We start from the raw sequence: 164,048 nt of genomic DNA on the forward strand, positions 1-164,048 counted from the left end.
CGTAACCCCTGAGGGCCAGCGGTCATCGAAATCGATCGCATTAAAGGCCGAATACATGACCGCTCCAGACTTGCGCCGGCGCCGCTATTTTGCCTCTTGCCCAAGAGGGGCCGTCCATACATGACGATGGGATAGACGCTTCGCTAATCTCTGGCGTCGAGCGACTACTCTCCATCTTCGACGACCCTCAGCCTCAGCTGTCCCGTCTTGGAATCAGCCACGCGCGGTGCGGCTTCCACCTTGCCGGCGCCGCCGTGTGGGACGTCGGCCTCGCCTTCTCCGAACTCCAGCGCCTCGATCTTCTGGCCGCGCTTGGTCACCTTCGAGGTCGAGACGAGGATGTCTTCGATGTCCTTGGCCGACTGGCCGAAATGGCCCTGCAATTTGCGCACCCGCTCGTCGACGCGCTGGACATCTTCCATCAGCCTGATGACTTCGCCCTGGATCAGATGCGCCTGCTCGCGCATGCGGGCATCCCTGAGGATCGCCTGGATGACCTGGATCGACAGCATCAGCAGCGAAGGCGAGACGATGATGACGCGGGCGCGGTGCGCCTTCTGCACGACCGCTTCGAAATTCTCATGGATTTCGGCGAACACCGATTCCGACGGCACGAACATGAAGGCCGTGTCCTGCGTCTCGCCCTGGAGCAGGTATTTTTCCGAAATGTCGCGAATATGGACCTCGATGTCGCGGCGAAAGGCCTGGGCCGCGACCTTCTGCAGGTCGGCGCCGTCGGCGGCGCGGATGGCATTCCATGCTTCCAGCGGAAATTTGGCGTCGATGGCAAGTGACGGCGCGCCGTTCGGCATTTTCACCAGGCAGTCCGGCCGGCTGCCGTTCGACAGCGTCGCCTGGAATTCATAGGCCCCATGCGGCAGGCCGTCGGCGACGATCGCCTCCATGCGCGACTGGCCGAAGGCGCCGCGGGTCTGCTTGTTGGAGAGGATCGCCTGCAGCTGCACGACCTGGCCGGCCAGCGACTGGATGTTGCCTTGCGCGGTGTCGATGACCGCCAGCCGCTCCTGCAGTTTCGCCAGGCTCTCATGCGTGGATTTGGTCTGCTCGGTCATGGTCTGGCCGATGCGGCCGGTCATGGCGTCGAGGCGCTGGCCGATCGATTGCGTCAATTCGGCCTGCCGGGCGCCGAACACTTCGGCGATGGCCCCCATGCGGCCCTGCATTTCAGCCTGCGACTGCAAAATACCAGCCATGCGTGTCTCGGCGTCGCGGGCATGGTCGGCGGCCTCCGCGGCGGCGACCGCGCGCGCCTTGGCCGACCGCCACAGCGCAACGACGAGCGCCACGAACAAGCCGAGAAACAGCAAGGCGCCGAAGGCCAGCGCGTGACCCAGCGTGATTGTCGAGGCGCCGAGCCGTACGACAGGCTCCGAAAAGATGGTGCTGAGATCATTCATGTGGACAGCATAGCCGATTCGGCGGGCTGGCACAGATCAAAACGTGAACGAGGCTCAGGCGCACCGGTTGACGCCTTTCCTTGGAGGTCTTAGGTGAAACGCCATGCCGATCAAGCCGCTCATCATCCTTCCCGACCCCATCCTGCGCCAGGTTTCCAAGCCGGTGGAGCGCGTCGACGCGCCCTTGCGCAAACTGGCCGACGACATGCTGGCGACCATGTATGACGCGCCCGGCATCGGGCTGGCGGCAATCCAGATCGGCGAACCGCTGCGCATGCTGGTGATCGACCTTGCCAAGGAAGACGAAACGCCGGCGCCGCACGTCTTCATCAACCCGGAGATTCTCGAAAGCGCCGACGCGCGGTCGGTCTACGAGGAAGGCTGCCTGTCGATCCCGGATTACTATGCCGAGGTCGAGCGCCCGGCTTCCGTGCGGGTCAAATATCTCGACCGCGACGGCACGCTGCAGGAGATGGAGGCCGAGGGCCTGATGGCGACCTGCCTGCAGCACGAGATCGACCACCTCAACGGCGTGCTGTTCATCGACCACATCTCGAAGCTGAAGCGCGACATGGTGGTGAAGAAGTTCAGGAAGCTCGCCAAGGACAAGGCGCCAGGCAAACTGGTGGGATAGGGGAAATGCCCCTTCGTGTCGTCTTCATGGGTACGCCGGAGTTTTCGGTGCCGACGCTGCGCGCCATTGCCGAAGTGGGACATGATGTCGCCGCCGTCTACACGCAGCCGCCGCGCGCCGCGGGCCGGCGCGGGCTGGAGCTGACGCCGTCGCCGGTGCAGCGCGAGGCCGAGCGGCTGGGCATCGAGGTGCGCACGCCGGCATCGTTGAAAGGCGAGGCCGAACAGGCTGCCTTTGCTGCGCTCGGCGCCGATATCGCCGTGGTCGTCGCCTATGGTTTGCTTCTGCCCAGGGCGGTTCTGGAGGCGCCCCGGCTCGGCTGCATCAACGGCCATGCATCGCTTTTGCCGCGCTGGCGCGGCGCCGCCCCCATCCAGCGGGCCATCATGGCAGGAGACCTGGAAAGCGGCATGATGGTGATGCGCATGGAGGAGGGCCTCGACACCGGACCGGTGGCATTGCTTGAAAAATGCGCCATCGACCCCGATATGACAGCCGGCGATCTGCATGATCGATTGATGAGCGTTGGCGCTGCCCTGATGGTGGAAGCGCTGGAACGGCTGGAACGGAATACCCTGACATTTACCGCGCAAGCGGCCGAAGGGGTGACTTACGCCAGGAAAATCGATAAATCCGAGACGCGCGTGGACTGGACGCGGCCTGCGGCCGACGTCCACAACCACATTCGTGGCCTGTCGCCCTTTCCCGGCGCCTGGTCCGAAATTGAAATTGGCGGCCGCATGGAGCGGCTGAAACTGCTTCGCTCGACTCTGTCCGAAGGCCTGTCGCCTTCGGAAGATTTGGGCGAGTCGGGAGGAATTCTCGATGACCGGCTGACGGTCGCCTGTGGAAAAGGCGCGATCAGGCTGGTCGAAGTTCAACGTGCGGGCGGAAAGCCCGCCGCCGCGTCGGAATTCCTGCGCGGAGCCAAGATCGAAAAAGGACTGAAATTCTCATGAGCATGATGTCGATACGCGCGGCGACGCCGCGGGACCGCGAGGCCATCCGCCTCGTCGAGGAACACGCTTTCGGCCAGCAGGCGGAGGCCGGACTGGTCGACGCGCTGGTGACCGGCGGTGATGCCGTCGTCGAACTGGTGGCGGAAGAAGACGGGCAGGCCGTTGGCCACATCCTGTTTTCGCGCCTGTTCGTGCAGAACGGCGGCAAGAGTTTTGCCGCCGTGGCGCTTGCCCCGCTGGCGGTGGAGCCGTCTTTTCACGGCTCCGGCATCGGCGGCGCGTTGATCCGCGAGGCCCATATCCGGCTCAAGGACGCTGGCGAGACACTGGCCGTTGTGCTTGGTGATCCGGCCTATTACGGCCGTTTCGGCTATAGCCACGCCCGGGCTGAAAAGTTCGACAGCGAATACCAAGGCGAAGCGCTGCAGGCGCTGGCCTGGGGCGACGCACCCGAAGCCGGCAGGCTGGTCTACGCCTCCGCCTTCACCGCTCTCGCCGCCTAGGCGAGAGCGTACAGCCGACCGGCATGCCGCGTTTTCGCCTCGACATCGAATATGACGGCAGCCTGTTTGCCGGCTGGCAGCACCAGGCCGATCAGCCTTCGGTGCAGCAGGCGATCGAACAGGCGATCGAGAAATTCTGCGGCGAGGCGGTCCGGCTGCGCGCCGCCGGCCGCACCGATGCCGGCGTGCACGCCACCGCGCAGGTCGCGCATGTCGACCTTGCCAAGGCGTGGCCCGACGACAAGGTGCGCGATGCCATCAATGCGCACCTGCAGGCGGCGCGCGCGCGCATTGCCATCCTGAAAGCTGCAGTCGTTCCCGACGATTTCGATGCCCGTTTCTCGGCCACGGGCCGGCACTATCTCTACCGTGTCCTCAATCGGCGCGCGCCTTCGGCACTGGAACAGGGCAAGGTGTGGTGGGTGCCGAAGCGGCTCGATGCCGCCGCGATGCACGAGGCGGCGAAGCTCCTGCTCGGCCGGCACGACTTCACCACTTTCCGCTCCACCCAGTGCCAGGCCAACAGCCCGGTCAGGACATTGGAGCGGCTCGATGTCAGCCGAACGGGTGACGTGATCGAAGTGAGAGCCTCGGCGCGGTCCTTCCTGCACAACCAGGTGCGCTCCATGGTCGGCTCGCTGAAGCGGGTCGGCGACGGCGGCTGGACATCAGGCGACCTCAAGGCCGCGCTCGAGGCGCAAGACCGCGCCGCTTGCGGCCAGGTGGCGCCGCCCGATGGGCTTTTCCTGATAGGCGTCGATTACCCCGGATAGACACCAACTCTGCCCTGGCTAGAACTGGGCTCTACCCGGGATAGAGTCCCGAGAGGCTCTGAGCCCCGATATCGTCCGGCACGGCGATGCCGAGCAGCATCTGCAACCCGAACAGCACCAGCAGCGAAGCGATGAACATGCCGACGAAAACGGCGGTGCCGACGGCCGCGCCCTTGCCGATCGTGGCATTGGTCATGCGCCAGGTCAGCACCATCGACAGGGAAAACAGGAGCAGCGACACAAGGCTCGAGACCTGGCTTGTCGACGACAGGAAAAGCCTGATCAGCGCCGAGGGCAGCATCAGCCAGGCGGTGATGGCCGAGGCCCAGTTGCTGGCGACGACATAGTGGACGAAGCGCCCGCCAATGCCGGCGCGCGGCGCCACCAAGGCGAGCGCGACCAGCGGCAGCACCCAGGAGCCGATATCGACCGTCGCCAGCCGCACCAGCATGGAGAAGCGGCCGGCGAAGGCATCGGGATCGCCGATCTGGTTGGCGATGCCGACCCAGCCGACGATCAGCGCCGGAGCCGCGATGATGATGGCGAAGAACGAATTCCAGAAGCCGTCGGCCGACAGGTCGAGCAGGCGCAGCCCATCGGCCTTGCCGAGCATCAGCCGCCAGGCGCCGGTCAGCGAAGCTTGGGTTTCGTCCGCCGAAAGCATGCCGGTCAGCCCTGTCCGAACCAGTCGTCGATGAAGCGCTGGTAGATTCGCGTCAGCGTTTCCAGATCGGCAATGGCGACGCGCTCGTCGACCATGTGCATGGTCTTGCCGACCAGGCCGAATTCGACCACCGGGCAATAATCCTTGATGAAGCGCGCATCCGATGTGCCGCCGGAGGTGGACAGCGCCGGCTTTTTGCCGACCACCGCACCAACGGAGCCGCTCAGCGTCTCGACCAGCCTGTCGTCGCGGGTCAGGAAGACATGGCTCGGCCGGTCGCGCCAGACGAGGTCATAGTCGACCGGCGTCTTCTTGCCTGGCCGATACTTCTTGCGCCCCGCCGCCTGATCGAGGCGGTTGTGGATTTCGGCCTGGACCGTCTCGGCCGTCCAGCTGTCGTTGAAGCGGATGTTGAAGGTGGCGGTCGCCTTGGCCGGAATGACGTTGGTGGCCGGGTTGCCGACATCGATGGAGGTCACCTCCAGATTGGTCGGCTGGAAATCCTTCGTGCCCTTGTCGAAGACCGGGTGCAGCAAGGCATCCACCAGGCTCATCAGGCCGCGCACCGGATTGTCGGCAAGCTGCGGATAGGCGGCATGGCCCTGGCGGCCATTGACGGTGATGCTGCCCGACATCGAGCCGCGCCGGCCGATCTTGATCATATCGCCAAGCGTGTCCGGATTGGTCGGCTCGCCGACGATCGAGGCGTCCCATTTTTCGCCTTTGGATGCGGCCCATTCGAGCAGCTTGACCGTGCCGTTGATGGCAGGCCCTTCCTCGTCGCCTGTGATCAGCAGCGACACCGAGCCCTTCGGTCCGCCATTTGCCTCGACATGGCGCGCCACCGCGGCGATGAAGCAGGCAATGCCGCCCTTCATGTCGACAGCGCCGCGGCCATACATCTCGCCATTGGCGATCTCGGCGGCGAAAGGCGGGTGCGTCCAGGCGGCTTCGTCGCCGACAGGCACCACGTCGGTATGGCCCGCGAACATCAGGTGCGGGCCGTTGCCGGAGCGCCGTGCATAGAGGTTCTCGATATCCGGCGTGCCGTCCTCGGAGAACACCGGCCGGTCGACCAGGAAGCCGAGCGGTTTCAGCATCGCCTCCAGCGCGCCCAGCGCGCCGCCTTCGGCTGGTGTCACCGAGGCACAGCGGATGAGAGAGGCGAGGTTTGCGGCGGGATCAGTCGGCAGCGTCATGGCAAAAGCGATAGTCGAAAGCGAAAGGCCTGTCACGGCCAGACGTAGGGGCCAGCCCCATGGCCGACGATACCGCCGACATTATGGTTTTCATGTCGTATAGTCGACCGATGCGGAGCAAGAGATGGCAAACGGGGAAAAGAGGATCGTCATTGCCGGCGCCGGCAGCATTGGCTGTTATGCCGGCGGCTGCCTGGCACTCGCCGGGCGGCAGCTTGTCCTGCTCGCCCGACCGCGCATCGAGGCAGCGGTGCGGCAGGGCGGATTGCGCGTCAGCGACCTCGAAGGCCGCGATCGACTGATCAAGTCGGAAGCACTCGCCGTCACCGTGGATCCCGCTGTCGCCTTGCCGGTGGCCGATGTGATCCTGGTTACAGTCAAGAGCGGCGCGACGCAGGATATGGCGGCCCTAATCAAGGCCCATGCCCGTCCCGATGCCGTGGTGGTGAGCCTGCAGAACGGCGTCGACAATGCCGACAGGCTGAGCGCGGCGCTAGGCCGGCAAACGGTGCTGGCCGGCATGGTGCCGTTCAATGTCGTGCAATCGCCGGACGGCGAACTGCCGCTGCGCGTCCACCGTGCCAGCGACGGCAAGGTAATGGTTGAAGATGGGGATGCCGGCCTTGCCCGCCTTCTCGACGTCGAAGGCCTCGCCGTCGAAACGCATGGCGACATGAAGGCCGTGCTGTGGGGCAAGCTTCTGATGAACCTGAACAATGCGCTGGTGGCGCTGTCGGGCCTGCCGCTGGCGACTGAACTTGCCGACAGGCGCTGGCGGCTGATCCTCGCCGGCCAGATCGACGAGGCCTTGCTGGCGATGAAGGCCTCCGGCATCGAGCCGGCGGGCATCGCCAGCCTGCGCCCTGCGCTGCTGCCGAAGGTGCTCAGGCTGCCCGACTGGCTGTTCAAGATCCTGGCACGGCGCATGCTGGCGATCGACCCCGAGGCGCGTTCGTCGATGTGGGATGATCTGCGGCGCGGCCGGCCGACCGAGATCGACGACCTGCAGGGTGCTGTCTTGCGGCTCGCCGAAAAAGCCGGCACGCCGGCGCCGACGGTCCAGCGGGTCAGCGCCTTGGTGCGCGCGGCGGAAGCCGAGCGGCTTGGCTCGCCGGGCCTGGTGCCGGAGAAGGTTCTGGCGCCGCCGGCCGGCCGTCGATCAACGTGATCTTCTGCCAGATCTTGCGCGACAGGTTGGACGCCAGGTTCTCGATGTCGTTGACGCCGTCGATGACGACGGCGTCATTGACGGACTGGGCGAACAGCGCCGCGATCTTGCCGGTGATCGACAGCATTTCGGAGCAATAGTCGAGATAGCGCGCGAGATCGGCGGCATTGGTGATGCGGGCCGGCGAATGCGAGGTCGGCTTGAAACTGGCCGACAGCGCCGCCGGATCCTTGGTCAACTGGTGCATGTCGATGACGTGGATCAGCGAACGCAGGCCGTGCAGCTGGCGAAACACCTGCTTGCGCTTGATGCGCTCCTCTGTGCGGATCAGGGCAAGGAAACCGAGCACGGCGAGGATGATCATGTTGATCGTGGCTTCGATGCCTTGCACCGACTGCACCGCGTCGTCGGCTTGGGAGATGTGAATGAGCGGCAAGATGGTGCCGACGAACAGGAAGATCAGCGCGCCCGCGATCACGGCGGCGACGATGATGCCGCGCAGCCACCAGATCGGCGCTTCCAGTGCCTTGGCGGCCTTGGCCAGATCGCGCGACAGCGACACCAGTTCGGCGGCGACGCCGCGCAGCCCGGCGTCCGGGAAACGGTCGGCGACGCGGCCTTCAAGCCGCTCGGCGGTTTCGATGATCAGTTTCGGATCAAGCGTGCGGTAGCGCATGGCGAGATATCCGATCGGCCCCTAGAACATGATGCCGAAAAGTGCGGAGCGGCTTTCGGACGACATCATGCCTCTCTATCTCTTCGATTCAGCCGGCTCGTTGGTGCGCCGGCCATAGCGGTTGGGCCCAGGCTGCCCTGGAAACAGGCACAACACAAGGAAGGCGACGATCGAGACGACCGGCACGAACAGGATCAGCGCGGCAATGCCCGGCTTGTCGAGGTCGTGCAGACGCTTCACCGCCAGCGCGATGTTCGACCACAGCGAGGCGATGAAGGCGATGAAGAAGATGAACGACCACATATTGCTCTCGGCCGAGCCCTCCGGCACCAGCGTGAAGCGGTACAGCGGGAACGCCTGGATGATGGCGACGAGCAATCCGCCGAGAAAATAGGCCGCGCGGCTGACGCGGCCCGATGTCTTGAAGAAAAGCCAGTTGAGATCCGATCTTTCAGGCAAGCGGGTCCGATCCATATTGGTTGGCACCCTTGGTGCCTTCGAGGATGCCGAGTTCGACCAGCAGCCAGATGCCGCCGATGATGGGTACGAGGCCGATCAGCGTCCACCAGCCCGACTTGTTGCGGTCGTGCCAGCGTTTGGCATAGAGGGCAATCGCGAAATAGATCGATGCCAGCGCGAAGAGGATGCCGATGATGCCGATCTGGGCACCGCTGGCGGTGGTGAAACGCGTGCCGAGGATCGCATCGAGAATGAAAGCGATAATGCCGATCACGATGAATACGCCGATGCCGGCCCAGAACTTGGCTCGGTTGATGCGGCCATCAAAGCTTGTGAGCAGATACTTCCAGTCCATGTCACCCCTCCATGTTGAACCAGCGCGACCGATCGTCGCGCCGGCGGAAGGTGCGCCTGCCCGGCGCAAAGATCAATCGCGCAGCAATTCGTTGATCGAGGTCTTGGACCGGGTCTTGGCGTCGACCCGCTTGACGATGACGGCGCAATAGAGACCTGGGCCCGGTTCGTTGTTTGGAAACGGCTTGCCCGGCATCGATCCAGCGACGACGACGGAATTCGGCGGCACCTCGCCATAGAAGACCTCGCCGGTGGCGCGGTCGACGATCTTGGTCGACTGGCCGATGAAGACGCCCATGCCGAGCACCGAGCCCTCGCGCACGATGCAGCCCTCGACCACTTCGGAACGCGCCCCGATGAAGCAATTGTCCTCGATGATGGTGGGACCGGCCTGCATCGGCTCCAGCACGCCGCCGATGCCGACGCCGCCCGAAAGGTGGACATTCTTGCCGATCTGGGCGCAGGAGCCGACAGAAGCCCAGGTATCGACCATTGTGCCGCTATCGACATAGGCGCCGACATTGACGAAGGACGGCATCAAGACGGCGCCTGGCGCCACATAGGCCGAACGGCGCACGATCGACGACGGCACGGCGCGGAAGCCCGCCTTTTCGAAATCGACGGCGCTCCAGCCGTCGAACTTGGACGCCACCTTGTCCCACCACACGGCCTCGCCGGGGCCACCCTTGATGATCTCCATCGGATTGAGCCGGAAGGAGAGCAGCACGGCCTTCTTCAGCCACTGGTTGACGTGCCATTTGCCGTCGGTCTGCCGCTCGGCGACGCGGGCGGTGCCGCGGTCGAGCAGGTCGAGCGCCGACTGGATGGCGTCGCGCACCTCGCCGCGGGTCGCGGTCGAAATGGCGTCGCGTTCCTCGAAGGCCTTGTCGATGGTCTTTTCGAGGCTCGCCAGATCGGGCTTCGACATGAATTTGCTCCATTACCAAGCTGTTAAGGGGCTGCGCCTTAACCTGTTTAAAAGTCGCGCGGACCCTATGTTAAGGCTCAATGGGGGTCAATCGCGACTGCGTCACGGGACGACGCAAGTAAAGGAATGGACGGGTGGATTCGATGACTCCCATGGAAAAGGCGGGATGGACGCCGCTGCCGCATTCGGATGAGGATCTGGAGCGGTCGAAAAGCGTGCCGGACACGCCGCAGACGCGCGCCGAAACCTACCGCCTGGCCTGGAACGATCCCGACTTCATGACCCGGCGCGAACTGCGCGCGGTCAGGCTGCAACTGGAACTGCTGAAGCCGGAAATGATCCTGGCCGAGCGCGGCATCCGTTCGACGGTGATCCTGTTCGGCGGCGCGCGCCTGCCGGAGCCCGGTGGCGAAGCCTGGGCGGCCAAGAACGAGACGCAGAAGAAGAACCTCGAGGAAAACAGCAAATACTACGAGGAGGCCCGCAAATTCGCCCGCCTCTGCTCGCGGCAGTCAGCCACGTCATACTATCGCGAATATGTCGTGGTGACCGGCGGCGGACCCGGCGTGATGGAAGCGGGAAACCGCGGCGCCGACGATGTCGGCGCGCCGTCGATCGGGCTCAACATCGTGCTGCCGCACGAGCAGGCACCGAACCCCTATGTGACGCCGGAGCTCTGTTTCAACTTCCACTATTTCGCCATCCGCAAGATGCACTTCGTCATGCGCGCCAAGGCCGTGGCGGTGTTTCCCGGCGGCTTTGGCACGATGGACGAGTTCTTCGAGACGCTGACGCTGATCCAGACCGGGCGCATGGAGCGCGTGCCGGTGATCCTGTTCGGCAAGTCCTTCTGGAAGCGGGCGATCGACCTCGACTTCCTCGCCGAGCAAGGCACCATCAGCCCGGGCGATCAGGACATCATCGATTTCGTCGACACAGCCGACGAAGCCTGGGGTATCATCAGCCGCTTCTACAAGCTGGGGGAATAGGAGTTGGGGGAATTTGGGAAACGAAATGAGGAACTGGGGAAATGAAGAATTGACGAAATAAGGGGCATGGTCTTGCGTCCCTCCTCAATTCCTCAATTCCTCAATTCCTCAATTCCTCAATTCCTCAATTCCTCAATTCCTCAATTCCTCAATTCCTCAATTCCTCAATTCCTCAATTCCTCAATTCCTCAATTCCTCAATTCCTCAATTCCCTACTCCCTTGCGACTATGGTCGTGAGGAACGTGGCGAGATCGTCGGTGACGAAATCGACGTCATCCTCGTTGGCCGGGTCGCGTTCCCAGATTTCGGAGAAGGTCGGTTCGAAATTGCGCGGTACCACGAGAACCGTGGTCATGCCCAATGACTTCGGCACGGCCAGGTTGCGGGCGAGATCCTCGAACATCACCGCATTGTGGCCGGTGACGGCGTGCAGCTCGGCGAACTTCTCGTAGGTCTGGCGCGCCGGCTTGGGGTTGAGGTCGGCGGCGACAATATCGAAGATGTCGTCGAAATGGTCGAGGATGCCGAGCTGGCGCGCGGTGCGCTCGGCGTGCCTGCGGTCGCCATTGGTGAAGATGAACTTGCGACCGGGAAGCTGCCGGATGGCGGTGCCGAGAACGGGATCGGGCACCAGCCACGAATAGTCGATGTCATGGACCTTCTCGAGGAAGTCGTCGGGATCGATGCCGTGGCGCGTCATCAGCCCGTTCAGCGTCGTGCCGTATTCGAGATAGAGCTCCTTCTGCAGCTTGCGCGCCTCCTCGCGCGGCAGCGCCAGCAGCTCCCCGACATAGGCGGTCATCTTGACGTCGATCTGCGAGAACAGATTCGAGTGGTGCGGATAGAGCGTGTTGTCGAGGTCGAACACCCAGTCGGTGACATGGGCGAAGCGGGCGGGATCGGGAAGCGTCGTCATGCGCTCCTTATGGCATGAAACAGGGATTCCGAAAGGGACTTTATCCACAACTTCTGCCCGTTGAGGTTGCAGAAATGGCCTCACGGTTCAAATTTTAACCGTCCGGGAAAGGTGGCCTTCAGGGCTTGCTGGCACAGAGACAAGTCCTGAGGGGAGTTCGCGATGAACAGCATTATTCTCAAATCCGCCGCCATCGCTTTCGCCTCCGTCGCCGCCTCTCTCATGCTGACGTTGATTGTCGTCCCAGCCATGGGATTCCCCATAACGCGCACGATCTGGCTGACCTCGACGCTCTGTCCGCTGGTCCTTGCCTGGGCCGCATGCGCCAGCACGTTCTGGCAGAGCGACAGGCTGAAAAACGCGCATCGCGAGCTTGCCCGTGCTCATGCCCAACTCGCCGCCGCGCACCGCCGCCTGGCGGAAAAGGCGAGCCGCGACGACATGACCGGCATGCTCAACCGGGAAAGCTTCTTTGCCGCGCTGGACGGCTCCCGGCGCAAGTCCGACCGCGGCGCCCTGCTGATCATCGACGCCGACCACTTCAAGACGATCAATGACAATTTCGGCCACCTGACCGGTGATGACGCGCTGCTGTTGATCGCCAGCGCCATCGAGCGCGGCGTGCGCAGCGGCGACGTGCTCGGCCGCATCGGCGGCGAGGAGTTCGGCGCGTTTCTGACCGGAGCCACGGAACAGGAGGCCAAGCGCGTTGCCGAGCGGATCCGCCGCGAGGTCGAACTGATCCGCTTCCGGCCGGTCGATGAACGGACCATTCCGTTGACCGTCAGCATCGGCGGCACTGTCTGCGGCGAGGATGTCAACGTATCGGAGCTGATGCGCGCCGCGGACCGGCGCCTCTACCAAGCCAAGCATGCGGGCCGCAACCTGACGATCCTCGATACCGATATTTCCGAAGCGGCATGAGCAGGCCGGGCCGGCACACCTGGCCCGTTAAAAAATTTCTAACCCTGTTTGCATCCGGTTGTGCCGCTTGTCGGCACTTTCCCCGCCTTGATGCCATGCTTGGCACGATACTGGCTTCCGTGACGATGTGTGTGCCGTTCGGGGAATGTCATGCGCGCATCGAAGCCCTAGCCGAGAGACCTGCCATGAGTTTCCTCATAAAAACAATGTCGCGCCGCACGCTCGTGCAGGCGCTGATCGCCCTGCCTGCCCTGTCGTTGTTCCGCAAGCTGCCTAATGCCGACGCCACCCATGCCGGTTCATCCCGGGCCGATCCTGACGAGATCGTCGAGGTCAATGGCTGGATCCTGAAGCGGAGCGATCTGGCATGATCTTCGACAGCTACGAGGCGTATCGCGCCGCCAACTTTGCGCCAAGGGTCTGCATCCTTGGTTCCGGTCCGGCCGGCACAACGATCGCCAGAAAACTTGGCGCTGCCGGCATTCCGGTCGTGGTGCTGGAAGCCGGTCCGCGGGAATTCAGCGACGACTCGCAGGATTTCTACCGCGGCACCACCGTCGGCGATTTCTATTTCGATCTCGACATCACCCGGCTGCGGTTCATGGGCGGCAGCTCCAATCACTGGGCCGGTTGGTGCCGCGTGCTCGACACACTGGATTTCGAGCCGAAGGCCTGGGCACCCGACACCGGCTGGCCGATCCGCCGCGCCGACATCGAACCCTACCTCTCGGAAGTGCGCGCTATCCTCGACCTTCCCGATTTCCGGCCTGATGTGCCGATTTCGGACGACATTCGCTGGGTGCAGTTGATCAAGAGCCCGGCGGTGCGGTTTGCCGAAAAATTCGCCGACGAACTCGACAAGAGCAAAAACATCGCCGTCGTGCTCAACACCTACGCCACCGAGCTTGCCGGCGACGGCAAACGCGTGACCGGCGCCAAGCTGTGGTCCAACGGACAGGACGCCGGCTCGTTCAGCGCTGACTATTTCATCGTCTGCACCGGCGGGCTGGAGAATTCGCGGCTGCTTTTGTGGTCGAACCAGCGCTCCAACGGCGGCGTCGTGCCGAACGCGACGGCGCTTGGCCGCTACTGGATGGAGCATCCGACCTTCGAGGGCGGCAACGCCATCCTGGCCGACTATGGTGCGTTCGAGGTCGATGCCGTCAAGGAGGCCTTCTTCTCGCCGATGCCTGCCGCGATGGAACGTCTCAAGATCATGAATTTCGGCATCCGGCTGATCGAGACGCCCTATCCGGGCGTCAAGAGCCTCATCGCCGACCTAGCCTGCACGGCGCCGCACATGGCGGAATGGGTATCTGGCAAGCTCGACCAGAACCTGCGTTGCGCCGCTCAGCTTTATGTCGCCTGGGAACAGGCGCCGCTGGCTTCGAACCAGATCGAGTTGTCGAAGACCGAGGTCGACCATGCCGGCGTGCCGCGCATCGAACTGCACTGGAAGAAATCGAAACTGGAACAACGCACCCTTCTCGAAGGCCTGAGGCTGTTCGGCACGACGCTTGCCCAGAAGAACCTGGGCCGGGTGCGCATTGCCGACTGGATCTCGAACGGCGAGGATTATCCGACCAACGAAGAGACGGCGGGCCATCATCATATGGGGGGCACGCGCATGGGCACGGATGTCACCAGGAGCGTGGTGGACGCCAATTGCAAGGTGCATGGCATGGACAATCTCTATGTCGGCGGCTCTTCCGTGTTCTGCACGTCGGGCCAAGCCAACCCGACGACGACGATCACCGCGCTCGCCTGCCGGCTGGGCGACCATCTGAGCAAGGTGGTCACGGTCTGAGCGGCCTCCACGAAGCCGTCATCCTGCCAAGCCACGACCAGCAGGGCCGGCGCCAAGGATGGCGCCGGAAGAGGCTCACAAGCCGTAGACGGCGATCCGGACCAGCACGGCGGCGGCGGCCAGCGACACCAGCAGGATGCCGAGGCCGATCGGAGAGCCCCAGCCATACCATTCCATGGCCAGCTTGGCGTATTTGAATTCTTCCTCGTGCGAGAGAGGCGTACGCTGTTGAATCAAACTCATTTTTCATATCCTTGCCCGGGAGCGGCTCTTGCCTTGTCGGGGGCGTAGCCGCATATTGCTATAATGGTCTAAATGTTAGACGGATTGATAGTTAGATGATCGAATTAAATTCGTCAAGCCGGAATCGAGCCGAACTGACGACAGCCATCGGCCTTGCCATCATGCAGTGGCAGGACGCGACGCAGGCCTATGACGAGGCGGTGGGGATGAGACTCGGCCTCAACATGGCCGAGCGCCATTGTATCGGACTGCTCCACGGCGGCCCGCAATCGGCCGGCGCGATCGCGACCGCGACCGGGTTGACGCCGGCCGCGGTGACCGCGCTGATCGACCGGCTGGAGGCGCGCGGCCTCTTGACGCGCACGCGCAGCCTCGAGGACAGGCGCAAGGTGGTCATCGAGGCAACGGAGTCAACACGGGAGCTGTCGGCACGCTACTACGGCGCCATCGCGCGGGAAGGGGAGAAGCTCATTGCCACGTTCGGTGACGCGGAGCTTGCCACCATTCGGCGCTTCGTCACCGCCGCGCTCGACCTGCAGCGCGACCAGCTCATGCGGCTGAAGGCCGAGGCGCCGCAGCCGCGCTGATCTAGAGGGTCAGACCACCTGGCGTCCTGATCGGCCGAAGCGCCGTTCGAGATAGGCTTGGCCGAATTCCAGCGCGATCGACAGAATCCAGTAAATCATCGAGGCGGTAATCAGCATCTCGATATGGCGGAACTCCGTCTGGCCCATCGTGCGGGCGAGATACATGATCTCCCAGACGCCGACGACGGAGACCAGCGAGGAATCCTTCAGCATGGCGATGAACTGGTTGCCGGTCGGCGGGATGATGACGCGCATGGCCTGCGGCAGGATGACGAGCGCCATGGTCTGGCCGGGGCTCAGGCCGAGCGCCGTGGCGCCTTCGCTTTGACCACGCGGGATGCTTTCGATGCCGGCGCGGAAGATCTCGGTCATGTAGGCGCCGTAACACAGCGACAGCGCCACGATACCCGCCGGCACCGCGCCGATCACGTAACCGATCTGCGGCAGCCCGAGATAGATGATGTAGATCTGCATCAGCAACGGCAGGCCGCGAAACAACGATGTGTAGAAGGTGGCCAGCCCGTAAACGATGCCGTTCCCGGTCAACTTGGCGATGGCGCCGACCAGTGCGATCAAGGTCGCGATCAGGATCGAGATCGCCGAAATGTAAAGCGTCGTGGTGACGCCCTGGGTGATCAGGAAGCCGACTTTCCTGGCGATGAAGGCGAGGGAGAGGTCGAAGGAATAGAAGAACAGCATCAGCAGCACGAACAGCTCGATCCAGACGCCGACGATCTGCTGGCGTCGGGGCAGGAGCAGAAGCAGCTTGCAATTCACCAGCACCAGCAGCGCGATCAACACGGCCGAGAGGGCTCGCGACAAGGCTGGGTTGGCCTGCAGCCAGTCGGACGCAAGCGGCATCAATGAGCCGATCCAGCTCGACTTGATGCCCATGGCGTAGAGGGCTGCGGCCAGCAGCGCCGGAAAAAGCGCGGCCGCGGCGCGGCGGGCGAGCCCTGGATGGGAGAGCATCAGCCTGCCGATCATGCCGTCACCTTGTCCTTGGCGATGGCGTTGCGTTCCCGCCACCAGTCCTGCGCTTGCAGTTTCCAATAGGTAAGCTGCGCGGCGGCCAGGCCGGCGGCGCCGCCGGCCCAGCTCAGTCCGAAGGGCGCGAACTGCCGGTACCGGTCCGAGGCGCCCAGAATGCCCTCGGCGACAATTTTTCCGGCAATCGCCGTGGTGTTGAGCCCATGGCCGCCGAAAGCGGTGCAGTACCAGACGCCTGGCTGCAGCTCGCCGATCTGGGGCATCAGATGCCGGGCATAGGACATCAGCCCCGACCACGCCAGTTCGGTCTTGAGGCCGGCAAGCTGCGGGTAGGTGCCGACCATCTCGCGGCGCAATTCGCGCGCCAACGCATCGGCGGAAGCGGCGCGCGTGGTGATGCGCCCGCCCCACAGGAGACGATTGCCATTCTCGACCAGGCGATAATAGTCACCGGCCCGCCTGTTGTCGCCGACGGCGTCCGTCGTGGCGACGGCTTGCGCAATGAGGCGGGGAGCCGCCTCGGAAACCATGACATAGGTCGCGATGGGCAGGAACGCCCGGTAGAGCTGGCCGAAAACCGGGCCGGTATAGCCGCCGGTCGCGAGCACGATCCGGGGCGCCCGAAGCGTGCCCTGTCTGGTGCGAAGCATCTTTTGCGGCCCCGAGAGGTCGCACTGCACGACTTCGGAGCTTTCATGAATCTCGCCGCCAAGCCGCTCGATCTCGTCGGCCAGGCAACGCAGATAGTTGAGCGGATGGATGTGAAAGGCGTTCGGGTCGCGCAGGCCCTGGTGGTAGCGAGCGGACTTCAGCACCGATCGGACGTCTTCTCTCTCGAGATACTGAAGTTCATAGCCATGGTCGCGGGCCATCTGTTCGGCATAGGCCTTCAGCGCATCGCCGTCGTCGTAGCGCAAGACGCTGAGCAGGCCGGCACGCGGCTGGGCGGCCGATATTGCGAGCGTCTCGATGGTGTCGCGCACGAATTCGACGCCTTCGATCGACAGCCGGTGCAGGTCGCGCGCGGCCTCCCTGCCGACACGTGCGGCGATATTGTCGCCGCCGGTGGCGAAGCCGGGCGTGACGAAACCGCCATTGCGGCCCGAAGCGCCGAAACCGACGAGCTGGGCTTCCAGCACGGCGACATGCAGTCCGGCGCGCGCCAGCTGCAGCGCCGTCGTCAGCCCGGCCAATCCGGCGCCGACGACGGCCACGTCACATTGCGCCTCGCCTTGCAGCGGAGGCCTCGTCTTCCGGTCGGTCAGGGTGCGGGCGTAGTAGGTATCCGGATAGGCCATCGACGACTTTGCGGTGAGGGGCATGTATTTGGTGGGTGACGCCGCCGGCTGCCGAGGGGCAGCCGGCGGAATGACTTTACTTGGCGCTGTAGTCCTTGCCGTACCACTTCGTGGTCAGCGCGGCGAGCGTGCCGTCCGTCTTCATCCCGGTGATGATGCCCGCGACCTTCGCGGTCCACTCCGGATCCTTCTTCTCGGCGATGACGACGAGCGGCTCGCGGAAGGCGTACTCGCCTTCGAGGATCTTCACGGGATAGCCGTTCTTGATGGCGTTCTGCGCCGTCTGCTCCGGTGCGATCACGGCATTCAGGCGCACGCCGTCGCCAAGCCGCAGGTCATCGAAGGGAAGCATGGAATCCGCGTACGTGCGGACCTCGCCCGGTTCCAGCTTGTATTGGATGGGAGCCAGGCCGGGTGCGTCGATTTCGAGCTTGCGGCGGATGAAATCCTCCGAGGTGGTGGCCGTCTCGACGCCGATGATCTTGCCGTTGAGATCGGCGACCGACTTCGCGCCGCTGTCCTTGTGCAGGACGTAGACATAGGGGCTGTAATAATAGATGCCGACAAAGTCGATCACCTTGGAACGGGCTTTGGTCGGCGTGACCGATCCGACGCCGAGGTCGTAGCGTCCCTGCCAGCGTCCGCCGGTCAGCGTCGCCCAGTCGGGCGTTTCGAACGAGACCTCGACACCGAGCCGCTTGCCGATCTCGCGCGAGACATCGATGTCGAAGCCGGCGAGTTCGTTGCTGTCGTTGAGAAAGCTCTGCGGTGGCCAGGCCGCGTTGGTGGCGATGACCATCGCCTTTTTCGACGTGACGCGGTCCAGGGTTTCCCCGGCCATGGCCGCCGTTGTGATCGCGAATGTCGCGGCGGCAAGAACGGCTAAATCGAGCAGCTTTTTCAAAGTTATCCCTCCCTTGTGGTTGAAACTGATAGGATGCGTAACGTCGGACCTCAGCGCTTTCGGCCACAGGTTCAACGCGGATCGGTTTGTGCCCACCACAGCCGAAGCTCGTTCCCCCTGATGGACCGGCGTTTGTGACCCCAGACAGTCAGGTCGCAAAAAGAAGGGTTCCACCCGGCGAAATGCGGGATAATGGCGATCGCGCAGTCATTGCGTGCCTTGAGACGGCAAAGTGCCGGATATGTTCGCCTTGTTCCGGTCGCTAAGGCCGGTCTTGCGGATTGTCGCGGGGGCGGTTCAGCCGATAGGATCGCGGCGGTTACAGCGCGGATCGAGCGAGAGGATTTGTTTGTGGAATTGACCGAGAAGGATCGTCAGCTGCTCGCGCTGATGCAGAAGAATGCGCGTGAGCCGGTCGCGTCACTGGCACGTCAGCTCGGCGTATCGCGGACAGCGCTGCAGGAGCGGATCCAGAAGCTGGAGGCCGGCGGCATTATCGAAGGCTATAGCGTGCGGCTGACCAAGGAGGTGGCCCAGAACGCCGTCCACTGTTTCACGCTCGCCGCCCTGAACAACAAGAGCTATCCGGACGTCTCCAGAAAGATCAAGGCGATGCCTTCGATCCAGGCGGTCTACGCCATCACCGGCGAGTGGGACCTGATCATCCACCTTGCCGCCGAGACGCTCGAGAAGCTGAACCGGGAGGTGAATGCCGTGAATGAAATCAGCGGCGTCGTCAAAACCGCTTCCCATGTGGTGATGGAGACGAAGTTCAACCGGACCATCTACGCCTTGTAGGAGATGGCGGGATGTCCGGCGGCGGGCATCACCGTCTCGAGGTCGAAAGGCACATGGTGGGCATCGTTGCTCCCGGCCGTGAACAAATGTCGGCAGAGGACGAGACTATTTCGGTTGGACCCCATAGGCGACAAGAAACGCCTCGACCGAGGCATCCGCGTGCCGTTCAAGTTCGGCTTTGGAACGCGGGTTGCTCCCCGTGAACATGGCTTCATTCATGGGGATCCAAAGGATCATCCCAAAAAGATGGCTGGCCGCCAGACGGGGATCACTGGTTTGCATCAGCCCCCGATCGGTGAGCTTTTGAAAGCAGGACGCCGTCGAGGCAAGCATGCGCTCAAAGCCTTTTTCGTACCAGCCGCGGCCAAGCTGCGGCATTCGATCCGCGTTGGCGATGATCAGGCGGCGCAGCTTCAACAACTCGTCGTCCATGAGCATCGTTATCAAGCGCCGAGCAAGCTGCTGCAGGCCGCCCTCCATGAATTTCGCCTCGGAAAGCAGTGTCGTCACGGACTCGATGATGTCGTTGACCTGGCCAGCGGTTGATAGAACGACTTCACCGAAAAGCGTCTCCTTGTCGGTGAAATGCTTGTACACGGTCTGCTTGGAAGCTCCCGCCTTGGTGGCGATTTCCTCCATGCTGGTTCCATCATAGCCCTTGCTGATGAACGCCGCCGTGGCCGCCTGGATGATTTCACGATCCTTGCGTGCCGATCTGGTCTCCCCCTCGATTTCCATGGCGCCCCTTTGACCGGTACTAGACGGTACCGTTCTCTCGTGATAGTCGTCAAACGGTACTGGACTGACTAGTACCTGTCAACGAAGGCGAGGCTTTAGACCGATGACCAAGATGATCTTCATAAATCTGCCGGTGCGCGATCTGCAGGCAGCCACCAATTTTTATCTCGCGATCGGGGGCACGCTCAATCCGCAGTTCTCGAGCGACCAGGCCAGCTCGATCATGTTCTCGGACTCCATTGGCGTCATGTTGCTTTCGCTTCAGTACTACAGCCAGTTCACCGCGCGGCAGATCGGCGACCCCAGGCGTGAAAGCCAGATGCTGATCGCGCTCACCGCCGACAGCAAGGACGACGTCAACGCCATGATCGAGAAGGGCGTGGCGGCAGGCGGACGCGCTGATCCCAATCCGGCGCAGGATCTCGGCTTCATGTTCAACCGCCACATCGAAGACCCTGACGGCAATGTCTGGGAGTTCCTGTGGATGAGCCCCGCCGCCCTGCAATAGCCTGCCGGGATCAAAGCGTCTGAAGCGCGTCGCGTCGAAACGGAGTCATGCGACGCGCTTTAGGTCTTTGTTTTTATGTCGTATTCCCAAAACCGAAACGGACTAGACCGTCGCCGGGTCGAGCGCCGGCTGGCTCTTGCGGCGTGCGACGATCGCCTCGAAATCCGCGCTCTGGAAGGCGTCGCGCAAGGCGTCGAAGGACGGCAGCACGAAATAGGCGCGCTGGAACTTGTCGATCTCGTAGCCGGTGCGCATCACTGTCTCGAGGTCGAAAGGCACATGGTGGGCGTCCTTGCTCTCGACCGCGAACTGCAACTCGGTAAACGATGACATCAGCCCGGCGCCAAAGGCCTTCAGCGGCTGGCCGGGCTCCTGCATCAGGCCGTATTCGGCAGTATACCAGTAGAGCCGGGTGATCATCTCGTCGCCGCCGAGCGTGATGATGTCGCCGGCCTTCTTGCCATACATCTGCATGAAATCGGCGAACACCGGCTGCGACAGCACCGGCACATGGCCGAAGAAGTCATGGAACATGTCCGGCTCGACGATGTAATCGAGTTCCTGCCTGGTGCGCAGCCAGTTGGTGACCGGGAAGCGGCGATTGGCGAGGTGATCGAAGAACGGGGCCGCCGGAATGAGGCCGGGCACGGCGACGATCTCCCAGCCGGTCAGCTTGCGCAGCCTGGCGCTGACGTCGGCGAAATCGGGAATGGCGTCGAGCAGGCCGAGCTTCTCCACGCCGTCGAGATAGGAATGGTGGGCGAGCTTGCGCGTCAGCCTGGTCTGGCGGTCGCACAGCGTGCGCCACACCGCCTGCTCCTCGGCGCTGTAGTCATAGCCCTGTGCCACGGTGAAATCGGCGCGGCAGACTGAATAGTCGCCGCGCAACCCTTGCGCCGCGCAGTCGCGGGCATATTCGGCAACGCTCATCGTCGTCATATGTCTTCTCCCTCGCAAAGCATCGATGGCTGCGGTGCCGAAAGCGTAGCCCGACTTACCGAGGCAAATTGGTTTTGATCGTAGATCGAGCGGCATATTCGAGATAACATTCACTCAAAATCGACACAAGGAGAGTGAAAATGCCTCAGTTTGATGATTTCGAGATCAGGATGCTTGATGTCCTGCAACGCGACGGGCGCAAACCTGTCTCGGAGCTGGCGCAGGAGATCGGCCTCTCCACCACGCCCTGCGCGCGGCGCTTCGAAGCGCTGCAGGAAGCCGGCATCATCAAGGGATTTGCCGCCGTGATCAGCCGCCGCGCGGTCGGCCTGATGGTCGAGGTATTCATCCAGGTGCGCCTGGTCAGCCACAGCGACGGCTCGCCCGAGAGCTTCATTGCCGCTGTCCAGCGTATGGACGAGGTGTCGTCGTGCTGGACGATGACCGGCGACCACGATTTCCTGCTGCATGTCATGGTGCCGTCGGTCGACGAGCTCAACGCCTTCGTCATGCATCGGCTGATGCGGCTCGAGGGCGTGCGCGACGTCCACACCCAGCTGGTGCTGCAGAACATCAAGGGACCCGGCCACGTGCCGCTCGCGCATCTCAGGCGCTGACAGCGCTCACTCTTTTCTGCGGAAAAGCTGCGAGCAAACTGCTGAAACGGGCCAACCGGGCGGCACGATCGCCGGCCAGCATGCGGACCAACGTCCTGGAGGTCCGCTATGAAAATCGTCCTGATCAATCCGCCGCACACCGCCATCGGCAGCCGCGTGCCCGACGATCACCTGCCGCCACTCGGCCTGCTGGCCATCGGCGGCCCGCTGGTCGACGCCGGCCACGACGTGCGGCTCGTCGATGCCGAGTTCGGGCCGATGCCGCTCGCCTCGGTCGTGGCGGAAGCCCTGAAGGACTGTCCCGACTTCGTCCTGATCGGCCATTCCGGATCCACTTCTGCGCATCCGACCGCCTTGTTGATCGCCGCGATGATCAAGGCGCGCGAACCGGCGACGATCGTCATCTATGGCGGTGTCTTCCCGACCTACCACTGGCGCGACATCCTGGCCGAAACGGACGTTTTCGACTTCATCGTGCGCGGCGAGGGCGAGGCGACCGTGGTGGCGCTGGTCGAGGCGGTGGAGATGCGCCAGCCGCCGGCAAGCGTTGCCGGCATCGCCTATCGCGACGATCTCCCCCGTCCTTTCGCCACGCAAGCGGCGATGACCATCGCCGACCTCAATGCCTACCGCGTCGGTTGGGAACTGATTGACGTCAGCAGATACACTTACTGGGGCGGCAAGCGCGCGGTGGTCATGCAGTTTTCGCGCGGCTGCCCGCATCTGTGCAATTATTGCGGCCAGCGCGGCTTCTGGACCCGCTGGCGGCATCGCGATCCCAAGAAATTCGCGCAGGAGATCGCCTGGCTGCACCGCGAGCACGGCGTCGAGCTGGTCAACCTCGCCGACGAGAACCCGACCGTCTCGAAGAAGGCCTGGCGCGCTTTCCTGGATGCGATGATCGCCGAGAACGTGCCGGTGCTGATCGTCGGCTCGACACGCGCCGACGATATCGTGCGCGACGCCGACATGCTGCACCTCTACCGCAAGGCCGGTGTTATCCGCTGGCTGCTCGGCATGGAAAACACCGACGAGCAGACGCTGCGACTGATCCGCAAGGGCGGCAGCACCTCGTCCGACCGCGAGGCGATACGGCTGCTGCGAAAGCACGGCATCCTGTCGATGGCGACCTGGGTGGCCGGTTTCGAGGATGAAGGTTTTCGTGATCTCTGGCGTGGTTTCCGCCAGCTCATCGCCTATGACCCGGACCAGATCCAGGCGCTCTATGTGACGCCGCATCGGTGGACGCCGTTCTTCCGCATCGCGCGGGATCGCAGGGTCATCCAGAAGGACGCCCGCCTGTGGGACTACAAACACCAGGTGCTGCACATGACGCGGCTCAAGCCATGGATGCTGTTCTTCTCGGTCAAGCTGATCGAACTCGCCGTGCAGTCGCGGCCGAAGGCGCTGGCGCGCATCCTGTTCCACCCGGATCCCGAGCAGCGGCATTCGATGCGCTGGTACACCAAAATGGGCCGCCGCGTCTGGTTCCGCGAGGTGTGGGGTTTCCTGGTGACCGACAACCGGGTGAAAGGCGGCCCGACGCTCGCCGAATTCTGGGGCGCGCCGCAGGATGCGGAGGAAGAGTCGATGACCTTTCAGCGCCCGGCGAAGAGACCAGTAACGGCGCCTGCCGCCGAGCAGCATGCCTTTGGCGTCTCACCGCCGCCGGCCTGACCCGTCTCGCCCTGGCCGCCAGCGGACCTCGCGCTAATTTCTGGCGATCGGACGATGGTGGCCAGCAGGAGGAAGCGATGAAACTTGTCACGCATAAGAAGATGAAAGGTGGCCAGCCTATGCCTTGGGGGAAAGGCACCGTCGTGACCGGAGCCAAGGGGTATGTCTTCCTTGCCGGCAATACAGGCACGGCCGAGAATTATGACCCGTCGAGCGGCAAGGGGGGCGCCGTCGGCGACGCGGCGACGCAATGGCGTTCCATTCTGACGAACATCAAATCGGATCTGGAGGAGCTCGGCAGCTCGCTCGAATATCTCGTCAAGATCACCCAGTACGTCAAAGGGCCGTTTCCCGACGGAGGCGCGCTGAGCTCCCCAAATTTCCGGCTGGACGTGATGGACGAATTCTTCGCCGAGCACTGCCCGAAGCACTGCAGCTACAACAATCCGCCGCCCTCGGAAGTGATCGGGGTCGCCGCGCTCGCGCAATCCGATCTCGTCATCGAGATCGTGGCCGTCGCCGCTCTGCCGGACTGAGGATGCCGGGCTCCGAAGCGCAAAATGTCAAGGCACGATCAGTGTACCGGCGCCGTGTTCGGTGAAGAGTTCGAGCAGCACCGAATGCGGCGTCTTGCCATTGAGGATGACGACGCCCTCGACGCCGCGCTCGATCGCCTCGATGCAGGTCTCGACCTTGGGGATCATGCCGCCCGAGACCGTGCCGTCCTTGATCAGCGCCTTCGCCTCGGTGACCGTCAGCTCGTCGACCAGCTTCTTGTTCTTGTCGAGCACGCCCGGCACGTCGGTGAGGAACAGCAGGCGCGAGGCCTTGCAGGCGCCGGCGATGGCGCCGGCGAAAGTGTCGGCGTTGATGTTGTAGGTGTGACCGTCGCGGCCGGGCGCCACCGGCGCCAGAACAGGGATCATTTCGGAGCGTGCCAGCAGGTCGAGCAGCGTGCGGTCGACCTCGACCGGCTCGCCGACGAAACCGAGATCGAGCACGCGCTCGATGTTGGAATCGGGGTCGATCATGGTCTTGCGCGCCTTTTCGGCGAACACCATGTTGCCGTCCTTGCCGCACAGGCCGATCGCCCATTCGCCCTCGGCGTTGATCAGTGCGACGATCTCCTTGTTGATCGACCCGGCCAGCACCATCTCGACGATCTCGACCGTCTTCTGGTCGGTGACGCGCAGGCCGCCCTCGAACTTGGATTCGATCCCCATCTTGTTCAGCATGGCGCCGATCTGCGGGCCGCCGCCATGGACGACGATCGGATTGACGCCGGACTGCTTCAACAGCGCGATGTCGCGGGCGAAGGCCTTGCCGAGCTCGATGTCGCCCATGGCATGGCCGCCATATTTCACCACGACCGTCTTGTGCTCGTAGCGCTGCATGTAGGGCAGCGCGCGCGACAAGAGTGCGGCCTGCATTTCGGCGGTGGCGGCGACGTCCGTCATCGGCGTGGTTCCCTGGCTTTTGGTTTTATGCATGCCGTTGTCCCCAAACCGCTGGGCACTTTTGGGCGACATGCATCAGGTAAGGACGGCGGCGTCTTAGCGGGAATTGACGCGAGCCGCAAATGGCATTGCTGTCATATTCGAGCCGTTCACGGTGTCGTCATTGTGACGGCACCATCAGCGGCGCCCGCCGCTTCAGCCAGCCCGAGATCTTCTCCATCTGCGCGGCGAGCGACAAAAGCGTTTCCTCGTCGCCCGGGCGGCCGGCGGCCTGGATGCCGAGCGGCAGGCCGGCGTCCGTGACATGGACCGGTAGCGCAATCGACGGCTGGCCGCTGACATTGTGGATTGCGGGCCAGTGCGTGAACCAGAGGCTCTTGTCCATCAACTGGCCGAACAGTGGTTTGATCCTGAGCAGCGCCGTGAGATGCAGCTTGTCGAGCAGGGTTTCGATCAACTCGTCGGCGCCTTTGGGATCCATGGCGCCGCAGGCAAGCGGCGGGTGCGCGATGACGGGCATCAGCACCGCATCATAGCGCGCGGTATCCTCGATCAGGCGGCGCGAGGCGGCATGCAGCCGCTGCAGGCCGGCATAGACCTCGCCGGCCGAGACCATTTCGCCCAACCGGCCGAGCACCCGCGTGGCGCGCTCGATGTCGCCCGTCACGGAGCGGCCGACGCGCAGCGCTTCACCCCGCAACGAGCCGGCAACGGCGGAGGCGACCGTCGTGCAGAAATCGGCGAAGAAATCGCGGCCGATGAAGGGCAGCTCGATGTCCTCGACGGTATGGCTGCCCTCACGGGCGAGCGCCACGGCAATGTCGAGCGCCTTGAGCGTCTCGGCCGAAATCGGCAGGCCGAGCGGCGACTTGCGGTAGACGGCCAGCTTGAGCTTGCCGGGATCGCGCGCGGCAGCGGCCGCGAACGGACCCTTTGGCGGCCGCGCGGCATAAGGCGCCAGCGCATCTGGACCATGAGTGAGGTCGAGCAGCAGCGCACAGTCGCGCACCGAGCGGGTGACGGCGTGATCGACGACCATGCCGTACCAGCTTTCGCTTACCAGCGGCGACAGCGGGACACGGCCGCGCGAGGTCTTGAGACCGACAAGGCCGCTGCAGGCCGAAGGCACGCGGATCGAGCCGCCGCCATCCGACGCATGCCCCGCCGGCACGACGCCGGCGGCGACCAGGGCTGCCGAACCGCCCGATGAGCCGCCGGTGGTGTGGCCGGTATTCCAGGGATTGCGGGTGATGCCGAAGGCTTTGGATTCCGTCATCAGCCGCAGCCCGTGCTCGGGCGAGGTCGAGGTGACGATCGGGATCAGCCCGGCGGCGAGATAGCGGTCGGTCATCACCGAATTGAAATCGGGCACCCATGCGGGAATGCGGCTGCCGCCATGCGAGGGCACGCCCTTGGCGGCGATGCCGAGATCCTTGATGGCAAAGGGGACGCCGGCCAGCGGCAAGGAGCGGTCGATGCTCTTCGCCCGCGCCCGCGCGGCGTCATAGAGCGTTTCGGCCGTGGCGTTGATTTCGGGGCGAGTGGCCTCGGCGCGGGCGATTGCCGCTTCGGTCAATTCGATCGCCGACACGTCGCCCTTGCGCACCAGAGCGGCGAGGCCGGTCGCGTCTTCTTCCCAAAGGATTCGTTCGACCGACATGCGCGCTCCCCCGTTGCCGCCAAGCTAGTCAGCGGCGATTCCGTTGGCAATCCAGGCCATAATGTCTCAGTTTGGAATTTGAGCGGCGAGTTTTTGTAAGACGCCTATCTCATGGAGTTGGAGGGGGAGCAACCGCCCCCGGAACAATGTCGGTATTCTGGGCAACCTTTATCCGCCAGCCCGACTGTTCTTCCTTCACAACAACCAGAAGCAGAATGCCTTTTCGCGTTCCGGCGGATGAGCCGTCCGGAGCGGATGCACCAGTCAGGATCCATGTATAATGCACCGATGCAATGCCGGAAGATAATTCAACAACTGACGAGACGGCACCTTCTAATCGGCTGTCGCGAAACATGGTTTCATGAGTTGCGCGGTGCGCCCTTTCGATCTCGGTGTGGTTCTTCCACCACATGCCCACGACATTGACAAAATTAGCGTCGTCGGCGAACAGCGCCGCGAAGTCGTCCATGTCATGTCTATTCCAAGCATCGGCAAAGGCAGTCGCGACATCCTCAGGTTTGGCGACTACCAATCTCATGCCAAATCTCCCTTGCTTTCCGCTAAAGTGTAGCATGTCGGGATCATCGCCTCAAAAGCGATTGCCAATCTTTGAATTCAAACTGGGACACAGCCTCGAGGCAGGTGTGCGGACGCCGGAACTTTAGGCGCGCGGAATATTTCCGCGTTGCAAATACATCGCAATTGCCTAATTTGGACCCGCATGACGCCGCAGGACATCACCAAGCTGATCGTTCGGACTTCGATGAAGGATCGGGCTGCGTTCGACCTGCTGTACCGGCAGACCAGTGCGAAACTTTTCGGCGTGTGCCTTCGTGTATTGAACGACCGGGGAGACGCGGAAGAGGCGTTGCAGGAAGTCTTCGTCAAGATATGGACGAAGGCGGATCGTTTTGCCGTCTCCGATCTGAGCCCGATCTCCTGGCTGGTGGCGATCGCGCGCAACCATGCGATCGATCGCATCCGAGCGCGGCGCAAGCCTGCAGTCGATATCGATACCGCGCTCGACGTGGCCGATCCGGCGCCGGGACCAGAAGCGATGGCGGTGGCGGGCGATGAGACCGAACGCATCCACCACTGTCTCGATGAACTGGAAAAGGACCGGGCGGCGGCCGTCCGCAGCGCTTATCTCAAGGGCGAAAGCTATGCCGAACTGGCGGAACGTCACGGCGTGCCGTTGAACACGATGCGTACCTGGCTGCGCCGCAGCCTGATGAAGCTCAGGGAATGCCTGGAAAGATGACGCTGGCAGAGGACAATGGACCGGAACGTGGAGGCGACGACCTGTTCGCCGCCGAATATGTTCTTGGCGTTCTGCCGGCGGAAGAGCGGCAGATCGCATCCAGGCGCATCGACAGCGAGACAGAGTTCGCGCGGCTCGTCGATGGTTGGGAAGTTCACCTCTCGCCGTTGGGCGCCGGCTATCCGGAGATCGAACCGCCGGCTTCGGTGAAGCCGGCGATCGACCGCCGGCTGTTTTCATCCACCGCCGCCGCGCCCGCCGAACCGCGCGCCGGCCTGTGGTCCAGCCTCGCCTTCTGGCGTGGCCTTGCCGTGGCGGCTGTTGCCGCGCTGGCGCTCTATGTCGCCGTTCCCTATGTCAATCGGCCGGCCGAACAGCCGCAGGCGCGACTGGTCGCCTCGCTGGCCGCCGACGGCAGCGACGTCAAATATCTCGCCGTCTATGATTCCGAACGGCATGAAGTCAGCCTTTCGCATGTTTCCGGCGCGCTCGCCTCCGGCAAGGACTTCGAACTGTGGATGATCGAGGGCAAGAACGCGCCGGTCTCGATGGGCGTCATCCCGGCCGGTGCGACGGCGCACATTGGGGTCTCGCCCGCCACGCAGCAGAAACTCGCGCAGGGCGCCGTGCTGGCCGTCAGCCTCGAGCCTGCCGGAGGCTCGCCGACCGGCCAGCCGACCGGCCCCGTTGTTGCCGCAGGCGATCTGAAGGGCATCTGATCGACCCTCCGGATGGTGACAAGATAGAAATTACCCAGTCTATCTTCCATCACATATGTCTAATAGGCCCGTAAGCCGGAAAACCGTCGTGCTCGAAAATTTTTCCGCAATGCAAATAAATCTAAAACCAGGAAATAGTCTGAAACTCACGCATCTGTGTTCCGTATCTCCTCGCGTCCCCAAAAATGGGAAGAGAAACCCGAGGAGTCCAGATATCATGCGTAGATTCGCCACCCTTTTGCTCGCCGGTACGATCGCTGTCTCCGCGCTTGCCACGGCTGCTTATGCTGAAAACCCGATGGTCGGCGGCGCCGCCATGTTTGCCAACAAGACCATCGTCGACAACGCCGTCAATTCCAAGGATCACACGACGCTGGTCGCCGCCGTCAAGGCCGCCGGCCTGGTCGAGACGCTGCAGGGAGCCGGCCCGTTCACCGTCTTCGCGCCGACCAACGAAGCCTTCGCGGCACTGCCGGCCGGCACGGTCGACACGCTGCTCAAGCCCGAGAACAAGGACAAGCTCACCAAGATCCTGGCCTGCCACGTCATCGGCGCCAAGGCGATGGGGGCGGATGTGGCCGCGATGGCCAAGGCCGACGGCGGGACGCACAAGGTCAAGACGGTCGGCGGCTGCGAGCTGTCGCTCAAGGCCGATGGCGGCAAGGTCACCGTCACCGACGAGAACGGCAATGTCGCTAATGTGACGATCGCCGATGTCGAACAATCCAACGGCGTCATTCATGTCATCGACAAGGTTCTGCTCCCGAAAATGTGATGGGACCGAAAATGTAACAAGGCGCTTGCCGCGGACGAAACAGCAGGCAAGAGCTCTCTGTCGATCGCGTCGTCTCGCTCCCCGTGATCCGCAATCGGCACGCCTGCTCCGCGCCGTTCCACGGTCAGCCGTGAACGGTGCGGAGTGTCGTTTGAGGGCAACCGTCACCGGCTTTTGACTTTTGCGTGGCGGGTATAGTTTGGCAAAACGGACGACAGGAGGAACTGGTCATGAACCGTCGCGACTTTCTTTTGAGCGGTGCCGCCGCGATCGGCGTTGTCGGTGCCGCGGCAACGGTGCTTCGCATGGGCAGCCCGCAGGCCGCGCAGGCGGCCGAGAAATTCGAGGTCACCAAGACCGACGACGAATGGAAGGCCATCCTGTCGCCGGCCGCCTTCGACGTGCTGCGCAAGGAGGGCACCGAGTATCCAGGCACCAGCCCGCTGCTCAACGAACACCGCAAGGGCATCTTCGCCTGCGCCGGCTGCGACCTGCCGGTCTATCCCTCGGAGACGAAATTCGATTCCGGCACCGGCTGGCCGAGCTTCTGGCAAGAGATCGCCAATGGCATCGGCAAGACCGAGGACCGGTCGCTGGGCATGACCCGCACCGAAGTGCATTGCCGCCGCTGCGGCGGCCATCTCGGCCACGTCTTCGACGATGGCCCGGCGCCGACCGGCCTGCGCCACTGCATCAACGGCGTCGCGCTGACCTTCAAGCCCGCCACCGCCTGACGCTAGAGCAGTTCAGCGATTGGTAGAATCGCTGAACTGCTCTAACTATTTGTTTTTACGCAATTCCGGACGGAAAACCGCTACACACTTTTCCTGGAATTGCTCTAGCAAGGGCAATAAAAAACTCCGGGCTTTGCGGCCCGGAGTTTTTTGCGCTGTCAGCGTTTCAGGCGTGGACTGGAGGAGCTTCCTGAAACCGCTGCCGCGTATGGTTCTTTTGTTTCAGTGCCCGCCGCCTCCGCCACCACCGGGCGCGGCCGGCTTCCTGATCAGCATGGTGAACAGGCCAAGCGTCGCGAACAGCACCGTGAGCATGTAGAACACGTCCATGAAAGACAGCAGCGCCGCCTGTTGATGGACCATGCCCGACAATTTGGAGATCGCCGCACTGGTAGCGTCCAGGCCTGATGTCTGCTCGAAGTTGAGCGTCATGTTCTGCAGCTTCTGCTGGGCCGCCGCGCTGCCCCACTGCACGTGCTCGCCGAGCCTTGCGTAGTGGAAGGCATTGCGGTCGATCAGCACGGTGTTGATGAGGGCAAGGCCGACCGCACCACCGAGATTGCGGGTGAGGTTGAACAGGCCGGATGCATTCTTCAACCGGTCCGGCGGCAAGGTGCCGAGCGCGATGTTGTTGATCGGCACCATGCACAGCATCATCGAACAGCCGCGCAGGATCTGCGGGATGAGCAACTCATAAAAATCCCAGTCGGCGGTCAGGTGGGTCATCCACCATGTGCCGGTAGCGAAGCCGAAGAAGCCGATCATCATCATCAGCCGCAAATCCATCTTGCTCGACAGGATGCCGGAGATGGGCGCGGTGAAGAACATGGCTAGGCCGCTGACGAACAGCGCTTCGCCGATCATCATCGAATCGTAGCCGCGGATGCGCCCCAGGAAGACCGGATAGAGATAGGTCAGGCCATAGAGGCCGATGCCGATGACGAAGGAAAACAGCGAGCCGAAGGCGAAATTGATGTTGCTGAACGCCTTGAGGTCGACGATCGGTTCCTCGGCGGTGAAGACACGCCAGAAGAAGATCACCGCGCCGATGGTCATGATGATGGCGCAGATGAACACGGCCTGGTCTTGCAGCCAGTCGTTGTTCGGACCCTCTTCCAGCACGTACTCCATGCAGCCGAGGAAGGCGGCCATGCCGGCGAGGCCCCACCAGTCGAACTTCGAGAACAACTTGAGATTGGGCTTGTCGAAATCGATCAGCGACCAGGCCGCGGTCGCCACCAGAATGCCGGGCACGACATTGACCAGGAACAGCCAGTGCCATGAAAAGGCGTGGCTGATATAGCCGCCGACGGTCGGGCCGATGGTCGGCGCCAGCGTCGCCACCAAGCCGATCATCGGCGAGACGATGGCGCGGCGCGACGGCGGGAAGATGGTGAAGGCGGCAGCGAAGACGCTCGGGATCATGCCGCCGCCGATGAAGCCCTGCACGGCGCGGTAGACGATCATCTGGTCGATGTTGGTGGCGGTCGCGGCCAGCGCGCTGGCCGCGGTGAAGCCCGCGGCCGCGACGGTGAACAGCACGCGCGTCGACAGCATCCGGCTGAGGAAGCCCGACAGCGGGATCATGACCACCTCGGCGATCAGATAGGCTGTCTGCACCCACGGGATCTCGTCGGAGCTGGCGCTGAGGCCGGCCTGGATTTCGGCCAGCGAGGCCGAGACGATCTGGATGTCCAGGATCGCCATGAACATGCCGAACACCATCGCCAGGAAGGCAATGACGCGTCGCGTCGAAATCGTGTCGGGAACCGCCGGCATGGCCGGTGGCGATCCTGCGGTGATGGTTGCGGTTGCCATGTCCTAAGCCTCCTTGAGGCAGGCCGGGCGGCCAGGTGCTTCAATCAGCCACCAAGCCGCCCTCCGAAAAGCGATCAGTTACTGGTCGCGGCAGGCGCCGTGCGGCTGTCGACGGCGACGACGACGCTCAAGCCCGCGCGCAGCTTGCCGGTTTTCAGCGCATCGGCCGGCACGTCGATGCGGACCGGCACGCGCTGCACCACCTTGGTGAAGTTGCCGGTGGCGTTTTCCGGCGGCAGCAGCGAGAACACCGCGCCCGACGCCGGCGCCAGCGAGGAGACGGTCCCCTGGATGGGGTGGCCGTCGATGGCGTCCACCGAGATGTTGACCTTTTCGCCGGGAACCAGCCGGGCAAGCTGCGTCTCCTTGAAGTTGGCGACGATGTAGAGCTTGTCCATCGGCACGACCACGGCGAGCTTCTGGCCGGGGCTGACCAGATCGCCCTGTTCGACGGAGCGGTTGCCGACGACGCCGTCATACGGCGCCTTGAGCACGGTGAAAGAGAGATCGCGCGCGGCCTTGTCGCGGCCGAGCTGCAAGGAGGCAAGCGTGCTCGCCGATTCGGCACGCTGTGCCTCGAGCACGCCGATATTGGCCTGCGCAGCGGCGATCTGCGCGTCGGCGCCGACGAGAGCGGCCTTGGCCTGGTCGAGCGCGGTCTGGGCGTCGTCCAGCTGTGCCTGCGTGCCGACATGCGTCTTGACCAGTTGCGCGGCGCGCTGCTGGGCGCGGCCGGCATTGTCGGCGGCGGCCTGGTCGGCGACCTTCTGCGCCTGCGCCTGCTGCAGGGAGGCCTGCGCGGCCTTGGTCTGCGCGTCGATGCGGTCGAGCGTCTTGGCCAGTGTGGCGATCTGCGCCTCGGCCTGGGCAACGGCGATCTTGTAGTCGCCGGCATCGATCGTCAGCAGCGGATCGCCGGCCTTGACCTGCTGGTTCTCGCTGACCAGGAGCTGATCGACATAGCCGGAAATTTTTGGCGAGACGAACGCCATGTCGGCCTGGACATAAGCATCGTCCGTGGAGATCATGAAGCGGCCCGTGGTCCAGTAATCATAGCCGTACCAGGCGCCACCGCTCAAAAGGGCAAGGCCGATGATCGGCAGCAGGAAAGAACGCACCGAGCGCTTCTTCTTGGCCGGAGCTTCAGCCTCCGGCGGCGGTGCGACGACTGGCTGGACATGCACATCGGGCGCTTCCGTCGCCGGGGCAACCTTGGCGTTGGGGAAAGGACGGACTTCGGCGGTGACGGACGTATTCGAGGACATGACATCTCTCTAAAGTTATAATACTGAACCGTTCGGTTCGATCTGGGCGTTGACATAGCGCGTAAAGAGGACCATATCAAGGGGCAATCGAACCGGTTGGTTCGAATTATTTTCGGGGTGTGATTTTTATGGTTGAGACTGTGCGCAACGCCGAAGCCGACCAGTGCGAGGATCTGCTGGATGGTCTGCGCCGTGGCCGCCCGGCAGCCGGACAGGATCCGGTCAAGCGCAGCCAGATCATCGACGGTGCCCGCCGCGTCTTCATCGAAAAGGGCTTCGAGGCCGCCTCGATGAACGACATCACGCGCGAGGCCGGTGTCTCCAAGGGCACCATCTATGTCTACTTCGCCAACAAGGAAGAGTTGTTCGAGGCGCTGATCGAGGAAGAGCGCGGCACCATCTTCAAGAACATGTACGACATGCTCGACCGCGCCGACGATTTGCGCCAGACGCTGGTCAAGTTCGGCAAGGTCCTGTCGATGAAGCTCACCTCGGCCAGGGTCATCCAGGCGCAGCGCACGGTTATCGGCGCCTCCGACAGAATTCCGGACATGGGCGCGCGTTTTTACGAACGCGGGCCCAAGCGCGGCCATGACAAGGTGGTGGTCTTCCTCAACGCCGCCATCGAGCGCGGCCTGCTCGAGATCGACGATGTCGACCTCGCCGCCTATCAGTTCACCGAACTATGCCTGGCCGGTCTTTTCCGGCAGTGCATCTTCGCCTACCGCACCAAGGCACCGACCCAGGACGAGATCGATCACATTGTCCGGTCGGGCGTCGGCATGTTCCTCAAGGCCTACGGCACCGAAAGGCTGGCAGAGGAAGAAAACAGCTCACACTCGCCCTGACAGGAATCTCCGAAACGGCCGTCCAGTGGCCGATTTTTTGCGGAGGGCGGCTTGACCTCAAGGCGCGGAGCGTCAACGTCTGGATCTGGGTAGAACCGATCATTCGGCGGGAATGGTTCTCGTTCGCGAGCGTGAGGGCAGATCGGGATGGGCGTTCCGAAGCTCCAGAATCAGATGCGACGCATCGTGGCGGACTTCAACGCCGGTCGCCACGAGCAGGCACGGTTGCTTTGCGGGGAGGCTCTTCGCGAGGCGGCTGACGACCCTGCCCTCAACCACCTTATGGCTGCCGTTCTTTTCGCCAAGGGAGAGATATTGCAAGCCCGCGCCCATATTCAGGCAAGTCTGGCGATCCGGGCTGACAACGCATCCGCTCAATTGCTCGCCGGCCGCTTGGAACGGGCGGCGCGGGATTTTGACCAAGCACTGTTCCATATCTCACGCGCCGCGGAATTGGCGCCTGGCGCCGCTGTGCTCATCGAGCAGGCGCGCACGCTCGATGAGGCAGGCGACCGGGCCCATGCGCTCGAGGTATGGCGACAGCTGACACTTGCCGATCCCTTTTCGGCGGAGGCGGCAGCACGCCTGGGCCGCATGCTGTTCGAGGACGGAATGCCCGCCGATGCGGCACCCTTGCTGGAGCGGGCCGTAAAGGGAAGCGCGCCCGCATCGGCATGGTTCGACCTCGCCCTTGTCAGGCAGGATCTGCATGATCATGTGGGGGCAGCGGCCGCCTATCGCAAAGCGCTGGAGATACGCCCCGACGACGCCGAGGCGGCGGTCAATCTGGGGGTAGTGCTTCAGGAAGCGGGCGATATGGACGCCGCGATCGAGGCCTTTCGAACGGCCTACGGGCAGCGCGCCACAACCTTTGGCACCATCGCGATGGCCCTGACGTCAGCGCCGCACGGCAAGCTTTGGATCGATCGCGAAACGTTGAAGGGCTTGCTTGGTAAAAACAAAAATTAGGTCGGGTCGCATTTGGAGCGGCGGCACTCGAATCGGAGCTCTAGCGGGCGCGTTTCACGCGAAACTGCTTACGGTAGACACCGGGTTCGGCAAGAACATCGGCGACGGTTTTTTCATAGGAGGCTTTGCGCGCGACATCGAAGCTTTCGAAAACGAGTTCGGGGGCGGCGCGCGGCACGGGAAAGCATTGCGCGATCGGCGTGCCCTTTGCTAGCACGCCGGAGAAACCCTGGTCGGTCCAAATCGCCGGGAAATTGATGCCGGCGTCCTGGAAGTGATCCGAATCGACGACACCAGTCACCAGGCGGAAAGGAAGATCATCGCGGTTGACCGGATGGGTGGCGAAGAGGGACCAGCCTTCCTCCAACTCGATCGTCCAGAAACTGTTGAATTTTATCGCCGCCAGCCCATTCGACAACGGTGCGCCGGCGAGCTGTTCGGCGACATGGAAGCTGAGCGGCGAACGCGGATGGCCCTTCGTTGACGGCTCGGCGATGTCCCACCGCCATTCAAAGGCCCCGTTCTCAACTGTCACATCGCATGGCAGCAGGATCATGAAGCCATGTGTCATCGCATCAACGAAGGGCGGACACTGTTTTACTGTCCTGATCTCTCGCCCATGGATTTCCGAATAGGCTTTCGGAGGCATCTTGCGGAGCCAGTCAGGCAGCATGCCACGCGCCGGAACCGGCCGGGGGAGCATTTCGGCAAGCGCGGGATCACAACGAAAAACGATACGCATCCGGTTGCCCTCGAACGGCACTGCGATGTTGACGGATTGCCAGGGCGCGGTCAACGTATGCGCGCACGACGACTAGCCGCCATTCGCCGCGAGCACGATGGCGGCCTGCAATTCCTCCAGGCCTTCGCCCTTTTCCGATGATGTCGCCAGCACGAACGGGAACGCCGCCGGACGCTTCTTGATCTTTTGCAGCGTCTCCTCGATCAGCCGCGGCACGCCGGCGGCCTTGATCTTGTCGGTCTTGGTCAGCACGATCTGGTAGGATACCGCCGCCTTGTCGAGCAGCGACAGCACCTCGTCGTCCTTGGCCTTGATGCCGTGGCGGGCATCGATCAGCACATAGACCCGCTTCAGCGTGACGCGGCCCTTGAGATAGTCGAAGACCAGCTTGGTCCACTCGTCGACTTTCTCCTTGGGCGCGGTGGCGTAGCCGTAGCCCGGCATGTCGACGAGCGCCATCGGCGGCAGGTCGGTGCCCTCGCCTGAAAATCCGTCCGGCACGAAATAGTTGAGTTCCTGCGTGCGCCCCGGCGTGTTGGAGGTGCGCGCCAGCCCCTTCTGGTTGACCAGGGCGTTGATCAGCGACGACTTGCCGACATTGGAGCGGCCGGCAAAGGCGATCTCCGGCGGCCCTTCCGGCGGCAGGAACTTCATGGCCGGCACGCCGCGGATGAAGATCCATCCGCGCGTGAACAGGTCGGTTTGGATCGCGGTGCTGTTGGGAACGTTCAAGCTGCTGCCTCCAGTAGAGAGATATCGGCGCTCCTGATGGCGTCGAGATTGCGGCCGATCTTGTCCACCGGCCAGTCCCACCATGCCACCGCCAGCAGCCGTCGGATCGTCCTGTCGTCGAAACGCATCTTCACCACTTTCGCGGCGTTGCCGGCAACGATCGCATAGGGCGGCACGTCGTGCGTCACCACCGATTTGGCGGCGATGATGGCGCCATGGCCGATTTCCACACCGGGCAGGATCACGGCCTCCATGCCGATCCAGACATCGTTGCCGACCATCGTGTCGCCGCGCAGTTCCTTCGACCATGTCTGGGGGTCGAAACCCTTTTCCCAGCCATGGCCGAAAATGTTGAACGGATAGGTCGAGAAGCCGGACATGGCGTGATTGGCGCCGTTCATGATGAAGCGCGCGCCCTCGGCGATGGCGCAGAACTTGCCGATGATGAGCTTGTCGCCGATGAAGGGATAGTGATGCAGCACGCATTTTTCGGCGAATTTGTCCGGTCCGTTCGGGTCGTCATAATAGGTGAAGTCGCCGATCTCGATGTTCGGCTCTGTCACCAGAGGCTTCAGGAAGCCGACGCGCGTGTGCATCGGGATCGGGTGCTTGATGCCGGGGTTGGGTCCGTCCATGTCGAAGTCCGTCCAGGAAGTGATAGCCACGCGGATCCGCAATCCGCGCGCCTGGTCAAAATAACGTGATCCGCCCTATAGCACCAATCGGCTGACGAGCGAGCGTTCCTTGCCCGCCACGCTCATTTGTTGCCGCGGCAGATCACGATCGGGTTGGACAGCGCGCTGTCGAAACCACTGCCCTGATAGACCTGAACGTTCGACGCTCCGGGCGGCAGCATGAAGCTGCCTTCGACGACCTTCTGATCTCCCGCCATCGTGTGAAGATCCCAGCTAAACGTGCAGAACTGCGGCGGTGCCTTGGGTTCGACATGGCTGCAGTTGAGCTGCGCGCCGCCCAGCATGGCGCCGCCGCCGCAGCTGACCGCATCCTTCGCGGCAGCGGCGCCGGGGCACCCAACGAGAGCCGTGAGAGCCGCGATCCTGATCCAATCCATCGCCAAAATCCTTGCCGGCAAATCCACATCACCACGCGGCTTTTGCATGCCGTGGCCCATGCGTTTTTTCTTCCCCGGGGCTTAATCGGTCTTGCGCGGGGCGTCCAGCAGGATTATGTGCATGATGATAATAAGCATGCTCACGAAAAGTTGCCACCCGACCCCGACCTCCTCCCATGCCCTCTTCCCCCAATATCAGCTTCGTGCTGCACGACGTCGCGCGCCTGCTTCGCAAGCGGTTCGAGCAGCGGTCACGCGCATCGGGGCTGACCCGCGCCCAATGGCAGGTGCTGGCCTTCCTTTCGCTGCATGAAGGCATCCACCAGAACAAGCTCGCCGACCTCATCGAGATCGTGCCGATCACGCTCGCCCGGCTGCTCGACAAGATGGAGGCGCGCGGCTTCATCGAGCGCCGGCCCGATCCCGTCGACCGCAGGGCATGGCTGCTTTACCTGACACCGCGGGCCCGTCCGCTGCTCGAGATCATGCGCGGCAACGGCCAGAAAACACGAGACGAGGCCTTCGCCGGCCTTTCGTCCGAAACACAGCAGCATCTGCTGCAAACCCTAAGCTTGATCAAATCCAATCTGCTCGCGGCTTGCACCCAGCCAGCCGTCGACCGGGAGAAAGTACATGGCTGAATCGACATCCCCCAAGAAGCCTGCCGGAGACGAAACACCGGCGGGTCGGACCGACCAGATTATCCAGCTCGACAGTGAGCGCGAACAGCGGCGGGCCACCGCCGTCATCGAAAATGACGAACTGGAAGCGCCGGTCGCCCTGGAGCCGGCGGCGCTGGAGGCTCCGGCCAAGGAGCCGCCGCCACGGCAGGCCCCTGCCGCCGTCGCCCCTCCTGTTCCGGTCAAACCGAAGCGCAGCCTGGCGCGGCCCGTCCTTTTTGCCCTGCTTCCCGTCGCGCTTGGCTTCGGCGGCTATTATTATGTCACCGGCGGTCAGCTGATGACGACCGACAATGCCTATATCCAGGCTCAGTCGCTCGGCGTCTCCACCGACGTCTCCGGCACGGTGCAGGAGATCGACGTGCATGAGAACCAGGCGGTCAAGAAGGGCGACGTGCTGTTTCGCCTGCGGCCGGCCTCCTTCGAGACCGCTCTCGCCGCCGCCCAGGCCCAGCTCGGCACCGTCCGCAACCAGGTGCTGACCCTGGAGGCGAGCTACCAGCAGTCGCTGTCGCAGATCGAGCAGGCGCAGGCCGACATTCCCTATTACGAAGCCGCCTTCCAGCGGCAGCAGGATCTGCTCAAGACCTCCACCGCCTCGAAGGCGTCTTTCGACAGCGCCCAGCACGATCTCGTCGCCGCGCGCCAGAAAGTGTCCGTCGCCAAGGCGCAGGCGCAGGCCACGCTCGCCCAGCTTGGCGGCGACGCCAACCAGCCGGTGGAGAAGAACCCCTTCTACCTCCAGGCCCAGTCGAGCGTCGACGACGCGCAGCGCAACCTCGCCGATTCCGTTGTCAAGGCACCGTTCGACGGCACCGTCACCAATGTCGACGCGCTGCAGGTCGGCAAGTACCTGCCGGCTTCGCAGCCGGCGTTCAGCCTGGTCTCGTCGACCGATCTGTGGATCGCGGCGGAACCGAAGGAAACCGATCTGACCTATGTGCGTCCCGGGCAGACGGCGACGATCAGCGTCGACACCTATCCCGGTGCCGTCTGGCACGGCAAAGTTGCCTCGATCAGTCCCGCCTCGTCGTCGAGCTTCTCGCTGCTGCCGGCGCAGAACACCACCGGCAACTGGGTCAAGGTCGTGCAGCGCATCCCGATGCGCGTCACCATCGCTGACATCGACGGCAAACCACCGCTGCGCGGCGGCATGAGCGCCGTGGTCGACGTCGACACGGGCCATTCACGCGGCCTGCCGGACTTCGTCACCAATCTCATCGGCCTGTTCGGACAAAAGTCATGACCAGCGCGTCCGCGACAGGTGCCACGCCGGTGGTCGCCAATCGCGGCGCCATCACCGCCTGCGTGATCCTGGCCGTCATCATGCAGGCGCTGGACACGACCATCGCCAATGTCGCGCTGCCCTATATCCAGGGCAGCGTCTCGGCCAGCGCCGACCAGATCAACTGGGTGCTGACCTCCTACATCGTGGCGGCGGCGGTGATGACGCCGCCTTCCGGCTACCTTGCCAACCGCTTCGGCCGCAAGCGCATCCTGTTGACCTCGATCACCGGCTTCGTCGTCGCCTCGGTGCTGTGCGGTTTCGCGCAGTCGCTGCCGCAGATCGTCGGCTTCCGCCTGCTGCAGGGCCTGTTCGGCGCGGCGCTGGTGCCGCTGTCGCAGAGCATCCTGCTCGATATCTACAGCGTGGAAGAGCGCGGCTCCGCCATGGCGCTGTTCGGCGTCTCGGTGATGGTCGGGCCGGTGCTGGGGCCTGTCATCGGCGGCTGGCTGACCGAGAATGTCAGCTGGCGCTGGGTGTTCTACATCAACGTGCCGATCGGCGCGCTGGCCTTCGCCGGCGTGTCTCTGTACGTCTTGGAAACCAAGCTGGATTTCAAGGCAAGGCTGGATTGGCTGGGTTTCGGCATGCTCAGCATCACCATCGCCGCCTTGCAGATGTTTCTCGATCGCGGCGAGCAGCTCAACTGGTTCTCGTCATCCGAGATCCTCGTCGAGGCGCTGATCTGCGCTTCGGCCTTCTACATCTTCCTCGTCCACACCTTCACCGCCCGCAACACCTTCGTCAATCCGAGGCTGTTCCTCGACCGGAATTTCGCCGTCGGCATGATCTTCATCTTCATCATCGGCATCACCTATCTCGCCTCGCTGGCGCTGATGACGCCCTATCTGCAGACGCTGATGGGCTATCCCGTGGTGACTGCCGGCATCGTCATGGGGCCGCGCGGGCTTGGCACGATGGCCTGCATGTTCCTGGTCGGCAGGCTGATCGGCAAGGTCGACACGCGCTGGCTGCTGCTCATCGGCCTGCTGATCACCGCCTGGGCGATGTACGACATGACCGGCTGGACGCCTGACGTTTCGCAGTGGACCATCATCTCCACCGGCTTCATCCAAGGTGCGGGCCTGGGCTTCCTGTTCGTGCCGCTGACCACCATCACCTTCGCCACGCTGGCGCCGGAGCGGCGCGCGGAAGGCACCGGTCTTTACAATCTGTCGCGCAACATCGGCTCCAGCGTCGGAATATCGGTGGTCACCGCGCTTCTGACGCAGAATGTGCAGATCAACCACGCCAACATCGCCGCCTATGTAACGCCCTTCAACCAGGCGTTCAGCGATCCGGCGATCTTCCAGGCGATGAACCCTTATACCGCCGCCGGCCGCGCCGCGCTCGACGGCGTGGTGACGCTGCAGGCGACTGTTATCAGCTACATGAACGACTTCAAGCTGATGATGATCCTGTCGCTGGCGGCAATCCCGCTGGTGCTCCTGCTGCGCAAGCCGGGGACGCCGGCCAAGGTCGACCACAGCGCCGTCATGGAGTGATGTGGCGGAAGCGGTCGGGCTTCGAACGCCGGGGTCCTGTCGTCCCTCACAGCAAGAAACCGGGGCCCTGTGAGGGACGACAGGACCCCGGCCTCGCCGATACGGCTTCGCAAGAAACATGGCACCTCGTCATGAGGCGGGGATGGCGGACCGGGAAAGCCCCAACGATCCGCCGCCGCCCCCTTTTCGCCGGAAGCCGCTACTTCGGCAACAGAACCTTGTTGACGACGTGAATGACGCCGTTCGACTGGTTGACGTCGGCGATCGTCACCTTCGACTCGCCGCCGGACTCGTCCATGATGTAGAGCTTGCCCTTCTTGACTTCGGCGGTGAGCGTGTCGCCCGAGACGGTCTTCATCTCGTATTTGCCGCCCATCGCCTTGGCCTTCTTCATCATCTCGGCGCCCGAAATCTTGCCGGCCACGACATGCGCGGTCAGCACCTTGGTGAGCTTGTCCTTGTTTTCGGGCTTCAGCAGCGTGTCGACCGTGCCGGCCGGCAGCGCCGCGAAAGCTTCGTTGGTCGGGGCAAACACGGTGAACGGGCCGGCGCCCTGCAGCGTGTCGACCAGGCCGGCGGCCTTGACGGCGGCGACCAGCGTCGTGTGGTCCTTCGACTTGACCGCGTTCTCGACGATGGTCTTGGTGGCGTACATCGGCGCGCCTCCGACATTCGGGTTCTTGGCATAGGCCGGCGCGGCAATCGCCATGCCGGCGATGAGGGCTGATAGGGCGATGGTCCTGAATGTGGGCAAGCGCATGTGGTCTTCCTCCGGTGAGGGCTGATCGGAATTGATAGCCTTTGGAAATGCACACGCAGTCACGCCCCGCGAGCGGCTTCAGTTTCGCCGATCACGGGAACGTGAACAGAGGCTTGCCTGAACGAAAAAAGCGCCGGACGAGCCGGCGCTTTTGACATTGGGTTGTGTTCTCGAAGCCGGCTATTCCGCCGGCGAAGGTTTCTTGCGGAACAGCGCCACCAGATTGTCCCAGAGCTCGATCTTGGCGCCCTGGCGCTTCATGATCACGCCCTGCTGCAGGATCGACAGCGTGTTGTTCCAGGCCCAGTAAATGACCAGACCCGCCGGGAACCCGGCCATCATGAAGGTGAAGATGACGGGCATCCAGGTGAAGATCGCGGCCTGCGTCGGATCCGGCGGCGTCGGGTTCATGCGCATCTGCAGGAACATGGTGACGCCCATGATCAGCGGCCAGACGCCGATCATCAGCATGTGCGGCAGGGTGACCGGAACGAGGCCGAACAGGTTGAACAGCGAGGTCGGATCGGGCGCCGCCAGATCCTGGATCCAGCCGAAGAACGGCGCGTGCCGCATCTCGATGGTGATGTAGAGCACCTTGTAGAGCGAGAAGAAGACCGGGATCTGCAGCGCTACCGGCCAGCAGCCGGCGAGCGGATTGATCTTCTCGGTCTTGTACAGCTCCATCATCGCCTGCTGCTGCTTCATCTTGTCGTCCGCGTATTTCTCGCGGATCTCGAGCATCTTCGGCTGCACCTTCTTCATGTTCGCCATCGACGCGTAGGACTTGTTGGCGAGCGGGAAGAAGATGGCCTTGACGATGACGGTGGTGGCCAGGATCGCCAGGCCGAAATTGCCGAGGAATTTGTAGAGCGTGTCGATCAGCCAGAACATCGGCTTGGTGATGAAGTGGAACCAGCCCCAGTCGATCAAGAGGTCGAACCGCTTGATGTGGCGTTCTTCGGCATAGGCGTTGATCTTGGCGACTTCCTTGGCGCCGGCGAAGACCTCGGTCTCGACGGTCGCCGACTGGCCGGCCTCGACATTGATCGGGTCGGTCAGGAAGTCGGACTGGTAGCGGTGGCGGCCATCCTCGAAATAGGCATAGCGCGGCTGGAACGGCTGCTTCTCGGTCGGCACCAGCGTGACGGCCCAATATTTGTCGGTGATGCCGAGCCAGCCGTCGGTCGACTTGCCGGGCTGGTACTGCTTGTCCTTCTCGACCGACGCGTATTTGTGTTCCTGCAGGCCTTCCGTGCCGGTGAAGCCGATCAGGCCTTCATGCAGCACATAGGTGCTGGCGACGGCCGGCTTGTCGTAGCGCGTGACGCGGCCGTAGTTGAACAGCGAAACCGCGCTCGATCCGGCATTCTGCACCGTGTCCGACACCGTGAACATGTAATTGCCGTCGACGGAGAAGGTGCGCTTGAAGGTCAGGCCCTTGTCGTTGGTGTAGGTGAGCGTCACCGGCGTCGACGGGGTCAGCGTCGGATTGCCGTCCACGCTCCACACCGTTTCGGCGCCCGGCACCGCACCGGTCTTGTCGTTGCCGACAAAGCCGATCTCGGCGAAATAGCCGGTGGGCAGCGCTTGCGGGTTGAGCAGTTCGATCTCGGGCGAATTCTTGTCGACGGTCTCGGTGTAGTGCTTGAGCTTGAGGTCGTCGAGGCGCGCGCCGGTCAAATTGATCGAGCCCTCGACGCTCGGCGTATCGATCTTGACGCGCTTCGAAGTCGCCAGTGCCTGGTCGCGGCCGGCCGCGGTGACGACGTCGCCGCCCGGCGCGTTGGGAATGGCGCCGGGAGCCGGGGCGGGCGTTGCCGCACCCGGGTTGGCCGCCTCGGCCGCTTTCTTCTGCTCTTCCACGCGCTGCTGCTCGATGCGAGCCGCCTCGCGTTGCTGCTCGCTGCGCGGCAGGACATAAAAATACTGCCACAGCGCCAGGATCAGCACCGACAGGGCGATGGTGATGAAGAAGTTCCGGTTGTTTTCCATCGAGAGCCCTTGGCCTATCGTGTTCCGCGAATCCGGCGGGAGAGTTCGGCCTTCAACTGGCCGAAGGGGGCGCGCAGCGCATCATCGCGCCCGACGATGACATAATCATTGCCGGGCACCATGTCATCTGCGGCATGGACGCGGACGGCCTCTTTCAGCCGCCGCCTGACGCGGTTGCGCACAACAGCGTTGCCGACCTTCTTGGTGACGGTGTAGCCGACGCGCGGCATCCCGCCGTCGCCGCGGTCGAGGACCTCGACGAGGAAAAACCGTCCGCGTCGCTTTTCACCACGACGGACGGCCAGGAATTCCGCGCGTTTCAGAAGCCGCTTGGGATTTTGCCCCACTGGCTTGCCGGTTGCGGGCAACGATCTCGTCTCGCTTAGGCGCTGAGCCGCTTGCGGCCGCGGTTGCGGCGAGCTGCGACGACCCCACGGCCACCCTTGGTGGCCATGCGAGCACGGAAGCCGTGCCGGCGTTTGCGGACGAGTTTGGACGGTTGGTAGGTACGCTTCATTTGTTTTAATACCGCGGGGTGCGGCCCTTCTTGATTCTGTCACTTTGTAACAGGAGCTTTGCCGGGCCGGTTTTGGCGCGATCGAAACCGCGCCGGGACGAATGGCCCGAGCGTGAGCGGGCTTATAGAAAGAAGGGTTTTGGAAGTCAATCCGGCGTCGGCGCGCTAAAGACGCACCTCTTTTGGAGCATCTATTTTTCCGACCAAGGGAGAAATTGGCAAAAAAGCCGTAATCGCCTAATCTTGGCTGATCAAGTGATTGTGAAGATCGAGTCGCATGAGCGAAGCCAGCCAAGCAGGGGAAGGGACCGGAACGGCATCAGCCGCCGTCCGCACGGTACCCCTGTCGCGCGGTTTGTCGACGAAGCTGCTGCTGCTCACCATCGTTTTCGTGCTGCTGGCCGAAGTGCTGATCTTCCTGCCCTGGATCGCCAGCTATAGGTTGAGCTGGCTCAAGGAGAGGCTGAGCACGGCCGCCGCCGTGTCGATCGTGCTGGTGCAGGGCGAGTCGACCTCGCTGTCGCGCACGGCCCAGAACGACGTGCTGATGGCCATCGGCGCCAAGGCGATCGCGGTGCGCGACGGCGGTGTCTCGCGGCTTCTGGTGGTGGCCGACATGCCGCCACAGGTCGACGAACACATCGATCTCGCCAGCATCGGCATGGTCAAGGGCATGACCGGCGCGCTGGACACGCTGTTTTTCGGCGGCGACCGGATGCTGCGGGTTTTTGGACCGGTCGGCGACAGCGACAAGGAGTTCGAGCTGATCATGCCGGACTACTCCCTGCGCAAGGCCATGCTCATCTATTCGCGCAACGTCGCCTTCGTCTCGCTCCTGATCTCGCTGTTCACGGCCATGCTGGTTTATGCCGCGATCGACCTGATCATGATCGGCCCGATCCGCACCATGACGCGTTCGATGCTGTCCTTTTCCCAGGCCCCCGACGATCCTGGGCGGATCATTCACCCCGCCGATCGCGCCGACGAGATCGGCGTGGCCGAACGCGAACTGTCGCAGATGCAGGAGCGGCTGCAAAAGATGCTGGCCGAGCAGAAGCATCTGGCCGACCTCGGCCTCGCCGTATCGAAGATCAATCACGATATGCGCAACATTCTGGCCTCGGCCCAGCTGCTGTCGGACCGCCTGCGCCAGGTCAAGGATCCGACCGTGCAGGCCTTCGCGCCGAAACTGGTGCGCGCGCTCGACCGCGCCGTCGCCTATTCGGAGGGCGTGCTTCATTACGGCCGCACGCAGGAGCCGCCGCCCTCGCGCCGCAGGGTGCGGCTGCGCCAGCTTGTCGAGGACGTGCACGGCCTGCTGGCGATCGAGGAGGGCATCGAGTTCATCAACGCCGTCGAGACGGCGTTCGAGGTGGACGCCGATTCCGACCAGTTGTTCCGGGTGCTCACCAATCTTTGCCGCAACGCGGTGCAGGCGATGGCGGCCGATACCGAAAGCGCCGTGGTGCGCCGGCTGGCGGTCTCGGCCGAGCGCATGGGCAGTGTCAGCCGCATCGCCGTCACCGACACCGGCCCCGGCCTGCCGCCGAAGGCGCGCGAAAACCTGTTCGCGGCCTTCCGCGGCTCCGCGCGCAGCGGCGGCACCGGTCTTGGCCTGGCCATCGCGCATGAACTGATCCGCGCGCATGGCGGCACTGTGGAATTGGTCGAGTCGATTGGCGGGCGCACGACATTCGCCGTCACCATCCCCGACCAGCCGGTGCGCCTCGACCAGGCCCGTGGCAGCCTGCGCCGCCCGGCCTGACGGCGTCCGGCCGTTTACTGAGGATTACTCGCCTTCCGGACCCGCCGCTCTTCCCTGACCTTGCCCGATTGTCCGCCGTCTGGATTCAGGCTGATCCCACGGCTCGAAGTGCCGGGATCGGCGCCGGCATCGCTGGATGACAGGCTTGCGACAAAACTTTTGCCGGATCGGCTTGCTTTTCGCAAATTCAGTCGTTAGGGAACTGCACACATTCGCGGCCGGTCTTTCGGATCGGATCGCGGGGCCGTCGAAAACATGGCCTGATGCGCGCCCGTAGCTCAGCTGGATAGAGCACCAGACTACGAATCTGGGGGTCAGGAGTTCGAATCTCTTCGGGCGCGCCATTTCAGTACAGAACTATGAGCGCCGACGCCGCCGATTCTTCGCTGGAAGCGGCAACGAGGGTTCGCAGCAGTTCCGAACTCGATCCCATGATCCATGATTGCGACCGCCGCCGCTGCCAATCTTGGACGTGCTTCTTCTAACTCTTTGTTTTTACGCAATTCCGGACGGAAAGCCGCTACACACTTTTCCTGGAACGGCTCTAGATTGCTCGAAGTGCGGCAGAGCGCCGCTTCTCGCGACAGATATCCGCTATCGCTAGCGGGAGACCGCGGCGCCCTTGTCGGTCCAGGTGGGCGGCAGGCCGAAGCGGGCGGCGACCATTCCCGGAATGCCGGGAGCCGTTCCGAACGCCTTGCAGGCATCGTGTTTCGGATCACCGCCGAGCGAGGCCCGCAGTCTTTGCATCGATGGTATCGCCGGCATTCCCTTGAACGGGTCCTTGCCCTTGAGCAGCATGCGGCTGAAGTCAGCGGCGAAGGCCGAAGAGAGCGAATACGCATCCCCCACCGTGGACACCCGAGCCTTGGTCGTGATTATGTTTGCACCGCGCGACCAGAGCATGGCTGCCTTCTGGGAACTGTCCTTGTCGACGGCCTCGGCCTCGATGGCCAGGCCGCCGAGGCCGATCGGAAGCCGGGGGACTGGAACGCCGAGCCCCGCCACCGAGGCGCCGAGCGACGCAACGACGGAACCCGCCGCCGCCGTACGATTGGTCGCAACGATGTCGGTGACGGTAGCGTGGACGATGAGGTCCGCTGGCAGGCTCGGGGCCACGACCTGGAAGCGGTCGCTAAGGTCAGTGCAGAGCGCCCGGTCGACCGCGTTGGCGACGAGCGCCAGGTCTTTGGGATCGAAGCCACTGCTGCCGATCTGCGTCGCGGTCGGTACAATGCGCACGGTCTGTGCGGCGAGCACCGGCGCCGAATCCACACGCAATCTCGCTTTTGCGAGGATGCCCGTGGATGGGCTCATTCCGGCGTAGGAACTGAGGGACGTACCCTGGGGCAAGGGCACACTCGTGCAGGCGGACAACCACAGGGCCGCGCAGAGCGCTGCTCGCGGCCGCATTTCAAGTCGTCGAAGCTTCAGGATCATTGTCAAATCGTCTGAACCGGCATCATGGGTTCAGCTCTAGCGGCCCCAGCGTTAATCGCGGTAAAGGCAGTGTAAAGTTGGGTAAAACCCACGATCGGCACGGATCTTCAGCCGGCGCATACGTCGCCGGAAGCGCCAGCGTGATGGTGCGGCCAGCGGGGCGTTTCGCCTCAGAACCGTACGCGGGCCGGAGGAAACTTGTTTCATCGGGCCGGCAGCCCAGCCATCAAAAGAGGTGCAGTATTGGTTTGAGGAGCTTTGCGGATTGCAACGACTCGATGAGTTCGGACCCGGGGATTGCAAGGAGAAAGCAGGAACTGTCGATAGCGGTACGCTTCAGCGCAACCGGGTTGAACGTCCTGGGCAATTGATGCGCGACGTCGCCAACGCTTCGTCCGAAGCGAGGGAGGAAGGCGGGCACCTCATGGCAATATTCCCGGTAGGCATCGCCAAAAAGCCCGTCAAGAGCAATCGATTCGCGGCCTGAGACATAAGCGAATACCAGATACCCAAACAGGAAGTAGAAGGCCGCAATCGCCACTGACCCGAAAATCAGGCCGATGCCGGCAAGCCCTAGGGAAGAAAAGAAGTACAGCGGATTGCGGGTGTGGTTATAAGGGCCGTTCGTTATGAGTTCCCGGTTCTTGCGTCCGCCTATATACAGCGATGCCCAGCACCGACCGGCGACACATATTATGATAAATGCGGAGCCAATAAGCTCCATGCCTTGGCGAGGAAGAGTCTCCGGCGGCCAGGCGCTCTGCGACAATAGGACCGGCGTCAAAAGTAATGGCACGGCCAGCCAGAGGAACCGCATCCTCTTGCCCTGCTGAAACACCGTCGTGGTCACCGACATCAGTCCACTCTCTCGCATTTGAAGAACCGGGGTCGCGGTCCAGCTTTAGCGATGCCAGCGTTAATGGCGGTAAAGGCAGTGTAAAGTTGGGTAAACCTTGCCATCAACCTCGATCGTTGGCCGGCTGCCGAGGAATCTCCAGCATGATGGCCAAGCCGCCGACGTCCGGCAGCGACGCGTATACGCGCCCGCCATGGCGCTCGATTGCCTGTCTCGCGATCGCAAGGCCAAGACCGTACCCGCCTCTGGGTGCCGCGTCGTTGCCGCGGGAGAATGGCTGGAAGATTCGTTCGAGTTCGTCTCGCCTGACGCCCGGCCCCTGATCCACGACGCACACCTTGAGGAGGTGTTCCGTGGTCTCGCATTGCACGATGATTTGCGAATGTTCGGCGGTGTATTTGACGGCGTTGCGAATGACGTTTTCCAGCGCCCGGCAGATCAGCTCGCCTTCGACCTCGGCAAGAAAGCTGTCGTTGACATTGGCGGTGATCGAAACCTGGCGTGCCTGGGCTTCGAACGCCGCGTCGCTCAGGATTTCGTTCAGGAGATCGATGACGTCCAGCCTCTGTGTCGACAGAGGGAGGCGGGAACCGGCCGTCAGCCTGGCGAGCGTCAGCACTTCGCCGACCAGCGCATCGAGCCGTTCGATCTCCCGGTCCATGCGATCCAGCATGGCATCGAGTTTGCCCGGACTCTGCCGAAGGACACCCCCAACGGCTTGCAGACGTGACAGCGGGGAGCGCAGCTCATGGGACACGTCGTGGAAAAGTCTCTGCTGTGCCTCCTGCAGCTCCTGCAACCGCGCGGCGCTAGAATCGAAATCATGCGCGAGCGCGGAGACCTCGTCCTTCCGGCCTGCCATCTTGTGTCCGATGCGGACGTCGAAGCGGCCATGGGCGAGCGCGCTCAGGCCGTCGCGAAGGTGCACGACGGGACGAATGAGATATCGGGCGAGCGCGGCCGCCGATATCGCGCTCGAAATCAGAATACCGAGCCCTGGTACGAACGGACCAAGCTTGTCGAGAATGACGCTGTATTGCCGAGGCACGGAGATCCGGTAGCAACTCCCGTCCTTCAGGACGGTTCTTGTCTCCGCCGTGCTCCTATCGGTGCATGCGCCGGATCCCGCGATCTCGGAGATCGTGAGGCCGACCGGCACCGTGTCCTCGCTTGCACGGGCAAAGCGCCGAGCGGCATCTTCACCGTCCTTGACAAGGAGGTTTTCAGTCAGGTCGAGGACGACTTCCTGCTTCTGGCGTTCCAGTTTCGAAGCGGAAGGAAGCGTCTGAAAGAAGTCGAGCGTTAGGACTATGATCGCGACGGACGCGGCAAGCGTCAGCCAGGTTATCGCGAAGAACTTCTTGAACAGCCGGGGCATGTCAGTCCAAAAGAAGTTGATAGCCTTGGCCGCGAACAGACCTTATCCATGACTGTCCATCGTCCCTGAGGCCGAGCTTCTGACGCACGCTGCTGATATGGACGTCGATGCGGCGATCGAACGGGGCTAGCGGCTTTCCAAAAGCCCGTTTCGAGATGTCTTGCTTCGGCACCAACTGACCGGCATGGCGAGCGAGAACTTCGAGCAGGCTGAACTCCGTACCGGTAAGCTCCAGCAGCTGCCCGTCCCATTCGGCGGTTCTGTTGCCCGGATGGATCACCAGCGGTCCCGCTCTCAGCGTGTCAGCGGACGCGCCGACCGCGGGCTGGTTCGCACGGCGAAGGATCGCACGCACTCTGGCCGCGAGCTCTCCCGGCGAACAGGGTTTTGTCACATAGTCGTCGGCGCCGAGGTTAAGGCCCGATATCCGGTCGATGTCATCGCCTCTTGCCGTGAGCAGCAGCACCGGAACCTGGCTCAGCTTCCTGATCCTTTGCAGGACCTCGATCCCGTTCATTCGGGGCATCATGATATCGAGCACGATCAGGTCCGCCGCGTTGCGCGCGGCGGCGGCAATCGCCGTGCCGCCGTCCGTGCCTGTCGCCACGTCATACCCTTCTTCGACCAGGTATTCCTGCAGCAGCGTCGTCAACTCGACATCGTCGTCGATGAGGAGGACCTTGTTCATTCCATTCCGTCCGTCATTCATGCCGGCCCCTAAGGCACAAATGCGGGCGGGCGGCGGGATTTTACCCAACTTAACACAACTTGACTGCGTTTAACGTCCACCCGGCCAAGCATGGAGCGGCGACACGGGTCGCGTTCAACCACCGCTGCGGTTCGTCGGTTGCATGGCCGATGTCGTCGGCCTTGCCATGCCTGGCCAAAGGCCTGCAAGACGCCGCCATCTCACCCCACCGAACGTGCCGCTGCCCGGCCCGCGCTGCGGCCCGAGAAGATGCAGCCACCCAGGAACGTGCCTTCGAGCGCCGCGTAGCCGTGCACGCCGCCGCCGCCGAAACCGGCGGCTTCACCGACGGCATAGAGGCCCGGTACCGGTTGGCCGTCGGGACCTAGCACGCGGCTGTCGAGATCGGTCTGCAGGCCGCCCAGCGTCTTGCGGGTCAGGATGTTGAGGCGCACCGCGATCAGCGGTCCGTTCGCCGGGTCGAGCAGCTTGTGCGGCTTTGCCGTGCGGATCAGCCGGTCGCCCAGATAGGCGCGCGCGCCGCGCAGCGCGGTGATCTGCATGTCCTTGGAGAACGGATTGTCGAGCTGCATGTCGCGGGCACGGATCTCGCGCTCGACCCCTGCTACATCGAGCAGCGGTTCGCCGCCGGCCAGCGCGTTCATGCGCGCCACCAGCTTCGAAAGATCGGCCTCGACGATGAAATCCTCGCCCTTTTCCATGAACGCCTTGACGGGACCGGGGATGCCCGACGTAGCGCGGCCGAGCACCTGGCACCAGCTTTTTCCCGTCAGATCGGGGTTCTGTTCCGAGCCTGACAGCGCGAATTCCTTCTGGATGATTTTCCTGGTCAGGATGAACCAGGAATAGTCGAAGCCGGTGCTCATGATGTGGCTGAGCGTGCCCAGCGTGTCGAAACCGGGATAAAGCGGCACCGGCAGGCGTTTTCCCCGGGCATCGAGCCACAGCGAGGACGGTCCGGGCAGGATGCGGATGGCATGATCGGTCCAGATCGGCGCCCAGTTCTTGATGCCCTCGACATAGTGCCACATACGGTCGCGGTTGATGATCGAGCCGCCGGCCTGTTCCGATATGGCCAGCATGCGGCCATCGACATGGTCGGGCACGCCGGTGATCATGCGCTTCGGTGCCGTGCCCAGCCGCTTGGGCCAATTCTCGCGGACAAGCTGATGGTTGGCGCCAATGCCGCCGGAGGCGACGATCACCGCCTGGGCATGCAGTTCGAAGTCGCCTGACACATCGCGCGAACTCTTGTGGCCACGCTCGACAGTGCTCGGCTGCAGGATGTCGCCACGCACGCCGGTCACGGCCGCACCCGTCCGCGTCAGCTCATTGACCCGATGGCGGAACCTGAAGTCGATCAATCCGCGCTTTTGCGCCTCGCGCACGCGCTGGACGAACGGCTCTAGCACGCCGGGACCGGTACCCCAGGTGATGTGGAAGCGCGGCACCGAATTGCCATGGCCGATGGCATTGCCGCCGCCGCGTTCGGCCCAGCCGACGACAGGAAAGAATTTCAGGCCGCGCTGCAGGAGCCAGGAGCGCTTCTCGCCGGCGGCAAAGCCGACATAGGCCTCCGCCCATTTGCGCGGCCAGAAATCCTCCGGCCGGTCGAAAGCGGCGGTGCCCATCCAGTCCTCGAGCGCCAGATCATGGGAGTCGCGGATGCGCATGCGCCGCTGCTCCTGCGAATCGACCAGGAAAAGCCCGCCGAACGACCAGAACGCCTGGCCGCCCAGCGATTGCTCCGGCTCCTGGTCGACGATGATGATTTTCTTGCCGGCCTCGGCAAGCTCGGCGGCGGCAACAAGCCCGGCAAGGCCGGCGCCGACAATGATGACATCCGCGTCGTCAGCCATTTTTCCTCCCAGGATTAGCCGGCTATTTAATGCGGGTCTCAGACGGTCTCCCAGCCGCCCGTGTCGCCGGCGCGGAAGATGGCGTCGATGACTTTCTGGTTGAGCACGGATTCTTCCAGCGTGAAAACCCGCTCCTTGCCGCCTTGCGCCGCCCGCGCGAAGGTCTCGACCTCCAGCCTGTATTGCTGCGTCCCGGGAAAGCGGAACACCTGCGCCTCGGTGTGATTCTGGTTGTGCAGTTCGACGCGGTGATGGTCGTACAGCCCGGCATTGAAGGGCGAGAATACTTCGATGAAACCCTTCTCACCATGGAACACCATCACCTGGCGTGCCGCCATCTGGGTCGACAGGTAGAAGGACAGTTCGAAATCGCCGAAATCGGCGCGGATCGAGGAATAGATGTCGGTGCCGAATGTCCTGTCGCGCTCGATCGTTGCCTGTACGCGCAGCGGCTCCTTGCCGGTCGAAAAGCGCGTCGACACGGTCGGGTAGACGCCGATGTCGGGCAGCGCGCCGCCGCCGAGATCGAGCTTGTTGCGCATGTTGTTGGGATCGACATTGTAATAGGAGAAAGCGCCCTGCACATGGCGCAGCCGGCCGATGGCGCCGCTGGCGATGAGATCACGCACCTTGATCCATTGCGGATGGTAGATGACCATGAAGGCTTCGCAGACCAGCACCTTCTTGGCGTCACGCAGCTTGATCAGGGGCGCGATGTTCTTGGCGTCGAGCGCCAGCGGTTTTTCGACCAGCACATGCTTGCCGGCCTCGATGGCCTTGGCCGTCCATTCGACATGCTGCGACGTCGGCAAGGGGATATAGACGCCGTCGACTTGGTCGGAAGCGAGCAGGTCCTCATAGGAGCCGAAGGCATGGCGCGCGCCGAAGCGGTCGCCCAATGCCTTGGCCTTCGACAGGTCGCGGCTGGCGATCGCCGACAGCACGCCGTTCTCCGCCTCGACGATTGCTGGCAACAACTGCTCGCGGCCGATCTTTGCCGTCGACAACACACCCCATCGGAACATCGCGCTTCTCCTTGTCGGTTACAGGCAAGGAGGTTTGCCCGAAATCGCCGGAAAAGCCAATGCGGGTGCTCTGTTCCCCGCCCCACGAAGCTGTGGCGAGGAACCAGGTCGCGCCTAGCCCCTTCTCCCAGTCAGCGTCATGTCGAAATCGACGACGTTGGAATAGAGCGGCGTGCCGACATCCATGCCGTAGTGCGAGCGCAGCACCTTGCCGGTGACATGGAATTTGATCGCCCCGCCCTTCAACCCGTCGAGCTCGGCGGTGAATTTTTCCGGAAACGTCTTGCCGCGCGCCGTCAGCCGACCGGTGACGAGCGCCGTCGTGTCACCGGTGCGGCTCACGCTTGTCGAGCGGAACTGGATTTCGGGACTGTTGGCCGCATCGAACACCGCATCGGAGCGCAGGAAGGCATCGATGCGGCCCTGGCCGGTGCCGACACTTTCGGGATAGATGGTGAGGTCGACCTTCGAGCGCCCGATATCATCGTTGTCGATGCGGATCGTGCCCTTGAAACGGGCAAAGGCGCCGTCGAAGCCGCCGCCGCCGGCCTTGCCGATGGTGAAGCGGATCGCGGAACCAGCCTGGCTGATCGTATAGCTGCCGGCGGCATCGCCGAGTACGACTGCCGCATAGACGGGCATGGCAAGACAAGCGGCGGCAGCCGCCAATCCGAGGATTCGCGCACGCATTGGATTGTTCCTTGTTCGGAGGCAACGCTCTCTCGCGTCCTCACCCCACCAACGAGATCAAGGCCCGTTCTATTCCCCGGTTGACGAAGGCGTGATCATGCGTGTCAGCACGCTGTCGCGCAGCAGGAAATGATGGCGCAGGGCCGCGCAGACATGCAGCGCAACCAGCGCGATGCCGGCATAGGCGAGATACCAGTGCGCCGACGCCCAAAAACTTTCGGCGGCGTCGGATTCGGGCAGCGGCAGGTTGGGCATGACGAACAGGTGGAACGGCATGCTGGGGATTTCCAGGGTCGAGACCGAAACCAGCGCCCAGCCGGACAGAGGCAGGGCCAGCTGGAAGACATAGAGCGCCAGATGCGCCAACGGCGCCGAGCGACGCTCCAGGGCGCCGACAGAAGGCGGCAAGGGCGGTGCGGCGTTGCCGAGCCGCCAGGCGATACGCAGGATGATGAGCCCAAGCAGCAGAAAGCCCAGTGATTTGTGCAGCTGGATCAGCTCGAAGGCGGTACGCTGGCTCTGGGTCCTGACCATGACGAAGCCGAGTGGGAACTGGCCGATGAAGATGATCCCGATCAGCCAGTGGAGGACGATGGTTGCCCAGCCATAGCGGGTCGTGGTGTTGGTGATGGTCTGCATGGGAGGCGAACGTTGGCGCGGTCAGCTTTCTTCCCCTTGCCGCCAAGGGGCAGAGTTGCCTACCCGCTCACCCTGAAGAAATCGACGAAAGCCCTCAGCGCCGGCCGCATCTGACGGCGACTGGGGTAATAGACGAAGAATCCCTCAAAGGGCGGGCACCAGTCCTCCAGCACGCGGATCAGCCGGCCGTCGGCGAGCGGCGCGCGGACATAGTCCTCGAAGACGAAGGCGAGCCCGGCGCCGTCGACCGCCGCCTGGGCGATCAGATGGTCCTCGTCGAGGATCAGCGGTCCTTGCGCGGCAATTTCGATCTCCTCGCCGTCCTTCTCGAATTCCCAGCGGTAGAGGACGCCGCTGGAGAAACGGAAGCGGATGCAGCGATGGTCGGCAAGCTCGCGCGGATGGCGAGGTTTCGGCATCGTCGCGAAATAGGACGGCGCGCCGACGACGGCGCCGCGAAGATCGGGCCCGATGCGCACCGCGATCATGTCGCGCTGCAGGCTTTCGCCGAGCCGCACGCCGGCGTCGAAACCGCCTTCGACCACGTCGGTGAAGCGGTCCTCGATGACGATCTCCAGCACGATCTCGGGATAGGCGGCGGCAAAGGCGCCGAGCCGCGGCGTCAGCGTCAGATGCGCAGCTGTGCGCGGGACGGTCAGCCGCAGATTGCCGGCAGGCCGGTCGCGCGCCTCGACGGCCGTTTCCAGCGCCAGGTCGATCTCGGACAGCGCCGGCCGCAACCGTTCAAGCAGCCGTGCGCCTTCCTCGGTCGGAGCGACGCTGCGCGTGCTGCGCGCCAAAAGGCGCACGCCAAGCCGTGCTTCCAGGCTGGAGACTGCGTGGCTGACCGCCGAAGGCGCGATCGCCAGTTCCCTGGCCGCGCCGCGAAAACTGCCGCATTGGGCAACGGTTGCCAGCACCGCAAGTTGTGAGAGATGCGCTCGGTTCATTGATCTATTTCTTGGAACGACCCGTACTAAGAAGAGCCGATTATCGAACGGACCGCAAGGCACTATTTCTGCCGCATCACAACAAGGAGACGCGTGATGAAAACCCGCAAACTCGGTACTGAACTCGAAGTCTTCCCGGTCGGCCTTGGTTGCATGGGCATGAGCTTTGCCTATGGCGGCCAGCCGGAGGCCGAGGCGATCGCCACTCTGCACCGCGCCGTCGAGATCGGTGTCACCTTCTTCGACACGGCGGAGGTCTACGGCCCCTTCGAGAACGAGATCCTGCTCGGCAAGGCGCTGAAATCGGTTCGCGGCAAGGTGACGATCGCGACCAAATTCGGCTTCAAGATCCTGGAGGAAGGCACCGGCATGGATCGCATGGCCGGTGTCGACAGCCGTCCCGAGCACGTCAAGGCTGTTGCCGAGGCCTCGCTGAAGCGGCTTGGCACCGATGTCATCGACCTCTACTACCAGCACCGTGTGGATCCGAACGTGCCGATCGAGGATACGGTCGGCGCCATGGCAGAGCTGGTGCGTGAGGGCAAGGTGCGGGCGCTGGGCCTGTCGGAGGCGAGCGCCGCCACCATCCGCCGGGCACACGCCGTACACCCGATCGCGGCCGTGCAGAGCGAATATTCGCTGTGGAGCCGCGACCCTGAAGACGATGTCTTCGCTGTCTGCCGCGAGTTGGGCATCGGCTTCGTGCCCTACAGCCCGCTCGGCCGCGGCCTGCTCACCGGCACCATCGCCAAGCCGGAGACCTTGAGCGACGATGACTGGCGCCGTGTCCTGCCGCGCTTCCAGGCCGATGCCATGGCCGCCAATGCCAAGGTTGTCGCCACGCTGGAGAAGATGGCCGCCGACAAGGGCGTCACCTCGGCGCAGCTGGCGCTGGCCTGGGTGCTGCACCAGGGCGACTTTATTGTCCCCATCCCTGGTGCACGAAAAATCCGCCATCTCGAGCAGAACACGGCGGCGGCTGGGATTGAGCTGAGTGTGGCGGAAGTGGCGGCGATTGGGGACGCGCTGTCGCCGGACAAGGTGATGGGCAAGCGGTATACGGAGGAGCTGCTGGCGCTGGTGAATGGATAGACCTTCAGCATAGGCTAGCTTTGAAACATTGGCGCGAGGCGCCCCCCTCTGTCCTGCCGGACATCTCCCCCACCAGGGGGGAGATTGGATGTCATTTCGGCCTTCGCCAATCGCCGACGTCGAAAGAAGGGCGAGACCGCCAAGCTGCGGATCTCCCCCCAAGTGGGGGAGATGCCCGGCAGGGCAGAGGGGGGCGCCTCGCGCCAACCTTTCTTCCTACCACGGCATCACCGTAATTTCCGGCCAGTTCTCCATCGCCCGCTTGCCCTTCGCCTCATGTGTGCGCTGGTTGTCCATTGCCCGGTTCGGCGTGATGCGGAACGAGAAGACATCGTCGAGCCCAAACGGCGCCACCAATTCGAGCTCACCGTTGCCGTCGAACCGCACCCCGACAGCATGCGTCTTCGACGCAAAATAGCTCACCGACCCACTCGCGCTCGCATACCTCGGACACTCCTGCCCGAACTTCCGCGGATACCACAGATGCACCCGCGCCTGGTTGCGCACTTCGACCGGCAGCGCCAGCCCCTCGAAATGCCGCGCCGCCCGACGAATGACCACGTCCTCGGCCTCGTAGGACAGATCACGGTCATCGAAATAGAACAGGTCGACATCCCTGATGCCGTAACCCGACGGCTTGCCGGTCAGATGGTTCCAGACGCTGTTGTAGAGCGCCCCGGAAACCACCAGCCAGTCCGGCAGCGCGAGCGCGCGCACCCGGGTCAGTGTTTCGGCGAGCAGCGGGTCGGCCGATACGATGTCGAGAAACGCCGCACGTTGCGCTTCGAACGGCAGCCCGGAATAGCGGAGGTGGTGCATCGCCCTTTGGAGGACGATTCGCCACCTGCCGGCAATCCCGAATTCCTTCGAGCGTTGACGCAATTCCCAAGGGCAAGCGCCGCGCGCTTGTCCCGGGAAAACCGTTTCACACTTTTCCTGGAATTGCTTTCAGCCGCGCAGCACGCCACCCGTTTGCTTGCCGACATTCTCGACGATGCGCTTGGCCAGCGCCTCGAAATCCTCGTCGGTCAGTGTCTTCTCGACCGGCTGGATAGACACTTCGACGGCAATCGATTTTTTGTCGGCTCCGAGCGACCCACCCTCGAAAATATCGAAGACCGAGACGCCGGTGATCAGCTTCTTGTCGGCGGCCAGTGCGGCGCGAACAAGCGTGCCCGCCTCGACCGCCTTGTCCACGACGAAAGCAAAATCGCGCTTCACCGCCTGGAAGGCGGAGAGTTCCAGCTTCGGCTTGGTCTTGGTCGGCTTTGCCTTCGGCTCGGGCACGGCGTCGACGAACACTTCGAAGCCGCATAGCGGCCCGGAGACATCGAGCCCTTCCAGCGTCTTCGGATGGAACTCACCGAAAGTGCCGAGCACGGTCTTCGGACCGAGCTTGATCGTGCCGGAACGGCCGGGATGATACCAGGCCGGTCCGCCGGCCTCGATCTGCAGCCGTTCGACCGGCGCGCCGCAGGCTTCGAGTGCGGCGACCGCGTCGGCCTTGGCGTCGAACACCCCGACCGGACCGGAATTGCCGGCCCAGTTGCGGCCGGAGCCGTCGAGCTTGGCCGTGCCGCGGCGCACGCCGGCGGCGACGCGCCGCTGCTGGTCGGCGCCATCGCCCTCATAGGTGCCCGAGACCTCGAACAGCGCCACGTCGCCGATGCCCTTGTCGGCATTGCGCTGCGCAGCCGAAATCAGCCCCGGCAGCAGCGAGGGCCGCATGTCGGACATGTCGGCGGCGATCGGGTTGGCGAGTTTCAGCGCCGTCTGGCCGCCGCCGAACAGTTCGGCGTGCCTGGCCGGAATGAACGACCAGGTAACGGCCTCCATCATGCCGCGCACGGCAAGCGAACGCTTGGCGGCACGGGTGCGGATCTGCAGCGTCGTCAGGATCTTGCCGTTGACCATGTCATGCGCGCCAAGCGGCTGCGGCGCGATGTTGTCGACGCCATGGATGCGCATGACCTCCTCGACCAGATCGGCCTTGCCGTCGACATCGGGACGCCAGGAAGGCACGGTCACGTCGACGACGTCGCCCGATCCCTGCGCGTGGAAGCCTAGACGCGACAGAATGTCGAGGCTCTCCGCCTTTGGCACTTCGATGCCGGTCAGCCGCTTCACTTCCGACAGCGGAAGGGAAACGATCTTTGGCTGATGCCCGGCATAGCCGGCCACCTCGGTCTCCGTGGGCGTGCCGCCGCAGAAGTCGATCACCAGCTTGGTCGCCAGTTCGACGCCCGGCACCATGAATTCAGGGTCGACGCCGCGCTCGAAGCGATAGCGTGCATCGGTGATGATGCCGAGCGTCCGGCCGGTGCGGGCCGTGGTGATCGGGTCCCAGAGAGCGGATTCGATCAGCACGTCCGTCGTGGTCTCGTCGCAGCCGGAATGCTCGCCGCCCATGATGCCGGCAATGGATTCGACGCCATTATCGTCGGCGATCACGCACATTTCCGGCGTCAGCGTGTACTCGCGCCCATCGAGCGCCTGGACCTTTTCGCCATCCCTGGCGCGGCGCACGACCAGATTGCCGGCGACCTTGGCGGCGTCGAAGACGTGCAGCGGCCGGCCGCGGTCGAAGGTGACGTAATTGGTAATGTCGACCAGCGCGCTGATCGGCCTCAGCCCGATGGCGATCAGCCGCTGCTGCAGCCATTTCGGCGACGGCCCGTTCTTGACGCCCCTGACCAGCCTGAGCGCGAAGCCCGGGCAAAGCTCCGGCGCCTCGATCGTCACCTTCACGGGGCACATGCCGCTGCCGACATGCGGCATGATCGCGCCGCCGACGAGGCGGCCGAGGCCGCTCGCCGCCAAATCCCGGGCGATGCCAAAGACGCTGGTGGCATCGGGCCGGTTCGGCGTCAGATTGATCTCGATGACCGGATCGTCGAGATGGGCATAGGACGCAAAGCTGGTGCCGACCGGCGCATCCTCGGGCAGGTCGATAATGCCATTATGTTCGTCGGACAGTTCCAGCTCGCGCTCGGAACACATCATGCCGTGGCTTTCGATGCCCCTGATCTTGCCGACCGCCAAAGTGACGTCGATGCCGGGCACATAGGTGCCGGGCGCGGCGAAGGCGCCGATCAGGCCGGCGCGAGCGTTGGGCGCACCACAAACGACCTGCACCGGCGGCTTGCCGTCACCGGTATCGACGGTCAGCACCCGCAGCCGGTCGGCGTCGGGATGCTGCACTGCCGTCAACACCTTGGCGATGACGAAGGGTTTCAGGCCTGCCTTGTCGTCGACATGCTCAACCTCGAGGCCGATCGAGGTCAGCCGCTCGACGATCTCGGCCAGCGTGGCGTCGGTCTCAAGATGATCCTTGAGCCAGGAGAGGGTGAATTTCATTGGGCTGTTCCGTAATGGCTGGCGGCAGGAGTCTTCAGGGGTGTCACGCGCTCAAGCCTCCGAACAGCGTCGGCATGTCCAGCGGCCGGAAGCCGTAATGCGACAGCCAGCGCACATCCGCGTCGAAGAAGGCGCGCAGGTCCGGCATGCCGTATTTCAGCATGGCGATGCGGTCGATGCCCATGCCCCAGGCAAAGCCCTGGTATTCGTCGGGGTCGAGCCCGCCGGCCCTGAGTACGTTCGGATGCACCATGCCGCAGCCGAGGATTTCCATCCAGTCGGTGCCTTCACCGAAGCGCACTTCGCCCGGCCGCGAGCGGTCGCACTGGATGTCGACCTCGAGGCTCGGCTCGGTGAACGGGAAGAAGGACGGCCGGAAGCGCATCTTGACCTGCGGCACTTCGAAGAAAGCCTTGCAGAATTCTTCCAGCACCCACTTCATGTTGGCGACGTTGGCCGACTTGTCGATCACCAGCCCCTCGACCTGATGGAACATCGGCGAATGGGTGGCGTCGGAATCCTGGCGGTAGGTCTTGCCGGGAATGACGATGCGGATCGGCGGCTTCTGCTTCTCCATGGTGCGGATCTGCACCGGCGAGGTGTGGGTGCGCAACAGCTTGCGTTCGCCGTTCTCGTCCGGCTGGAAGAAGAAGGTGTCATGCATCTCGCGCGCCGGATGGCCTTCCGGGAAATTCAGCGCGGTGAAATTATAGTAGTCGGTCTCGATATCGGGACCTTCGGCGATGGCGAAGCCGAGATCGCCGAAGATCGCCGCGATCTCGTCGATGACCTGGCTGATCGGATGGATGCGGCCGCGCTCTGCCGGCGACTGCCGCACCGGCAGCGTCACGTCGACCTTCTCGGCGGCCAGCCGGGCGGCGATCGCCACATCCTTCAGATCAGCCTTGCGGGCCGTCAGCGCCTCGGTGACGCGGTTCTTGAGGCCGTTGATGGCGGGGCCCTTGACTTGGCGCTCCTCGGCGGTCATGGCGCCAAGGGTTTTCAGCATCTCGGACACGGTGCCCTTCTTGCCGAAGGCAGCGATGCGCACGGCCTCGATGGCCGGCTCATCGGCGGCCGACGCGATCTCAGCCATCAGGAAATTTTCGAGCGTATCCAAGCCGGTAGTTGCGTCGTTCACGGTCAAACTCGCTACGTTGGAAGTCAGCTTTAAAGTGAAAGTCACTTCTAAGTTGAAAGTTCAGGCATCAGAGACAAAAGAACCCGCGCCAGCCGTGCCAGCGCGGGTTCCCCAAATCAGAATTGCGAATGCTTGGGAAGCGCTGGGCTCGGAGCCCGATCCCGAAAAGTTGCAGACTTTTCGGAAAAGATCGCGCTCCTCGCTAATTTCCCTGGAGCATGATGTTGTCCAAAAAGTCAGAAACTTTTTGGCATCATGCTCTAGGCGACAGCGCTTTCAAAAGCGTTCGGCGTGGTGTTCTTCAGGTATTCGAGCGCGACCTTGGCCTTGGCGACCAGGGCGGCGAAAGCCTGCGGCTCGTGGATGGCCATGTCGGACAGGATCTTGCGATCGATCTCGATGCCGGCCTTGTTCAAACCGTCGATGAAACGGCCATAGGTCAGGCCGTGCTCGTGGGTCGCGGCGTTGATGCGCTGGATCCACAGCGCGCGGAACGAGCGCTTGCGGTTCTTGCGGTCGCGGTAAGCGTACTGCAGCGACTTTTCCACCGCCTGCTTGGCGATGCGGATGGTGTTCTTGCGACGGCCGTAAAAACCCTTGGCGGCTTTCAGGACCTTCTTGTGCTTGGCGTGCGAGGTGACGCCTCTTTTTACGCGTGCCATGTCATGATCTCCTTAAAACTTAAAGGCCGTTCGGAAGAAAATTCTTGATGACCTTCTTGCCATCCGGTTCAGCCAGAACCATCGTGCCGCGGGCATTTCGAATGAACTTGTTGGAACGCTTGATCATGCCGTGACGCTTGCCGGCCGCAGCCGACAGGACTTTACCCGTACCTGTGATCTTGAACCGCTTCTTGGCGGCCGATTTGGTCTTCATCTTGGGCATTTTGCTACTCCGTATTGTTGGCGCACGATCGCGCTTCTTGTTCGCTCCGGGCCGACCAAAGCCCGAAAAGCAAATGAAACCGCCACGGCATGCCCTGCCGGGCGGTTTTCTTGGAACGGCGGTGCTATAGATCAAAGATGGCGCGGGCGCAACACCTCAGGCCGTGCGACGCACTGTCCCCTCTCAGGGCAGCCTGAACCACACCGGCAGCACGCCCGACAGTTGCGCGCCGTCGATCAGTTCGAAAGCCGGCAGCGCAATGAGAAACACCAGCCCGTCGAGCAGTGTGGTCAAAAGCAGGCGCGGCTTGAAGCTGCCGGTGTCGCCTTCCTGGTAGAGCGAAAGCTTGGGGAAGAAGCGCGGCACGCGCGCCAGATAGTCCGCATAGGGTGCGCCGAGCGCCTCCTTGAGGAATTTCTCCTCGCGCAGGATGACGATATGGAAGGCACCGGCGCACAGAACCGCGAAAAGGATGATGCCGGAGAACGAGCCGATCTGCGCGCCGACGCCAGCGGCGGCGACGGTCGAGAACACGTAGAGCGGATTACGGGTGATCGAGTAGGGGCCGCCGGTCACTACCTCGGACGACTTGCGTCCGCCTATATAGAGCGTCGCCCACAGGCGCCCGACGATGCCGAGGAAAATCAAGAGCACGCCGAACATCTCGATCGATTCATGGACCGGCGTGTCCGGCGGGAAGGTCGACTGGCCGAAAAGCAATGCCAGAAACAGCACCACCACGAGCACGGCAAGCACCAGCCGGCGCATCTGCTGGTAGTTGCCCAGCCCGTGTTTGTATTCTGTGTCCAAGATTGGGATCCGATCGTCGAGGAGCCTGGCCGGCGATCGCAGCTCTAGCCAGGAATGGCGTCCCGCCGATCGCCGGGACGCCTCTGTAGCACAATTCAGGCGGATTTTGGCGCGATGACGAGGCCTGACGTCATCGTGATCCAAGCGGGTTCCGCAAAAGTGTCCACGGTTTTGCGGTGAGAATCCGCGACAACCATGGAAACTATGCAGACGACGCGTTGCGAAGCGAGCGGAGTCTGCTTAGCGCGGCGCCAGCACCATCATCATCTGGCGACCTTCGAGCTTCGGCTCGGCTTCCACCTTGGCGATGGTCGCCACTTCCTCGCGCACCTTGTTCAGAAGCTGCATGCCGAGTTCCATATGCGCCATCTCGCGGCCGCGGAAGCGCAGCGTCAGCTTGACCTTGTCGCCTTCCTCGAAGAAGCGGCGAACCGCCTTCATCTTGGTCTCGTAGTCATGGCTGTCGATGTTCGGGCGCATCTTGATCTCCTTGATCTCGATGACCTTCTGGTTCTTGCGCGCCTCGGCCGCCTTCTTCTGGTTGGCGTATTTCAATTTGCCGAGATCGAGGATTTTTACGACGGGGGGCACCGCGTTGGGCGATATTTCGACCAGATCGAGCCCGGCCTCTTCGGCGAGCAGCAATGCGTCGTTGATGGAAACATCGCCGCGGTTCTGGCCTTCGGCGTCGATAAGCTGGACCCGGGGAACCCGGATGTCACGGTTGGAGCGCGGCCCATCCTTGGTCGGCGCCGCTGCTTTGAAAGGTCTGCGAATGGTCGTGGTCTCCTTGGCCGTTTCGTTCAGGGTTCGTATGAATCTGTGTGCGGACGCGCCAATGTGGGAAGCGCGCGGCGCAAGTCAATAGCACAGCGTTCTCAAGAAATCACCTGATCACGAGCCTGTGCCAAGCAAAGAACATCGCGAGCACTTTCCGTCTTGCCTTTGGCCGTGCCAAAAGCGACGCGTGAAAAAAACCGGGACCGCCCCACAGCCATGACCGCCGCTCCGACCTTTCTTGATGTTGATGGATCCGATATCGCCGTGCGCCATGCGGGTGGCTCGACGCCCGGCATCGTCTGGCTCGGCGGCTACAAGTCGGACATGCTGGGCACGAAGGCCGAGACGCTGTCGGACTGGGCGGCACGGGAAGGCCGGGCCTTCCTGCGCCACGACTATTCGGGCCATGGCGAATCCGGCGGCGCCTTCGCCGACGGTACGATCTCGAAATGGCTTGCGCAAAGCCTTGCGGTTTTCCGGCATTTCGCCAAGGGCGATCAGGTCCTGGTCGGCTCGTCCATGGGTGCCTGGATCGCGCTGCGCATGGTGCAGGAGTTGCGCAAGGCGGGCGATGCAAGCGTCGTCGGCCTGGTGTTGCTGGCGCCGGCACCCGATTTCACCAGCGACCTGATCGAGCCGGTGCTGACCGAGGCGCAGAAACGCGACCTCGCCGAAAAGGGGTTCTTCGCGGAGCCGTCGGACTATTCCGCCGAGCCTTACGTCTACACGCGCGCGCTGATCGACGACGGGCGCGAAAACCGGATGATGACCGGGCCGATCGACACGCATTGCCCGGTTCACATCCTGCAGGGGCTGGCCGATGCGGACGTGCCATCGAGCCACGCGTTGAAGCTCGCCGCCCTGCTGCCGGCCGACGATGTCACGCTGTCGCTGATCCCCGACGGCGACCATCGCCTGTCGCGCCCGCAGGATCTCGACATGCTGGTGCGGGCGGTCGGCGACATCGCCGGACGAGGCAAGTGACGATGCGCCTTTCCATCCCGATCTCCGCTTTTGTCGCGGCAATCGTCGGTTTCGGCGGCACGCTGGCCATCGTCATCGCCGCCGCCAAGGCGGTCGGCGCGACGCAGGTCGAGACGGCGAGCGGTGTGACGGCGATCTGCCTGGCCATGACGGTCGAGTGCCTGTTGCTGTCATGGCGCACGAAAATGCCTGTCATCACTGCCTGGTCGACGCCGGGCCTGGCACTGGTCGCCGCCTCGAGCGGCTTTTCGATGGGCGAGGCCGTCGGCGCCTATATCGTCACGGGCGTGCTGTTGGTCGCGACCGGCCTGTTTGGGCCGCTGACCCGGCTGATATCGAGAATACCGGCTTCGGTCGCCTCAGGCATGCTGGCCGGCATCGTCGTCACCTTCGCCATCAATGCCATGAAAGCCATTCCGGCGGACCCCTGGCTCATCCTGCCGCTGATCGCGGCATTCTTTGTCATCCGGCTGTTCAATCCGGCGCTGTCGGTACTGGCGGTGCTGGTCGGCGGCGGCCTTGCCGCCTTCCTTACCGGCCGTGTCGGCGGCTTGCCCGCGCCCGAACTGTCGACGCTGACGTTTATTGCTCCCCATTTCACCGCCAAGGCGATTATCGGCCTGGCGCTGCCGCTTTATCTCGTCACCATGGCCTCGCAGAACCTGTCGGGGCTGGCGGTATTGCGGGCGGCCGGCTACCACCCTGAACCTGGGCCGCTGATCGGTATCACCGGCCTGTTTTCGCTGTTGTCGGCGCCGTTCGGGGCCGGAACCACCAATCTGGCGGCCATCTCGGCGGCCATTTGCACCGGACCTGACGTTCATCCCGACCCCGCCGAGCGCTGGAAGACGGGTCCGTTCTATGCGCTTGCCTATCTGATCTTCGCGATTTTCGGCGCTTCGCTGGTGGCGATCTTCGCCGTCCTGCCGCAGAGCCTGATCGTGCTGGTGGCGGGCCTGGCGCTGATGGCCTCGCTGGCCAACGCGCTGGCGATTGCGCTCAAGGACGAAGGCAACCGCATGGCCGCCACCGTCACCTTCGTCGTCACCGCCTCCGGGCTGACGCTGTTCGGCGTCGGCGCGGCTTTTTGGGGCCTTGTCGCCGGGCTGGTCGTGCTTTTCCTCGATATGCTCAAAAAGCGATAATCATTTCAGAACCTTGTCCGGTTTTGGCGGACATTGTCTTGAATCGCCGTTTTCGCCTTCCCATTTCGATTCCACGCAGCCGGTCCTGGCTGTCTCCAACCGAAGGAATGGGAGAAAATGAACACATCTGCATTGATCCGCCCGGCCTGGACGCCGGCGACCATCGCGTTGATGGTGATCGGCTTCATGGTGTTCTGGCCGCTCGGCTTCGCCATGCTCGCCTACATCATCTGGGGCGACCGGCTCGAGGGCTTCAAGCGTGACGTCAACCGTGCGACCGACGGCATCTTCGCCGGCTGCCGCCGTGGTTCCGACAAGGCCGCGCGCTGGGGCAATGGCTCCGCTCGCACCGGCAACGTCGCTTTCGACGATTGGCGCGAAAAGGAGCTTGAGCGTCTGAACGAAGAGCGCCGCAAGCTCGACGAGATGTTGACCCAGTTCGACGAATACGCTCGTGAATTGCGCCGCGCCAAGGATCAGGACGAGTTCGACCGGTTCATGGCCAACCGCAACAAGTCGACGGCTCCGGCGAAAACCGACCCGAGCACCGGAACGGCCCCCACCAAGCGTGGCAAAGGCTCGAACCTGCTCGACGACTGAGGCCCAGCGACAGGGCCAAGGTATGATGACGGCGTCGCGCGAGCGGCGCCGTTTCTTTTTTGTTCTATTCGTTTTCCTCGAATCGCGTATCGTCCGGCCATGACCATCGGGTTCTTCCGCAATCTGACGAAGCCCAAGCCCACGCCTGCCGTGGAACGGGAATACTGTGTCGCCGGACGCACGCTGCCGCTCAAGATCGTCGAGAGCGCCAGGGCAAAGCGCCTGACGCTGCGTATCGATTCCGGCGGTCAGGGCCTGCGCATCACCGTGCCGCCGGGCCTGCGCCGCGGCGAGGTGGACAGGTTCCTCGACCGCCACCAGGACTGGCTGGAGCAGCGCCTGGCCAAGGTGCCGGCTCGTCCTCAAGTAAGACCAGGTATCAAGATCCCGGTGCGCGGCGTGCCGCACCGCATTGTCCACGAACCGTCAAAGCGCGGCACCGTCACCATATCGCGCGACGAGCGCGGCCCGCTGCTGATCGTGCATGGCGAGCGCATCCATCTGCCGCGCCGCATCGCCGATTTTTTGAAGCGCGAGGCCAAGAAGGATATCGAGAAGCTGGTGGTCAGGCATACGGAAGCGCTCGGCAAGCGCGCCAAGGCGATCCGCTACAAGGACACCTCCAGCCGCTGGGGCTCCTGCACCTCGGAAGGCAATCTGTCCTTCTCCTGGCGCATCATGATGGCGCCGCAGCCTGTCATAAACTACCTCGTCGCGCATGAAGTGGCGCATCTCAAGGAGATGAACCACGGCCCGAAATTCTGGAAATTGTGCGAAAAGCTCTGCCCCGACACGGACCGCTGCAAGGATTGGCTGAAGCGCAACGGCGGCGCCCTGCAGGCGATCGTTTTCGAATAGGATGGCCGAGCGCGCGCTGCCGTGAGACGACATGGGAGAACGTCTGTCAGTGTCGTCATCCTAGGGCGGAGCAAGGAGCGGAGCGACGCGCGTAGACCCTAGGATCCATTCCGTGACGTGCGAGCGCCGCAGCGGTTCAAGAAGAAGCTATGCCGTTGAACAAAAAAGCAAATATTCTCCACCGCTGTGTTCTTCGGTTGGCGTAACGGCATGGATCCTAGGGTCTCCGCGACGCCTCGCGTCGCTCCGCCCTAGGATGACGAAGGGGAACGGTTGGCGTCTCAGAAAGCCTCCTCAATCGTCATTCGCCGCATTGAGCTCATCCGGCCGCAACCCTTCATCGCCATGATGCGGCCAGGGTAGAAAGTTGCGGTCGAAGGCATCGCCGCCGAAATAATCCAGCGCCCGATGCGCTTCGGCGCCGTTGAAGGCGGCCTTGTCCATGAGATGCGCGATCACCTCGCGCGCCTGCGCGATCTTCTGCTTCAGTTCGGCAACGGTCTGGTCGGCCATGGCTGTGCTCCCGCCTTGCATGCTGTCCATCCATAGGTAGCGCCTTTGGCCTTGCCGGCAAACAGCATGCTTTTTCTCGACTCTTGGCGCTTTTCATGTCAATTCCCGCGCCATGGCGCTCGACATCAAGATCTGCGGCTTGAAGACCGACCAGGCAATGGCTGCGGCCCTGGCCGGCGGCGCCAGCCATGTCGGGTTCATTTTCTTCGCCAAAAGCCCGCGCTACGTCGAACCGGCCGAAGCTGGCCGTCTGCGCCAAGCGGCGCGCGGCAAGGCCGTGGCGGTTGCCGTCACGGTCGACGCCAATGACGCCTTCCTCGATGAAATCGTGGAAAAGATGCAGCCCGACATTCTGCAATTGCACGGCTCCGAAACCCCCGAGCGAGTGGCCGAACTGAAAGCCCTCCATGGCCTGCCGGTGATGAAGGCGTTGCCGCTCGGCGATGCTGCCGATCTCGAACGGATAAAGCCGTTCGTCGGCATCGCGGACCGCTTCCTGTTCGACGCCAAGCCGCCAAAGGGCTCTGAGTTGCCGGGCGGCAATGGCGTCGCCTTCGACTGGCGTATCCTTGCCGGCCTTGACGCCAGGATCGATTACATGCTTTCCGGTGGGCTCAACGCCGCCAACATCGGCGATGCCCTTCGGCTTGCAAACCCGCCCGGAATAGACATTTCCTCGGGCGTGGAGAGTGCGCCGGGCGTCAAGGATCCGGCGCTGATCGAACAGTTTTTCCGGGCCGTCAGGGCCGCGCGGGACGACCGCGCCGCCTGAACAAATTTCGAACCCTGAGCATGTCCCGGAAAAGTGGGAACCGGTTTTCCGACAGGGACATGCTCAAAGTACAGATCTAGGAGATCGGCGATGAACAAGCCGGCGACACCCAATTCCTTCCGCACCGGGCCTGACGAACAGGGTATGTTCGGCATTTTCGGCGGTCGTTTCGTTGCCGAAACGCTGATGCCCCTCATCCTCGACCTGGAGAAAAACTGGAACGAGGTCAAGAACGATCCGGATTTCAGAGCCGAGCTGACCGATCTGTCCACCCATTATGCCGGGCGGCCGTCAAAGCTCTACTTCGCCGAAGGCCTGACGAAGCATCTTGGCGGCGCGAAAGTCTATTTCAAGCGCGAGGATTTGAACCACACCGGCTCGCACAAGATCAACAATTGCCTCGGCCAGATCCTGCTGGCCAAGCGCATGGGCAAGAAGCGCATCATCGCCGAGACCGGCGCCGGCCAGCATGGCGTCGCGTCCGCGACCGTCGCCGCCCGCTTCGGCTTTCCCTGCGTCGTCTATATGGGCGCGACCGACGTTGCCCGGCAGAGCCCCAACGTTTTCCGCATGAAGCTGCTCGGCGCCGAAGTGCGGCCGGTGACCGCGGGTCACGGCACGCTGAAGGACGCCATGAACGAAGCCCTTCGTGACTGGGTGACCAATGTCGAGGATACCTATTATTTGATCGGCACCGCTGCCGGCCCGCATCCCTATCCGGAGCTGGTGCGCGACTTCCAGTCGGTGATCGGCACCGAGGCACGCGCGCAGATCCTCGAACAGGAAGGCCGGCTGCCCGACACAATCATCGCCGCCGTCGGTGGCGGTTCCAATGCCATCGGCATGTTCCATCCCTTCCTCGATGACAGGCAAGTCCGCATCATCGGTATCGAGGCCGGCGGGCGCGGTCTCGACGGCATCGAGCATTGCGCCTCGATGAATGCCGGCTCTCCCGGCGTGCTGCACGGCAACCGCACCTATCTCCTGCAGAACGCCGACGGTCAGATCATGGACGGCCATTCGATCTCGGCCGGCCTCGACTATCCCGGCGTCGGCCCGGAGCATTCCTGGCTGCGCGATTCCGGCCGTGTCGAATACGTGCCCATCCTCGACGACGAGGCGCTCGAAGCCTTCAAGCTGACGACGCGCGTCGAAGGCATCATCCCGGCGCTGGAATCGGCGCACGCCATCGCCCATGCGGTCAAGATCGTACCCGCCATGGACAAGGACCAGATCGTCATCGTCAACCTGTCCGGCCGTGGCGACAAGGACGTGCACACGGTGGCCTCGATGCTGGGCATGGAGATCTAGGCCCTTTGGACAGTTTCGATTTGGGAGTTGATTATGAGCAAAATTCGTCCAAAGGGCCAGACATGACCACCCGCATCGACCGCCGCATGGCGAAGCTGAAGACCGAGGGCCGCCCGGCGCTCGTCACCTATTTCATGGGTGGCGACCCCGACTATGCAACCTCGCTGTCGATCATGAAGGCGCTGCCCAAGGCGGGCGCCGACGTGATCGAGATGGGGATGCCGTTCTCCGACCCGATGGCCGACGGCCCGGCGATTCAGGCCGCCGGCCTGCGCGCACTGAAGGGCGGCCAGACGTTGGTGAAGACGCTGAAATTGGCGTCCGACTTTCGCGCCGGCGATGACGAAACGCCTATCGTGCTGATGGGCTATTACAACCCGATCTACATCTACGGTGTCGATCGCTTCCTCGTCGACGCCAAGGCGAGCGGCATCGATGGGCTCATCGTCGTCGACCTGCCGCCGGAAATGGATGAGGAACTGTGCATTCCGGCGCTGAAGGCCGGCATCAACTTCATCCGGCTGGCGACGCCGACAACCGACGACAAGCGTCTGCCCAAGGTGCTGCAGAACACCTCCGGCTTCGTCTACTACGTCTCGATGACCGGCATCACCGGTGCGGCACTCGCCGACACCGGCAAGGTGGCGTCGGCGGTCAAGCGCATCAAGGGTCACACCGACCTGCCTGTCTGTGTCGGCTTCGGCGTCAAGACCGCCGAACAGGCGCGCGTCATCGGCGCCAATGCCGACGGCGTGGTGGTCGGCACGGCGATCGTCAACGCGGTCGCCAATGTGCTGGGGCCGAAGGGCGAAAAGACCGCCGATCCGGCCGAGGCCGTCGCCACGCTGGTCAGCGGCCTGGCGCAAGGCGTGCGCTCGGCCCGCCTTGCTGCTGCCGAATAGTTTTCCTAGGTCTTTACCTCTTCGTCAGGACAGGAGCCGAAGCGATGAACTGGATCACCAATTACGTTCGCCCGAAGATCAACTCGATGCTCGGCCGACGCACCGACATGCCCGAGAATCTCTGGATCAAGGATCCCGAGACCGGCGAGATGGTGTTCCACAAGGATCTGGAATCCAACCAGTTCGTCATCCCGTCCTCCGGCCATCACATGAAGATCTCGGCCAAGGAGCGGCTGAAATTCTTCTTCGATGACGGCAAGTACGAGACCCTGGACAACCCCAAGGTCATGCAGGATCCGCTGAAATTCCGCGACGAGAAGCGCTATGTCGACCGGCTGAAGGACGCCAAGGCCAAGACCGGCCTGGAAGACGCCATCATCAATGCGCTGGGGACCGTCGAGGGCCTGCCGGTGGTGGTGACGGTGCAGGATTTCGCCTTCATGGGCGGCTCGCTCGGCATGGCGGCGGGTGATGCCATCGTACATGGCTTCGAGGTCGCCTTGCAGCGCAAGCGGCCGCTGATCCTGTTCGCCGCTTCCGGCGGCGCCCGCATGCAGGAAGGTATTTTGTCCCTCATGCAATTGCCGCGCACCACGGTCGGCGTCGACCGGCTGAAGGAAGCCGGCCTCCCTTATATCGTCGTGCTGACCAATCCGACCACCGGCGGCGTCACCGCCTCCTACGCCATGCTGGGCGACGTGCACATTGCCGAGCCCGGCGCGCTGATCGGTTTTGCCGGGCCGCGTGTCATCGAGCAGACCATCCGCGAGAAATTGCCGGACGGCTTCCAGCGCTCCGAATATCTGATGGAGCATGGCATGGTCGACATGGTGGTGTCCCGGCTGGAGATGCGCCAGACGATCGCGCGTCTGCTCAAGATGCTGCTCAAGATGCCGGAAGAGCAAAAGCCGCTGGAACCGGAAATCCTGCCGCCGGCCGTGCTTGCCGCCGAAGCCCGGCCACAGGCTTGACGCTACGATGGCCGGAGGTGACCCCGGCCTGGCGCGACATTGGCCGCCGCGAACAGCGATTGCGCGCCGCCCATGACGCGCTGTAGCCTTTTGATAGCCGTGGTCATTGCGGGAGCGATTCTGGCTCTCGGGCCATGCGCCGGGATTGTGCCATGACGACGCTTGCCGCCGACCGCGAAATCGAAGCCCTGATGGCGCTTCACCCGAAAGGCTTCGACCTTTCGCTCGATCGCATCACGCGGCTGCTGGAGCGGCTGGACAATCCGCAGGATTTGCTGCCGCCGGTCATCCACATTGCCGGCACCAACGGCAAGGGCTCCTGCGCCGCCTTCTCGCGGGCGCTGCTGGAAGCTTCCGGCCGCCTCGTCCACGTCCACACTTCGCCGCATCTGGTCAGCTGGCACGAGCGCTACAGGCTGGCCGCCGAGGGCGGCGGCAGGCTGGTCGACGATGACATCTTCGCCGAGGCTATCGCCCGAGTCGCCAAGGCCAATGCAGGCCAGAAGATCACCGTCTTCGAAATCCTCACCGCCGTCACCTTCATCCTGTTTTCGGAACATCCGGCCGATGCCGCCATCATCGAGGTCGGTCTTGGCGGCCGCTTCGACGCCACCAACGTCATCGCGCGGCCGGCCGTGTCGGTGATCATGCCGGTGTCGATGGACCACGAGGCCTATCTCGGCGACCGTGTCGAGCTGATCGCCGCCGAAAAGGCCGGCATCATGAAACGCGGCTGTCCCGTGGTCATCGGCGCCCAGGAAAGCGAGACGGCGCTGCAGGTGCTGATCGACACCGCCGAGCGGCTGGAATGCCCGACCCTCGTCTATGGCCAGGATTTTCTCGCTTTCGAGGAAAACGGCCGCATGGTCTACCAGGACGATGATGGCTTGATGGACCTGCCGTCGCCGCGCCTGCCCGGTCGCCACCAGTTCGCCAATGCCGCCGCCGCGATCGCCGCGGTCAAGGCCGCCGGCTTCGAGATCAGCCACCGCGCCGCCGAGAAGGCGATGACCAGTGTCGCCTGGCCCGGCCGCATGCAGAAGCTGGGGCAGGGCAGGCTGGCGGAACTGGCGCCGAAGGGCGCCGACATCTGGCTCGATGGCGGCCACAATCCGGGCGCCGGCGTGGTCGTCGCCGAAGCGCTGGCCGAGCAGGAAGAAAAGAACCCGCGCCCGCTGTTCCTCATTTCGGGCATGATCAACACCAAGGACCAGAGCGGCTATTTCCGCGCCTTCAAGGGCTTGGTCAGGCATGTCTACACGGTGCCAGTGAGCCAGAGCGATGCCGGCGTGCCGAACGACGAACTGGCGGTCCGCGCCACGGAAGCCGGACTGACGGCCGAACCGGTAAGCTCCGTCGCCAGCGCGCTCATGCTGCTGCGCGACACCTGGGACGGCCCGCCGCCACGCATTCTGATTGGCGGGTCCCTCTATCTGGCCGGTGCGGTGCTGGCTGAAAACGGCACGCCGCCGACCTGAGGGCGGCTACAGTTTCGACGCCTTGCATCTTTAGACGCCTGCGGCGGAATTCTGCTATCTCGCTTTTGACCGAAAGATCCGAGGGCGGTTCAGAAGTCCCACGGCGAGATTAGGTCAAGGCTGGTGGCACTAAAGTCATTGAGATTGCGCGTTGCCAGTCGACCACCATTCACCCGCGCTATTGCCGCGATCATGCCATCGGGAGCTGACATGCCGCGGCCTTGGCGCGTGGCGAACCCCATGATCTCGCCATAAGCCAAGGCAGCTTCTTCCGTCAGCCCAAAGATCCGGTCGGCAAATCGATGGCGCCATTGGGAAAGTCCCTGCTCCAGCCGATCGGCTCGCTCATCGGGCCGTATCTTTTGAATGCCAAAGGCGATTTCCGCAATCGTCACCGTGGGAAGGGCCAGTTCGGCGTCGTTGCGGACGAGCCACGCCAGCACGGCCGGGTTCGGCGCCTTCTTGAAGGTCTCCGAAATCACGTTGGTGTCGACGAAAATCAAAGCTCAGGTCCTGGATGGACCTGGCGGCCTTCGCGGATAATGTTCTCCAGATCGATGTCGGTGCCACTGGTTGACGCAAGTCGAGCATAGAAGGCGGATGCCGGCTCGCGACCCGCTTCACGAATCTCGTAGGATTCAAGCGCACGTTCGACCACATCGGCTATCGAACGATTTTCGCGGCGAGCAAGTCTATGGGCTAGGTCGCGCGCTTTTGCACTGCGGACTGACAGCTGTGGTTCGGCCATTCCAAACTCCCATTCGAAAAGGGAAATATATGTCGATTTTTACCTGCCATCAAGATGGCAATTGATGTCACGCCATCTAACGGTTACTTCAGCTCGATCTCGATAAAAGCGTACTCGCCGTCATGGGCGCTGATGACGTCGTGTTCGACGCCCTCCTTGCGGAAATAGGGGGAACCTTTCTTCATCTCGGCGAAGGTCTCGCCGTCCTTCGTCACCAGCTTCAGCTTGCCGTCCATCAGCGGCACCACGACATAGTCGTGGCCGTGGCGGTGCCAGCCGGTGTTGTCGCCCGGCTGGAAGCGGTACTCGGTGACGATGACGCGCTCATTGTCGATGAAGACTGTGGCCTTGGCGGATCCGGTCATTTCTCTCTCCTGCTTCTGCCGCCAAGAGAAGACATGGAGGGCGCCGATGTGAGTGCCAGAGCGGCGCACCGATGGCGCCAACAAAAAGCCCGGCGCGATGGCCGGGCTCAATGCTTCGAATTCAGATGGTATCAGGCGAGATTGCCATTGACCCAGTGCGACAGCGCGGTCTTGGGCGCAGCGCCAACCTTGATGTCGGCCACTTCGCCGCCCTTGAAGATCATCAGCGTCGGGATCGAGCGCACGCCAAACTGGGCGGCAAGCTCGGGATTCTCGTCGATGTTGAGCTTGGCGATCTTGACCTTGGCGCCGAGTTCGGTGGCGATGTCCTCAAGCGCCGGTGCGATCATCTTGCAGGGGCCGCACCACTCCGCCCAGAAATCAACCACGACCGGTACCTGGGCATTGAGCACATCGGCCTGGAAATTGTTCTTGTCGACCTTGACGGTGGTCATGCGGAAATCCTTTCGAAATTTTTCGTCGCACCAAATGTGGTGGTTGCCGCGCCCTTCTTCAAGCAGTTCTTGTGTCACGCTCCCGTGAGTCGGGCAAGGGCGTCGTCCATGGCCCGGGCCGGGAGCTCGATCAGCCTCGGCGCTTCGGTGAACAGCAGGGCCGCCTTGATTTCCCGCCCTGGATAAAGCGGCTGCAGCAGGGCGCGATAGAGCGCGAGCTGAAGCAGATAGGCCGGGGGGACCTCGGCCGGGGAGGCGGGTGCGGGCCGGTTGGTCTTGTAGTCGACGATCGAGACCGTATCCGGCGTCACCGCCAGCCGGTCGATCTTGCCGGAGATGGAGCGAATTTTGCCCTTGACCTCCAGGCTGCCCATGATCGCGACCTCTGCACGTGACGAGGGCGCGAACAGTTGACCGAGGCCGGGGTCGGCAAGGATGGCCATGACCGACGCCAGGGCCTTTTCACGCTCGGCTTGCGGCCACCCCGCACCCGTTCGCGAGAGGTAACGCTCCGCCGCACTTTGGCGGCCGCTCTCGGCCATGCCGGGCAGCATCTGCAGCAGTTTGTGCAAGGCGAGCCCGCGCATCACTGCAAAACCCGGCTCGGCATCGGCGTCCAGCACCGGCGAGGCCTTGTCGACAACCGCTTCCTTGCCTTCCTCGATCAGCGCCGAGGCGCCCGATGGCGACAACGGTCGCGGCAGGTCCTCGAAAGGCGGCAAGGGCCGGAACAGGGTCGCCGGCAACGGGCCGAAAGCATCGGCTTGCCGCGCCTGTTCACTGACGTCTGGCGCGACCGGCGGCAAGTTGGTGACATGGAAACGATGCACCGGCTCGCCGCCGGCGGGGTGCGGACGCTGTTCGCTTTCCGGCGCACCGATCAGCGCGCGGCTGACGATCGAATGCCAGGTTCCGGTGTTCGGCGCCCGCTTGCCATGATAGCCGCAGACGATCAGCCGGTCCTCCGCGCGCGTCATGCCGACATAGAGCAGCCGGCGGTATTCATCGTCGGCGAGTTCGCGGGCGCGAGCAGCCGCCGTTTTCGAAAAGCCGTTGGCGACGTCGCTGGCCGAACGCCAGAGATAGCCCTTGCCGTCCCAATGCCTGCCCGATCCCTCGAAAGGCATCAGGCGCGGCAAATGCTGGTCGCTGAAGGGAGCGGAACCGCCGTCGACCAGGAACACCACCGGCGCCTCCAGGCCCTTGGCGGCGTGCACGGTCATGACCCGGACCTCGTCGCGGGTCTGATCCATCTCGCGCTTGATCTCGGGGCCGGCGTTTTCCAGCGTCGACAGGAAGGCTTCCAGCCCGGGCAGGCCGGTCCGCTCGTCCGCAAGGCAGAAGCTCAGGAACTCATCGAGAATATCGCCGGCTTCCGGCCCGAGCCGGGCGACCATCTTGCGGCGCACGCCATCGCGCGCCAGCAGGCCGGCATAGAACTCGAACACCGGCTTGAAGGCGGCCTCATCAGCCCAGAGGTCAAGCTGAGCGACGACCTTTGCGAGGGCTTCGTCGTCGCCGGCCTGCTGGCGCAGCGATGCCGCCAGCGACACGCCGGCCGGCCTCTGCGCGGCGAGCGTGAACAGCCTCTCCTCCGGCAGGTCGAAGATCGGGCTGCGCAGGACGGCGGCGAGCGACAGGTCATCCTGCGGCTGGATCAGCAGATGGCCGAGCGCGATCAGATCCTTGACCGCGATATGGCCGGGCAAGCTCAGCCGGTCGGCGCCGGCGACCGGAATGTCGCGACGCTTGAGCGCGCGGGTCAGCGCGTGGACGAAGCTGTCGCGCTTGCGCACCAGCACCAGCACGTCGCCCGGCCGCAGCCGCTTGCCACGGCCCTCGATGATTTCGCCCATGCCGATCCACCCGGCAATGGTGGCCGCGACATGCTCGGCGACGCGCACCGCCGGCGCATGGGCATGGTCGATCGCTTGCGTCCAGTCGTCGGGCTCGTCGACGGCCTCGGCGCCGATCGACGGCCACACCTCGACATAGCCCGGCGCATCGGTGCGGATCGCCTTGTGGTCCAGCGGATCGGGGTCGTGGCTGATGCCGCGCCGCACGGTCGGATCGGCAAAGACGCGGTCGACGGCGGCCAGCACATCGTCGGTGGAGCGGAACGACCAGGTCAGCTTGAGGTCGGCGAAGGATGCATCGGCCTCGCGCACCCGCCCGGCGAACAACAGCCGGCTGTCGGCGAAGGAGTCCGGGGCGGCACCCTGGAAGGAATAAATCGACTGTTTCTCGTCGCCGACGGCAAAGACCGTGCGGTGCACCCGATCGCGCGCACCGAAGCCGGCAAAGAATTCTTCCGCCAGCCTCCTCACCACTTCCCATTGATCCGGGCTGGTGTCCTGCGCCTCGTCGAGCAGGATGTGGTCGATACCCTGGTCGAGCTTGTACTGCACCCATGGGCCGGCATCGGGCCGCGCCAGAAGGTTCACCGTGCGGGTGATCAGGTCGTTGAAGTCGAGAAAGCCGCGGCTGCGCTTCAGCACTTCGTAGCGCGCGATCAGCCAGTCGGCGATGGTGAGCGCCGCACGTGTGCCTTCCAGCATCCGGAACAGCGCCAGCCGGTCGACGGTCTCCACGATGGCGCCGGCCGCCGAGAGATAGCGCTCGGCAAGGTCCGGCAGCCGGTCGGCCAGCGCCTTCTTGAAGGCCTTTGCCGGATCATAGGGATCGCCATCGGTCTTGAGGAAGGCTCTTGCCAGGAGTTGCAGCCGACGAACGGGATCGCCCTCGGCGAAAGCCTGGCGCGCATAGGGCAGGATGTTGTTCAGCACCGATCTGGCGTCGGTGGCTTCGGCTGCCTGGACAAAGCCGGCAAAATAGTCCGGCAGGAAGCCGGGCAGCGGCCATATCGACGCCGCTATGCCTTCGGCGGTCTGGCCGGGGCGGAAATGGAACTCATCGAACAAGGGCTGGAAGCCGTCGCGCCCGACGGCATCGAGGAAATCGCGCAACCCGTCGCGCTTGCGCACGATCTCGCCGAGCAGGGCGTCGAGACCGGCTTCGCCGCCGCGCTCCAGCACAGTGGCGAAGGCCTCGGCCAGGGTCCTGTCGCCGGCGGCGGAAATCATCTCGCGGCGGGCGGCGGCAAAAAGCGAGGCCTCCATCTGGCTGTCGAGCATTTCGAAATGGGCGGGGATATTGGCTTCCAGCGGGAACTGATGCAGGACCGATTCGCAGAAAGCGTGGATCGTCTGGATCTTCAGCCCGCCAGGCGTTTCCAGGGCCTCGGCGAACAGGCGGCGGGCTCTGCGCATGGTGTCGCGATCGGGCCGGCGCCCCTCCAGCGCCTCGACTTTGGACGCCAGTTCGGCGTCGTTAAGCGTCGTCCACTCCGACAGTGTCGAAAAAACCCGGTTCGACATGTTGGCGGCCGCGGCGCGCGTATAGGTCAGGCACAATATCTTCGATGGGTCGGTACCGTTGAGCAGCAGCCGGATGACGCGCTGGGCAAGCACATGGGTCTTGCCCGATCCCGCATTGGCCGACACCCAGGCGGAATTGCCGGGATCGGCGGCGCGGGCCTGGCTCGAAGCCGTGTCGGTCGGGATCGGATAGGCTTTCTTCATGCCTCTCCGCCCTCGTCCCCGGCGTCTCCGCCGGCGGACCATTCGAGTACGCGGGCGAGGTGGTCGTAGTCGCCGTCGGTTTCGCCTTCGCGAAACGGCAGCGCGCGCGACAGATAGCCGGTCGCCGGGTCGGCATAATGGATCAGCAGCTTTTCCAGCCGCGCCCAGGCCTCTTCGGCGAGATCGGCCGCGGTGCGTGGCTGGCGGTTGTGTTCGAGTATGGACTCTTCGAACACCTCGCCATTCGGCTTCAGCCTGATGAAGGCCAGTTGCGACGGTTCGCGCATCCCCAGATCCTTGAACGCGCCACGCCTCAGCAGCGCGCCTTCCAGCGCCAGTTGAGGCGCCAGCAGCGTATGCGCCTGCGCCTTCGAAGGCGAGGAACCCGTCTTGTAGTCCAGAATGTCGGCCATGCCGCCGGCCAGCAGGTCGACCCTGTCGGCGTAACCGGACAGCGTCACCCCGGACTGTCCGACGACGGTTTTCCCAGCCCTCTCCTCGGCATGCCGCTGGACCACCGCATCGGCGCGCGTGCGCTCCCATTCGATGATGTTGGCGGCGAGCTTTTCGAAACGCGGCCACCACACGGCCTCGACATCGGCCGGAAGCGCCGCCTCGGCAAAACAGGCGCGGCCGGCGGCGATGAGCCCGGCCAGCGCGTCCGGCGCGCGCGGGTCGGCCACCTCGGAGGAGAAGAGATGCAGGATGGCGTGAAACAGCGTGCCGCGCTCGGCCGCGCCCGGATCACGGATGAGCGGATCGAGCGGCATCAGGCCGAGGATCCTTCGGGCGTAGATGGCGTAGGGGTCGCGGCGCAGCGTCTCGATCTCGGTGACCGAGAAATGGCCCGGGCGAACCGGCAATGGCGGTTTCGGCTGCGGCCGCGGCGCGAAATCCCGCTTCGGCCCTGTGTCGAGCGCGCGTGCCCAGGCAAGCAATTCATCGCCGCGCCGGCGCAGCGCTGTCGCCTGGTCGTTGCCGATGAAGGTGAGCAGCCGCTGCAACCAGCGCGACGGCACGGCGGGCGCGTCGCCGGCGCGCGCCGAGCGCGCCAGCAGCACCTTCCTGGCACCCATGGCCATCTGGAAGTCATGCGCGGCGAGGCCGATGCGCCGCTCCGGCGGTTCGAGATCGATGCCGGTCTTCATCAGCCGCGACATGAAGCGGTCGCTCTCCGGCTTGCGCGGCCAGACCCCTTCGTTGAGCCCACCGATGACCAGTGTGTCGACATGCTGCAGCCGGGCTTCCAGCGCGCCCCAGATGGCGATGTTCCTGTCGGTGCCTTGCGCCGGCTTGACGGTCTCGGGCGCGATCAGCGCCTCCATCACGTCAGGCCATTCGATTGCCGCGAACGACAGCGGCGCCGAAGCCGCGACCAGCCCGCGCAAAAGGTCGGCGAGCTTTTCGCCGGCATCGCCGGCGTAGAGTTCGCCAAGGCCGCCATCGGCGGAACTGCCGAGATTCTCCAGGGCAACGACGCTGGTCTCGACCAGCGCGGCAAGGCCGGCTTCCGCCTGGCCGCGAAAGGCTGAAAGCGGCGCCAGCGCTTGCTTGAGACGTTCAAGCAAATTCCGCGCGCCTTCGATGGAGCGCACGGTCAGCCGGGCAAACCAGAAGGGCGGCCGGCTGTCATCGCCAAACCCGGTGAGGCGGGCCTCGAAAAGGTCCGGCAGCGACGCAATGTCGGGGCGGCCGGTGCCGCCGCGCAGCGCCACCAGTTCGACCAATTCCGCCGCGTGGCGCACATCGCCGCGTTCCAGGCCGAGGCCGAGCAATGGATGCTTGAGCAGCGACAACAGGCCGACCGGATCTCCCGGCCGGAACACCGCCTCGAGCGCCAGCCTGAGCAGGCTGGCCGCCGGCGTGTTGGAAAGCGGCGTGCCGCCGGAATCGTCCGCAACGACACCGAAGCGCTTGAGCTCGACACTGACGCGGCGCGCCAGCGCGCGGTCGCCGGTCACGAGAGCGGCCCTTTGGCCGGGTTCTTCCACGGCCTGCTTGAGCGCGACCGCGATCGCGACGGCCTCGTCGCGCTCGCTTGCCGCTTCGAGCAGCGTCACGTCGGCGAAGGCGGCGGCAATATCGGACGCTGAAAACCCGTTTCGCGTCTCCGCCCACAATTCGGTGGTCTCGGCCGGCCGCAACGCCTCGCCGACAAGGGCCGCGCGGAGCGCGAGCTTCGGCTCGGCCGCGCCGATCTCCTCGACATCGCCGCGCAGCACGCCAATCTTGCCGATCAGCTTCGCCAGGCCGTATTGCGGATGGCCAAGCACGGCTGGACGCGCGCCTGGCGCCACGAGCGCCTGGAAGGAGGCTTCGTCCAGTAACTGGTCGAGCCCGGGCAACACGATGGCGCCAACGGTGAGGCCGGCGATGGTCGCAAGCAGCTCCGCCGTGGCGGGGATGGAACCGGTGGACCCCGCGGCTATGACCGGCCCGGCGGGCGGATTGCGCCGCAGCCGCGCCGCCTCGGCACGGATCAGGGCGCTGCGATGCGCTGCCGGGTTGGAGCGGTCGCTTTCTTCGAGGAATTTCGGCCAGGCATCGGTGACGATGCCGAGGAATTCGAGCGTCACCTGCCACCATCCGGCAAGGTTCCCGCTCACCAGGCCGGCAAGTTTGGCCCAGTCGGTGCCTTCCGTCTCGATCTCGTCCATCAGTCCGGTCAGATCGCGCGCCAGCCAGATCGCGTCGGCGGTGGAGGCAGGCACAACGATCTCCTCGGCGAAGAGCGCCGCGACATGGGCGGGCAACCGGCGTTTCCACGCCCGCACCAGCGGCGTCAGCAGCAACAGCCGTTCGGTGGCGGCGATCGGCGGCGCCAGATCGATTGCCGCCGATGGCTCGGCCTCGAACAAGGCTTCATCCTCGTCGAATTCGCCGAGCGGACGGATCACCGGCAGGATCGCCGAACCGCCGCCGCCACGCGCCTTCAGGCTGTCGACGAACACGCCGCGCAAGGCACGTGCGGCACGGCGCGTCGGCACATAGATGGTGACGTCGGCCAGGGCGAGCGGATCGCCGTCGAAACGAAATCCGGGGACAAGCCGGCCAGCAAGCAGCGCCTCGGCCAGCGTCGGCAGAAACGGCGCTCCGGAGGGAATGGAAAAAACGCGGCTTGAGCCGCTCATTGCGATCCGATGAGTGCGCCGGCCACCGCTTCTTCGGCAAGCGGAATGGCGTCGGGCGTGCCGACGGTTATCCAGTGGCCATGCATCGGCATGCCGAACAGGCGGCCGCCGGCAATCGCCCTGTCGAAATAGGCGTTGAGCGAATGCGGTTCGGCGGGTGCGTCCTTGAACAGGCGCGGATGGATGATCGCGGCGCCGGCATAGATCAGGCCGGCAGGATCGCCTTTCGAACGCCGCAGCGCGCCGTCCGGCGCCACCAGGAAATCGGTGCTGCCACAATGTCCTGTCGCCTGATGGAGATCCGCAAGCATCAGCAGAATATCCATTTTCGCCGCGTCCCATGCAAGGGCGAGCCGCCCGAGATTGAGCGGGCCGTGGTCGATCCAGAATGTATCGGCGTTGAGGATGTAGAACGGCTGTTGGCCGAGTTCCGGCAGCGCCTTGACGATGCCGCCGGCGGAATCGAGCAGTCGGTCGCTTTCATCGGAAATGACGATGCGCGGCGCGCGGCGCGCGGCGACATGGGCGACGATCTGTTCGGGAAGGTAATGGACATTGACCACCGCCGTGCGGACGCCGGCCGCGGCCAGGCTGTCGAGGCCCCAGTCGAGCAGCGTCTTGCCGGCGATCCGGACCAGCGGTTTGGGGATGGTGTCGGTGATCGGCCGCATGCGCTTGCCAAGCCCCGCGGCAAGTACGATGGCGGTGTCCGGTCTCATTGTCACAGCGCTCGTTCCTCCAGCAGCCCGTGCGCGCTGTAGAAATCCCGCAGCTCGGCGAGCGCGGGATGCGACAGCGCCCGCCTGAGATAGTCGCGGATGCGCGGCAGGTGCCTGAGATAATAGGGTTTGCCGTCACGTTTTTCGAGGCGCACGAAAATGCCGAGGATCTTGGAATTGCGTTGTGCGGCCATGATTGCGTAGGCTTCGAGGAAGCCTGCTTCATCGAAGCCGCCCGCTGCACGACGCGCCGCGACATAGGCATCGAGCGTCCGCTGTTCAATCTCGGGCGGGATGGTGACGCGGGCGTCCATGGCAAGCGAGGCGACATCATAGGCGGCGGGACCGATCAGCGCGTCCTGCACGTCGACGATGCCGAGCCGGTCGAGGCCGGACCGCTCGCCGCGCCAGATGATGTTGGGTGAATGGAAGTCGCGCAACATCAGCGTGTATTCGCTGCCTTGCAGCCGGTCGAGAAGCGCGTTCCATGTCCTGTGGTAGCCGGAACGCAGCGCGTCGCTCGCCGGGCCGCCCGATATCGCCGGCACGTACCAGTCGATCAGCAGGTCCGCCTCGATCAGCATGGCATCGCGATCGAAGGGCGGCACGTCATGAACGACGCCGGGTGCCGCCTCCATGCGGTGCGGCCAGGTCTTGCCATGCATCATGGCAAGCAGTTCGGCCGCCGCCTCGTAACGTTCGGCGACCGGCTCGCCATTGCCGGCGAGGAAGCCTTCCGAACCCAGATGCTCGAGCAGCAGGAAGCCCTGGTCGAGATCCTGCGCATCGATCCTGGGTACCGCGACGCCGGCGGCCAGCAGCGCACGGTCGATGGCGACGAAAGCGGACACCGACCGCGCGGTGTGGGCGATCACGGCATAGGGCTTGCCGTCGCGCACGGGAGGGCCGAGCACCAGCCGCGGCGAATTCATCAGCACGCGCGGCGCCTCGCCGGCAAGCGACACGATCTCGTAGGAACGGGCCGACGCATCGCCGATGAAATGCCGGCGCCGCGCTTGCCCCCATCCGGCGTTGTCGAGGAAGCCGCGCATGGCCAGCGAGCGCGCGACACGGTCGAAGGTCGCGCCATGCCCCGACAGGAGCGCCAGCCGGCCCTCGCCATGCTGGACGAGTTCGATCAGCACCGTCGTCTTGGGCAGATAGCCATCAGCCCGTTCGGGCCATTCGATGAGGGCGGCACCTTGTGCGATTGCTTCCTCGAAGCCGAGCTCGTCGAGCTCGGCCGCCGAGGACAGGCGGTAGAGATCGAAATGATGGACCGGGATGCGCGTGTCGTAGCTCTGAACCAGCGTGAAGGTCGGGCTCGGCACTTCGAGACCGGGATCGTCGGCCAGTGTTCGGATGAGTGCTCTTGCCAGCGTCGACTTGCCGGCGCCGAGATCGCCCTTGAGTGCCAGCACGTCGCCGACGCGCAGCGCCAGCGCCAGATCCTCGCCCAGTCGCGCCGTCTGGGTCTCGTCGGCGAGCAAACGCTCCAGCACCGGTTCCGTCATCGAGTGCGCTACTCGGCCGCTGCGCGGATACCCGGCATGTCTGGAAAGGTGCAGATGACGGTCGTGCCCTTGTCCTTGCCGGTTTCGATGCGAACGGCGCCGCCATGCAGTTCGACAAAGCTCTTGACGATCGACAGGCCGAGGCCAGCGCCGCGGCGGCGGCCGCCATTGGTGCGCGGCTCGAAGCGGCGGAACACCGAATCGAGCACATCGGGCGGCATGCCGGGTCCGTCGTCGTGGACCGAGAACTCGACCCCGTCCGCCAGCTGGCGGCAGGCCAGCCGGATCGTGCTGGCCTCCGGCGCGTAATTGGCGGCGTTGCTCAGCAGATTGTAGAGGATCTGGCGGATGCGGGTTTCGTCGCCATGGAACGTCTTCGGCGCGGCGGCGGCGTCGACCGCAAGCCGGATCGAATGCTCCTCCAGCCGGTCGGCGACCAGCTCGGCGGCGGCCGCGATGGTGCGATCGACATGCACTTCGGAAATGTCGAGCTGCATGATGCCGGCATCGACGGTCGCAAGGTCCAGTATGTCGTTGACGATGGTCAGCAGCACCGAGGAGGACGAGCCGACATGCTCGACATATTCGCGCTGCTTCTGTGTCAACGGGCCGGTCGCCGGCAGCGACAGCAGCTCGGTGAAGCCGATGATGTTGGTCAGCGGCGAACGCAGTTCGTAGGACACATGCTGCACGAATTCGTTCTTGAGCTGGTCCGATTTCTCGAGTGCCTCGTTCCTGTCCTTGAGCGCGCGTTCGACATGGACGCTGTCGGTAACGTCGACGAAGGTCATCATCACTTGCCCGTTGGGCAGCGGAATCACGGCGTAACGCAGCACGGTGCCGTTGTTGAGCTCGGTCTGGCCGTGGCGGTCGCGGCGCTCGTCGTCGAAGCCGGTGATGGCGGCGACGAAGCCGGGCCAGGGGCTCTCGACCGCTTGCCGATCGGAGAGCTCGCGTATGGCCGATACGTGCACGTTGGGCTTGGCGGCTTCCGCGTCCAATCCCCATAGCGTGGCGAAGGCCGGGTTCGACAGGCGCAACCGGCCGTCGGGGCCGAACACCGCGACGCCTTCCGCCAGATTGTCGAGCGTTTCGCCCTGGACCCGAACCGCGGTGCGGTAGCGGCTTTCGAGATCCATCTTCTCGGTCAGGTTCTCGAACACCCAGGTGACGCCGCCCTTGGGTTGCGGATTGGCGACGACGCGGATCGTCTTGCCGTCGGGCAGATGCCACCAGTGTTCCTGTGATTCGACGGCACGGTAGGCGCCGAGCAGGGCTTCCTTCCAACGACGCCATTCCGGCTGTTCGGCGATCTTGCCCTCGCTGCGCAGGCGGTCGAGCAAAAGGGCGTTGTCGGGCGCGCTGTGCAGGAAGCCGCTGTCGAGCCCCCACAGTTTCTGGAAAGCCTGGTTGAAGAAGCGCAGCTTCTCGTCGGTGTCGAAGATGGCGACCGCGGTGTTGAGCTGGTCGAGCGTATCGGCGTGGCTGCGCACGGTCCGCTCATATTCGCCACGGATGGCCTCGATGGCGCTGGTGTCGCAGGCAAGGCCGGCCGAACCGTCGGCGCCGGCAAAGTCGGTCACGGCGAACACACGGCGGTCCCCTTCGATCACCGTCGAAAGCGACTGCTCGAACACCGGATGCGATTTGTGCTGCGTGGCGATGGCGTCGCGCGCCTGGCCGCCGAGGAACTCCTTGGCATCGCGCACGGCGGCTTCCGCGCTTTCGGCTTCGACCGCGTCGGCATAGGCCCGGTTAACCCATTTCAGGCGGCCATGCTCGTCACGCAGCCATGCCGGCATCTTCAGCGCCTCGAGCAGGCCGATCATCGTGTCATGGTCGGCGGCCAGCCGCTGGTTGTCGATCTTGAGCCGGGCCTGGCTGCGCTGTGTCTCGGACAGCGAGACAAACCGCACCAGCACATGGGCCGCGCTCTTGCGGCCATGCACCTCCAATGGAGCGCCGGCCTGGGATTCGATCACCAGGTCGAACGGCCTGCCTTTTTCGCGCAAACCCGCCACGGCGTGTTCGAGTGCCGCCGCCGAACGCGGCATCAGCCAGCGGCCAAAGGCGAGGAACGCGGCCCGTTCCTCCGGCGCGCCGCTCTCGGTCGGCAATGTGCCGATGAGTTCGGGCTTCTTGTTTTCCGAGGCCCAGACGACGACACGCTGGTCGCGCAAATTGAGCAGCGCTTCCGAACGCCGCAATGCCGCGCTGACATCGGCGACGCGGCTTCTCAGCTCGACATTCTCCGCCGAGGTACGCGCCCGTTCGCGGATGAGAACGATGGCCGACAGGAATGCCGTACCCGTTACGCCGACGAACACCGCCAGCTGTACGACCTCGACGGTGCTGATCGACAGGCCGGCCACCGCGGCGCCGGCCGCCTGGGCATGCGCGACCGCGCCCGCCAAGGGGCTGGCAAGAGCGGAGCCGGCAAGGAGCAATCCCGCACGGGCACGCCAGGAAAGGCGCTCGCCGCGTGCGGCGGAGCCCATGATCCCCGAATCGTCGTGGCCGCCGGAAACGGCCTGTCCCGCGTGAAGCGGGTTTTCCCCCGGCATGTCTTGGTCCTCTTCGCCGCCTGAATGCAAGACCGCCCTGACGCGTGCGCCGGTCCTCGCCCCTGGGCCCGCGAATCACAACAATAGCGCCTGCTGGAATCGGCGTGAAGAATCATTCGGCGCAAAAATAAAGCCGAGCGAAAAGTCAATCGCCCGGCCTCAATATCTTGTAGTAAATTCGGCTTTGGTTAATAGCGGTAGTGTTCCGGCTTGAACGGACCCTGCGGCGTGACGCCGATATAGGCGGCCTGCTCGCCCGACAGCTCGGTCAGGCGGGCGCCGAGCTTGTCGAGATGCAGGCGCGCGACCTTCTCGTCGAGATGCTTGGGCAGCACATAGACCTGGTTCTGGTACTGCTCGCCCTTGCTGTAGAGCTCGATCTGGGCCAGCACCTGGTTGGTGAAGGATGCCGACATGACGAAGCTCGGATGGCCGGTGGCATTGCCGAGATTGAGCAGGCGGCCCTCCGACAGGAGGATCATCCGCTTGCCGTCAGGGAAGGTGATCATGTCGACCTGTGGCTTGACATTGGTCCACTTCAGATTGCGCAGCGACGCGACCTGGATCTCGTTGTCGAAATGGCCGATGTTGCCGACGATCACCATGTCCTTCATCGAGCGCATATGGTCGAGGGTGACGACATCCTTGTTGCCGGTGGTGGTGATGACGATGTCGGCGGTCGGTGCCGCATCTTCCAGCGTGACCACTTCAAAACCGTCCATCGCCGCCTGCAGCGCGCAGATCGGGTCGACCTCGGTGACCTTGACGCGGGCGCCGGCACCCTTGAGCGAGGCCGACGAGCCTTTGCCGACATCGCCGTAGCCGCAGACGACCGCGACCTTGCCGGCCATCATCGTGTCGGTGCCGCGGCGGATGCCGTCGACCAGCGATTCCTTGCAGCCATATTTGTTGTCGAACTTCGACTTGGTGACCGAGTCGTTCACGTTGATGGCGGGGAAGGGCAGCAGGCCCTTCTTCTGCAACTGGTAGAGCCGGTTGACGCCGGTCGTCGTCTCTTCGGTGACGCCGCGGATCGCTTCCTTCTGCTTGGTGAAGAAGCCCGGCGAAGCCTTCAGGCGCTTCTTGACCTGGGCGTAGAAGTATTCCTCTTCCTCGCTCTGCGGATTGGACAGTACGTCCTCGCCGGCCTCGGCGCGGGCGCCGATCAGGATGTACATGGTGGCGTCGCCGCCATCATCGAGGATCATGTTGGAGAGGCCGCCATCGGCCCACTGGAAGATCCTGTCGGTGTAGTCCCAGTACTGTTCGAGGCTTTCGCCCTTGACGGCGAAGACCGGAATGCCGGCCTCGGCAATCGCCGCGGCGGCGTGATCCTGGGTCGAGAAGATGTTGCACGAAGCCCAGCGGATATCGGCGCCGAGCACCTTCAGCGTCTCGATCAGCACCGCCGTCTGGATGGTCATGTGCAGCGAGCCGGTGATGCGCGCGCCCTTGAGCGGCTTCTTGGCGCCGAATTCCTCGCGGCAGGCCATCAGGCCCGGCATTTCGGTCTCGGCGATATCGAGTTCCTTGCGGCCCCAGCCGGCAAGCGAGATGTCGGCGACCACATAGTCCTTGCTACCCGTCATGGCAGTGCTCCGATGCGTGCGTGCGAATTGTTTGCGGATGCGCCCGTGCCGGAAGACATTTCCAAGGGCGCGAATTGCCGGCCTGACTAGCAGATCAGGCTTCACACGACAATGGGATATAAAGAAATCTTTATTCGTGCATGTCCCGAAGGGATGACTTCGGGGTCAGCACTCCTCGCCGAAACGGGAGGCGACGAGCTGCTCCAGCGCATCCATGACCTCGAGCGCCTCCGGGCCGCTGGCGGTGACGCGGATCGAGTATCCCGGGCTGGCGGCCAGCATCATGAGGCCCATGATCGAGGTGCCTCCGACCTGGACGCCGTCCTTCTCGACATGGACAGAGGCGTCGAAGCCGCTGGCGAGCTGGACGAATTTCGCCGAAGCGCGCGCATGCAGGCCGCGCTGGTTGACGATCGGAAACTCCCGGACGATCTGGTCTTTTTCCGGGAATATCGCGTTCATTTGCTGCTCAGAAGCTGGCTGGCGACATTGATGTATTTGCGGCCCGCGGCCTGCGCCTCATCGAGCGCCGCCGCCATGTTGTCACCCTTGCGGATCGACGACAGCTTGATCAGCATCGGCAGGTTCATGCCGGCGATCACTTCCGTGCGGCCGGACTCCATCACCGAGATGGCCAGGTTGGATGGTGTGCCGCCGAACATGTCGGTCAGCACGATCACGCCTGCCCCTGTATCGACACGGGCGACCGCGTCGACGATGTCGCGGCGACGCTGCTCCATATCGTCGTCGGCACCGATCGCCACGGTTTCGAAATTGTCTTGTGGCCCGACGACATGTTCGACGGCATGTCGGAACTCGGTGGCCAGTTGACCGTGCGTTACAAGCACGAGTCCGATCATTCTTTGGTGGCTCCCGTCATCGCCGCTTCACAGGCGCATTTTATGCTCGCCAGCCAATCCAGGCGGCGGGAGCGCTATCTTGTCGACGCGCGGCCCGTTGACAAGCCCAAAATTGCGCCGGCCCATGCCATTTTGACGCATTGCAGCAAAAAACCCAGGGCGGATCATAGAAAAGGCGCGATCGACAGCCGCGCCATGATGGCCGGCAAGGCTGTGGCGGCGTTGCGCTCGGCAAGGTCGATACGCGGCACCGGGCAGCCCGCGACCGGCTCGCTCAGTTCCTCCTGGAAACGGGCCATTTCCGCCTTCGGCACAAGCCGCACATGCAGGTCGATCACGCCGCCCGGCTCGAATGGCAGCGGGCGCGGCATGAACCCAGGCACCTCGGCGAGACCAGCGATGGTCGGCGGCACGCGGCAGACCAGCCGCCCGGCGTGGGCCGAGGCAAACAGCCTGTCGTCGCCGATCAGCCGCGAGAACAGCGCGCGCGCCCAGCAGTGGTCCAGGAGTGTCAGCGCCAGTGTCGTCTTGCCGGCGCCGGACGGCCCGGTGATGAGGACGCCGCGATCGCCGATCAGGATCGCGGTTCCGTGGATGTTTTCAGGCTGCGCGGCGGCTTCGGGCATGGTTATATCAGAGCCAAGGTCATCCCTCGGCCGGCAGCGTCACGACGAAGCGTGCGCCCTTGATCTCGCCGGGCTTGGTGCCGGGAATGTTTTCGGCGGTCAGCGTGCCGCCATGGGCCTCGACGATCTGCCTGGAGATCGACAGGCCAAGCCCCGAATTCTGGCCGAACGCCTCGCCGGCCGGCCGGTCGGTGTAGAAGCGTTCGAAGATCCGGTCGATCGTGTCGGCGCGGATGCCGGGACCATTGTCGTCGACGGTTAGGATGTTGAATTTGCCGGCGCGCGCCAGCGACAGGCTGATGTGGCCATGGTCCTCGGGCACGAAGGAGCGGGCGTTCTCGATCAGGTTGGTGATGACCTGGCCGATGCGCAGGTCATGGCCGACGACGACATAGCCCTTGGCGCCCTGCGGCAGCTTGGCAACCTTGAGCTCGATCTCGACCGCCTTCTTGTTGCGCGTCGTTTCACGCGAAACAGCGACGAGGTCGGTGACGAATTTCTTCAGGTCGACGGTTCCCGCGTCCTCGCGCGCCAGTTCGGCGTCGAGGCGGGAGGCATCGGAAATGTCGGTGATGAGGCGGTCCAGCCGTTTGACGTCATGCTGGATGATCTCCATCAGACGCGCGCGCGAGGTGTCATTCTTCGCCAGGGGCAACGTCTCGACGGCGCTGCGCAACGACGTCAGCGGGTTCTTCAGCTCATGCGAAACATCGGCGGCGAAACTCTCGATCGCCTCGATGCGCGCATAGAGCGCGTTGGTCATGTCGCGCACGGCTATCGACAGATTGCCGATCTCGTCCTGGCGGTCGGAAAAGTCGGGGATTTCCTCGCGGCTCTTGACGCCGCGGCGCACCCGCACGGCCGCCGCCGACAGCCGGCGCAGCGGGTTGGCGATGGTGGAGGCCAAAAGCATCGACAGGATGGCGGTGACGAGCGCCGCTATGCCGAAGACGCGCAGGATCGCCTTGCGTTCGGCGGCGACGATCTTGTCGATATCGCCGCCTTCGGTCGACAGCATCAGCACACCGAGAACGGCGCGAAAACGCTGGATCGGCACCGCCACCGAGACGATCTGCTCGCCCTGTTCCGAGACACGCACGATGGTCGACGGGCTGCCGGTCAGCGCCTTGACCACTTCCGGAAAGGCGGCGCCGTTGCCGCCCGGCTGCTCGTGATAGACCGGCAGGTCGGTGTTGCGGAAGAAGTCGAAGATGAATTTCTGGACGCGCTCGACAAGGTCGGGTTCTTCCTCTTCGACCGGCGGCAGGTCGTAGCGCAGGATCTGGCCGCGCGAATAGAGATGGCGTGAATCGAGCAGCAGGTTGGCGTCGCGGTCATAGATGCGGGCGCGGGTGCGGGTCGGCGAGATCAGCCGCCGCAGCACCGGCGCCACGCGCTCCGGATTGATCGGAAAATCCAGATTATCGAGCTGGTCCGAGCCAGGTCCCAGGCTTTCGCCGGCCTGCAGCTCGAGCAGCTTTTCCGGGTCGATGCTGATCGAATCCGTCTCGACCGTCGCCGACGCCGCGATGGCGCCGGCGATGATCTCGCCCTGCGTCATCAGGCTTTCGACGCGCGCGTCGATCAGACCGTCGCGGAAGGTGTTGAGGTAGAGGATGCCGGTGACGAGCACCGCCAGCCCGGCGAGATTGAGGAAGAGGATACGCCGCGTCAGGCTGGAAAAGATATGGTGGCCGAGGAATCGGCGCATCGGCACCGTGAATTTCGACACGAAGGACGGCATGATGCGCGACGGCCGCCTGGCAGCGGCCGCCGGTCTGCTTCGTTGTGCTTCCACTGCCATCGAATAGCAGCTCCTGCCTAGGCTTTACGCTTCGCGGAACCGGTATCCGACTCCGTAAAGGGTTTCGATCATTTCGAAGTCGTCGTCGACGGCCTTGAACTTCTTGCGCAGCCGCTTGATGTGGCTGTCGATCGTGCGGTCGTCGACATAGACCTGCTCATCATAGGCCGAATCCATCAGCGCATCACGGCTTTTTACCACGCCGGGGCGTTGCGCCAGCGAATGCAGGATCAGGAACTCGGTGACGGTGAGCGTTACCGGCTCGCCCTTCCAGGTGCAGGTATGGCGCTCCTGATCCATGACGAGTTGGCCGCGTTCGAGCGAGCGAGCCTGCTGGCTGGGCGCTTTTGCCGCGGCCTCGCGGGCACTGGCCCGGCGCAATACTGCGCGCACCCGCTCGACCAGCAGGCGCTGCGAGAACGGTTTGCGGATGAAGTCGTCGGCGCCCATCTTGAGACCGAACAATTCATCGATCTCATCGTCCTTGGAGGTCAGGAAGATCACCGGCAGGTCGGATTTCTGGCGCATCCGGCGCAGAAGCTCCATGCCGTCCATGCGCGGCATCTTGATGTCGAGGATGGCGAGATTCGGCGGCCGCGCCGCCAGGCCTTCCAGCGCGGACGCACCATCCGTGTAGGTCTCGACACGATATCCCTCGGATTCGAGGGCGATCGACACCGACGTCAGAATGTTGCGGTCGTCATCGACAAGCGCGATTGTTGCCATTTCAAGCGGCTCCCTCATGAGCTGTCCCTTCTTTCGTAGAGAAGGGGCTTTTGCAGGACAAATTAGGTACAAAATGTGGCGTAGGCCTTGTCCGCTGTCACGAGCAGGGTGCCGCCGGCCACAATTCAACCTCGACACGGATTGGACGAACGAACATCACCAATCCTTTGGGCAACCACGAAACTTTTCGCATATATAAACGATTTAAACAACTTTCAAAATATTTAAATCGATTAATGATTTGATATCATTTGGCTTTTCTGGTTCTGACCATCCTGGCCTGCTTGGCGGGTGTGCCGGAAATACGCCGGCAAAGATGCGGCAAATCTTGAGAAAGGTCTCCAATGTCGGAAATCGGCAAACGCAATCGTGCCTGCGCGATCGATCGTATCGGTCTGAAAACCTCCGGCATGGTGCGCTACAATTTCGGCGCGGCCGCCCTCTATGAGGAAGCGATCCGGCGCGGCGAAGCCCGGCTGACCGCCCATGGCGCGCTCGTCGCCGAGACCGGCCAGCACACTGGCCGCTCGCCCAAGGACAAGTTCGTCGTTCGCGACGGCGCCACCGAGCCGCATGTCTGGTGGGACAACAACAAGGCGATCTCGCCGGCTCAATTCGACGTTTTGCTCGCCGATTTCCAGGCCCACGCCGAGGACAAGGATCTCTATGTACAGGATCTGGTCGGCGGCGCCGACGAGGAGCTCAAGCTGCCCACCAGGGTGATCACCGAATTTGCCTGGCACTCGCTGTTCATCCGCAACCTGCTCATCCGTCCCGACGCGGCCGAACTCGAACAGTTCGTGCCCGGCATGACGATCATCGACCTGCCGTCCTTCCGCGCCGATCCCGCCCGCCATGGCAGCCGCACCGAAACGGTGATCGCCGTCGACCTGACCCGCATGATCGTGCTGATCGGCGGCACCTCCTACGCCGGCGAGATGAAGAAGTCGGTGTTCACCATGCTCAACTACCTCCTGCCGGAGAAGGGCGTGATGCCGATGCACTGCTCGGCCAATGAAGGACCGGCCGGCGATGCCGCCATCTTCTTCGGCCTGTCGGGCACCGGCAAGACGACGCTGTCGGCCGATCCGTCCCGCACATTGATCGGCGACGACGAGCATGGCTGGGGCCCGCACGGCATCTTCAATTTCGAAGGCGGCTGCTACGCCAAGACAATCAAGCTGTCGGTGGAAGCCGAGCCGGAGATCTTCGCCACCACGCAACGCTTTGGCACGGTGCTGGAAAATGTCGTGCTAGATGCCGACGCAGTGCCGGATTTCAATGACGGCAGGCTCACCGAAAACACACGCTGTGCCTATCCGCTCGACTTCATCCCCAACGCCTCGAAGACCGGGCGCGCCAGTCATCCGAAGAACATCATCATGCTGACCGCCGACGCTTTCGGCGTGATGCCGCCGATCGCCCGGCTGACGCCGGCGCAGGCCATGTATCATTTCCTCTCCGGCTACACGGCCAAGGTCGCCGGAACCGAAAAAGGCGTCACCGAGCCCGAGGCGACCTTCTCGACCTGTTTCGGCGCGCCCTTCATGCCGCGCCATCCGTCGGAATATGGCAACCTTCTGCGCGAACTGATTGCCCGCCATGCCGCCGATTGCTGGCTGGTCAACACCGGCTGGACCGGCGGCGCGCATGGCACCGGCAAGCGTATGCCGATCAAGGCGACGCGCGCGCTGCTCGCTGCCGCCCTCGACGGCTCGCTGAAGGCAGGCGCTTTCCGCACCGACGCCAATTTCGGCTTCGAGGTGCCGGTGGCGGTGCCGGGTGTCGACAGCGCCATTCTCGACCCGCGCTCAACCTGGGCGGACAAGGCGGCCTACGACCGGCAGGCGGCAAGGCTGGTCGGCATGTTCGCCGTCAATTTCGAGAAATTCGAAAGCCATGTCGACGCCGTGGTGCTGGGGGCAGCACCTCGCATGCAGGAAGCGGCGGAGTAATCGCCAAGCCGCTCAGCATCATTGCCGCGTGGTTCCAGTGAAGGCCCGGTTTCGATCGGGCCTTTTCTTTTTCGGTCTGCCGCGCCATGACTGCGGCATGCCGATCGACGACGACATCATCATCTCAGGCGAGGCCGTGATCCACCCGGGCGACTTGCACGAGGATTTCATCCGCTCGTCCGGTCCCGGCGGCCAGAACGTCAACAAGGTGGCGACGGCGGTGCAGCTTCGCTTCGACGCGCAGAACGCCGAGGGCCTGTCGGACCGTGTGCGCGAGCGGACCATAAAACTTGCCGGCCAGCGCGCCACCAAGGACGGTGTCATCGTCATCGAGGCCGGACGCTTCCGTACCCAGGAACAGAACCGCGCCGATGCGCGGGCCAGGCTCACGGCACTGGTCGCCAAGGCCGCCGAACCACCGCCGCCGCCGCGCAAGAAGACGCGGCCGTCGAAAGGCGCGGTCGAGCGGCGGCTCAAGACCAAGGCCGGGCGATCGACAGTGAAGAGGCTGCGCGGTCGGGTGGAGAACGATTAAGCAGCACGCCAATCGTGCCCGTCAACCGCCTTTGGCCAATCGGGCAAACGAATTCACCGCGCGTTCTGCCCGGGCAATTTCAGTGAAAAACGACGACGGCTTTCGGGTCGCCCTCTGCCTGTGATGGTGGCATCTTGCGGCTCCGAACATTAGCAAGGTGAACCAGTCCATGCTCGTTCTGCCCAAAGGCGTCCGCCACATGCCGGCCCATCTGTCCCGCGCCGTCCAGGAGACGCTGGTCGAGGAGGTGAGGAGCATCGTCCAGCAAGCGCCGTTGTTCGTGCCGGCCATGCCGCGGACCGGCAAGGAGATGAGCGTGCGCATGACAAATTGCGGTCCGCTCGGTTGGGTCACCGACAAGGAACGCGGCTATCGCTACCAGCCGACGCATCCGCTGACCGGAGAGCCATGGCCGCCTATCCCCGACAGCCTGCTCGACCTGTGGCGGCAGGTGTCGGGCTATCCGAATCCACCGGAGGCCTGCCTGATCAATTTCTACACGCCCGACGCAAAGATGGGCCTGCATCAGGATCGCGACGAGGCCGATTTCTCGGCTCCCGTAGTCTCTGTCTCGCTGGGCGACGACTGTCTGTTCAGGGTCGGCCAGACAACGCGCGATGGCGCTACCAAATCGTTCAGGCTGAAAAGCGGCGATGTAGTCGTGCTTGGCGGCGAGGGCCGTCTTGCCTTCCATGGCGTCGACCGCATCTACCCTTCGACCTCGGCGCTGCTCAAGAACGGCGGCAGGATCAATCTGACGCTGCGGCGGGTGACGAAGCCCGGCGAGACCTCCACATAAGCCGATCTTAACGCGCGTCGCTTATCAAGGCGGACAGGGTCTTGGAAACAGCGCAATGGCACAGGCCGATCAGACTGCCCGCAATCGAGCCGATTTTCGGTTCGCGGCACTTGTGCTGTGCACCGGAATCCTGATCGGGCTGCGCTACCATCTTGCCTTGTGGACCTTCGACGAGCACGGCTTCTCCGAACTCAGCGACCGGCTGCCTTATTGGGATTTCACCAATCTGTGGGCCGGCGGACGCATGGCGCTCGACGGCCATGTAGCCTGGCTGTTTGACGTCGACAGCTATCGCGCGGCCTTGCGGCGGATGTTTTCGCCCGATCTTCCCAACCAGGAATGGAGCTACCCGCCCAGCATCCTGATCTTCGGTGCGCCGCTCGCGCTGCTGCCGATCTTTGCGGCCTATTTCATCTGGACTTTCGGCACCGTCTTCTGCCTGTGGCTGGCGGTGCGGCCGCTGAAACTGGGCACGCTGGCCGAAGCGGCCGTCCTTGTGTGTCCAGCCGTCTTCGTCAACGCCATCTTCGGCCAGAACGGCGCCCTGACCACCGCTCTTCTCATTGGCGGACTGGCGGTGGCGCCGAAGCGGCCAATCCTGGCCGGGCTGCTGTTCGGTCTGCTGACGATCAAGCCGCATCTGGGCATTCTGGTGCCGTTCTGCCTGCTGGCCAGCGGCAACTGGCGTGCCATCGCCGCAGCGGCTCTGTCATCGGCGGCTCTGTTCATTTTGACCGGGCTCTCACTCGGATTCGACGTCTGGCATCTGTTCTGGACCGAAACCCGCCCCCTGATGACGGCGATCCTGGAGGCACCCTATCCGCAACCCTACCAGGCCAATGCCGCAACCATGTTCTTCCTGGCGCGCGCATGCGGCGCCGGGCTGACAGTGGCCTATGCGATGCAAGCCGCTGCGACCATTGCCGCAATCTGCGCCGCCATCTGGGTCTGGTTGCCACGGCGGCAGGTCGTGCATGGCGAAAGAGTGGTCCTCACCGCCGTGCTGGCAACGGTCGCGACGCCGTACGGCTACAGCTACGACACCGTCGGTCTCGCCGTTGCCGTCGCCTACCTGTTTTCGAGGCGCGCCAGCATGCCCCGGATTTTCCTGGCGCTCGTCTGGCTCTATCCTGCCATCGCTCATCTGGTGAACGGCATCGGGCTTGGCATCGGCGTGTTGGTGCCCTTGTCGCTGTCGGCATGGATGCTTGCCGACATAAGGGCTCGCGAACGCGTGACCTCGACGATAGCTGACGGCCGGATATCATCGCCACGGTGAACCATTGCCGTGCCCTCGGCTCTCTTCCGCGGGGTGTCCATCGGGCTCGATCCGCTCGTGCCGCCATCGCGACCCTGGCGGGTGAACTCCGATATCTCAGCGCAGCGGCGAAAAGGTCGCCGAGACCAGATGGAAAGGCAATGCGCCATAGGCGGCGACCGTCGCCTGGTCATCCCATTGGCGGAATTGCCGCGACGGCCGCGCCTCCAGCGTCAGGGCATGCTGCCGGCCGTCGACTGTAACCTTGCCGCGAAAGCGCAGCACCCGTTCCCCACCGGACCGGCTGATGGCCATCGCACGCAGACGCGCGACGTGGTCGTCATCCCGGTTGATCTCCATTTCGATACGGCGCCGGACCGGCGGAACGCTGATCCTGACCGTGATGTCCAGCATCATCTCCCCTGCCGTCGGCGGGCAAGGTATGGTCTGCGAGAATACCAGGGGCGACGGTACTTCCGGCTGCTCGCGGCGGGCCAGCCCGTCGCGCCATGCTTTTCCGCGCCATGCCCTGGCGGGCGGCTCCTGCCGAAGCCGGCCGCTCTTGCGTCGCAGACGCAACTGCTTGGCAAAGCCGCGCGACAACCAGACCAGCCTGCCGAAGTCGGTCCGTGGCTTGGCTTGCAGCATGGCCGACCAGCGCGAAAGGCCTGTACGGTCGGCCATCTCAAGCAGGCGCGCCAGCACCCTGTCCGGCGCCGCCACGCCTATTTCGAGCGCGAGATAGGAGAGCGCCACCGCTGCGGCAACGGCAAGGCCACGCCTGGCGACAACGTCGAGGAACACGTCCCAGTCGACGTCGCCGACGCGAATGGCTACCGCGCAATCGACCAGCCAATCGCTGTGCGTGTGGGCGTCGAGCCCGCCATGCGCGATGGCCAGCGCGATGCGGTCCGCCGGCGACGGCACCAGCACGCCGACACCACTGAATTCGGCCGCCGCCGCCCGCCGCCAGATCGCCTGGTCGTCCTCGTCGCTCTGCTGGGAACCGTCATAGGCAAGCTGGTGCAGGTCGATGTCGCCATAATTGCCCTTGAAGAAGTTCATCGACCGCAACGACGCCAGTCTTGTCCTCAGATATTGCGGGCTCACACCGGTGGCGATCTGCCAGTCGCGGTCGCGCAGCACGTCGAACGCCGTTCGCATGTCCTGCGGCCGCACCAATATGTCGATGTCGTGCGCCACCCTGCCTCGCTGCGCCGACGCGTCCAAGGCAATGCGGCTGGCACCCTTGATCAGCATCACCAGGCATCCCGCGTCCGTCATCGCCTGCAGCGCCGGTTCGGCCTCGCGCATCGCCATGCGCGACTTGGTCCACAGCATCTTTTGCAGGCCGACAAGACGTGGATAGGCGGAATGGCCGGCCAATTTCCGGCCGAACCGGTCGCAGATGGCGGCAAGCAGCCGATGCTCCCTGAAGGAGACGAGATCGATGTCGTTGGCGCTCAGCCACTCCATCGCGCAACCGGCGGCCGCGTCGTCGTCGGCAAGAAGCGCGGCCTTGAGCAACTGGTCGAGCCCGCCCGTCGGCCAGGGCCAGCCATAGTCCGGGAAACGGCGGCTGATGCGGCGGATGCGCGCCATCAGTCCGCGCCGGTCTTGTTTCGGACCCGTCGCAACATGGCCAGCCGCGCCACTTCGAGATAGCCGCGGTCGCGCGTCGCATCGCGTCCGTACGACAGGCTGCCGGGCCTGATGCGGCGCAGCGCCAGCACCTCTTCCATCATGTCGAAGGCAAGGCCCGCCTCGCGTGCCCGCGCGATCCAGTCGATCATTTCGCCGCGACCGCCCGGCGGATCGACAACCGGCCCGACGGTCTCGGCGACCTCGCGCCGGATCAGCATCGTGGTCCGCGACCAGCCGGGCACGACCGCGTCCTCGGGTGCATCGGGCCGGTCATTGCGGAAGTTTCGCAAATGGCAGAAGACGCCCGATGTGCCGGGCAATCCTCGCAGATATGCAAGCTGATCCTCGATCTTGGTCGGCAGCCAAAGGTCGTCGGCGTCGAGCGTCGCGATGAACGGCGTCGTCAGCGCGGCGATGCCTCTGGTCGTGGCGCTGCCCGGTCCGGCATTTGCCTGGCGCAGCAATTGCAGCGGCAGGTCCGTTCCGCCCATCGCCGCGGCGAGATCGTCGGTTGATCCGTCGTCGACGATCACCACCAGCTCCGGCCGCACCGTCTGCGCCGCAACCGATCGCAGCGTCTCGGCGATGGTGCCGCTGGCGTTGAAGGCCGGTATGACGACGCCGTATCCGTCCATCACAGGGCACGCCAATCTGACAGTTTGTCGAGCTCGAAGATCCCTTCGATCGGCCGCAGCGACGGGTCGGCCTTGCGCCGCTTCATGGATTTGTAGATAGCGCGCAGGAATTCCCGCGACTGGACGTCCTCTTGCCTCGTCATGTTGCCCGCATGCCGTCTGTAATAGAGCGCGACCGTGTCGGGAAGCACGTATCTGGGGCCGATCTCAAAACCGCGCAGCAGGTAGTCGGTATCTTCGGCCTGGACGAAATCCTCGTCGAAATCGCCTATCCGCGCGACGAGGCGGCGCGCGAAGATCGCCGCCGACAGGTGAATGCCGCGAACCGTGATGCTGTTGCTGTCCGCCATGGGCTCCAAGGTCCCATCATCGATTTTGTCGACCAGCATCATCCTCGAATAGGTCAGGTCGAGATCGGGATTCTTCCGGAAAAGCTCGACATCGGCTCCGAAGCGCCCCGCTGGCGAGATGTCGTCCGAATCGAGGAACGACACCAGTTCCGCCTCGGGCTTGAGCTGCCTGAGCCCGCTGTTGCGCGCTCGGGTCACCCCCATGTTTTCTTGCCGGAACAGCCGGATGCAGGAATGATCATCCATCATCGCGCGCACGGCCTCGACCGAGCCGTCGGTCGAACCGTCGTCGATGACGATGATGTCGAGATCGGCGGCATCGCCTTGCCTGAGCAGCGAGCGCAGCGCGGCGCCGACATAGGCCTCGCGATTGTAGACCGGCATGATCACGCTCAGCCTCATCCTCGGCCTCGCGGCCGCTGCTGCACCACCCGTTTTGATCGCGAGATATCCCGCATCAAAACAGCCGCCAGTCGGGCGTGCTCTTGAGCTCGAAAATGCGGGGAATCTCACGCAGGGACGGGTCGGCCCTGCGTCGCCGGGTCGAATTGTGGATCGCCCGCATGTGGTCGCGGAGCCGGCCCTCGCGCTTCCGGGTGATATTGCCGGCGTGGCGCCTGTAGTAGATCGCGACGGTCTCCAGAAGACGGTAATTCGGACCCGTTTCGAAGATGCGCAGCAGATAGTCAGTGTCCTCGCACTGGTCGAATTCCTCGTCGAAACAGCCTATGCGATCGACAAGCGCCCGGCTGAACAGTCCGGTGCTCATTGAAATGCCGCGCAGCGTTACAGTGCGGCTGCCCGCTACCGGCTCCATCGTGTCATCGTCTATCTGCTCGGCCAGGGTCATCAGGGAGTAGGTCAGGTCAAGGCCCGGGTCGGCCTCGTAGCAAGCCAGATCCGCCTTGAAGCGCCCGGCAAGCGAGATGTCGTCGGAATCGAGGAACGACACAAATCCGGCATCCGGCGGCAACTGTCTCAGCCCGGCATTGCGCGCCCTCGCGACACCCATATTGGGTTGCAGAAACAGGCGGATGCAGGGCGCCTCGCGCATCGTCGACCGTACTGCCTCCACCGAGGCGTCCGTGGAGCCATCGTCGATGACGATGATGTCGAAGTCGGCGTCAGCGCGCTGCCTGATCAACGAGCGCAGCGCCGGGACGACGTAGCGCTCGCGATTGTACACAGGCATGATCACGCTGAGCTTCACCGGGCGCCTCGTGTCAGGACGTCCTCGATCGTGCCGGCGATCTCCGCCGGGTCGGTGCCGAGGGACAAACGAAAGCACGGCAGGCGGCGCGTCAATTCGCTGAAGAAGCGAAAGCCGCTTTCGCGTTCGCCCGGCATCTGTGCGATGCCGGACGGCGCCAAGGCAATCATGGCATCCCTGCGCGACACCGGCATGATCGAACTTGCTCCGCCACCGCTAATATGTGGCACCATCAGCGCAACGATGTCCAGCATCGCGGGCACCGGCCCAGGCGCGATCTCATCGACGTGAAACATGTGCTTGCCCTGCCAGTTCAGCGGGCCTTGCGCCGTTAGCCGCTTTTGCAGGCCCAGCCGCGTGAAACCTTGCGCGTCCTGCTTCAAGGTCGAGAAAAGGGGCCGCGCGGTCACGCCTCCGGCGAGATCGATCAGCACATAGTCGTCGCCGACACTGTCTAGTCCGTTGAGCAGGCCGGCGGCGACGGTGCCGGATTTCCCGGCTCCACGCGAGCCGGCAAGGAGGATACCCTTGCCATCGATGCCGAGCGTGCCGGCATGGGTCAGCCGCATGCCGCGTGCGGCATATTCCCAATGCAGGAAGGCGCGCAGCGGTGCCCCCGGCTCCCAAGGCGGAAAGGCATCGGCCGAGGCCATCAGCTGTACGCCAACGCAACGTTGGGGATCGTAGATCTGCCAGAAATCTAGATCGTGGAAATAGTGGCCGCGTAACCCGGCTTCGGCGAGCCGTTTGGCAAAGCCGTGCTCGGTGAAATGCGCGTCGCCCCATCGCGCCGGCTCCGGGATGCCGTCGATGCCGGGATGAGCGATGAAGATGCGGCAGGTGGACGGTTCCGGCTGATCGTGAGCGGCCTCGACAAATGCATGGCTCAGGGCGTCGGCGAGCACACCGTGACCCAGATGCACGGCCAGTTCCAGCCCGGGCAGCCGAACCCGCCGGATGGTCGGATAGCGCGAGGCAGCGCCTTCAGCGGCGGCGATGAGATACCGGGCGTAGTCCGGCAGGGTTTCGAGCGTGACGCGCGGCATCAAGCGCCTTCCATCACGGCTGCGGCCGGCCGATCAGGAAGCCTGCTTGACCGCCGGCCAGCCAAGGGGTTCCTCGACCTCATGGATGGGATCAACGACGATCAGGTCCGCGAGGTCGTCGTGGATGCTGACATTGAGCGGCTCGCTGGTGGCGGCAAGCTCGGCTTGCAATTCGCCCGGCAGTGGCTGCGCCGCCGCTTCCGAACGCACCAGCAAACCCAGTTCGAGCAGCTGCGATATGAAGTGTTCGAGTTCGGCGTGGCTTATTGTCGAGCCGCCCGCGGCCAGCCCGATCAGAGCCTGGGCGTCCGCTCCGGACGAAAGCACCTGCCACGCCTTGCTGCCGGAATCGGAGAAGCCGAAATATTTGCCATTGGCAAGGTTGAGCACCACGGCCTCGCCATCGAAGGATTCGAAAACGATATCCCGGCTCGCAACCGCATAGGCATGGGATTCATGCTTCATTGTTGCCCCGCTTTACATCCCTGCCCGCCAGCAGGACCGCTTCCACCGACAACGCCTGTAGACTTTCGGTCGTTCCTTGGCAAGGTAACCTTGCCGGCAAGGCGCCGACATTTCCGGGATCAGTCGAAGGACGGGCGGATCAAGCCTCGATTTCCAGCGCCGACAATGGCTTGGAACAACAGGCCAGGATGAAGCCGTCGTCGATCTCATGATCGAGGATGCCGCCATTGTGACTCATCTCGACGCTGCCGGAGACTTTCTTCACCTTGCAAGTTCCGCACAGGCCGAATTCGCAGGCCGCCGGTATCCGCACGCCCGAGGCGCGCGCGGTCTGCAGCACGGTCTGGCCGGCGACGCAGTCGGCGTCGACATCCGAAAGCGCGAAGCGGATCGGCGTCGCGGCTTCGACGGAAATTGCCGCGCCGGCTTCAGCCGGCGCGGCAAACGGTGCCGGGACTTCGTCCACGGTCGGCGCGGCAAAGCTTTCCTGATGGTACTTTGCCATGTCGAAGCCGGCGGCTTCGAGCATGCCGCGCACGGCGCGCATGAAGGGATCGGGCCCACAGCAGAAGATTTCGCGTTCGCGGAAATCGGGTGCCAGGAGCGGCAGCCGGATGGCGTCGATGCGGCCCATATGGCCGTACCAGCCCTCGCGGCTCGACCGCTCCTCGATCATGAAGCCGAGCGACAGGCCAGGCATGTGGCCCCCGAGCAGTTCGAGTTCCTTGCGGAAGATGATTTCTTCCGGGCGCCGCGCGCAGTTGACGAAACCGACATCGGTCCATGGCGCACAGTCGTTCAGCCAGCGCAGCATCGACATCATCGGCGTCACGCCGGAGCCGGCCGAGACGAACAGATATTTCGCCGCCGGATGGCTGTGCAGTGAAAAGTCGCCGCCCGGTCCATAGGCCTTGACGTGCGAGCCGGGCGCCAGGTGATCGAACATCCAGCGTGTGCCGATGCTGCCCGCCTGCGCCTTCACCGTCACCGCGATCGAGAACGGCCGCGACGGCGACGACGACAGCGTGTAGGTGCGCATCAGCGGCCCATCCGGCGTCGGCAGTTCCAGCGTCACGAACTGGCCCGGCTTGTAGCGGAACCAGGTCTGGTTGTCGGACCGGAAGGTGAAGGTCTTGACGTCGGGCGCCTCGTCGCTGACACCGGTCACTTCCAGCACCTGCAGCCTGTCGTTCCAGGGCGCCATCTGGTCGAGATGGCGATAGAGGCCAAGGTCGGTCATCGCATTCATCCCTGCATACCTTTCATTTTGCGGATGTCGTGATCCCAAAACCGCTGCACACTTTTGGGTGACATGCGCTAGGCGACGCTGCGCAGCGCCGGCCGCCCGCCTTCGGCCAGGCGCGGACCGATGAAGCGGGCATACCAGTCGACGAACTGGATGACGCCGCCTTCATGCAGCTCCGAATACGGGCCGGGTTCATAGGCCGGCGACAGGATACCGAAAGCGTTCTCCTCGACGATCCGGCGGTCCTGGTCGTTGGTCTCGGTCCAGACATGGGTGAGTTCGGCGAGATCGTAGTCGACACCCTCGACCGCGTCCTTGTGCACCAACCACTTCGTCGTCACTGCCGTTTCGGTGGCGCTGACCGGCAGCACGCGGAAGGTGACGGCATGATCAACGAGGATGTGGTTCCAGGTCGTCGGGTAGTGATAGTGCATCAGCGTGCCGATGCGGTCGGCCGAAACGCTGTCGGACAGGTCCTTCCTCACCGCCCGCTTGCCGGTCATCGTGTAGCTCTGGGCGTCGCGCAGCAGCGGCGCGCGGGTGGCGCGGTATTGCCCGGCCGGGTCGATGCGGAATTTGCTGGGCAGGCCAACAGCTTCGCACTTCGCCCAGTGCGCCAGCATCTCCGGATCGCTGTCGGCGCCTTGCACGCCGGTCACGGTCGGTGCTTCCGGGAAGGTCTTGCACAGTTCGGGATGATTGCCCGCGCAATGATAGCATTCGCGGTTGTTTTCCCAGACCAGCTTCCAATTGCCCTTCTCGATGATCGTGCTCTCGAAGGCGATCTTGGCCTCGCTCAGCCGGTGCGGCTTGAGATAGGGCTCGATCATCGCCCGCATCGGCGCGAAGTCGGCCGGCTCCTTGGCCAGGCAGATGAAGACATAGCCGGCGACGCTTTCGCAGGCGACCGGCTTCAGCCCGAACTGGCTCTTGTCGAACCCCTCGGCCATCTGGCGGGCGAACAGCAGGCGCCCGTCCAGCTCATAGGTCCACTGGTGATAGGGACAGACCAGTTTGGCGGCCATGCCCTTGTCGCTGTTGCAGACGCGGCTGCCGCGATGGCGGCAGGAATTGTGGAAGGCGTTGATCTTGCCCTGCTGATCGCGCACCAGCACGATAGGATAGTCGCCGATCTGCACGGTGATGAAGCTGCCCGGCTTGGGCAATTCGCAATCATGGCCGATGAACAGCCAGTCGCGATACCAGATCAGCTCCATGTCGAGCTTGAAGTAGTCCGGGTCGGTGTAAAAAGGCTGTTCCAGCGAAAAGCCTTGTCTGCGGCTGTTCAAGAGCCTCAGCATGTCGTTGCGCGCGTCCATGTCCTGTCCTCATTTTCAAGGACTGAACTGGTGGTGATTGAGGAAGGACTGGACGCAGATCGGCGCAAAGCCGGACAAACACCATCCGCCTCTTGACCGCCCACCGCGATCAGTCGAGTTCTAGCCATCTCGGGCTGGTTTCCGGGCTCTGGAGTCGTCCTTACGGACCATCGCGACACCTTCCCAGGCTTACGCCCAGTGGTCTCCCGTTGCGACTTGAACTCCACCACCGTTGCGGGGGCAGCGCCGGAATCTGACCGGCTTCCCAATTCTCCGCTCCGTCGTCACGCAGCGGCACCTGAGATGCCTGATCTAATCACGGCAGGGTTTGCGACATCGGCATGAAAGCGACATCGCATCCATGCGGCGCGACACGCATGCTGGAACGTCGTGACAGGGGTCGCATCATCAAATCGCCTTCTGTCGCCAGGCGCGCCGGCACCGTTTTTTCGACCCCTTTGCCGGGGGCGAAAAGGTTAACAGTTTCGAAAAGTGACTATTAGCAGATTCTAAAATCGAACCGAACGGTTCGTTTCTGTTGACGGTGCGTGCAGGACGGTGTGAACGCCGAGCCTCCGATACAGTTGGTGATCGGGGTGCCATTTTTAGCTAACTGATTGATATAACGACAGAAAATAACAGATGTGGAAATCACTGGCACAATTTCAAGTGGTAGAGTCATGGTCCACGCTGAACAACTTCGTGATTGGAAACAGCAGAGGTGCTCTCCCACATCGGGGCGGTCCGAACGACGCGATTTTAATCCCAAGACACGCCGCTAGACGGACGGAAAAATACTGGAGTACCCAAAATGAAAAAGATTGTTCTCACTGCCGCCGCCCTTCTGGCCATTTCCGGCAGCGCCTTCGCTGGTAGCGACCATTACGGTTCGAACGCCGCCACCCCCGCTGCCACTGTCGACAGCTCGTACACCGCTTCGACCAGCAAGTCGGAGCCGGCTGCTCAGACGCCTGCCCAGGGCGCCGACCACAATCTCTTCGGCAACAACTAACAGCCGATCCCCGGCTTGCGGCGGGGCGACCCTGCCGCGCGGGGTGGATGCCACAAATTCAGGAGTACCTAAAATGAACAAGATCCTCATTGCCGCCGCCGCCGTCTTGGCCCTCTCCGGCAGCGCCTTTGCCGGCAGCGACAACTACGGTTCGAGCGGTGCCAACCAGGCGGCTGTCACGTCGACCGACAACGCGAACACCGCGTCGATCGGCAAGTCGGCTCCGGCCACCGAGGCGCCTACCCGGCCGGGTAGCGATCGCAACCTCTTCGGCCGTTGACGCCTGTTGCGAGTGGCGGGCTCGCTCGCCACTCGTGGAATTCAAGACGTTAGGAGTATTGGAAATGAACAAGATCCTCATTGCTGCCGCCGCCGTTCTGGCCCTCTCCGGCAGCGCTTTCGCCGGCAGTGACAACTATGGCTCCAATGGCGCCAATCAGCCCACTGCATCGTCGACCGTCAATGTCGATACGTCGCATACGGGTTCGGTCCGCAACAGCGACTCACCCATCTACAAGCTGCTCAACTCGTCCGGCGACGTGCAGAAGTCCGCCCCTCACGGCGCAGACCGCAATCTCTTCGGCAACAACTAACCAGCCGTCGTGATGTATAAAAAGAGAGCGGCGGGCCTGCCCGCTGCTCTCTTTTTTTGTTGTCGAGACATGGCTGGCCTCAGGCGGCTTTTGCTTCCGCTTCGTGCAGCGCGAACGACCGTCCATCCGCATCGAAGATATGAAGGTCGCCGGCATTGGCGGTCAACTGCAGCGTCGAGCCGCGCCTGACCTCGACATTGCCCGGCAGCTTGGTCACCAGCGGCAGGTCGGCACGGCCGATGTCGATATAGACCAACTGAACCTCGCCGAGCTGCTCGACATAATCGACCGTCCCCTCGAACAGATAGTCCGCACCACTGGCGATCGCGAGATCTTCCGGCCGCACGCCGAAGCTGACCGCCGCTCCCTTTGCCGAAGCAGGCGTCGCGATCGGCACCGTCGCCTTGCGGCCGCCGACATGGCTGATGATGGTCGGGTTGCCCGTCTTGTCGACCGTGGCCGGCAGGATGTTCATGGCCGGCGAGCCGATGAACTGGGCGACGAATAGGTTGCCGGGGTTCTTGTAGAGCTCCATGGGCGTGCCGACCTGCTCGATGTGGCCATCCTTTAGCACCACGATGCGGTCGGCCAGCGTCATCGCCTCGACCTGGTCGTGGGTGACATAGATCATGGTCGTGTTGGGCATCGATTCCTTGAGCTTGGCGATCTCGATACGCGTGGCGACGCGCAGTGCCGCGTCAAGGTTCGACAGCGGTTCGTCGAACAGGAACACTTTTGGATTGCGCACGATGGCGCGGCCGATGGCGACACGCTGACGCTGGCCGCCCGACATCGCCTTGGGCAGGCGGTCGAGATATTTGGTCAGCTGCAGGATTTCGGCGGCCTGCCGCACCCGTTTGTCGATCTCGGCCTTGCTTTCCTTGCCGATCTTCATCGAGAAGGCCATGTTGTCGTAGACTGTCATGTGCGGATAGAGCGCGTAGGACTGGAACACCATGGCGATGCCGCGCTTCGATGGCGGCACGTCGTTGACCACCTGGCCGTCGATCTTGAGTTCGCCCGAGGTGATTTCCTCAAGCCCGGCGATCGAGCGCAGCAAGGTCGACTTGCCGCAGCCCGACGGGCCGACGAAGACGATGAATTCGCCCGATTTGATGTCGAGGTCGATGCCGTGGAGAATGTTGAGATTGCCGTAGGACTTCTTCACTTGTCTCAAATTGACATCGGCCATTGATTTCCTCCCAGTGGTTCCTCAGATGTTCAGCCTATGCGCCCGAACCAGGCGCCGTAACCGCCGAGTTCGACCGTACCGGTGCTTGCCTGCCCGGAAAATCCGTGTCCCGCCAAAGGTTGCAGGGTTCGGTTGCCGAAGTCAACCTTCGCTGGCGCAGCGCCCAGATTGAAGACGCAGACGATCTCCTCATTGCCCGCCCGGCGGGTGAAGGCGACGGTGTCGCCCTGGCTTTCGATGAAGCTGATGTCGCCCTTGGCCAATGCCGGATGGGCGCGGCGGAAGGCGAGAAAGCGCCGGTAATGCTCAAGCAGCGAGGTTTCGTCACCTTGCTGCACGTTGACCGCCTGTGACAGATGCTTGGCCGGCACCGGCAGCCAGGGCTTTGCCTGGGAGAAGCCGCCATTGCTGGCATTGCCGTCCCACACCATGGGTGTGCGGCAGCCGTCGCGGCCCTTGAATTCCGGCCAGAAGCGGATGCCGTAGGGGTCCTGCAGGTCCTCGAAGCGCAGGTCGGCCTCGCCGAGCCCGAGTTCTTCGCCCTGGTAGATGCAGACCGAGCCGCGCAGCGACATCAGCAATGCCGAGATAACCTTGAGATAAGCGGTCGGGTCGGTTTCGCCGGCGGCCCAGCGCGAGGCCGGGCGCATCACGTCATGGTTGGAAAACGCCCAGCACGACCAGCCGTCGCTGGCCACCTCGCCAAAGGCTTCCAGCACCGAGCGGACCTTGGCTGCGCCGATCTTTTCCGGCGCCAGGAAGTCGAAGGAATAGCACATATGCACGCGCTTGCCGCCCGCTGTATAGGCGGCGACCACGTCCAGCCCGCGCTGCGAATCGCCGACTTCGCCGACCGCGGCGGTCGCCGGATACTCGTCGAGCAGCGCCCGGAAACGCTCGAGGAAGGCGAGGTTCTCCGGCCGGCTCTTGTCGTAGATATGATCCTGGTAGTTGTAGGGATTGACCGCCGGCGCGGTCTGGTCGTTGCGCTCTTCCGGTGGCAGCGGCGGGTTGTTTTCCAGCCCCTGGCTGTGGAAGTAGAAATTGATGGTGTCGAGGCGGAAGCCGTCGACGCCGCGCTCCAGCCAGAAGCGGGTGACGTCGAGCAGCGCGTCCTGGACTTCCGCGTTGTGGAAGTTGAGGTCGGGCTGCTCGGCCAGGAAATTGTGCAGGTAGTATTGCTGGCGGCTGGTGTCCCATTGCCAGGCCGAGCCGCCGAAGATCGACAGCCAGTTGTTGGGCGGCGTACCGTCGGGCCTTGCGTCCGCCCAGACATACCAGTCGGCCTTCGGATTGACGCGGCTCGAGCGGCTTTCCTTGAACCAGGGATGGATGTCGGCGGTATGCGACAGCACCTCGTCGATCATCACCTTGAGGCCCAGCCGGTGCGCCTCCGCCGTCAGTGCGTCGAAATCCGCCAGCGTGCCGAACATCGGGTCGACGTCGCAATAATCCGAGACGTCGTAGCCGAAATCCTTCATCGGCGATTTGAAGAAAGGCGAGATCCAGATGGCATCCGCGCCAAGGGCGGCAATGTAGGGCAGCCTGCCGATGATGCCTTTGAGGTCGCCGATGCCGTCGCCATTGGAGTCCTGAAAGCTGCGTGGATAGATCTGATAGATCACCGCGCCCCGCCACCAGTCGCGGTCGATGGCGGGGTCTGGTTTCGAAGTCGCCTTCAAAGCCGATTGCATTGTCTCAACCTCCTTTCACCGAGCCGGCCAGCAGCCCGCGGACGAAATAGCGCTGCAGCGAGAAGAAGACGATCAGCGGCACGATGATGGTGATGAAGGCCGATGTCGTCAGGATCTCCCAGTTGCCGCCGCGCGAGCCGAGCAGCGCATTGAGCTTGGCCGTCAGCACGATCTGATCGGGCGCCGTTCCGAGGAAAACCATTGCCACCAGCAGATCGTTCCATACCCACAGGAATTGGAAGATGGCGAAGGAGGCAAGCACCGGGAAGGACAGCGGTAGCACGATCTTGACGAAGATCTCGAAATCGCTGGCGCCGTCGATGCGGGCCGATTCCATGATCTCGCGCGGCAGGCCGGCGATATAGCTGCGCAACAGGTAGATGGCGAAGGGCAGGCCGAAGCCGGTATGCGCCAGCCAGATGCCGAGATAGGTCTTGGACGGCACGCCGAAGAAAGTGCCGACGCCGTTGTAGAGCCTGAGCAGCGGGATCAGCGACATCTGCAGCGGCACCACCAGAAGGCCGATGATGACCGCTATCAGCAAGGCGCGTCCGGGAAACCGCATCCAGGCCAGCGCGTAGGCGGCAAAGGCCGCGATCAGGATCGGGATCACGGTCGCCGGGATGGTGACCGTCAGCGAATTCATGAAGGAGCGGCCGATGCCTTCGGAGAACAGCACGGTCTGGTAGTTGTCGGTGGTGAATTTCGGCGGCGCCGACGAGGCGTAGTAGACGCGCTGGCCGCGATCGCCTTCGAAGGCCTTGGGCGATGCCATGACGAAGCTGCCGTCGGCATTGACCTGCAGGGTCACGCCGTCACCGAGGTCGGCTGATGTGCCGGCCGGATATTGTGTAGGTGCTGCTGCCTTGACGCCGAAGGCGCTGATGTTGCGCTTGACGCCGTCGCCGAAAATGTTGCCCTCGAGGACGAACTTGCCGTCCTTCTGGGTCTGCGCCGAGGCGGCCGGCAGGCGCCCGGCCTCGGTCTGGCTGGAACTGGCGAACGAATTCCACCAGCCCGAGGCGACGATCTGGTCCTTGTCGCGCAGCGACGAGACGAGGATGCCGAGCGTGGGGATGGTCCAGATCGCCACGAAGACGAGCACCGCGATATGGACGCCGAAACGGCTTGCGAAGGAATTTCCGGTCGCCACGGCCATATCAGTGCCCTCCCGTCTCTTTGTTGGCCTGGCGGATGTTCCAGATCATGATCGGAATGACCGCGATCATGATGATGATGGCAATGGTCGCGCCGCGGCCGAAGTCGCCGCCGCCGCGGAACATCCAGTCGAACATCAGATTGGCCAGCACCTGGCTGTTCCATTGGCCGTTGGTCATGGTCAAGACGATGTCGAACACCTTCAGCACCAGGATGGTGATGGTGGTCCACACCACCGCGATAGTGCCCCAGATCTGCGGCACCATGATCTTCCAGAAGATCTGGAACGGGTTGGCGCCGTCTATGACGGCGGCTTCCAGCGTTTCTTCGGGGATGCCGCGCAGCGCCGAGGACAGGATGACCATGGCGAAACCGGTCTGGATCCAGATCAGGATGATCATCAGGAAGAAGTTGTTCCAGAACGGCAGCGATATCCAGACCTGCGGCTGGCCGCCGAAATGCTGGATGATGGCGTTGAGCAGGCCGATCTGGATCTGGCCGTCGCCACGATATTCGTAGATGAACTTCCAGATCACGCTGGCGCCGACGAAGGAGATGGCCAGCGGCAGGAAGATCAGGCTCTTGGCGATCGTGCCCCACCATATCTTGTCGGTAAGCACGGCGATGATCAGGCCGAGGAAGGTGCAGGCCGCCGGCACCACCGCCAGCCACAGGATATTGTTCATGATCGCGTTTCGCAGATCCGGATCGCGCAGCGCCCATTCGTAGTTGGCGAACCCGACGAAACTCGTGCCGCCGCGGTCGAAGAAAGACAGCCACAGCGTCGCGATCACCGGATAGATCAGGTAGATGATCAGGATGATCAGCGCCGGACCCACGAACAGCCAGGGCCGCACCAATCCCTGCCGGCGCAGATTGTTGACGGCGGCCGTCCCGGACACCCCGCGCGAGGGGAAGATCAAATCGAGCAGTTTGTTGGCGCCCCAGAAATAGGCGACGCAGCCGCCGACGCCGATGATGATGACGAATATTGCCGAGAAAATCTGAGTCGCCATGGGTCCCTCTCCCTGCGCATGACCGGCCAGCGATGCTGGCGATCGGATGCACCGACTTTCAGTTATTCGGAACAATCGAAACGTGAAGGCTTCCGGCGAGCACCGCCGGTCGGATCCGGGCCGTGGCCCGGATCCAGCAGGAGGATTGGAAGGTGTTAGGTCGCCCCGCTATTTGATAGCGTCCCAGCTCTTCTGGATGCCGGTGGCGACGTCCTGGGCGGACTTGCCGCCGACCAGGTCGATCATGCCGGTCCAGAACGAGCCGGCACCGACCTTGCCGGGCATCAGGTCAGAGCCGTCGAAGCGTACCGTCGTGGCGCCGACCAGGATCTCGCCCTGCTTCTTCAGCGCATCGCTGCCATAGGCGTCCTTGTTGGCTCCCTTGAAGGGGGTGACGAAGCTCTTCTGCGCCATCCACAATTCATGCGCGAGCGGCATCTGCAGGAATTTGATGAATTCGCGCGACGCCTTGGAATCCTTGGTGATCATCACCAGCGTCCCGGCCACTTCCAGCGGGGTTCCCAGTTCCGGCTTGGAGGCGTAAGGCGGGTAGGGGAAGAAGTCCGCATCCTGGCCGAGCTTCACGCCCTCCGGGAAGAAGGAAGGGATGAACGATGCCTGATGGTGCATGTAGCACTTCGGCGGCACGGTGAAGAGGCCCTTCGGGCTGTCGCGGAAGTCGGTCGCCGCGACTGCCTTGGCGCCGCCGTCCACCATCTTGTCGTCGGTGGCGATCTTGCCAAAGATGTCGATGGCGTTGACCACCGCCGGATCGGTGAACGGGATCTCGTTCTTCACCCACTTGTCGTAGACTTCGGGCGGCTGCGTGCGCAGCATGATGTCCTCGACCCAGTCGGTCGCCGGCCAGCCCGTCGCGCCGCCCGAACCAAGCCCGATGCACCACGGCTTGCCGCCATCGGCGATGATCTTCTTTTCGAGCTCGGCCAGTTCTTCCTGCGTCTTCGGCACCTTGTAGCCGGCTTCCTCGAAATTGTCGAGCGAGTACCAGACCAACCCCTTCACGTCGATCTTGTAGGGAAAGGCATAGAAGCCCGGCTTGCCGTCCTTGCCATTGTAGGTGCCGAGCTTGGCCCAGGAGTCGCCGGCGGCGTAATTCTCCTTGACCCAAGCCGCGACGTCGTCGCCCAGCGGGGTCAGCACACCCTTGGAAGCGAGGTCCTGGATCAGGCCGGGCTGCGGCAGGACGGCAATGTTTGGCGGGCTGCCGGCCTGGGTGTCGATGACGATCTGCTGCTCATAGTTCTCGGACGAGGAGTATTTGACCTCGGCGCCCGTCGCTTCCTGGAAATAGTCGAGCACCGAACGGACGAGCGTCTCGTCCTCGCCGCGCCACGGACCGAAGATGGTCAGCGTTTCGCCCTTGAGGTCGACCTTCTTGAGGTCGTCGTAGTTCGCCCAGTGAAACTTCGAATCCTCACCCGGCTTGAACTTCAGTTCGGCCTGCGCGGGCGCGCTCAGGGCGAACGCGGCAGACGCAACGCCCAGCAAAAGCATCTTCTTCATCGGTATTCCTCCCAGTGGGTCACACATACCGGACGGAACCTCCATTCCGCCCGCCGACGCCGCAGGACTGTGACTCAGTCGCAAGGGAACCGCAACCTTTCGAAGAGTCTTCCAAAGCGCTTTGGCTTCGCCGATCTCGCCATTGAATCGATCAGGAGTCAAGAGGGCCCGCGGACTAATCGATTTAATTGCCAGCAGCCAGGGCTCGAAAAAGTGCGTCGCAACATACTTTTTTGGCAATGCAACAGCAATTCTTGTTTCAAACCCAACCCCGGCACGCTTATGGTCTCTGCGATATGGCCGCGTCGCGGACCGTAGTTGGGTCGATTCAATCTAAAAGCGCTTTGAGGCAGGGAGGCCTCTCGTGAACCTCAAGCAACTTGCCCATATGCTGGCGCTTTCGCAGACCACGGTTAGCCGGGCGCTGAACGGCTACCCCGAAGTCAACGAGGAAACCCGCAGGCGCGTCATGGACGCCGCCAAGCGCCACGGCTATCGCCCCAATCCGAGCGCGCGCCGGCTGGCCACGGGCAAGTCCGGAATGATCGGCTATGTCCTGCCGACGGGTGCGGCCGTCGACATCGACCCGCACTTCGTCGAATTTCTGTCCGGCCTGGGCGACTATGCCCGCTCGCACGAACTCGACCTCGTGTTATCGCCGGCTGATGCCGACGATCAGGAGACGACCTACCGGCGTATCGTCGCCAACCGGCAGGTCGACGCCGTCTACATCTCTTCGCCCAGGCCCGCCGACCGGCGCGTGGCGCTGGTCAACACGCTCGGCATTCCTTTCATCGTCCATGGCCGCAGCGAGGGTTTCGATTTCGACTATCCCTATCTCGACATCGACAATGAAGGCGCTTTCCACGAGGCGGCCCGGCTGCTCGTCCAGCTCGGCCATCGGCGGCTGGCGCTGATCAACGGCGATGACAGGGAAACCTTCGCCATTCACCGCGAGCGCGGCCTGCGCCGGGCGCTGGCCGCGAGCGGCCTGACATTGGGCGATCGCCATGTCTGCTCCGTCGTCATGACCGAGGAGAATGGCTATCGCGCTGCCCGGCGCCTGCTCGAACAGGACGGCGCGCCGACGGCAATCGCCTGCTCCAGCCTGATCATGGCGCTCGGCGTCGTGCGCGCGGTGCGTGATCTCGGGCTCAGCATTCCCGGCGACGTCTCGCTGATTGCCCATGACGACGTCTTTCCCTGGCTGAAGCCGGAGAATTTTTCCGTGCCGCTGTCCACGACGCGCTCGTCGATCCGGCTGGCCGGCGCACGCATTGCCGAGCGGCTGGCGGCACGCATATCGGGGCTGGAGGAGGGCGCCCGCGGCGAGGTCTGGCCGGTCGACCTGGTGGTGCGGGGGTCCGTGGCTGGCGCGCCTGCCTAGCCCGCGGATTTGAGATGATCGATGAAGGCGCGCAGCTTCGGCAGGACCTGGCGCTTGCCGGGATGATAGAGGAAGACACCCGGCGTCGTCGCCGAGAGGCCCTCTAGAACGGGCTTTAGTTTTCCCTGGGCAATCGGACCCTCGGCAATGGGTCGAGGCGTTTGCGCCAATCCAACGCCTTGCATCGCGGCCCCCAGCAACGTCGGATAGTCATGCGCGATCAGCGGGCCCGAGACGATCGCCTCGATCGTTTCGTTGCCGTCGACGAAGGACCAGGGCGCGATGGCGCCGTTCGAGCGGCGCAAGCGCAAGCAGGCGTGGTGGCGGAGATCCTCGACATGCGCGGGATAGCCATTGTGCTCAAAATAGTCCGGGCTGCCGACGACGACGAAGCTGAACGGCGGCGTCAGCCGCACCGCGACCATGTCAGGCGCGACGAATTGGCCGAGGCGGATGCCGGCGTCGAACCCGCCGTTCGCGAGATCGACCATCTCGTCGCTCGCGGCGATCTCCAGCTCGATCTCGGGATAGGCTCGGCAGAACGACGCGATCATCGGCTCCAGGATCAGCGGCACGACGGCCCGGGGCACGGACAGGCGTAGCAGTCCGGTTGGCCGCTGGCCGACATCTCGGGCGGCTTCGCCGGCCGAGACGAGTTCTTCGAAGGCAGGGCCGGCGCGGTCAAGAAACCGCTGACCGGGCTCGGTCAAGCCGACGCTGCGCGTCGTGCGGACGAACAGCGCGGTGCCCAAGCGCGCTTCCAGTGCCCGCACCGCCTGGCTCACGGCGGACGGCGTCACGCCGAGATCCGCGGCGGCGCGGCGGAAGTTGCGGTGCCTTGCGACAGCCAGGAACGCCTCGACGCCCTCCAGCGCACCATGACGGACTGTGTAGTTCTGCTTCATAGGTCGTTGTGATTACAGGGGATAGTCGAATTATGGAAGCGGGCTTAGGTAGTAGGTCGAAGCACGGAGACATCTTGCAATGACCAATGAACTCGATGGGGTGCGCGACCATTATCGCGCGACCGGCCTGACTGAGCGGCTGAAGACCGTACTGGCCGCCCTTGGTCCAGCGGACCAGCTTCTCACGCCACAGCAATTGGGTACCCTCGACCAGTTTCACACGCGTGGGCTTGCTGCCACCGCCGAGCTTGCCCAATTGGCGGGGGTCGCCGCCGATATGTCGGTCCTGGACGTCGGCTCGGGCATCGGCGGGCCGGCGCGCTTTCTGGCTGCGACCTATGGCTGCCGGGTTACTGGCGTGGACCTCAGCGCGCCTTTCGTGGAAGCCGCACGCTATCTGACCGAACGCACGGGACAGAGCGGGCAGCTGTCGTTCCAGACTGCCAATGCCCTGGAGCTTCCGTTCGACGACGGCCGTTTCGACATCGTACTGCTGCAGCACGTGGCGATGAACATCTCCAACCGGGCGCGGCTCTATCACGAGACCAGGCGCGTATTGAAGTCAGGCGGCCGGTTTGCCACCTTCGACGTCGCATTGGGCAAGGGTGAACCGCACTATCCGCTCCCCTGGGCACGAATGCCGGCGACGAGCTTCCTCCTGACAGCCGACGCGACGCGCGCGGCGATCGAAGCGGCCGGCTTCCGCATGCTCGCATGGCAAGACGACACTGAGGCCGCCAGAGCCTGGTTCGCGCAACTGCGCGCATCGGGGCCGCCGCCTTCGCCAAATCTCGGCGTGGTGATGGGGCCGGACTTCGCCGAGCTTACGACCAACCTGGGTCGAAATCTCATGCAGGGCCGGCTCGGCATCCTGACCGCGGTGTTCGAAGCAGTGTGAACCGGCTGTCGGGAAGACCTCAGATGTCCACGGAAGTCCTATTTCAAACCCATCTCGTTCTGGGCTATGTCGCATGGCTGCTTTGCTTCGGCGCGTATATCTGGCCCTGGCTCCGGCAAATGGACCCGGTCGCAGCACAACGCGCCATCGCCACCCTGCACAGCTTCCGCTTCTTCGGCCTCGTCTTCATCCTCCCGGGCGTCGTGGGTTCCAACCTGCCTGCCGGCTTCGCCGCATTCGCCGCCTACGGCGACTTCGCAACAGGGGTGCTGGCCATGCTGGCATTGCTCACGGTGCGGATACCTCGGCTCTTCTGGCCGTTCGTCGTCGCCTTCAACCTTTTCGGGATGGTCGATCTGCTAGTCGACTATTATCATGCCACGCAGCTCGGCCTTCCCGCACACGCGGAACAATTCGGCGCCACCTATGCGATCCCGATCATCTATGTGCCGCTGCTGATGATCACGCACATCGCCGCGTTCTGGTTCCTGCTCCGTCCCCGGCAACGCGCGGCCTGAGCCGTCACGGGCTACTCCTTCGCCGTCTGTGCGGCCTTGATGTCCAACAGCCCAAAGCCGAAATCATTGTCACGGCCCTTCGGGCCAAGATCCCTGGCGGTGGTGGCCAGTGCCTTCTCGATGTCGTCGGCCGAGCGTTCGGGGGCGGCATGGATGAGGTTGGCGATGGCGCCGCTGACGATTGCCGCGGCAAACGAGGTGCCCGTGACGACGTCCGAGCCGGCCCCGCTCGGCGCCACCATCTCGACCCCCGGCGCCGAGATGAAGACATAGGCGCCGCGATTGGCCTGCGGCATCAGTCCGTCCTTGGCGTCCGTGGCCGTTACCGCAATGACGCCGTCAAAGGCGGCCGGGTAGCCATAGGGCGCCTTCGGCCCGTTGTTGCCGGCCGCCGCGACCAGCACCATGCCGAGTGCGCGGGCATTGCGGCAGGCAGTACCGAGCAGGTCGTTCTTCGGGCCGACGAAGCTCATATTGATGATGCTGACATTCTGGTCCGCCGCCCAGTCGAGCGCCGACAGGATGACGTCCATGGTCGACTTGCCGCCCTCGAAGGCGCGTGCGTGGTAGATCCTGGCGCCCGGCGCCATGCCTTCCAGCGCGCCGACCCCGGCAATCAGCCCGTCGACCGAGGTGCCGTGATCGCGCTTTTCGATCGGCACGCCGGGCATCGCATCGAACTGCACGGCGATGACGCCGGCCAGAGCCGGATTGGTGTCGTCGATGCCGGTATCGATGACGGCGACACGGACGTTTTCGCCACTGGCCTGTTTGGCGTCGAGCGCGATGCGGTCGAAGGCATAGTTGACGATGCCGGCCGCTTGCTGCAGCGAATAGATATGGTTGGGCTCGCGGCGCTGCGTGCGGCCGTCGGCGGCAAGCTGCGCCAGCACGACGCCGACCGGGCGGCCGTCGGGAATGCCGAAGCGCACCAAAGTCGTGCCAAGCAGCCGGGACTGGCGCTGCGAGCGCACTTCGAGACCGAAGGAGGCGGCGATCTGCTGCACCGCGCCGGCATCGCCATCGACGGTCACCAGCACCTCGTCGGGCACGAATTCGCCGGTCACGGCGCGCGGCGGCTGAACGGCGATGAGATCGGTCGGCGAGACGATCGCTCCGCCCGACGGCGGGCCGGCCTGGTTGCCTGCAACTGGTGCCGCGGGCTCCGGCCGTGGTGTCGGCACCGGTGCCGGGGGAGCGGCCGGGTTGGGGAAGAGGTCGACGATCAGGGCGGGCAGAAAAACGGCGCCGGCCTCTGCCGCACCCGACCCGCCCTTGGCGCCGCCGTCCTTGACGCAGTCGGCTGCCGTCGCATTGGCCTCGTCGCTACAATCGATTTTCGCCCGGTCCGGATTGGTGGCGTTGGTCTGCGCCGACGCAGGCACGGTGACGATTGCCATCGCCGCCAAAGCAATTCCAAGAAAAGTGCGTAGCGGTTTTCTCGGGAAAAGCGCAAAGCGCTTTCCCTTGGGAATTGCATCAAAACAAGAAGATAGAGCAGTCCATCGTTTTCGCGAAACGGTGAACCGCTCTCGCATTGCCGCAAATCGAATGACCGCCTTAGCCGCCATCAACGGGCTTCCTTCCCTCGATCACGGTCTCCGCGAAAGGCTGGGCTGCAATAAGACCGCGCGCCTTCTCGTAGTCGGCGGCGGTCGTCGCCGGAATGGCGAGCCTGAAGACGCCGTCGGCGGTCGGACCACCGATGATCTTGAGCTTGTTGGTGTCGAGGAAGACGGCAATATCGGCCATCCTGGCGTCCGGCTTGAACTTGACCAGGGCGAACGGCATCTTCGCCAGATCGTCTTCAGTGCCGGCGATCTCGAAATTGCCGCCCTTGCCGCCTGGCTGCACCAGCGATTGCACCGCGATCAAGGCCAGCAGGACCGCGGCCGTCGCCCAGGCGACGCCAACCGGCACCGCCATGAAGCGGTCCCAGGCCCGCGCCAGCCAGGACGCGCTTGCCGGCGCCCGAGCCGGCCCTGCCTCCGCGTCCAGCGCCTTGGCGAAGCGGCTGAGCGCATCGGCCGGTGGACGGATCGCCTCGTTGGCCGCCGCCGTGCCGGAGAACTCGGCTTCCGCCTCGCCAAGCGCGGCAAGTGCCGCGGGATCGTTGGCCAGCCATTCTTCGATGGCTTCCAGATCCGAACCTTCGAGCGAACCGTTCAGGTAGAACGGCAGCAACGTTTCCATTTCGTCGCGGCGCGACATCTTTTCAGCGGCGCTCATGGCCACCCCCTGTCGTAACCGGCGGCCTTCAGGGCTTCGCCGAGTTTCTTGCGGGCATAGAACATCCGGGTCTTGACGGTCGCGACCGGGATGTCGAGCACCTGCGCGATCTCGGTCACCGATTGCCCTTGATAATAGGCGAGGTCGATCACCGTGCGGTGCTCCTCGGGCAGGGCGTCGATGAGGCGGCGCAAGGCGGCCGCCTTGTCCTCCTTCATGGTGACGACCTCGGGCGTATCGGCGCTGTCGGGCACCGCTGCGGCGGCCTCGTCGTCGATCCAGTCTTCCTTCTTCTTGCGCAGCAGCGAGAGCGCCTTGAAGCGGGCGATGCCGAGCAGCCATGTCGAGACTTCGGAGCGCCCTTCGAAGCCCGGCGCCTGGCGCCACAGTTCGAGGAACACCTCGTTCGCGATATCGTCAGCCATCATTTCCGATCCCGTCTGGCGCGCCACGAAGCGGTAGATCCGCGCGTGGTGACGCATGAACAGGAGCCGCACGGCAGCCCGGTCGCCCTTCGCGACCCGGTCGACAAGCGCGCGATCGGTCTCCGCCGCCGCCGTCATGGCCGGTTGAGCCGCCTGGCTCCTGTCTGCTCTGTCGCCGATCGGTCCAAAAAGGTTCATCCTCCGCCAAGGAATTTTCGGAGGCTAGCTGAAGAAAGTTTGTCTTGCCAGAGCCGCGCATTTTTCCTTCTCCCCTTGTGGGAGAAGGTGTCGCCGAAGGCGACGGATGAGGGGGGTTCCAGCGGAGTGAGGCGTTGGTGTTTCCTGGAACACCCCTCATCCGTCTCGGCGCTCCGCGCCGATCCACCTTCTCCCACAAGGGGAGAAGGGAAGATCGCCGCACTAATCCAAAAACGGCTTGGCCTTCATCGTCTCGGGTATTGCCACGCCCAGCCGCTTCAGCACGGTCGGCGCCAGCTGCAGCTGGTCGAGCAGCGTGTCGGCCTGCGGTCCCTTGCCGGCGCCGAAATAATAGAGCGCGAAATCCTGCATCTCGTCGTCATGGCCGCCATGGTGGCCACGGTCGGTCTGGCCGTGGTCGGCGGTGACCATGATCTCGTAGCCGGCCTCGATCCAGCCCGGCAGGAAGGCCGCCAGCATGCCGTCCATGGCGTAGCAGGCATGATCCATTTCGTGGCAGTCATGGCCGAAACGGTGGCCCATCGAGTCCAGCGTGCAGGTGTGCAGGATGCCGTAGTCGATGCCATGGCGCCGGGTCAGCATGGTCAGCGTCGCGAACAGGTCGACATCGCTCGGTGTCATCTGGTTGCGCAAATTATAGCCGGTCATGGTGTGGAAACGGCCATGCGTGATCGGACCGCCCGGCTCGTCATATTCCATGTCCTCGACTAGGTCGAACGGGTATGATCGGAAGAACTCAGACCAGTAGGAATGGGTGACGGCGCCAGTCTTGCCGCCGGCCTTGCTGACCTCGGAAAAGACGTCAGGCTGTTTGACGCGGAAGCGGTTCTCGTTGGAGAGAATGCCATGCACCTGCGGCGACACGCCGGTGTGGATCGAGGCATAGCAGCAGGCTGAGGTCGACGGCAGCACGGAACGCATCTTCCACACCCGCGCCTCGCCCGACTGCACCCAGCCCTCCAGATTGCCCATTAGCCGGCGCCAGTTGCGGTAAGGCACGCCGTCGAGGATGATCAGCAGAAGCTTGGTGTCGAGCGCCACGGGCGGCTCCATGGGATTGTCGGTTGAAACGAGTGCGCCGCGTGTCGCACGAACACGCGGCGCTTTTCAGTGTCAGATGGACATCAGGCGTTCAGCCAGCACTCGGCGAGCGCGTAACCATCCATCATTTCGCCGATCGGGCTCTTGGCGAAGCCGCCGATCTTGTTGGTGGCGGCGGCGTCGATGAACTGGTTGAAGAACGGCACGATCAGGCCGCCTTCGTCGCGCATCAGCACCGCCATGTCGTGGTAGATCGCCTTGCGCTTGTCCTGGTCGAGCTCGCCGCGCGCCGCAAACAGCATCTTGTCGAACTCCGGCCGCTTGAAGCGTGTGTCGTTCCAGTCGGCGGTCGAGACATAGCCGGTGGAGTACATCTGGTCCTGCGTGGCGCGTCCGCCCCAATAGGAGAGCGAGAAGGGCTGCTTGTTCCAGACTTCCGACCAGTAGCCGTCGCCCGGCTCGCGCTTGATCTCAATCTTGATGCCGGCCTTGGCGGCGCTCTGCTGGTAGAGCTGGGCTGCATCGACGGCACCAGGGAAGGCGACATCGGAGGTACGCAGCAGGATCGAACCGCTGTGGCCGGACTTCTTGTAGAGCGCAGCCGCCTTTTCCGGGTCGAACTTGCGCTGTTCGATGGCGGTAAACAGGGGATAGGCCTCATTGATCGGGAAGTCGTTGCCGACCGAACCATAGCCGCGGAGGATCTTCTCCAGCATCTCGTCACGATCCATGGCGAGCTTCAGCGCCATCCGGAGATCGTTGCTGTCGAAGGGCGCCGTGTCACAGAACATGTTGAACGGATAATAGCCCTTGCCGGACGCATTCTCGATGCTGACGCCGGGAATGCGCTTGACCAGGTCGACGACCTTTGGCTCAACGCGGTTGATCATGTGGACCTGGCCGCCCTGCAGCGCGGCCAGACGGGCCGTCGCGTCATTGATGACGACGATCTCGACCTGGTCGGCATGGCCGGCCTTGTCGCCCTGCCAGTAATTGGCGAAGCGCTCGCCGCCATGGCGAACGCCCGGCTGGTTGACGGTCACCTTGTAAGGCCCGGCGCTGATGCCGGCATTCGGGTTGTCCTTGCCGCCATTCGGCTGGATGACGAGGTGGTAGTCGGCCATCAGATATGGGAAGTCGGCATCGGCGTCGCCGAGCGTGAAGATAACTTCCTTGCCGCTCGCCTTGACGCCCTTGATGTTCTTGAGAATGCCGAGCGCGCCCGACTTCGATTTCTCGTCGGCATGGCGCTCGATGGTGGCGGCGACGTCCTCGGCGCCAACCGTCTTGCCGTTATGGAATTCGATGCCGTCGCGAATCTTGATCGTCCATGTCTTGGCATCCTTGGAGGCGCCGATATCCTCGGCGATCAGGTTCACCAGCTTGTTGTCGGGGGTGAGACGGACAAGATACTCGCCCCACTGCTTGCCGAAGCTGAAAGTGACCTGGCTGAGGTTCAGCGCCGGGTCGAGGCTGTTGGTCGATTCACCGCCTTGCAGGCCGGCCTTGAGGATGCCGCCCTTGACCGGGCTCTGCGCGAAGGCTTTCCCGGCCAGCGTCGTTGCCAGCGCGGCGGACACGCCAAGTGCCGCTGTGCGGCCAAGAAAGTCGCGACGCGATATCCGGCCCTGGCCAGCGAGATCAGCGAGATGGTCGAGTTCAGTCTTCATGTCCTACCCCTTGTTGAAAACAACGTCACACCAGTGGCGCCCGTCCGAAGGACGTGTGGCGCCCTAGTGTTGCATGCGGATGACGGCCGCCATCTCCCCTGGCTGGCGGCTGCTGGCTGGCTAGTTCCCCGCGCTGGCCATGCGCCGCCCCTTGATCGCCTTTTCCAACCAGCCGATCTCCATCTCCGGAACGGACGACAACAACAGGTCGGTATAGGCGTCGAAGGGCGGTGTGAGCACCTTGCTCTTGGAGCCGTAGCGCACCACTTCGCCGCGATACATCACCGCGATCGAATCGGCGATCGACTTCACCGTCGCCAGATCGTGGGTGATGAACAGGTAGGCGACCTTTTCGTGCTGCTGCAGGTTGAGCAGCAGCTTGAGGATGCCGTTGGCCACCAACGGGTCGAGAGCCGATGTCACCTCGTCGCAGATGATCAGCTTCGGCTTGGCGGCGAGCGAGCGGGCGATGCAGACGCGCTGCTTCTGGCCCCCCGAAAGCTCGGCCGGATAGCGGTCGACGAAGCCCTTGCCCATCTCGATCTCGTCGAGCAGCTCGGCCACACGCCGGTCGCGTTCCCTGCCGCGGATGCCGAAATAGAATTCGAGCGGCCGGCCGATGATGGTGCCGACGGTCTGGCGCGGGTTCATCGCCACGTCGGCCATCTGGTAGATCATCTGCAACTGGCGCAGATCCTCCTTCGGCCGGTCGGCAAGCCGGTTGGCCAGCGGGCGCCCGTCGAAGGTCACATTGCCCTGCTCGGGCGGCAACAGGCCGGTGATGGCGCGCGCCAGCGTCGATTTACCGGAACCGGATTCGCCAACCACGGCCAGCGTCTGGCCCGGATAGATGTCGACCGAAACGTTCTTGAGCACTTTGACCTGGCCGCCGCCATAGGCGGCGGTGACGTTCTTGACCGACAGGAACGGCGTCGCGCCCGGGTTCTGTTCGGCATGCTCGATCTCGTGCACCGAGACCAGCGCGTTGGTGTATTCCTGGCGAGGCTCCTTGATGATCTGGCGGGTGCCTCCCCATTCGACCAGCCGGCCGTGGCGCAGCACCATGATCTCGTCGGAGACCTGGGCGACGACGGCAAGGTCATGGGTGATGTAGAGCGCCGCCACATGCGTGTCGCGGATGGCGTCCTTGATCGCCGACAGCACGTCGATCTGCGTCGTCACGTCGAGCGCTGTGGTCGGCTCGTCGAAGACGATCAGGTCGGGTTCGGAGCACAGCGCCATTGCCGTCATGACGCGCTGCAGCTGGCCGCCTGAAACCTGGTGTGGAAAGCGTTCGCCAATGGTTTCCGGATTGGGCAGGCTGAGCTTCTTGAACAGCGCGACGGCCCGCTTCTCGGCCTCCGCGCGGGTTGCCGTGCCATGCAGCAGCGTGGCTTCCACAACCTGGTCCATCAGCCTGTGCGCCGGATTGAAGGCGGCTGCCGCCGATTGCGCGACATAGCAGACCTCGCGGCCGCGCAGCTTGCGGAATTCGTCCTTGCCGCCCTTCAGGATGTCACGGCCGTTGAGAATGACTTCGCCGCCGGTGATGCGCACGCCGCCGCGGCCATAGCCCATCGACGACAGGCCGATCGTCGACTTGCCGGCGCCGGATTCGCCGATCAGGCCCAGCACCTTGCCCTTCTCCAGCGTCAGCGACACGTCGTGGACCAGCGTGATGGTCTTCGGCGCCTCACCAGGCGGATAGACCGTCGCCTCGATGCGCAAATTGCGGATGTCGAGCAGGGGAGTGGACTTTGCCTTGCCGTCAGCCATCAGCCGCGTCCTCCCTTCAGGCTTGTCGTGCGGTTCAGTACCCAGTCGGCCACTAGGTTGACCGAGATCGCCAGGGCCGCGATCGCGGCCGCGGGAATGAGCGCGGCGGCGATGCCGAAGACGATGCCGTCCTTGTTCTCCTTGACCATGCCGCCCCAGTCGGCGTCTGGCGGTTGCACGCCGAGACCGAGAAAGGACAGCGTCGACAGGAACAGCACCGCGTAGATGAAGCGCAGACCGAGCTCGGAGACCAGCGGCGACAGCGCGTTGGGCAGGATCTCGCGGAAGATGATCCACGCGCTGCCTTCGCCGCGCAGCTTGGCCGCTTCGACATAGTCCATGACGTTGATGTCGACGGCGACTGCGCGCGCCAGGCGATAGACGCGCGTCGAATCGAGAATGCCCATCACCAGGATCAGCGTCACCAGGTTGGTCGGCAGCACGGAGAGCACGACCAGGGCCATGATCAGTGTCGGGATCGACATCAGGAGATCGACGAGGCGGGACAGGATCGTGTCGAACCAGCCGCCGAACACAGCCGCCGAAAAACCCAGTATGGCGCCGAGCGAGAACGACAGCGCGGTGGCCAGCACGGCGATGAACAGGGTGATCCGGGCGCCGTAGATCATGCGCGACAAGAGATCGCGGCCGAGATTGTCGGTGCCAAGCCAATGCGCCGCCGACATCGGTTCCCAGACGTCGCCGACGATCTCGGCATTGTCGTGGGGCGAAATCCACGGCGCGAGGATCGCCGCGAGCACGAACAGGGCTGTCAGCACCAGGCCGATCAGAGCGGGGATGGGGATGCGTTTTATATCGAGCATGCCCGCCCCCTCACTTTGGATGTCTGAGACGCGGATTGGCGACGATCGCCGCAATGTCCGCGATGATGTTGAGGCTGATGTAGACGGCGGCGAAGATCAGGCCGACCGCCTGCACCACCGGCACGTCGCGCTTGGTGACGTGGTCGACCAGATACTGTCCCATGCCGGGATAGACGAAGATCACCTCGACCACGACGACGCCGACGATGAGATAGGCGAGGTTCAGCATGACGACATTGATGATCGGCGCGATGGCATTCGGGAAGGCGTGCCTGCGGATGACGGAGAAGGCCGAAAGCCCTTTGAGTTCCGCCGTTTCGACATAGGCCGACTGCATGACGTTGAGAATCGCCGCCCGCGTCATGCGCATCATGTGCGCGAGCACCACCAGCGTCAGCGCCGTGGCCGGCAGCGCGATGGCCTGCATGCGTTCGCCGAAGGGCATGCCGTCATAGACGGTGGAGATGGCAGGGAAGATCTGCCATTTCACCGCGAAGAAATAGACCAGGAGATAGCCGATGAAGAATTCCGGGAACGAGGTCGAGGCGAGCGCCAGTCCGGAGATCAGCCTGTCGACCCAGCCATTGCGATAGCGCACCGCGATCAGCCCAAGGATGATTGCCAGCGGCACGGCCACGATCGCCGCCCAGAAGGCGAGGAACAGCGTGTTCCACAGCCGGCCCTTGATCGAGGTCGCGATATCCTGCCCGCTCGACATCGCCGTGCCGAGGTCGCCGGTCAAGACGCCGCCGAGCCAATGGAAGTACCTGATATAGGCGGGGTCGTTCAGTCCAAGCTGCTCGCGCAGATTGGCGAGCGACTCCGGTGTCGCCGATTGTCCCAGAATGGCTTGCGCGACGTCGCCGGGCAGGATTTGCGTGCCGGCAAAGATCAGGACCGAAATGGCCAACAAAAGGAGGATGCCCAGCGCGATGCGCTGGGCGATTAGTTTCAGGATGGGTGAAGACATCTCTGCAAAGCCGGACTCAGGCCTGCAGCCAGCACTTCGCCAGGGCGTAGCCGTTCATCAGCTCCTGATGCGGGTCGTCCACCCAGCCATCGACCTTGGCGCCGGTGGCGTCGATGAACTGGTTGAACATCGGCAGGATCAGACCGCCTTCGTCGCGCACCATGACCGCCATGTCGTGGTACATCTGCTTGCGCTTGGCCTCGTCGAGTTCGGCGCGCGCCGCCAGCACCATCTTGTCGAAATCCGGGCGCTTGAAACGCGTGTCGTTCCAGTCGGCGGTCGACAGGTAGGCGGTCGAGTACATCTGGTCCTGCGTCGAGCGGCCGCCCCAATAGGAAGCGCAGAAGGGCTGCTTGTTCCAGACCTCGTTCCAGTAGCCGTCGCCGGGCTCGCGCTTGAGCTCGATCTTGATGCCGGCCTTGGCAGCACTCTGCTGGAAGAGCTGCGAGGCATCGACCGCGCCCGGGAAGGCGACGTCGGAGGTCCTCAAAAGCACGGTGCCATCATGGCCCGACTTCTTGTAGTGGAATTTCGCCTTGTCCGGATCGTACTTGCGCTGTTCGATTTCGGTGAACAGGGGGTAGGCGGAGTTGATCGGGAAGTCGTTGCCGAGCGAACCGTAGCCGCGCAGCACCTTGGTCAACATCTCTTCGCGATCGATCGCCAGCTTCAGCGCCATGCGCAGGTCGTTGTTGTCGAACGGCGCCGTGTTGCAATGCATGATGAACACGTAGTGGCCCGGACCGGCGTGGTTGCGGATGGTCACGCCCGGCACGCGCTTGATCAGGTCGACGATCTTCGGCTCGACGCGGTTGATCATGTTGACCTGGCCGCCCTGCAGGGCCGCCGTGCGCGCAGTCGCATCGTTGATGACGATGATCTCGATCTGGTCGGCATGACCCATCTTGTCGCTCTGCCAGTAATTGGCGAAGCGCTCGCCGCCATGGCGCACGCCGGGCTCGTTGGTGGTGACCTTATAGGGTCCGGCCGAGATGCCGGCGTCGGCCTTGTCCTTGCCGCCATTGGGCTGCACGATCAGGTGATAGTCGCTGAGCAGGTAGGGAAGGTCGGCATTGGCTTCCTTCAGCGTCAGCACCACTTCCTTGCCATTGGCCTTGATGGTTTCGATGCCCTTCATGTAGCCGAGCGCACCGGATTTCGATTTCTCGTCGGAATGGCGCTCGAGCGTCGCGGCGACGTCCTCGGCGGTCACTTTCTTGCCGTTGTGGAATTCGACGCCGTCGCGGATCTTCAGCGTCCAGGTCTTGGCGTCCTTGGACGAGCCGATCTCCTCGGCGATGCGGTTCTCGAGCTTGCCGTCGGGCGACAGCTCGACGATCATTTCGCCCCAGCACTTGCCGAAGGCGAACGGCACCTGGGTCATGAACAGGGCCGGATCGAGACTGTTGGTGGATTCACCGCCGACCAGGCCGGCCTTCAGCGTGCCGCCCTTGACCGGACCGGCCGCCCGCGCCGCGCTTGAAAGCAGCGAGTTGGCGAAGGGTGCGGCGATGCCGAGCGCTGCCGCCCGGCCGAGAAAATCACGACGGCTCAGCTTGCCTGCTGCAACGCGCCGGCTAAGGAATTCGAGTTCATTCGACATTTTGAGTTCCTCACTCTGTTGGTTCGACTCTGTGGTCGATTTTCTTGCTTCTTGTGAGGGGAATAATGACCGCAAGGGAAAGCGGTAAGCAAGACCGAATGCGACATGCCGTGGCGTAAATCGCACGTCGCATTTGGACCAACGGTTTCAGCACTCAGACCAGCGCGCGCGGGACCCTTTCGTCGAAATCGCGCTCGAAGACGAGGTTTTCGCCTTCGTAGGCCTCGATTCTGGCGCTGACGATGAAGTTTTGCGCATCCGACCGCATCTGCGCCCATGTCTCGGTACGGACCGACCATCCATTTCGCGACAGGGTCTGCGTCCAATGTGTTTTCCCGGAGGCTGACAGAGGATCGTCAGGATGGATGGTCCAGGTTTCGCGGGCGATGCTGCCGTTGACAAGGCCGTGGTCGAGATCACGCACCTCGCCGAAATCATCCGCAATGGAAAGCGTGACGATTCCCGTCTTTTCGTCGCGGTCGACATGGCGTTCGGAATTGGCGGGTCGAACCGTCTCGGTCGCCCAGGGCGTGGCGCCTTCCGGTTCGCCGAAGACGACTTCGTCGCCTGTTGCGAGCAGGCGCAGCGGCACAGATAGCGAGGCCGCCGACAAGGTCAGCCGTACCGGCTCCGGCGAGGGCCAGATGGCAGGCCAGTAGGCGGTCGAAACGGCGACGCGCAAACGATGGCCGGCCGGCACGCGGTAGGCACATTGATCGAGCACGACACGCGCCGAAACTGTCTCCCCTGGGACCAGCGCCTCGGGGAATTTATGCGACTTGCGGTGCGTCAGATTGAGCACGCCATAGGAGATAAGTTCCGAGGCGCCGTCGGGATGCACGTCGCAAAGCCGGACCGCGATGTTGGCCTGGGGCCGATCGGAGGCAAACTGGATCTCAAGCTCCGGCGCGCCGACGATCTCGATCGGCTTGGTGAGCTCAGGCTGGTCGAAACACGCCGACAGCCCGTCGTCAGGGCGCTGGTCACCAGGCAATTCCGGGCCGAAGGTGAAGGGAAAGTATTCGCCGCCGGCAAGCCCGCAGGTCTGCGGCGAAGCGACGATGGAAGGTCCTGCATCAGCGGAAACGAGTTCGATCGTTTCAATCGTTATGTTGGACGACGGCCATTCCTGCTCGGCTATCCAGCGGCCGGGCCGCTCCGGATGCCAGCGAGCGGGGCGCACGCTGTCCATCACATAGGCGCGATAGTCGGGATCGGCCTCGACGCCGGTCTCGGCGCCCTTCAGCCAGTGGTCCCACCAGCGCAGCGCTTCCTGCAGGAAGCCGATGGCCGGCTTGGGGGCCGCATAGTGCGGGTATTTGTGTATCCACGGTCCAACGATGCCCTTGACCGGTGCCTCGATGTTGGTGACGAGGTGCGAGATCGCGTTGCGGTAGCCGTCATGCCAGCCGCCGATCGACAGCACTGCGGCTTTGATTGCGGAAAAATCCTCGCAGATCGAGCCGCGCTTCCAATAGGCGTCGCGATGCTGGTGGCTGAGCCAGAGCGGCAAAAGGAAGGACTGGTTCTCCAGCCGTCTCAGCCACAGATCGCGCCAGCGGTTGTCGCCGGCAATCAGCGGATCCGGTGGCCGCGACGAATAGGACAGCATGGTCGAGGCCCAGCCGAAATTCTCGTTCAAAAGGCAGCCGCCCTTGTAGTGAATGTCGTCGGCATAGCGGTCGACGGTCGAGCACAGGCTGATAACCGCCTTGAGCGCCGGCGGCTGTTTGGCCGCCACCTGCAGGCAGTTGAAGCCGCCCCAGGAGATGCCCATCATGCCGACATTGCCGTTGCACCAGGGCTGCGCCGCCGCCCAGGCGATGACATCGCAGGCGTCCTGCAGTTCCTGCTCGGAATATTCGTCGTCCATCAGCCCTTCGGAATCGCCATTGCCGCGCATGTCGACGCGGATCGAGGCGTAGCCGTGCCCGGCGAAATAGGGATGGGTAAGCTGATCGCGAAAGATCGTTCCATCGCGCTTGCGGTAGGGCAGATGCTCAAGGATGACAGGTACTGGATCGTCGCCCGCATCCTCCGGCATCCACACCCGCGCCGACAACCGGCAGCCATCGGGCATGACGATACCCATGTCGGGAAATTCGACGACCTTACGGGGAAATTCGGTGATGGTTTTCATGGCAGGCATAACGCTCCGCGGCACGAAAACTTTCAATCGCCATTCGCGACTGGAGCAGCGAAATATGCGACCTGTCTCATACCATCAACTCAGCGGAATGTCGTTTGCGGCCTTGTTCGCCTGATAGGCGTCGGACAGTTCGTCATAGCGTGCGGAAATCCTGCCGATCCGCGTCTCCAGCCGCTGGCGTTCGACCTCGGGCAGGGCCCGCACCAGCCGGCGGATCGAAAAGCTTTTCCAATAGGCGTTCTCGGCATTGTAGCCGCCGGGGTCGAGCGTGAAGACCTCTTTCAAAATCTTGAGATCATGCGGGATGGCAAAACTGTCGCGCGAGTCCTCGTGGCTGAACAAATAGTAGAAATTGTCGAAACCGGTCCAGGTGATCGCCGACAGGCAGAGCGAGCACGGCTCATGGGTGGCAATGAAGATGGCCTCTTTCGTGTCGACGCGTTCGGCTCTGGGCATCTCGTAAAAACGCTTCAGGCAATGCACCTCGCCATGCCAGAGCGGGTTTTCCATCTCGTTGTTGGTCTCGGCCAGCACCAGCGACCGGTCGACCTTGCGCAGGATCGCCGCGCCGAACAGCTTGTTGCCATGGGCGACGCCTTCTGCCGTCTTCGGCACGATGTCGTGCTCGATCACGTCGAGGAGGCGGTCGATCAGTGAAATGTCGGTCATGATGAAATCACGGGCTTTCAGGGAAGGTGGATTTCGTAAGGATGCGAGAAATGAAACTCTTCGAGGTTGGAGCCATCGCCGCCGCGATCGACGATGAGGAAATCCTGCTCCTCGCCGATCGGCGTCAGCACGCCGTGCCAGATATTGCGCTTGTAGTTGATGCCCTGGCCGGGCGCGGCGATGAAGCCATGCGGTTCGCCCGGCCCGTCCTTGGTATCGTGGCAGACGACGACCAGAAACGGCCGTGGCGACAGCGGGATGAAAGCCTGGCTGCCGAGCGGATGGCGCTCGACCATGGTCAGCTTCAGCGGCATTTCATAGGGTTTGCCGCGCACCATCGAGATCAGCACGCGCGCATTCGGCCCAGCGGCCTCGGCGGTGGCGAGATCATGATAGCGGATCGCCTTGCCGCCATTGATCGGGTAGCGGTTGTCGCCGCCCATATCGATGACGTCGCCGAAGGGCGCGAAGTTTTCGCGGCTCAGCGGCTGCGCGACGATGCGGCTCACCGCGCGCGGCCTCCGAGATAGCCGCCGAGCTTGGCGTGCCGGTTGACGTCCTTGTAGAGCAGATAGCGGAATTTTCCGGGGCCGCCGGCATAGCAGGCCTGCGGGCAGAAGGCGCGCAGCCACATGAAGTCGCCGGCCTCGACCTCGACCCAGTCCTGGTTCAGCCGGTAGACCGCCTTGCCTTCGAGCACGTAGAGCCCATGTTCCATGACATGGGTTTCGGCGAAGGGAATGACCGCGCCCGCCTCGAGCGTGACGATGGTGACGTGCATGTCGTGGCGCATGTCGTCCGGATCGACGAAACGCGTCGTCGCCCAGCGGCCCTCGGTGCCGGCCATCGGCGTCGGCGCCACCTGCTGGTCGCTGCTGAAGAAGGCTTCCGGCGTGTCCAGGCCGTCGACCACCTCATAGGCCTTGCGGATCCAGTGGAAGCGGACGGCAGCGCTGCTCTCGTTGCGCACCGTCCAGCCGCTTGCCGGCGGCAGGAAGGCAAAGCCACCGGCGGCAAGCACATGCTTTTTGCCGGCGAGCGATACGGTGAGTTCCCCCTCGACCACGAACAGCACGCCTTCGGCGCCGGAGTCAGGTTCCGGCCGGTCGCTGCCGCCGCCCGGCAGAACCTCGACGATGTACTGAGAAAACGTCTCGGCAAAGCCCGACAGCGGCCTTGCGATGATCCAAGCCCTGGTCTTGTCCCAGAACGGCAGCGGGCTGGTCACGATGTCCTGCATCACGCCTTTGGGGATGACCGCATAGGCCTCGGTGAAGACGGCGCGCCCGGTCAAAAGCTCGTTCTGGCCGGGATGGCCCCCCTGTGGGGCATAATAGGTTCGCTCGGGCATCCTGATCGTATCCATGGGTTTAAACCTATTGTGGAAGCATGTCCTTGAGGCGCAGCAGCGCGATGCGCTCGACCTGTTTGCAGGCGGTTTCGAATTCGACGCCGCGGCCGTTGCCGATACGGGCTTCGAATTCGGCGAGGATTTCCTCCTTTGTCTTGCCTTTCACCGCGATGATGAAGGGGAAGCCGAAGGTGGTGACGTAGGCGGCGTTGAGCTTGGAGAACAGTTCGCGTTCCTTGTCGGTCAGCGCGTCGAGGCCGGCGGAAGCCTGTTCCCGGGTGGATTCCGCCGTCAGCCGCCTGGCCTTGGCCAGTTTGCCGGCGAGGTCGGGATGGGCGTTGAGCACGCCGAGCCGTTCGGTTTCGCTGGCGGCGCGGAAGATGCGGCAGAACGCATTGTGCAGGCCCCCCGCCGTGTCGTGTGCCGGACCGAGCTCCAACTCGTGGGCCCGTTCGGCAATCCAGGGCGAATGTTCGAACACGCCGCCGAAGGTGTGAACGAACGTCTCGAATTCCATCTTCGACGGGCGCAGAGCGGCCGGTTTGTAGGGATGGTTCTCCTGCCAGTGCTTGGCGATGTCGATGCGCCGCGCCAGCCAGACCTTGTCATGCGATTTGACATAATCGACGAAGCGCTTCAGCGCCGCCACCCGGCCCGGCCGCCCGACAAGGCGGCAATGCAGGCCGATATTCATCATGCGCGGCCTGCCTGCCTTGCCCTCGGCATAGAGCGTGTCGAAACTATCCTTGAGATAGGCAAAGAACTGGTCGCCCGAATTGAAGCCTTGCGGCGTGGCGAAGCGCATGTCGTTGGCATCGAGCGTGTAGGGGATGATGAGCTGCGTGCCGCCGCTATGCTCGAACCAGTAGGGCAGTTCGTCGTCATAGGTGTCCGAGACGTAATCGAAGCCGCCTTCCTCCGCCACCAGGCGCACCGTGTTGACCGAAGTGCGGCCCGTATACCAGCCGGTCGGGCGCTGGCCGGTCACCTCGTAATGCAGCTTGATCGCCGCTTCGAGGTCGCGGCGCTCGTCCTCGGCATCGTGGTCGCGGTAGTCGATCCATCTCAACCCGTGCGAGGCGATTTCCCAGCCGGCTTCCTGCATCGCCGTGACCTGGTCGGGGGAGCGCGCGAGCGCCGTGGCGACGCCATAGCAGGTCACAGGCACTTGCGCCTCGCCGAACAGGCGCAACAGCCGCCAGAAGCCGGCTCGCGCCCCATACTCGTAGATCGATTCCATGTTCCAGTGGCGCTGGCCCACCCAGGGCGCCGCGCCGACGATTTCCGAGAGGAAGGCTTCCGAAGCCTTGTCGCCGTGGAGCACGCAGTTCTCGCCGCCCTCCTCGTAATTGACGACGAACTGCACGGCGACATGCGCGCCGCCAGGCCATTTCGGATCCGGCGGATTGGCCCCGTAGCCACGCATGTCCCTGGTGTAACGCATCGTCCCTCCGCGCCCGGCATCACCGGAAGTATGATCAGAATATCGAAAGGGTGCTTCTCGCATTCCCCTCAAAATTTTTGAAAGTGTTTTTGTCGCACTCCGCTCGACCGGGACTTATGCATCGCCTTTAATTGGCGCACAATTCATCAGCAGTGCTCGATTATACCGGCCAATTTGTTCGTACTGGAAATGGGAGGCGGCCAATGGCAGAAACGTCGAAAGCCGATGGCGGGCGTCTGACGACCCATGTCCTCGATACCGCGACCGGCAGGCCGGCGGCGGGATTGTCGATCGCGCTCTACCGTCTCGACGGTGCCGCTCGCACGCTTCTGAAGACGGTCGTCACCAATGCAGACGGCCGCTGCGACGCGCCGCTGCTGGCAGGCGCCGACTTCCGCATCGGCGAATACGAACTGGTGTTCGCGGCTGGCGACTATCTGCGCGGCCAGGGCACGAAGCTGCCCGCACCTGCCTTCCTCGACAGCGTACCGATCCGCTTCGGCATGGCGGAGGCGGTGCACTATCATGTACCATTGCTGATCTCGCCCTACGGCTATTCCACCTACAGGGGGAGCTGAGGCATGGCCAAGGTCAATATCCGCAACGAAATCCGCTTCATTCTGAATGGCAGGGATGTCGCGCTGTCATCCGTGGCGCCCGACGCGACCCTGCTCGACTGGTTGCGGCTCGACCGCTCGCTGCGCGGCACCAAGGAAGGCTGCGCCGAAGGCGATTGCGGCGCCTGCACCGTGCTCATCGGCAGGCTTTCGGCCACGGGGCTGGTTTATGAAACCGTCAACGCCTGCATCCGCTTCCTCGGCTCGCTCGATGGCACCCATGTCGTGACGGTCGAGCATCTGCGCGGTGTGTCAGGCCGGTTGCATCCTGTGCAGCAGGCGATGGTCGATTTCCATGGCTCGCAATGCGGCTTCTGCACGCCGGGTTTCGTCATGTCGCTCTACGGCCTGTGGATGAAGTCGCCGGACCCGTCGGACGCGGCCATCGAAAAAGCCTTGCAAGGCAATCTCTGCCGCTGCACCGGCTACGAAGCGATCATGCGCGCCGCGCACGCCATATCGAGCTATGGCAAGGCGGCGAAGGACCCGCTGGCGGCGGAGCGCCGGGACATCACGACACGGCTGCAGTCGTTGCGCGATGGCGCCAGGATCGAGATTGGCTCCGGCAGGACGCGGCTGGTCGTGCCGGCCGACGCCGACGATTTCGCTTCTGTCTTCGAGAAGGAACCCACCGCGACGGTCGTCGCCGGTTCGACCGATGTTGGCCTGTGGGTGACCAAGCACATGCGCGATATCTCGCCGGCGATCTTCATCGGCAATCTGCCGGGGCTTTGCGCCGTCACGGAAGAAAACGGCGTCATATCGATTGGCGCCGGCGTGACCTACACCGAAGCCTTTTCGACGCTGTCGAAACGCATCCCTGCGTTGGGGCCGTTGTTCGACCGCATCGGCGGCGAACAGGTCCGCAACATGGGCACGATCGGCGGCAATGTCGCCAACGGCTCGCCGATCGGCGACACGCCGCCGCCCTTGATCGTGCTCGGCGCACGGCTGACATTGCGCAAGGGCAAGAAGCGGCGCACGATCCCGTTGCAGGACTTCTTCATTGCCTATGGCAAGCAGGACCGCCAGCCGGGCGAGTTCGTCGAGGCCGTGCACGTGCCCGTGCCGGCAAAGGACGTGAAATTCGCCGTCTACAAGGTCACCAAGCGCCGCGACGAGGACATCACCGCGACCCTGGGTGCCTTCTGTCTGGCCCTGGCCAAGGACGGCACGGTGGCCGATATCCGCATCGCTTATGGCGGCATGGCGGCAACGCCGAAACGGGCGTCGGCTGTTGAGAAGGCGCTGATAGGCAAGGCCTGGAACGAAGCCACGGTGGAGGCCGCGATGGCCGAATACGTCAAGGACTTCACGCCGCTCACCGATATGCGCGCGACCGCCGAATATCGAGCGCTGGCAGCGAAGAACCTTTTGTTGCGCTTCTACGTGGAAACCACCGGCACCAAGGCGCCGTTCCAGGTATCACGCAACGAGGCGGCCTGATGAACAAGCACGCATCATCAAACCTCAAGGCCGAGAAGATCGTCGGCGGCGTCGCTACCGACCAGCGGCATGATTCCGCCCACAAGCATGTCAGCGGCGGCGCCGTCTATATCGACGACATGCCGGAGCCGGCCGGCACCCTGCATGCCGGCCTTGGCCTGTCCAAGGTGGCGCATGGCGTTCTGAAAAGCGTCGACCTCTCGGCGGTGCGCGCGGCCCCTGGTGTCGTCGACGTGCTGACTTATGCCGACGTGCCGGGTGAGAACGATGTCTCGCCCAGCAACATGCATGACGATCCGGTTCTGGCGGAAGGCAAGGTGCAGTTCTTCGGCCAGCCGATCTTCGCGGTGATTGCCGAGACGCGCGAGGCAGCCCGGCGCGCCGCGCGCCTGGCCAGGATCGAATATGACGAGCTTCCCGCCGTGATCGACATCTGGGACCTTGATCCGGCGAAGGACAAGCAGGTGACCACGCCGCTGATCTTGCGGCGCGGCGATGCGGCTGCGGCAATCAAGGCAGCGCCCCGCCGCATCAAGAACCGGATGTGGCTCGGCGGCCAGGACCATTTCTACCTCGAAGGCCAGGTGTCTCTCGCCATCCCCGGCGAGGACGACGAGGTCACCGTCTATTGTTCGACCCAGGGGCCGAGCGAGACGCAGCATCTGGTCGCCCACACGCTTGGCGTGCCGAGTAACGCGGTGACGGTGGAAGTGCGCCGCATGGGCGGCGGCTTCGGCGGCAAGGAAACGCAGGCCAACCAGTGCGCCGCGATCGCCGCGATCGCCGCCAAGAGGCTGAAGCGGGCGGTCAAGATCCGGCTCGACCGCGACGAGGACATGACCGCCACCGGCAAGCGGCACGATTTCGCCATCGACTACGAGGTCGGCTTCGACGACGACGGCAATATTCTCGGCGTCGATTTCACTTACGCCTTGCGCTGCGGCTTCTCCGCCGACCTGTCCGGCCCGGTCGGCGACCGTGCGCTGTTCCACTGCGACAACGCCTATTTCTATCCCGCGGTGCTGGCCAAGTCCGCGCCGCTCTACACCAACACCGTCTCCAACACCGCGTTCCGCGGCTTCGGCGGCCCGCAAGGCATGGTCGGCGCCGAGCGTGTCATCGACGAGGTCGCCTTCGCGGTCGGCAAGGATTCGCTCGAAATCCGCAAGCTGAATTTCTACGATCCGATGGAAGCGATCGGCGGCCGCAACGTCACCCCTTATCACCAGAAGGTCGAGGACTGCATCATCCAGCGCATCGTGGCGGAACTGGAAGACAGCGCCAACTATGCGCGCCGCCGTCGCGAGATTTCCGCATTCAACGCCAACAGCCGCTTCGTCAAGCGCGGCCTGGCGCTGACGCCGGTCAAGTTCGGCATCTCCTTCACCAAGACCGAGGCCAACCAGGCCGGCGCGCTGGTGCATGTCTATGCCGATGGTTCGGTGCACATGAACCATGGCGGCACCGAAATGGGGCAGGGCCTGCATCTCAAGGTGGCGCAAGTCGTTGCGGAGGAGTTCCAGATCGACCTCGATCGCGTGAAGATCACCGCCACCACCACCGCCAAGGTGCCCAACACCGCGCCGACGGCTGCGTCCTCGGGCGCCGACCTCAATGGCATGGCGGCGCAGAACGCGGCGCGCCAGATCCGCCGCCGGCTGACCGACTTCGCCGCCGAGAAATATCAGATCCCTGTCGACCAGGTGTTGTTCCTGCCAAACCGGGTGCGCGTCGGCAACCAGGAGGTCAGCTTCAACGATCTGGTCAAGCAGGCCTATATCGCACGTGTGCAGCTCTCGGCCGCCGGCTTCTACAAGACGCCGAAGATCCACTGGGATCGCAGCAAGGGCCAGGGCCACGCCTTCTATTACTACGCCTATGGCGCGGCCTGCGCCGAAGTGTCGGTCGACACGCTGACCGGCGAATATGTCGTCGAGCGCGCCGATATCCTGCACGACTGCGGCCGTTCGCTGAACCGGGCCATCGACCTCGGCCAGGTCGAGGGCGGCTTCATCCAGGGCATGGGCTGGCTGACGACGGAGGAACTGTGGTGGGACGACAAGGGCCGGCTGCGCACGCACGCGCCGTCGACCTACAAGATTCCGCTGGCGTCGGACCGACCGAAGATCTTCAACGTGGCGCTGACCGACTGGTCGCAGGCCTATGAGCCGACCATCCATCGCTCCAAGGCGGTCGGCGAACCGCCGCTGCCGCATGGCATGGCGGTGCTGCACGCGCTGTCGGACGCAGTGGCCAGCGTCGCCGACCACAAGATCTGCCCGCGTCTCGACGCGCCGGCGACACCCGAACGCGTGCTGATGGCGATCGAGCGGCTGAAGCGGGAGGCTTCAGAGCCTTCCTGAGGCCAAAACGTGCAAATCGCGCCGAAAAATACTATATTTCCTGGATGGAAGTGCAGGCGATGAACTCGAAGGTTCAAGAGCTGAAAGTGTTTCTCGACCATGCCGGTCGGGTCGCGCTTGTCGAAGTTGCGGCGGCAAAGGGTTCGACGCCGCGCGAGGCCGGTGCGTTCATGCTTGTCTCGCCATCGGCGATTTTCGGCACCATTGGCGGCGGTCAGCTCGAATATATGGCGATCGATAAGGCGCGGCAGATGCTGGGCTCTTTGCGCTCCGCATCTTTCAGCGAGTTTGCCGATGTCGGCGCCGCCCCTCATCCGCCTGCCGGCACCTTCTCCCCGTATAGTGACGGGGAGAAGGGAAGCGGCCGTAACGCCGGCGACCCCCTCTCCCCGTCCTTACGGGGAGAGGGTAAGGGTGAGGGGCAGCGCGACGCTGACGAAGCTGGCGTCACGCTCGACGTTCCGCTCGGGCCGGAAATCGGCCAGTGCTGCGGGGGTCGGGTCAAGGTGTTGATCCGCTTGGTCGACGGCACAATCGAGGAAAAGCTGATGGCGCACGCTGAATCGGAGGAGGCGCATCTGCCGCATGTCTATATCTTCGGCGGCGGCCATGTCGGCCAAGCGCTCGCGTCGACCATTGCGCTTCTTCCCGTGCATGGCGTCGTCATCGAGACACGCGCCGAGGCATTGGAAGGCATGCCGGAAACCGTCGAGACGCGGCTGACGCCGATGCCCGAGGCAGAGCTGCGCAACGCCCCGGCCGGCACCGCCTTCGCCGTCCTTACGCATGACCACGCGCTCGATTTCCTGATCGTCGCCGAAGCGCTGAAACGCGACGACGCGGCCTATGTCGGCATGATCGGTTCGAAGACCAAGAAAGCGACCTTCAGGCACTGGTTCCTGAAATCGGCCGACGGCACGGAGACCGAATTCGCCCGCCTCGTCTCGCCGATCGGCGGCGACGCCGTCAAGGACAAGCGTCCGCCGGTTATTGCCGCGCTCGCCGCCGCCGAGATCATGACGGCGCTGGTCATCCACAATGCGGCTTCGAACGCAGAGCATCACGCTCCGCATGACAGGGTGACCGCCGGCTAGCTCGGTCGCCTGAGGCCCAGATGCGCGCGCAGCGTGGCGCCTTCATACGCCTTGCGGAACAGGCCGCGCCGCTGCAGTTCCGGCACGACCAGCGTGGCAAAGGCATCGAGTTCGCCGGGAAAATAAGACGGCATGACGTTGAAGCCGTCGGCGGCACCGCCTTCGAACCGCGCCTGCAACTCGTCCGCCACCTGGACCGCGGTTCCCACGATGCGCCAATGGCCGCGCGCGCCGGCGAAATGCCGCGCCAGCTGGCGAATGGAAAGGCCATCGCGGCGCGATTGCTCGACGACCAGGGCCTGCCGGCTTTTCATGCCCTCGCTCTCGGGCAAGTCGGGCAGTGGACCGTCGAGCGGATGGCGCCAGAGGTCGGATATGCTGAGATAGCTGGACAGCAGCGCCACGCCGACGTCGTCGGGGATCAATTCCTGCAATTCCTCGAATTTTTCGCGGGCCTCGGCTTCGGTCTCCGCCACCACGGGCGCGACACCGGGCATGATCTTGATGTCATCGGGTTCACGCCCATACGCCGCCATGCGCCCCTTGAGGTCGTCGTAAAAGGCCTTCGCTTCCTCGAAGGTCTGTGCCGCCGTGAACACCACGTCGGCGGTGCGGGCGGCGAGGTCGCGGCCGACGTCGGAAGCGCCGGCCTGGACCATGACAGGCGCGCCTTGCGGCGAGCGCGGCAGATCGAGCGGATCGCGGACCGAAAAACTCTGTCCGTCATGGCCTGCCTTGCCGCGCCACAACCCTGTCACCGCCTCGGCGAACTCGCGCGCCCGCTCATAGCGGTCGGCATGAGGCTTGAGGCCGGCTGCGCCGAAATTGGCGGCTTCGATCTGACTGGCCGAGGTCACCAGGTTCCAGCCGGCCCGGCCGCCGCTCAGGTGATCGAGCGAGAGGAAGGTCCGCGCCAGGCCGTAAGGTTCGTTGTAGCTGGTCGACGCGGTGGAAACGAGGCCGATGCGGCTGGTCTGGACAGCCAGCGCCGAAAGCAGGCTGATCGGCTCGAAGCCGATCGAGCGCGACGTCTGGCTGGCAATGTCGACATTGGCCTCGCGCAGGCCGGCGGCGTCCTCGCAGAAGATCATGTCGAACTTCGCCGCTTCAGCCGTGCGCGCCAGCGCCATGTAGTGATCGATGTCGATGCCAGCTTTCACATGCGCCTTCGGATGGCGCCAGGCGGCGATGTGATGGCCCGTCGCCCACAGGAAGGCGCCGAGCTTCATTTGCGCGGTCATTGGTCACCTCCGCCGGCAAGGCCGAGATGCGAGCGCAAGGTGGTGCCGGGATGGTTTTCTCGAAGCAGCCCGCACCGCCGCAACTCCGGAAGAACACGATCGATCAAATCGTCGAACACCGAAAGCTGCGCCGGCAAGCGGATGTTGAAGCCGTCGCAGCTCTTAGAGAAGGATTTTTCTTCCAGCCTGTCGGCCAGCCCGCTGACGCCGTCAGCGGTGAGCGAGATATCAGCCAGTATCTTCACCGCATCCGGCTCGCGCCCACAGGCGGAAACCCGGCGCTTCAAATCACCATGACACGCCTTGTCTTCTGCCGCCGCCCGTTCGTCCAGCAGAACGACATCGGCGGTGCGGGCGGCAAAGTCGAGGTCGCCTTCGGTGAGATCGGACAGCACCAGCACCGGCGCGTCCTGCGGCGACCGCGCGACATTCAGCGGCCCGCGCACGGAGAAGAACTCGCCCTTGTGGTCGAGCAGGTGCATTCCTTGCGGATCATGGAAGCGGCCGCCGTCCCTGTCGAACAGCAGCGCGTCCGCGTCCCAGCCCTGCCAGAGCCCTTGAACGATGCCGATATATTCCTCCGAGCGGCGGCGAAAATCATCGGCTGAAAACCCGTCGGGCCGGCTGAAATTGGCGGCCTCTCGCGGTGTCTGCGCCAGCGTCGCGTTCCAGCCCGCGCGGCCATGGCTGATCATGTCGAGCGAGGCAAAGCGGCGCGCGAGATTGTAGGGCTGGTGAGCGATCGTCGAGGCGCTGGCGACGAGACCGATCTTTTCGGTCACGGTCGCCAGCGCGGCGATGAGAGTGGTCGCCTCGAACGGACTGCTCGGCGCGGCGCCATGCGGCGCGGAGTCGTCGAGGATGATCATGTCCAGCCCCGCCGCCTCGGCCTCCCGGGCGAAGCCGGCCAGATCGCTGAAAGTGAGCGCTTGCCCGGTTGCGAGGGCAATGTTGAGCGAAGCGGCCAGATGCGTTGTGGCGCCGTCGGTCATGGATGGTTCCTGGGGGAAGGCATGCGGGAACTATGTTCGCCGCATGCCCCAATGGCAACCGCTGGCGCTGGGCCAACCGCCGGCCATGTGCCGGCCAGCAGTCACGTTTCGGCTGGCTCTCAAACACCTCGAAAATTAGCTGAAACATCCGCCGCGTCGTCATCCACGGGCGGAGCAGCCGCGAAGCGGCGTCGCGCAGACCCGAGGATCCATGCCGCGGCGTCAAGGCGCTGCCACGGTGCAGAATTCTGCTCCGTTGCACTTTACGGCGAAAGTCACGGAATGGGTCCTCGGGTCTGCGCTCCGCTTCGCGTCGCTCCGCCCGTGGATGACGAAGTCGCGGGCCTTCGGCCGATCCCGTAGCAACGCGACCGCCCCTCACTTGCCCGCCAGAATGTCCTTGATCAGCCTTTGGCAACGCTCGGCCATGAAGTCGAGCAATAGCCGCACCTTGGGATCCTGCAGCTTCTTGTGCGGATAGACGGCGGCGAACTGCACCGGCGTTGGCGGGGTGCTGGTCAGGATCACTTTCAGCCGCTGGTCGCGGATGAACGGCTCGACCTCGAAGCGCGGTTTGTTGATGATGCCGCGCCCCGACAGCGCCCAGCCGGTCAGCACGTCGCCATCATCGGTGTCATAGGGCCCATGCACCTCGAATTTCTGCGGGCCGGTGGGCGTTTGCAAGGTCCAGACATATTCGCGCGCGCCGGAATAGCGCAGCATCAGGCAGTCATGCTTCCTGCCGATCAGCTCCTGCGGCTCCGTCGGCTCGCCGCGCGCTTCCAGATATTTGGGTGCGGCGACCAGCACGCGCTCGCATTCCATGATGCCGCGCATCCTGAGGCTGGAATCCTCGATGATCCCTAACCGGAAGGCGACGTCGATGCCTTCCTTCATGATGTCGACATTGTGGTCCGAGAGCCTCAGCCGCACCTCGACGTCAGGGTATTTGTCGTGAAAATCGGGAATGCCCGACGCCACCAGCCGGCGCCCGAGGCCGAGCGGTGCGGTGACGCGGATGGTGCCACGCGGCTGGCCGGACAGCGCCGAGACGGCCGCTTCCGCCTCGGTGATCGCCTCCAGCACCTGCTTGGCGCCGGAATAGAAAACAGTGCCGTGCTCGGTCGGCATCAATTGCCGGGTGGTGCGGTTGAACAGCCGCACGCCGAGATGCTTCTCCAGTTCCTTGATGCGGTTGGAGGCGACCGCCGGCGAAATGCGCATGTCGCGGCCGGCCGCCGACAGATTGCCAAGCTCGACGACGCGGACAAAGACGGCGATGTTGTCGAGATAGGCCATGCGGATCGGCACCCTTCACCGGTTTGCGGTGATCAACCTAGTATTTTCCATTTTTTTTTGAAAGTCATCGTACACCTCGCCTCTTTTCGTTTGCGCCCCACACCGTAAAGTCATCGGATCGGCAGGGACGATTTCAATGATGGATTTCGCGATTTTCTGGGACTGGCTGAGCTTCGCCGTGCGCTGGCTGCACGTCGTTACCGGCATCGCCTGGATCGGCTCGTCCTTCTACTTCGTCGCGCTCGATCTTGGCCTGCGCCAGCGGCCCGGCATGCCGGTCGGCGCCTTCGGCGAGGAATGGCAGGTGCATGGCGGCGGCTTCTACCACATCCAGAAATACCTGGTGGCGCCGGCCGAGATGCCCGAGCACCTGACCTGGTTCAAATGGGAATCCTATGCCACCTGGCTGTCCGGCTTCGCCATGCTGTGCGTGGTCTATTACGCCGGAGCCGATCTGTTCCTGATCGATCCCAATGTGCTGCCGATGTCGGTGCCGGTGGGCATTCTGTTGTCGATGGCCACGATCGGCGTCGGCTGGGTGGTCTATGATCTCCTGTGCCGCTCGCCGCTTGGCAAAAGCGACACCGGCCTGATGCTGGTGCTCTATTGCGTGCTGGTCTTCATCGCCTGGGGGCTGACGCACCTGTTCACCGGCCGCGCCGCCTTCCTGCATCTGGGCGCGATCACCGCGACGATCATGTCGGCCAATGTCTTCATGGTCATCATTCCCAACCAGAAGATCGTCGTCGCCGACCTCATCGCCGGCCGCAAGCCTGATCCGAAATACGGCAAGATCGCCAAGCAGCGCTCGCTCCACAACAATTATTTGACGCTGCCGGTACTGTTCCTGATGCTGTCGAACCACTATCCGCTGGCATTCGGGACTGAGTTCAACTGGGTCATCGCCTCGCTGGTGTTCATCATCGGCGTCCTCATCCGCCACTATTTCAACACCGTGCACAAGCGTGCCGGCAACCCGCACTGGACGTGGCTCGGCGCCCTTGTCCTGTTCATCATCATCATCTGGCTGTCGACCGTGCCGAAGGTGCTGACCGGTGAACCGAAGGTGTCCGCCTCGGCGCAGGTCTATATCGCCTCGGCGCATTTCCCGGCGGTGCGCGACACCGTTCTCGGCCGCTGTTCGATGTGCCATGCGGCCGAGCCGGTCTATGAAGGCATCTATCATGCGCCCAAGGGCGTGATGCTCGACACCGACGCCGGCATCGCCGACCATGCCCGCGAGATCTATCTGCAGGCCGGCCGCAGCCACGCCATGCCGCCGGCTAATGTCAGCCAGATCACCGACAAGGAACGGGCGCTGCTGGTCGCCTGGTTCGAAGGCGCGGGGAAATAAGCATGACCTCGACACTTCTGCGCGGCCGCACCCTGTCCTTCGTGCGCTGGCCGCAAACCATCGACGACCACTCAGCCTGGCGCTACGAGGAGGATGGCGGCCTGCTGATAAGCGATGGCAGGATCGTTGCATCAGGCGCCTATGCCGATGTCGAGAAACAGGCCGGCGAGGGCGTCAAAAAGATCGACCATCGGCCGCATCTGCTGCTGCCGGGTTTTATCGATACGCATGTGCATTTCCCGCAGATGCAGGTCATCGCCTCCTATGGCGCCGAACTGCTCGACTGGCTGAACACCTACACCTTTCCCGAGGAAACAAAATTCGCCAACGCGCAGCATGGCCGCCGCATCGCGCGGCTGTTTCTTGATGAAACGGTGCGCCACGGCACAACGACGGTTGCCGCCTACTGTTCGGTGCACAAGGCCTCGGCGGAAGCCTTCTTCGCCGAGTCGCACGCGCGCGACATGCTCAACATCGCCGGCAAGGTGATGATGGACCGCAATGCGCCCGAAGGCGTGCTCGACACGCCGCAGACCGGCTATGACGACACCAAGGCGCTGATCAAGGAGTGGCACGGCAAGGGGCGGCAGCACTATGCCATAACGCCGCGCTTCGCCATCACCTCCTCGCCGGAGCAGATGGAGATGGCCGGCGCGCTGTGCCGCGAACATCCCGACCTGCACATGCAGACGCATCTGTCGGAAAATCACGCCGAGATCGCCTTCACGCAACAGCTTTATCCCTGGTCGCGCGACTACACCGACGTTTACGAGCACTATGGGCTGCTGGGCAAAAAGAGCCTTTTCGGCCACTGCATCCATCTGTCGGAGCGCGAGGCGGACGCGCTGGCGGACAGCGGTTCGGTGGCCGTGTTCTGTCCAACCTCGAACCTGTTCCTCGGCTCGGGCCTGTTCGACTACCAGCGCTTTCGCCGCCGCGACAAGCCGTTGCGCATAGCGGCCGCCACCGATGTCGGTGGCGGCACCAACTATTCGATGCTGCGCACCATGGACGAGGGCTACAAGGTGATCGCCCTGAACGGCGAGAAGCTCAACCCTTTCCAGTCCTTCTGGCAGATCACGCGCGGCAATGCCGAGGCGCTATCTGTCGTCGAGAAGATCGGCACGCTGGAGGAAGGCACCGATGCCGACATCGTCGTGCTCGATGCGAGGGCAACGCCGGCCATGCGGCTCAGGATGGAAACGGTCGAGACGCTGGCGCAGGAACTGTTCCTGCTGCAGACGCTGGGCGATGATCGAGCCGTGCGCGAGGTCTATGTCGCGGGGCGAGCGGCCAAGAGCGACATCGCAATTTAGCGCTGCGGTGTGTTGCCTGCTTGACCCGGCGGCAGCCATCGGTCAAAGCGTGCGGCGAAGTTGACAGGGGAACGACATGACCGTTGCTGACGACATCGCTCTGATCAAGAAACAGGAAGAGACCCTTGTCTTCACGGCCTTCGACGAGGCCGTCGCCTTCAAGCTCGGTTCGGCGATCCGTGATCGCGCGCTGGCTGAGAACCTGCCCGTTATCGTCGACATCAGGACTTTCGACCGGCCGCTCTTCTATGCCGCCATGCCGGGGTCGAATGCATCCAATCCCGACTGGGCGCGGCGCAAGATCAATGTCGTCAAGCGCTACCTCAAAAGCACCTACCGTCTGGTTCTGGAGCAGCAGCGTCCCGACCGCACCTTCAAGATCGGCGAGGGGCTGGATATTGCGGACTATGTGCTCGCCGGCGGTGGCTTCCCGGTCGCGGTCAAGGGTGCCGGTGTCATCGGCGTGATCGCGGTGTCCGGCCTGCCGGAGCGCCAGGATCATGGCGTGGTGGTCGATGCGCTGTGCGATCACCTGGGCATAGACAGGCGCAAGCTGGCGTTGTCCGCGGACCCCGAATGACCGTGCCCGATCCCAAGGTTTTTCTTACCTCGATCTTCAATGCCGCCGTCGCCGCCGCCGATCCGGAGCGCACCATCCGCGACCATTTGCCGGCCAGACCCAGGGGCCGCACCATCGTCATCGGCGCCGGCAAAGGCTCGGCACAGATGGCGGCGGCCTTCGAGAAGGTCTGGGACGGCCTGATCGAAGGGCTGGTCGTCACCCGCTACGGCTATGGCGCCAGATGCGAGCGCATCGAGATCATCGAGGCCGCGCATCCGGTGCCGGACGCCGCCGGGCTCGAGGCCTCGCGGCGGCTGCTGGAGAAAGTGCAAGGGCTGACAGCGGACGACCTGGTCGTGGCGCTGATTTCCGGCGGCGGTTCGGCCCTGCTGCCGTCTCCGGCCGCCGGCCTGACGCTGGCCGACGAAATTGCCGTCAACGAGGCGCTGCTTGCTTCCGGCGCGCCGATCGCGGCGATGAACACCATCCGCAAGCATCTCTCCGCCATCAAGGGTGGCCGGCTGGCCGCTGCCGCATGGCCGGCCAAGGTGGTGTCGCTGGTTGTCTCCGACATCCCCGGCGACAATCCGGCCCTGGTGGCGTCCGGCCCGACCGTTCCCGACACTGGCAGCCGTGAAGACGCGCTGGCGTCGATATCCGCCTATGGCATGAAACTGCCGGACGCGGTCATGGCGCACATCCAGTCGCCGGGGGCCGACGCACCAGGTCCCGACGATCAGCGCTTTGCGCGCAACGAGGTGCATCTGATCGCCTCGGCCGGCGTATCACTGGAAGCGGCGGCGGCGGAAGCGAGGCGGCAAGGCATCGAAGCCGTCATACTCTCCGATGCCATCGAGGGCGAAGCGCGCGAGGTTGGCGGCGTCCACGCCGCCATCGCCCGCGAAGTGGCGACCCGCAACCGACCGTTCTCGAAGCCGGTGCTGATCCTGTCGGGCGGCGAGACGACCGTAACGCTCCGTGCCCCCATTGACGGCATAAGGGGCAAGGGCGGCCGCAATTCGGAATTCCTGCTCTCCTTCGCCATCGGCATCAATGGCGCAGAGGGTATTCATGCCCTTGCCGCGGATACCGACGGCATCGATGGCTCCGAAAACAATGCCGGCGCCTTCGCCGACGGTTCGACCGTTTCGCGCATGCGGGCGGCGGGTGTGGATGCCAAGGCGATGCTGGCCGGCAACAATGCCTGGACGGCCTTCAATGCCGTCGGCGATCTCTTCGTGCCCGGCCCGACCGGCACGAACGTCAATGATCTCAGGGCAATTCTCGTCCGTTAAAGGCTGGTGCGTCCCCTCTCCCAAACGCAAGCGCTGCCCCTCATCCGCCTGCCGGCACCTTCTCCCCGTATAGTGACGGGGAGAAGGAAGCTAACTGCGTCTTGGAGCTTTTTCTTGCAACGATGGTGATTGACGAAAGCGCAGGGCACAGCCCCTTTCTCCCCGTCACTACACGGGGAGAAATGTCCGGCAGGACAATGAGGGGCGGCGCCAACCGCTCGATCCTTATCCAGCGCTCGGACCTGATGGATCAAGTCGACATAAGCTTCCTCACCTGCTTTATATCCTGCAAAAACCGCTCGCGTTCGGCTTCTTTATCGGCGTGATCCCGGATGCGCAGGATGAAGGAGGGGTGGATGGTGATGAAGACGCGCAAGCCATCCTCGCGTTCGATCACCTGGCCGCGCATCTTGGTCACCGGGATCGCCTTGCCAAGCAGCGACAGCGCCGCCGTCGCACCGAGCGCCACGGCGAGATTCGGCTTGATCAGGTCAAACTCTTGGTCGATCCACCAGCGGCAGGCTTGAACCTCGCCGGCATTCGGCTTGGAATGGATGCGGCGTTTTCCGCGCGGCTCGAATTTGAAGTGCTTGACGGCGTTGGTGACATAGACCGCCAGGCGGTCGACCCCGGCATCGTCCAAGATTGCATCGAACACTTTGCCCGCGGGGCCGACGAATGGCTGGCCGGCGAGGTCTTCCTGGTCGCCCGGCTGTTCGCCGACAAAAATCACCTTGGCATTGTCGGGTCCCTCGCCGAATACAGTCTGCGTCGCATCGCGCCAAAGCGGGCAGCGGCGGCAGCCCTTCGCCGCTTCGCGCAACTCGGAAATCGAGCTGGCGTCATCTTCTTCGGAGATCTCCGCCGGCTGGGGCTTCGGCCAATGCTTTGCCTGCACCTTGGCGTGGTGCGGCGCGGGCGTTGTCGGCATCTTCGCAATCATATCTCTGGCGGCCTTGTCCGCTCCCGCGATCAAGTCAGGAATGAGCGAGGCCTCGGGAAGGTTCCGCCAATATTTCTTCGGCATCTCCTTCTGCATGGCCTTCACCTTCAGCCGCGCCGGATTGAAGATGTTCGCGAAATAGGTCCGCCACAACATCTCGGTGTCGTCCTGGTCAGGCGCGTCGGTCTTGGCGGCGCCCGGTCCGATCGCTAGCCTTTCGCCATCCCAGTCGGCGGAGGCGTAAGGCGTCAGGATCGTCCAGCGCATGCCGGTAAAACGCCGGACGAAGAAATCCGCATTGCGCTCGACGATGAAATGGTCGGGCTCGAACCAGGCGACATAGCGTTCCTCCTCGCCATCGCCGATCTTCCGGAAGCGGACGAAGGCATGCATCTTGTGGCTATCGCGCCGCACCGCCTTTTCCATCGCCTCGAGCCGCCTGGTATCGGGATCCGATGCGATCGCCAGCAGCTTGGGCTCCGCACGCAGCCGCCACAACAGCCGGTAGAGGAAGGCGAAACGGCCGGGGTCGCAATGGCAGAAGGCGGTTTCGGCATGGCCGATGAAATCGCGCGGCACAACGAGCTGCGCGCCCTGCGGCACGTCAGGCAAATCGCTTTGCGGCCGGTCGCAACCGGCTGCGACATGCCAGCCGATATCCTCGGGTCTGACCTCATTCAGCGCCAGCCGCCGAGCCGCGTCGCGCCAGCCGGCGAAATCGGTCTGGCTTTCAAGCCAAACTGTGTAGCGGGTGAGGTCGAGCTCCCCTGGCCGCATGGTCAAAACAGCGCCAGTTGTTCGCAGGATTGCACGATCTGGCCGCGCAGGCCGGCCTTGTCGGTCAGCGCGCCTGGTGACCACCCTTCGGCGATGATGAAGGGCCGTAGCTTGGCGATCGACTGGCAGAGCCGCCCGACATCTTCCAGCCGCATCCGCCGGTGCCGGCGGGTCTGCAGGATTTTCGTCACCACCTTGGTGCCGAGGCCGGGCACTCGCAACAGCGTCTCACGGTCGGCGCGGTTGATGTCGACGGGAAACTGCCCCCTGTTGCGCAGTGCCCAGGCGAGCTTGGGATCGACGGCAAGGTCGAGCATGCCGTCGCTGCTGCCAGCCAGGATTTCCGGCTGTGAAAAGCCATAAAACCGCATCAGCCAGTCGGCCTGGTAAAGCCGGTGTTCGCGCATCAGCGGCGGCTTCTGCAAGGGCAGGGACGATGACGAATCCGGGATCGGGCTGAAGGCGGAATAATAAACGCGCCGCAGATGGTAGCTGCCATAAAGCCGGGCGCTGGTGTGCAATATGCCGTCGTCGGAGGTCTTGTCCGCGCCGATGATCATCTGCGTCGACTGGCCGCCCGGCGCGAAGCGTTCGCGCTTTTTGGTCCGCAGCGTCGGCTCGGCCTTCTCCTCCATCTTCCGGCGCAGGTTGGCCATCGAGAGCCGGATTGTCTCCGGCCTCTTTTCCGGCGCCAGCTTCTTCACGCCCTCGTCGGTGGGCAATTCGATATTGATCGACAAGCGGTCCGCATAGAGCCCGGCCTTCTCCACCAGGTCCGCCGAACTCTCGGGGATGGTTTTGAGATGAATATAACCGGAGAATTTTTCCTCCAGCCGCAGCCTCCGCGCCACCTCGACCATTTCCCCCATGGTTTCATCAGGCGAGCGGATGACGCCCGAGGACAGGAAAAGGCCTTCGATATAATTGCGCCGGTAGAAATCCATGGTCAGCTTCACCACCTCGTCGATGCCGAAGCGGGCGCGCCGGACATTCGACGACGAGCGGTTGATGCAATAGCTGCAGTCGTAGATGCAGAAATTGGTCAGCAGGATTTTCAGCAGCGAAATGCAGCGGCCGTCCGGCGCGTAGGAGTGGCAGATACCCATGCCTTCGGTGGAGCCGATGCCGCCGGACTTCAGCGAATCCTTTTTTGCGGAGCCCGATGAGGCGCAGGAGGCATCGTACTTGGCGGCGTCGGACAGGATTGCCAGTTTTTCACGGATGGTGAGAACGCTCATCTGTTCATGATATGTTCTGATCGATCATCACGCCATCTCATTTGATGGTGACGGCGAAAAAGTGATCGCCGCCGGGTCGCCCAGCCGTCAGACTTCGTGCAGGTAGAGGTGATAGTCCAGTTCACTGACCGTGCGGGCCACACGCAGGTATTCGGACTGCTTGATCGCAACGAAGGTGCGGTGCAGGTCCTCGCCGAGCGCGCCCTTTAGGAAACTGGACGCCCTGGCCGCTTCGATTGCCGCGCGCCAATCGGCTGGCATCGTCGTACGGGTGACGGCAGCCTCATAGCCATTGCCGGTCGTTTCGGGGCCCGGATCGAGCCCTTCGTCGAGGCCTTTGACGATGCCGGCGAGCACCGTCGCGGCGATCAGATAGGGATTGGCGTCGACGCCGGACGGCCGGTGCTCGATGCGCCGGTTTTTCGCATCGCCCGCCGGCACGCGCAGCGCCACCGAGCGGTTGTTGACGCCCCAGGTCGGCGCCACCGGTGCGTAGGATTGCGAGACGAAGCGGCGCCAGGAATTGGCGTGCGGCGCAAACACGAGCATCGATTCCGCCATGGTCTGGATCAGGCCGCCAAGGCCACGCAGCAGCGGCAGCGACCAGTTCTCGCCGGTGGCTTCCGAAAAGACGTTTCGGCCATCCTTGTCCTGCAGCGACACGTGGAAATGCATGCCGGAGCCGGCATATTTCTCGATCGGCTTGGCCATGAAGCAGGCGGTGACACCGTGACGGCGCGCCTGCGCCCGCACCAGCCGCTTCAGCATGACCAGATCGTCGGCCGCCCGCATCACGTCCTTGCGGTAGTTCAGCGTCAGCTCGTACTGGCCAGGCGCATATTCCGAGATCACCGTCTCGGCCGGAATGCCTTGCGCCTTGGCGGCGGCGTAAATGTCGGAGAACAGCGGCTCCATGCCATGCAGATGGTCGACGGAATAGACTTCGGTCTTGCCCGAGACGCGGCCATCGAGCACCGCGCGCGCCGGCTGCACCTTGCCATCGGCATCACGCTCATTGGCCAGCAGAAAAAACTCGAGTTCGAAGGCGCCGGCCGGATGGAGGCCCTTGGCAGCCAGTATGTCGACCTGCCGGGCGAGCGCCAGCCGCGGGTCCGACGACATTGGCTGGCCGTCGAGATGATACATAGCCATCAGCACCTGGCCGCGCGGCGGGTTCGTACCGTAAAGCGGCACCAGCGTGCCGGGAATCGGCCAGGCCCGGAGATCGCCGTCGCCGCTGTCCCAGATCAGCCCGGTTTCGTGCACATCCTCGCCGGTGATGTCGAGGCCGAGGATGGAGATCGGCATATGCCGGCCGCCTTCGAAAATGCTTTTCAGCTCATGCCGGCGCACGATCTTGCCGCGCCCGACGCCATTGGCGTCGGTCAGCACGATATCGAAGGCCTCGATCTCGGGATGGGCGTCGAGGAAGGCTTGCGCCTCGGTGGGCGTCGAGCCCGAAGGTGAAGTCATGATGGAACTCGGGTTGGCTTGAGGGGCTTGTCTCATGCCGCAAGCTTTGCCGCAACCGCGCCAAAGGCGCTGATCAGCCGGTTGACCTGGGCACCTGACGTCGCCGGCGAGATCAGCATCATGTTGTGGAAGGGTGCGATCAGCACGCCGCGATTGACCAGCGCGACATGGATGGCGGCTTCGAGTTCCGGCGCATGCGCACCCTCCGCCTCGGCGCCATTGCGCAGCGGACCGGGCGCGCAGATGAACTCGACACGGGCCCCGACACGGGCGACATGCCAGGGCAGGCGGTAACGGTCGATCACGCCGGTCAGCCCGGCATCGAGCCGGCGCGCCAGATGATCCATGCGGTCGTAATTCTCCTGCGTCATCACCTCCTCGAGCGTGGCGCGCATGGCGGCGAACTGCAGCGGGTTGGCCGACAGCGTCGTGCCCATGCCGGAATAGCCAGGCTCTTTCGTCCTGTTGTAGTCGGCATAGCGCGAAGCGACTTCATCGCTCATGCCCCAGACGCTCGCCGGCACGCCGCCGGCAATCGGCTTGCCCAGAACGAACAAGTCCGGCTCCAGCCCATATTTCCTGGTGTAACCGCCCGGGCCGGTCGAGATCGTATGCGTCTCGTCGATCAAAAGCAGCGTGCCGGCAGCACGGGTCAACTGTCGCAGCGCCTCGTGGTAGCCGGGATCGGCAAGCACCATGCAGGAATTGGTCAGCACCGGTTCGGCGATGACGCAAGCGACATCCCTGTCGTTGAGCGCGGCTTCCAGTGCGGAGACATCGTTGAACTCGATGACCTTGGCCGTGCGGGTCAGGTCGCGGAATTCGCCCGCCAGTCCTGGCCGGTTGACCTGGATACCGTCGATCAGCCGCACCATCGTCTCGTCCACCGAGCCGTGATAGCAGCCATTGAAGACCAGGATTTTCTCTCGTCCAGTGATGGCGCGGGCGACGCGCAGCGCGAAGCGGTTGGCGTCGGTCGCCGTCGTCGCGATCTGCCAGAACGGCAGGCCGAAGCGCTGCTGCAGCAGCGGTCCGATGGCCAGCGCATCTTCGGATGGCAGCATATAGGTCAGGCCGCGCCCGGCCTGGCGGCGAATGGCGCGTGCCACTGCCGGCGGCGAGTGGCCGAACATCGAGCCGGTGTCGCCGAGGCAGAAATCGTCGAGCCTGTTGCCGTCCACGTCGGTGATCGTGGCGCCCCTGGCGCTGTCCACCAGGATCGGAAACGGCGTCGGCCAGTCATTCATCCAGTGCATTGGTACGCCGCCGAAGAAGCCGGGCAGGCCGTTGCCGACCTTGGCCTGCGATTTCGGCCGCGCCTTGCGGAAGGCAGCCCCTTCCGTCTCACGCAAGTGCGCGATGCGGTCGCGGCTGATTCCGCCGATGGTCTTTGAACTATCGCTGCTGTGCATGAAAACCCCTCTGGCTCATTCCTCTTAGCCAATCCACCTCCGCAACGGCAATTGGCCGTGCGTCTGTTCTGCATTGGCTCAGCCCTTGCCGGCGGCGCTTGACGCTCCGTGCGAAGTCGGCGCCAATGTGGACGGCAATTGGGCAAGGGAAATGCGGACGATCATCTGCGTGACGATACTGTTCCTGTCGGCCGGCACGGCGTTCGCCACCGGCGGCATCTGGTGCTCCGTCGATGATCCACTGGTCAAATTCCAGGTCGATGCCGGCGTCACCACCGGGATGGGCGGCCCGACCTTCAATTTTCGCGGTGATCTCGAAATCAAGGCAAGGCCCGCCGGCGATCAGCTGCGAAAGACCATTTTTGAGAACTCCAACCTCACCCAGTACTGGCTGGACAACAAGGAACTGCGGCTGAACATCTACCGCGAGCAGGAGGTGGCCAAGACCTACAGTTCGGTCGAACTGACGATCCTGACCAAGGCCAGCGACGAAGGCGTCTATGATGGAAACTACAAGCTCGCCGTCTATGACAGCACGGCCGACAAGGACAGCGATGGCAAGCCGGTCGATCTGACCGGCAAGGTTTCCTGCGGCGCCGAGTAATCCGCTGGTTCGAAACTAGGCAGTGATGTCGATGACGCCGCAGTCGCCGGCGGCACTGCCGAAGGCGACGCGGCGTTCTTCCTTGTCCCACATCATCGCGGTGATGGCGCCCTTGCCCGGGCGCCGCAAAAGCACTTCCTTGGCGTCGGAAAAGCGCACGGCCATAACCATGCCGTCATCATAGCCGACGGCGACGACATCCTGGCTCGGGTGGCAAGCAACCGCCGTCACCATGGTGTTGCCGCGCGTGCCGAGTTCCAGCGGCGCCTTGCCCATCGGCCCGTCCTTGGCCGAAAACGGCCAGACGATCGCCGCCGGCGCGCCGGAACTGGCCAGCCACTTGCCTTTGACGCTCCACGACAGGCTTTTGACCTTGCCGGGATAGCCGCTCATGCGCATGTGCTTGCCGTCGGCGAGCTTCCAGCCATGCAGGGCGTTTTCCTGCATGGTGGTGACCAGAAAGGCGCCGTCCGGCGAGAAGGTGATGCCGGTGTGCGCGCCGGCCCATTCGAGTTCCACCGGCTTGCCTTCGGCGGCCGGGAAATGCAGCGTCGCGCCATTGTAGCGGGCGACGCCGAAGCGCATGCCCTTGGGCGAGAAGGCCAGCCCCTCGACCGAGCGCGGATGGGCAAATTCCCGGATCTTGCCATCGGCGAAGCGCACGAAGGCCGTCTTGCCCGTGGCATAGGCGATGGCGCCTTGCGGCCCGGCGGCAACGCTGGTGATCCATTTCTTGCCGGCGCTCGCCACCTCCCGGGTCTCACCGCCGGCTTTCACGGCCAACACCTTGCCATCCTCGCCGCCGGTGATCAGCCGGTCGTTTGCCGCGTCATGGAAGGCCGCAAGCAGCCCATCATTGGCCTGCACGGTCTTGTGGCCATTGTCGAGCCGGTGGATAGCGCCATCGGCCAGCGCGAAATGCGGCACATCGCCAAGGAAGACGGCGGCGACGCAATGGCCTTCGAGATCGAGCGGGGCGACAGTGGGCATGATTATCTTTGTTCAGCTAGATGACAGTACAGAGGCGGCTTACTCGACGTTTGCGGTTCCGGCAACCGGAGGATCAGCGAAGTGCGAGAGGCTGTCATCAAAGCAGCCCCTTCGCCCGCAGATCGGTTGCGAACGTCGCCAATGGCATCACCAGGGTCAGATTCGATCCTTGGAGGCGCTCGGCTCCGTAGCTGGCATACCATCTTGCGGCCCGCTCGCTCTTGGCATCGATCATGAGCAGGATTCCGCCACCTTCGCCGGCCAGTCGCAAGCAGCGCAATGCCGCGGCGGCAAGCAGCTGACTTCCGAGCCCCTGTCCGGCGACTCTGCGGTCGGTCGCCAGCCGGGCAAGTTTGAAGCCGGAAACCTCGTGCCGCGCCAAACCTCTCGTCATCGCCTCGGGCACGGCTTCATGAGCAACGGCTGAAGGTGCGATCGTATAGAAGCCGAGGATCTGCTCCAAAGCCGCATCGTCGATCGCACAGAAGGTCTTGGCGGCATTTTGTTCGTGGCTTTGCCGCGCGTACCGCCGCAGAAAATCGTTCATCTGCGGATCGCCGCAATCGAACGAGGCCCGATCATGGCGTTTCGCGATCGGCTCCTCGTGCCAGGACGAAAGTGTCACAGAGTATCCGGCAAGGCCGCGATCGCCGCTCGGAGCTTGGCATTTGGTTTCGGCGGGTTCTCCAACAGGTCGAGTATACGTGTGAAATCGCGGTCGGATACTTTCGCAACCTCGGCTGCTTCGATTACCGCCTGTGCTTCGGGAACCACCTTGTTGAGAATGAAGTCGGTAACGTCCTGATGAGACAGTGCGGCAGCGCGCGCGATCATCGCCTTCTGCGCAGGCGCGATGCGGATTTGATAGCGCTCAGTTTTATTGTCTGCCGACCTGGGCATCGGAAATCTCCTCAAACTCATGTACACATCCTATGTGTACATGAAGTCGACATCAACCCTTCAAGATCATCAATACGACTTTACGATGCCTGGCAGGCGTCAAAGCTCTTCTTCAGCCGTTCGGCGTCGAGTTCGCGGCCGATGAACACCAGCCGGCTCTCATGCTTTTCGCCGTCTTTCCAGGCCCGCTGGTGGTCGCCCTCGATGATCATGTGCACGCCCTGGATGACATAGCGCTCGTCATCGCCCTTGAGCGCGATGATGCCTTTCAGCCGCAGGATGTTGGGGCCTTCCATCTGAGTGATCTTCTCGATCCACGGGAAGAATTTCTTCGGGTCCATTTCGCCGCCGCGCAGCGACACCGACTGCACCGTCACGTCATGGATATCGGACGGATGCGCGTGATGGTGGTGGTCGTGCCCATCGTGGTCGTGATGATGATGGTCGTGATGATCATGATCGTGGTCATGGTGATCATGGTCGTCATGCGCCTCGAGGAAATGCGGGTCGTTTTCCAGCGCCCTGGACAGGTCGAAGGCGCCGCGGTCGAGCACTTCCGACAGCGCCACGCCGGCGCGTGTCGTGCGGTGGATCCTGGCTGCCGGATTGATGGCGCGGATCGTCGCCTCGACCTTGGCGAGTTCTTCGGGGGTGACGAGGTCGGTCTTGTTAAGCACGACGACGTCAGCGAAGGCGATCTGGTCCTCGGCTTCCTTGGAATCCTTGAGCCGCAGCGGCAGGTGCTTGGCGTCGACCAGCGCCACCACTGCATCGAGCTTGGTCTTGGAGCGTACGTCGTCGTCCATGAAGAAGGTCTGCGCCACCGGCACTGGATCGGCGAGCCCGGTGGTTTCGACGACGATGGCGTCGAAGCGGCCGGGCCGCCGCATCAGGCCTTCGACGACGCGGATCAGGTCGCCGCGCACCGTGCAGCAGACGCAGCCATTGTTCATCTCGTAGATTTCCTCATCGGATTCCACGATCAGCTCGTTATCGATGCCGATCTCGCCGAATTCGTTGACGATGACGGCGTAGCGTTTGCCGTGGTTCTCCGACAGGATGCGGTTGAGCAGCGTAGTCTTGCCGGCGCCGAGATAGCCGGTGAGAACGGTTACGGGAATCTGCGTCTGTGCGTCGCTCATGGCTTGCCTCGAAATGACTGGGCCCTGAAATCCAGGCCGCGAAAAGGGATTGTCGGTTCCATATAGGATGTGCGCCGGGTTTTTGCACGGGCAAACCATCGGCCAAAAGACCGGCTGGGATTCGCCCTGATATCGTGGCCGCGAAAAGCCGTCGCCGCCCCCGGCAATGGAAGATCAAGGAGACGTCCTGTCCGAGGCCGCCGGTCGTGGGATCGCAGCCGCAGCGAATCCGTTCCCCGCCAAACTAGTTTGTCATCTAACTGAAATAAACATCTGGCATCACCACGGCGGACACCGCAATGCTTGCCGGCAAAGCTGTTTCGAATGCCGGAATCTTTCGATCGTCGATTGCCAACCGGCCGGCTGCGTCTATGCTGTGCGCACCGGTACGGCCGAAGAGGGATGACCATGGCCAAGGCGGACAAGACTGCAACGATGAGCCGGCTGCATTCAGCGGCAAGGCTGGCAAGGACCGCGCTGGCGGCACGGCTCCTGGCACATGGCTTCTACGCCGGCCAGGACCAGATCATGCTGGCGCTGGACCGTGAGGACGGCCAGACACCGGGCAATCTCGCCGGGCGTCTCGGCGTGCGCCCGCCGACCATCACCAAGACCATCAACCGGCTGCAGGCGCAGGGTTTTCTGGAAAAACGCGCGTCGGAATCCGATGCCCGCCAGGCGCATATCTTCCTCACCGATACCGGCCGTGAAACCATCCGCGCCATCGAGAAGTCGGTGAAGAAGACCGAAAAGCAAGCGTTGAAAGGCCTCGACAAGAAGGACCAGAAGGCGCTGTTCAAGCTGCTCGCCCGCATCGAGGCCAACCTCTCCAATGAGGAACTGGTGCTGATCGACGACGACGCCGAGTCGGACGACTGATCTCTTCGGCAATCAGGCTGCCGCGGCAGCTCCGTGGATCAAGGACGACCAGCGTCCCGGTGTCATGCCGAACGCTTTCTTGAATTGCCTGTTGAAGTGGCTCTGGTCGCTGAAGCCGGCTTCGATCGCGATCTGCGCCAAGGGCTCGCCGGCGGCGATCATCCTGCGTGCGCGCTGAAGCCGGCGCATCACTAGGAAACGATGCGGACTGGTCGAGAAGGCCGCGCGGAAATGTCTCGACAGGGCATAGCGGTCGAGACCCGTGACGGCTTCCAACTCACCCGAACGCACGGGCCGGTCGAGGTTTTCCGTCAGATACTGACGCGCCAGCGTCGCCGCCCGCCGCGCCGTCCCGGCTATCGGCTTTGCCGGCTGGCCGGCGTGCCGGGCCAGGCTTTGCATCAGCTGCGCCAGGAAGTCGTCGACGAACAGCTCGTCGAGTTCCTGCTCCAACGGCCCGAGCGCCGAAAGCAGCGTCGCGCAGAAGGCATCGTCCGTCACCACCCCGTCCCTGACGAACGGCAGCGCCGTGCCGCCGAGGCAGTCGAGCATCAGTGAGGGCTCGAGATAGAGCATCCTGTAGCACAGGCCTTCCTCGGTGCCCGCGCCGCCATCGTGCAGTTCGTCGGGATGCAGCACGATGACCTGGCCAGGCAGGCTCAGCCGTGCCGCGCCGCGATAGCGGAAGGTCTGCACGCCGCGCAGCGTCACCCCGATCGCATAGGTGTCGTGGCGATGCGGATCGAAGGCGCTGCCGTGAAACCGGGCCTCGATGCGCTCCATCCCGGCGGGATCGGGAGCCGAGATGATGCAGTTTTCAGCGGCATCTGCGCACAAACGTCCAAGACCCTCGAAGGCCTGGCTGCCTAGATCGTGCGACATCGTCTCCTTCACAGCCTCGCTATCGGGGCCTAACCTCGAATGGCCATTTTGTCATGTTCGATACGAAATTTGCAATCGTACTGCGAGAAGACTTGCCCGTCTGGCAGAAACTCAACGTCACCGCCTTCCTGACCAGCGGCATCGTCGCGCAATTCCCCGACATCATCGGCGAGCCCTATCGCGACCGCGCCGGCAATCTCTACAATCCGCTGTCGATCCAGCCGGTTATCGTGCTCTCGGCCGACCAGGCGACGCTCGGTGCGATCCACCGGCGTGTGCTGGAACGCGGCGTGACGACCTCGCTCTATGTCGAGGAGATGTTTTCCACCGGCTTCGACGCCGCCAACCGCGCCGTGTTTGCCGAATTCGCGCCCGAAGACGCCAAGGTGGTCGGCATCGCGCTGCGCGCCGAGAAGAAGGTTGTCGACAAGATCACCAAGGGCGCCCGTATGCATACATAGCGCCCGCGGACTAAGCCTGGCGGCGGCTGTTGTTGTACCAGCGACCCCAGGCGCGGCAGCGGGCGACAATTGGCTTGCCGGCAAGCGACAATTCCCGCAAAGGTGGGCTCCAGCCCAGCTTTTCCCCGGCCTGCACGTGAATCCTTCCCAAAGACAGTCAGAAAGCGCGACGCCGCCGGTGGCGATCCTGTGCATGCTGACCACCTATGTCTTCTTCACCTTCCTCGACACCTCAAGCAAATATCTCGTCCTGGCCGGCGTCTCCGTCCTGATCGTCGCCTGGGTGCGCTTTGCCGTGCATGTCGTGCTGGTTGGGGCGCTGCTGCGGGGCTGGCGCGAGCCGGCGCGGTTTCGCCCGGTCAACCTGCCGGCGCATGTGATCCGTGGCGCCTTCCTGTTCGGCTCGACCATGTTCAACGTCCTGGCGCTGCGGTCCCTGCAGTTGGCCGAGACGACGTCGATCTATTTCTTCGGGCCGATGGTGATCACCGCCCTTGCCGGCCCGCTGCTCGGCGAATGGGCCGGCTGGCGGCGGTGGCTGGCGATTCTGGCCGCTTTCGCCGGGGTTTTGATCATCACGAGGCCAGGTGTCGGCGTTTTCGGCATCGGACATCTTTTCGCGCTCGGCTCGATGCTGTCGAACTGCTTCTATGTCATCATGACGCGCCGCATGTCGGCCACCGAGACCTCGGAAAGCCTGGTCCTGTTCTCGGCGCTGGCGCCGGCGGTGCTGCTGTTGCCCATGCTGCCGTTTTCCTTCTCCTTGCCGCACGATGGCTGGCACTGGTTCGTCCTGCTCATGCTTGGCGTGTTCGGCGGCGTCGGCCACTGGCTGCTGGTCCAGGCCTATCGGCGGGCAACGACCACGGCGCTCGCCCCCTATCCCTATTCGCAGATGGTGTGGATGATCATTTCCGGCTGGCTTGTCTTCAAGCAGTTCCCCGACCGCTGGACGCTGGTCGGCGCCGCCATCATCGTCGCCAGCGGCCTCTACATCGTCCATCGCGAACACCGGCTTCGGCTGCGCAGCCGCGCCGCCTCGGATGTCGAGGCCGAGGCGCTGGCAAAAAAACTTTGATTTGGCCCCGATCGATGGCATAAGGCCGCCCTTAAACAGTTTAAAAAACGACGGGGAGCGAAAGCCTGGCACAGAAGATCAAGCTGTCGACGATCGCGGATGCGCTTGGCGTGTCCACGGCCACCGTGTCGCTGGCACTGCGCGACAGCCCGCTGGTTGCCGGCTCGACGCGCGACCGCATCAAGGAACATGCGCGCGCCATCGGCTATATCTACAACCGCCGCGCCGCCAGCCTGCGCACCTCGCGCTCGGGCATTGTCGGTGTCGTCGTGCACGACATCATGAACCCGTTCTTCGCCGAGATCCTGCGCTCGATCGAGAGCGAGCTCGACCGCAGCCGGCAGACCTTCATCCTGTCCAATCACTATGATCAGCTCGAAAAGCAGCGCACCTTCATCGATACGCTGCTGCAGCTCGGCGCCGACGGCGTCATCATGTCACCGGCCATCGGCACGCCCGCGTCCGACATCGTCATGGCTGAGGAGAACGGCCTACCGGCGGTGCTGATCGCACGCACCGTCGAGGGCGCCGACGTGCCGGTGTTTCGCGGCGACGACTCTTATGGAACAGGCCTCGCCACCAACCATCTGATCTCGCTCGGCCACAAGCGCATCGCCATGATCGGCGGCACCGACCAGACCTCGACCGGCCGCGATCGCTACCAGGGCTATGTCAACGCCATGGAGGCGGCGGGGCTCGAAGTCAGATCGTCCTGGCGCATCGCCGGTCCGCGCACCAAGCAGGCGGGTTTCGAGGCAGCGGGGCAATTCCTGGCGCTGAAGGACAGGCCGACCGCCGCCTGCTGCTGGAACGACCTCGTCGCCATCGGCCTGATGAACGGCATTGCGCGCGCCGGCCTCGTGCCGGGCATCGACATCTCCGTCACCGGCTATGACGATCTCGAGGAGGCGGCGATCGCCACGCCGGCGCTGACCACCGTCTGGAACGGCCAGCGCGAGGTTGGCCGCCGCGCCGCCAGCGCGCTGCTCGACAAGCTCAACGGCCAGACGGTGCGACCCTCGCAGGAATTGATCAAGCCGGAACTGCATGTGCGCCAGTCGACCGGCAAGCCGGTGGAGCGTGCATGACCAGGGCCGAAGATCTGCAAGCCGTTGCCATTCTGGTGCCGGCGGATTTCAGCGGCCATGCCGCCGATCGCATCGACCGGACATTCAGGCGCGTCGGCATCGAGCGTACCGATCCGGCGCTGGTCACCGAGGAGATGCGCCGCACCGTACGTGGCATCGCTTCCTTTGCCGGCATCAGCGCGGCGATGATGGATGCGTTGCCAAATCTCGAACTCATCGCTTCTTTCGGCGTCGGCTACGATTCCGTCGATGTCGGCCATGCGGCGGCGAAGAACATCATGGTCACCAACACGCCCGACGTGCTGACCGAGGAGGTCGCCGACACCGCGATCGGGCTGCTCATCAACACGGTGCGCGACCTGCCGCGCGCCGAGACCTGGCTGCGCGACGGCAGTTGGATGCGCAAGGGCAACTATCGCCTGAGCCGGCTCACCTTGCGCGCGCGCCGCGTCGGCATTTTCGGCATGGGCCGCATCGGGCAGGCCATTGCCCGGCGGCTGGAGGCCTTCGGCCTGCCGGTCGCTTACCACAACCGGCGTCGTGTCGAAGGCCTTGCCTACCAGTACCATCCGACGTTGAAGGGCTTGGCCGAGGCGGTCGATACGCTGATTTCGGGGGCGCCCGGCGGAGCTTCGACGCAGAAAGCGGTCAATGCCGAGATCCTGTCGGCACTCGGCGCGAACGGCGTCTTCGTCAACATCGGCCGCGGCAGCACGGTCGACGAAGCGGCCCTCGCGGCCGCCCTTGCCGACGGCACCATTGCCGCCGCCGGGCTCGATGTCTTCGCCGACGAGCCGAATGTTCCCAAGGCGTTGCTCGACTTGCCAAACACCTCTCTGCTGCCGCATGTCGGCTCGGCTTCGGAGCACACACGCCGCGCCATGGCGGATCTCTGCGTCGACAATCTGGTGTCCTGGTTCACCGAGCGCCGCCCGCTGACGCCGGTGCCGGAGACGGTCAATGTGAAGGCTCGCCCTTGAGCGGTCGGGCTGCCATATTTATTAACGTCTGCTTAACCCTTTGAAATCATTCTTCATCCTGTCTGTATGCATGGGTGAAGATCAGTATGAAGGCGCTTTCCGCGGTAATCGCAGCCGCAGCCTTGGTTGGCGGCGTTCAACTGTTTCATGACGGCAATGGCGAAAGCGTCGCCCTAGAGGCTACGCCGTCCAACACCTACAGGCTGGTCGCCAATGGCGACGAGGGGGCCTGCGCGGTCACGCGCGGCGCCTCGGTCTCGGAGGCCTGTCGCTGTTGACCGTGGCGCCGAATTGCCAACGGCTCCTGCCAGGCATCGAGCAGGTGAAATTCTGGCGCCAGCAAAACGACGGAACGGTCGCCTTCAGTGCCGACGGCGTCGATCCGATCGTCACCTTTGCCGTGGCTGACGGCGATGGCTACGAATCCTATGCCCCGGCGCTACCGTTGTTGTCGCTCGCGGCGGATGGTGACTTGAAGCCGCGAGACTGAACTACTCCGCCGCGGCCCGCGCGCCGGCTTTCGCAGCGGCGTGCAAACGCACCGCATCGCCGAAGGCGCGGAAAATCTTGGCGGAATTGCTGTCCGACTTGACCCAATATTCGGGATGCCACTGGACGCCGACGGCGAAGGCACGGGCGCCCTTGACCGAAACCGCCTCGACCGTGCCGTCGGTGGCGACAGCCTCGATCTCGAGCTTCGACCCCAGCCGCTCGATCGCCTGGCGATGCAAGGAATTGACCTTGATGTCGCCGGCACCGAACACGCCGGCCAGGCAACTGCCCGGCTTGATCGAAATGGTCTGGTGAATGGCGAAGCGCTCGTCCTGTTTGTCGCTCATCGCCGCACGGTGGTCCAGCGATCCCTCGCGCTCCTGGATCTCGGTGCCCAGCGTACCGCCAAGCGCCACGTTCAGCTCCTGAATGCCGCGGCAGATGGCGAGCAGCGGCACGCCGCGCTCGATCGCCTTGCGGATCAGCGGCAGCGTCGTGGAGTCGCGCGCGGTGTCATAGGGGCCATTGGCTTCGCTGGCATCGCCGCCATAGAGCGAAGGGTCGACGTTGGATTTCGAGCCGGTGAGCATGACGCCGTCGACCGACGACAGGAGTTCGTCGAAGTCCAGCCGGTCGCCGAACGAGGGCACGAGCAGGGGGAAAACACCGGCACCCGCGATCGCCGCTTCCAGATATTGTTGCGGCGCGGCATGCCAGGTGTAGTTGTCGAATTGACGGACGTCGGTCGATATGGCGACGAGCGGCTGCTGCATTTTGGGTCTGTTTTCCATCTGGCAAGGAATGTCCTGCCCTCAAAATAGGCGATGTCAGGGCATTTTTCCATGCCAAGTTTCAGCGTGTCGCATAGGCCACGAAATCCACTGTTAGACTATAGTTGCAGGCCCCCATGGCCCCGTCGCCAAATACGGTGGCCGTGCTGGACTCGACCCCCTGCCTGTGTATTGTTTCGCCAGCCGATGCGGGTACGGAGGATGTCTCCGGCGTCGGTCTGTTGATCCAAAAGGGAGGAACTGCATGGATCGTCGTTCATTCATCCGCAAGGCCGGCGTGACCGGCGTCGGTGCAGCCGCAGCGGCGGCCACGCTCGCCGCACCGGCCATAGCCCAGTCCAACCCCAAGGTGACATGGCGGCTGGCGTCGTCCTTCCCGAAGTCGCTCGACACCATCTATGGCGGCGCCGAAGTGTTCTCCAAGATGCTGTCTGAAGCCACTGACGGCAATTTCCAGATCCAGGTCTTTGCCGCCGGCGAGCTCGTCCCTGGCCTGCAGGCCGCCGACGCCACCACGGCCGGCACGGTCGAGGCCTGCCACACGGTGGCATATTACTACTGGGGCAAGGATCCGACATGGGCGCTGGGTGCCGCCGTGCCCTTTTCGCTCAATGCGCGCGGCATGAATGCCTGGCATTATCATGGCGGCGGCATAGACCTGTTCAACGAGTTCCTCGCCACGCAAGGTCTGTTCGGCCTACCGGGCGGCAACACCGGCGTGCAGATGGGTGGCTGGTTCCGCAAGGAGATCAAAACCGTCGCCGACCTCTCCGGCCTCAAGATGCGTATCGGCGGCTTTGCCGGCAAAGTGGTGCAGAAGCTCGGCGTCGTGCCGCAGCAGATCGCCGGCGGCGACATCTATCCGGCGCTGGAAAAGGGCACCATCGACGCCGCTGAGTGGGTCGGCCCCTATGACGACGAGAAGCTCGGCTTCTACAAGGTCGCGCCCTATTACTACTATCCCGGCTGGTGGGAAGGCGGCCCGACCGTCCACCTGATGTTCAACAAGGCGAAATACGAAGAGCTTTCGCCGACCTACAAGTCGCTGCTGCGTACATGCGCCCAGGCCGCCGATGCCAACATGCTGCAGAAATACGACTACGTGAACCCTCCGGCGGTGAAGCGGCTGGTGGCCGGCGGCGCCAAACTGCGCCCGTTCAGCCAGGAGATCATGACCGCGTGCTTCGAGAAGGCAAACGAGGTCTATGCCGAAATGGAAGCCTCGAACGCGCCCTTCAAGAAGATCTGGGAATCGATCAAGGGCTTCCGCAAGGAGCACTATCTCTGGGCGCAGGTTGCCGAATACAATTACGATACCTTCATGATGGTCCAGCAGCGCAACGGCAAGCTGTAGGGTTGAGCCTTGTCCCTTCTCCCCGTCACTATACGGGGAGAAGGTCCCGGTGTCCGAACCGGATAGATAGGTAACAGAATGGACCGATAGCATGGGTGACAGTTTTCTTGTCCGCCGGGAGGACCGGCGATGGTTTGGCGAGAAACTGGGATCATGGACGAGCGGCTACGGTTTGTTGTGGATTGCCTTTCGGGTGAAGAGA

At 63.7% G+C, this 164,048-nt stretch carries 160 protein-coding genes, 1 tRNA gene, 1 pseudogene and 1 riboswitch; of the genes and pseudogenes, 62 read left to right on the plus strand and 100 right to left on the minus strand.

From position 1 onward, the window contains the following. Nucleotides 1-164 precede the first annotated feature (164 nt). Entirely contained in the window at nt 165-1,418 is a 1,254-nt protein-coding gene (locus EN804_RS26400) for a DNA recombination protein RmuC (protein WP_135921693.1), read from the minus strand. 103 nt (nt 1,419-1,521) lie between these two features. Between EN804_RS26400 and def the strand changes: the two genes are divergently transcribed. From def to truA, 4 genes are read left to right on the plus strand one after another with little or no spacing between them, the layout of a single operon-like run. Continuing rightward, a complete protein-coding gene (gene def, locus EN804_RS26405) occupies nt 1,522-2,052 on the plus strand; it encodes a peptide deformylase (RefSeq protein WP_127278277.1) in 531 nt (176 codons plus the stop codon). Between the two features lie 5 nt (nt 2,053-2,057). After that, complete coding sequence (fmt, locus tag EN804_RS26410) at nt 2,058-3,011, plus strand: methionyl-tRNA formyltransferase (RefSeq protein ID WP_135862582.1); 954 nt, start codon at nt 2,058-2,060, stop codon at nt 3,009-3,011. Continuing rightward, nucleotides 3,008-3,514, plus strand: coding sequence for an N-acetyltransferase (locus tag EN804_RS26415; RefSeq protein WP_127280837.1), 507 nt, complete (start codon nt 3,008-3,010; stop codon nt 3,512-3,514). Before fmt ends, EN804_RS26415 begins: the two co-directional genes overlap by 4 nt. A gap of 23 nt (nt 3,515-3,537) precedes the next feature. Further along, nucleotides 3,538-4,287: a tRNA pseudouridine(38-40) synthase TruA gene (gene truA, locus EN804_RS26420; protein ID WP_135921694.1), complete on the plus strand. Its 750-nt coding sequence runs from the start codon at nt 3,538-3,540 to the stop codon at nt 4,285-4,287. 31 nt (nt 4,288-4,318) lie between these two features. Here truA and EN804_RS26425 read toward each other — a convergent pair whose 3' ends face one another. Both EN804_RS26425 and dapE read right to left on the minus strand, forming a co-directional pair. After that, nucleotides 4,319-4,951 (minus strand): transporter, encoded by a 633-nt coding sequence (locus tag EN804_RS26425; RefSeq protein WP_127280839.1) that lies wholly within the window; start codon nt 4,949-4,951, stop codon nt 4,319-4,321. A gap of 5 nt (nt 4,952-4,956) precedes the next feature. Continuing rightward, complete coding sequence (dapE, locus tag EN804_RS26430; RefSeq protein WP_135921695.1) at nt 4,957-6,150, minus strand: succinyl-diaminopimelate desuccinylase; 1,194 nt, start codon at nt 6,148-6,150, stop codon at nt 4,957-4,959. A gap of 124 nt (nt 6,151-6,274) precedes the next feature. Here dapE and EN804_RS26435 point away from each other — a divergent pair, with 124 nt between their 5' ends. Beyond that, nucleotides 6,275-7,318 (plus strand): 2-dehydropantoate 2-reductase, encoded by a 1,044-nt coding sequence (locus EN804_RS26435; RefSeq protein ID WP_135921696.1) that lies wholly within the window; start codon nt 6,275-6,277, stop codon nt 7,316-7,318. Here EN804_RS26435 and EN804_RS26440 read toward each other — a convergent pair. From EN804_RS26440 to dapD, 4 genes are all read right to left on the minus strand, one after another. After that, entirely contained in the window at nt 7,218-7,994 is a 777-nt protein-coding gene (locus tag EN804_RS26440) for a hypothetical protein (RefSeq protein ID WP_127873293.1), read from the minus strand. The genes EN804_RS26435 and EN804_RS26440 overlap by 101 nt on opposite strands. 75 nt (nt 7,995-8,069) lie before the next feature. After that, nucleotides 8,070-8,453 carry a DUF805 domain-containing protein gene (locus EN804_RS26445; RefSeq protein WP_245458575.1) on the minus strand — a complete coding sequence of 128 codons (384 nt, stop codon included), beginning with the start codon at nt 8,451-8,453 and terminating at the stop codon, nt 8,070-8,072. Next, nucleotides 8,446-8,808 carry a DUF805 domain-containing protein gene (locus EN804_RS26450; RefSeq protein ID WP_127873295.1) on the minus strand — a complete coding sequence of 121 codons (363 nt, stop codon included), beginning with the start codon at nt 8,806-8,808 and terminating at the stop codon, nt 8,446-8,448. Before EN804_RS26450 ends, EN804_RS26445 begins: the two co-directional genes overlap by 8 nt. A gap of 72 nt (nt 8,809-8,880) precedes the next feature. Beyond that, a complete protein-coding gene (gene dapD / locus EN804_RS26455; protein WP_127276047.1) occupies nt 8,881-9,735 on the minus strand; it encodes a 2,3,4,5-tetrahydropyridine-2,6-dicarboxylate N-succinyltransferase in 855 nt (284 codons plus the stop codon). Nucleotides 9,736-9,878: 143 nt separating this feature from the next. On the opposite strand from dapD, the gene EN804_RS26460 reads away from it, so the two are divergent. Next, a complete protein-coding gene (locus tag EN804_RS26460; RefSeq protein ID WP_135862990.1) occupies nt 9,879-10,724 on the plus strand; it encodes an LOG family protein in 846 nt (281 codons plus the stop codon). A 212-nt stretch (nt 10,725-10,936) separates the two neighbouring features. Here EN804_RS26460 and EN804_RS26465 read toward each other — a convergent pair whose 3' ends face one another. Then, a complete protein-coding gene (locus EN804_RS26465; RefSeq protein ID WP_135862578.1) occupies nt 10,937-11,641 on the minus strand; it encodes a pyrimidine 5'-nucleotidase in 705 nt (234 codons plus the stop codon). A gap of 162 nt (nt 11,642-11,803) precedes the next feature. On the opposite strand from EN804_RS26465, the gene EN804_RS26470 reads away from it, so the two are divergent. From EN804_RS26470 to EN804_RS26480, 3 genes are all read left to right on the plus strand, one after another. Next, nucleotides 11,804-12,565, plus strand: a complete 762-nt coding sequence (locus EN804_RS26470) for a GGDEF domain-containing protein (protein WP_127276044.1) — start codon at nt 11,804-11,806, stop codon at nt 12,563-12,565. A 185-nt stretch (nt 12,566-12,750) separates the two neighbouring features. Next, on the plus strand, nt 12,751-12,936 hold the full coding sequence (locus tag EN804_RS26475) for a hypothetical protein (protein WP_135921697.1): 186 nt from the start codon (nt 12,751-12,753) through the stop codon (nt 12,934-12,936). Beyond that, nucleotides 12,933-14,372 (plus strand): GMC family oxidoreductase, encoded by a 1,440-nt coding sequence (locus tag EN804_RS26480; protein ID WP_135921698.1) that lies wholly within the window; start codon nt 12,933-12,935, stop codon nt 14,370-14,372. Before EN804_RS26475 ends, EN804_RS26480 begins: the two co-directional genes overlap by 4 nt. Before the next feature lie 75 nt (nt 14,373-14,447). Here EN804_RS26480 and EN804_RS37360 read toward each other — a convergent pair whose 3' ends face one another. Further along, the gene (locus tag EN804_RS37360; RefSeq protein ID WP_188393833.1) at nt 14,448-14,615 is read right to left on the minus strand and encodes a hypothetical protein; all 168 of its coding nucleotides are present in this window, start codon (nt 14,613-14,615) and stop codon (nt 14,448-14,450) included. A gap of 95 nt (nt 14,616-14,710) precedes the next feature. Between EN804_RS37360 and EN804_RS26485 the strand changes: the two genes are divergently transcribed. Continuing rightward, entirely contained in the window at nt 14,711-15,202 is a 492-nt protein-coding gene (locus EN804_RS26485) for a MarR family transcriptional regulator (protein WP_135921699.1), read from the plus strand. Nucleotides 15,203-15,211: 9 nt separating this feature from the next. On the opposite strand, the gene EN804_RS26490 is transcribed toward EN804_RS26485, so the two are convergent. The 3 genes from EN804_RS26490 to EN804_RS26500 all read right to left on the minus strand — a co-directional run bounded on the left by EN804_RS26490 (nt 15,212) and on the right by EN804_RS26500 (nt 18,331). Then, nucleotides 15,212-16,189 carry an amino acid ABC transporter permease gene (locus EN804_RS26490; RefSeq protein WP_135921700.1) on the minus strand — a complete coding sequence of 326 codons (978 nt, stop codon included), beginning with the start codon at nt 16,187-16,189 and terminating at the stop codon, nt 15,212-15,214. Next, a complete protein-coding gene (locus tag EN804_RS26495; RefSeq protein WP_135921757.1) occupies nt 16,186-17,490 on the minus strand; it encodes an FAD-binding oxidoreductase in 1,305 nt (434 codons plus the stop codon). Before EN804_RS26495 ends, EN804_RS26490 begins: the two co-directional genes overlap by 4 nt. A 76-nt stretch (nt 17,491-17,566) precedes the next feature. Further along, on the minus strand, nt 17,567-18,331 hold the full coding sequence (locus EN804_RS26500) for a transporter substrate-binding domain-containing protein (protein WP_245464268.1): 765 nt from the start codon (nt 18,329-18,331) through the stop codon (nt 17,567-17,569). A 255-nt stretch (nt 18,332-18,586) separates the two neighbouring features. On the opposite strand from EN804_RS26500, the gene EN804_RS26505 reads away from it, so the two are divergent. Next, the gene (locus tag EN804_RS26505; RefSeq protein WP_245464266.1) at nt 18,587-19,192 is read left to right on the plus strand and encodes an Lrp/AsnC family transcriptional regulator; all 606 of its coding nucleotides are present in this window, start codon (nt 18,587-18,589) and stop codon (nt 19,190-19,192) included. Between the two features lie 105 nt (nt 19,193-19,297). Here the strand turns inward: EN804_RS26505 and EN804_RS26510 are convergent, their stop codons facing one another. Next, a complete protein-coding gene (locus tag EN804_RS26510) occupies nt 19,298-19,930 on the minus strand; it encodes a TetR/AcrR family transcriptional regulator (protein WP_135921701.1) in 633 nt (210 codons plus the stop codon). Between the two features lie 103 nt (nt 19,931-20,033). Between EN804_RS26510 and EN804_RS26515 the strand changes: the two genes are divergently transcribed. After that, the gene (locus EN804_RS26515; protein WP_135921702.1) at nt 20,034-20,438 is read left to right on the plus strand and encodes a VOC family protein; all 405 of its coding nucleotides are present in this window, start codon (nt 20,034-20,036) and stop codon (nt 20,436-20,438) included. A 102-nt stretch (nt 20,439-20,540) separates the two neighbouring features. Here the strand turns inward: EN804_RS26515 and phhA are convergent, their stop codons facing one another. After that, nucleotides 20,541-21,377 (minus strand): phenylalanine 4-monooxygenase, encoded by an 837-nt coding sequence (gene phhA, locus EN804_RS26520; protein ID WP_135921703.1) that lies wholly within the window; start codon nt 21,375-21,377, stop codon nt 20,541-20,543. Between the two features lie 140 nt (nt 21,378-21,517). Here phhA and EN804_RS26525 point away from each other — a divergent pair, with 140 nt between their 5' ends. From EN804_RS26525 to EN804_RS26535, 3 genes are all read left to right on the plus strand, one after another. Continuing rightward, the gene (locus EN804_RS26525; protein WP_127276036.1) at nt 21,518-21,994 is read left to right on the plus strand and encodes an Lrp/AsnC family transcriptional regulator; all 477 of its coding nucleotides are present in this window, start codon (nt 21,518-21,520) and stop codon (nt 21,992-21,994) included. Nucleotides 21,995-22,102: 108 nt separating this feature from the next. Continuing rightward, nucleotides 22,103-23,671 (plus strand): magnesium-protoporphyrin IX monomethyl ester anaerobic oxidative cyclase, encoded by a 1,569-nt coding sequence (gene bchE, locus EN804_RS26530; protein WP_135921704.1) that lies wholly within the window; start codon nt 22,103-22,105, stop codon nt 23,669-23,671. A 77-nt stretch (nt 23,672-23,748) separates the two neighbouring features. Continuing rightward, nucleotides 23,749-24,207 (plus strand): RidA family protein, encoded by a 459-nt coding sequence (locus EN804_RS26535; protein WP_135921705.1) that lies wholly within the window; start codon nt 23,749-23,751, stop codon nt 24,205-24,207. A 27-nt stretch (nt 24,208-24,234) separates the two neighbouring features. On the opposite strand, the gene argB is transcribed toward EN804_RS26535, so the two are convergent. From argB to EN804_RS26550, 3 genes are all read right to left on the minus strand, one after another. Further along, nucleotides 24,235-25,128 (minus strand): acetylglutamate kinase, encoded by an 894-nt coding sequence (gene argB / locus EN804_RS26540; RefSeq protein ID WP_135921758.1) that lies wholly within the window; start codon nt 25,126-25,128, stop codon nt 24,235-24,237. A gap of 160 nt (nt 25,129-25,288) precedes the next feature. Continuing rightward, nucleotides 25,289-26,788, minus strand: a complete 1,500-nt coding sequence (locus EN804_RS26545) for an amidase (protein ID WP_135921706.1) — start codon at nt 26,786-26,788, stop codon at nt 25,289-25,291. A 109-nt stretch (nt 26,789-26,897) separates the two neighbouring features. Beyond that, nucleotides 26,898-27,326 carry an SgcJ/EcaC family oxidoreductase gene (locus EN804_RS26550; RefSeq protein WP_135917047.1) on the minus strand — a complete coding sequence of 143 codons (429 nt, stop codon included), beginning with the start codon at nt 27,324-27,326 and terminating at the stop codon, nt 26,898-26,900. A 183-nt stretch (nt 27,327-27,509) separates the two neighbouring features. Between EN804_RS26550 and EN804_RS26555 the strand changes: the two genes are divergently transcribed. The 4 genes from EN804_RS26555 to msrB all read left to right on the plus strand — a co-directional run bounded on the left by EN804_RS26555 (nt 27,510) and on the right by msrB (nt 30,277). Next, nucleotides 27,510-28,049 (plus strand): sigma-70 family RNA polymerase sigma factor, encoded by a 540-nt coding sequence (locus tag EN804_RS26555; protein ID WP_135921707.1) that lies wholly within the window; start codon nt 27,510-27,512, stop codon nt 28,047-28,049. Continuing rightward, nucleotides 28,046-28,768: an anti-sigma factor gene (locus EN804_RS26560; RefSeq protein ID WP_127280229.1), complete on the plus strand. Its 723-nt coding sequence runs from the start codon at nt 28,046-28,048 to the stop codon at nt 28,766-28,768. The genes EN804_RS26555 and EN804_RS26560 overlap by 4 nt, the downstream gene beginning before the upstream one ends. Nucleotides 28,769-28,985: 217 nt before the next feature. Continuing rightward, nucleotides 28,986-29,543: a fasciclin domain-containing protein gene (locus EN804_RS26565; RefSeq protein WP_135921708.1), complete on the plus strand. Its 558-nt coding sequence runs from the start codon at nt 28,986-28,988 to the stop codon at nt 29,541-29,543. 230 nt (nt 29,544-29,773) lie between these two features. Then, on the plus strand, nt 29,774-30,277 hold the full coding sequence (gene msrB / locus EN804_RS26570) for a peptide-methionine (R)-S-oxide reductase MsrB (RefSeq protein WP_135921709.1): 504 nt from the start codon (nt 29,774-29,776) through the stop codon (nt 30,275-30,277). Nucleotides 30,278-30,499: 222 nt separating this feature from the next. Here the strand turns inward: msrB and EN804_RS26575 are convergent, their stop codons facing one another. Continuing rightward, on the minus strand, nt 30,500-32,056 hold the full coding sequence (locus EN804_RS26575; protein WP_245520811.1) for a DHA2 family efflux MFS transporter permease subunit: 1,557 nt from the start codon (nt 32,054-32,056) through the stop codon (nt 30,500-30,502). Nucleotides 32,057-32,169: 113 nt separating this feature from the next. After that, nucleotides 32,170-33,360 carry an HlyD family secretion protein gene (locus EN804_RS26580; RefSeq protein WP_135917044.1) on the minus strand — a complete coding sequence of 397 codons (1,191 nt, stop codon included), beginning with the start codon at nt 33,358-33,360 and terminating at the stop codon, nt 32,170-32,172. Nucleotides 33,361-33,488: 128 nt separating this feature from the next. Here EN804_RS26580 and EN804_RS26585 point away from each other — a divergent pair, with 128 nt between their 5' ends. Further along, a complete protein-coding gene (locus tag EN804_RS26585; protein WP_135921710.1) occupies nt 33,489-34,208 on the plus strand; it encodes a TetR/AcrR family transcriptional regulator in 720 nt (239 codons plus the stop codon). Between the two features lie 147 nt (nt 34,209-34,355). Next, nucleotides 34,356-35,177, plus strand: a complete 822-nt coding sequence (locus EN804_RS26590; RefSeq protein ID WP_246693490.1) for a tetratricopeptide repeat protein — start codon at nt 34,356-34,358, stop codon at nt 35,175-35,177. Nucleotides 35,178-35,217: 40 nt separating this feature from the next. Here EN804_RS26590 and EN804_RS26595 read toward each other — a convergent pair whose 3' ends face one another. The 4 genes from EN804_RS26595 to EN804_RS26610 form a co-directional block, all read right to left on the minus strand. After that, nucleotides 35,218-35,919 (minus strand): hypothetical protein, encoded by a 702-nt coding sequence (locus EN804_RS26595; RefSeq protein WP_135921711.1) that lies wholly within the window; start codon nt 35,917-35,919, stop codon nt 35,218-35,220. A 72-nt stretch (nt 35,920-35,991) separates the two neighbouring features. Beyond that, on the minus strand, nt 35,992-36,651 hold the full coding sequence (yihA, locus tag EN804_RS26600; RefSeq protein ID WP_127278556.1) for a ribosome biogenesis GTP-binding protein YihA/YsxC: 660 nt from the start codon (nt 36,649-36,651) through the stop codon (nt 35,992-35,994). After that, nucleotides 36,648-37,286, minus strand: a complete 639-nt coding sequence (locus EN804_RS26605) for a CatB-related O-acetyltransferase (RefSeq protein WP_189524578.1) — start codon at nt 37,284-37,286, stop codon at nt 36,648-36,650. The genes yihA and EN804_RS26605 overlap by 4 nt, the downstream gene beginning before the upstream one ends. Nucleotides 37,287-37,408: 122 nt before the next feature. After that, nucleotides 37,409-37,783 (minus strand): hypothetical protein, encoded by a 375-nt coding sequence (locus EN804_RS26610; RefSeq protein WP_246693491.1) that lies wholly within the window; start codon nt 37,781-37,783, stop codon nt 37,409-37,411. Nucleotides 37,784-37,899: 116 nt separating this feature from the next. On the opposite strand from EN804_RS26610, the gene EN804_RS26615 reads away from it, so the two are divergent. The 3 genes from EN804_RS26615 to EN804_RS26625 are packed head-to-tail and all read left to right on the plus strand — an operon-like array spanning nt 37,900 to nt 41,193. Then, complete coding sequence (locus EN804_RS26615) at nt 37,900-38,364, plus strand: MarR family transcriptional regulator (protein WP_135862560.1); 465 nt, start codon at nt 37,900-37,902, stop codon at nt 38,362-38,364. Beyond that, a complete protein-coding gene (locus EN804_RS26620; RefSeq protein WP_135921712.1) occupies nt 38,357-39,649 on the plus strand; it encodes an HlyD family secretion protein in 1,293 nt (430 codons plus the stop codon). The genes EN804_RS26615 and EN804_RS26620 overlap by 8 nt, the downstream gene beginning before the upstream one ends. Further along, complete coding sequence (locus EN804_RS26625; protein ID WP_135921713.1) at nt 39,646-41,193, plus strand: DHA2 family efflux MFS transporter permease subunit; 1,548 nt, start codon at nt 39,646-39,648, stop codon at nt 41,191-41,193. Before EN804_RS26620 ends, EN804_RS26625 begins: the two co-directional genes overlap by 4 nt. A 199-nt stretch (nt 41,194-41,392) precedes the next feature. Here the strand turns inward: EN804_RS26625 and EN804_RS26630 are convergent, their stop codons facing one another. The 4 genes from EN804_RS26630 to rpmH form a co-directional block, all read right to left on the minus strand. After that, the gene (locus EN804_RS26630; protein WP_135921714.1) at nt 41,393-41,953 is read right to left on the minus strand and encodes a fasciclin domain-containing protein; all 561 of its coding nucleotides are present in this window, start codon (nt 41,951-41,953) and stop codon (nt 41,393-41,395) included. Between the two features lie 180 nt (nt 41,954-42,133). Beyond that, nucleotides 42,134-43,945 carry a membrane protein insertase YidC gene (yidC, locus tag EN804_RS26635; protein WP_127873308.1) on the minus strand — a complete coding sequence of 604 codons (1,812 nt, stop codon included), beginning with the start codon at nt 43,943-43,945 and terminating at the stop codon, nt 42,134-42,136. Nucleotides 43,946-43,959: 14 nt separating this feature from the next. Next, the gene (gene rnpA, locus EN804_RS26640) at nt 43,960-44,313 is read right to left on the minus strand and encodes a ribonuclease P protein component (protein WP_127873309.1); all 354 of its coding nucleotides are present in this window, start codon (nt 44,311-44,313) and stop codon (nt 43,960-43,962) included. A gap of 14 nt (nt 44,314-44,327) precedes the next feature. Further along, complete coding sequence (gene rpmH / locus EN804_RS26645) at nt 44,328-44,462, minus strand: 50S ribosomal protein L34 (protein WP_008833937.1); 135 nt, start codon at nt 44,460-44,462, stop codon at nt 44,328-44,330. A gap of 277 nt (nt 44,463-44,739) precedes the next feature. On the opposite strand from rpmH, the gene EN804_RS26650 reads away from it, so the two are divergent. Then, nucleotides 44,740-46,227, plus strand: coding sequence for a HAMP domain-containing sensor histidine kinase (locus EN804_RS26650; protein ID WP_135921715.1), 1,488 nt, complete (start codon nt 44,740-44,742; stop codon nt 46,225-46,227). Between the two features lie 267 nt (nt 46,228-46,494). Next, a tRNA-Arg gene (locus EN804_RS26655) sits at nt 46,495-46,571 on the plus strand. A gap of 256 nt (nt 46,572-46,827) precedes the next feature. On the opposite strand, the gene EN804_RS26660 is transcribed toward EN804_RS26655, so the two are convergent. The 9 genes from EN804_RS26660 to EN804_RS26700 form a co-directional block, all read right to left on the minus strand. Then, complete coding sequence (locus tag EN804_RS26660; RefSeq protein WP_135921716.1) at nt 46,828-47,667, minus strand: DUF3313 domain-containing protein; 840 nt, start codon at nt 47,665-47,667, stop codon at nt 46,828-46,830. 226 nt (nt 47,668-47,893) lie between these two features. Then, nucleotides 47,894-48,523: an isoprenylcysteine carboxylmethyltransferase family protein gene (locus tag EN804_RS26665; RefSeq protein WP_189521927.1), complete on the minus strand. Its 630-nt coding sequence runs from the start codon at nt 48,521-48,523 to the stop codon at nt 47,894-47,896. Between the two features lie 103 nt (nt 48,524-48,626). Then, entirely contained in the window at nt 48,627-49,901 is a 1,275-nt protein-coding gene (locus EN804_RS26670) for an ATP-binding protein (RefSeq protein ID WP_135921717.1), read from the minus strand. A 1-nt stretch (nt 49,902) separates the two neighbouring features. Beyond that, on the minus strand, nt 49,903-50,589 hold the full coding sequence (locus EN804_RS26675; protein WP_135921762.1) for a response regulator: 687 nt from the start codon (nt 50,587-50,589) through the stop codon (nt 49,903-49,905). 221 nt (nt 50,590-50,810) lie between these two features. Next, a complete protein-coding gene (locus EN804_RS26680; protein WP_135921718.1) occupies nt 50,811-52,469 on the minus strand; it encodes an FAD-binding dehydrogenase in 1,659 nt (552 codons plus the stop codon). 38 nt (nt 52,470-52,507) lie between these two features. Beyond that, complete coding sequence (locus EN804_RS26685; RefSeq protein ID WP_135921719.1) at nt 52,508-53,494, minus strand: Gfo/Idh/MocA family oxidoreductase; 987 nt, start codon at nt 53,492-53,494, stop codon at nt 52,508-52,510. Between the two features lie 114 nt (nt 53,495-53,608). Next, on the minus strand, nt 53,609-54,184 hold the full coding sequence (locus EN804_RS26690) for a YceI family protein (protein WP_135921720.1): 576 nt from the start codon (nt 54,182-54,184) through the stop codon (nt 53,609-53,611). A gap of 69 nt (nt 54,185-54,253) precedes the next feature. Continuing rightward, a complete protein-coding gene (locus EN804_RS26695; RefSeq protein ID WP_135921721.1) occupies nt 54,254-54,823 on the minus strand; it encodes a cytochrome b in 570 nt (189 codons plus the stop codon). A gap of 59 nt (nt 54,824-54,882) precedes the next feature. After that, nucleotides 54,883-55,773: a LysR family transcriptional regulator gene (locus EN804_RS26700; protein ID WP_135862538.1), complete on the minus strand. Its 891-nt coding sequence runs from the start codon at nt 55,771-55,773 to the stop codon at nt 54,883-54,885. A gap of 96 nt (nt 55,774-55,869) precedes the next feature. On the opposite strand from EN804_RS26700, the gene EN804_RS26705 reads away from it, so the two are divergent. Beyond that, the gene (locus EN804_RS26705; protein ID WP_135921722.1) at nt 55,870-56,865 is read left to right on the plus strand and encodes an aldo/keto reductase; all 996 of its coding nucleotides are present in this window, start codon (nt 55,870-55,872) and stop codon (nt 56,863-56,865) included. Between the two features lie 216 nt (nt 56,866-57,081). On the opposite strand, the gene EN804_RS26710 is transcribed toward EN804_RS26705, so the two are convergent. The 7 genes from EN804_RS26710 to infC form a co-directional block, all read right to left on the minus strand. Then, nucleotides 57,082-57,684 carry a nucleotidyltransferase family protein gene (locus EN804_RS26710; RefSeq protein ID WP_135882758.1) on the minus strand — a complete coding sequence of 201 codons (603 nt, stop codon included), beginning with the start codon at nt 57,682-57,684 and terminating at the stop codon, nt 57,082-57,084. A 129-nt stretch (nt 57,685-57,813) separates the two neighbouring features. Next, nucleotides 57,814-60,222, minus strand: a complete 2,409-nt coding sequence (pheT, locus tag EN804_RS26720) for a phenylalanine--tRNA ligase subunit beta (protein ID WP_135921723.1) — start codon at nt 60,220-60,222, stop codon at nt 57,814-57,816. Nucleotides 60,223-60,265: 43 nt separating this feature from the next. Next, on the minus strand, nt 60,266-61,318 hold the full coding sequence (pheS, locus tag EN804_RS26725) for a phenylalanine--tRNA ligase subunit alpha (protein WP_245464460.1): 1,053 nt from the start codon (nt 61,316-61,318) through the stop codon (nt 60,266-60,268). Nucleotides 61,319-61,623: 305 nt separating this feature from the next. Continuing rightward, nucleotides 61,624-62,025, minus strand: coding sequence for a 50S ribosomal protein L20 (rplT, locus tag EN804_RS26730; protein WP_006201247.1), 402 nt, complete (start codon nt 62,023-62,025; stop codon nt 61,624-61,626). A gap of 19 nt (nt 62,026-62,044) precedes the next feature. Further along, nucleotides 62,045-62,248, minus strand: a complete 204-nt coding sequence (gene rpmI / locus EN804_RS26735) for a 50S ribosomal protein L35 (protein ID WP_006201248.1) — start codon at nt 62,246-62,248, stop codon at nt 62,045-62,047. Between the two features lie 183 nt (nt 62,249-62,431). After that, the gene (locus EN804_RS26740; RefSeq protein ID WP_127873321.1) at nt 62,432-63,058 is read right to left on the minus strand and encodes an isoprenylcysteine carboxylmethyltransferase family protein; all 627 of its coding nucleotides are present in this window, start codon (nt 63,056-63,058) and stop codon (nt 62,432-62,434) included. 240 nt (nt 63,059-63,298) lie between these two features. After that, entirely contained in the window at nt 63,299-63,835 is a 537-nt protein-coding gene (gene infC / locus EN804_RS26745) for a translation initiation factor IF-3 (protein ID WP_010912915.1), read from the minus strand. Nucleotides 63,836-64,054: 219 nt separating this feature from the next. Between infC and EN804_RS26750 the strand changes: the two genes are divergently transcribed. The 4 genes from EN804_RS26750 (at nt 64,055) to EN804_RS26765 (ending at nt 67,425) form a co-directional block, all read left to right on the plus strand. After that, entirely contained in the window at nt 64,055-64,822 is a 768-nt protein-coding gene (locus EN804_RS26750; RefSeq protein WP_135921725.1) for an alpha/beta hydrolase, read from the plus strand. A gap of 2 nt (nt 64,823-64,824) precedes the next feature. Then, nucleotides 64,825-65,967 carry a benzoate/H(+) symporter BenE family transporter gene (locus EN804_RS26755; RefSeq protein ID WP_135862529.1) on the plus strand — a complete coding sequence of 381 codons (1,143 nt, stop codon included), beginning with the start codon at nt 64,825-64,827 and terminating at the stop codon, nt 65,965-65,967. Between the two features lie 117 nt (nt 65,968-66,084). Continuing rightward, nucleotides 66,085-66,567 (plus strand): DUF2852 domain-containing protein, encoded by a 483-nt coding sequence (locus EN804_RS26760; protein WP_015314375.1) that lies wholly within the window; start codon nt 66,085-66,087, stop codon nt 66,565-66,567. A gap of 99 nt (nt 66,568-66,666) precedes the next feature. After that, complete coding sequence (locus EN804_RS26765) at nt 66,667-67,425, plus strand: M48 family metallopeptidase (protein ID WP_127873325.1); 759 nt, start codon at nt 66,667-66,669, stop codon at nt 67,423-67,425. A gap of 294 nt (nt 67,426-67,719) precedes the next feature. Here EN804_RS26765 and EN804_RS26770 read toward each other — a convergent pair whose 3' ends face one another. Continuing rightward, nucleotides 67,720-67,938: a hypothetical protein gene (locus EN804_RS26770; RefSeq protein ID WP_135862525.1), complete on the minus strand. Its 219-nt coding sequence runs from the start codon at nt 67,936-67,938 to the stop codon at nt 67,720-67,722. Between the two features lie 112 nt (nt 67,939-68,050). Here EN804_RS26770 and EN804_RS26775 point away from each other — a divergent pair, with 112 nt between their 5' ends. From EN804_RS26775 to EN804_RS26795, 5 genes are all read left to right on the plus strand, one after another. Then, the gene (locus EN804_RS26775) at nt 68,051-68,710 is read left to right on the plus strand and encodes a phosphoribosylanthranilate isomerase (RefSeq protein WP_135921726.1); all 660 of its coding nucleotides are present in this window, start codon (nt 68,051-68,053) and stop codon (nt 68,708-68,710) included. Nucleotides 68,711-68,800: 90 nt separating this feature from the next. Continuing rightward, the gene (trpB, locus tag EN804_RS26780) at nt 68,801-70,021 is read left to right on the plus strand and encodes a tryptophan synthase subunit beta (protein ID WP_127279846.1); all 1,221 of its coding nucleotides are present in this window, start codon (nt 68,801-68,803) and stop codon (nt 70,019-70,021) included. Nucleotides 70,022-70,083: 62 nt separating this feature from the next. Further along, nucleotides 70,084-70,923, plus strand: coding sequence for a tryptophan synthase subunit alpha (gene trpA / locus EN804_RS26785; RefSeq protein WP_135917034.1), 840 nt, complete (start codon nt 70,084-70,086; stop codon nt 70,921-70,923). Between the two features lie 44 nt (nt 70,924-70,967). Beyond that, complete coding sequence (gene accD / locus EN804_RS26790; protein ID WP_127279848.1) at nt 70,968-71,894, plus strand: acetyl-CoA carboxylase, carboxyltransferase subunit beta; 927 nt, start codon at nt 70,968-70,970, stop codon at nt 71,892-71,894. A 152-nt stretch (nt 71,895-72,046) separates the two neighbouring features. Then, nucleotides 72,047-73,372, plus strand: a complete 1,326-nt coding sequence (locus EN804_RS26795; protein WP_135862515.1) for a folylpolyglutamate synthase/dihydrofolate synthase family protein — start codon at nt 72,047-72,049, stop codon at nt 73,370-73,372. 89 nt (nt 73,373-73,461) lie between these two features. Here the strand turns inward: EN804_RS26795 and EN804_RS26800 are convergent, their stop codons facing one another. The 15 genes from EN804_RS26800 to EN804_RS26875 all read right to left on the minus strand — a co-directional run bounded on the left by EN804_RS26800 (nt 73,462) and on the right by EN804_RS26875 (nt 92,054). Further along, on the minus strand, nt 73,462-73,875 hold the full coding sequence (locus EN804_RS26800; protein WP_127873330.1) for a type II toxin-antitoxin system VapC family toxin: 414 nt from the start codon (nt 73,873-73,875) through the stop codon (nt 73,462-73,464). Further along, nucleotides 73,872-74,120 (minus strand): type II toxin-antitoxin system VapB family antitoxin, encoded by a 249-nt coding sequence (locus EN804_RS26805; protein ID WP_127873331.1) that lies wholly within the window; start codon nt 74,118-74,120, stop codon nt 73,872-73,874. Before EN804_RS26805 ends, EN804_RS26800 begins: the two co-directional genes overlap by 4 nt. Nucleotides 74,121-74,203: 83 nt before the next feature. Further along, nucleotides 74,204-74,485, minus strand: a complete 282-nt coding sequence (locus EN804_RS26810; RefSeq protein ID WP_135921727.1) for a cupin domain-containing protein — start codon at nt 74,483-74,485, stop codon at nt 74,204-74,206. A 131-nt stretch (nt 74,486-74,616) separates the two neighbouring features. Next, nucleotides 74,617-74,940, minus strand: a complete 324-nt coding sequence (gene trxA, locus EN804_RS26815) for a thioredoxin (RefSeq protein WP_015314366.1) — start codon at nt 74,938-74,940, stop codon at nt 74,617-74,619. 74 nt (nt 74,941-75,014) lie between these two features. Beyond that, nucleotides 75,015-78,521: a double-strand break repair helicase AddA gene (gene addA, locus EN804_RS26820; RefSeq protein ID WP_135921728.1), complete on the minus strand. Its 3,507-nt coding sequence runs from the start codon at nt 78,519-78,521 to the stop codon at nt 75,015-75,017. Then, nucleotides 78,518-81,652, minus strand: coding sequence for a double-strand break repair protein AddB (addB, locus tag EN804_RS26825; RefSeq protein ID WP_135921729.1), 3,135 nt, complete (start codon nt 81,650-81,652; stop codon nt 78,518-78,520). The genes addA and addB overlap by 4 nt, the downstream gene beginning before the upstream one ends. Beyond that, a complete protein-coding gene (locus tag EN804_RS26830) occupies nt 81,649-82,371 on the minus strand; it encodes a nucleotidyltransferase family protein (RefSeq protein ID WP_189524579.1) in 723 nt (240 codons plus the stop codon). The genes addB and EN804_RS26830 overlap by 4 nt, the downstream gene beginning before the upstream one ends. A 2-nt stretch (nt 82,372-82,373) precedes the next feature. Next, nucleotides 82,374-83,885, minus strand: a complete 1,512-nt coding sequence (tsaE, locus tag EN804_RS26835; protein ID WP_135921731.1) for a tRNA (adenosine(37)-N6)-threonylcarbamoyltransferase complex ATPase subunit type 1 TsaE — start codon at nt 83,883-83,885, stop codon at nt 82,374-82,376. 8 nt (nt 83,886-83,893) lie between these two features. Then, nucleotides 83,894-86,449, minus strand: a complete 2,556-nt coding sequence (locus tag EN804_RS26840; RefSeq protein WP_135921732.1) for a PAS domain-containing sensor histidine kinase — start codon at nt 86,447-86,449, stop codon at nt 83,894-83,896. A gap of 188 nt (nt 86,450-86,637) precedes the next feature. Next, on the minus strand, nt 86,638-88,038 hold the full coding sequence (ahcY, locus tag EN804_RS26845) for an adenosylhomocysteinase (protein ID WP_135921733.1): 1,401 nt from the start codon (nt 88,036-88,038) through the stop codon (nt 86,638-86,640). Between the two features lie 165 nt (nt 88,039-88,203). Continuing rightward, entirely contained in the window at nt 88,204-88,500 is a 297-nt protein-coding gene (locus tag EN804_RS26850; RefSeq protein WP_135921734.1) for an HPr family phosphocarrier protein, read from the minus strand. Next, the gene (locus EN804_RS26855) at nt 88,497-88,898 is read right to left on the minus strand and encodes a PTS sugar transporter subunit IIA (RefSeq protein ID WP_010912939.1); all 402 of its coding nucleotides are present in this window, start codon (nt 88,896-88,898) and stop codon (nt 88,497-88,499) included. The genes EN804_RS26850 and EN804_RS26855 overlap by 4 nt, the downstream gene beginning before the upstream one ends. Nucleotides 88,899-89,062: 164 nt before the next feature. After that, nucleotides 89,063-89,524, minus strand: coding sequence for an HPr kinase/phosphorylase (locus EN804_RS26865; RefSeq protein WP_135921735.1), 462 nt, complete (start codon nt 89,522-89,524; stop codon nt 89,063-89,065). Nucleotides 89,525-89,543: 19 nt separating this feature from the next. After that, nucleotides 89,544-91,328: a sensor histidine kinase gene (locus tag EN804_RS26870; protein ID WP_127275653.1), complete on the minus strand. Its 1,785-nt coding sequence runs from the start codon at nt 91,326-91,328 to the stop codon at nt 89,544-89,546. Between the two features lie 24 nt (nt 91,329-91,352). Continuing rightward, on the minus strand, nt 91,353-92,054 hold the full coding sequence (locus tag EN804_RS26875; RefSeq protein WP_010912942.1) for a response regulator transcription factor: 702 nt from the start codon (nt 92,052-92,054) through the stop codon (nt 91,353-91,355). 344 nt (nt 92,055-92,398) lie between these two features. Between EN804_RS26875 and EN804_RS26880 the strand changes: the two genes are divergently transcribed. The 4 genes from EN804_RS26880 (at nt 92,399) to EN804_RS26895 (ending at nt 96,622) form a co-directional block, all read left to right on the plus strand. After that, the gene (locus EN804_RS26880) at nt 92,399-94,009 is read left to right on the plus strand and encodes a phosphoenolpyruvate carboxykinase (protein ID WP_135921736.1); all 1,611 of its coding nucleotides are present in this window, start codon (nt 92,399-92,401) and stop codon (nt 94,007-94,009) included. Between the two features lie 97 nt (nt 94,010-94,106). After that, a complete protein-coding gene (gene arfB / locus EN804_RS26885) occupies nt 94,107-94,544 on the plus strand; it encodes an alternative ribosome rescue aminoacyl-tRNA hydrolase ArfB (RefSeq protein WP_127275655.1) in 438 nt (145 codons plus the stop codon). Nucleotides 94,545-94,713: 169 nt separating this feature from the next. Further along, nucleotides 94,714-95,343 carry an alpha-ketoglutarate-dependent dioxygenase AlkB gene (locus tag EN804_RS26890; protein WP_127275656.1) on the plus strand — a complete coding sequence of 210 codons (630 nt, stop codon included), beginning with the start codon at nt 94,714-94,716 and terminating at the stop codon, nt 95,341-95,343. 55 nt (nt 95,344-95,398) lie between these two features. Then, complete coding sequence (locus tag EN804_RS26895; protein ID WP_245511841.1) at nt 95,399-96,622, plus strand: glycosyltransferase family 87 protein; 1,224 nt, start codon at nt 95,399-95,401, stop codon at nt 96,620-96,622. A 96-nt stretch (nt 96,623-96,718) separates the two neighbouring features. Here the strand turns inward: EN804_RS26895 and EN804_RS26900 are convergent, their stop codons facing one another. The 8 genes from EN804_RS26900 to EN804_RS26935 all read right to left on the minus strand — a co-directional run bounded on the left by EN804_RS26900 (nt 96,719) and on the right by EN804_RS26935 (nt 104,516). Beyond that, nucleotides 96,719-98,203: a nucleotidyltransferase family protein gene (locus EN804_RS26900; protein WP_189524575.1), complete on the minus strand. Its 1,485-nt coding sequence runs from the start codon at nt 98,201-98,203 to the stop codon at nt 96,719-96,721. Beyond that, a complete protein-coding gene (locus EN804_RS26905) occupies nt 98,203-98,880 on the minus strand; it encodes a glycosyltransferase family A protein (RefSeq protein WP_127873341.1) in 678 nt (225 codons plus the stop codon). Before EN804_RS26905 ends, EN804_RS26900 begins: the two co-directional genes overlap by 1 nt. After that, a complete protein-coding gene (locus EN804_RS26910; RefSeq protein WP_135862491.1) occupies nt 98,880-99,632 on the minus strand; it encodes a glycosyltransferase in 753 nt (250 codons plus the stop codon). Before EN804_RS26910 ends, EN804_RS26905 begins: the two co-directional genes overlap by 1 nt. A 55-nt stretch (nt 99,633-99,687) precedes the next feature. Then, nucleotides 99,688-100,440 carry a glycosyltransferase family A protein gene (locus tag EN804_RS26915; protein WP_189343549.1) on the minus strand — a complete coding sequence of 251 codons (753 nt, stop codon included), beginning with the start codon at nt 100,438-100,440 and terminating at the stop codon, nt 99,688-99,690. After that, nucleotides 100,437-101,486, minus strand: coding sequence for a serine kinase (locus tag EN804_RS26920; RefSeq protein ID WP_135862489.1), 1,050 nt, complete (start codon nt 101,484-101,486; stop codon nt 100,437-100,439). Before EN804_RS26920 ends, EN804_RS26915 begins: the two co-directional genes overlap by 4 nt. Nucleotides 101,487-101,519: 33 nt before the next feature. Then, nucleotides 101,520-101,951: a PqqD family protein gene (locus EN804_RS26925; RefSeq protein WP_127873344.1), complete on the minus strand. Its 432-nt coding sequence runs from the start codon at nt 101,949-101,951 to the stop codon at nt 101,520-101,522. A gap of 139 nt (nt 101,952-102,090) precedes the next feature. Continuing rightward, nucleotides 102,091-103,191, minus strand: coding sequence for a hybrid-cluster NAD(P)-dependent oxidoreductase (locus tag EN804_RS26930; RefSeq protein WP_127873345.1), 1,101 nt, complete (start codon nt 103,189-103,191; stop codon nt 102,091-102,093). 77 nt (nt 103,192-103,268) lie between these two features. Further along, on the minus strand, nt 103,269-104,516 hold the full coding sequence (locus EN804_RS26935; RefSeq protein ID WP_127873346.1) for an aromatic ring-hydroxylating dioxygenase subunit alpha: 1,248 nt from the start codon (nt 104,514-104,516) through the stop codon (nt 103,269-103,271). A gap of 114 nt (nt 104,517-104,630) precedes the next feature. Continuing rightward, nucleotides 104,631-104,833, minus strand: a riboswitch (cobalamin riboswitch). Nucleotides 104,834-105,327: 494 nt separating this feature from the next. On the opposite strand from EN804_RS26935, the gene EN804_RS26940 reads away from it, so the two are divergent. The 3 genes from EN804_RS26940 to EN804_RS26950 all read left to right on the plus strand — a co-directional run bounded on the left by EN804_RS26940 (nt 105,328) and on the right by EN804_RS26950 (nt 106,121). Beyond that, nucleotides 105,328-105,528: a DUF680 domain-containing protein gene (locus tag EN804_RS26940; RefSeq protein WP_127275665.1), complete on the plus strand. Its 201-nt coding sequence runs from the start codon at nt 105,328-105,330 to the stop codon at nt 105,526-105,528. A 73-nt stretch (nt 105,529-105,601) separates the two neighbouring features. Further along, a complete protein-coding gene (locus EN804_RS26945; RefSeq protein WP_127873347.1) occupies nt 105,602-105,808 on the plus strand; it encodes a DUF680 domain-containing protein in 207 nt (68 codons plus the stop codon). Nucleotides 105,809-105,872: 64 nt separating this feature from the next. Next, nucleotides 105,873-106,121, plus strand: coding sequence for a DUF680 domain-containing protein (locus EN804_RS26950; RefSeq protein WP_127275667.1), 249 nt, complete (start codon nt 105,873-105,875; stop codon nt 106,119-106,121). 79 nt (nt 106,122-106,200) lie between these two features. On the opposite strand, the gene ugpC is transcribed toward EN804_RS26950, so the two are convergent. From ugpC to EN804_RS26975, 5 genes are all read right to left on the minus strand, one after another. Next, nucleotides 106,201-107,313: a sn-glycerol-3-phosphate ABC transporter ATP-binding protein UgpC gene (gene ugpC / locus EN804_RS26955; RefSeq protein ID WP_127873348.1), complete on the minus strand. Its 1,113-nt coding sequence runs from the start codon at nt 107,311-107,313 to the stop codon at nt 106,201-106,203. Between the two features lie 29 nt (nt 107,314-107,342). Further along, nucleotides 107,343-109,007, minus strand: coding sequence for an alpha-glucosidase (locus EN804_RS26960; protein ID WP_135921738.1), 1,665 nt, complete (start codon nt 109,005-109,007; stop codon nt 107,343-107,345). Nucleotides 109,008-109,011: 4 nt separating this feature from the next. Further along, nucleotides 109,012-110,166 carry a carbohydrate ABC transporter permease gene (locus tag EN804_RS26965; RefSeq protein ID WP_127275670.1) on the minus strand — a complete coding sequence of 385 codons (1,155 nt, stop codon included), beginning with the start codon at nt 110,164-110,166 and terminating at the stop codon, nt 109,012-109,014. A 1-nt stretch (nt 110,167) separates the two neighbouring features. Beyond that, complete coding sequence (locus tag EN804_RS26970; protein WP_135921739.1) at nt 110,168-111,181, minus strand: sugar ABC transporter permease; 1,014 nt, start codon at nt 111,179-111,181, stop codon at nt 110,168-110,170. 168 nt (nt 111,182-111,349) lie between these two features. Next, a complete protein-coding gene (locus tag EN804_RS26975; RefSeq protein ID WP_135921740.1) occupies nt 111,350-112,705 on the minus strand; it encodes an ABC transporter substrate-binding protein in 1,356 nt (451 codons plus the stop codon). 364 nt (nt 112,706-113,069) lie between these two features. Between EN804_RS26975 and EN804_RS26980 the strand changes: the two genes are divergently transcribed. Beyond that, complete coding sequence (locus EN804_RS26980) at nt 113,070-114,092, plus strand: substrate-binding domain-containing protein (RefSeq protein WP_135921741.1); 1,023 nt, start codon at nt 113,070-113,072, stop codon at nt 114,090-114,092. On the opposite strand, the gene EN804_RS26985 is transcribed toward EN804_RS26980, so the two are convergent. Then, nucleotides 114,089-114,997 (minus strand): LysR family transcriptional regulator, encoded by a 909-nt coding sequence (locus EN804_RS26985; RefSeq protein ID WP_135917021.1) that lies wholly within the window; start codon nt 114,995-114,997, stop codon nt 114,089-114,091. The two genes, EN804_RS26980 and EN804_RS26985, sit on opposite strands and share 4 nt — an antisense overlap. Nucleotides 114,998-115,076: 79 nt before the next feature. Between EN804_RS26985 and EN804_RS26990 the strand changes: the two genes are divergently transcribed. Then, on the plus strand, nt 115,077-115,895 hold the full coding sequence (locus EN804_RS26990; RefSeq protein ID WP_135882782.1) for a class I SAM-dependent methyltransferase: 819 nt from the start codon (nt 115,077-115,079) through the stop codon (nt 115,893-115,895). Between the two features lie 23 nt (nt 115,896-115,918). Next, nucleotides 115,919-116,413, plus strand: a complete 495-nt coding sequence (locus tag EN804_RS26995) for a hypothetical protein (RefSeq protein WP_135921742.1) — start codon at nt 115,919-115,921, stop codon at nt 116,411-116,413. 11 nt (nt 116,414-116,424) lie between these two features. On the opposite strand, the gene EN804_RS27000 is transcribed toward EN804_RS26995, so the two are convergent. The 14 genes from EN804_RS27000 to puuE form a co-directional block, all read right to left on the minus strand. Continuing rightward, a complete protein-coding gene (locus tag EN804_RS27000; protein ID WP_135921743.1) occupies nt 116,425-117,813 on the minus strand; it encodes a S8 family serine peptidase in 1,389 nt (462 codons plus the stop codon). 160 nt (nt 117,814-117,973) lie between these two features. Further along, the gene (locus tag EN804_RS27005; protein WP_135921744.1) at nt 117,974-118,642 is read right to left on the minus strand and encodes an anti-sigma factor; all 669 of its coding nucleotides are present in this window, start codon (nt 118,640-118,642) and stop codon (nt 117,974-117,976) included. Continuing rightward, on the minus strand, nt 118,639-119,205 hold the full coding sequence (locus EN804_RS27010) for a sigma-70 family RNA polymerase sigma factor (protein WP_127275725.1): 567 nt from the start codon (nt 119,203-119,205) through the stop codon (nt 118,639-118,641). Before EN804_RS27010 ends, EN804_RS27005 begins: the two co-directional genes overlap by 4 nt. A 282-nt stretch (nt 119,206-119,487) precedes the next feature. After that, the gene (locus tag EN804_RS27015; protein WP_135921745.1) at nt 119,488-120,327 is read right to left on the minus strand and encodes an alkaline phosphatase family protein; all 840 of its coding nucleotides are present in this window, start codon (nt 120,325-120,327) and stop codon (nt 119,488-119,490) included. Nucleotides 120,328-120,410: 83 nt separating this feature from the next. Beyond that, the gene (locus EN804_RS27020) at nt 120,411-121,997 is read right to left on the minus strand and encodes an ABC transporter substrate-binding protein (RefSeq protein ID WP_135882787.1); all 1,587 of its coding nucleotides are present in this window, start codon (nt 121,995-121,997) and stop codon (nt 120,411-120,413) included. Between the two features lie 120 nt (nt 121,998-122,117). Next, the gene (locus EN804_RS27025) at nt 122,118-123,773 is read right to left on the minus strand and encodes an ABC transporter ATP-binding protein (RefSeq protein WP_127275727.1); all 1,656 of its coding nucleotides are present in this window, start codon (nt 123,771-123,773) and stop codon (nt 122,118-122,120) included. Next, nucleotides 123,773-124,597: an ABC transporter permease gene (locus EN804_RS27030; protein ID WP_127275728.1), complete on the minus strand. Its 825-nt coding sequence runs from the start codon at nt 124,595-124,597 to the stop codon at nt 123,773-123,775. Before EN804_RS27030 ends, EN804_RS27025 begins: the two co-directional genes overlap by 1 nt. A gap of 10 nt (nt 124,598-124,607) precedes the next feature. Next, nucleotides 124,608-125,567 (minus strand): ABC transporter permease, encoded by a 960-nt coding sequence (locus EN804_RS27035; RefSeq protein WP_135921746.1) that lies wholly within the window; start codon nt 125,565-125,567, stop codon nt 124,608-124,610. Nucleotides 125,568-125,583: 16 nt separating this feature from the next. Next, entirely contained in the window at nt 125,584-127,170 is a 1,587-nt protein-coding gene (locus EN804_RS27040) for an ABC transporter substrate-binding protein (RefSeq protein ID WP_135882789.1), read from the minus strand. 154 nt (nt 127,171-127,324) lie between these two features. After that, nucleotides 127,325-129,310, minus strand: a complete 1,986-nt coding sequence (locus EN804_RS27045; RefSeq protein ID WP_135921747.1) for a CocE/NonD family hydrolase — start codon at nt 129,308-129,310, stop codon at nt 127,325-127,327. A gap of 84 nt (nt 129,311-129,394) precedes the next feature. After that, on the minus strand, nt 129,395-129,988 hold the full coding sequence (locus EN804_RS27050; protein ID WP_135921748.1) for a nucleoside deaminase: 594 nt from the start codon (nt 129,986-129,988) through the stop codon (nt 129,395-129,397). A 17-nt stretch (nt 129,989-130,005) separates the two neighbouring features. Beyond that, nucleotides 130,006-130,497 carry an ureidoglycolate lyase gene (locus EN804_RS27055; protein WP_135921749.1) on the minus strand — a complete coding sequence of 164 codons (492 nt, stop codon included), beginning with the start codon at nt 130,495-130,497 and terminating at the stop codon, nt 130,006-130,008. Continuing rightward, nucleotides 130,494-131,354: a bifunctional allantoicase/(S)-ureidoglycine aminohydrolase gene (locus EN804_RS27060; protein WP_127872920.1), complete on the minus strand. Its 861-nt coding sequence runs from the start codon at nt 131,352-131,354 to the stop codon at nt 130,494-130,496. The genes EN804_RS27055 and EN804_RS27060 overlap by 4 nt, the downstream gene beginning before the upstream one ends. 10 nt (nt 131,355-131,364) lie before the next feature. Then, nucleotides 131,365-132,783, minus strand: a complete 1,419-nt coding sequence (puuE, locus tag EN804_RS27065) for an allantoinase PuuE (protein WP_135921750.1) — start codon at nt 132,781-132,783, stop codon at nt 131,365-131,367. A gap of 203 nt (nt 132,784-132,986) precedes the next feature. On the opposite strand from puuE, the gene uraH reads away from it, so the two are divergent. From uraH to xdhC, 4 genes are read left to right on the plus strand one after another with little or no spacing between them, the layout of a single operon-like run. After that, a complete protein-coding gene (gene uraH, locus EN804_RS27070) occupies nt 132,987-133,361 on the plus strand; it encodes a hydroxyisourate hydrolase (protein WP_135921751.1) in 375 nt (124 codons plus the stop codon). 3 nt (nt 133,362-133,364) lie between these two features. Next, nucleotides 133,365-134,846, plus strand: a complete 1,482-nt coding sequence (gene xdhA / locus EN804_RS27075; protein ID WP_135921752.1) for a xanthine dehydrogenase small subunit — start codon at nt 133,365-133,367, stop codon at nt 134,844-134,846. Beyond that, nucleotides 134,846-137,209 carry a xanthine dehydrogenase molybdopterin binding subunit gene (gene xdhB / locus EN804_RS27080; RefSeq protein ID WP_135921753.1) on the plus strand — a complete coding sequence of 788 codons (2,364 nt, stop codon included), beginning with the start codon at nt 134,846-134,848 and terminating at the stop codon, nt 137,207-137,209. The genes xdhA and xdhB overlap by 1 nt, the downstream gene beginning before the upstream one ends. A gap of 59 nt (nt 137,210-137,268) precedes the next feature. After that, nucleotides 137,269-138,303, plus strand: a complete 1,035-nt coding sequence (gene xdhC / locus EN804_RS27085; protein WP_127872925.1) for a xanthine dehydrogenase accessory protein XdhC — start codon at nt 137,269-137,271, stop codon at nt 138,301-138,303. Here xdhC and EN804_RS27090 read toward each other — a convergent pair. The 3 genes from EN804_RS27090 to EN804_RS27100 all read right to left on the minus strand — a co-directional run bounded on the left by EN804_RS27090 (nt 138,300) and on the right by EN804_RS27100 (nt 141,835). Then, a complete protein-coding gene (locus EN804_RS27090; RefSeq protein WP_127872926.1) occupies nt 138,300-139,544 on the minus strand; it encodes an LLM class flavin-dependent oxidoreductase in 1,245 nt (414 codons plus the stop codon). The two genes, xdhC and EN804_RS27090, sit on opposite strands and share 4 nt — an antisense overlap. Continuing rightward, entirely contained in the window at nt 139,541-140,536 is a 996-nt protein-coding gene (locus tag EN804_RS27095; RefSeq protein ID WP_127279468.1) for an LLM class flavin-dependent oxidoreductase, read from the minus strand. Before EN804_RS27095 ends, EN804_RS27090 begins: the two co-directional genes overlap by 4 nt. Nucleotides 140,537-140,914: 378 nt before the next feature. Continuing rightward, on the minus strand, nt 140,915-141,835 hold the full coding sequence (locus tag EN804_RS27100) for a LysR family transcriptional regulator (RefSeq protein ID WP_127872927.1): 921 nt from the start codon (nt 141,833-141,835) through the stop codon (nt 140,915-140,917). A gap of 136 nt (nt 141,836-141,971) precedes the next feature. Between EN804_RS27100 and EN804_RS27105 the strand changes: the two genes are divergently transcribed. From EN804_RS27105 to EN804_RS27120, 4 genes are all read left to right on the plus strand, one after another. Beyond that, nucleotides 141,972-143,189, plus strand: a complete 1,218-nt coding sequence (locus EN804_RS27105; protein ID WP_127279466.1) for a urate hydroxylase PuuD — start codon at nt 141,972-141,974, stop codon at nt 143,187-143,189. A 2-nt stretch (nt 143,190-143,191) separates the two neighbouring features. Further along, a complete protein-coding gene (gene guaD, locus EN804_RS27110) occupies nt 143,192-144,505 on the plus strand; it encodes a guanine deaminase (RefSeq protein WP_135917005.1) in 1,314 nt (437 codons plus the stop codon). A gap of 76 nt (nt 144,506-144,581) precedes the next feature. Next, nucleotides 144,582-145,085, plus strand: a complete 504-nt coding sequence (locus tag EN804_RS27115; protein ID WP_135882803.1) for a heme-degrading domain-containing protein — start codon at nt 144,582-144,584, stop codon at nt 145,083-145,085. Then, a complete protein-coding gene (locus tag EN804_RS27120) occupies nt 145,082-146,362 on the plus strand; it encodes a glycerate kinase (RefSeq protein WP_135921754.1) in 1,281 nt (426 codons plus the stop codon). Before EN804_RS27115 ends, EN804_RS27120 begins: the two co-directional genes overlap by 4 nt. Before the next feature lie 250 nt (nt 146,363-146,612). Here the strand turns inward: EN804_RS27120 and EN804_RS27125 are convergent, their stop codons facing one another. The 4 genes from EN804_RS27125 to EN804_RS27140 form a co-directional block, all read right to left on the minus strand. Continuing rightward, the gene (locus EN804_RS27125; RefSeq protein ID WP_135882805.1) at nt 146,613-148,082 is read right to left on the minus strand and encodes a UdgX family uracil-DNA binding protein; all 1,470 of its coding nucleotides are present in this window, start codon (nt 148,080-148,082) and stop codon (nt 146,613-146,615) included. Nucleotides 148,083-148,084: 2 nt separating this feature from the next. Beyond that, entirely contained in the window at nt 148,085-149,320 is a 1,236-nt protein-coding gene (locus EN804_RS27130; RefSeq protein ID WP_135882806.1) for a putative DNA modification/repair radical SAM protein, read from the minus strand. 87 nt (nt 149,321-149,407) lie between these two features. Beyond that, nucleotides 149,408-150,793: a glutamine synthetase family protein gene (locus EN804_RS27135; RefSeq protein WP_127278010.1), complete on the minus strand. Its 1,386-nt coding sequence runs from the start codon at nt 150,791-150,793 to the stop codon at nt 149,408-149,410. A gap of 32 nt (nt 150,794-150,825) precedes the next feature. After that, on the minus strand, nt 150,826-152,205 hold the full coding sequence (locus EN804_RS27140; protein WP_135882807.1) for an aspartate aminotransferase family protein: 1,380 nt from the start codon (nt 152,203-152,205) through the stop codon (nt 150,826-150,828). 151 nt (nt 152,206-152,356) lie between these two features. On the opposite strand from EN804_RS27140, the gene EN804_RS27145 reads away from it, so the two are divergent. Further along, complete coding sequence (locus EN804_RS27145) at nt 152,357-152,809, plus strand: hypothetical protein (RefSeq protein ID WP_135882808.1); 453 nt, start codon at nt 152,357-152,359, stop codon at nt 152,807-152,809. Between the two features lie 15 nt (nt 152,810-152,824). On the opposite strand, the gene EN804_RS27150 is transcribed toward EN804_RS27145, so the two are convergent. From EN804_RS27150 to EN804_RS27165, 4 genes are all read right to left on the minus strand, one after another. Then, nucleotides 152,825-153,799, minus strand: coding sequence for a WD40 repeat domain-containing protein (locus tag EN804_RS27150; protein WP_135882809.1), 975 nt, complete (start codon nt 153,797-153,799; stop codon nt 152,825-152,827). A 97-nt stretch (nt 153,800-153,896) separates the two neighbouring features. Continuing rightward, entirely contained in the window at nt 153,897-154,424 is a 528-nt protein-coding gene (locus EN804_RS27155) for a GNAT family N-acetyltransferase (RefSeq protein ID WP_135921755.1), read from the minus strand. Beyond that, nucleotides 154,421-154,699, minus strand: a complete 279-nt coding sequence (locus tag EN804_RS27160; RefSeq protein WP_027142795.1) for a DUF1778 domain-containing protein — start codon at nt 154,697-154,699, stop codon at nt 154,421-154,423. Before EN804_RS27160 ends, EN804_RS27155 begins: the two co-directional genes overlap by 4 nt. An 80-nt stretch (nt 154,700-154,779) precedes the next feature. Beyond that, a complete protein-coding gene (locus EN804_RS27165) occupies nt 154,780-155,841 on the minus strand; it encodes a GTP-binding protein (protein WP_135862446.1) in 1,062 nt (353 codons plus the stop codon). A 408-nt stretch (nt 155,842-156,249) separates the two neighbouring features. On the opposite strand from EN804_RS27165, the gene EN804_RS27170 reads away from it, so the two are divergent. Then, nucleotides 156,250-156,720, plus strand: coding sequence for a MarR family winged helix-turn-helix transcriptional regulator (locus tag EN804_RS27170; RefSeq protein WP_127278016.1), 471 nt, complete (start codon nt 156,250-156,252; stop codon nt 156,718-156,720). A gap of 12 nt (nt 156,721-156,732) precedes the next feature. Here the strand turns inward: EN804_RS27170 and EN804_RS27175 are convergent, their stop codons facing one another. Further along, on the minus strand, nt 156,733-157,602 hold the full coding sequence (locus tag EN804_RS27175) for an AraC family transcriptional regulator (protein ID WP_135882811.1): 870 nt from the start codon (nt 157,600-157,602) through the stop codon (nt 156,733-156,735). Between the two features lie 53 nt (nt 157,603-157,655). Here EN804_RS27175 and EN804_RS27180 point away from each other — a divergent pair, with 53 nt between their 5' ends. From EN804_RS27180 to EN804_RS27200, 5 genes and pseudogenes are all read left to right on the plus strand, one after another. Continuing rightward, nucleotides 157,656-158,063 (plus strand): DUF2000 family protein, encoded by a 408-nt coding sequence (locus tag EN804_RS27180; RefSeq protein WP_127278018.1) that lies wholly within the window; start codon nt 157,656-157,658, stop codon nt 158,061-158,063. A 193-nt stretch (nt 158,064-158,256) separates the two neighbouring features. Continuing rightward, nucleotides 158,257-159,141 (plus strand): DMT family transporter, encoded by an 885-nt coding sequence (locus tag EN804_RS27185; RefSeq protein ID WP_189524577.1) that lies wholly within the window; start codon nt 158,257-158,259, stop codon nt 159,139-159,141. Nucleotides 159,142-159,206: 65 nt separating this feature from the next. Further along, nucleotides 159,207-160,229 carry a LacI family DNA-binding transcriptional regulator gene (locus EN804_RS27190; RefSeq protein ID WP_127278020.1) on the plus strand — a complete coding sequence of 341 codons (1,023 nt, stop codon included), beginning with the start codon at nt 159,207-159,209 and terminating at the stop codon, nt 160,227-160,229. Beyond that, nucleotides 160,226-161,209, plus strand: coding sequence for a 2-hydroxyacid dehydrogenase (locus tag EN804_RS27195; RefSeq protein WP_135921756.1), 984 nt, complete (start codon nt 160,226-160,228; stop codon nt 161,207-161,209). Before EN804_RS27190 ends, EN804_RS27195 begins: the two co-directional genes overlap by 4 nt. A gap of 86 nt (nt 161,210-161,295) precedes the next feature. Beyond that, nucleotides 161,296-161,699: pseudogene (locus tag EN804_RS27200) on the plus strand (hypothetical protein). A gap of 1 nt (nt 161,700) precedes the next feature. Here EN804_RS27200 and EN804_RS27205 read toward each other — a convergent pair. After that, nucleotides 161,701-162,474: a gamma-glutamyl-gamma-aminobutyrate hydrolase family protein gene (locus tag EN804_RS27205; protein WP_135882814.1), complete on the minus strand. Its 774-nt coding sequence runs from the start codon at nt 162,472-162,474 to the stop codon at nt 161,701-161,703. 262 nt (nt 162,475-162,736) lie between these two features. Between EN804_RS27205 and EN804_RS27210 the strand changes: the two genes are divergently transcribed. Then, a complete protein-coding gene (locus tag EN804_RS27210; protein WP_127278183.1) occupies nt 162,737-163,846 on the plus strand; it encodes a TRAP transporter substrate-binding protein in 1,110 nt (369 codons plus the stop codon). Nucleotides 163,847-164,048 lie beyond the last annotated feature (202 nt).

Source organism: Mesorhizobium sp. M8A.F.Ca.ET.161.01.1.1 (genome assembly GCF_004792105.1).
GTDB lineage: Bacteria > Pseudomonadota > Alphaproteobacteria > Rhizobiales > Rhizobiaceae > Mesorhizobium.

Bases quoted from the DNA above. Each gene is read 5' to 3' on its own strand.
- EN804_RS26400 (WP_135921693.1), bottom strand. From the start codon at position 1,418: ATGAATGATCTCAGCACCATCTTTTCGGAGCCTGTCGTACGGCTCGGC.
- def (WP_127278277.1), top strand. From the start codon at position 1,522: ATGCCGATCAAGCCGCTCATCATCCTTCCCGACCCCATCCTGCGCCAG.
- fmt (WP_135862582.1), top strand. From the start codon at position 2,058: ATGCCCCTTCGTGTCGTCTTCATGGGTACGCCGGAGTTTTCGGTGCCG.
- EN804_RS26415 (WP_127280837.1), top strand. From the start codon at position 3,008: ATGAGCATGATGTCGATACGCGCGGCGACGCCGCGGGACCGCGAGGCC.
- truA (WP_135921694.1), top strand. From the start codon at position 3,538: ATGCCGCGTTTTCGCCTCGACATCGAATATGACGGCAGCCTGTTTGCC.
- EN804_RS26425 (WP_127280839.1), bottom strand. From the start codon at position 4,951: ATGCTTTCGGCGGACGAAACCCAAGCTTCGCTGACCGGCGCCTGGCGG.
- dapE (WP_135921695.1), bottom strand. From the start codon at position 6,150: ATGACGCTGCCGACTGATCCCGCCGCAAACCTCGCCTCTCTCATCCGC.
- EN804_RS26435 (WP_135921696.1), top strand. From the start codon at position 6,275: ATGGCAAACGGGGAAAAGAGGATCGTCATTGCCGGCGCCGGCAGCATT.
- EN804_RS26440 (WP_127873293.1), bottom strand. From the start codon at position 7,994: ATGCGCTACCGCACGCTTGATCCGAAACTGATCATCGAAACCGCCGAG.
- EN804_RS26450 (WP_127873295.1), bottom strand. From the start codon at position 8,808: ATGGACTGGAAGTATCTGCTCACAAGCTTTGATGGCCGCATCAACCGA.
- dapD (WP_127276047.1), bottom strand. From the start codon at position 9,735: ATGTCGAAGCCCGATCTGGCGAGCCTCGAAAAGACCATCGACAAGGCC.
- EN804_RS26460 (WP_135862990.1), top strand. From the start codon at position 9,879: ATGACTCCCATGGAAAAGGCGGGATGGACGCCGCTGCCGCATTCGGAT.
- EN804_RS26465 (WP_135862578.1), bottom strand. From the start codon at position 11,641: ATGACGACGCTTCCCGATCCCGCCCGCTTCGCCCATGTCACCGACTGG.
- EN804_RS26470 (WP_127276044.1), top strand. From the start codon at position 11,804: ATGAACAGCATTATTCTCAAATCCGCCGCCATCGCTTTCGCCTCCGTC.
- EN804_RS26475 (WP_135921697.1), top strand. From the start codon at position 12,751: ATGAGTTTCCTCATAAAAACAATGTCGCGCCGCACGCTCGTGCAGGCG.
- EN804_RS26480 (WP_135921698.1), top strand. From the start codon at position 12,933: ATGATCTTCGACAGCTACGAGGCGTATCGCGCCGCCAACTTTGCGCCA.
- EN804_RS37360 (WP_188393833.1), bottom strand. From the start codon at position 14,615: ATGAGTTTGATTCAACAGCGTACGCCTCTCTCGCACGAGGAAGAATTC.
- EN804_RS26485 (WP_135921699.1), top strand. From the start codon at position 14,711: ATGATCGAATTAAATTCGTCAAGCCGGAATCGAGCCGAACTGACGACA.
- EN804_RS26490 (WP_135921700.1), bottom strand. From the start codon at position 16,189: ATGATCGGCAGGCTGATGCTCTCCCATCCAGGGCTCGCCCGCCGCGCC.
- EN804_RS26495 (WP_135921757.1), bottom strand. From the start codon at position 17,490: ATGGCCTATCCGGATACCTACTACGCCCGCACCCTGACCGACCGGAAG.
- EN804_RS26500 (WP_245464268.1), bottom strand. From the start codon at position 18,331: ATGGCCGGGGAAACCCTGGACCGCGTCACGTCGAAAAAGGCGATGGTC.
- EN804_RS26505 (WP_245464266.1), top strand. From the start codon at position 18,587: ATGGCGATCGCGCAGTCATTGCGTGCCTTGAGACGGCAAAGTGCCGGA.
- EN804_RS26510 (WP_135921701.1), bottom strand. From the start codon at position 19,930: ATGGAAATCGAGGGGGAGACCAGATCGGCACGCAAGGATCGTGAAATC.
- EN804_RS26515 (WP_135921702.1), top strand. From the start codon at position 20,034: ATGACCAAGATGATCTTCATAAATCTGCCGGTGCGCGATCTGCAGGCA.
- phhA (WP_135921703.1), bottom strand. From the start codon at position 21,377: ATGACGACGATGAGCGTTGCCGAATATGCCCGCGACTGCGCGGCGCAA.
- EN804_RS26525 (WP_127276036.1), top strand. From the start codon at position 21,518: ATGCCTCAGTTTGATGATTTCGAGATCAGGATGCTTGATGTCCTGCAA.
- bchE (WP_135921704.1), top strand. From the start codon at position 22,103: ATGAAAATCGTCCTGATCAATCCGCCGCACACCGCCATCGGCAGCCGC.
- EN804_RS26535 (WP_135921705.1), top strand. From the start codon at position 23,749: ATGAAACTTGTCACGCATAAGAAGATGAAAGGTGGCCAGCCTATGCCT.
- argB (WP_135921758.1), bottom strand. From the start codon at position 25,128: ATGACGGACGTCGCCGCCACCGCCGAAATGCAGGCCGCACTCTTGTCG.
- EN804_RS26545 (WP_135921706.1), bottom strand. From the start codon at position 26,788: ATGTCGGTCGAACGAATCCTTTGGGAAGAAGACGCGACCGGCCTCGCC.
- EN804_RS26550 (WP_135917047.1), bottom strand. From the start codon at position 27,326: ATGAGATTGGTAGTCGCCAAACCTGAGGATGTCGCGACTGCCTTTGCC.
- EN804_RS26555 (WP_135921707.1), top strand. From the start codon at position 27,510: ATGACGCCGCAGGACATCACCAAGCTGATCGTTCGGACTTCGATGAAG.
- EN804_RS26560 (WP_127280229.1), top strand. From the start codon at position 28,046: ATGACGCTGGCAGAGGACAATGGACCGGAACGTGGAGGCGACGACCTG.
- EN804_RS26565 (WP_135921708.1), top strand. From the start codon at position 28,986: ATGCGTAGATTCGCCACCCTTTTGCTCGCCGGTACGATCGCTGTCTCC.
- msrB (WP_135921709.1), top strand. From the start codon at position 29,774: ATGAACCGTCGCGACTTTCTTTTGAGCGGTGCCGCCGCGATCGGCGTT.
- EN804_RS26575 (WP_245520811.1), bottom strand. From the start codon at position 32,056: ATGCCGGCGGTTCCCGACACGATTTCGACGCGACGCGTCATTGCCTTC.
- EN804_RS26580 (WP_135917044.1), bottom strand. From the start codon at position 33,360: ATGTCCTCGAATACGTCCGTCACCGCCGAAGTCCGTCCTTTCCCCAAC.
- EN804_RS26585 (WP_135921710.1), top strand. From the start codon at position 33,489: ATGGTTGAGACTGTGCGCAACGCCGAAGCCGACCAGTGCGAGGATCTG.
- EN804_RS26590 (WP_246693490.1), top strand. From the start codon at position 34,356: ATGGGCGTTCCGAAGCTCCAGAATCAGATGCGACGCATCGTGGCGGAC.
- EN804_RS26595 (WP_135921711.1), bottom strand. From the start codon at position 35,919: ATGCGTATCGTTTTTCGTTGTGATCCCGCGCTTGCCGAAATGCTCCCC.
- EN804_RS26605 (WP_189524578.1), bottom strand. From the start codon at position 37,286: ATGGACGGACCCAACCCCGGCATCAAGCACCCGATCCCGATGCACACG.
- EN804_RS26610 (WP_246693491.1), bottom strand. From the start codon at position 37,783: ATGGGCCACGGCATGCAAAAGCCGCGTGGTGATGTGGATTTGCCGGCA.
- EN804_RS26615 (WP_135862560.1), top strand. From the start codon at position 37,900: ATGCCCTCTTCCCCCAATATCAGCTTCGTGCTGCACGACGTCGCGCGC.
- EN804_RS26620 (WP_135921712.1), top strand. From the start codon at position 38,357: ATGGCTGAATCGACATCCCCCAAGAAGCCTGCCGGAGACGAAACACCG.
- EN804_RS26625 (WP_135921713.1), top strand. From the start codon at position 39,646: ATGACCAGCGCGTCCGCGACAGGTGCCACGCCGGTGGTCGCCAATCGC.
- EN804_RS26630 (WP_135921714.1), bottom strand. From the start codon at position 41,953: ATGCGCTTGCCCACATTCAGGACCATCGCCCTATCAGCCCTCATCGCC.
- yidC (WP_127873308.1), bottom strand. From the start codon at position 43,945: ATGGAAAACAACCGGAACTTCTTCATCACCATCGCCCTGTCGGTGCTG.
- rpmH (WP_008833937.1), bottom strand. From the start codon at position 44,462: ATGAAGCGTACCTACCAACCGTCCAAACTCGTCCGCAAACGCCGGCAC.
- EN804_RS26650 (WP_135921715.1), top strand. From the start codon at position 44,740: ATGAGCGAAGCCAGCCAAGCAGGGGAAGGGACCGGAACGGCATCAGCC.
- EN804_RS26660 (WP_135921716.1), bottom strand. From the start codon at position 47,667: ATGATCCTGAAGCTTCGACGACTTGAAATGCGGCCGCGAGCAGCGCTC.
- EN804_RS26665 (WP_189521927.1), bottom strand. From the start codon at position 48,523: ATGTCGGTGACCACGACGGTGTTTCAGCAGGGCAAGAGGATGCGGTTC.
- EN804_RS26670 (WP_135921717.1), bottom strand. From the start codon at position 49,901: ATGCCCCGGCTGTTCAAGAAGTTCTTCGCGATAACCTGGCTGACGCTT.
- EN804_RS26675 (WP_135921762.1), bottom strand. From the start codon at position 50,589: ATGAACAAGGTCCTCCTCATCGACGACGATGTCGAGTTGACGACGCTG.
- EN804_RS26680 (WP_135921718.1), bottom strand. From the start codon at position 52,469: ATGGCTGACGACGCGGATGTCATCATTGTCGGCGCCGGCCTTGCCGGG.
- EN804_RS26685 (WP_135921719.1), bottom strand. From the start codon at position 53,494: ATGTTCCGATGGGGTGTGTTGTCGACGGCAAAGATCGGCCGCGAGCAG.
- EN804_RS26690 (WP_135921720.1), bottom strand. From the start codon at position 54,184: ATGCGTGCGCGAATCCTCGGATTGGCGGCTGCCGCCGCTTGTCTTGCC.
- EN804_RS26695 (WP_135921721.1), bottom strand. From the start codon at position 54,823: ATGCAGACCATCACCAACACCACGACCCGCTATGGCTGGGCAACCATC.
- EN804_RS26700 (WP_135862538.1), bottom strand. From the start codon at position 55,773: ATGAACCGAGCGCATCTCTCACAACTTGCGGTGCTGGCAACCGTTGCC.
- EN804_RS26705 (WP_135921722.1), top strand. From the start codon at position 55,870: ATGAAAACCCGCAAACTCGGTACTGAACTCGAAGTCTTCCCGGTCGGC.
- EN804_RS26710 (WP_135882758.1), bottom strand. From the start codon at position 57,684: ATGCACCACCTCCGCTATTCCGGGCTGCCGTTCGAAGCGCAACGTGCG.
- pheT (WP_135921723.1), bottom strand. From the start codon at position 60,222: ATGAAATTCACCCTCTCCTGGCTCAAGGATCATCTTGAGACCGACGCC.
- pheS (WP_245464460.1), bottom strand. From the start codon at position 61,318: ATGGCTGAGATCGCGTCGGCCGCCGATGAGCCGGCCATCGAGGCCGTG.
- rplT (WP_006201247.1), bottom strand. From the start codon at position 62,025: ATGGCACGCGTAAAAAGAGGCGTCACCTCGCACGCCAAGCACAAGAAG.
- rpmI (WP_006201248.1), bottom strand. From the start codon at position 62,248: ATGCCCAAGATGAAGACCAAATCGGCCGCCAAGAAGCGGTTCAAGATC.
- EN804_RS26750 (WP_135921725.1), top strand. From the start codon at position 64,055: ATGACCGCCGCTCCGACCTTTCTTGATGTTGATGGATCCGATATCGCC.
- EN804_RS26755 (WP_135862529.1), top strand. From the start codon at position 64,825: ATGCGCCTTTCCATCCCGATCTCCGCTTTTGTCGCGGCAATCGTCGGT.
- EN804_RS26760 (WP_015314375.1), top strand. From the start codon at position 66,085: ATGAACACATCTGCATTGATCCGCCCGGCCTGGACGCCGGCGACCATC.
- EN804_RS26765 (WP_127873325.1), top strand. From the start codon at position 66,667: ATGACCATCGGGTTCTTCCGCAATCTGACGAAGCCCAAGCCCACGCCT.
- EN804_RS26770 (WP_135862525.1), bottom strand. From the start codon at position 67,938: ATGGCCGACCAGACCGTTGCCGAACTGAAGCAGAAGATCGCGCAGGCG.
- EN804_RS26775 (WP_135921726.1), top strand. From the start codon at position 68,051: ATGGCGCTCGACATCAAGATCTGCGGCTTGAAGACCGACCAGGCAATG.
- trpB (WP_127279846.1), top strand. From the start codon at position 68,801: ATGAACAAGCCGGCGACACCCAATTCCTTCCGCACCGGGCCTGACGAA.
- trpA (WP_135917034.1), top strand. From the start codon at position 70,084: ATGACCACCCGCATCGACCGCCGCATGGCGAAGCTGAAGACCGAGGGC.
- accD (WP_127279848.1), top strand. From the start codon at position 70,968: ATGAACTGGATCACCAATTACGTTCGCCCGAAGATCAACTCGATGCTC.
- EN804_RS26795 (WP_135862515.1), top strand. From the start codon at position 72,047: ATGACGACGCTTGCCGCCGACCGCGAAATCGAAGCCCTGATGGCGCTT.
- EN804_RS26805 (WP_127873331.1), bottom strand. From the start codon at position 74,120: ATGGCCGAACCACAGCTGTCAGTCCGCAGTGCAAAAGCGCGCGACCTA.
- EN804_RS26810 (WP_135921727.1), bottom strand. From the start codon at position 74,485: ATGACCGGATCCGCCAAGGCCACAGTCTTCATCGACAATGAGCGCGTC.
- trxA (WP_015314366.1), bottom strand. From the start codon at position 74,940: ATGACCACCGTCAAGGTCGACAAGAACAATTTCCAGGCCGATGTGCTC.
- addA (WP_135921728.1), bottom strand. From the start codon at position 78,521: ATGAAGAAAGCCTATCCGATCCCGACCGACACGGCTTCGAGCCAGGCC.
- addB (WP_135921729.1), bottom strand. From the start codon at position 81,652: ATGAGCGGCTCAAGCCGCGTTTTTTCCATTCCCTCCGGAGCGCCGTTT.
- EN804_RS26830 (WP_189524579.1), bottom strand. From the start codon at position 82,371: ATGAGACCGGACACCGCCATCGTACTTGCCGCGGGGCTTGGCAAGCGC.
- tsaE (WP_135921731.1), bottom strand. From the start codon at position 83,885: ATGACGGAACCGGTGCTGGAGCGTTTGCTCGCCGACGAGACCCAGACG.
- EN804_RS26840 (WP_135921732.1), bottom strand. From the start codon at position 86,449: ATGCCGGGGGAAAACCCGCTTCACGCGGGACAGGCCGTTTCCGGCGGC.
- ahcY (WP_135921733.1), bottom strand. From the start codon at position 88,038: ATGACGGGTAGCAAGGACTATGTGGTCGCCGACATCTCGCTTGCCGGC.
- EN804_RS26850 (WP_135921734.1), bottom strand. From the start codon at position 88,500: ATGAACGCGATATTCCCGGAAAAAGACCAGATCGTCCGGGAGTTTCCG.
- EN804_RS26855 (WP_010912939.1), bottom strand. From the start codon at position 88,898: ATGATCGGACTCGTGCTTGTAACGCACGGTCAACTGGCCACCGAGTTC.
- EN804_RS26865 (WP_135921735.1), bottom strand. From the start codon at position 89,524: ATGCCCGAAGCCGCCGCGCAGCCTGAAAACATCCACGGAACCGCGATC.
- EN804_RS26870 (WP_127275653.1), bottom strand. From the start codon at position 91,328: ATGGCAGTGGAAGCACAACGAAGCAGACCGGCGGCCGCTGCCAGGCGG.
- EN804_RS26875 (WP_010912942.1), bottom strand. From the start codon at position 92,054: ATGGCAACAATCGCGCTTGTCGATGACGACCGCAACATTCTGACGTCG.
- EN804_RS26880 (WP_135921736.1), top strand. From the start codon at position 92,399: ATGTCGGAAATCGGCAAACGCAATCGTGCCTGCGCGATCGATCGTATC.
- arfB (WP_127275655.1), top strand. From the start codon at position 94,107: ATGCCGATCGACGACGACATCATCATCTCAGGCGAGGCCGTGATCCAC.
- EN804_RS26890 (WP_127275656.1), top strand. From the start codon at position 94,714: ATGCTCGTTCTGCCCAAAGGCGTCCGCCACATGCCGGCCCATCTGTCC.
- EN804_RS26895 (WP_245511841.1), top strand. From the start codon at position 95,399: ATGGCACAGGCCGATCAGACTGCCCGCAATCGAGCCGATTTTCGGTTC.
- EN804_RS26900 (WP_189524575.1), bottom strand. From the start codon at position 98,203: ATGGCGCGCATCCGCCGCATCAGCCGCCGTTTCCCGGACTATGGCTGG.
- EN804_RS26905 (WP_127873341.1), bottom strand. From the start codon at position 98,880: ATGGACGGATACGGCGTCGTCATACCGGCCTTCAACGCCAGCGGCACC.
- EN804_RS26910 (WP_135862491.1), bottom strand. From the start codon at position 99,632: ATGAGGCTGAGCGTGATCATGCCGGTCTACAATCGCGAGGCCTATGTC.
- EN804_RS26920 (WP_135862489.1), bottom strand. From the start codon at position 101,486: ATGCCGCGCGTCACGCTCGAAACCCTGCCGGACTACGCCCGGTATCTC.
- EN804_RS26925 (WP_127873344.1), bottom strand. From the start codon at position 101,951: ATGAAGCATGAATCCCATGCCTATGCGGTTGCGAGCCGGGATATCGTT.
- EN804_RS26930 (WP_127873345.1), bottom strand. From the start codon at position 103,191: ATGACCGACCTTGGCCTCTATCGCCATCTCGACCAGATGGCGCCCTGG.
- EN804_RS26935 (WP_127873346.1), bottom strand. From the start codon at position 104,516: ATGGACGCGCGCAACGACATGCTGAGGCTCTTGAACAGCCGCAGACAA.
- EN804_RS26940 (WP_127275665.1), top strand. From the start codon at position 105,328: ATGAAAAAGATTGTTCTCACTGCCGCCGCCCTTCTGGCCATTTCCGGC.
- EN804_RS26945 (WP_127873347.1), top strand. From the start codon at position 105,602: ATGAACAAGATCCTCATTGCCGCCGCCGCCGTCTTGGCCCTCTCCGGC.
- EN804_RS26950 (WP_127275667.1), top strand. From the start codon at position 105,873: ATGAACAAGATCCTCATTGCTGCCGCCGCCGTTCTGGCCCTCTCCGGC.
- ugpC (WP_127873348.1), bottom strand. From the start codon at position 107,313: ATGGCCGATGTCAATTTGAGACAAGTGAAGAAGTCCTACGGCAATCTC.
- EN804_RS26960 (WP_135921738.1), bottom strand. From the start codon at position 109,007: ATGCAATCGGCTTTGAAGGCGACTTCGAAACCAGACCCCGCCATCGAC.
- EN804_RS26965 (WP_127275670.1), bottom strand. From the start codon at position 110,166: ATGGCCGTGGCGACCGGAAATTCCTTCGCAAGCCGTTTCGGCGTCCAT.
- EN804_RS26970 (WP_135921739.1), bottom strand. From the start codon at position 111,181: ATGGCGACTCAGATTTTCTCGGCAATATTCGTCATCATCATCGGCGTC.
- EN804_RS26975 (WP_135921740.1), bottom strand. From the start codon at position 112,705: ATGAAGAAGATGCTTTTGCTGGGCGTTGCGTCTGCCGCGTTCGCCCTG.
- EN804_RS26985 (WP_135917021.1), bottom strand. From the start codon at position 114,997: ATGAAGCAGAACTACACAGTCCGTCATGGTGCGCTGGAGGGCGTCGAG.
- EN804_RS26990 (WP_135882782.1), top strand. From the start codon at position 115,077: ATGACCAATGAACTCGATGGGGTGCGCGACCATTATCGCGCGACCGGC.
- EN804_RS26995 (WP_135921742.1), top strand. From the start codon at position 115,919: ATGTCCACGGAAGTCCTATTTCAAACCCATCTCGTTCTGGGCTATGTC.
- EN804_RS27000 (WP_135921743.1), bottom strand. From the start codon at position 117,813: ATGGCAATCGTCACCGTGCCTGCGTCGGCGCAGACCAACGCCACCAAT.
- EN804_RS27005 (WP_135921744.1), bottom strand. From the start codon at position 118,642: ATGAGCGCCGCTGAAAAGATGTCGCGCCGCGACGAAATGGAAACGTTG.
- EN804_RS27010 (WP_127275725.1), bottom strand. From the start codon at position 119,205: ATGACGGCGGCGGCGGAGACCGATCGCGCGCTTGTCGACCGGGTCGCG.
- EN804_RS27020 (WP_135882787.1), bottom strand. From the start codon at position 121,997: ATGAAGACTGAACTCGACCATCTCGCTGATCTCGCTGGCCAGGGCCGG.
- EN804_RS27025 (WP_127275727.1), bottom strand. From the start codon at position 123,773: ATGGCTGACGGCAAGGCAAAGTCCACTCCCCTGCTCGACATCCGCAAT.
- EN804_RS27030 (WP_127275728.1), bottom strand. From the start codon at position 124,597: ATGCTCGATATAAAACGCATCCCCATCCCCGCTCTGATCGGCCTGGTG.
- EN804_RS27035 (WP_135921746.1), bottom strand. From the start codon at position 125,567: ATGTCTTCACCCATCCTGAAACTAATCGCCCAGCGCATCGCGCTGGGC.
- EN804_RS27040 (WP_135882789.1), bottom strand. From the start codon at position 127,170: ATGTCGAATGAACTCGAATTCCTTAGCCGGCGCGTTGCAGCAGGCAAG.
- EN804_RS27045 (WP_135921747.1), bottom strand. From the start codon at position 129,310: ATGAAAACCATCACCGAATTTCCCCGTAAGGTCGTCGAATTTCCCGAC.
- EN804_RS27050 (WP_135921748.1), bottom strand. From the start codon at position 129,988: ATGACCGACATTTCACTGATCGACCGCCTCCTCGACGTGATCGAGCAC.
- EN804_RS27060 (WP_127872920.1), bottom strand. From the start codon at position 131,354: ATGGATACGATCAGGATGCCCGAGCGAACCTATTATGCCCCACAGGGG.
- puuE (WP_135921750.1), bottom strand. From the start codon at position 132,783: ATGCGTTACACCAGGGACATGCGTGGCTACGGGGCCAATCCGCCGGAT.
- uraH (WP_135921751.1), top strand. From the start codon at position 132,987: ATGGCAGAAACGTCGAAAGCCGATGGCGGGCGTCTGACGACCCATGTC.
- xdhA (WP_135921752.1), top strand. From the start codon at position 133,365: ATGGCCAAGGTCAATATCCGCAACGAAATCCGCTTCATTCTGAATGGC.
- xdhB (WP_135921753.1), top strand. From the start codon at position 134,846: ATGAACAAGCACGCATCATCAAACCTCAAGGCCGAGAAGATCGTCGGC.
- xdhC (WP_127872925.1), top strand. From the start codon at position 137,269: ATGAACTCGAAGGTTCAAGAGCTGAAAGTGTTTCTCGACCATGCCGGT.
- EN804_RS27090 (WP_127872926.1), bottom strand. From the start codon at position 139,544: ATGACCGCGCAAATGAAGCTCGGCGCCTTCCTGTGGGCGACGGGCCAT.
- EN804_RS27095 (WP_127279468.1), bottom strand. From the start codon at position 140,536: ATGACCGACGGCGCCACAACGCATCTGGCCGCTTCGCTCAACATTGCC.
- EN804_RS27100 (WP_127872927.1), bottom strand. From the start codon at position 141,835: ATGGCCTATCTCGACAACATCGCCGTCTTTGTCCGCGTCGTCGAGCTT.
- EN804_RS27105 (WP_127279466.1), top strand. From the start codon at position 141,972: ATGATGGATTTCGCGATTTTCTGGGACTGGCTGAGCTTCGCCGTGCGC.
- guaD (WP_135917005.1), top strand. From the start codon at position 143,192: ATGACCTCGACACTTCTGCGCGGCCGCACCCTGTCCTTCGTGCGCTGG.
- EN804_RS27115 (WP_135882803.1), top strand. From the start codon at position 144,582: ATGACCGTTGCTGACGACATCGCTCTGATCAAGAAACAGGAAGAGACC.
- EN804_RS27120 (WP_135921754.1), top strand. From the start codon at position 145,082: ATGACCGTGCCCGATCCCAAGGTTTTTCTTACCTCGATCTTCAATGCC.
- EN804_RS27125 (WP_135882805.1), bottom strand. From the start codon at position 148,082: ATGCGGCCAGGGGAGCTCGACCTCACCCGCTACACAGTTTGGCTTGAA.
- EN804_RS27130 (WP_135882806.1), bottom strand. From the start codon at position 149,320: ATGAGCGTTCTCACCATCCGTGAAAAACTGGCAATCCTGTCCGACGCC.
- EN804_RS27135 (WP_127278010.1), bottom strand. From the start codon at position 150,793: ATGACTTCACCTTCGGGCTCGACGCCCACCGAGGCGCAAGCCTTCCTC.
- EN804_RS27140 (WP_135882807.1), bottom strand. From the start codon at position 152,205: ATGCACAGCAGCGATAGTTCAAAGACCATCGGCGGAATCAGCCGCGAC.
- EN804_RS27145 (WP_135882808.1), top strand. From the start codon at position 152,357: ATGCGGACGATCATCTGCGTGACGATACTGTTCCTGTCGGCCGGCACG.
- EN804_RS27150 (WP_135882809.1), bottom strand. From the start codon at position 153,799: ATGCCCACTGTCGCCCCGCTCGATCTCGAAGGCCATTGCGTCGCCGCC.
- EN804_RS27160 (WP_027142795.1), bottom strand. From the start codon at position 154,699: ATGCCCAGGTCGGCAGACAATAAAACTGAGCGCTATCAAATCCGCATC.
- EN804_RS27165 (WP_135862446.1), bottom strand. From the start codon at position 155,841: ATGAGCGACGCACAGACGCAGATTCCCGTAACCGTTCTCACCGGCTAT.
- EN804_RS27170 (WP_127278016.1), top strand. From the start codon at position 156,250: ATGGCCAAGGCGGACAAGACTGCAACGATGAGCCGGCTGCATTCAGCG.
- EN804_RS27175 (WP_135882811.1), bottom strand. From the start codon at position 157,602: ATGTCGCACGATCTAGGCAGCCAGGCCTTCGAGGGTCTTGGACGTTTG.
- EN804_RS27180 (WP_127278018.1), top strand. From the start codon at position 157,656: ATGTTCGATACGAAATTTGCAATCGTACTGCGAGAAGACTTGCCCGTC.
- EN804_RS27185 (WP_189524577.1), top strand. From the start codon at position 158,257: ATGCTGACCACCTATGTCTTCTTCACCTTCCTCGACACCTCAAGCAAA.
- EN804_RS27195 (WP_135921756.1), top strand. From the start codon at position 160,226: ATGACCAGGGCCGAAGATCTGCAAGCCGTTGCCATTCTGGTGCCGGCG.
- EN804_RS27205 (WP_135882814.1), bottom strand. From the start codon at position 162,474: ATGCAGCAGCCGCTCGTCGCCATATCGACCGACGTCCGTCAATTCGAC.
- EN804_RS27210 (WP_127278183.1), top strand. From the start codon at position 162,737: ATGGATCGTCGTTCATTCATCCGCAAGGCCGGCGTGACCGGCGTCGGT.